This is a genomic window from Salinivibrio sp. IB868 (assembly GCF_001995655.1).
Taxonomy (GTDB): Bacteria; Pseudomonadota; Gammaproteobacteria; order Enterobacterales; family Vibrionaceae; genus Salinivibrio; species Salinivibrio siamensis.
In genome coordinates this window covers 115,127-345,812 of record NZ_MUEW01000003.1, presented here as the reverse complement: position 1 = coordinate 345,812, position 230,686 = coordinate 115,127, and the positions used below count along the sequence as shown (strand labels likewise).

At 50.4% G+C, this 230,686-nt stretch carries 225 protein-coding genes, 2 tRNA genes, 3 rRNA genes and 5 pseudogenes (2 of these 235 cut by a window edge); 92 read left to right on the top strand and 143 right to left on the bottom strand.

Annotated features, from left to right (window positions below):
* From carB to murJ, 9 genes are all read right to left on the bottom strand, one after another.
* On the bottom strand, nucleotides 1-159 hold the start of the coding sequence (gene carB / locus BZG20_RS05240) for a carbamoyl-phosphate synthase large subunit (protein ID WP_077578309.1). It extends 3,069 nt beyond the left edge of the window; the window shows 159 of its 3,228 coding nt (coding positions 1-159); it begins with the start codon at nucleotides 157-159; the stop codon falls past the left edge of the window.
* A gap of 15 nt (nucleotides 160-174) precedes the next feature.
* Nucleotides 175-1,314: a glutamine-hydrolyzing carbamoyl-phosphate synthase small subunit gene (carA, locus tag BZG20_RS05235; RefSeq protein WP_046075108.1), complete on the bottom strand. Its 1,140-nt coding sequence runs from the start codon at nucleotides 1,312-1,314 to the stop codon at nucleotides 175-177.
* Nucleotides 1,315-1,781: 467 nt separating this feature from the next.
* Nucleotides 1,782-2,585 carry a 4-hydroxy-tetrahydrodipicolinate reductase gene (gene dapB / locus BZG20_RS05230; protein ID WP_077578308.1) on the bottom strand — a complete coding sequence of 268 codons (804 nt, stop codon included), beginning with the start codon at nucleotides 2,583-2,585 and terminating at the stop codon, nucleotides 1,782-1,784.
* A gap of 134 nt (nucleotides 2,586-2,719) precedes the next feature.
* Nucleotides 2,720-3,664, bottom strand: coding sequence for a 4-hydroxy-3-methylbut-2-enyl diphosphate reductase (ispH, locus tag BZG20_RS05225; RefSeq protein ID WP_046075106.1), 945 nt, complete (start codon nucleotides 3,662-3,664; stop codon nucleotides 2,720-2,722).
* Between the two features lie 10 nt (nucleotides 3,665-3,674).
* The gene (fkpB, locus tag BZG20_RS05220) at nucleotides 3,675-4,106 is read right to left on the bottom strand and encodes an FKBP-type peptidyl-prolyl cis-trans isomerase (protein ID WP_077578307.1); all 432 of its coding nucleotides are present in this window, start codon (nucleotides 4,104-4,106) and stop codon (nucleotides 3,675-3,677) included.
* A gap of 44 nt (nucleotides 4,107-4,150) precedes the next feature.
* Complete coding sequence (gene lspA / locus BZG20_RS05215; protein ID WP_046075104.1) at nucleotides 4,151-4,660, bottom strand: signal peptidase II; 510 nt, start codon at nucleotides 4,658-4,660, stop codon at nucleotides 4,151-4,153.
* Complete coding sequence (gene ileS, locus BZG20_RS05210) at nucleotides 4,660-7,485, bottom strand: isoleucine--tRNA ligase (RefSeq protein WP_077578306.1); 2,826 nt, start codon at nucleotides 7,483-7,485, stop codon at nucleotides 4,660-4,662. Before ileS ends, lspA begins: the two co-directional genes overlap by 1 nt.
* A gap of 30 nt (nucleotides 7,486-7,515) precedes the next feature.
* Nucleotides 7,516-8,451, bottom strand: a complete 936-nt coding sequence (gene ribF / locus BZG20_RS05205; protein WP_077578305.1) for a bifunctional riboflavin kinase/FAD synthetase — start codon at nucleotides 8,449-8,451, stop codon at nucleotides 7,516-7,518.
* Nucleotides 8,452-8,542: 91 nt separating this feature from the next.
* A complete protein-coding gene (murJ, locus tag BZG20_RS05200; protein ID WP_077578304.1) occupies nucleotides 8,543-10,114 on the bottom strand; it encodes a murein biosynthesis integral membrane protein MurJ in 1,572 nt (523 codons plus the stop codon).
* Between the two features lie 286 nt (nucleotides 10,115-10,400).
* On the opposite strand from murJ, the gene rpsT reads away from it, so the two are divergent.
* The gene (gene rpsT, locus BZG20_RS05195; RefSeq protein WP_046075100.1) at nucleotides 10,401-10,661 is read left to right on the top strand and encodes a 30S ribosomal protein S20; all 261 of its coding nucleotides are present in this window, start codon (nucleotides 10,401-10,403) and stop codon (nucleotides 10,659-10,661) included.
* A 55-nt stretch (nucleotides 10,662-10,716) separates the two neighbouring features.
* On the opposite strand, the gene BZG20_RS05190 is transcribed toward rpsT, so the two are convergent.
* From BZG20_RS05190 to nhaA, 4 genes are all read right to left on the bottom strand, one after another.
* The gene (locus BZG20_RS05190; protein ID WP_046075099.1) at nucleotides 10,717-11,034 is read right to left on the bottom strand and encodes a metalloregulator ArsR/SmtB family transcription factor; all 318 of its coding nucleotides are present in this window, start codon (nucleotides 11,032-11,034) and stop codon (nucleotides 10,717-10,719) included.
* A 66-nt stretch (nucleotides 11,035-11,100) separates the two neighbouring features.
* Nucleotides 11,101-11,994 (bottom strand): transcriptional activator NhaR, encoded by an 894-nt coding sequence (nhaR, locus tag BZG20_RS05185; RefSeq protein WP_046075098.1) that lies wholly within the window; start codon nucleotides 11,992-11,994, stop codon nucleotides 11,101-11,103.
* A 72-nt stretch (nucleotides 11,995-12,066) separates the two neighbouring features.
* A complete protein-coding gene (locus BZG20_RS05180; RefSeq protein ID WP_077578303.1) occupies nucleotides 12,067-12,342 on the bottom strand; it encodes a hypothetical protein in 276 nt (91 codons plus the stop codon).
* Nucleotides 12,311-13,516, bottom strand: a complete 1,206-nt coding sequence (nhaA, locus tag BZG20_RS05175) for a Na+/H+ antiporter NhaA (RefSeq protein ID WP_077578302.1) — start codon at nucleotides 13,514-13,516, stop codon at nucleotides 12,311-12,313. Before nhaA ends, BZG20_RS05180 begins: the two co-directional genes overlap by 32 nt.
* A gap of 419 nt (nucleotides 13,517-13,935) precedes the next feature.
* Between nhaA and BZG20_RS05170 the strand changes: the two genes are divergently transcribed.
* Nucleotides 13,936-15,084, top strand: coding sequence for a Na/Pi symporter (locus tag BZG20_RS05170; RefSeq protein WP_046075095.1), 1,149 nt, complete (start codon nucleotides 13,936-13,938; stop codon nucleotides 15,082-15,084).
* A 109-nt stretch (nucleotides 15,085-15,193) separates the two neighbouring features.
* Here the strand turns inward: BZG20_RS05170 and BZG20_RS05165 are convergent, their stop codons facing one another.
* The 5 genes from BZG20_RS05165 to rppH all read right to left on the bottom strand — a co-directional run bounded on the left by BZG20_RS05165 (nucleotide 15,194) and on the right by rppH (nucleotide 20,526).
* Nucleotides 15,194-16,033, bottom strand: a complete 840-nt coding sequence (locus tag BZG20_RS05165; protein ID WP_046075094.1) for a thymidylate synthase — start codon at nucleotides 16,031-16,033, stop codon at nucleotides 15,194-15,196.
* A gap of 88 nt (nucleotides 16,034-16,121) precedes the next feature.
* A complete protein-coding gene (gene lgt, locus BZG20_RS05160; protein ID WP_077578301.1) occupies nucleotides 16,122-16,919 on the bottom strand; it encodes a prolipoprotein diacylglyceryl transferase in 798 nt (265 codons plus the stop codon).
* A 12-nt stretch (nucleotides 16,920-16,931) separates the two neighbouring features.
* A complete protein-coding gene (locus tag BZG20_RS05155; protein WP_046075092.1) occupies nucleotides 16,932-17,741 on the bottom strand; it encodes a sulfite exporter TauE/SafE family protein in 810 nt (269 codons plus the stop codon).
* Nucleotides 17,738-19,996 carry a phosphoenolpyruvate--protein phosphotransferase gene (gene ptsP / locus BZG20_RS05150; RefSeq protein ID WP_077578300.1) on the bottom strand — a complete coding sequence of 753 codons (2,259 nt, stop codon included), beginning with the start codon at nucleotides 19,994-19,996 and terminating at the stop codon, nucleotides 17,738-17,740. The genes BZG20_RS05155 and ptsP overlap by 4 nt, the downstream gene beginning before the upstream one ends.
* 17 nt (nucleotides 19,997-20,013) lie before the next feature.
* Nucleotides 20,014-20,526 (bottom strand): RNA pyrophosphohydrolase, encoded by a 513-nt coding sequence (gene rppH, locus BZG20_RS05145; RefSeq protein WP_046075090.1) that lies wholly within the window; start codon nucleotides 20,524-20,526, stop codon nucleotides 20,014-20,016.
* A 623-nt stretch (nucleotides 20,527-21,149) separates the two neighbouring features.
* On the opposite strand from rppH, the gene mutH reads away from it, so the two are divergent.
* A complete protein-coding gene (gene mutH, locus BZG20_RS05140; RefSeq protein ID WP_198531454.1) occupies nucleotides 21,150-21,821 on the top strand; it encodes a DNA mismatch repair endonuclease MutH in 672 nt (223 codons plus the stop codon).
* 44 nt (nucleotides 21,822-21,865) lie between these two features.
* Here mutH and BZG20_RS05135 read toward each other — a convergent pair whose 3' ends face one another.
* Nucleotides 21,866-22,168, bottom strand: a complete 303-nt coding sequence (locus tag BZG20_RS05135; protein ID WP_046075088.1) for a DUF6482 family protein — start codon at nucleotides 22,166-22,168, stop codon at nucleotides 21,866-21,868.
* A 199-nt stretch (nucleotides 22,169-22,367) separates the two neighbouring features.
* Between BZG20_RS05135 and BZG20_RS05130 the strand changes: the two genes are divergently transcribed.
* A complete protein-coding gene (locus tag BZG20_RS05130; protein ID WP_077578298.1) occupies nucleotides 22,368-23,402 on the top strand; it encodes an NADP(H)-dependent aldo-keto reductase in 1,035 nt (344 codons plus the stop codon).
* A 90-nt stretch (nucleotides 23,403-23,492) separates the two neighbouring features.
* On the opposite strand, the gene BZG20_RS05125 is transcribed toward BZG20_RS05130, so the two are convergent.
* From BZG20_RS05125 to BZG20_RS05115, 3 genes are all read right to left on the bottom strand, one after another.
* The gene (locus BZG20_RS05125) at nucleotides 23,493-23,723 is read right to left on the bottom strand and encodes a hypothetical protein (protein ID WP_077578297.1); all 231 of its coding nucleotides are present in this window, start codon (nucleotides 23,721-23,723) and stop codon (nucleotides 23,493-23,495) included.
* Between the two features lie 578 nt (nucleotides 23,724-24,301).
* Nucleotides 24,302-25,858: an alpha-glucoside-specific PTS transporter subunit IIBC gene (locus BZG20_RS05120; RefSeq protein ID WP_046075085.1), complete on the bottom strand. Its 1,557-nt coding sequence runs from the start codon at nucleotides 25,856-25,858 to the stop codon at nucleotides 24,302-24,304.
* A 48-nt stretch (nucleotides 25,859-25,906) separates the two neighbouring features.
* The gene (locus BZG20_RS05115; protein WP_241829518.1) at nucleotides 25,907-27,238 is read right to left on the bottom strand and encodes a 6-phospho-alpha-glucosidase; all 1,332 of its coding nucleotides are present in this window, start codon (nucleotides 27,236-27,238) and stop codon (nucleotides 25,907-25,909) included.
* Nucleotides 27,239-27,406: 168 nt separating this feature from the next.
* Here BZG20_RS05115 and BZG20_RS05110 point away from each other — a divergent pair, with 168 nt between their 5' ends.
* Together BZG20_RS05110 and BZG20_RS05105 are read left to right on the top strand one after the other, a co-directional pair.
* Nucleotides 27,407-28,126, top strand: a complete 720-nt coding sequence (locus BZG20_RS05110; RefSeq protein WP_077578296.1) for a GntR family transcriptional regulator — start codon at nucleotides 27,407-27,409, stop codon at nucleotides 28,124-28,126.
* Between the two features lie 83 nt (nucleotides 28,127-28,209).
* Complete coding sequence (locus tag BZG20_RS05105) at nucleotides 28,210-28,641, top strand: PACE efflux transporter (RefSeq protein ID WP_077578295.1); 432 nt, start codon at nucleotides 28,210-28,212, stop codon at nucleotides 28,639-28,641.
* A 34-nt stretch (nucleotides 28,642-28,675) separates the two neighbouring features.
* On the opposite strand, the gene BZG20_RS05100 is transcribed toward BZG20_RS05105, so the two are convergent.
* The 5 genes from BZG20_RS05100 to xerD form a co-directional block, all read right to left on the bottom strand.
* Nucleotides 28,676-30,013 carry a sigma-54 dependent transcriptional regulator gene (locus BZG20_RS05100; protein ID WP_046075082.1) on the bottom strand — a complete coding sequence of 446 codons (1,338 nt, stop codon included), beginning with the start codon at nucleotides 30,011-30,013 and terminating at the stop codon, nucleotides 28,676-28,678.
* A gap of 235 nt (nucleotides 30,014-30,248) precedes the next feature.
* Entirely contained in the window at nucleotides 30,249-31,757 is a 1,509-nt protein-coding gene (gene lysS, locus BZG20_RS05095; RefSeq protein WP_046075081.1) for a lysine--tRNA ligase, read from the bottom strand.
* A gap of 26 nt (nucleotides 31,758-31,783) precedes the next feature.
* Nucleotides 31,784-32,882 (bottom strand): peptide chain release factor 2 gene (prfB, locus tag BZG20_RS05090; RefSeq protein ID WP_108743078.1). Its coding sequence is split into 2 segments (ribosomal slippage): nucleotides 31,784-32,806 and nucleotides 32,808-32,882, totalling 1,098 coding nucleotides; the frame shifts between segments, so codons are not numbered across the junction.
* A 94-nt stretch (nucleotides 32,883-32,976) separates the two neighbouring features.
* The gene (gene recJ / locus BZG20_RS05085; RefSeq protein ID WP_046075080.1) at nucleotides 32,977-34,707 is read right to left on the bottom strand and encodes a single-stranded-DNA-specific exonuclease RecJ; all 1,731 of its coding nucleotides are present in this window, start codon (nucleotides 34,705-34,707) and stop codon (nucleotides 32,977-32,979) included.
* A gap of 21 nt (nucleotides 34,708-34,728) precedes the next feature.
* Nucleotides 34,729-35,625, bottom strand: coding sequence for a site-specific tyrosine recombinase XerD (gene xerD / locus BZG20_RS05080; RefSeq protein WP_106406691.1), 897 nt, complete (start codon nucleotides 35,623-35,625; stop codon nucleotides 34,729-34,731).
* A gap of 143 nt (nucleotides 35,626-35,768) precedes the next feature.
* Here xerD and fldB point away from each other — a divergent pair, with 143 nt between their 5' ends.
* Entirely contained in the window at nucleotides 35,769-36,287 is a 519-nt protein-coding gene (gene fldB, locus BZG20_RS05075) for a flavodoxin FldB (protein WP_046075079.1), read from the top strand.
* Between the two features lie 90 nt (nucleotides 36,288-36,377).
* On the opposite strand, the gene brnQ is transcribed toward fldB, so the two are convergent.
* On the bottom strand, nucleotides 36,378-37,685 hold the full coding sequence (gene brnQ / locus BZG20_RS05070) for a branched-chain amino acid transport system II carrier protein (RefSeq protein WP_077578294.1): 1,308 nt from the start codon (nucleotides 37,683-37,685) through the stop codon (nucleotides 36,378-36,380).
* A 307-nt stretch (nucleotides 37,686-37,992) separates the two neighbouring features.
* Here brnQ and BZG20_RS05065 point away from each other — a divergent pair, with 307 nt between their 5' ends.
* From BZG20_RS05065 to BZG20_RS05055, 3 genes are all read left to right on the top strand, one after another.
* Nucleotides 37,993-38,697 carry a methyltransferase gene (locus BZG20_RS05065; RefSeq protein ID WP_158010018.1) on the top strand — a complete coding sequence of 235 codons (705 nt, stop codon included), beginning with the start codon at nucleotides 37,993-37,995 and terminating at the stop codon, nucleotides 38,695-38,697.
* Nucleotides 38,698-38,800: 103 nt separating this feature from the next.
* On the top strand, nucleotides 38,801-40,024 hold the full coding sequence (gene srmB, locus BZG20_RS05060; RefSeq protein WP_046075077.1) for an ATP-dependent RNA helicase SrmB: 1,224 nt from the start codon (nucleotides 38,801-38,803) through the stop codon (nucleotides 40,022-40,024).
* Nucleotides 40,025-40,261: 237 nt separating this feature from the next.
* The gene (locus BZG20_RS05055) at nucleotides 40,262-41,809 is read left to right on the top strand and encodes an alanine/glycine:cation symporter family protein (RefSeq protein WP_077459005.1); all 1,548 of its coding nucleotides are present in this window, start codon (nucleotides 40,262-40,264) and stop codon (nucleotides 41,807-41,809) included.
* A gap of 74 nt (nucleotides 41,810-41,883) precedes the next feature.
* On the opposite strand, the pseudogene BZG20_RS05050 reads toward BZG20_RS05055, so the two are convergent.
* Together BZG20_RS05050 and BZG20_RS05045 are read right to left on the bottom strand one after the other, a co-directional pair.
* Nucleotides 41,884-42,522, bottom strand: a pseudogene (locus BZG20_RS05050) (oxidative stress defense protein).
* A gap of 156 nt (nucleotides 42,523-42,678) precedes the next feature.
* A complete protein-coding gene (locus BZG20_RS05045; RefSeq protein WP_077459003.1) occupies nucleotides 42,679-43,569 on the bottom strand; it encodes a LysR family transcriptional regulator ArgP in 891 nt (296 codons plus the stop codon).
* A 157-nt stretch (nucleotides 43,570-43,726) separates the two neighbouring features.
* Between BZG20_RS05045 and BZG20_RS05040 the strand changes: the two genes are divergently transcribed.
* Nucleotides 43,727-44,317, top strand: a complete 591-nt coding sequence (locus BZG20_RS05040; RefSeq protein WP_077578347.1) for a LysE/ArgO family amino acid transporter — start codon at nucleotides 43,727-43,729, stop codon at nucleotides 44,315-44,317.
* A 56-nt stretch (nucleotides 44,318-44,373) separates the two neighbouring features.
* Here BZG20_RS05040 and mscS read toward each other — a convergent pair whose 3' ends face one another.
* The 5 genes from mscS to BZG20_RS05015 form a co-directional block, all read right to left on the bottom strand.
* Nucleotides 44,374-45,231 (bottom strand): small-conductance mechanosensitive channel MscS, encoded by an 858-nt coding sequence (gene mscS / locus BZG20_RS05035; protein ID WP_077578292.1) that lies wholly within the window; start codon nucleotides 45,229-45,231, stop codon nucleotides 44,374-44,376.
* 171 nt (nucleotides 45,232-45,402) lie between these two features.
* On the bottom strand, nucleotides 45,403-46,479 hold the full coding sequence (fbaA, locus tag BZG20_RS05030; RefSeq protein ID WP_077578291.1) for a class II fructose-bisphosphate aldolase: 1,077 nt from the start codon (nucleotides 46,477-46,479) through the stop codon (nucleotides 45,403-45,405).
* 153 nt (nucleotides 46,480-46,632) lie between these two features.
* On the bottom strand, nucleotides 46,633-47,799 hold the full coding sequence (locus BZG20_RS05025) for a phosphoglycerate kinase (protein ID WP_046075071.1): 1,167 nt from the start codon (nucleotides 47,797-47,799) through the stop codon (nucleotides 46,633-46,635).
* Nucleotides 47,800-47,871: 72 nt separating this feature from the next.
* The gene (gene epd / locus BZG20_RS05020; protein ID WP_077578346.1) at nucleotides 47,872-48,876 is read right to left on the bottom strand and encodes an erythrose-4-phosphate dehydrogenase; all 1,005 of its coding nucleotides are present in this window, start codon (nucleotides 48,874-48,876) and stop codon (nucleotides 47,872-47,874) included.
* 196 nt (nucleotides 48,877-49,072) lie between these two features.
* On the bottom strand, nucleotides 49,073-50,989 hold the full coding sequence (locus tag BZG20_RS05015; protein WP_235606073.1) for a ligand-gated channel protein: 1,917 nt from the start codon (nucleotides 50,987-50,989) through the stop codon (nucleotides 49,073-49,075).
* A gap of 220 nt (nucleotides 50,990-51,209) precedes the next feature.
* Here BZG20_RS05015 and BZG20_RS05010 point away from each other — a divergent pair, with 220 nt between their 5' ends.
* The 7 genes from BZG20_RS05010 (at nucleotide 51,210) to ruvX (ending at nucleotide 56,951) form a co-directional block, all read left to right on the top strand.
* A complete protein-coding gene (locus BZG20_RS05010) occupies nucleotides 51,210-52,136 on the top strand; it encodes a LysR family transcriptional regulator (RefSeq protein WP_077578290.1) in 927 nt (308 codons plus the stop codon).
* A 174-nt stretch (nucleotides 52,137-52,310) separates the two neighbouring features.
* Nucleotides 52,311-53,465: a methionine adenosyltransferase gene (metK, locus tag BZG20_RS05005; RefSeq protein ID WP_046075069.1), complete on the top strand. Its 1,155-nt coding sequence runs from the start codon at nucleotides 52,311-52,313 to the stop codon at nucleotides 53,463-53,465.
* Nucleotides 53,466-53,536: 71 nt separating this feature from the next.
* A complete protein-coding gene (locus BZG20_RS05000) occupies nucleotides 53,537-54,079 on the top strand; it encodes a SprT family zinc-dependent metalloprotease (RefSeq protein ID WP_077578289.1) in 543 nt (180 codons plus the stop codon).
* A 98-nt stretch (nucleotides 54,080-54,177) separates the two neighbouring features.
* Complete coding sequence (gene rsmE / locus BZG20_RS16060; RefSeq protein ID WP_046075067.1) at nucleotides 54,178-54,909, top strand: 16S rRNA (uracil(1498)-N(3))-methyltransferase; 732 nt, start codon at nucleotides 54,178-54,180, stop codon at nucleotides 54,907-54,909.
* Between the two features lie 18 nt (nucleotides 54,910-54,927).
* Nucleotides 54,928-55,872 carry a glutathione synthase gene (gshB, locus tag BZG20_RS16055; RefSeq protein ID WP_046075066.1) on the top strand — a complete coding sequence of 315 codons (945 nt, stop codon included), beginning with the start codon at nucleotides 54,928-54,930 and terminating at the stop codon, nucleotides 55,870-55,872.
* Nucleotides 55,873-55,959: 87 nt separating this feature from the next.
* Nucleotides 55,960-56,526: a YqgE/AlgH family protein gene (locus tag BZG20_RS04985; protein WP_046075065.1), complete on the top strand. Its 567-nt coding sequence runs from the start codon at nucleotides 55,960-55,962 to the stop codon at nucleotides 56,524-56,526.
* Nucleotides 56,523-56,951, top strand: a complete 429-nt coding sequence (ruvX, locus tag BZG20_RS04980) for a Holliday junction resolvase RuvX (protein ID WP_046075064.1) — start codon at nucleotides 56,523-56,525, stop codon at nucleotides 56,949-56,951. The genes BZG20_RS04985 and ruvX overlap by 4 nt, the downstream gene beginning before the upstream one ends.
* On the opposite strand, the gene BZG20_RS04975 is transcribed toward ruvX, so the two are convergent.
* A complete protein-coding gene (locus tag BZG20_RS04975) occupies nucleotides 56,936-57,964 on the bottom strand; it encodes a type IV pilus twitching motility protein PilT (protein WP_077578288.1) in 1,029 nt (342 codons plus the stop codon). The two genes, ruvX and BZG20_RS04975, sit on opposite strands and share 16 nt — an antisense overlap.
* Before the next feature lie 23 nt (nucleotides 57,965-57,987).
* Between BZG20_RS04975 and BZG20_RS04970 the strand changes: the two genes are divergently transcribed.
* From BZG20_RS04970 to BZG20_RS04925, 10 genes are all read left to right on the top strand, one after another.
* Nucleotides 57,988-58,689, top strand: a complete 702-nt coding sequence (locus BZG20_RS04970) for a YggS family pyridoxal phosphate-dependent enzyme (protein WP_077578287.1) — start codon at nucleotides 57,988-57,990, stop codon at nucleotides 58,687-58,689.
* A 53-nt stretch (nucleotides 58,690-58,742) separates the two neighbouring features.
* A complete protein-coding gene (gene proC / locus BZG20_RS04965; RefSeq protein ID WP_077578286.1) occupies nucleotides 58,743-59,561 on the top strand; it encodes a pyrroline-5-carboxylate reductase in 819 nt (272 codons plus the stop codon).
* A gap of 16 nt (nucleotides 59,562-59,577) precedes the next feature.
* Nucleotides 59,578-60,132 (top strand): YggT family protein, encoded by a 555-nt coding sequence (locus BZG20_RS04960; protein ID WP_046075060.1) that lies wholly within the window; start codon nucleotides 59,578-59,580, stop codon nucleotides 60,130-60,132.
* A 154-nt stretch (nucleotides 60,133-60,286) separates the two neighbouring features.
* Nucleotides 60,287-60,727 (top strand): DUF4426 domain-containing protein, encoded by a 441-nt coding sequence (locus BZG20_RS04955; RefSeq protein WP_077578285.1) that lies wholly within the window; start codon nucleotides 60,287-60,289, stop codon nucleotides 60,725-60,727.
* A 28-nt stretch (nucleotides 60,728-60,755) separates the two neighbouring features.
* Nucleotides 60,756-61,352 carry an XTP/dITP diphosphatase gene (locus BZG20_RS04950; protein WP_077578284.1) on the top strand — a complete coding sequence of 199 codons (597 nt, stop codon included), beginning with the start codon at nucleotides 60,756-60,758 and terminating at the stop codon, nucleotides 61,350-61,352.
* Between the two features lie 3 nt (nucleotides 61,353-61,355).
* Nucleotides 61,356-62,507 carry a radical SAM family heme chaperone HemW gene (hemW, locus tag BZG20_RS04945; protein WP_077578283.1) on the top strand — a complete coding sequence of 384 codons (1,152 nt, stop codon included), beginning with the start codon at nucleotides 61,356-61,358 and terminating at the stop codon, nucleotides 62,505-62,507.
* A gap of 124 nt (nucleotides 62,508-62,631) precedes the next feature.
* On the top strand, nucleotides 62,632-63,717 hold the full coding sequence (locus tag BZG20_RS04940; RefSeq protein WP_046075056.1) for an AI-2E family transporter: 1,086 nt from the start codon (nucleotides 62,632-62,634) through the stop codon (nucleotides 63,715-63,717).
* A 110-nt stretch (nucleotides 63,718-63,827) separates the two neighbouring features.
* A complete protein-coding gene (rsmC, locus tag BZG20_RS04935) occupies nucleotides 63,828-64,850 on the top strand; it encodes a 16S rRNA (guanine(1207)-N(2))-methyltransferase RsmC (RefSeq protein ID WP_077578282.1) in 1,023 nt (340 codons plus the stop codon).
* A gap of 214 nt (nucleotides 64,851-65,064) precedes the next feature.
* Nucleotides 65,065-66,609 carry a HAMP domain-containing protein gene (locus BZG20_RS04930; RefSeq protein WP_158010017.1) on the top strand — a complete coding sequence of 515 codons (1,545 nt, stop codon included), beginning with the start codon at nucleotides 65,065-65,067 and terminating at the stop codon, nucleotides 66,607-66,609.
* A 59-nt stretch (nucleotides 66,610-66,668) separates the two neighbouring features.
* Nucleotides 66,669-67,571 carry a LysR substrate-binding domain-containing protein gene (locus tag BZG20_RS04925; protein ID WP_077578280.1) on the top strand — a complete coding sequence of 301 codons (903 nt, stop codon included), beginning with the start codon at nucleotides 66,669-66,671 and terminating at the stop codon, nucleotides 67,569-67,571.
* A 163-nt stretch (nucleotides 67,572-67,734) separates the two neighbouring features.
* Here the strand turns inward: BZG20_RS04925 and rrf are convergent.
* From rrf to fkpA, 44 genes are all read right to left on the bottom strand, one after another.
* Nucleotides 67,735-67,829 (bottom strand): 5S ribosomal RNA (rrf, locus tag BZG20_RS04920).
* A 73-nt stretch (nucleotides 67,830-67,902) separates the two neighbouring features.
* Nucleotides 67,903-70,988, bottom strand: a 23S ribosomal RNA gene (locus tag BZG20_RS04915).
* A 317-nt stretch (nucleotides 70,989-71,305) separates the two neighbouring features.
* A tRNA-Ala gene (locus tag BZG20_RS04910) sits at nucleotides 71,306-71,381 on the bottom strand.
* 107 nt (nucleotides 71,382-71,488) lie between these two features.
* A tRNA-Ile gene (locus tag BZG20_RS04905) sits at nucleotides 71,489-71,565 on the bottom strand.
* Nucleotides 71,566-71,821: 256 nt separating this feature from the next.
* Nucleotides 71,822-73,773: ribosomal RNA gene (locus BZG20_RS04900) — 16S ribosomal RNA — on the bottom strand.
* Together the 16S, 23S and 5S rRNA genes with 2 tRNA genes alongside form the textbook arrangement of a ribosomal RNA operon.
* 652 nt (nucleotides 73,774-74,425) lie before the next feature.
* The gene (gene rplQ / locus BZG20_RS04895; protein WP_046074810.1) at nucleotides 74,426-74,812 is read right to left on the bottom strand and encodes a 50S ribosomal protein L17; all 387 of its coding nucleotides are present in this window, start codon (nucleotides 74,810-74,812) and stop codon (nucleotides 74,426-74,428) included.
* 35 nt (nucleotides 74,813-74,847) lie between these two features.
* Nucleotides 74,848-75,837, bottom strand: coding sequence for a DNA-directed RNA polymerase subunit alpha (gene rpoA / locus BZG20_RS04890; protein WP_077578279.1), 990 nt, complete (start codon nucleotides 75,835-75,837; stop codon nucleotides 74,848-74,850).
* 23 nt (nucleotides 75,838-75,860) lie between these two features.
* Complete coding sequence (gene rpsD, locus BZG20_RS04885) at nucleotides 75,861-76,481, bottom strand: 30S ribosomal protein S4 (protein WP_046074808.1); 621 nt, start codon at nucleotides 76,479-76,481, stop codon at nucleotides 75,861-75,863.
* Nucleotides 76,482-76,521: 40 nt separating this feature from the next.
* Nucleotides 76,522-76,911, bottom strand: coding sequence for a 30S ribosomal protein S11 (rpsK, locus tag BZG20_RS04880; RefSeq protein WP_021024486.1), 390 nt, complete (start codon nucleotides 76,909-76,911; stop codon nucleotides 76,522-76,524).
* Between the two features lie 18 nt (nucleotides 76,912-76,929).
* Nucleotides 76,930-77,286, bottom strand: a complete 357-nt coding sequence (gene rpsM / locus BZG20_RS04875; protein WP_046074807.1) for a 30S ribosomal protein S13 — start codon at nucleotides 77,284-77,286, stop codon at nucleotides 76,930-76,932.
* A gap of 146 nt (nucleotides 77,287-77,432) precedes the next feature.
* On the bottom strand, nucleotides 77,433-77,546 hold the full coding sequence (gene rpmJ / locus BZG20_RS04870; RefSeq protein WP_021024484.1) for a 50S ribosomal protein L36: 114 nt from the start codon (nucleotides 77,544-77,546) through the stop codon (nucleotides 77,433-77,435).
* A 27-nt stretch (nucleotides 77,547-77,573) separates the two neighbouring features.
* Nucleotides 77,574-78,899, bottom strand: coding sequence for a preprotein translocase subunit SecY (gene secY, locus BZG20_RS04865; protein WP_046074806.1), 1,326 nt, complete (start codon nucleotides 78,897-78,899; stop codon nucleotides 77,574-77,576).
* Nucleotides 78,900-78,922: 23 nt separating this feature from the next.
* The gene (rplO, locus tag BZG20_RS04860) at nucleotides 78,923-79,357 is read right to left on the bottom strand and encodes a 50S ribosomal protein L15 (RefSeq protein ID WP_077578278.1); all 435 of its coding nucleotides are present in this window, start codon (nucleotides 79,355-79,357) and stop codon (nucleotides 78,923-78,925) included.
* Nucleotides 79,358-79,361: 4 nt separating this feature from the next.
* Nucleotides 79,362-79,541 (bottom strand): 50S ribosomal protein L30, encoded by a 180-nt coding sequence (gene rpmD / locus BZG20_RS04855; RefSeq protein WP_046074804.1) that lies wholly within the window; start codon nucleotides 79,539-79,541, stop codon nucleotides 79,362-79,364.
* 6 nt (nucleotides 79,542-79,547) lie between these two features.
* Complete coding sequence (gene rpsE, locus BZG20_RS04850) at nucleotides 79,548-80,045, bottom strand: 30S ribosomal protein S5 (RefSeq protein WP_077578277.1); 498 nt, start codon at nucleotides 80,043-80,045, stop codon at nucleotides 79,548-79,550.
* 12 nt (nucleotides 80,046-80,057) lie between these two features.
* Entirely contained in the window at nucleotides 80,058-80,411 is a 354-nt protein-coding gene (gene rplR / locus BZG20_RS04845) for a 50S ribosomal protein L18 (protein ID WP_021024479.1), read from the bottom strand.
* Between the two features lie 9 nt (nucleotides 80,412-80,420).
* Nucleotides 80,421-80,954, bottom strand: a complete 534-nt coding sequence (gene rplF, locus BZG20_RS04840) for a 50S ribosomal protein L6 (protein WP_069362267.1) — start codon at nucleotides 80,952-80,954, stop codon at nucleotides 80,421-80,423.
* Nucleotides 80,955-80,967: 13 nt separating this feature from the next.
* Nucleotides 80,968-81,360, bottom strand: coding sequence for a 30S ribosomal protein S8 (rpsH, locus tag BZG20_RS04835; RefSeq protein WP_046074800.1), 393 nt, complete (start codon nucleotides 81,358-81,360; stop codon nucleotides 80,968-80,970).
* A gap of 23 nt (nucleotides 81,361-81,383) precedes the next feature.
* Nucleotides 81,384-81,689 carry a 30S ribosomal protein S14 gene (gene rpsN / locus BZG20_RS04830; RefSeq protein WP_046074799.1) on the bottom strand — a complete coding sequence of 102 codons (306 nt, stop codon included), beginning with the start codon at nucleotides 81,687-81,689 and terminating at the stop codon, nucleotides 81,384-81,386.
* 17 nt (nucleotides 81,690-81,706) lie between these two features.
* Nucleotides 81,707-82,246 (bottom strand): 50S ribosomal protein L5, encoded by a 540-nt coding sequence (rplE, locus tag BZG20_RS04825; protein ID WP_021024475.1) that lies wholly within the window; start codon nucleotides 82,244-82,246, stop codon nucleotides 81,707-81,709.
* Nucleotides 82,247-82,261: 15 nt separating this feature from the next.
* On the bottom strand, nucleotides 82,262-82,576 hold the full coding sequence (gene rplX / locus BZG20_RS04820) for a 50S ribosomal protein L24 (protein ID WP_021024474.1): 315 nt from the start codon (nucleotides 82,574-82,576) through the stop codon (nucleotides 82,262-82,264).
* A gap of 11 nt (nucleotides 82,577-82,587) precedes the next feature.
* Nucleotides 82,588-82,959 carry a 50S ribosomal protein L14 gene (gene rplN, locus BZG20_RS04815; RefSeq protein WP_046074798.1) on the bottom strand — a complete coding sequence of 124 codons (372 nt, stop codon included), beginning with the start codon at nucleotides 82,957-82,959 and terminating at the stop codon, nucleotides 82,588-82,590.
* Nucleotides 82,960-83,119: 160 nt separating this feature from the next.
* Nucleotides 83,120-83,374: a 30S ribosomal protein S17 gene (gene rpsQ, locus BZG20_RS04810; protein WP_077578276.1), complete on the bottom strand. Its 255-nt coding sequence runs from the start codon at nucleotides 83,372-83,374 to the stop codon at nucleotides 83,120-83,122.
* On the bottom strand, nucleotides 83,374-83,565 hold the full coding sequence (gene rpmC / locus BZG20_RS04805) for a 50S ribosomal protein L29 (protein ID WP_046074796.1): 192 nt from the start codon (nucleotides 83,563-83,565) through the stop codon (nucleotides 83,374-83,376). Before rpmC ends, rpsQ begins: the two co-directional genes overlap by 1 nt.
* Nucleotides 83,565-83,975, bottom strand: coding sequence for a 50S ribosomal protein L16 (rplP, locus tag BZG20_RS04800; RefSeq protein ID WP_021024470.1), 411 nt, complete (start codon nucleotides 83,973-83,975; stop codon nucleotides 83,565-83,567). Before rplP ends, rpmC begins: the two co-directional genes overlap by 1 nt.
* 11 nt (nucleotides 83,976-83,986) lie before the next feature.
* Nucleotides 83,987-84,676, bottom strand: a complete 690-nt coding sequence (gene rpsC / locus BZG20_RS04795; RefSeq protein WP_046074795.1) for a 30S ribosomal protein S3 — start codon at nucleotides 84,674-84,676, stop codon at nucleotides 83,987-83,989.
* Nucleotides 84,677-84,695: 19 nt separating this feature from the next.
* Complete coding sequence (rplV, locus tag BZG20_RS04790) at nucleotides 84,696-85,028, bottom strand: 50S ribosomal protein L22 (protein ID WP_046074794.1); 333 nt, start codon at nucleotides 85,026-85,028, stop codon at nucleotides 84,696-84,698.
* Between the two features lie 10 nt (nucleotides 85,029-85,038).
* Nucleotides 85,039-85,317: a 30S ribosomal protein S19 gene (gene rpsS, locus BZG20_RS04785; RefSeq protein ID WP_021024467.1), complete on the bottom strand. Its 279-nt coding sequence runs from the start codon at nucleotides 85,315-85,317 to the stop codon at nucleotides 85,039-85,041.
* Nucleotides 85,318-85,337: 20 nt separating this feature from the next.
* On the bottom strand, nucleotides 85,338-86,162 hold the full coding sequence (gene rplB, locus BZG20_RS04780; protein ID WP_077578275.1) for a 50S ribosomal protein L2: 825 nt from the start codon (nucleotides 86,160-86,162) through the stop codon (nucleotides 85,338-85,340).
* Between the two features lie 19 nt (nucleotides 86,163-86,181).
* A complete protein-coding gene (gene rplW, locus BZG20_RS04775) occupies nucleotides 86,182-86,484 on the bottom strand; it encodes a 50S ribosomal protein L23 (RefSeq protein WP_021024465.1) in 303 nt (100 codons plus the stop codon).
* Entirely contained in the window at nucleotides 86,481-87,083 is a 603-nt protein-coding gene (gene rplD, locus BZG20_RS04770) for a 50S ribosomal protein L4 (protein ID WP_046074792.1), read from the bottom strand. The genes rplW and rplD overlap by 4 nt, the downstream gene beginning before the upstream one ends.
* A gap of 16 nt (nucleotides 87,084-87,099) precedes the next feature.
* Entirely contained in the window at nucleotides 87,100-87,729 is a 630-nt protein-coding gene (gene rplC, locus BZG20_RS04765) for a 50S ribosomal protein L3 (protein ID WP_077578274.1), read from the bottom strand.
* A 13-nt stretch (nucleotides 87,730-87,742) separates the two neighbouring features.
* Complete coding sequence (gene rpsJ / locus BZG20_RS04760) at nucleotides 87,743-88,054, bottom strand: 30S ribosomal protein S10 (RefSeq protein ID WP_002541412.1); 312 nt, start codon at nucleotides 88,052-88,054, stop codon at nucleotides 87,743-87,745.
* A gap of 354 nt (nucleotides 88,055-88,408) precedes the next feature.
* A complete protein-coding gene (gene bfr, locus BZG20_RS04755; RefSeq protein WP_046074790.1) occupies nucleotides 88,409-88,897 on the bottom strand; it encodes a bacterioferritin in 489 nt (162 codons plus the stop codon).
* Between the two features lie 74 nt (nucleotides 88,898-88,971).
* Complete coding sequence (bfd, locus tag BZG20_RS04750) at nucleotides 88,972-89,163, bottom strand: bacterioferritin-associated ferredoxin (RefSeq protein ID WP_077578273.1); 192 nt, start codon at nucleotides 89,161-89,163, stop codon at nucleotides 88,972-88,974.
* Nucleotides 89,164-89,349: 186 nt separating this feature from the next.
* A complete protein-coding gene (gene tuf / locus BZG20_RS04745; RefSeq protein WP_077578272.1) occupies nucleotides 89,350-90,534 on the bottom strand; it encodes an elongation factor Tu in 1,185 nt (394 codons plus the stop codon).
* Nucleotides 90,535-90,634: 100 nt separating this feature from the next.
* On the bottom strand, nucleotides 90,635-92,731 hold the full coding sequence (gene fusA, locus BZG20_RS04740; protein WP_046074788.1) for an elongation factor G: 2,097 nt from the start codon (nucleotides 92,729-92,731) through the stop codon (nucleotides 90,635-90,637).
* A gap of 75 nt (nucleotides 92,732-92,806) precedes the next feature.
* Nucleotides 92,807-93,277, bottom strand: a complete 471-nt coding sequence (gene rpsG / locus BZG20_RS04735; protein ID WP_025673237.1) for a 30S ribosomal protein S7 — start codon at nucleotides 93,275-93,277, stop codon at nucleotides 92,807-92,809.
* A gap of 97 nt (nucleotides 93,278-93,374) precedes the next feature.
* Nucleotides 93,375-93,749 carry a 30S ribosomal protein S12 gene (rpsL, locus tag BZG20_RS04730; RefSeq protein ID WP_025673238.1) on the bottom strand — a complete coding sequence of 125 codons (375 nt, stop codon included), beginning with the start codon at nucleotides 93,747-93,749 and terminating at the stop codon, nucleotides 93,375-93,377.
* 177 nt (nucleotides 93,750-93,926) lie between these two features.
* Nucleotides 93,927-94,217, bottom strand: a complete 291-nt coding sequence (tusB, locus tag BZG20_RS04725) for a sulfurtransferase complex subunit TusB (protein WP_158010016.1) — start codon at nucleotides 94,215-94,217, stop codon at nucleotides 93,927-93,929.
* Between the two features lie 10 nt (nucleotides 94,218-94,227).
* On the bottom strand, nucleotides 94,228-94,584 hold the full coding sequence (gene tusC, locus BZG20_RS04720) for a sulfurtransferase complex subunit TusC (RefSeq protein ID WP_077578270.1): 357 nt from the start codon (nucleotides 94,582-94,584) through the stop codon (nucleotides 94,228-94,230).
* 7 nt (nucleotides 94,585-94,591) lie between these two features.
* Nucleotides 94,592-94,984, bottom strand: coding sequence for a sulfurtransferase complex subunit TusD (gene tusD / locus BZG20_RS04715; protein WP_046074785.1), 393 nt, complete (start codon nucleotides 94,982-94,984; stop codon nucleotides 94,592-94,594).
* Nucleotides 94,981-95,703, bottom strand: coding sequence for a transcriptional regulator (locus tag BZG20_RS04710; protein ID WP_046074784.1), 723 nt, complete (start codon nucleotides 95,701-95,703; stop codon nucleotides 94,981-94,983). The genes tusD and BZG20_RS04710 overlap by 4 nt, the downstream gene beginning before the upstream one ends.
* A 126-nt stretch (nucleotides 95,704-95,829) precedes the next feature.
* Nucleotides 95,830-96,612 (bottom strand): FKBP-type peptidyl-prolyl cis-trans isomerase, encoded by a 783-nt coding sequence (gene fkpA / locus BZG20_RS04705; protein WP_046074783.1) that lies wholly within the window; start codon nucleotides 96,610-96,612, stop codon nucleotides 95,830-95,832.
* A gap of 123 nt (nucleotides 96,613-96,735) precedes the next feature.
* Here fkpA and BZG20_RS04700 point away from each other — a divergent pair, with 123 nt between their 5' ends.
* Nucleotides 96,736-97,722 (top strand): hypothetical protein, encoded by a 987-nt coding sequence (locus tag BZG20_RS04700; protein WP_172970010.1) that lies wholly within the window; start codon nucleotides 96,736-96,738, stop codon nucleotides 97,720-97,722.
* Between the two features lie 12 nt (nucleotides 97,723-97,734).
* Nucleotides 97,735-97,956, top strand: coding sequence for a SlyX family protein (locus BZG20_RS04695; RefSeq protein ID WP_046074782.1), 222 nt, complete (start codon nucleotides 97,735-97,737; stop codon nucleotides 97,954-97,956).
* A gap of 55 nt (nucleotides 97,957-98,011) precedes the next feature.
* On the opposite strand, the pseudogene slyD reads toward BZG20_RS04695, so the two are convergent.
* From slyD to kefG, 4 genes and pseudogenes are all read right to left on the bottom strand, one after another.
* Nucleotides 98,012-98,500: pseudogene (slyD, locus tag BZG20_RS04690) on the bottom strand (peptidylprolyl isomerase); the annotation flags it as partial.
* Nucleotides 98,501-98,550: 50 nt separating this feature from the next.
* Nucleotides 98,551-98,754, bottom strand: a complete 204-nt coding sequence (locus tag BZG20_RS04685; RefSeq protein WP_046074780.1) for a YheV family putative zinc ribbon protein — start codon at nucleotides 98,752-98,754, stop codon at nucleotides 98,551-98,553.
* 9 nt (nucleotides 98,755-98,763) lie between these two features.
* The gene (gene kefB, locus BZG20_RS04680) at nucleotides 98,764-100,563 is read right to left on the bottom strand and encodes a glutathione-regulated potassium-efflux system protein KefB (protein WP_077578269.1); all 1,800 of its coding nucleotides are present in this window, start codon (nucleotides 100,561-100,563) and stop codon (nucleotides 98,764-98,766) included.
* Nucleotides 100,556-101,137, bottom strand: a complete 582-nt coding sequence (gene kefG, locus BZG20_RS04675; protein ID WP_077578268.1) for a glutathione-regulated potassium-efflux system ancillary protein KefG — start codon at nucleotides 101,135-101,137, stop codon at nucleotides 100,556-100,558. The genes kefB and kefG overlap by 8 nt, the downstream gene beginning before the upstream one ends.
* 197 nt (nucleotides 101,138-101,334) lie before the next feature.
* Here kefG and BZG20_RS04670 point away from each other — a divergent pair, with 197 nt between their 5' ends.
* The 7 genes from BZG20_RS04670 to BZG20_RS04640 all read left to right on the top strand — a co-directional run bounded on the left by BZG20_RS04670 (nucleotide 101,335) and on the right by BZG20_RS04640 (nucleotide 107,880).
* Nucleotides 101,335-103,263 (top strand): ABC transporter ATP-binding protein, encoded by a 1,929-nt coding sequence (locus BZG20_RS04670; RefSeq protein WP_077578267.1) that lies wholly within the window; start codon nucleotides 101,335-101,337, stop codon nucleotides 103,261-103,263.
* 8 nt (nucleotides 103,264-103,271) lie between these two features.
* Complete coding sequence (locus BZG20_RS04665; protein ID WP_108743415.1) at nucleotides 103,272-103,748, top strand: TIGR02444 family protein; 477 nt, start codon at nucleotides 103,272-103,274, stop codon at nucleotides 103,746-103,748.
* The gene (locus BZG20_RS04660; RefSeq protein WP_077578265.1) at nucleotides 103,732-104,748 is read left to right on the top strand and encodes a hydrolase; all 1,017 of its coding nucleotides are present in this window, start codon (nucleotides 103,732-103,734) and stop codon (nucleotides 104,746-104,748) included. Before BZG20_RS04665 ends, BZG20_RS04660 begins: the two co-directional genes overlap by 17 nt.
* Before the next feature lie 108 nt (nucleotides 104,749-104,856).
* Nucleotides 104,857-105,075 carry a YheU family protein gene (locus BZG20_RS04655; protein WP_077578264.1) on the top strand — a complete coding sequence of 73 codons (219 nt, stop codon included), beginning with the start codon at nucleotides 104,857-104,859 and terminating at the stop codon, nucleotides 105,073-105,075.
* Nucleotides 105,076-105,131: 56 nt separating this feature from the next.
* Complete coding sequence (locus BZG20_RS04650) at nucleotides 105,132-106,001, top strand: phosphoribulokinase (RefSeq protein ID WP_046074773.1); 870 nt, start codon at nucleotides 105,132-105,134, stop codon at nucleotides 105,999-106,001.
* Between the two features lie 249 nt (nucleotides 106,002-106,250).
* Nucleotides 106,251-106,883: a cAMP-activated global transcriptional regulator CRP gene (gene crp, locus BZG20_RS04645; RefSeq protein WP_002535199.1), complete on the top strand. Its 633-nt coding sequence runs from the start codon at nucleotides 106,251-106,253 to the stop codon at nucleotides 106,881-106,883.
* A 130-nt stretch (nucleotides 106,884-107,013) separates the two neighbouring features.
* Nucleotides 107,014-107,880 carry an ABC transporter substrate-binding protein gene (locus tag BZG20_RS04640; protein ID WP_077578263.1) on the top strand — a complete coding sequence of 289 codons (867 nt, stop codon included), beginning with the start codon at nucleotides 107,014-107,016 and terminating at the stop codon, nucleotides 107,878-107,880.
* A gap of 67 nt (nucleotides 107,881-107,947) precedes the next feature.
* On the opposite strand, the gene BZG20_RS04635 is transcribed toward BZG20_RS04640, so the two are convergent.
* From BZG20_RS04635 to rpe, 9 genes are all read right to left on the bottom strand, one after another.
* Nucleotides 107,948-108,739 (bottom strand): DUF1338 domain-containing protein, encoded by a 792-nt coding sequence (locus BZG20_RS04635; protein ID WP_077578262.1) that lies wholly within the window; start codon nucleotides 108,737-108,739, stop codon nucleotides 107,948-107,950.
* Nucleotides 108,740-108,749: 10 nt separating this feature from the next.
* Nucleotides 108,750-110,231 (bottom strand): succinylglutamate-semialdehyde dehydrogenase, encoded by a 1,482-nt coding sequence (gene astD / locus BZG20_RS04630; protein ID WP_046074771.1) that lies wholly within the window; start codon nucleotides 110,229-110,231, stop codon nucleotides 108,750-108,752.
* 1 nt (nucleotide 110,232) lies between these two features.
* Nucleotides 110,233-111,255 (bottom strand): arginine N-succinyltransferase, encoded by a 1,023-nt coding sequence (astA, locus tag BZG20_RS04625; protein WP_046074770.1) that lies wholly within the window; start codon nucleotides 111,253-111,255, stop codon nucleotides 110,233-110,235.
* A 29-nt stretch (nucleotides 111,256-111,284) separates the two neighbouring features.
* Nucleotides 111,285-112,502 (bottom strand): aspartate aminotransferase family protein, encoded by a 1,218-nt coding sequence (locus tag BZG20_RS04620; protein ID WP_077578261.1) that lies wholly within the window; start codon nucleotides 112,500-112,502, stop codon nucleotides 111,285-111,287.
* Between the two features lie 369 nt (nucleotides 112,503-112,871).
* Nucleotides 112,872-113,447, bottom strand: a complete 576-nt coding sequence (locus BZG20_RS04615) for an aminodeoxychorismate/anthranilate synthase component II (protein WP_077578260.1) — start codon at nucleotides 113,445-113,447, stop codon at nucleotides 112,872-112,874.
* 92 nt (nucleotides 113,448-113,539) lie between these two features.
* Nucleotides 113,540-115,882 carry an ExeM/NucH family extracellular endonuclease gene (locus BZG20_RS04610; protein WP_077578259.1) on the bottom strand — a complete coding sequence of 781 codons (2,343 nt, stop codon included), beginning with the start codon at nucleotides 115,880-115,882 and terminating at the stop codon, nucleotides 113,540-113,542.
* A gap of 199 nt (nucleotides 115,883-116,081) precedes the next feature.
* Nucleotides 116,082-117,095 (bottom strand): tryptophan--tRNA ligase, encoded by a 1,014-nt coding sequence (gene trpS / locus BZG20_RS04605; RefSeq protein ID WP_077578258.1) that lies wholly within the window; start codon nucleotides 117,093-117,095, stop codon nucleotides 116,082-116,084.
* 60 nt (nucleotides 117,096-117,155) lie between these two features.
* Nucleotides 117,156-117,836 (bottom strand): phosphoglycolate phosphatase, encoded by a 681-nt coding sequence (locus tag BZG20_RS04600; RefSeq protein WP_077578257.1) that lies wholly within the window; start codon nucleotides 117,834-117,836, stop codon nucleotides 117,156-117,158.
* 10 nt (nucleotides 117,837-117,846) lie between these two features.
* Nucleotides 117,847-118,521, bottom strand: a complete 675-nt coding sequence (rpe, locus tag BZG20_RS04595; protein ID WP_046074764.1) for a ribulose-phosphate 3-epimerase — start codon at nucleotides 118,519-118,521, stop codon at nucleotides 117,847-117,849.
* A gap of 150 nt (nucleotides 118,522-118,671) precedes the next feature.
* On the opposite strand from rpe, the gene BZG20_RS04590 reads away from it, so the two are divergent.
* Nucleotides 118,672-118,860, top strand: a complete 189-nt coding sequence (locus BZG20_RS04590; RefSeq protein WP_046074763.1) for a DUF2970 domain-containing protein — start codon at nucleotides 118,672-118,674, stop codon at nucleotides 118,858-118,860.
* A gap of 23 nt (nucleotides 118,861-118,883) precedes the next feature.
* Here the strand turns inward: BZG20_RS04590 and dam are convergent, their stop codons facing one another.
* From dam to pilM, 9 genes are all read right to left on the bottom strand, one after another.
* Nucleotides 118,884-119,714, bottom strand: a complete 831-nt coding sequence (gene dam / locus BZG20_RS04585; RefSeq protein WP_046074762.1) for an adenine-specific DNA-methyltransferase — start codon at nucleotides 119,712-119,714, stop codon at nucleotides 118,884-118,886.
* A 72-nt stretch (nucleotides 119,715-119,786) separates the two neighbouring features.
* Nucleotides 119,787-121,421, bottom strand: a complete 1,635-nt coding sequence (locus BZG20_RS04580) for an AAA family ATPase (protein WP_077578256.1) — start codon at nucleotides 121,419-121,421, stop codon at nucleotides 119,787-119,789.
* An 11-nt stretch (nucleotides 121,422-121,432) separates the two neighbouring features.
* On the bottom strand, nucleotides 121,433-122,512 hold the full coding sequence (gene aroB / locus BZG20_RS04575) for a 3-dehydroquinate synthase (RefSeq protein WP_077578255.1): 1,080 nt from the start codon (nucleotides 122,510-122,512) through the stop codon (nucleotides 121,433-121,435).
* A 19-nt stretch (nucleotides 122,513-122,531) separates the two neighbouring features.
* A complete protein-coding gene (gene aroK / locus BZG20_RS04570; protein WP_025739049.1) occupies nucleotides 122,532-123,050 on the bottom strand; it encodes a shikimate kinase AroK in 519 nt (172 codons plus the stop codon).
* Nucleotides 123,051-123,194: 144 nt separating this feature from the next.
* On the bottom strand, nucleotides 123,195-124,943 hold the full coding sequence (gene pilQ / locus BZG20_RS04565) for a type IV pilus secretin PilQ (protein WP_077578254.1): 1,749 nt from the start codon (nucleotides 124,941-124,943) through the stop codon (nucleotides 123,195-123,197).
* A 13-nt stretch (nucleotides 124,944-124,956) separates the two neighbouring features.
* Nucleotides 124,957-125,469 carry a pilus assembly protein PilP gene (locus BZG20_RS04560; protein WP_046074758.1) on the bottom strand — a complete coding sequence of 171 codons (513 nt, stop codon included), beginning with the start codon at nucleotides 125,467-125,469 and terminating at the stop codon, nucleotides 124,957-124,959.
* Nucleotides 125,466-126,077, bottom strand: coding sequence for a type 4a pilus biogenesis protein PilO (gene pilO / locus BZG20_RS04555; protein ID WP_046074757.1), 612 nt, complete (start codon nucleotides 126,075-126,077; stop codon nucleotides 125,466-125,468). The genes BZG20_RS04560 and pilO overlap by 4 nt, the downstream gene beginning before the upstream one ends.
* Nucleotides 126,074-126,652, bottom strand: a complete 579-nt coding sequence (locus BZG20_RS04550; RefSeq protein ID WP_052708058.1) for a PilN domain-containing protein — start codon at nucleotides 126,650-126,652, stop codon at nucleotides 126,074-126,076. The genes pilO and BZG20_RS04550 overlap by 4 nt, the downstream gene beginning before the upstream one ends.
* Entirely contained in the window at nucleotides 126,643-127,557 is a 915-nt protein-coding gene (gene pilM, locus BZG20_RS04545) for a pilus assembly protein PilM (protein WP_046074755.1), read from the bottom strand. Before pilM ends, BZG20_RS04550 begins: the two co-directional genes overlap by 10 nt.
* Before the next feature lie 142 nt (nucleotides 127,558-127,699).
* Here pilM and BZG20_RS04540 point away from each other — a divergent pair, with 142 nt between their 5' ends.
* Nucleotides 127,700-130,192, top strand: a complete 2,493-nt coding sequence (locus BZG20_RS04540) for a PBP1A family penicillin-binding protein (protein ID WP_046074754.1) — start codon at nucleotides 127,700-127,702, stop codon at nucleotides 130,190-130,192.
* A gap of 87 nt (nucleotides 130,193-130,279) precedes the next feature.
* On the opposite strand, the gene oxyR is transcribed toward BZG20_RS04540, so the two are convergent.
* A complete protein-coding gene (oxyR, locus tag BZG20_RS04535) occupies nucleotides 130,280-131,188 on the bottom strand; it encodes a DNA-binding transcriptional regulator OxyR (RefSeq protein ID WP_046074753.1) in 909 nt (302 codons plus the stop codon).
* Nucleotides 131,189-131,338: 150 nt separating this feature from the next.
* On the opposite strand from oxyR, the gene BZG20_RS04530 reads away from it, so the two are divergent.
* The 3 genes from BZG20_RS04530 (at nucleotide 131,339) to BZG20_RS04520 (ending at nucleotide 134,008) form a co-directional block, all read left to right on the top strand.
* Entirely contained in the window at nucleotides 131,339-132,070 is a 732-nt protein-coding gene (locus tag BZG20_RS04530; RefSeq protein ID WP_046074752.1) for a glutathione peroxidase, read from the top strand.
* Nucleotides 132,071-132,122: 52 nt separating this feature from the next.
* A complete protein-coding gene (locus tag BZG20_RS04525; RefSeq protein WP_046074751.1) occupies nucleotides 132,123-133,574 on the top strand; it encodes a dihydrolipoyl dehydrogenase in 1,452 nt (483 codons plus the stop codon).
* Nucleotides 133,575-133,735: 161 nt separating this feature from the next.
* The gene (locus BZG20_RS04520) at nucleotides 133,736-134,008 is read left to right on the top strand and encodes a DUF3624 domain-containing protein (RefSeq protein ID WP_046074750.1); all 273 of its coding nucleotides are present in this window, start codon (nucleotides 133,736-133,738) and stop codon (nucleotides 134,006-134,008) included.
* Here BZG20_RS04520 and BZG20_RS04515 read toward each other — a convergent pair.
* From BZG20_RS04515 to argC, 5 genes are all read right to left on the bottom strand, one after another.
* The gene (locus BZG20_RS04515) at nucleotides 134,005-135,471 is read right to left on the bottom strand and encodes an alkaline phosphatase (protein WP_108743417.1); all 1,467 of its coding nucleotides are present in this window, start codon (nucleotides 135,469-135,471) and stop codon (nucleotides 134,005-134,007) included. The two genes, BZG20_RS04520 and BZG20_RS04515, sit on opposite strands and share 4 nt — an antisense overlap.
* A gap of 215 nt (nucleotides 135,472-135,686) precedes the next feature.
* Nucleotides 135,687-137,567 (bottom strand): argininosuccinate lyase, encoded by a 1,881-nt coding sequence (argH, locus tag BZG20_RS04510; protein WP_046074748.1) that lies wholly within the window; start codon nucleotides 137,565-137,567, stop codon nucleotides 135,687-135,689.
* 35 nt (nucleotides 137,568-137,602) lie between these two features.
* A complete protein-coding gene (locus BZG20_RS04505) occupies nucleotides 137,603-138,814 on the bottom strand; it encodes an argininosuccinate synthase (protein ID WP_046074747.1) in 1,212 nt (403 codons plus the stop codon).
* 54 nt (nucleotides 138,815-138,868) lie between these two features.
* Entirely contained in the window at nucleotides 138,869-139,648 is a 780-nt protein-coding gene (gene argB / locus BZG20_RS04500; RefSeq protein ID WP_077578253.1) for an acetylglutamate kinase, read from the bottom strand.
* 9 nt (nucleotides 139,649-139,657) lie between these two features.
* On the bottom strand, nucleotides 139,658-140,668 hold the full coding sequence (gene argC / locus BZG20_RS04495) for an N-acetyl-gamma-glutamyl-phosphate reductase (RefSeq protein WP_077578252.1): 1,011 nt from the start codon (nucleotides 140,666-140,668) through the stop codon (nucleotides 139,658-139,660).
* Between the two features lie 529 nt (nucleotides 140,669-141,197).
* Here argC and ppc point away from each other — a divergent pair.
* The 3 genes from ppc to BZG20_RS04480 all read left to right on the top strand — a co-directional run bounded on the left by ppc (nucleotide 141,198) and on the right by BZG20_RS04480 (nucleotide 145,906).
* The gene (gene ppc / locus BZG20_RS04490) at nucleotides 141,198-143,831 is read left to right on the top strand and encodes a phosphoenolpyruvate carboxylase (RefSeq protein ID WP_077578251.1); all 2,634 of its coding nucleotides are present in this window, start codon (nucleotides 141,198-141,200) and stop codon (nucleotides 143,829-143,831) included.
* Between the two features lie 184 nt (nucleotides 143,832-144,015).
* Nucleotides 144,016-145,293, top strand: a complete 1,278-nt coding sequence (locus tag BZG20_RS04485; protein ID WP_077578250.1) for an O-acetylhomoserine aminocarboxypropyltransferase/cysteine synthase — start codon at nucleotides 144,016-144,018, stop codon at nucleotides 145,291-145,293.
* A 64-nt stretch (nucleotides 145,294-145,357) separates the two neighbouring features.
* Nucleotides 145,358-145,906 (top strand): PadR family transcriptional regulator, encoded by a 549-nt coding sequence (locus BZG20_RS04480; RefSeq protein WP_046074742.1) that lies wholly within the window; start codon nucleotides 145,358-145,360, stop codon nucleotides 145,904-145,906.
* 61 nt (nucleotides 145,907-145,967) lie between these two features.
* Here the strand turns inward: BZG20_RS04480 and metF are convergent, their stop codons facing one another.
* The 3 genes from metF to metB form a co-directional block, all read right to left on the bottom strand.
* Nucleotides 145,968-146,867, bottom strand: a complete 900-nt coding sequence (gene metF, locus BZG20_RS04475; RefSeq protein WP_046074741.1) for a methylenetetrahydrofolate reductase — start codon at nucleotides 146,865-146,867, stop codon at nucleotides 145,968-145,970.
* Nucleotides 146,868-147,128: 261 nt separating this feature from the next.
* Nucleotides 147,129-149,570, bottom strand: a complete 2,442-nt coding sequence (locus BZG20_RS04470; RefSeq protein WP_077578249.1) for a bifunctional aspartate kinase/homoserine dehydrogenase II — start codon at nucleotides 149,568-149,570, stop codon at nucleotides 147,129-147,131.
* A 61-nt stretch (nucleotides 149,571-149,631) separates the two neighbouring features.
* Nucleotides 149,632-150,798, bottom strand: a complete 1,167-nt coding sequence (metB, locus tag BZG20_RS04465; RefSeq protein ID WP_077578248.1) for a cystathionine gamma-synthase — start codon at nucleotides 150,796-150,798, stop codon at nucleotides 149,632-149,634.
* Nucleotides 150,799-150,984: 186 nt separating this feature from the next.
* On the opposite strand from metB, the gene metJ reads away from it, so the two are divergent.
* Entirely contained in the window at nucleotides 150,985-151,302 is a 318-nt protein-coding gene (gene metJ, locus BZG20_RS04460; protein ID WP_046074738.1) for a met regulon transcriptional regulator MetJ, read from the top strand.
* A gap of 94 nt (nucleotides 151,303-151,396) precedes the next feature.
* Here metJ and BZG20_RS04455 read toward each other — a convergent pair whose 3' ends face one another.
* Nucleotides 151,397-152,650 (bottom strand): malic enzyme-like NAD(P)-binding protein, encoded by a 1,254-nt coding sequence (locus BZG20_RS04455; protein WP_046074737.1) that lies wholly within the window; start codon nucleotides 152,648-152,650, stop codon nucleotides 151,397-151,399.
* A 254-nt stretch (nucleotides 152,651-152,904) separates the two neighbouring features.
* A complete protein-coding gene (gene rpmE / locus BZG20_RS04450) occupies nucleotides 152,905-153,120 on the bottom strand; it encodes a 50S ribosomal protein L31 (RefSeq protein WP_046074736.1) in 216 nt (71 codons plus the stop codon).
* 216 nt (nucleotides 153,121-153,336) lie between these two features.
* Here rpmE and priA point away from each other — a divergent pair, with 216 nt between their 5' ends.
* The 7 genes and pseudogenes from priA to rraA all read left to right on the top strand — a co-directional run bounded on the left by priA (nucleotide 153,337) and on the right by rraA (nucleotide 161,073).
* Entirely contained in the window at nucleotides 153,337-155,538 is a 2,202-nt protein-coding gene (gene priA / locus BZG20_RS04445) for a primosomal protein N' (RefSeq protein WP_077578247.1), read from the top strand.
* A gap of 169 nt (nucleotides 155,539-155,707) precedes the next feature.
* A pseudogene (gene cytR, locus BZG20_RS04440) lies at nucleotides 155,708-156,718 on the top strand (DNA-binding transcriptional regulator CytR); the annotation flags it as partial.
* Between the two features lie 72 nt (nucleotides 156,719-156,790).
* Nucleotides 156,791-157,348: an SPOR domain-containing protein gene (locus BZG20_RS04435; protein WP_077578246.1), complete on the top strand. Its 558-nt coding sequence runs from the start codon at nucleotides 156,791-156,793 to the stop codon at nucleotides 157,346-157,348.
* Nucleotides 157,349-157,498: 150 nt separating this feature from the next.
* Nucleotides 157,499-158,035 (top strand): ATP-dependent protease subunit HslV, encoded by a 537-nt coding sequence (hslV, locus tag BZG20_RS04430; RefSeq protein WP_069361883.1) that lies wholly within the window; start codon nucleotides 157,499-157,501, stop codon nucleotides 158,033-158,035.
* 2 nt (nucleotides 158,036-158,037) lie between these two features.
* Entirely contained in the window at nucleotides 158,038-159,369 is a 1,332-nt protein-coding gene (gene hslU / locus BZG20_RS04425; RefSeq protein ID WP_077578245.1) for an HslU--HslV peptidase ATPase subunit, read from the top strand.
* 160 nt (nucleotides 159,370-159,529) lie between these two features.
* Nucleotides 159,530-160,435, top strand: coding sequence for a 1,4-dihydroxy-2-naphthoate polyprenyltransferase (locus BZG20_RS04420; RefSeq protein ID WP_077578244.1), 906 nt, complete (start codon nucleotides 159,530-159,532; stop codon nucleotides 160,433-160,435).
* 119 nt (nucleotides 160,436-160,554) lie between these two features.
* Nucleotides 160,555-161,073: a ribonuclease E activity regulator RraA gene (gene rraA / locus BZG20_RS04415; RefSeq protein WP_046074729.1), complete on the top strand. Its 519-nt coding sequence runs from the start codon at nucleotides 160,555-160,557 to the stop codon at nucleotides 161,071-161,073.
* Nucleotides 161,074-161,125: 52 nt separating this feature from the next.
* On the opposite strand, the gene zapB is transcribed toward rraA, so the two are convergent.
* Nucleotides 161,126-161,368 (bottom strand): cell division protein ZapB, encoded by a 243-nt coding sequence (gene zapB, locus BZG20_RS04410; protein WP_046074728.1) that lies wholly within the window; start codon nucleotides 161,366-161,368, stop codon nucleotides 161,126-161,128.
* Nucleotides 161,369-161,659: 291 nt separating this feature from the next.
* On the opposite strand from zapB, the gene glpX reads away from it, so the two are divergent.
* From glpX to BZG20_RS04390, 4 genes are all read left to right on the top strand, one after another.
* Nucleotides 161,660-162,667, top strand: coding sequence for a class II fructose-bisphosphatase (gene glpX, locus BZG20_RS04405; RefSeq protein WP_077578345.1), 1,008 nt, complete (start codon nucleotides 161,660-161,662; stop codon nucleotides 162,665-162,667).
* Between the two features lie 119 nt (nucleotides 162,668-162,786).
* Entirely contained in the window at nucleotides 162,787-163,407 is a 621-nt protein-coding gene (locus tag BZG20_RS04400) for a metalloregulator ArsR/SmtB family transcription factor (protein WP_046074727.1), read from the top strand.
* A gap of 9 nt (nucleotides 163,408-163,416) precedes the next feature.
* Nucleotides 163,417-164,160: a ferredoxin--NADP reductase gene (locus BZG20_RS04395; protein ID WP_046074726.1), complete on the top strand. Its 744-nt coding sequence runs from the start codon at nucleotides 163,417-163,419 to the stop codon at nucleotides 164,158-164,160.
* A 237-nt stretch (nucleotides 164,161-164,397) separates the two neighbouring features.
* Entirely contained in the window at nucleotides 164,398-164,751 is a 354-nt protein-coding gene (locus BZG20_RS04390) for a DUF3135 domain-containing protein (protein ID WP_077578243.1), read from the top strand.
* 2 nt (nucleotides 164,752-164,753) lie between these two features.
* Here the strand turns inward: BZG20_RS04390 and BZG20_RS04385 are convergent, their stop codons facing one another.
* Nucleotides 164,754-165,116 carry a 5-carboxymethyl-2-hydroxymuconate Delta-isomerase gene (locus BZG20_RS04385; RefSeq protein WP_077578242.1) on the bottom strand — a complete coding sequence of 121 codons (363 nt, stop codon included), beginning with the start codon at nucleotides 165,114-165,116 and terminating at the stop codon, nucleotides 164,754-164,756.
* Nucleotides 165,117-165,380: 264 nt separating this feature from the next.
* Between BZG20_RS04385 and tpiA the strand changes: the two genes are divergently transcribed.
* A complete protein-coding gene (tpiA, locus tag BZG20_RS04380; RefSeq protein WP_046074723.1) occupies nucleotides 165,381-166,148 on the top strand; it encodes a triose-phosphate isomerase in 768 nt (255 codons plus the stop codon).
* Between the two features lie 56 nt (nucleotides 166,149-166,204).
* Here tpiA and BZG20_RS04375 read toward each other — a convergent pair whose 3' ends face one another.
* From BZG20_RS04375 to BZG20_RS04365, 3 genes are all read right to left on the bottom strand, one after another.
* The gene (locus BZG20_RS04375; RefSeq protein ID WP_046074722.1) at nucleotides 166,205-166,669 is read right to left on the bottom strand and encodes a tRNA (cytidine(34)-2'-O)-methyltransferase; all 465 of its coding nucleotides are present in this window, start codon (nucleotides 166,667-166,669) and stop codon (nucleotides 166,205-166,207) included.
* A 63-nt stretch (nucleotides 166,670-166,732) separates the two neighbouring features.
* Nucleotides 166,733-168,133: an envelope stress sensor histidine kinase CpxA gene (gene cpxA / locus BZG20_RS04370; RefSeq protein WP_077578241.1), complete on the bottom strand. Its 1,401-nt coding sequence runs from the start codon at nucleotides 168,131-168,133 to the stop codon at nucleotides 166,733-166,735.
* Nucleotides 168,121-168,816 carry a response regulator gene (locus tag BZG20_RS04365; RefSeq protein WP_046074720.1) on the bottom strand — a complete coding sequence of 232 codons (696 nt, stop codon included), beginning with the start codon at nucleotides 168,814-168,816 and terminating at the stop codon, nucleotides 168,121-168,123. Before BZG20_RS04365 ends, cpxA begins: the two co-directional genes overlap by 13 nt.
* A 167-nt stretch (nucleotides 168,817-168,983) precedes the next feature.
* Here BZG20_RS04365 and BZG20_RS04360 point away from each other — a divergent pair, with 167 nt between their 5' ends.
* The 3 genes from BZG20_RS04360 to pfkA all read left to right on the top strand — a co-directional run bounded on the left by BZG20_RS04360 (nucleotide 168,984) and on the right by pfkA (nucleotide 171,556).
* Nucleotides 168,984-169,439, top strand: coding sequence for a Spy/CpxP family protein refolding chaperone (locus BZG20_RS04360; protein WP_077578240.1), 456 nt, complete (start codon nucleotides 168,984-168,986; stop codon nucleotides 169,437-169,439).
* A 77-nt stretch (nucleotides 169,440-169,516) separates the two neighbouring features.
* Nucleotides 169,517-170,407 carry a CDF family cation-efflux transporter FieF gene (gene fieF, locus BZG20_RS04355; protein ID WP_046074719.1) on the top strand — a complete coding sequence of 297 codons (891 nt, stop codon included), beginning with the start codon at nucleotides 169,517-169,519 and terminating at the stop codon, nucleotides 170,405-170,407.
* A gap of 186 nt (nucleotides 170,408-170,593) precedes the next feature.
* On the top strand, nucleotides 170,594-171,556 hold the full coding sequence (gene pfkA / locus BZG20_RS04350; protein WP_046074718.1) for a 6-phosphofructokinase: 963 nt from the start codon (nucleotides 170,594-170,596) through the stop codon (nucleotides 171,554-171,556).
* 129 nt (nucleotides 171,557-171,685) lie between these two features.
* Here the strand turns inward: pfkA and cysE are convergent, their stop codons facing one another.
* The 4 genes from cysE to BZG20_RS04330 all read right to left on the bottom strand — a co-directional run bounded on the left by cysE (nucleotide 171,686) and on the right by BZG20_RS04330 (nucleotide 174,702).
* Nucleotides 171,686-172,519 carry a serine O-acetyltransferase gene (cysE, locus tag BZG20_RS04345; RefSeq protein ID WP_231637427.1) on the bottom strand — a complete coding sequence of 278 codons (834 nt, stop codon included), beginning with the start codon at nucleotides 172,517-172,519 and terminating at the stop codon, nucleotides 171,686-171,688.
* A gap of 115 nt (nucleotides 172,520-172,634) precedes the next feature.
* Entirely contained in the window at nucleotides 172,635-173,654 is a 1,020-nt protein-coding gene (gene gpsA / locus BZG20_RS04340; protein WP_077578239.1) for an NAD(P)H-dependent glycerol-3-phosphate dehydrogenase, read from the bottom strand.
* Between the two features lie 9 nt (nucleotides 173,655-173,663).
* On the bottom strand, nucleotides 173,664-174,143 hold the full coding sequence (gene secB, locus BZG20_RS04335) for a protein-export chaperone SecB (protein WP_046074715.1): 480 nt from the start codon (nucleotides 174,141-174,143) through the stop codon (nucleotides 173,664-173,666).
* A 97-nt stretch (nucleotides 174,144-174,240) separates the two neighbouring features.
* Entirely contained in the window at nucleotides 174,241-174,702 is a 462-nt protein-coding gene (locus BZG20_RS04330) for a rhodanese-like domain-containing protein (protein WP_046074714.1), read from the bottom strand.
* A 478-nt stretch (nucleotides 174,703-175,180) separates the two neighbouring features.
* Between BZG20_RS04330 and gpmM the strand changes: the two genes are divergently transcribed.
* Both gpmM and BZG20_RS04315 read left to right on the top strand, forming a co-directional pair.
* Entirely contained in the window at nucleotides 175,181-176,719 is a 1,539-nt protein-coding gene (gpmM, locus tag BZG20_RS04320) for a 2,3-bisphosphoglycerate-independent phosphoglycerate mutase (protein WP_046074712.1), read from the top strand.
* Nucleotides 176,720-176,726: 7 nt separating this feature from the next.
* On the top strand, nucleotides 176,727-177,860 hold the full coding sequence (locus tag BZG20_RS04315; RefSeq protein ID WP_046074711.1) for a peptidoglycan DD-metalloendopeptidase family protein: 1,134 nt from the start codon (nucleotides 176,727-176,729) through the stop codon (nucleotides 177,858-177,860).
* 84 nt (nucleotides 177,861-177,944) lie between these two features.
* Here BZG20_RS04315 and tdh read toward each other — a convergent pair whose 3' ends face one another.
* From tdh to BZG20_RS04300, 3 genes are all read right to left on the bottom strand, one after another.
* On the bottom strand, nucleotides 177,945-178,973 hold the full coding sequence (gene tdh, locus BZG20_RS04310) for an L-threonine 3-dehydrogenase (protein WP_100297960.1): 1,029 nt from the start codon (nucleotides 178,971-178,973) through the stop codon (nucleotides 177,945-177,947).
* Nucleotides 178,974-178,992: 19 nt separating this feature from the next.
* The gene (locus BZG20_RS04305) at nucleotides 178,993-180,189 is read right to left on the bottom strand and encodes a glycine C-acetyltransferase (RefSeq protein WP_046074709.1); all 1,197 of its coding nucleotides are present in this window, start codon (nucleotides 180,187-180,189) and stop codon (nucleotides 178,993-178,995) included.
* A gap of 193 nt (nucleotides 180,190-180,382) precedes the next feature.
* Nucleotides 180,383-181,051 carry a TetR/AcrR family transcriptional regulator gene (locus tag BZG20_RS04300; RefSeq protein WP_046074708.1) on the bottom strand — a complete coding sequence of 223 codons (669 nt, stop codon included), beginning with the start codon at nucleotides 181,049-181,051 and terminating at the stop codon, nucleotides 180,383-180,385.
* A 103-nt stretch (nucleotides 181,052-181,154) separates the two neighbouring features.
* Between BZG20_RS04300 and rfaD the strand changes: the two genes are divergently transcribed.
* Genes rfaD through BZG20_RS04260 form a run of 8 tightly spaced genes read left to right on the top strand, consistent with a single transcriptional unit; the run spans nucleotide 181,155 to nucleotide 189,357 of the window.
* Nucleotides 181,155-182,099: an ADP-glyceromanno-heptose 6-epimerase gene (gene rfaD / locus BZG20_RS04295; protein ID WP_077578237.1), complete on the top strand. Its 945-nt coding sequence runs from the start codon at nucleotides 181,155-181,157 to the stop codon at nucleotides 182,097-182,099.
* Nucleotides 182,100-182,144: 45 nt separating this feature from the next.
* Nucleotides 182,145-183,125, top strand: coding sequence for a lauroyl-Kdo(2)-lipid IV(A) myristoyltransferase (gene lpxM / locus BZG20_RS04290; protein ID WP_046074706.1), 981 nt, complete (start codon nucleotides 182,145-182,147; stop codon nucleotides 183,123-183,125).
* Complete coding sequence (waaF, locus tag BZG20_RS04285; RefSeq protein ID WP_077578236.1) at nucleotides 183,122-184,147, top strand: lipopolysaccharide heptosyltransferase II; 1,026 nt, start codon at nucleotides 183,122-183,124, stop codon at nucleotides 184,145-184,147. Before lpxM ends, waaF begins: the two co-directional genes overlap by 4 nt.
* Nucleotides 184,144-185,454 carry an O-antigen ligase family protein gene (locus BZG20_RS04280; RefSeq protein WP_158010015.1) on the top strand — a complete coding sequence of 437 codons (1,311 nt, stop codon included), beginning with the start codon at nucleotides 184,144-184,146 and terminating at the stop codon, nucleotides 185,452-185,454. Before waaF ends, BZG20_RS04280 begins: the two co-directional genes overlap by 4 nt.
* Nucleotide 185,455: 1 nt before the next feature.
* Nucleotides 185,456-186,622 (top strand): glycosyltransferase, encoded by a 1,167-nt coding sequence (locus BZG20_RS04275; protein ID WP_077578234.1) that lies wholly within the window; start codon nucleotides 185,456-185,458, stop codon nucleotides 186,620-186,622.
* Nucleotides 186,615-187,517: a glycosyltransferase gene (locus BZG20_RS04270; RefSeq protein WP_158010014.1), complete on the top strand. Its 903-nt coding sequence runs from the start codon at nucleotides 186,615-186,617 to the stop codon at nucleotides 187,515-187,517. Before BZG20_RS04275 ends, BZG20_RS04270 begins: the two co-directional genes overlap by 8 nt.
* A 15-nt stretch (nucleotides 187,518-187,532) precedes the next feature.
* Nucleotides 187,533-188,315, top strand: coding sequence for a glycosyltransferase family 2 protein (locus BZG20_RS04265; RefSeq protein ID WP_077578232.1), 783 nt, complete (start codon nucleotides 187,533-187,535; stop codon nucleotides 188,313-188,315).
* Between the two features lie 4 nt (nucleotides 188,316-188,319).
* The gene (locus BZG20_RS04260; RefSeq protein WP_077578231.1) at nucleotides 188,320-189,357 is read left to right on the top strand and encodes a glycosyltransferase family 4 protein; all 1,038 of its coding nucleotides are present in this window, start codon (nucleotides 188,320-188,322) and stop codon (nucleotides 189,355-189,357) included.
* On the opposite strand, the gene BZG20_RS04255 is transcribed toward BZG20_RS04260, so the two are convergent.
* A complete protein-coding gene (locus BZG20_RS04255; RefSeq protein ID WP_077578230.1) occupies nucleotides 189,347-190,261 on the bottom strand; it encodes a hypothetical protein in 915 nt (304 codons plus the stop codon). The genes BZG20_RS04260 and BZG20_RS04255 overlap by 11 nt on opposite strands.
* Before the next feature lie 169 nt (nucleotides 190,262-190,430).
* Between BZG20_RS04255 and waaA the strand changes: the two genes are divergently transcribed.
* Nucleotides 190,431-191,690 carry a lipid IV(A) 3-deoxy-D-manno-octulosonic acid transferase gene (waaA, locus tag BZG20_RS04250; RefSeq protein ID WP_077578229.1) on the top strand — a complete coding sequence of 420 codons (1,260 nt, stop codon included), beginning with the start codon at nucleotides 190,431-190,433 and terminating at the stop codon, nucleotides 191,688-191,690.
* Nucleotides 191,691-191,692: 2 nt separating this feature from the next.
* Here the strand turns inward: waaA and BZG20_RS04245 are convergent, their stop codons facing one another.
* Entirely contained in the window at nucleotides 191,693-192,403 is a 711-nt protein-coding gene (locus BZG20_RS04245; protein ID WP_241828666.1) for a 3-deoxy-D-manno-octulosonic acid kinase, read from the bottom strand.
* Between the two features lie 161 nt (nucleotides 192,404-192,564).
* Between BZG20_RS04245 and coaD the strand changes: the two genes are divergently transcribed.
* Nucleotides 192,565-193,071 carry a pantetheine-phosphate adenylyltransferase gene (gene coaD / locus BZG20_RS04240; RefSeq protein ID WP_241828659.1) on the top strand — a complete coding sequence of 169 codons (507 nt, stop codon included), beginning with the start codon at nucleotides 192,565-192,567 and terminating at the stop codon, nucleotides 193,069-193,071.
* On the opposite strand, the gene mutM is transcribed toward coaD, so the two are convergent.
* The 5 genes from mutM to radC form a co-directional block, all read right to left on the bottom strand.
* Nucleotides 193,066-193,878, bottom strand: coding sequence for a bifunctional DNA-formamidopyrimidine glycosylase/DNA-(apurinic or apyrimidinic site) lyase (gene mutM / locus BZG20_RS04235; protein WP_046074698.1), 813 nt, complete (start codon nucleotides 193,876-193,878; stop codon nucleotides 193,066-193,068). The genes coaD and mutM overlap by 6 nt on opposite strands.
* Nucleotides 193,879-193,895: 17 nt before the next feature.
* Nucleotides 193,896-194,375 carry a hypothetical protein gene (locus BZG20_RS04230; protein ID WP_046074697.1) on the bottom strand — a complete coding sequence of 160 codons (480 nt, stop codon included), beginning with the start codon at nucleotides 194,373-194,375 and terminating at the stop codon, nucleotides 193,896-193,898.
* 116 nt (nucleotides 194,376-194,491) lie between these two features.
* The gene (gene rpmG / locus BZG20_RS04225; RefSeq protein ID WP_046074696.1) at nucleotides 194,492-194,662 is read right to left on the bottom strand and encodes a 50S ribosomal protein L33; all 171 of its coding nucleotides are present in this window, start codon (nucleotides 194,660-194,662) and stop codon (nucleotides 194,492-194,494) included.
* A gap of 13 nt (nucleotides 194,663-194,675) precedes the next feature.
* Nucleotides 194,676-194,912: a 50S ribosomal protein L28 gene (gene rpmB, locus BZG20_RS04220; protein WP_046074695.1), complete on the bottom strand. Its 237-nt coding sequence runs from the start codon at nucleotides 194,910-194,912 to the stop codon at nucleotides 194,676-194,678.
* Nucleotides 194,913-195,097: 185 nt separating this feature from the next.
* The gene (gene radC / locus BZG20_RS04215) at nucleotides 195,098-195,781 is read right to left on the bottom strand and encodes a DNA repair protein RadC (RefSeq protein ID WP_046074694.1); all 684 of its coding nucleotides are present in this window, start codon (nucleotides 195,779-195,781) and stop codon (nucleotides 195,098-195,100) included.
* 245 nt (nucleotides 195,782-196,026) lie between these two features.
* On the opposite strand from radC, the gene coaBC reads away from it, so the two are divergent.
* Nucleotides 196,027-197,277 carry a bifunctional phosphopantothenoylcysteine decarboxylase/phosphopantothenate--cysteine ligase CoaBC gene (gene coaBC, locus BZG20_RS04210; RefSeq protein WP_077578226.1) on the top strand — a complete coding sequence of 417 codons (1,251 nt, stop codon included), beginning with the start codon at nucleotides 196,027-196,029 and terminating at the stop codon, nucleotides 197,275-197,277.
* 196 nt (nucleotides 197,278-197,473) lie between these two features.
* The gene (gene slmA, locus BZG20_RS04205; RefSeq protein ID WP_077578225.1) at nucleotides 197,474-198,064 is read left to right on the top strand and encodes a nucleoid occlusion factor SlmA; all 591 of its coding nucleotides are present in this window, start codon (nucleotides 197,474-197,476) and stop codon (nucleotides 198,062-198,064) included.
* A 63-nt stretch (nucleotides 198,065-198,127) separates the two neighbouring features.
* On the opposite strand, the gene pyrE is transcribed toward slmA, so the two are convergent.
* Both pyrE and rph read right to left on the bottom strand, forming a co-directional pair.
* Nucleotides 198,128-198,769, bottom strand: a complete 642-nt coding sequence (gene pyrE, locus BZG20_RS04200) for an orotate phosphoribosyltransferase (protein WP_046074691.1) — start codon at nucleotides 198,767-198,769, stop codon at nucleotides 198,128-198,130.
* 95 nt (nucleotides 198,770-198,864) lie between these two features.
* A complete protein-coding gene (rph, locus tag BZG20_RS04195; RefSeq protein ID WP_046074690.1) occupies nucleotides 198,865-199,584 on the bottom strand; it encodes a ribonuclease PH in 720 nt (239 codons plus the stop codon).
* Nucleotides 199,585-199,744: 160 nt separating this feature from the next.
* Between rph and BZG20_RS04190 the strand changes: the two genes are divergently transcribed.
* The 12 genes from BZG20_RS04190 (at nucleotide 199,745) to BZG20_RS04125 (ending at nucleotide 213,592) form a co-directional block, all read left to right on the top strand.
* A complete protein-coding gene (locus BZG20_RS04190; protein WP_077578224.1) occupies nucleotides 199,745-200,608 on the top strand; it encodes a YicC/YloC family endoribonuclease in 864 nt (287 codons plus the stop codon).
* A 362-nt stretch (nucleotides 200,609-200,970) separates the two neighbouring features.
* Nucleotides 200,971-202,227, top strand: a complete 1,257-nt coding sequence (locus BZG20_RS04180) for a site-specific integrase (protein WP_077578222.1) — start codon at nucleotides 200,971-200,973, stop codon at nucleotides 202,225-202,227.
* A gap of 1 nt (nucleotide 202,228) precedes the next feature.
* Nucleotides 202,229-202,567 carry a hypothetical protein gene (locus BZG20_RS04175; RefSeq protein ID WP_077578221.1) on the top strand — a complete coding sequence of 113 codons (339 nt, stop codon included), beginning with the start codon at nucleotides 202,229-202,231 and terminating at the stop codon, nucleotides 202,565-202,567.
* Between the two features lie 826 nt (nucleotides 202,568-203,393).
* Entirely contained in the window at nucleotides 203,394-204,080 is a 687-nt protein-coding gene (locus BZG20_RS04170) for a hypothetical protein (RefSeq protein ID WP_077578220.1), read from the top strand.
* 467 nt (nucleotides 204,081-204,547) lie between these two features.
* Nucleotides 204,548-205,126, top strand: coding sequence for a restriction endonuclease subunit S (locus tag BZG20_RS04160; protein ID WP_077578218.1), 579 nt, complete (start codon nucleotides 204,548-204,550; stop codon nucleotides 205,124-205,126).
* Nucleotides 205,127-205,220: 94 nt separating this feature from the next.
* Nucleotides 205,221-205,466 (top strand): DUF2188 domain-containing protein, encoded by a 246-nt coding sequence (locus BZG20_RS04155; RefSeq protein ID WP_077578217.1) that lies wholly within the window; start codon nucleotides 205,221-205,223, stop codon nucleotides 205,464-205,466.
* Nucleotides 205,467-205,474: 8 nt separating this feature from the next.
* Nucleotides 205,475-205,705: a hypothetical protein gene (locus tag BZG20_RS04150; protein ID WP_077578216.1), complete on the top strand. Its 231-nt coding sequence runs from the start codon at nucleotides 205,475-205,477 to the stop codon at nucleotides 205,703-205,705.
* An 80-nt stretch (nucleotides 205,706-205,785) separates the two neighbouring features.
* The gene (locus BZG20_RS04145) at nucleotides 205,786-207,420 is read left to right on the top strand and encodes a type I restriction-modification system subunit M (protein WP_241829517.1); all 1,635 of its coding nucleotides are present in this window, start codon (nucleotides 205,786-205,788) and stop codon (nucleotides 207,418-207,420) included.
* A gap of 55 nt (nucleotides 207,421-207,475) precedes the next feature.
* Nucleotides 207,476-208,318 carry a DNA damage-inducible protein D gene (dinD, locus tag BZG20_RS04140; protein WP_077578215.1) on the top strand — a complete coding sequence of 281 codons (843 nt, stop codon included), beginning with the start codon at nucleotides 207,476-207,478 and terminating at the stop codon, nucleotides 208,316-208,318.
* Nucleotides 208,315-209,586, top strand: a complete 1,272-nt coding sequence (locus BZG20_RS04135) for a restriction endonuclease subunit S (protein WP_077578214.1) — start codon at nucleotides 208,315-208,317, stop codon at nucleotides 209,584-209,586. Before dinD ends, BZG20_RS04135 begins: the two co-directional genes overlap by 4 nt.
* Entirely contained in the window at nucleotides 209,583-212,846 is a 3,264-nt protein-coding gene (locus BZG20_RS04130) for an HsdR family type I site-specific deoxyribonuclease (RefSeq protein ID WP_077578213.1), read from the top strand. The genes BZG20_RS04135 and BZG20_RS04130 overlap by 4 nt, the downstream gene beginning before the upstream one ends.
* Nucleotides 212,846-213,592 (top strand): SprT family zinc-dependent metalloprotease, encoded by a 747-nt coding sequence (locus BZG20_RS04125; protein ID WP_077578212.1) that lies wholly within the window; start codon nucleotides 212,846-212,848, stop codon nucleotides 213,590-213,592. The genes BZG20_RS04130 and BZG20_RS04125 overlap by 1 nt, the downstream gene beginning before the upstream one ends.
* Nucleotides 213,593-213,734: 142 nt before the next feature.
* Here the strand turns inward: BZG20_RS04125 and BZG20_RS04120 are convergent, their stop codons facing one another.
* Both BZG20_RS04120 and BZG20_RS04115 read right to left on the bottom strand, forming a co-directional pair.
* Nucleotides 213,735-215,477 carry a DUF927 domain-containing protein gene (locus tag BZG20_RS04120; RefSeq protein WP_077578211.1) on the bottom strand — a complete coding sequence of 581 codons (1,743 nt, stop codon included), beginning with the start codon at nucleotides 215,475-215,477 and terminating at the stop codon, nucleotides 213,735-213,737.
* A complete protein-coding gene (locus BZG20_RS04115; protein WP_077578210.1) occupies nucleotides 215,464-215,706 on the bottom strand; it encodes an AlpA family transcriptional regulator in 243 nt (80 codons plus the stop codon). The genes BZG20_RS04120 and BZG20_RS04115 overlap by 14 nt, the downstream gene beginning before the upstream one ends.
* Before the next feature lie 509 nt (nucleotides 215,707-216,215).
* On the opposite strand from BZG20_RS04115, the gene BZG20_RS04110 reads away from it, so the two are divergent.
* Both BZG20_RS04110 and BZG20_RS04105 read left to right on the top strand, forming a co-directional pair.
* Nucleotides 216,216-216,530 (top strand): helix-turn-helix transcriptional regulator, encoded by a 315-nt coding sequence (locus BZG20_RS04110; protein ID WP_012518681.1) that lies wholly within the window; start codon nucleotides 216,216-216,218, stop codon nucleotides 216,528-216,530.
* A gap of 443 nt (nucleotides 216,531-216,973) precedes the next feature.
* Nucleotides 216,974-218,146, top strand: a complete 1,173-nt coding sequence (locus tag BZG20_RS04105; protein WP_077578209.1) for a MerR family transcriptional regulator — start codon at nucleotides 216,974-216,976, stop codon at nucleotides 218,144-218,146.
* A gap of 58 nt (nucleotides 218,147-218,204) precedes the next feature.
* Here BZG20_RS04105 and BZG20_RS04100 read toward each other — a convergent pair whose 3' ends face one another.
* Complete coding sequence (locus tag BZG20_RS04100) at nucleotides 218,205-219,557, bottom strand: type II toxin-antitoxin system HipA family toxin (RefSeq protein WP_077578208.1); 1,353 nt, start codon at nucleotides 219,555-219,557, stop codon at nucleotides 218,205-218,207.
* Nucleotides 219,547-219,837 (bottom strand): helix-turn-helix transcriptional regulator, encoded by a 291-nt coding sequence (locus BZG20_RS04095; RefSeq protein WP_077578207.1) that lies wholly within the window; start codon nucleotides 219,835-219,837, stop codon nucleotides 219,547-219,549. The genes BZG20_RS04100 and BZG20_RS04095 overlap by 11 nt, the downstream gene beginning before the upstream one ends.
* 553 nt (nucleotides 219,838-220,390) lie before the next feature.
* Here BZG20_RS04095 and BZG20_RS16050 point away from each other — a divergent pair.
* The 3 genes and pseudogenes from BZG20_RS16050 to BZG20_RS04080 all read left to right on the top strand — a co-directional run.
* Nucleotides 220,391-220,628: pseudogene (locus BZG20_RS16050) on the top strand (IS256 family transposase); the annotation flags it as partial.
* 79 nt (nucleotides 220,629-220,707) lie between these two features.
* Nucleotides 220,708-221,625, top strand: coding sequence for an IS5 family transposase (locus BZG20_RS04085; protein WP_077578206.1), 918 nt, complete (start codon nucleotides 220,708-220,710; stop codon nucleotides 221,623-221,625).
* A gap of 57 nt (nucleotides 221,626-221,682) precedes the next feature.
* Nucleotides 221,683-222,564, top strand: a pseudogene (locus BZG20_RS04080) (site-specific integrase); the annotation flags it as partial.
* Between the two features lie 13 nt (nucleotides 222,565-222,577).
* Here BZG20_RS04080 and BZG20_RS04075 read toward each other — a convergent pair.
* The 5 genes in view from BZG20_RS04075 to BZG20_RS04055 are tightly spaced (at most 16 nt apart) and all read right to left on the bottom strand, a layout consistent with a single transcriptional unit that may run on beyond the window.
* Nucleotides 222,578-223,693 (bottom strand): hypothetical protein, encoded by a 1,116-nt coding sequence (locus tag BZG20_RS04075; protein ID WP_077578205.1) that lies wholly within the window; start codon nucleotides 223,691-223,693, stop codon nucleotides 222,578-222,580.
* A gap of 5 nt (nucleotides 223,694-223,698) precedes the next feature.
* Nucleotides 223,699-225,468, bottom strand: a complete 1,770-nt coding sequence (locus BZG20_RS04070) for a restriction system-associated AAA family ATPase (RefSeq protein WP_077578204.1) — start codon at nucleotides 225,466-225,468, stop codon at nucleotides 223,699-223,701.
* A complete protein-coding gene (locus BZG20_RS04065; protein ID WP_077578203.1) occupies nucleotides 225,465-227,204 on the bottom strand; it encodes a restriction endonuclease subunit S in 1,740 nt (579 codons plus the stop codon). Before BZG20_RS04065 ends, BZG20_RS04070 begins: the two co-directional genes overlap by 4 nt.
* Complete coding sequence (locus BZG20_RS04060; RefSeq protein WP_077578202.1) at nucleotides 227,197-228,924, bottom strand: type I restriction-modification system subunit M; 1,728 nt, start codon at nucleotides 228,922-228,924, stop codon at nucleotides 227,197-227,199. Before BZG20_RS04060 ends, BZG20_RS04065 begins: the two co-directional genes overlap by 8 nt.
* Before the next feature lie 16 nt (nucleotides 228,925-228,940).
* Nucleotides 228,941-230,686: the 3' portion of a DEAD/DEAH box helicase family protein gene (locus tag BZG20_RS04055; RefSeq protein ID WP_077578201.1), read on the bottom strand. 1,056 nt of this gene lie beyond the right edge of the window; the window shows 1,746 of its 2,802 coding nt (coding positions 1,057-2,802); its start codon lies beyond the right edge, outside the window; it ends in the stop codon at nucleotides 228,941-228,943.

Sequence of the window (230,686 nt, the reverse complement as noted above, 5' to 3'; positions counted from 1 at the left end):
GGTGGCAGGGTTGGAATTGACCAAGATGACACGATAACCCTCTTCGCGCAGGGCTTTACACGCTTGTGCCCCTGAGTAGTCAAATTCGCAGGCTTGGCCAATGATAATCGGGCCTGCGCCCAAGATAAGGATGCTTTTTATGTCTGTGCGTTTTGGCATGCTCAACGACTCCAATTAGGCGCGATGTTGTTTGATGAGGTCGATAAAATGATCAAAAAGTGGCGCGGCATCATGCGGCCCTGGGCTTGCCTCTGGGTGCCCTTGGAAACTAAATGCGGGTTTATCCGTGCGATGAATACCTTGTAAGCTACCATCAAACAAAGACACATGGGTCGCGCGCAGCGTCTCTGGCAGGCTGTCTTTATCGGCCGCAAAGCCATGGTTTTGGCTGGTGATCATCACCACACCACGCTCCAAATCTTTGACCGGATGGTTAGCCCCGTGATGACCAAACTTCATCTTAATTGTGTTCGCCCCACTGGCGAGGGCTAAGATTTGATGGCCAAGACAAATGCCAAACAAAGGCAAGCCTTCTGACAAAAACGTGCGCGTCGCTTCAATCGCGTAATCACACGGCGCCGGATCGCCAGGGCCATTGGATAAGAAAACCCCATCCGGGCTCATCGCTAACACCTCTTCCGCTGGCGTGGTCGCGGGCACGACCGTCAAGCGACAGCCACGGTCAACTAACATGCGCAAAATATTGCGTTTAGCACCAAAGTCATAGGCCACCACGTGATACGGCAACTCACCTTCTACGGCAGCCTCGGGCAAGCCTTGATGAAGCTGCCAAGAGCCTTGTGTCCAGCGGTAGCTTTCTTTGGTGGTCACTTCTTTGGCGAGATCCATTCCCTTCAAGCCAGGAAAGTCCTGCGCTTTCGCGAGCGCCAAGGCCTCATCCACACTGTCACCGGCCACAATACAGCCGTTCTGCGCGCCCTTCTCTCGCAACAAGCGCGTGAGTTTCCGCGTATCGATATCGGCAATACCGAGAATGTTGTGCTGTTTGAGGTAGTCAGAAAGGGATTGTTGATTGCGGAAGTTGCTGGCTAACAGGGGAAGATCACGAATAACGAGGCCTTGGGCATGAACTTGGCTAGATTCTTCGTCTTCGGAGTTGGTGCCGGTGTTGCCAATATGAGGATAGGTGAGTGTCACAATCTGACGGGAATAAGAGGGGTCGGTTAATATTTCTTGGTACCCCGTCATCGAGGTATTGAAAACCACTTCTCCCACCGCGGTGCCATCAGCGCCGATTGGGGTACCGTGGAACACTGTCCCATCTTCTAGGACTAAGAGCGCAGACTTGCTCAAGACAACCTCCAGTTATATAGAAATGCACTTTTTACGACTAACGTTGCATTCACGTATTCCATCTAAGATCAAAACTCACGTCAAGCTGAATTTTGACAAATTGCGCGCATTCTAGGGATGCACAGGGGGAGTGTCAATCAAAGCGTGTTATTTTTCTTTATTTTATTCGTCACTCATAAAGAAACGACCGCCAAAGCGCTATAACAACAAGCCTCACCCATGAATTACGGATAAAAAACGTGCAAAAGGCGCACTTAATGTGTTTTTCATCAACACCTTTTTACCCTTATCAGAAAAGGTAAATTAGCAAACGTTTACTCATGCAACAAAAGCATGCATAAGGGCTATCTGTCACCATAATGACAACAAACACAAGATTAGTGGTAATAATGTCTGAACCAGGAAGGCAACCGACAGAGGAAGAGGGAAAAGCAGAAAAAAACATCGCGCCGAGGCGCGATGAATAATTATTTAAGATTGAGGACGTCTTGCATCGTGTATAAACCGCATTGATGCTGATTGAGCCAAACCGCAGCTCGTACGGCGCCTTTGGCAAAGGTGTTTCGATTAGACGCCTTGTGAGTAATTTCTACACGCTCGCCAATATCGGCAAACATCGCCGTATGCTCGCCAACAATGTCACCTGCTCGAAGCGTGGCAAAGCCAATTTCATCTTTGCTTCGCTCTCCGGTGATCCCTTCACGCGCATAAACCGCCACATCGCTAAGTTTATTTCCCATTGCGCCGGCAATGGCTTCACCCATACCGAGTGCGGTACCAGATGGTGCATCGACTTTATGACGGTGGTGCGCTTCAACAATTTCAATGTCGCACTCCTCTCCCATCACTTGGGCTGCCTGCTCTAACAACTTGAAGACAAGATTGACACCAACACTGTAATTCGGGGCCATCACCATGGCTGTCGAAGCCGCCGCTTCTTCAATGGTTTGCTTTTGCGAGTCATCAAACCCTGTTGTACCTATGACCAACTGCTTGCCTTGTGCTTGGCATAACGTCAGGTTAGCCAGGGTCGCAGCAGGGGCGGTGAAATCAATGACCACATCGAAGTCGTCACTCACTTTCGCCAAATCGTCCACCACATTAACGCCTAACCGGCCAATACCCGCGAGCTCTCCCGCATCGGTACCGACTAAGCTGGATTCCGGTCTTTCGCTCGCGGCCCCTAAAGTAGCACCTGGATACTGTGAAACCGCTTGGATAAGGTTGCGACCCATGCGCCCAGCCGCGCCTGCTATGGCAATACGTACCATGATTTTCCCCTTTGTCACTATGCCAGTTCACTGGCTCCTTCTTGGTAGTCAATCACTCTAGCGCGTTCCTTGGCACTTGTATATTGGCGAAAAAAAGGGAAGCCCGTGCTCCCCTCGCCGTATTGAACATCACCCTAGGTGACTTCTCGAATTTGCAACTCTTTAGGCACTTCAAAAAACATGTTTTCTTCACGCCCAGCGAGATTATCAACATGGGTGGCACCCAGCTGCTTGATTCGCTCGATAATTTGATCCACTAACTCTTCTGGTGCCGACGCACCGGCCGTGATCCCGACCGTCTGCTTGCCTTCAAACCAGGCCGGATCGATATCTTCCGCCGTATCGGTTAAATAACCTGGCGTACCGAGTTTTTCGGATAACTCGCGCAGACGGTTTGAGTTGGAGCTGTTTTTTGACCCAACCACCACCATCACATCACAGCTTTGCGCTAAATCGCGCACTGCGTCTTGGCGGTTCTGGGTGGCATAACAAATGTCGTCTTTACGTGGTCCTTGGATGTTAGGAAACACCTTACGCAAGGTATCAATCACATCCGCGGTTTCATCGACCGACAGGGTGGTTTGGCTCACATAGTGCAAGTTATCAGGATCGCTCACCTTCAAGGTATACACATCCTCTGGGGTTTCGACCAAATACATGCCGCCGGTTTCACTGGCGTATTGCCCCATGGTGCCTTCCACTTCAGGGTGGCCGGCATGGCCGATCAGTACCACTTCCATATTCTTACGACTGGCACGCGCAACCTCCATATGCACTTTCGTCACCAGCGGGCACGTGGCATCAAATACGGTTAACTGACGCGACTTGGCCTCATTACGCACCGCTTGCGACACGCCGTGGGCGGAGAAAATCACAATATTGTCGTCGGGCACTTCGCTGATCTGCTCAACAAAAATCGCCCCACGCTGCTTTAAGCCTTCCACCACAAAGCGGTTATGCACCACTTCATGACGGACATAAATGGGGGGTTGATAGATTTCTAGCGCGCGCTCAACAATACTGATGGCACGGTCAACCCCTGCGCAAAAGCCACGGGGATTGGCAAGTAAGATCTTCATGTGTCCGCCTTTATTGCACACTTATAATTTCAACATCAAAAATGACGGTCTTCCCAGCCAGCGGGTGGTTAAAATCAACCGTGACGGAATCCCCAGTCACTGCCGTCACAATGCCCGGGATCTCCTGCCCTTGCGGCCCACTAAAGGCAATGATCGCCCCTTCTTCTGCGGGCGTTTCTCCACCAAAGTGACGGCGATCCATGTGATGGATATTATCCGGATTAGGCTGGCCGAATGCATCCTCTGGTGCCAAGGTGAAGCTGCTCGACTCCCCTTCTTTTAAACCAAGAAGGCAAGTTTCAAAGTTTTCCGTCAAGCTACCGTCGCCCATCACCAGCTTCGCCGGTTTACCCGCATTATGGGTGGTATCGGCAACCGAACCATCTTCCAGTTTGATGGTAAAGTGCATAATGACTTCGCTAGACGCTGTGATTGATTTCATGATTCATCCTTTTAGACAGTCGCGGTTTTGCTGATAGATACGCATCATCCTTGTTTGGTCGATGACTGGCCTTGACGAAAACTATCTAGGATTATCAATGCAGCGCCCAAACATATCGCCGAATCGGCGAGATTAAACGCTGGCCAGTGCGAACTTCCGAGATAAAAATCAAGGAAGTCAATCACGTAGCCATGCACAAGACGATCAAACAAATTACCCAGTGCGCCACCAATGATCATCGCATAGGCAATATTGATCATGCGTTTGCTGGCCGGTGTTCCCCGCATCCAATACGCCAATAATCCGCTCACCCCCAGTGCAATCGCACTGAACAGCCAACGCTGCCAACCGCCGGCATCACTTAAAAAACTAAACGCCGCGCCGTGGTTGTGCACGTATGTAAGATTGAAAAAAGGCAGCACTTCAATCCGATTCGCAAACCCGTATTCCATGGTTTGCATCACCAGCCACTTGCTGCCGATATCGAGAGCAAAGACCAGCGGCGCTAGCCAAAGCCAGCGCCATCCTGATTGTGAGAGGGAAAGAGTCTGCATCACGCAAATTGGCGAGTTTCGCCTTCTCCTGCAATATTGGTCACGCAACGGCCACAGATCTCTTCATGACCCGCAATGGTGCCAACATCAGCGACATGGTGCCAACAGCGCTCACACTTAGCCGCGCTTGATGCCGCCACGTCCACAGCCAACCCGTCGAGTTCAGTCTGTGTTGCGGAATCAGGGGCATCTCCCGCGATCACGGTCGCTTTCGAGGTCAACAGCACAAAGCGAAGTTCGTCGCCCATCAAGCGCAGCTTCTCGGCAAAGTCTGTCGGTGCATAAAGCGTGACTTCCGCTTCTAATGAACCGCCGATGACTTTTTCATTCCGGGCTTGCTCTAGGGTTTTGTTCACTGCACCGCGAACATCGAGCAATTTCGCCCAGAACGCCTGATTCAGCACAGCCTGCTGTTCTAAGTCAAACAAGCCGTCATACCAGACTTCGGTGAAGACAAACTTGGTTCGCTCGCCGGGCATTTCATTCCAGATCTCATCCGCGGTAAATGACATAATCGGTGCCATCCAGCGTACCAGTGCTTCCACGATGTGGAACAGCGCCGTTTGACAGCTGCGGTGCGCATGGCTGCCTGCTTTGGCTGTGTACTGACGATCCTTGATGATATCGAGGTAGAACGAGCCCATTTCAATCGAGCAGAACTGCATCAAACGCTGAGTCACTTGGTGGAAGTTACAGGCATCATACGCGGCAGTGATCTCTTGCTGCGCTTCGAGGGCGCGGCTGACGGCCCAGCGATCAACCGCCACCAAATCGTCTGGAGCAACCAAGTCAGTTTTAGGGTCAAAACCGTGTAGGTTAGCCAGCAAGAAGCGCGAGGTATTACGGATACGACGATAGGCATCGGCACTGCGTTTTAGAATTTCATCCGACACACTGATCTCACCCGTATAATCGGTTGATGCCACCCACAAACGGAGAATATCGGCACCCAGCTTGTTCATCACATCTTGCGGCATGATGGTATTTCCCAGCGACTTCGACATCTTGCGGCCATTACCGTCGACGGTGAAGCCATGGGTGAGTACACGGCGGTATGGGGCTTTGTCTTTAATTGCCACCGACGTCATCAGTGATGACTGGAACCAGCCACGGTGTTGATCCGAGCCTTCCAAATACATATCGGCTTCTTGACCGTTAAACTCGTCACGCTGATTAACCACAGCAAAGTGCGTCGCGCCAGAGTCAAACCACACATCCAGGGTATCCAAGACTTTCTCGTACTGATCAGCGTCATCGCCCAACAGTTCGTTCAGATCTAAGTCCCACCACGCTTGAATACCGGCTTTCTCTACGCGCTGAGCCACCTGCTCAATCAGGTTGAGCGTATCCGGGTGTAGCTCTGAGGTTTCTTTATGAACGAACAGGGCAATAGGCACGCCCCAAGTGCGCTGGCGCGAAATACACCAGTCTGGACGCCCTTCCACCATTGACTCAATGCGGCTTTGTCCCCAGTCAGGGATCCATTCAACGTTCTTGATCTCTTGCAGCGCTTTGTCTCGCAGCCCCGCTTTGTCCATGGCAATGAACCATTGCGGCGTGGCACGGAAGATAATCGGTGTTTTGTGGCGCCAGCAATGCGGGTAGCTGTGCTCATACGCGTGATGATGCAATAAGGCACCGTGCGTTTTCAGCGCTTCAATCACGCTGTCGTTGGCTTTAAACACGTGTTGACCGGCAAACAGCGGCGTGTCGGGCAGATACACACCATTGCTGCCAACCGGATTAGCCACTTCAAGATCGTATTTTTGACCGACCACAAAGTCTTCTTGACCATGCCCTGGCGCCGTGTGAACCACACCGGTACCCGATTCAGTGGTAACGTGATCGCCTAGGATAACCGGCACATCAAAGTCATAAAAAGGGTGTTGAACACGTTGAAGCTCCAACGCTTCACCTTTACAGAAACCAAGGTTGTGATAGTGCTCAATGCCCGCGCGATCCATCACATCTTTTGCCAGCTCAGCGGCAAGGATCAAGCGCTGTGGCTGGTCACCTTCCACTTGCACCAAGACGTATTCCAAGTCCGCCGCAACGGCGACCGCACGGTTCGCTGGCAAAGTCCAAGGCGTCGTGGTCCAGATCACCGCGGATACTGGGCCTTCGCCTTGGTGATCGCCCGCTAGGGTAAATACGTTCAATAACGCCTGCTCATCAACCGCGCGGAAAGTGACGTCAATCGACGGTGATGTTTTATCTTGGTACTCAACTTCGGCTTCCGCGAGCGCCGAACCACAGTCTGTACACCAATGCACGGGCTTGAAGCCTTTGTGCAAATGACCATTGCCCGCAATTTTACCCAGCGCTCGGATAATATTGGCTTCGGTATTAAAGTCCATGGTCAGGTAAGGCTTATCCCACTCACCTAACACGCCAAGCCGTTTGAAGTCGGCTTTTTGACCTTCTACTTGCTTGGCCGCGTATTCACGACATTTTTCCCGGAACTCGGCGGTGGAGATTTTCTGACCTGGCTTGCCAACTTTTTTCTCTACCATCAATTCGATAGGTAGACCATGGCAGTCCCAGCCAGGGACGTACGGTGCGTCATAGTCCGCCAGCGTTTTCGATTTAATAATAATGTCTTTGAGAATTTTATTAACAGAGTGACCAATGTGAATATTGCCGTTCGCGTACGGAGGACCGTCATGCAAAATAAATGTTTTTTTGCCTTTCTTCGCTTGACGGATTGCACCGTAAAGATCTTCATCGTACCAACGCTTGAGCATATCAGGCTCACGCTTAGCAAGATTACCTCGCATCGGAAACGCGGTTTCCGGCAGGTTTAAGGTATCTTTGTAGTCACTCATTGATTATTGATTCCGTATGGAGGTTACACTCTAGACATTATTGGCATCAGCCAGCCACGCACGCGCGGCTGATGCATCTCGTTGAATTTGCATTTTTAACGCGTCTACTGACGCAAATTTGGTCTCGTCACGCAACTTATGTAACAAGCTCACTTCAAGCTGTTTGCCGTATAAGTCGAGCGTGTGATCAAAAAGGTGTACTTCGAGTTGCTGGTGCGTGCCGTTTACCGTAGGACGGTGCCCTACATTCGCCACCCCAGGCAATGATTGCCCATCGATGGCCACCGTTACCGCATAGACACCAGACACAGGTGAAACGCGACGTTTAAGCAGCACATTTGCAGTAGGAAAACCAATCGTCCGCCCTAGCTTGCGACCGTGGGCAACCCGGCCACAAATACTGTAAGGACGCCCTAGCATATCGGCCGCCACTTGCATCTTTCCGGCGGAAAGTGCATCACGAATCGCCGTGCTACTCACACGCCGGTCGCTCACACAAAAGCTCTCGGTACTGACAACCGCAAAGTCATGCTCTTGTCCGGCTTGTTTTAAGCGCGAAAAGTCGCCAGTTCGCTTAAGGCCAAAGCGAAAGTCGTCACCCACAACCAGAAACTTAACACCCAATTGATTGACCAACAAGCGGTCCACAAAGGCATCAGGGCTCATGGCGGCGAATGCCGGGGTAAAACTCACGCACAACAGCCTGTCGACGCCCAGTTTGGCAAGCTGGGTGTATTTGTCCCGCAATCGCGATAAACGGGCAGGCGCTTGCTCTCCGAGAAATAACTCGAGCGGTTGCGGCTCGAACAGCATGACGGTCGCAGGCAAGTCAAGGACTCTGGCCTTCTCAACGACTTGACGCAAAACAGCCTGGTGGCCGAGGTGGACACCATCGAAATTCCCGATGGTCAGTACACAGCCTCGGTGTTGCGCCCGGATGTTGTGGATGCCTCGAATTAATTCCATCGCCTGCTGACTATTTGAACTATTAAAACTGGCGGATTATATACTAGTCAGCGCTGGCAATCAGCCCTGGATTGATAATCCGCGCGCTCTATCATCCACGATGACGAATATCACTCACCCGTACACCGAGCAACAGGGCGGTGACAAGATAAAGCGCGCCGCCTCCCACAATAAGGCTGGCTAACGTTAAGCTTCGAGATAACAAGGACATCGACACCCACTGAGACAACGCAGGCATCACCAGGTACAAACCGGCAATCATCACCCCCACAGCCAACACGAGTTTGCTAATAAATCCGACGGTTGCCCGCGATAATTGATAAATGCCTTGGCGGTGTAATCCTTGATAGAGCAGGCCGGCGTTAATCAACGCAGACAGCGCGGTGGCTATGGCCAGCCCGACATAACTAAACAAGTAAGCAAAAATGGCGTTGAAAACCATGTTACTCGCCATCGCTATCACACCATACTTTACGGGCGTTTTGGTGTCTTGGCGGGCGTAGTAACCAGGCGCAAGGACCTTGATCACCATAAAATTGACCAAGCCACAGGCATAAGCCATCAACGATAAACTCGCCGCTTCTACGTCAGGGACGCCAAATTCACCACGCATAAAGAGCACCATCAACATCGGTTGGGCAAGCACGATCAAACCCGCCATCGCTGGGATCCCAAGGAGCAACACCATACGCACGCCCCAATCCATGGTGGCAGAAAATTGCTGAGGCGATTGGTCAACATGCTTTTTCGATAGCGCCGGCAAGATCACGGTGGCAATGGCAATACCAAACAGACCGAGCGGAAATTCAAGCAAGCGATCAGAGTAATACAGCCAACTGATCGACCCTGTCATCAAGAAACTGGCAATAAAGGTGTCGAATAATAGGTTAATTTGGCTCACCGAGACCCCGAAAAGCGCGGGAATCATCAGCTGGCGTATTTTCACTACTCCAGGATGCTGCCAGCCCCACTTAGGTTTTACCAGCATGCCTTCTTGAGAGAGGAAAGGCAGTTGAAATAAAAGCTGAACCGCGCCCCCAATAAAGACACCAATCGCCAAACCTATTTCAGGTTGGGCAAGATGCGGGGAGATACCTATCGCCGCTGCGATAATGGCGATATTCAAAAAAACAGGGGTAAAGCTCGACACCGCAAATTTATTGAGGGTGTTAAGTATCGCCCCAGATAAAGCCACAAAGGTAATAAACCATAAGTAAGGGAAGGTGATTTTGAGCATCAAGCTCGCCAACTCAAACTTGGCACCGTCAGGCCGGCCCTCGAGCCAATCAACGAACCAACCTGTACCAAACAGCGCCGCTAGGACGGGCGAACCGACCACCCCGAGCAAGGTGACAAGAGTGACCAAGCCACCTAAGGTGCCCACCACATTGGCGACCAGCTCACGCGAGTGCGCGCGTGTGTCATCATCTTTATCTCGCGCTTGATATTCAGTTAATACGGGCACAAACGCTTGCGAGAAGGCGCCTTCTGCGAACAAACGACGCAAAAAGTTCGGAATTTTGTTGGCGAAAAAGAACACATCGGCGGCGGCGCCTGCCCCCATCAAGTTCGCGATCACCACATCACGGACCAGCCCTAAAACACGGGACACCAAAGTCATGGTGCTCACGATGAGCCCAGAGCGTAAAAGTCGCTTACTCACGGTTACCTCTTGAAAACACGTGCCCAATGCGCGTCACTGTCGCACCTTCATTGTTTCTTTCCGCTGTCACGTTATCGCTGACATCGATAAGAAATGGAAATATAGGTGACGTCGGGGCTGAAATGCTGATAGAATCAGCCGCCATATTAACTGTGATAACCCCGCAGCGCCAACACATCGTTGGAGCGGCGGATCTTTGCACAAATGAATTGACAATAGAGGTAAAAAGAGGCATAGTCCTCCGCCTTGAAATGTCACCGAACAAAAAGATTTGGGAGTTAGACCCTTGGCGAATATCAAATCTGCTAAGAAGCGTGCGATCCAGTCTGAGAAGCGTCGCCAGCACAACGCAAGCCGTCGCTCTATGATGCGCACTTATATGAAGAAAACTGCTTCAGCTATCGCTGCAGGCGACAAAGAAGCAGCAACTGCTGCTTTTGCACAAGTTCAGCCTATTCTTGATCGTTCAGCCACCAAAGGCCTGATCCACAAGAACAAAGCAGCTCGTTACAAAGCAGCATTCGCAGCACAAATTAAAGCGCTGTAATTTTGCTCTTTGCAAAGAGATAAAAAAAACCGGCTTCGGCCGGTTTTTTTATTGCTTAAGGGTTGGGTGAATCCACGGTTTCCTTACAATACAGATCATGTAATAACTGGATAACCGCCTCAACTTCATCACTTTTTAGCGAGTAATACACGGTTTGCGCTTCTTTACGCGTGGCCACTAGGCCATCTTTTCGAAGCCAAGCAAGGTGTTGAGACAGCGCCGACTGGCTTAAAGGCACTCGCTCCACCAGCTGCCCAACCGACAACTCTCCTTGCAATAGATAACACAGAATGAACAGGCGTTTCTCGTTGGCCATGGCCTTGAGCAGGTTTACCGCCTTCGGCCCATTCTGCTGCATGCGGGCTAAATCCATTCAACTTCCACCACTCATTAATACTCATTGCCACGAGTCTAGCACGATCTTTATGCCAATCTGTAACTAAACAAATAAGCGGCTGTAATCTGCCTCACAAATCCGCTTGACCGCCGGATGCTGGATCATTCGCTCGGCGAATATCACATAGTACTCTTCTTTGACCGCACTCAACTCGACAATTTGTACGGCTTGCCCGAGGCGCGTCACTTCCTCGGCATAGGTGGTGGGCGCAATGAATAACGCCTGATGACTAATGCCAAATGCTTTCATCAGTGCAGAGTCATCAAACTCACCCAGTATGTTGGGCACGATGCCTTGTTGATCAAACCACTGTGTGAGTTTTCGTCCCATAGCGGTCGCTTTGCTCGGCATCAATATTTTTTGCGTGGCAAGACGGATAGGTAGCGGCACATCGGGGGGCTCTGCGGGATTAGAGGAATACAAACTCATGCTACTCTCACCAAGCTTGACGCTAAATAACCCCGCCTGTTGCGTGGAATCGACTGGGCAGTCGGACAAGATCATATCCAATTTATGCTGAGAGAGCTGTTCGAGTAGCATCTCGTGCGTCGATTCAAAGCAACGTAGGTGGATGGCATTATCGTTCGGGATAGCATGAAGCAAGATTTGACTGATCAAACGCTTAGATAAGGCATCAGCCACCCCTACATCAAATAAGATGTTTTCTTGTTGGCTATAGTTAACAATATCCAGCATCTCATAACTCAAGCCAAACATACGGTCCGCATATTGAAAAACGAGCTGACCCAGTTCGGTGGGCTCAACATAACGGCCATTGCGTTTAGTAAGCTTGCCATTTAAGCGCTGTTCCAGCGCTCGGATTTGCCCTGTCACTGTTTGTGGTGTTAAACAAAGTTTGTCCGCCCCTTGGGTGATTGAACCTTGCTTGCAGACCATCCAGAAATAATAGAGGTGGTTGTAGTTTAGGTGAGCCATGCTGATTGATAAAAAAACGCCAGACGAGCAGCTTACGCTGCCCCTCTGGCGCCTTCAAGTTTCATGCTCGTTTTAGTCTTTCACATCATCTTTATCGAGCGGCTTTCTCACCCGCTCTCCAGCACGATGCTCTAACGCACGCTCTGAAAAGCTCGACCCATTTTCGGCTTTATCTTTGTCGTTTAATGAGGCCGTCATCGCTTTTCCATCTGCCACGCCCGCTAAGTAGGCTTGGCACACGTCGCTGTTATCCTTTTCTCCGTGGCAGTACATCTTCTGGTTCGCCGCCATGGCAGAGCCAGAGACGGCAACCAGGCTAGTAATCAATGCTAGTGTCGCCTTCTTCATACTCGTCTCCTCGTTCATCAGCAAGCGCGCTGGCTGGGGGCAATGCAAAGTGCAAGACCGCATAACCAATCACCGCGGCCAAGGTTGATCCTATCAAGATCCCCAGACGAGAGAGTGTGACGAACTCGCCATTCACACCGACAAAGGCCAGTGACGAGATAAAAATAGACATGGTAAAACCAATACCACAAAGCACTGACACCGCGAAGATGTGGGTGAAATTCACACGTGCTGGTAATTTGGCAATGCCGAGTTTCACCGCTGCCCAGCTAAAGCTAAAGATACCCAAAGGCTTACCAATCAGCAGACCCAATGCAATACCTAACGGCAACATTTCGGTTAAGTTTGCCAAAGAGACGCCATCCAAAGACACCCCGGCATTCGCAAAGGCGAAGATAGGCAGGATCAAATAAGACACATAAGGATGGAGGGCGTGCTCCATTTTTTTCAACGGTGATGGGTCATCATCCGTTTTACCTTTCAGTGGGATGGCAAAGCCAAGCACGACACCGGCGAGGGTCGCGTGAACACCTGACTGTAAAACACTGAACCACAGCACCAAACCGACCACCACATACGCGGTGATACTGGTGACCTTGCGCATGTTCATCGCCACCAAGACTAAGGTAGCAGCAAACGCACTGGCTAACGCAACCACTGACAGATCACTGCTGTAAAACAGCGCGATGATCACTATTACCCCAAGATCGTCAATAATCGCCAGTGCGAGCAAGAAGACCTTTAGCGCCAACGGTACACGATTACCCAGCAATGCCAAGACACCGAGGGCAAAGGCAATATCGGTCGCGGCCGGGATCGCCCACCCCGATACCGCGAGAGGATCACCCCAGTTAAAGGCTAAATAGACCAATGCGGGGGCGAGCATCCCACCAATGGCGGCGACCGCCGGGAAGGTCGCTTTGTCTTTCGAGTTTAAGGCACCTTGCACCAACTCACGCTTCACTTCCAAACCAATCAGCAGGAAAAAAATCACCATCAAGCCATCGTTGATCCAATGACCAACCGATAAACCGGCTATATAGGTATGAAGGGTGCTGTCATATAAAGGCTGTAGATCCGAGTTCGCTACGAACATCGCCAATACCGCCGCAATAATCAGCACAATACCTCCTGCGGATTCCATTTTCAGAAACTGACGAATGACATCAGTCATTTAAGCACTCCATACAAAAAAAGTGGATTTCCGTAGTCTAGTCAGCCAGACCACTTTTAGAAAAATCGTTTGTTCTGATAGTAAACATCGGAAAAACCGATATCAAAACTAACTTACCATTGATTTATTCGCAGTCTAATCTTTTTTATCCTTGCTAACCGCCCAGTGTCTAGCATAGTGTCAACGCGCGCCTCCCTGTTACATTTTTTCCACGGATTTTTTTACGGCACCGAACGGGCACAAATAATACTTAAAATCAGCAAGCTAACTGGCGCGAATTCCACTGATAACCTCGTCCAGATCGGATTTTCAAACCACTGCAGTATTTGTGTCATATTTCTGAAATATTACCTTCTTACTATCGCCGCAGATTTTTGCTTTGACACTAAACTGACATCGAACTGTCACGGAGATATCTTATGACTCCCCATGCTACAGCGGTAGAGGCAACCCAGAGCTCCTCAAATTGGTTCCGTTGGACCAAGCTTGCCGTCATGCTTTACCTCCTACTGGTGGCCGTTGCCATGGTAGGAAGCGGCTTTAAATGGGCCGTCGGCGACGAAGCAAAGACGCTCTTCGCGTTCGCTTCTCATCCCGTAGCTGGCTTAATGATTGGTATTGTTGCTACCGCATTGATCCAATCGTCAAGCACAGTCACCTCTATTATAGTTGGCTTAGTCGCAGGTGGCCTCCCCGTTGAAGCCGCGATTCCAATGGTCATGGGGGCAAACGTAGGCACCTCGGTCACTAACACGATCGTGAGCCTTGGGCATGCCCGCTGTAAAGTGGAGTTTAGTCGCGCATTTAGTTGCGCCACCGTCCATGATTTCTTCAACCTTTTTGCCGTTGCTATCTTCCTGCCATTAGAGATGGCGTTCGGTTTGCTGAACAAGATTTCCGAGTGGTTGGTTTCACCGCTGACGCAAGCCAGTGACATGAGCATTAAAGGTTTGAACTTTGTTAAACCGCTGACAAAACCCGTGGTTAACGCGGTGCAATCACCGCTTGAAGCCGCCCTGCCTGGTAACATTGGTGGCGCTATCATGATTGTCATGGGGATTGCTGCCATCGTGATTGCGATTACCATCATGGGCAAAGTGATGAAAAAGCTGATGGTCGGTCGTGCCAAAGACATGCTGAAGAACGCGATTGGTCGTGGTCCACTGCACGGTATTTTCTCAGGCTCTGTGGTCACTGTTTTGGTGCAGTCTTCATCGACAACCACCAGCTTAATGGTGCCGCTAGTCGGCTCAGGGGTGCTAAAAGTCCGTGACATCTACCCCTTCACCTTAGGCGCCAACATTGGGACTTGTATTACCGCCCTACTCGCCGCCACGGCGGTTACCGGTGAATTCGCGGTCTTTGCCCTACAAATCGCGTTGGTGCACTTAAGCTTCAACATCTTGGCGACGACGCTGATTTTCGGTATTCCGTTCTTGCGTGAATTGCCGCTCAAAGGGGCCGACTGGTTAGGCCAATTGGCAGCCAAATCAAAAGCGGCGGTACTGGCTTACATCGGCCTCGTCTTTGTGATTGTTCCAGGAAGCATTGTGCTGTTGTCACAGTGATGGGTTGACCTCCCGCCCAAGCGCAAAAAACCACCGCCCGTGCGGTGGTTTTTTATTGGAGACACCAAAGTAAGTCAGATAAAGATGTCGCGATATCGATGAGACGTCACTAAATGGCTATCGGTGCTTTAATCGTTGGGTGCGGCTCGTACCCTTCAATCTCAAAGTCATCAATTTGATAATCAAAAATAGACGCCGGTTTACGTTTGATCACCAAGCGAGGTAGTGCACGCGGTTCACGTTTTAGTTGCTCGTAAACAATCTCGTCGGTTAAATGATTATGATAAAGGTGCACGTCTCCAAAGGTATGGACAAAATCGCCCACCGCTAAATCGCATTGTTGCGCAATCATATGAGTGAAAAGCGCATAGCTGGCAATGTTAAACGGCACACCCAAGAAGTAATCGGCGCTGCGCTGATAAAGCTGGCATGAAAGCTTGCCATCAGCCACGTAGAACTGGAACAAGCAATGGCAAGGCGCCAAGGCCATCTTGCCTTGTTCGGCGTTCTCGGTTGGGCTTATCGACTCATCAGGCAAATCAGCAGGGTTCCAAGCGGTAATGATATGACGACGTGAATTAGGTTTCGTTTTAATTTGCGCGATCAGTTGTTCGATTTGATCCACGGTCGAGCCATCAGGACACGCCCAAGAGCGCCACTGCGCGCCATAAACGGGGCCAAGGTCACCGCTTTCAGTCGCCCACTCATCCCAGATACGCACCTTATTTTCTTGTAAATAGTGAACGTTCGTATCGCCGTTAAGGAACCACAAAAGCTCATGGATAATGGCACGCGTGTAGAGTTTTTTGGTGGTGAGTAGCGGAAAGCCAGCGGCAAGGTCAAACCGCAGTTGCCGACCAAACACTGACCGTGTTCCCACGCCCGTGCGATCGCCTCTATCCGTCCCATTATCGAGAATATCCTGCATCAAAGCCTGATACTGCTTCATAGTGTTTCCTATCATTGGCCAAACGAACAAAAGGCACCGCTGAGGTGCCTTGATGGTTTACTTACTATAACCGATTAGCGCTATTCGGTCACTTGGCGGATTGACGCTGGTACGCCCATCCGATCATCACTGCCCCCGCAATAATCATGGGTAATGACAACAGTTGTCCCATACTGAAAATGCCGGCAAACAAGCCTAGGTGCGCATCTGGCTCACGGAAATATTCCACAATAAAGCGGAATGTCCCGTAGCCAGCCAAGAAAAGCCCTGATACTGCGCCCATCGGGCGTGGCTTTTTGATGTAGAGGTTGAGGATCACAAACAGGGCGACACCTTCTAGCGCAAACTCATAGAGCTGTGAGGGGTGCCGCGGCCAAGGGCCACCACTTGGGAATACCATCGCCCACGGGACATCAGTCACCCGTCCCCAAAGTTCACCATTGATAAAATTCCCTAGACGACCTGCGCCCAATCCAAACGGTACCAGCGGCGCGATAAAGTCAGCAACGGTAAAAAAGTGACGCTGAGTTTTACGCGCGTACCACGCCATGGCGGTGATCACACCCAGCAAGCCCCCGTGGAAGGACATGCCACCTGTCCACACTTTGAATAAAAACAGCGGATCGGCAATAAAGGCATCAAATTGATAAAATAGGACATAGCCAATACGTCCCCCGAGCACGACGCCCAAAAAGCCAGCAAAAAGGAGATCGCTGACTTCTTCTTTGCTCCAACCGCTATTCGGTTTGGCCGCACGATGATTCGCAAGCCACAAGGCGAACACAAAGCCAAGTAAATACATTAAACCGTACCAACGCACGGCTACCGGACCAAGTTCAAATAAGATGGGGTCGATTGACGGAAAGGTAATGTAGCCTTCGGCCATGAATGGGATCCTTTATTTCAACAACATGCTGGCGCCGACAATAACAAGAAAGACGGCAAAAATACGTTTTATTTGCGCAGTGGGTAGTCTCACCGCCAGTTGAGCACCGACCCGTGTCATCAATACCGACGTTGACACGACGCCGAGCAACGCAGGCAAATACAAATATCCGACACTGAGCGCGGGCAAGGGTTCCGTTTGACGCCAGCCCAACCACATAAAACTCATCATGCCACCCAGCGCCAACACCGCGCCCCCCGCCGAGGCACTGCCAATGGCTTGGTGCATACTCACTCCGCGCCAATGCAGGTATGGGACGGTAAACGAGCCGCCCCCGATCCCCGCTAAGCTAGAAAGTGTTCCGATCAGCGTGCCCGCAAAGGACAGTCGCAGCCAATGCGGTAAAGGACGCGCGCGATAGGGACGCCGATTGAGCAACATTTGTAGCGCCATGGCGAGTACTATCACGCCAAACAGGCGGGGCAACCAATCGTGTGGCAGCCGATCCGCAAGCCCTGCCCCCAAGACGCCGCCCAGCATCATGCCAGGGACGAGCGCTTTAACCGCCTCAAGATGAACATTCCCCAGACGAAAATGGCGCCAAGCAGAGGCACTCGACGTCAGTACAATGGTCGCGAGCGAGGTAGCGAGCGCAATAGGCATCACCACAGTGGGCGCAATACCGAACACGGGGAGGAGAAAGGTCAGAGCAGGCACGACGACCAACCCACCACCAATTCCCAGAAGGCCAGACAACGTCCCCACGCAGGCCCCCAGCAGCATACACACTACAAAAAGTAGGGCCGTTAAGCTGGTTATCATCGCAGCTGTCCGACTTTAACCAACGCCTCTAACCCATGCGCAGCCAGAAAGGCTTCAGTGGCAGCGCGGATCTCGTCTGGATGATCCAGGGTTAGCATCTGCTTGGCCTGCGTGACTAAATGCGCGTGCGGTAAACGGCTTAGCAAATACTTAATCTTGGCCACGTTGCGGGTATTCATACTGAGCTGGTGATACCCCAACCCCACCAGCAAAGACGCCCCCACCGGATCACCGGCTAGCTCTCCACACACACTAACCGGAAGCTGATGACGGCTCCCCACAGCGGCAATCGACGCTAATGCGTGTAATACCGAGGGGTGCAGCGCATCAAAAATATCAGCCACGCGCGCATTGTTGCGATCGACCGCTAATAGATATTGAGTGAGATCATTGGTGCCGACTGAAAGAAAATCGACATCGCGCGCAATGTTATCGAGCTGATAAAGAATAGAGGGAACTTCAACCATGATCCCCAATAAAGGGATATTGATACTTTGCCCAGCTTGGTGTGCCTCCTGGCTGACCTCTTGATAAGCACGGCTAATCAACGCCTTGGCTTCCAATAACTCGTTACGCCCGGAGATCATCGGCAGCAACAGCTTAAGATTGTTAAAACCAATACTGGCACGCAACATGGCGCGAACTTGAATCAAGAAGATATCCGGGTGGTCGAGGGTAAAACGGATCCCGCGCCAGCCTAAAAACGGGTTGTCCTCTTCAACACTTAAATACGGTAATGGTTTATCGCCGCCAATATCTAAGGTGCGCATCACCACAGGTTTATCAGGGTAACTGGCAAGAATCGCACGGTATTGTTTGACCTGCTCGTCTTCAGACGGAAAACGGCGCTGCATCAGAAACGGCACTTCCGTACGAAAGAGCCCAACACCGTCAACGCCCTGATTGATTGCAATCTGGCTATCGGCGCTCAAGCCGGCGTTTAAGTGAACTTCAATACGCGTGCCATCCTGAGTATGTCCTGGTGCCGCGAGTGCCGTCTCAAACGTAGACTGTAGGCTCGCTTCCTCTTGCACGAGGTGCTGGTATTCATTGATCAATGCCTCAGCGGGCTCGATCATCAACACCCCTTTGTGGCCATCGAGGATCACGGTTTTTTGATGAAGCTTAGCGGGCGAAAAGCTGACGCCCATCACCGCCGGGATCCCCAACGCACGCGCCAAGATCGCCGCGTGTGAGTTCGCCGCCCCTTCTTCCGCCACCACACCAGTGAGCAACGCGCGAGGAATGGACGCTAACATGCCCGCCGTTAGCTCTCGCGCCAACAACACAATGGGCGTCGAAACCGGTGGTGGACTCCCCGCAGGCGCGATTAAAAAGTAAAGCAGCCGCTGTCCTAACTCTTTCACATCGCCCGCTCGGGCTTTTAGGTAAGGATCATCCATCGCGGCAAAACGGGCAGAAAAGGCTTCAACCGTTTGTCTCACCGCCCAAGTGGCGGCATCCCCTTGTTGGACCCGTACTGTCATGTCTTCACGCAGCATAGGATCGTTAAGCAGATGAACAAACAAATCAAAAATCGCCAGCGCGTCTTTTTGCAGCTCTTTATCAAAGCGTTTACGCAAACGGCGAAACTCGGTACTGGCATCGTCAATCGCCGCGTCCAGTCTGTCGAGTTCACCCTGTGTATCTAGGTGGCAAGCAGGCGCCACCTCTTCAAGCCGCGGTTGAGAGTCATCACACCATGCTTGTGCGATCCCAATGCCCGGCGACGCAGGCATTCCCTCTAGCAACACGGGAGACGGCGCTCCCTGCCAGCCACCTTGGGCATCGGCATGCGCAAACACCACGGCCAACTGCGCGGCTAAGGTCACGAGAAAGGACTCTTCGCTCTCATCAAACTGGCGGGGTTGATGTTGTTGCACCACCAGCACACCCAACACCTTTTTGCGATAAATGATAGGCGTGCCAAGAAAGGATTGAAAGGCATCTTCGCCGGTGGAGGGGAAGGGTTTGAACGCGGGGTGCTTACGCGCGTGCGCCAAATTTAAAGGCTCAGCACGCTGACCCACCACACCGACCAAACCCTCGCCAAATGCCATCGACACTTGTGCACAAGGGTCGAGGCCTTGTGTTGCCATAAGCTCAAACTGTTGGTCTTCAGCATTGGCAAGATAAACGGAGCAGCACTCGGTACGCATCGCCACGCAAGTTTGTTGCACCAAGGTGTGTAACGCCTGCTCAAGATCTGAAGACGCCGCCACACTTTGCACAATATTCCTTAACTGCGTGAGCACCCAATCTCTCCTTACATTTATCCTCGCTTGTGTCGACGCCGAGGTTTGCGTTCTTTAAACGGCATCGCAAGTGGCGCGAATTCTTTCATCGCACGCCGATACACTTCACGCTTAAATGCCACTACTTGCCGCACTGGATACCAATAGCTCACCCAGCGCCAGCCATCAAACTCTGGTGTCCCCCCGCGCGAGACATTAACGCGTGACTCGTCACATTCAAGTTTGAGCAAAAACCACTTTTGCTTTTGCCCGATACACACGGGCTTGGAATCCCAGCGCACAAGGCGTTTGGGTAACTTGTAGCGTAGCCAATGTCGACTAGTCCCCAAGATGCGTACATCTTTTTTAGTCAGCCCCACTTCTTCATACAATTCCCGGTACATCGCTTGTTCAGGGCTTTCCCCCTCATCGATGCCACCTTGTGGAAACTGCCATGAATGCTGACCATATCGACGAGCCCAGAGAACTTGACCGTGGCCGTTACAAATTACTATCCCCACGTTGGGACGATAGCCATCGCCATCAATCACTGGACGACCTCAATGATAAATCTCTACTGAACCTGATTTTTTCACAAAAAGCGGTGAAGGGTAAACAAACATTGTGGATTGAGCGTTGTTTTTGCGCACTCGTCGTCATCTGAGGATAACTTAGCCCCTAACAGGAAGTTATAAACATAGCAATGAGAGTTTGCGCACATTTATTCACGCTTTCTGTGGATAGATTTGTGAAGAAGCCTAGAAAAAGTTCACTTCTCGAACGATTAAGGATCGCGTCATAGAATTAAAAGCGAACCAAAAAACAATAAATTCATTAATAATCAGTTAATTAAAACCAACTCACAACAAAAGGATCTTTTTTAAGATCGAGCGATCGTCAAATACACACAGATCGCTTAAAGATCCACCAATCAGAAAATTATCCACACCAATAGCGCAAAAAAACGGCAAGTTAGCGATTTTTCACATTTTAACCCTCCTTTACGTACTGTATATTTGATCATGATAGTCAGGAATCCTATCAATCATCCTTCATCTGTGGATAACTACAAGCGTACGGATAGGATCATCAAGGGTAGGATCGACTTGCAGCCAATACAGCAGTTCTTGATAATGCACGCTCTCAACGTAACGAGCAGGATCCCAGCACAGTGATACAGCCCCCCGCATCCGAGCAGGTATTGATGGAGCGTGCGCTCGCCCTCGCCGGTCTGACCCTTGGCGAAGTCAGCGAGACACTGTCGATCCCTTGTCCAGCGTCACTCACGCGAGAGAAAGGTTGGATTGGCATGTTACTCGAGGCCTGTTTGGGCGCCAACGCCGGCAGCAAACCCGAACAAGACTTTGCGCATTTAGGCATTGAGCTAAAAACAATTCCGGTCAACGGCGATGGTAAGCCGCTGGAAACCACCTTTGTGTGCGTTGCGCCGCTCACTGGGATCGCGGGGGTGCGCTGGGAAAATAGCCATGTGCGGCAAAAACTGTCACGCGTCTTGTGGATCCCCGTTGAAGGCGAACGCGATATACCGGTATCACAGCGCCGCATTGGCACGCCATTATTATGGTCCCCTAGCCAAGAGGAGGAAGCGCGACTGCGCGCCGATTGGGAGGAGTTAATGGATTGGGTAGCGCTAGGTCGCGTGACGGAAATCACAGCCCGCCAAGGTGAGTCTCTCCAACTACGACCCAAAGCAGCCAACGGCAAGGCCTTGACCGACGCTTTCGGCCCCGATGGTGAGCCGATCCGTACCTTGCCACGCGGCTTTTATTTACGCACGCAATTCACCCACCAAATCTTGCGTCGTTACTTTGTGGATCCGAAGTAAGTGTCAATCCGCACGCATGACATCCCGCGCGTTTAGGTAAAACATCAAAAACGAATTGGCATATCTTCTCGACAGCTTGGCTCGCCCCCGGTGGCAAACTCATCGTAAGGGTCCATCAAGCGTAATACGCCCTCTTCAATTCCCAGGGCTTTAAGTTTCTCCCCGACTTGCCCGACATGATCAAACTGCATCACTTCACCGGTTTGGTCTGAGCGTAAAGGCTCTAATTCATGCTTCACTTCTACTTCGACCGAGTATTTTGCGCCGCCTGCGTGTGCCATCACATAACATTGTGGACATGAGCGAGGATCCGCGCGCATCCAGGCTTTAAGCTGTGAATAGTTCATCTGACTTTCCTCTAGATTACACTTTTTCGTGTCCATCATGCCTAGCAATAACACCGCGCTCAGACCGATACCATCGGACAGTCCATTTAGTAATGGTCAATATTTAACCAGCTGTCAAGCCGCAGCTAAACCGCTTTCGATCATTTTTAAAATTCTCTACTATGGACTGCCATAGGTCGATTGCAGACAAGGAGAAAGGATGCAATACCACCGTTTGCCCCATTCCTCGCTAGAGGTGAGTAAAGTGTGCTTAGGCACCATGACATTTGGTGAGCAAAATAGTGAAGCTGACGCCCATGCGCAGCTCGATCTTGCCTTTGAGCGGGGCGTGAATTTCATTGATACCGCTGAAATGTATCCCGTTCCCCCCAGCCAATCCACACAAGGTTTAACCGAACAGTACATCGGCAGCTGGTTAGAAAAGTCCGGGAAGCGCGATCGTGTTATCCTCGCCACCAAGGTAGCCGGACCACGCAATGTCCCCTATATCCGTGACAATATGTCGCTTAACCGACGCCATATTCATCAAGCCGTTGAGGATAGCCTGACACGACTAAAAACCGACTATATCGATTTGTATCAAGTGCACTGGCCACAGCGGCACAATAATTGTTTTGGTAAGCTCAATTATCCGTATCAAGATGAACACTCTGGGGTCACCATCCTCGACACGCTGGATGCGCTGCATGAGCTTGTCCAAGCAGGAAAAATTCGTTATATCGGTGTCTCAAACGAAACGCCTTGGGGCGTGATGCGCTATTTGCATCTGGCAGAGAAGCACGGCCTCACGCGTATCGTCTCTATTCAGAACCCTTATAATTTGCTTAACCGCACCTTTGAAGTCGGCCTGTCGGAAATCAGTCATCATGAAGGGGTCGAGTTGCTTGCGTACTCGCCGCTCGCGTTTGGCGCGTTGAGCGGAAAATATTTGCAAGGCGCACGCCCGAAAGGGGCCCGTTGTACACTGCACCAACGCTTCGCGCGCTACTTTACCGAGTCAGGGCAAAAGGCCACGCAAGAGTACGTCGATCTTGCCCAACGCCATGGCCTCGATCCTGCACAAATGGCACTCGCGTTTGTGAATAGTCGTCCTTTTGTCGCGTCTAACATCATCGGTGCCACGACGCTAAAACAGCTCGAGAGTAATCTCGATAGCTTGGATCTGACGCTGAGTGACGATGTGCTTGCCGGTATTGATGAGATTGCTAACTGCTATCCCAACCCCTGCCCTTAGATCGCAAACGGCAGCCAAGTTGGCTGCCGCGCAGTGTTTTATTCGAGGATGGTGCGGCGTATCAACCGATACGCCGCTTCCTGGGGCCCATTATAACCACCGCCATCGTCGTCGCCATGTCACAAGATAACGTTTGGCCGCAAATTGTGTGCTAACGGGCAAAGCATCTTGTTTGTCAGGCGCAATACCAATATCACGTTGTAGGTGACGATTTAACGCCACATCTGTGTAGCGGTAACGGTGTGTGCTCGCGCGACGCTGACGAATCATATCCAAACGCACCAGCGCTTGGGCTAAGGGTAATAAAGATAGTTGAGTCATGATGGCTCTCCTTTTCGGTTACAGGAGGCCACAGGCATAAAGCGAAGTGGGACTGCAAACTGGCCGCGTTATACCTGCGACCAGTTACAGTTGGACGCAGAGTCAGATGCGTGAGCGGGTATCCTGAGCCAAGTGGTTGGCACAGTAACGCGCAGAGGCAACGATGACATCGAGTTTTTTCATCGGAAAATAAGTCATGGCATTAACCTCCTTGAGCATGTGAATCTGCGTGAATGGAGCTAATAGTATTCAATAACTTATAATTAATATCAATAAGTTATATAAATATTGTTCAAATAAAGCGCAACACTCTGTCTAGCAATAAAGACATGGGGGATTGTGCTAACCAGTCCGCTAATCATCGATAAAACTCAATCAGTTGTGCTATCGACGTGATATTAGATGCCTTTATGACCGGTACTGATGCGCTATTATCGAGGCGTCACAAGAGGAAGGGGAATGGCGCGAGCGACCCTACGTTTAGCCGCCCGCTAATCATGCTATGTGTCTAATAATGCTATGTGTGTTGATGATTGCTTATCAATGACGCCTCGAGTGCTGAACAATCAGCAAAGTCTTTAAGCCCGTGTCAGTTGCGTCATTTCTTCGCGGACTTGTGGTACGGTTAAGCCGACAATAATTTGGAAGCTATCACCATTACGTACCACGTTTACTGCACCATGTTCTTGAAAATATTGCGTTTCCGCTACTTTTTCAGGCTCATGTACCTTGATACGTAACCGCGTGGCACAATTGGTGAGCAGGGCTATGTTGTCTTTACCACCTAACCCTTCAATAAACGCGCTCGCTTGTCCGCCGTCAATCACACCGCTCGATGAATCACTCTGTTGCGCGCCCTTATAGTCGGCTTTGGTATAAAGCTTCGCCTCTGCGCTGCCTCGACCAGGGGTGGGAATATCAAACTTCAAAATCAACGCGCGGAATACCACAAAGTAGATGGCGGTAAAACTCAGACCGATAAGCACTTGTGCAATATATGTGGTGCCATGCAAGCTGCCTAGTGGTAGCCAATTTTGAAAAATAAAGTCGATAAGTCCGGTTTGAAAGTTGCCTGAGACACCAAACCAATAGGCAATGGTTGCCATGGTAGCCGCCAGTACCGCGTGGAGTGCAAACAATGCCGGCGCGATGAACAGGAAGGTAAACTCAATCGGCTCAGTGATCCCCGTAAGAATGGCCGTCAATGCCGCACCGAGTACTAAACCGAGCACCATCTTCTTGTTTTCTGGTTTCGCGGTTGCGTAAAGGGCCATGGCAATCCCCGTACAGCCAAAGACTTTACCCATCCCAGTCAACATCAAGCCACCTTGTGGGAACTGCTCGGTTAAAGGCGCAGGGTTGCTGGCAAAGTTTTGGATATTTTGAATCCAATGCGCCACCGTGCCGCCATCCACCGCGACGGGTCCATAGAATACGGGACCGTAGACAAAGTGATGCAGACCCGTTGGGATCATAATTCGCTCAAGGAAAGTGAACATCCATACCCCGAACGATCCCGCACCGACTAAAAAGGTTTGTAGATTATTAATGCCGTGCTGAATACTTGGCCAAGTAAAACAGGTGATAATCGCCATGAGTACCATGATGGGGAAACTCACAATAACCACCAAAGGTGTGCCACCAAATACCGCCGCCCAGTTTGGCAGTTTTTTGTCGAAGAAACGGTTGTGAACCCAAACGGAGAGGCTAGCAATTACGATGGCGCCCAATAGGTTAGTATCCAAAGTAAGTATACCGCCCACATCAGTAAGCCCACGCTCACCCTCCACATAGTTCACCCCAAGCTCAGGTCCCCAAAACTGTAAAATGCCACCAATCACATAATTAAAGGTGATGTATGACACCAGTGTGGCAAGCACTGCGCGCCCGGATGCAGATTTTGCTAGTGCTATCGGTAACCCGACCGCAAACACTAACGCCATATTTTTAAACACCGCCAACGAGGCTTGGAGTAGGATCGTTGACACTTTTACCCATGCACTGCCTTCCACTGCCCAAGGAAAGAGATCTTGGTTAAGCAGCATCACCGATAAGCCTAATAACATACCGGCCGCAGGAAAGAGGAGCACAGGGACAAACATTGCTGCGCCAAAGCGCTGGATCATATCTTTCATGATGATCGCTCCCAGATGTTGGCCCCAGATAGTGTCTGGGGCATAGTATTATTGTTGAAATTGAGGTAGATAGTCCGCATTAACGCGTAAAAGCTCATCGACGATTTGTTGCGCTTTTGGCACATCCACGACGGTGCGATTAAGCGTGAGCGCGTTGACCAGTGTTTGTCGATCCCCGCTAAACCACGCATCCACGACCAGCTTTTCGTAGCCGAGTTGGCCTTCTATCAGTGCTTTTTGGAACGTAGGGATGGTGCCAACGGCAAAACGTTTCGGGCCGTCATTGGTTAACGCTGCCGGAATTTCAACCATGGCATCATTCTGAATATTTGGAATCGCGCCATCGTTTGGCACGATAACCAGATACGTCTCGCCACGGTTATATGCCAAAGAGGCCGCCACACGAACCATATAGCGCCCATGAATGTCTGCGTGTAGGTGCTCATTAGCGGTAGTGCCCGCGGCAATGATGCGCTCATTCAGGCTAAACACCCGCTTTTCTCGCCCATTGATCACTTGGCGCGCACGCGTATTAGCAATATCTTCTTTTTCCACCATTTTTTCTGGATATAAGTAGTATTGCAGGTAAGTATTGGGTAAATACTGCGGATTGTCTTTTAGCATGGTTTGCATGTTCTTGAACGTTGCTTGCCATGAAGGGTCATCAGCAATTTCTGGATCAACGGCACTGATCCCCTCTTCCAAAATGATGCGTTTAATCTCATCGGTCAGGTCGACACCTTCTCGGTTTCGTACCTTGGTAAACCATCCAAAGTGATTCAGCCCAAAGTATTCCGGCACCAAGTCCCAGATTTCGCAGCCGAGTAATTGCGCATAACTCACCATAATGGCAGCGGGCATGTCGCAGATGTTTAGAATGCGGTTGTCATGAGGAAACTCTCGCTGTAAGGCTTCAGCGACAATGGCTGCGGGATTGGTATAGTTTAAAATCCAAGCATCCGGAGCAAAGTGACGGATGTCATTCACGAGAGTGATCATGTCTCCTATCGAGCGTAGTCCATACGCCATGCCCCCCGCGCCACAGGTTTCTTGACCGACACAGCCATAAGAGAGTGGAATCTGCTCATCACGCTCACGCATCGGTAACCCACCCGTGCGGATCTGAATAAAGAAGAAATCGGCATCTGAAAATGCGGTTTCTTTATCCGTGGTATAAACGAACTCCTCGACCTCGGGATAGGCCTCGCGCAGCAAAATCTCCGTCGCTTTGGCATTTGAGGCTTGTCTTTGTTCATCAATGTCATAGAAGGTGATTTTGCTTAGCGGAAATGCTTCTTTTTCAGCAATCAAGCTATTGATCATCCCCAATGTATAGGTGCTTCCACCCCCGACGATAGTGAGCTTTTGTGGTTTCATCATCGTGTCTCCTCTTAATATGTATCTTTAATGTATTACATAAATAACACATTAAGAATACACAAAAGGGCGTTTATTGATCGAAGGCACAATGAAAATCTATTTATGTACTTCAAATGTATTGTCGATCACAGTTTGTTATGATGGGGAATGCAGCCAAAAGGAGCCGACATGTTGAAACCTCGCTACATGCAAATAGCCGATTTACTCACTGAGCAGATTAAAGATGGCACCCTGACACCAGGCGCGATGATGCCGACTGAGGCCACGCTACAGGCTACCTATGACGTCAGCCGCGTCACGATACGTAAGGCGATGAAGGTGTTGGTTGATAATGATCTCCTCTACCGTGTCCGAGGTAGCGGCAGTTATGTAAAAGCACCTAAAGCACAGCACAACGCCTTTCAACTGATGGGCTTTATCGAAGAAGTCTCAGCGCAAGGCAAAACACCCAGCTCAAAAGTGATCGCATTTGAAACGTCACCTTGCAGCCATACAATTGCCAGCAAGTTAAACGTGGAGGAAGGGACGTTGATTTATGAAATACAACGTCTTCGTTTGATTGATGGCGAGCCAGAAATCCTTGAGTGCACGTACCTGCCAGTGGCCATGTTTACCGATCTCAGTATCGAAGTGATGCAAACATCAAAGTACGACTATATCGAGCGACATAAGGGGATGCAGATCGCGAAAAGTCGCCAATGTGTCTGGCCAGATAGCACGTCAACCTCACTCGCCGCCCTCCTCAACACCCGTGAAAATTCGCCCATATTACGGGTCGAATCAGTCAGCGAGCTTGTCGACGGGACACCGTTTGAATATACAGTGAACTACTTTCGCTTATACCAGTACAGCTTTGAATTCATCGCTCACCGCCAAACACCACAATGATCCATTTCCTCGAGACGTCTCGGTTGCGTTGTTGAGTATGAGGTGTAGTCTGACCGGGTTACCTTACTTCGACGGAATATCTGATGAGAACAAAAGCAGATAGATGGCGCCATGCTATCGGTTTTGAATTAACGGGCTTGATCTTAGTGGTGTTAGGGCTCAATTGGATCCTTGGCGCAGGCATCGGTCATCTTGGGATCATGGGGGCGATTTTTTCTGTGCTTGCCACCCTTTGGAATTATGTCTACAACATTGGCTTTGATAAAGCGATGCTGGCTTGGCGGGGCTCAGTGCTCAAAACCTTACCGCTGCGTCTGCTGCATGCGGTGATCTTTGAAGCCGGTCTGCTGGTCGTAACCATCCCCTTTATCATGTGGTGGCTGTCGATGAGCTTTTGGCAAGCACTCAGTATGGATATTGGGCTCGTGGTATTTTATCTGGTATATGCGTTTGTTTATAACTGGCTGTACGACTATCTGTTTCCGATCCCAAATACGCAATCCCAGCAGGGCTGAGTCTGCCAGCCCTAAGCGTCACTCGTACAAAGATTTACTGACGGAAGGTACGCGGCGAGGGGATCAAGTTGTGTTTGTTCAATAGCCGATACATGGTCGCACGTGACACACCGAGCTCTTTGGCCGCGGCCGATACTTGTCCCTTATTTTCTTCAAGGACGGCGATCAGCGCGTCTCGTTCAGACTCTTCACGGATTTTACGTAAGCTTTGTTTATAATCCCCCTGACGGGGCAGATCTAAGTGCTCCGCTTCAATCACCAGATGATCGGCCAACAATACTGCCCGTTTCACCTGATTAATGAGCTCGCGCACATTACCTGGCCACGAGTAACTGCTTAACACACGCTTGGCCTCATCGGAAAAGGTCCTCGCCTGTGTGTTGTATTGACGTGCAAACTTAAGCAAAAAATATTCTGCCAAATCAGGCACATCTGGCTGACGGTCTTTTAATGAAGGCATATTAATGCGCAGTACGTTTAACCGGTAATACAGATCCTCACGAAAAAGCCCCTCAGCCACGCGTTTTTCCAAATCCATGTGGGTCGAGGCAATCACACGCACATCCAGGTCATGCTCATATTTATCATGACTGATATCCAAGGTGCCCTCTTGCAATAAGTGCAATAAGTGCCCTTGTAGATGCAGCGGCAGATCACCAATCTCATCAAAAAAGAGAGTACCTTTATGGCATTGACGAATTTTGCCATGCGAGTGCTCGTCTCCCAATAACGCCTGCTGCATTTGTTCATCCGCAAGCGCTGAGCATTTAATCGACTCAAATCGCGCCTTCGCACGGGTTGATGCATGATGAACCGCTTGCGCCACCAACTCCTTACCTGTGCCGCTCTCACCGGCTATCAATACAGACACGTCGGTTGGCGCAACACGCCTGACCTGATCACGCAACTTTTTCATCGCGGGGCTGGCGCCTTCCAAACCCATATCGCTATGATCGCCAAGTTGCGGCCATACTTGTCGCTCAAGGCGCAACATGCCCAATTGGTGACCAATGGTACTCATCAATTGCGAGTTAGGGACAGGCGAGGTGAAGTAATCAATACAAAAGCTGACAATAAACTGGCAGATCGCTTCGTTATTAAGTTGGTTTTCTCTTACTAAGGCTAACCAGCGCACCTGTTTGTTGCGATTAACCAGTGACGCCACCCCATTGAGGCTGAAGTCATCATGACTTAAATCGACAATACCTATACAGGGGCCGATATCTTGTAGCAATGACTGTGCAGCTCGCAAATCATAACAGCGATGACAATGCCAACCGGCTTGCTCAAGGGTCGCTAACCAAGGCTCATATGTCCCGCCAACAACGACGAGTGAGCTCAAGGTTTTGTCATTCCCCGAATCGAATCCCATAACACCTGCCTTACATCCAGTCTGTCTTTTTTGCCAGCGAATCAAGCCCCTATTATAAAGAAGGGCAAGTTCTAATCTGTCTCAATAAAGAGACATACGATGGGTTGTAATACGGATAATTGTAGCCAAATATCTGAAAAAGCCAGATAAAATATCGCAGGTTTATGAAAAGACAATGACGCAAGGCGCAAAAAAAGCGGCTCAATGAGCCGCTTGTTCTGTGGTCTGTCCAGTGTTAACTGCCTTGCTGTGGGCGCATGGCTGGGAACAAAATCACATCGCGAATCGTATGCGTGTTGGTGAATAACATCACCAATCGGTCAATACCAATTCCTTGTCCCGCCGTCGGTGGCAAACCATGCTCGAGTGCGTTGATATAATCCGCATCGTAGTACATAGCCTCATCATCACCGGCATCTTTAGCATCGACCTGAGCTTTGAAACGTTCATCTTGGTCTTCTGCGTCGTTAAGCTCCGAGAAGCCATTTGCCACTTCACGCCCACCGACGAAGAATTCAAAACGGTCGGTCACAAACGGGTTATCATCATTGCGACGCGCCAGCGGTGAAATATCGGCCGGATATTCGGTGATAAAGGTTGGCTGAATCAACTGTGGTTCAGCCGTCTCACCAAAGATCTCTTCCAGCAACTGCCCAGTCGTCCAGAATGACTCAACACTGATCTTGAGTGATTTCGCTATCGAGGCAAGGTGGTCACGATCTTGTACCGTCTCATACGTCAGCGCCTGAATATCAGCATGATCAGGGTTATATTGCTTGATAGCATCGAGCATGGTCATTCGCGGATAAGGCCCCGCGAAATTAATTTCATGCTCACCATAAGGCAACACAGACTGCCCCATCACGTCCAGCGCGACGCGAGAGAGCATGTCTTCCGTAAGATCCATCAGATCATTATAATCGGCATACGCCATATAGAATTCCATCATCGTGAATTCTGGATTATGACGCGGTGAGAGCCCTTCATTACGGAAGTTACGGTTCACTTCAAACACACGCTCAAAGCCGCCGACAACCAAACGCTTTAAGTAAAGCTCTGGCGCCACACGTAAGTACATGTCGATATCAAGCGCATTATGGTGGGTGGTAAACGGACGCGCGGTCGCACCGCCTGGGATGACGTGCATCATCGGCGTTTCCACTTCCATAAAGTGTTTTTCCACCATGTAATTACGGATGGCGGTGACCACATTAGAGCGTACCTGGAAGGCGTGACGCGACTCTTCGTTGACAATCAGATCGACATAACGCTGACGATAGCGCAGCTCTTGGTCGGCCAGCCCATGAAATTTTTCCGGTAGCGGACGTAGGGCTTTCGTCAGCAGCTGGTAGCGCTCCATGTTGACATACAGATCGCCTTTTCCAGATTTATGTAGCGCACCGTGCACACCAATGATGTCACCGATATCTAAACCTTGGTACTCGGCTTTCAACGCCTTTTGCACGTCTTTTGACGCATAGGCTTGAATACGGCCCGAAACATCTTGCACCACCATAAATGGGCCACGTTTAGCCATGATGCGGCCCGCGATGGTCACTTTATGGTCCAGTGTTTCAAGTTCCGCTTTTTCTTTCTCGCCAAATTCAGCTTGCAAGTCAGCCGCTAGATGCTCACGACGGAAATCATTAGGATGGCCGTTTGCCTTGCAGTTTTCACGAATGTGAGTGAGCTTGGCGCGACGCTCGGCAATCAGCTTATTTTCATCTGGTAACTGGTCAGTCATAGAAAACCCTTTACATTAATTCGTCATTACAGGCCAGATTTGAGGCTGGCTTCAATAAATTTGTCCAAGTCGCCGTCGAGAACGGCCTGCGTGTTGCGGTTTTCAATACCGGTACGCAAGTCTTTGATGCGCGAATCATCTAATACGTAGGAGCGGATCTGACTGCCCCAACCGATATCTGATTTGGCGTCTTCGTTGGCTTGTTTTTCCGCGTTTTGCTTTTGTAGCTCAAGCTCAAACAACTTCGCACGCAGCTGTTTCATCGCTTGATCTTTGTTTTTATGCTGTGAACGATCGTTTTGGCACTGCACCACAGTGTTGGTCGGCACGTGGGTGATCCGAACCGCTGACTCGGTGGTGTTAACGTGCTGCCCACCCGCGCCAGAGGCACGGTACACATCAATCCGCAAATCTGATGGATTAATATCGATCTCAATGTTGTCATCGATTTCCGGATACACAAACGCCGAGGCAAACGAGGTATGGCGACGGCCCCCCGAGTCGAAAGGCGATTTACGCACAAGACGATGAACGCCCGTTTCAGTACGTAACCAGCCGTAGGCGTATTCACCGGTGATGCGTACTGTGGCAGACTTTAATCCAGCCACATCCCCTTCAGAGACTTCAATCACATCGGCTTTAAAACCTTTCGCATCCGCCCAGCGCAAGTACATGCGGAGCATCATGTTGGTCCAATCTTGCGCTTCGGTACCGCCTGACCCAGCTTGCAGGTCAATATAGCAATCAGACGCATCGTGCTCACCAGAAAACATGCGGCGGAATTCTAGCTTGGTTAGCTTGGCTTCAAGCTCCACCAGCTCCGGTTCCACTTCGTCGAAGGTTTCTTGATCGTCTTCTTCGACCGCAAGCATCAACAGTTCGTTGACGTCTTCGCCGCCTTGAGTCAGTTGATCAATGGTTTCCACCACCGCTTCTAGTGAGGCGCGCTCTTTCCCTAGCGCTTGCGCACGTTGTGGCTCATTCCACACGTCCGGTTGTTCTAACTCGGCATTAACTTCTTCTAGACGCTCTTTCTTGGCATCATAGTCAAAGATACCCCCGAAGGACATCGGTACGTTCGGCGATATCGGCGAGGCGATTTTTGATTGGATTAATCTCAAACATGGTCAAGCATCTTCATTGTTAGCGGAAATTTAACCGCCGAATTTTAGCGAATTGTCGCGCCAATAAACAGGGCGTGATGGAAAAAGCCGCACATTTAAGCGGCTTCAAGGTGAGAGATGATCAACTGAGCGCTACGGTTTCCGCGAAACTCATTGATATCGAGGCGGTAAACGAGCCGTAGCGTCTTGGTGCTGGGATCCGGCCAGCGACGCAAATCAACATTAAAGGCAATGGCGTCAATCATGGTGCCACCGCCCTCGGGCTCGACCATCAATTTTAAGTGTTTTCCGCCCACCAGTTTTTGCTGCAGCACCTTAAAAATGCCATCGAACTGCGGCTCTGGGAAGCCTTGCCCCCAAGGGCCGCCTGCTTGAATGATTTCTGCTGTCTCTAACCCCAGTTCGTGACTTTGTAAGGGACCATCACTTAACAAGACACCTTTTAAGTCGTCCTCACTGATCTGCTCACGTACTTGGCTATCAAACTGCTTGGCGAACGTATCAAACTGTGCTTCGTCGATGGTCAATCCGGCCGCCATGGCATGGCCGCCAAACTTTTTAATTAATCCAGGGTTTAAGGTATCAATCCGATCCAATGTATCGCGCATATGCAAACCAGGAATCGAACGCGCTGAGCCTTTTATCAGTCCATCACCACCATCGGCAAACGCAATCACAGGGCGGTGAAATTGATCTTTTAAGCGCGAGGCAAGGATCCCTATCACTCCCTGGTGCCAATCTCGCTGAAAAAGTGCCAGCCCCACCGGCAACTCACGCTCAGACTGCTCGGCAATCAAGCGCTCACACCAAGCCACGGCTTCTTGCTTCATTCCTTGCTCAATGTCTTTGCGGGTTTGATTGAGCGCATCCAACTCAGACGCCATACGTCTGGCAGCATGAATGTTGTCGCATAGCAACAACTCAACCCCAAATGCCATGTCATCCAAACGCCCCGCGGCATTGATCCTCGGCCCCAATGCAAACCCGAAATCACTAGCGACAAGCGTGGCCATGTTGCGATTGGCAACCTCGATCAACGCTTGGATCCCTGGACGGCAACGCCCGGCGCGGATCCGCTGTAAGCCCTGATGAACCAGGATACGGTTGTTACTGTCCAAGGCCACCACATCGGCGACCGTGCCCAGCGCCACCAAATCCAGCAAGTCGGCTAAGTTAGGGACGGTCAGTCCCTGCTGCTCAAACCACCCTTGGTCACGTAAATGCGCGCGCAGCGCCAGCATCAAATAAAAAGCAACCCCGACACCGGCAAGTGCCTTCGACGGAAAACCACAGTCATCAAGGTTAGGATTCACCATGGCATCGGCATTGGGCAATGTTTCTCCTGGGAGGTGGTGGTCAGTCACCACCACTTGCATGCCTAACGCTTTGGCGCGCGCCACACCCGTCAGCGATGACACCCCGTTGTCCACGGTCATGATAAGCTCTGCTCCCCGCTCAGCGGCTTGATCGACCACCTCTGGGCTTAAGCCGTACCCATCGTCAAAGCGGTTTGGCACCAAGTAATCGACGCGGGTGGCGCCCATCATGCGTAAGGCTTTGACGGAGAGTGCTGACGATGTCGCGCCATCGGCGTCGAAGTCACCCACAATCAAGATGGATTGATGAGCCTTTAGCGCCTCAGCCAGCAAGCTCACCGCGGTGTCGATCCCCGTTAACGCTTGATATTGATGCAATCCAGCCACACTTCGATTGAGCTCGCTGTCTGCTTGTAAGCCGCGGTTGGCGTATAAACGCTGCAGTAACGGCGGAATCGCATCGCTGAATGCCGGCGTAACCGACGGCGTACGTCTTTTTATTTCTATCATGAAGTTGTCACCAGTTCTCGATTAGCCGCGTGGGTGATGAGTTTGATGCAGCTGTTTTAAACGTTCAGTCGCCACATGGGTATAGATTTGGGTCGTCGATAGGTCACTGTGTCCGAGTAACATCTGCACCACGCGTAAATCGGCCCCATGATTGAGCAAGTGGGTCGCAAACGCATGACGTAAAACATGGGGCGAGAGATCCTCTGTCTCAATCCCCGCCAGTTGCGCATAGTACTTGATGCGATGCCAAAAGGTTTGCCGTGTCATTTGACGGGCGCGTTTGCTTGGGAAAAACACATCGGTACTGGTTTCACCCAGCAATACCGGGCGACTATACGCCAAATAGTGCTCCAGCCAATCCACGGCCGACTCTCCCATCGGGACCAAACGTTCTTTGTCACCTTTACCGGACACCCGCACCACACCTTGACGCAAGCTCACATTCTCCATCGTCAGCCCGATAAGCTCTGTCACACGCAAACCCGTCGCATATAACAGCTCCAACATGGCTTTATCTCTAAGCTCAAGGGGGTCGTCGGTATTCGGTGCCATTAATAGTGCATCGATTTGCTCTTCCGTCAGATCTTTCGGCAGCCGCTTGGGCTGCTTCGGACTGATTAGGGTGGCACTGGGATCGTCGGGACGCAACTTCTGTCGATACAAGTATTGGAATAGGCGACGTAACGCCGACACCATACGGCTGCGAGTGCTAGACTGGTAGCCCTGCTCATGTAGCCAGTATTGGTAATCTTGTAAGTCTTGCTTGCTCACCGCCACCAACGCGCGGGTGTCGAGCCAATGGCACAGCTTCAATAAATCTGTGCGATACGAATTCAACGTGTTTTCGGAAAGCCCACGCTCCATCCACATTGCATCCAAAAACTGCTCGATGCGTTCAATGTTATTCGTCACCTTCAACCCACTTGGTTATTAATCGAAAAAAACCGCTCATCATCTGGGTAACGGTCAGCGGCTATTATACAAAATGTCACCGTCAGTTGCTGGATCATATTGCCGGTGAGCAGGTAAACTGCGCCCATTACACACAAACGAGTCGCGCTATGAAAATCGGTCTTTTTTATGGTTCTACCACCTGCTATACCGAAATGGCCGCGGAGAAAATCCGTGACTTTATCGGTGATGATTTGGTCGAGCTACATAATGTCAAAGAAACACCGCTAGCCAAAATGGCAGATTACGACTTGCTACTACTTGGGATCTCAACGTGGGATTTTGGTGAGCTACAAGAAGATTGGGAAGCGGTTTGGCAAGACATTGATAGTCTTCAACTAAACGGCAAAGTCATAGCCCTGTTTGGCTTGGGCGACCAAGAAGGATACGCCGAATGGTATTTGGATGCCATGGGCATGCTCCACCAGCAACTACAAGGCTGTGGCGCACAGTTTATTGGTTACTGGTCCACCGAAGGTTATCGTTTTGATGCCTCAAAAGCGGTGACCGAGGATGGCAAGCAATTTGTCGGTCTCGCCCTTGATGAAGACTCCGAGTACGAACTCAGTGACGAGCGGATTCAAAACTGGTGCGAGCAAGTGCTACTCGAGTATCAAGCCTTACTTTGAGCCTATCCCGGCTCGCGCTGGCCAATTAATGAGACAAAAAAACCGCGCCTCTCAGCGCGGTTTTTGTTCGCTATCATGCAGCGGTCGATATCACGATGCGTCTGCTAACGCATTCGCCCGTGATCCAACAAACTTTGCCACGCCCATAGCCACCAATGTAGGTAGCAGCCAGGCCATACCGACATCGAATAGCGGTAGGAAGCTAAAGCCGCTCATGTCAGCGCCCATGACTTTTGCCGCATCGAGCAAGCTAAAGAGCAATGCCACGCCCAACACAAGGCGATAACCCACAGCCGGATTTGGCAACCAGCGACGAATAAACGTCAAACCAATCAGCGCAATCGCGACAGGATAAAGGGCAAACAGCACAGGGACAGAAATCGCAATCAGCTGCTTGAGACCCACATTGGCCACCACCGCACAGACAGTAGCCACGACGACCACCCAACGACGGTACGTCCATGATGTGAGCGAACTAAAGTAATCAGCACACGCACTCACCAACCCAATCACGGTCGTCAAACACGCTAAACCGATAATCGCCGCCAGGATCATTTGCCCAACCGGGCCAAACAGTGCATCCACGTAGGCAGCCATGATTTCGCCACCATTTTGCGTTCCCTGCGCCACCGCGCTAGCGGTTGAGCCCAAGTAGAACAGCGACACGTACACAAACGCCAGTCCAGCGGCGGCAATAATACCAGCATAAATCAGGTACATGCAGGTCGCTTTGTTGTCTTCGATACCTTTTTTACGGATCACATCGACAATCAACATGCCGAACATTAACGCCGCAAAGGTATCCATGGTGTTGTAACCTTCCAAAAAGCCAGTCGTCAGTGCGTTTTCAACATAGTTACCTTGCGCGGCCACCACTTCGCCTTGTGGGTTAACAATCACCGCGATAGCCAAAATCGCGAGCGCCGCGAAAAGCAAAGGTGTCAAGAATTTACCGATGGTATCAATCAGCTTGCCTTGAGAAAGAGAGAAAAACATCGCGACGGCAAAAAAGACCACAGAGAAAGCGCCCAGTTCTAGCTGCCCAGGAGCTGATAAAAAGGGTTTAAAACCAATCTCATAGGCGACAAGTCCGGCACGAGGCGCAGCAAAGGCGGGGCCAATAATGATAAAAATCAGCACGGCCATTAGTGTGGCAACACCTGTGGGTAAGTCACGCGTCAGGCCCTTCCAGCCTCCGCCTGCCACCGCAACCGCAATGATACCGATTAAAGGAAGACCGACGGCAGTGATCAAAAATCCGATCATTGCAGCCGTAAAGTGATCACCGGCCAACATGCCAGCTTGTGGGGGAAAGATTATATTTCCTGCGCCTAAGAAAAAGGCAAAGGTCATAAAACCTAACGCTAAAATATCTACTAATTTTAAACGCTTAGTCACGATGTATACCTACAGCTTAAGAGGGTGTTTGCAATCAATAATGTTTCACCCATCTGAAACGCTCAATTATAATATTTTGTTTCAGACGATGGGCAGAACGCAGAATAATGAAGAAGTTCATAGCCACAGTAAAGGCATTGACAAAAAACCTTGTGATCTTCTGCGTTAGCAATAACAATCAGCTCAATACACTAGCTATTATGTTATCTGTGGTATTTTTTAACAAACAAACTCGATAACATCATGGTTACACAAAAGCAAAAAATGCTACCCCTTGATGCCGCTAAGTTGCCAGAGTGCAGGACAAATGAGCCAGTTTCGCTTTAAACAATTTGTTATCGACCACGGTGACTGTGGCATGAAAGTCAGTACGGATGGTGTACTACTGGGCGCGTGGTCTCAGCCTGGGGCGGCGAGTAATAGCTTGGATATCGGAACGGGGACCGGTTTATTGGCATTGATGTTGGCACAACGTTTTCCATCCTTGTCGCTGACCGCGGTTGAGTATGATACGGCCGCGTTTCGCTGCGCCGAGCTAAATGTGAAACACTCATGCTTTGCTCGGCAAATCCAAGTACACCACGCTGATATCAACGCTTTTGAGCGCACGGAACAATGGCAACACATTGTTTGTAATCCGCCATACTTTACCAGTGGCGCCCCGTCCAGCAATCAACAGCGCGCGGTCGCTAGGCATGCAAATACCCTGAGCCATCCCGCACTTATCGCGTGCTTGCAAGGATTACTCACCCCGGCGGGCTGTGCCGATCTTATCTTGCCCAGTAAAGAGGCAGACGCGTTTATTCATTCTGCTCAGGGACAAGGCCTGTTCTTACGCCGGCAGCTATCCGTGCGCCCGACGCCGGATAAATCGCCTTCGCGCTTATTATTCACACTCTCGCCAACGACGGGCGCAGTCAGATCTGATACGATCGTGGTGCGCGAGAGAGATGGCGCTTATACGCAGGCATTCGCGGATCTGACACGCGCGTTTTACCTCAAACTCTCGTAATCCAAACCGAGCAGCGTCTCGCTATCATTGGCCTTGGGCGCGCTGCCCATTTACACTATTTGCGTCTATAATACCGCGCTTAACTATCCTTGGAGAATTACCTGTGCGAAGCTTTGCCGAACTCGAGCTGGATCCAGAACTGCTCAGTGCACTTGACGATATGGGCTATCAGCGCCCTACGCTGATCCAATCTGAGGTTATCCCCCACGGTATGGATGGACGTGACATCCTTGCCTCCGCCCCAACGGGAACCGGCAAAACGGCGGCTTTTTTGCTGCCCATGTTGCAGCACTTACTCGACTTCCCGCGGCAAAAACCCGGGCCAGGACGCGTACTGGTTCTCACCCCCACGCGTGAATTAGCCATTCAGGTGGCTGATGAAGCGCGCGCATTAGCGAAAAATACCAGTCTTAAGATCTTCACCATCACCGGGGGCATTTCATACCAAGAGCACGCCGAGCAGTTGGGTAAAACACAGGATATTGTGGTGGCAACGCCTGGCCGTTTGATGGAGTACATTGAAGCCGAACGGTTCGATTGTCGCGCCGTTGAATGCCTGATCTTAGATGAGGCAGACCGGATGCTGGATATGGGGTTTGCGAATGCCGTCAATCGACTCTCTGATGAGTGCCAGCGCCGCCGTCAGACCATGCTCTTCTCCGCCACATTAGAAGGCCGCGGGGTAGCAGGCTTTACCGATAATTTGTTGGACAACCCTGAGTTGGTTGATGTCACACCACCACGCCGCGAGCGTAAAAAAATCACCCAGTGGTACCATCGCTGCGATGATCTTGACCATAAACGCGCCTTATTAAAGGCGATTGTTAGCGAACAGGCTGAACGAGCGATTGTGTTTATTAAAACACGTGAGCGCTTGGCGGAGCTTCGTGATTATATGCAGTCACAACAACTGGATTGCGCCTGGATCCAAGGTGAAATGCAACAAGCGAAGCGTAACAATGCGATCAACCGGTTTAGTGAAGGAAAAGTCAGTGTACTGCTGGCCACTGATGTTGCGGCACGCGGCATTGATGTCCCAGATATCACCCATGTGATCAACTATGATCTCCCACGCACGGCTGACGTCTATTTACACCGTATTGGTCGCACGGCTCGTGCGGGCAAAAAAGGCTCTGCCATTTCACTGGTCGAAGCCCATGATCAACCAATGATGGATAGGATCATGCGCTATATGGATGAAGAGATTAAAGAGCGAACCATTGCTAGCTTGAAGCCAAAACATAAAAAAGCAGAGCATAAGAAGAAAAAAAAGAAGCAAAGCGTTAAAAACTCGAGCAAAGTCAAAAAGCCCAAAAAACGCAAATAGAACTAGACATCTATCAGCCTCACTGACTGGCTGATATATAAGGAATTACTCAAGGAGGCCCGAAAAGGCCTCCTTTTTTTCGCTATCGACGTCCATTTTGTTGAGCACAAAACGATCAGATTCACACATCGCGCAATGCAATGACACAAAATATTAACAATTGCGCTGCAAATCAGTTTAAGATGCTAATCGCGATAACAACAAAACATGATGCAAACACAGTAGAAGGAACTCACTATGCAATCGTTTGTCGATTTCTTAAATAGCATCATATGGAGCCCGGTTCTGATTTACACCTGTTTGGGTGCGGGACTGTTCTATTCCATACTGACGCGCTTTGTTCAAATCCGTCACTTCACCGAAATGTGGCGACTCCTCTTTTCAGGGAAAAGCTCAACCAAAGGGATTTCTTCTTTCCAAGCCTTAGCAGTCTCACTCTCCGGCCGTGTCGGTACGGGTAATATTGCCGGCGTCGCCGCCGCTATCGGGTTTGGTGGCCCAGGCGCGGTCTTCTGGATGTGGGTCGTTGCTTTTCTCGGGGCGGCAACCGCCTATACCGAGTCAACATTGGCACAGATTTATAAAGAAGAAGACAATGGTGAGTTCCGTGGTGGCCCAGCTTACTACATCGAAAAAGCGATGGGACAAAAATGGTATGCCATCCTCTTCGCTCTCGCGACCTTACTCGCCTGTGGTGTCATGCTACCTGGCGTGCAATCTAACGCCATCGGTAATGCCGTTGAAACCGCATTTGGCTCTGGCGCCATGGTTGATACCGCCATGTTTGGTGCGCTTGAAGTCTCGAAAGTGATTACCGGTGCCTTTATCTCTATCGTGCTCGGATTCATCATTTTCGGTGGTGTTAAACGTATTGCCCACTTTACGCAGATCGTCGTGCCTTTCATGGCGCTGGCGTACATCATTATTGCGTTTGTCATCATCCTATTGAACATCAGTGAAATTCCCGCCGTGGTTTCTATGATCATCGGCGATGCCTTCACACCGATGGCAGGTGCGGGTGCAGCCATTGGTTGGGGGGTAAAACGTGGTGTTTACTCCAACGAAGCGGGTCAAGGTACAGGTCCACACGCGGCGGCGGCTGCCAACGTGGATCACCCGGCTCAGCAAGGCCTGGTTCAATCCTTCTCGGTTTACATCGATACCTTGCTAGTTTGCTCGGCAACCGCGTTTATGATCATCATCACCGGTGCTTACAACGTCCATGGTCCAGGTGAAGCCTATATCGTGCAAAACTTGGCCTCTTCTGTCGCGGCAAACAGCCCTGAGTTTACTCAGCTGGCGATTGAAGCGGCGATGCCTGGCTTAGGTAAACCCTTTATCGCCTTTGCACTCTTCTTCTTCGCCTTTACCACCATTTTGGCCTACTACTACATTGCCGAAACCAACATTGCTTACCTGCGTCGCACTATCAAGGTGCCAGGTATGATGTTTGCGCTGAAAGTGGTGCTGATGTCCGCCGTGTTCTACGGCTGTGTGCGGAGTGCGAACTTGGCATGGGCGTTTGGTGATGCCGGTGTGGGTTTGATGGCATGGTTAAACATTGTTGGCATCATCATCATCTTCTTTATGTCTAAGCCAGCCCTTAAGGCGCTGAAAGATTATGAAGAGCAACAGGCCAGAGGGGTAGAAACCTACACCTTTGATCCGGTTAAGCTTGGCATCAAAAATGCCGATTACTGGGAACAACGTCTGGCGCGCCGTAATGGCAAGCAAGAAAGTGAAACCACCGATGCCGATGGCAAACCTATCAATCCAACGGCATAAGATTCAAACAGCGAATCAATGGTAAAAAAGGGCGCATCAGCGCCCTTTTTTGATCGTGTTGGCCAACGACGCTACTAGTCATCAAGGCGGAAAATAATATCGACTTGATCACGCACCTGCATGGTTGCATCTTGGTAGCTCGCCGCGACATCCGCGCTGCCGCTGCGCAGTTCGGCATTCATCATCACAGGACGTGGGTTGCTGGATCGATAGCGAATTTGCCAGACGCCATCGACACGCATATCCAGGCTTTTCGCGAGCTCCTCGGCTTTCTCTTTGGCGTCTTGTACCGCTGCCTCACGGGCCTTGTCTTTCAAGGTGGCCTGCTCACTGCTGGTGAGCTGTACATGGCGAATACGGTTGATCCCCTCGCCTAAGGCACCATCTAGCACCGCATTCAATTTATCGAGCTGATTGAGTGTCACAGTAACGTGGCGTTCCGCACGGTAGCCAATCAGCTCAGGCGCTTTGTCTTTGGCGTGTTGATAACGCGGTGACAGCTGAATATGCGCACTCTCGATTTATTCGCGCTTTACCCCTTGTGCCGACAGCCGATTGATAAACGCCGTGACCGCTTTGTCGGATGCGGCTTTCGCAGCTTTCGCCGTTTTACGCTCAGTGACCACGCCCACTTCAATGCTCGCCATGTCTGGCGCAGCGGTCACTTCCCCGACACCGGTAATGTCCAAGTGAGGAAAATCAATATTGGCCATCGCGGCGGGTGCCATCACTAAGGCCCCCGTCAGCCATACCATTGCTTTCAATTTTTGCATAATCTCTCCTTTGAGAAGGCAAGCGATAGATAGTAAGTAACGCTAGGTCAGACGCGAAAAAACACCAAAAGCTCCCCTATCAACGTCAATTTTGTGTCAATATTGAACCAGTGCTTGTTTCGCCGCTTGCTGACAAGCATGGGTAATCGCCGCTAACACACCACTTTCCATCGCCCAAAAATGCCAGTACAAATGCCGTGACTCCACTTTCCCCGGCATCACATCCACCAAGCGCCCGTCCGCTAACTGCGCTGACACCATAATCCGTGGGATCAAACAATACGCCATACTTTGCGATGCCATGGCCACAAATGCCTCCGAAGAGCGGACAATATGTCGGCGCCACCCCGCTGCGGGCATGGCATAATGAGCCGCTAGAAAATCCGCATGCATATCGTCATGTGCATCAAAAATCACTGCCGGCGCGGCCATTAACGCCTCTCTATCAATCCCATCAGAAAAGTATCGCTGAGCAAACGCTGGGGTAGCCACACAACTGTAGTCCATGGTACCCAAGTAACGACAATCACAGCCATGCATCGGCGTGGAGTCAGTGCTGATCGCCGCAATCGCTTCACCGCTGCGCATTTTATTGAGCGTACGGCTTTCATCTTCAACCAATAAATTAAAGTCAATCGCTTGATGGGCGGTCAGTGGCGCGAGGGCCGAAAGTAGCCAAGTCGCTAAACTATCCGCGTTGGTGGCAATGGAGACCGACAAGACTGACCCATCAATACCTGGTGCCAGCTCAGGCAAGGTTTCTTGCTCCAACAGTTGCACGCGTCGATAAAGACCCAGTAGACGCTGACCGATCGGCGTTGGCCGCGGAGGTTGCTCACGCACCATTACAGGCTGGGCGATTTGCCGCTCTAACTGCTTTATACGTTGAGAGACCGCAGATTGAGTAATGAACAGGGCCGCCGCCGCGCGTTCAAAGCTTCCCCAAGAGATCACCGCATCTAACGCTTCTACTCCTCGATAATCCATCCTTGCGCCTCATTAGTTAAATTAATTAACCATAAATATAATTAAGTTCCTTTAATAGGCAATCCTGCTTAAAGTGAGGGTTATACCAGTAAAAAGAAGGAAGAACAGGGTGAGCAGCTTTCTCGTCGCACTTCAGGGCTTAGGATTAAGCCTAACCATGATTATTCCCATTGGTGCTCAGAATGCCTATGTGATTAACCAAGGTATCAGCCGTGAACACCATATGACCACAGCATCGATCTGCTTTATTTGCGATATTATTTTGATTTCAAGTGGTATTTTTGGCGGAGGGGCATTGTTAGCAAGCTATCCACTTCTGCTCAACACCATTACGCTCGCGGGGATCGCTTTTTTGAGTGTGTATGCGTGGCAGTTTATCCAAAGCGCACGTCAGCACAACCAAGACGTGTCAATGGCGACACCCACCATGAGTCGAGGCCGCCGCGCGGTGATCATTGGTGCCTTGGCGGTGACCTTACTCAATCCGCATGTGTATCTCGATACCGTGGTAGTGTTAGGGGCAATTGGTGGCCAATTTGCGTTCGATGAACGCGTTGCCTTTACTGTCGGCGCCCTAATGGGATCGTGCCTTTGGTTTTACGGTTTATCAGCAGGGGCCGCGCACTTGTCGCCGTGGCTCTCCACGCCCTCTATCCGGCGACTGCTCGACCTACTCATGGCGAGTATGATGTTATTCGTGGCCGGTAAGCTCGCACTTGGCCTGTACGCACGTTTACTGGCGGGTTAAAAAACAGGGATGCGGCCACGCTGCCGCATCCATAATGACGGTCGCCCGCCGTGAGGTTACGCTTGGCTCTCGCCGCGCTCGAAGTGAACACTCATTTGCGGGAACGGAATTTCAATACCATTTTCGTCTAGTGCTTCTTTGATGGTTGGCAACAGCTCAAAGTAAACACTCCAGTAGTCTTCTGTTTTCACCCAAGGGCGCACCACAAAATTGACCGATGAGTCGGCTAACGTCATCACCGCCACATTGGGCTCAGGGTCTTTCAGAATCAAGGGGTGTTGAGTGACGATATTGGTTAGCACCGATTTGGTTTTCTTCAAATCCGCGCTGTACGCTACGCCAATCGTCAAGTCAATGCGGCGTGTCGCGTGCTTGGAATAGTTAGTGATTGGACTACTGATCACGGACCCATTAGGAACCACCACCATTTTGTTGTCAGGGGTCGTGAGCACCGTAGAGAACACTTGAATGGACTCAACAGAGCCAGCGACTCCGGCCAATTCGACGTAATCGCCCGATTTGAACGGACGGAACATCACAATCAACACCCCGGCAGCAAAGTTGGCCAACGAGCCTTGTAAGGCAAGACCCACGGCTAAACCTGCGGCACCTAAGATGGCAATCACAGACGCCGTTTGCACACCCACGCGGCTTAATGCTGCAATTAAAACAATGACAAACAGTAAGTAACGCACCAAACCATGGATAAACTCCACCACCGCGTTATCCATGTTGCGCTTGCGCATGACACCCGCCATGGAGTTAGCTAAACCTTTAACCACAAGGTTACCAATCACCAAGATCAGTAGCGCGGAAATAATGTTCACCCCGTACTGCGTCAACAGATCTTGGTTATCCATCAGCCAAGTCTGGGCCCATTTAGCGCCCTCTACCACTGTGTTTTCCTCACTCATTCACTTTCCCTCTTCAAGTTGGGATAAACGGTAACCCTATGTTAACAGCCTTTTACTGGTCGCTGTCTATCTCAATTACGCAAAATGTCTACCCAATGAGACGTGTCGCTATCACGCAGATATAAAAAAACCCGCCAAGCGGCGGGCTTTAATTCAACACTGTTGTGACGTTTACAGTACGTCAATCGCGTTGAGGTCTTTGAAAGCTTGCTCCAAGCGCGCAACCATCGACTCTTGACCTTTACGTAGCCAAACGCGTGGGTCATAGAATTTTTTGTTAGGCTGATCATCACCTTTCGGGTTACCGATTTGGCTTTGCAGGTAGCCTTCGTTGTCTTGGTAATACTGACGAATACCATCCCATGTAGCCCATTGGGTATCGGTATCGATGTTCATTTTGATCACACCGTAACCAATGGATTCTTGAATTTGCTCTTCTGAAGAACCCGAACCACCATGGAACACGAAGTTCAGACCATTGGTCGGCAGACCAAATTTCTCTGAACAGTAAGCCTGTGATTCACGAAGAATTTCTGGCTTAAGTACCACGTTACCTGGCTTATAAACACCGTGAACGTTACCGAATGAAGCGGCAATGGTAAAACGAGGGCTTACAGCAGACAGTTTTTCGTACGCGTAAGCCACTTCTTCTGGTTTGGTGTAAAGGTCAGCCGTATCAACATCGCTGTTGTCCACGCCGTCTTCTTCACCACCAGTGATACCCAGTTCGATTTCTAGCGTCATGCCCATTTTGTCCATGCGCGCTAGGTATTCGGCACAGATTTCCATGTTCTCTTCTAGAGACTCTTCAGACAGGTCAATCATGTGAGAAGAGAAAAGCGGTTTACCGTGCTCTTTGAAGAAGGCTTCGCCAGCGTCAAGTAGACCATCAATCCAAGGCAGTAGTTTTTTCGCAGCGTGGTCAGTGTGCATGATCACCGGCACACCGTAGACTTCAGCCATGGCGTGAACGTACTTCGCACCGGCAACAGCGCCTTTAATTTGCGCTTCTTGGCCTTCTAGTTTCAGACCTTTGCCCGGGAAGAAACCCGCACCACCGTTAGAGAACTGAATAACCACTGGCGCTCTTACTTTCGCCGCGGCTTCCATCACTGCGTTGATTGAGTCAGTGTTAACCACGTTGACTGCAGGCAATGCAAACTTGTTCTCTTTGGCAACTTCAAATACTTTCTGAACGTCATCGCCAAAGATAACGCCAGGTTTTACAAAATCAAAAACTTTAGACATGGCTCTTGTCCTATTAACTCGGGTTGTCTTTGCTGAACTGAGTAAAGATGCCTGAAGCACCCTTATCAATCTGGTGCAATCGTTTACGACTCGGCCTATTGTAGTCAAACGAAAGCAAAAACGGGAGATGTCCCTCCCGTTTTATTATCTGGTTTATGCGTCTTTGGCGCGTGCTTCCAGCATTTCTACCGCTGGAAGAGGCTTGCCTTCAACAAACTCTAGGAACGCGCCGCCACCGGTTGAGATGTAAGACACGTCAGCTTGGATGCCAAACTTGTCAATCGCCGCGAGGGTATCGCCGCCACCTGCAACAGAGAAGCCTTCAGACTCCGCGATCGCTTTTGAAATGCCTGCTGTGCCCGCTTCAAAGTTCTTAAACTCAAAGACGCCAACAGGGCCATTCCACAGAATGGTTTTGGCATTTTTCAAAATGTCTGCCAATGCCTGGGTTGATTCAGGACCAAGGTCGAAAATCATGTCGTCGTCTTGCACATCTTCAACGCGCTTGATCTCTGCTTCCGCGTTTTCATCAAACGCTTTCGCACACGCAACGTCGGTCGCGACAGGAATATGGCACTCTTCCATTAAAGATTTCGCCGTATCTACTAAGTCCGCCTCATACAGCGACTTACCGACATTGTGGCCGTCAGCTGCGATAAAGGTGTTTGCAATACCACCGCCCACAACCAGCTGGTCAGCAACGGTTGACAGTGACTTCAGCACCGTCAGTTTGGTAGACACTTTTGACCCACCCACAATGGCAACCATTGGGCGAGCAGGGTTGTCCATCGCTTTGCCTAACGCATCCAGCTCATTGGCCAGCAGTGGACCGGCGCAAGCTACAGGCGCATGCGTGCCCACACCATGGGTTGACGCTTGCGCACGGTGCGCGGTGCCGAATGCATCCATCACGAAGATATCACACAGCGCTGCATACTTTTTAGAGAGCGCTTCGTCGTTCTTCTTTTCGCCTTTATTAAAGCGCACGTTCTCAAGCACCACCAGCTCACCGGCATTAAGCTCAAGACCGTCTAGATAGTCTTTAGCGAGGCTGACCTTACAATCCAGCGCATCATCAAGGTAGTTCACTACCGGTTGCAGTGAATACTGATCTTCAGGCTGACCTTCTTCAGGACGACCTAGGTGAGAGGTCACCATGACTTTTGCACCGGCTTCTAAGCAGTGCTTAATCGTAGGCAGTGATGCCAAAATACGTGCGTCAGAGGTCACTTTACCGTCTTTTACAGGCACGTTCAGATCAGCACGGATAAACACACGCTTTCCGGCAAGATCTAAGTCGGTCATCTTAATTACAGACATATGGTCCTCGCTATAAGGTTGCAAATTGAAACTGATTTAATCAGGGCAACACCCCACCCACGCTTGCGTCTATTACGCCATGGCAAGTGTGGTATCTAACATTCGGTTGGCAAAACCCCACTCGTTATCGCACCAAACCAGCGTTTTAATCAGCTGGTGATCACTGACTCGTGTTTGCGATCCATCAACAATGGCGCTGTGTGAGTCGTGGTTAAAGTCGATCGATACCAAGGGCGCTTCGGTATAATCCAGTATACCGTCTAATGTACATCGAGATGCCGTCTGCAGAGCTTGATTTACGTCATTAACTTTCACTTTAGTACGTACAGTGACACTTAAATCCATCGCTGTCACGTTTATCGTCGGTACTCGCACCGAGATCGCTTCAAATTTGTCAGAAAATTTCGGAAAAATCCTACCAATTCCAACATGGAGTTTGGTATCCACCGGGATGATCGATTGGCTTGCGGTGCGCGTTCGGCGCAGATCTGAGTGATACGCATCAATCACCTGCTGGTCATTCATTGAAGAGTGAATGGTAGTGATAGTGCCGGACTCAATTCCAAAGTGTTCGTCCAAGGCTTTGATCACTGGGACGATACAATTGGTGGTGCATGAGCCATTAGAGACAATACGATCATCCGCGGTTAACGCATCATGGTTGACCCCGTAAATAACGGTACGGTCAACATCTTGGCTGGCGGGATGTGAAAACAAGACTTTTTTAGCACCTGCAGCAATATGAGCCTCACCGTCTTCTCGTGTGCCAAACTTGCCCGTGCAGTCCAAGACAATATCAACATCAAGGTCACGCCAAGGTAAAAGCTGCAGTTCCGGTAAGTGAAGCAGGCGAATGCTGTCGGTGGCGACAAACAAATGTTCTTGGTTATAGGAAACCGGCCAGCCGAACCGACCATGGCTTGAGTCATATTGCAGCAGATGCGCCATCGCCTCGGGCTCTGCGAGCTCATTAATCGCGACCACTTGAATGCGATCGTGCTTGCCACTTTCATACAGGGCCCGCAATACACTGCGCCCTATACGACCAAATCCATTAATTGCGACTCTTAATGCCATGTCCATCGGTGCTCGTTTAACGATGCCCCATAGTGTATCTCAAGCACGTAAAAGACGCACGTGTTGTGTGACTCTTCTCACGATACCTGGGAGTAAAATGCGGAAAAAAACGCCCGCCTGGTGATAGTCCGAGACGGGCGTGGCAGTGTTAGGAGTGTGGCAGTCTATGAAGTAACAACACGCCTTTTATCAATGACTAGAAGCTAACATTTAGTCCTAACCAATATCGACGTTCATCACTGATATAACCGTAGTCTTCATACTCCCGGGTTTTATCCAATAAGTTATAAACCGCGCCTTGCAGTTCAATGGCATCGCTGAGCTGATAGTTCATCCCAGCATCCACCAAGGTGTAACTTGGCTCTATATTGCTGCGAGAAGATGGACCTGTCACAGGATCCATTTCTTCGCCACGATAGGTCACACTCACCCAAGGATTCAGCCTTTCCGTGGCTTGCCAATTGACTTCACCATACGCGAGCTGCTGGGGAATTTGCGTTAAAGGCTGCCCCTTATAATCACCGGTTTTTTGCTCTGAATCGGTATAGGTATAGCTGGCACTCACATCGAGCGTCTCCGTGACTGGCACGAATAGGCTCGCTTCAACCCCTTGAGTGACCGCTTCGTCAACATTAATCCGATAGGTTGGATCTGAGCCAAATTGATTAGGGCCATCCGTACACACCGAGGTTGGGCAAGTCACTCGGGTGATCTTATCTTCAAAGTCATTATGGAATGCGGTTAACGAGCCACTGATCCCCGAATCGCCTTGGTAGTTGATACTGACTTCTGAGTTAACAGAGGTTTCGGGCTCCAGGTCGGGGTTGCCATAGATATTTCCCCCTCGACTCACTTGCGCCCAATTCGGGGCAATTTCGCGCAGTTGCGGTGAACGGAACCCGGTTGCCACGCCTCCTTTCACCACCCAGTCGCTGTTGAGTTGATACACGCCGTACACACGTGGGCTGGCGTGGTAGTCGTAGTTTTCATCATGATCGACACGTAACCCGAGGGTCAGACTAAATGGCTCAATCACACGCCACTCATCTTCGACAAATAAAGCCGCTTGTGTATTGTCAATCTCAGTTTGGCTGGACGCTTTATTAGAGGTAAAGTCCTCCAACTTCGCTTTGTTCACTGAGCCACCGACCGTCAAAGTGTGTGTTTCAAAATCACGAATGAGACGGGTTTTAAACTCGGTGTTCTTAATCGTCATTTCACGACTTTTATTGCGGCTTTGCTCGTACTGTAAGTGTGAATCTGACCAGCCCCACGTCCAATGCCCTTCATGCCCAAGGGCGATTGATTGCCGTCGATATTCATTGTTGCTGTTTTCACATTGGTTGCGTCGACACTGGCTATCATCCGTGGGAACGGTTTTGCCTATGTGGCCATTTCGCTCTTGCGAACTCGCGCCCAAGTCCAAGGTCCACTGTTGAAAATCGCTGGCATCATAAGTCAACGAGGTAGAAAGACTGCGTAAAGATTTGTCCTCGTAACCAGAGAGAATATCGTCTTCTTGGCGTTGAACGTTTTGACCCGATACCGTCATCCCTAGCTTATCGCTTAAGGCGCCAGAAAGGTAAAAATTGGCGCTTTGTTCATCGCCTGATGCGCGTTTTTCTTGAAGTAAGGTGCTTAATTGCACGTTGCCATGCCATTCATGTTGTTCACGACGAGTAATAATATTAATCACCCCACCGATGGCATCTGAGCCATACAAGGTCGACATCGGCCCCCGAATCACCTCGATACGCTCAATCGCTTGAAGGGGGGGCAACCAGCCTTGTTCAATACCCGGGCCATCGCTATTCGGACGTGTTTCTCGGCTCGTCATACGCTTTCCGTCCACCAGCATCAAGGTATACTTGGAGCCCATTCCACGAATGCTGATATCCTTGGTGTCACCGCCCCCTGTAACCACGACACCAGGAATACGCTTTAATGCGTCCGTGACATCACGATAATAACGATCTTCAAGTTGGTCACGGCTAATCACACTGATACTCGCTGGCGCCTTTGCCGTGGCTTGTTCAAACCCTGAGGCAGTGATCACCATGGTTTCCGTGTTTTGATCGCCTGCTTCTGCCGCATGAATGGCACTCACAGGCATACCGGCTAATACCATCCCGAGCACAACGGGACGAAGACAACTGGACATAATCAACTCCATTTTGTGATAATAATTATCATTTGTTCATTGAGAATTATTCACATAGATGCACAGACGCCTAGCCCCATAAAGGGAACATCTCGTTCCATTTATAGAACGAGATGATTTCTCTCCTTCTGGACAGCCGACGTGACGTCTTACTGGCGTTAAAAGGACAGTTATGCAGGATTTTTCTTCGATCCGTTCGTTTGCGGCTTTGTGTCATCATCAAAGCCTTACCGCTGCCGCCAAGGCATTGGGCCAACCCAAGTCAACGGTGAGTCGTCGCTTGGCTCAACTGGAAGCCGACCTAGGCCAGCCTTTAACGCAAAGACAAGGCAATAGACTGGTCTTAACAAAAGCGGGGGCGATATTTGCGCGATACTGCCATCAAATTCTTGAGTTAGTAGAAAAAAGCGAAGAGGCAATACAAGATTTAAATAATCATCTTCAAGGGGCGATAGAAGTGATTTGCCACCCCGGAATGATGCGCGGCTGGGCGGGTCCATTGATCAGTACTTTTCTCGCTGAGCACCCTCGAGTATCCATCACATTGACGAGTGAAGTCAGCGCACAACGTATTCAGTCGGCCGATCTTATCATCTGGGCAGGAGACATCATGCTGCCGGTCAATTGTCGCTCATATCAGCTCGGCCATTGGCAATATGGTATTTACGCTGCGCCAGACTATGTCAGCCAATATGGCCCGTTTACGCACCCTAGCATGCTCGATGAACACCCTTGGCTCGATGTATTTGCCCTTCGCCGGCAAGGATTGACGCTCTATGACCAAGACAACACCTATCACTTAAGCGCCATGCCTAGCCGCTTTAATTGCGACATGATAGCGATTCAGTTAGATGCCATCGCAGATGGGCAGGGCGTTGGATTGCTGCCGATTTGGAGCGCCACTGGCTATCAACACCATCATCCTGATAGAATCACGCGGTGTTTGCCCCAATGGGCCTCAGCGCCGGTTCCGTTGCGTCTTTACTGCAGCGCTGGCCGTCTTCCTCTGCGTGTCGAATCACTGGTGCACTGGCTGCAAGAAGCGGTTCCCTCACCTTGGTGTTCACTGAATCCGCAGCAAGCATGCCATGAGGTGTAAGCGTGCCTCAGCCAATTTTGCTATACCTTAAAGACACACCCATATGCATCAACTGACTTGCGTTTATCACAATTACGAATAAAATAGACGTCTAGAAGTTAAAACATCTGAGATGATCGGCGATGCCCTTTGTTACGTATCGCCAATCTCCTTGATAACCAATGAGAGTGTCACATGGCGAAGCACCTGTTTACCTCAGAGTCCGTCTCTGAAGGCCATCCTGATAAAATCGCAGATCAGATTTCTGATGCTGTTTTGGATGCCATCCTTGAGCAAGACCCCAAAGCACGCGTTGCCTGCGAAACCTATGTTAAAACTGGCATGGTAATGGTAGGCGGGGAAGTGACGACCTCGGCATGGGTCGATATCGAAGAGCTCACCCGTCAAACCGTTCAAGATATTGGTTATGTCCACTCTGATATGGGCTTTGATGCCAACTCTTGTGCAGTATTGAACACCATTGGTAAACAGTCGCCCGACATTAATCAAGGGGTTGACCGCGCCGATCCGAAAGATCAAGGGGCCGGGGACCAAGGGATCATGTTTGGCTTTGCCACCAACGAAACCAATGTGCTGATGCCTGCCCCCATCACCTATTCACACCGTTTGGTCGAGCGTCAGGCGCAAGTACGTAAAAACGGCACGTTAGACTGGTTACGCCCAGATGCGAAAAGCCAGGTCACCTTTGCGTATGACAACGGTAAAATTGCGGGTATTGATGCCGTCGTGCTCTCAACACAGCATTGCGACAGTATTTCAACCGACGATCTGCGCGAAGCGGTGATGGAAGAAATCATCAAGCCAGTATTGCCGGCCCAATGGCTGACCAAAGACACCAAGTATTTCATTAACCCAACGGGCCGTTTTGTGATTGGCGGACCGATGGGCGATTGTGGTTTAACAGGCCGTAAAATCATTGTCGACACCTATGGCGGTGCAGCCCGTCACGGTGGCGGAGCTTTCTCGGGTAAAGATCCCTCAAAAGTGGATCGCTCTGCCGCGTATGCCGCGCGTTACGTGGCCAAAAACATTGTCGCCGCAGGTCTTGCTGACCGTTGTGAAATCCAGTTGTCTTACGCGATTGGCGTTGCGGAACCCACTTCTATCATGGTGGAGACCTTCGGTACCGAAAAAGTGGCCCCAGAAGTGATCACTAAAGCGGTTCGTGAACACTTCGACTTACGCCCGTATGGTTTGCAGGAAATGCTGGATTTATTACAACCCATCTATAAGCAAACGGCTGCATATGGCCACTTTGGTCGCGACATCTTCCCCTGGGAGAAAACCGACAAAGCAGCGCTATTGCGCGACTTTGCCAAGCTCGGGTAATCTCCACGTACTCATTGCTTGTAAGGGAAGCTTCGGCTTCCCTTTTTGATCGCCACTAGGATCGCCACACTATGTCTTCTGCTTCTGACGCATTCGCCTTTGACAAGACCGCTTGGTCACCTGATGCATTACAGCAAGCGGCTAACACGCGTGTTTACCAGTGTATTGATGCGGCTAATCGTCAATTAGGCACCCAGCTACACTATCCTGCGATTGGCTTCACACTACGGGGTCAATCCGCTGGCACCGCGCACCCCACGCAATGGCGTGTTAGGTTTAACCCGATCCTTTTACAGCAAGCACCAGAGACCTTTTTCGACGAAGTGATCCCTCATGAGGTCTGTCATTTGGTTACCTTTGCGCTATACGGTCGGGTAAAACCACATGGTCCTGAGTGGCGTTCGCTAATGAACCAGGTATTTAATGCCCCTGCCAATACCACCCACCAGCTTGATATCAGTGCCGTGCAAGGCAAAACCTTCGCGTACCAGTGTGAGTGTGGCCCTGTTGCCTTATCCATTCGCCGCCACAATAAAATACAGCGCGGACAAGCCACCTATCGCTGCAACCGCTGTCAACAGCCACTAGTGAGAAACCTTGACGCCTTAGAATAATTTGTTTTTTCACCACTCGACCCCATATTAGTGACAAAGCCTATCGCCCCCGTAGCCATGTTACACTGAGGGCGAGATGACCATGGAAAACGAGCACAATGCGAATTCCTCGAATTTATCACCCAACGCCCTTGCCATCGCAAGGCGATGTGACACTGAGTGGCGAAGCTGCCAACCATCTCGGTCGCGTCCTACGTATGCAACCTGAACAACCGATTTTGCTCTTTGATGGCAGTGGTGCGCAGTTTCCCGCTATGCTGACGGAAGTCAGTAAAAAGCAGGTTGTCGCGACCATTACCGCTTGCGAATCACACAGTGTCGAGTCACCGCTTGACTTTGAACTCGGCCAAGTGATTTCACGTGGTGAGAAAATGGAGTTTACCATTCAAAAATCGGTCGAATTAGGCGTGAATACCATCACTCCCCTTTTATCGGCTCGATGCGGAGTGAAACTCAATGCTGAGCGACTCGAGAAAAAACGCCAACAATGGCAAAAAATCGCGATTGGCGCCTGTGAGCAAAGCGGCCGTAATGTGGTGCCCACCATTAACCCGGTGATCAATCTAGACACATGGTGCCAGCAGGCGTTTGATGGCTTAAAACTGAACCTTCATCCGCGTGCCCCCTACTCTATCAATACGCTACCCGACGCCCCCGACAAGCTACGCTTGCTCATTGGCCCAGAGGGCGGATTGTCTGATGACGAGATTGCAATGACACGCGAACACGGCTTTGAAGAGATCCTACTCGGCCCACGCGTGTTGCGAACAGAAACCGCGGCGCTCACCGCCATCACGGCCCTTCAAGTCCGTTTTGGCGATTTGGGTTAACCGGCAAACAGGAGAAACATGATGAAAATAGGTGTTGTGATGGACCCCATCGAGGCCATCAGTGTGAAAAAAGACTCCACGTTTGCCATGATGCTGGCAGCACAAAAACGCGGCTGGGAAGTGCATTATATCTTGATGGAAGATATGTCAATGCAGCAGGGTGAACCATACGCTCGCACCCACAGTGTGACTGTGATGGATAACCCTGACCATTGGTACCAAATCGACCAAACCCAAACCCTCGCATTGCGAGAATTTGATGCCATATTGATGCGCAAAGATCCGCCGTTTGATACGGAATACATCTACGCAACCTACATGTTAGAGCGGGCTGAGGAAGCGGGTGTATTGATTGTTAACAAGCCGCAAAGTTTGCGTGACTGCAATGAAAAGCTTTATACCGCGTGGTTCCCAGAGCATACGCCGACCACTTTGGTGACCCGTCGTGCCGACGAAATTAAAGCATTCCAAGCCGAACACGGCGATGTGATTTTAAAACCACTCGATGGCATGGGCGGCGCGTCTATCTTTCGAGTCAAACAAGGCGATCCGAACCTGTCGGTGATAATTGAAACCCTGACCGAGCATGGCCAACGTTTTTGCATGGCACAAACTTTCGTCCCTGACATCAGCAACGGTGACAAGCGCATCTTAATTGTTGATGGCGAACCGGTTCCCTACTGTTTAGCCCGTATCCCGGCCGACGGTGAAACGCGCGGTAACTTGGCTGCTGGCGGCCGTGGCGAAGCGCGTCCTTTATCAGAGACTGATTGGACAATCGCACGCGCGATCGCTCCGACATTGAAAGAGAAAGGGCTGATATTCGTAGGGCTCGACGTGATTGGCGACAAGCTAACAGAAATCAACGTCACCAGTCCGACCTGTATTCGCGAGATTGACGCCGCGTATGACATTTCAATTGGTGACATCTTGATGGAGGCAATCGCCAGACGCTGCGCCTAATTTGAGGAGGCGCAGCGCCTCCTTCATTATCTAAAACATCAATCTTCGCGCATACTCAAGGTACGCGCACCAACAGGAGACGGCGATATGGATCTGAAAAATCATTTTTTAATCGCGATGCCCAGTATGGCTGATAGCCGTTTTCAGCATGGTGTCATTTATGTCTGTGAGCATAGCCATGATGGGGCAATGGGACTGATGATTAACCACCCCATTAATTTGTCTGTCGGCAAAATGCTGGATCAAATTGACGTCGAGCGCCAGCTCCCCCTTTCAAGCACCACAGAGAGCTTGTCTCAACCTGTGTTGTTTGGTGGTCCTGTCTCCGAAGACAGAGGCTTTGTGCTGCATCCTGCAACCTGTGAGTATGGCACCAGTATTCCCCTGTCTGATCAGCTATCGGTCACGACCTCAAAAGATATTCTCTCGATTCTCGGCACCGAGCAACAGCCAGAGCAATTTCTGGTCGCGCTGGGCTATGCAGGCTGGGAGCCGGGACAGCTCGAGCAGGAACTGGCCGACAATAGCTGGCTAACACTGGAAGCCGATCCCAAGGTCATTTTTGATACCCCCGTTCACCAACGTTGGCAAAAAGCGCTCGATCAGCTCGGCATTGACGCCGCAAACCTCTCTTCACAAGTAGGACATGCATGAACGCACAAACCATTATTGGATTTGATTACGGCGTCAAAAGCATTGGCGTTGCCATCGGCCAGTCGCTAACTGGCACCGCTCGCCCTTTGTGTGCCTTAAAAGCCCGAGACGGGATCCCAAATTGGGATGACATTGAAGCCATACTCAAAGACTGGCAACCCGATTATCTGGTGGTAGGCTTACCGCTTGATTTACACGGTCAACCTTTAGAGACCATCACGCCAAGGGCAAAGAAGTTTGCCAACCGCCTGCATGGACGTTTCGGCTACCCGGTTGAGCTGCACGATGAACGCCTATCTACCCGTGAAGCGCGTGCGGATCTGTTTTCCCGCGGCGGGTATAAGGCGCTGGGAAAAGGCGCCGTCGACGCCCAATCTGCGGTGGTGATTATCGAAAGCTGGTTTGAGCGTCAATACACAGATTGAGTGGACGTTATCGCCTCCTGCGGCGCAATTACGCCTTGGTTCTCTAGCTGTGCCATCGCTTGCGCCATGGTCTGCATGCCATGCGCGGTGCCGGTTTGCATCATGGAGGTGATTTGCGCCACTCTATCCTCTCGGATCAAGTTACAAATCGCTGACGTCACCGTCATGATTTCATAAGCGGCAACACGCTGACCTTGGACACTTTTGACAAGCTGCTGAGAGATCACCGCCCGCAGTGAAGCAGACAGCATTGAACGTACCAAGGGTTTATCACTGCCCGGAAAAACGTCAATGATACGATCAACACTTTTAGCAGCGCTGACGGTATGCAAGGTCGCAAACACCAAATGCCCGGTTTCTGCCGCGGTTAATGCCAAGCTGATGGTTTCTAAATCACGTAGCTCACCCACCAATATCACATCTGGGTCTTCACGCAGCGCGGATCGCAATGCCTGCTGAAAAGACTGCGTATCACGCTTGACCTCTCGCTGGTTCACCAAGCTTTGCTCGGACGGGTGGATAAACTCAATCGGATCTTCGATTGTCAGAATATGCTTTTGCTGGTGGTGATTTATCTGCGCGATCATGGCCGCCAATGTGGTCGATTTCCCCGAGCCTGTCGGCCCAGTCACCAACACCAATCCTTGGTGTAACAAAGCCAGCTCACTGAAAAGTGGCGGCGCGGATAAATCCTCTAACCTTGGGACAGCCGTTGGCACCACACGAAAAACCGCCGCACAGCCATGTTGCTGATGGAACGCATTAACACGAAAACGCGCCACCGAGGCCAGCTCAAAGGAAAAGTCGATTTCCCATGCATTGTCAAAACTATGCTGCTGCTCAGGACTCATCACCGCCAGTACCAATTGCCGTACAGCTTGGTGGCTAAGCGGTGGCAGACTAAGCTTGCGCATATCGCCATCTACCCGCACCATAGGCGACACCCCCGCAGAAAGATGTAGATCTGACGCGCGATGCTTTACACTAAACGCAAGTAGCTCATTAATATCCATTCATTTTCCTTGCAGAATCAGGTATGTGTCATATTAAGAACAATATTCAACAGGTCAGGGAACAGATAGACCACGCAAGCCAAAAATGCGGTCGACTCGCGGACTCAGTGCAATTAATTGCAGTCAGCAAAACCAAGCCTATCGAGGCGATCGCAGATGCCATCGCCGCGGGACAACAGGCGTTTGGGGAAAACTACGTGCAAGAAGGGGTAGAAAAAATTGACTACTTTGCCCAGCATCATCCCGAAGCACGCATTGAATGGCACTTTATTGGCCCCATTCAGTCCAACAAAACACGGTTGATTGCAGAGCACTTTGACTGGGTGCATTCTGTCGATCGGTTGAAGATTGCTAAACGCCTGAGCGAGCAACGTCCGGCACATTTACCGCCGCTCAATGTCTTGGTACAAGTAAACACCAGTGGCGAGGCATCAAAGTCGGGGTTAACCGTGGATAACGCCATCGCCCTCATTGAAGATATCCGAGCCCTACCCGGCCTGAATATCAGAGGATTAATGTCTATTCCACAGCCTGAGACGGACTATCAGCGACAATGCGCCGCATTTGAACCTTTATCAAATGCGTTTCATGCCCTCCGTGAGCAGACAGAGAGTATCGATACCTTGTCGATGGGCATGAGTGGTGACATGGAAGCGGCGATTGCGTGTGGTAGCACCATGGTACGTGTCGGCACCGCGATTTTTGGCGCGCGAGACAGCCGCTAACGAAGCGGTCGTAATAAACCAATACAATGACGAGAACAACAGGAACGCTTTTCATGGAACATCGCTCCCTTACCTTTATTGGCGCCGGTAATATGGCGCGATCCATCATTGCTGGCCTTGTGAGTGCAGGCTACCCCACCTCTGCGATAACGGCCTCATCACCCAGCGCCCACCCTGGCGATGTGCTGAGTACGGATTATGGCATCCAAACCACCCGTGATAACTTGCATGCCTGCCAAGCGGCAGACGTCATTGTCTTGGCGGTCAAGCCACAATTAATGGCGCAGGTTTTAAGCGATTTATCGGCTGTCGATTGGTCTTCGAAACTGGTGATCTCGATAGCAGCCGGCATCAGTACTCATCGTCTGTGTGAGATGGCAGGTACCACACTCAACCTGATCCGTGTCATGCCGAATACACCGTCTCTTGTCGGCCAAGGAATGAGCGGACTCTATGCGTCTAGCCAGGTAACGGAGGCGGATAAACACTACGCCACCGCATTGATGAAAGCCGTCGGCGAGGTCTGCTGTGTCGATGAGGAAGCAAAAATTAATGGTGTGATTGCGGCTGCAGGCAGCGCACCGGCATACTTCTTTCGCTTTATGGAAGCGATGCATCAAGAAGCTATCCGCCAAGGCTTTAGCGACGAGCAAGCCAGGCAGCTGGTTCAGCAAACCGCAAAAGGGGCGGCAGAAATGGTGGTAAGTAATACGGACACAACCATTGGCCAATTGCGTGAGCAGGTAACCTCGAAAGGCGGCACAACCGCTGAAGCGTTACGTGTTTTCGACCAGCACCACATTGGCGATATAGTGGCACAGGCCATGCAGGCGGCAGTCAGCCGCGCCAAACAAATGGAACAAGAATTTTAATCACTAAGGCAACGATATGAATGCAATGACCTTTCTGATCAACACCGCGTTTGATCTTTACATCATGGTGGTGCTGCTACGCGTTTGGCTACAATGGGCGCGCGCAGACTTTTACAACCCCTTCTCTCAATTTATCGTCAAAGCGACCCAGCCTGTGGTGGGCCCGTTGCGTCGTATGATCCCGGCACTCGGTGGTTTGGATCTGGCAACGGTACTGTTTGCTTACCTGCTCATGGTGGCGAAATTTGTGGTACTGGATCTAGTCGCCGGCAACCCCTTTGCAATGAGTTCAGGCATGTTCCTCTTCTCTGCCATTGCCTTACTGAAAGCCGCGGGTAAGTTGCTGTTCTGGGTGCTGATCCTGCGTGCCATTTTGAGTTGGGTCAGCCAAGGCAACAATCCAGTAGAGTATGTTTTTCATCAACTTACTGAGCCGGTATGTGCGCCAGTACGCCGTATTATTCCACCCATCGGTGGGCTCGATCTCAGTATTCTGGTGATCTTTATCGCGCTCCAATTTATCAATATGCTTATCGGCGATTTTATCGGCCCGATTTGGTATGCACTGTAAGCGAATCGCCACGCGCTAAGTCACCCTCGACTTATCGCCACGGGGTGCACCGCTTACGGAATCTCACGGGTGCCAACGATGTACGGTGGATCGTACTTAGGCACCCGTACGTATTGATAGCGAACCTCACTTCGCTTTATCACAAGGAATGATTATGCGTCAGATCATAGCAGCGCTCAGCATGGTATTGAGTTTGCTTATCACACCGGCTTGGGCGGGGCAGTTTAAAGAAGTCGGTGAGTTGGAAGTGCATTACAACACGCTCTCAACCACTTTCTTGACACCCGAAATCGCCCAGCAGTACGACATTACCCGTAGTGGCTATCGAGGCTTGGTCAACATTGCCGTTCTCGATACCATGCAACTGGGAAAACCGGCGGTAGCCGCCGAGATCACCGGGCAAGTAAAAAACTTGGTCGGAAACAGTCGTGAACTGGACTTTACCGAGGTAAGAGAAGGGGACGCGATCTACTACATCGCCACCTTCGCAGCCGATGATGAAGAGACGTATCGCTTCCATATCGACCTTAACGCCGAAGGAAACCGCAATGCGTCTTTTGACTATAATTATACGTTTTACGTCGATGCCCCATAGTCGGGCCATAACCCAATAGGTAACTGTGATGAATAAAGTTGTGTTGGCAACGGGGAACGCAGGCAAAGTAAAAGAAATGGCGGGACTACTCGGCGAATTTGGTTTCGACGTCCTGCCGCAAAGTGACTTTGCCGTTGAAGAAGTTGATGAAACAGGCACCACCTTTATCGAAAATGCCATCATTAAGGCACGTCATGCGGCGAAAGTGACCGGCCTCCCCGCCATCGCCGACGACTCAGGCCTTGAAGTCGATGCCTTAAACGGCGCACCAGGCGTCTACTCTGCGCGCTATGCGGGGGAAACGGCCAGTGATACGGATAATGTCGCTAAACTGTTAGAAGCATTGCATGATACAGGCAATGATGGACGCCAGGCTCGCTTCCATTGCGTATTGGTTTATATGCGTCATGCTAATGACCCAACACCGCTAGTCTGCCACGGGGTGTGGGAAGGGCAAATCGCTCACGCACCGCAAGGGGAAAACGGCTTTGGTTACGATCCGGTCTTTTTACCTGCCGATCAGCAGTGTACCGCAGCAGAAATGCCCGCTTCCGAGAAAAAACAACGCTCTCACCGCGGACAAGCACTCAACGCCCTGTTCCAAGCCCTAAAAGCGTCGCAATAAGCCATGATCCCATTGAGTTTATATGTGCACATCCCTTGGTGTGTACAAAAATGCCCCTATTGCGATTTTAATTCGCATACCCAAAAGGGCGCGATCCCAGAAGAGGATTATATCGATGCGCTGCTTGACGATCTTGATGCCGATCTTACCGCCTACCCTTCAGTCATCACGCGCACACTGCACTCGATCTTTATTGGAGGCGGTACACCAAGCTTGATGTCGCCTTCACAGATAGCTCGCCTATTGGATGGCATCAAAGCACGCCTTCCCGTCAGTAAGAGCATGGAAGTGACCATGGAAGCCAACCCTGGCACCGTGGAAGCCGATAAATTTATCGGTTATCGACAAGCAGGCGTTAACCGGATTTCTATCGGGGTGCAGAGCTTTTCTGCTGATAAGCTCGAACGCTTAGGGCGTATTCATGGCCCTGGCGAGGCAGAGCGTGCGGCCCACCTTGCTCATCAAGCTGGATTAAACAGTTTTAACCTCGATTTAATGCATGGTTTACCTGAGCAATCAGAGCAAGAAGCACTGGGTGACTTGGAAAAAGCCATCGCACTTAAGCCGCCACATCTGTCTTGGTATCAGTTGACCATCGAGCCCAACACCCAGTTTTACTCCAAACCACCGACCCTGCCAGAAGAAGATACCTTGTGGGACATTTTTGATCGCGGCCATCAGCTGCTTACCGACGCTGGCTACGTGCAATACGAGACATCTGCATACAGCTTACCCGATCATCAATGCGCTCATAACCTCAACTACTGGCGCTTTGGCGACTACTTGGGGATTGGTTGCGGCGCCCATGGCAAACTCACCTTACCGAATGGCGATCAGCCTCGCCTGCTTCGGACTGTTAAAGTGAAGCATCCACGCGGCTATCTTGATCCACAAAAGGCCTATCTCACAGATAGCCAGTGGGTGAAACAGACTGATCTCGCGTTTGAGTTCTTCATGAATCGGTTTCGCCTACTCGAGCCTTGTCCGAAAGCCGAGTTTGTTGCCCGCACGGGGTTGCCTCTCGACCACCTTAACCAGCCATTAGCTCAAGCGTATGACCAAGGTCTGCTCGTTGAGTCCGAGACACATTGGCAAGTGACCGCCAAAGGTAAACTCTTCCTCAACGATCTTTTGGCCATTTTTTTAGCTGACTAGTGCAACAAACTGTATGTTAAGGTGCCTATTGTTTAGGCGCCTTTACCTGCCCAGCGGCGGATTGGTCTTTTGACGGCAAGTAAAGCAAGCGCGATTCATTCAACCAGCCTAAGAGGGATACCCTGTGACTTCGTCATTTCGTGTCGAGCCGAAACATTGGACTTTAATCGCCGCGCTGATCATCGCAGCCTATGCGTGCTATTTACTTATTGAGCCCTATATTGGTGCAATTGTACTCGCGTTTATTGTCTCTTTGCTCTTTTTCCCTGTTCATAAACGTATTGAAGATCGCATTGGACAACGCCCAAACACGGCGTCGGTCATATCCTGTGTCTTAATCACCTTTATCATCATCATTCCGCTCACCGTGGTAGCAGGGGCCATTATCGAGCAAGGCGTGAGCTTTTTTACACGCAGTTACGAATGGCTCAACAACGGCGGCGCAAAACAGTTACTCAACAACCCGCAAATACAATCGTCGCTGCATTTTCTCAACCAGTGGCTGCCATTTGATTTAATTGACCCACAAGAAACCGTGAAAAAGCTGGCGGCTTGGATGTCTTCATTCAGTGGCCAAATGCTCGAATTTAGCTCCAAGGTATTAGGTGATGTGACCGACTTTTTTATCACCTTCATGCTGATGTTGTTTGTCCTGTTTTTCTTGCTCCGTGATCACGACAGCATTATCCATACGCTCCGCCACGTGATCCCCTTATCACGAAGCCAAGAAGATCAGTTACTGGATGAAGTAGAGAAGGTCGCCAAGTCTGCCGTGCTTGGGTCCTTTCTTACCGCCTTGGCGCAAGGGGCCGCCGGCGGGCTAGCGATGTGGGCCGTCGGGCTGCCAGCGCTATTTTGGGGGACCATGATGGCGTTCGCTTCCTTTATCCCTGTGGTAGGCACTGCGCTTATCTGGCTGCCAACCGTGCTGTATTTGGTGGCCACGGGCGATTGGCAATGGGCTATTGCCTTACTGATATGGAGTGTTGTGGTGGTCGGCTCCATCGATAATCTACTCCGCCCCTTCCTCATGCAGGGTAACTCGGGGATGAATACCTTGCTTATCTTCTTCTCACTATTAGGTGGGCTTCATCTGTTCGGCTTGATGGGGCTTATCTATGGTCCGATTATCTTTTCGATTACCTTGGTACTCTTTCGGATGTACGAGATCGAATTTGAACGCTTTCTTGACCGACAAGATAACGCGTAGGGGGTTTGATATTGGCCTAGTGCGCGCTTTGTGGGAAAATCCTCGTCTTGGCGCGCCACCCTACCTTCAAACGCGGCCGATAAGTACTTATAACCGGAAAGAGAACCCTCATGACCCTCACGGCACCTAGCGAGATTGCTCAGCGTCACCTCACCTTGTTCGCCAATAAACATGTTCTATTGGCCGGGGAGCTCGAAGATGACTTTGCCCAGCAGCTACTGCCTCATGCCGCACGCGTGTCGGTATTTACGACCCATCATGGCTATGCCACACGAATGGCAAATACTGACATCCATGTACACGCAGGCGCAGAATATACGGATGATAGCGCCGTCGACGTGGTACTTTTCTACTGGCCTAAGTCAAAAGCGGAAGCCGATTTTCTTCTCGCGATGCTCACGCATCGTCTCGGCGCGAATGTCGATTGGATCGTAGTGGGTGAAAACCGCAGTGGCGTCAAAAGCATCGAAAAACGTTTTGCACCGTATGGCCAAGTCATTAAACAAGATTCAGCTCGCCGATGCAGCCTATACCATGGCCAGTGCACATCACCGGCGGCGTCATTTAGCCTGGCAGATTGGTTTCACGACTACCCTCTCCAAGTAGGCAGCCTATCACTCACTGTTCGTGCTTTACCCGGTGTGTTTAGTCACAAAAGCCTTGATGATGGCACGGCCTTATTACTCCAGCACCTGCCCGACATACAAGGCGATGTGATTGATGTCGGCTGTGGCGCGGGCGTTATCGGCACGGTACTGGCTACCCACCCAAGCTGTACGGTCACCTGTGTTGATGTGAGTCATTTAGCGGTCGCATCAACCCAAGCGACGCTCGCGGCCAATGGGCTCAGCGGCTCTGTTTTTGTCTCTGACATGTTAGGGGCCGTCAGTGGACAGCAGTTTGATGCCATTATAAGCAACCCACCTTTCCATGAAGGATTGGAGACATTTTACCATGCCACCGAATCCTTGCTGGAAAACGCACCTCGCTACCTGCGCCGTCACGGCCAATTAGCGATCGTCGCCAACAGCTTCTTACGTTATCCGCCGATTATTGAAAAAGGATTCGGTCAGTGCGATACCCTTGCGAAAACCCGCCGATTTGCCGTTTATCATGCGCGAAAAGCACGCTAGTTGCTGACAACACCATCAATCAATCGAATAACACACTTGTAAGGTTTGATACCTGACAGCAGGTCACAGTTTTGACTGATCGGACGTGTTAGCGTCTACTCTTTCGCGGCTGCCTTTGGGCAGCCGTTTGCGATTCAAGCCCGCGTGATCAGGGAGAGGTATTCACAGCGTGCAAATGGATATAGGTTGCTCTACACGTCTTCAACGCCGCTTTATGTGGTGGTTTTTTAGTCTTAGTATTATCCCTGTGGTGATTTTGACGGGATACTTTACTTGGAGTCAGTCGCAACTGCTGATCGATCAAGCCCATCAACAGCTCGAGAGCGAGCGCGATCGTTACTATGTCACCATCACATCATATTTTAATGACCAAGTGCGCGCGGTAACCAATCTTGCAGCCTCTGATCTAGCAACCAGCAGCGGTGGACGCTTTTATGGCTTTCCTCATGCATTCCAACAACTCGGTGATGATACGCGCCAATCGCAGCGTCGACTCATACCGATCCTTCAACAGTCTCCGAACCAATATGCTGGCGTAACAGCCCAAAAGTATCACCGCTTATATCGTCGCTTTCATCACCAATTTCAATCTTGGTTAGCAAGATACGCGTTCAACAATCTCGCGATGTTTGATTTAAACCAAAACCTCGTATACACCGTCAAAGCCCACCCCATGACACAGGACAACCCATCACTGAAAAATGCGATCAAGCAATTGATGAATATGCCTGCCCAGCAGCGCCCTAAATGGATGCGCACTGCCTTTGAGCCACATGGCTCACGCACCATGCAAGCTTGGTATCTGGTCCCCATACTTAAAAGCGGCCATATGCAAAGCGTCCTTGCTATTAGCACCACAACCGATAACTTGTCTGCGACACTTCGCCAACGGCAGCAACCAGAGTCGGGGCTGTGGCTGATTAATCAAAATCATCAATCGTTACTCAACAGTTGGGTGCCTCACACTGATCAAGCTAGGCCCTCGATCTTGCCATCAAAGCACGCCATCGATGCCGCTTTCCATGGCCAACAAGGGGTCATGTCTCCAAGCCAATATACACTCATGCCTCAACTCACGGCGTATCGACCCGTCAATGTGGCGGGGGCGTCTTGGGCGTTGATCACTTGTACACCTCAAAAACGTGCCTATCAGCCTCTGCGCCACTTGTATGCGATCAGTGCGACACTCGTGATCGTCGTTATTGTTTTATTAGTCTGTGTTGGGCATTGGCTATCTCACCGCCTGACACTGCCTATCTTACAACTGACTTGGTGCGCCGAGCAGTTTGCCGCAGGTGAACTGGACTATCCGGTCACCCATCGCCAGCGAAAAGATGAAATTGGTCGCCTTGCAAGCGCACTCTCCCACTTGAAACACAGCTTGAGAGCGACGTATTTTTCTCCATCAAGCACAATTAACGATAAAGAGACACAAGCGCATCAGCCGGAGAGTATTCATCGTCGCTTAGTGGATGCGATGAACTTGGCTCTGGCCGCTTGGGGTGGGGATAAAATCGGGCTAGCAGAAAAAAGTGGCTTATGGCGTGTTTACCAGGATAAAGGTAGCTTTCAAACAAGAACCTTGGATAAGTACCTGCACGTAGAAACCGTCCCAAAAACACCACGTTGGCGAAATGTAGTGCGCACGCTCGACTTTGTTCTCAAGCATACGAGTGAGCAATCACCACACTATCAGACATTAAAACAGGCACAATTAGATATCCAGCACTGGGTCAGCCAAGACAAAGGCCAGCGTTAAGATTGTCATCGCACAGGCACCGCCTTATAGTGTTTGAAACTCTTTATCATTAGGTTTCGATGACGCTTTCTCTTCCTCAACTGCGGGTGTTTTTAACCATCGTGCAAGAGGGCACCATCACCGCCGCCGCCAAGAAACTGTTTCTCAGTAAACCGGCAGTCAGTATGGCACTCGCCGAGTTAGAAAGTCAGCTCGGTTACCCCTTGTTTGATCGACGCGGCAATCGGCTTCACCTCAATGACCAAGGGATAGCGCTTATCCCTAAAGCAGATGAACTACTCACCCGCAGCGACGAAATCAGTGCCACACTAAAAGACGATAGCCAACTGATTGGTTGGTTGCGACTAGGTGGAAGCGATACGGTGGGTAACCAGCTTTTACCTACACTGATTAGTGATTTTCGGCATGCGACGTGTCATCAACAACAAACATTGGTGATTGCCAACAGCCAAGAAATCATCGCTCGCCTTCAACACTTCGAGCTGGATATTGGGTTGATAGAGGGTGAAATACTGCATCCCGATTTACTGCAAACGCCATGGTTAAGCGATCAGATGGCGGTGGTTTGTCACCCTAATCACCCACTTGTGAGTCACGCACCGTTAAGTGTGGGCGATCTCGACAATCAAACTTGGCTGATCCGCGAATCTGGCTCGGGCACCCGTGAGCACTTTCTCTCACGCCTTGCTCCTCGCTTCGAGCGCTGGCACCTTTCTTTCGAGCTCAATACCACAGAAGCGATTTTAAATGCTGCAAGTGCCGGGTTAGGCTTGGCGTACCTGTCTAAGCTCTCCGCTCAACACGCCATTGCCGATGGTCGAGTGGTTGCCCTCGAACTCCCTTTGCTATTATCCCGGCGCTATTGGCTTGTGCGCCACAAAGATAAATACCAGTCAGGCCTACTCACCCGCTTCTGGGATTTCTGCTTACACTGGCAACCTCAACCCCATTCTTCTACTTAACCAGCAATCACCACGCGACAGATACAAAAAAGCCCCGACCGTGAGGTCAGGGCTTGCTGTTTTTTCATCAAAGTCTTACGTCAATCTGCTTTGATTGMTTAAATCYGTTTTTGCCTTCAGATTTTTCCAAAAATCTGAAAACAAGAAAGCAAGCCTGGCGATGTCCTACTCTCACATGGGGAGACCCCACACTACCATCGGCGCTGCTTCGTTTCACTACTGAGWTCGGCATGGAGTCAGGTGGGTCCAAAGCGCAATCTAGAAAGCTGTTCGTTCTCGCCACAATCAACTGGCTTTATTCGAGTCCAACCCAAAACCTCTTGGGTGTTGTATGGTTAAGCCTCACGGGCAATTAGTACAGGTTAGCTCAACGCCTCACAGCGCTTACACACCCTGCCTATCAACGTTCTAGTCTAGAACAACCCTTTAGAGAGCTCGAAGCTCTAGGGATGACTCATCTCGGGGCCAGCTTCGCGCTTAGATGCTTTCAGCGCTTATCTGTGCCGAACTTAGCTACCGGGCAATGCGTCTGGCGACACAACCCGAACACCAGCGGTTCGTCCACTCCGGTCCTCTCGTACTAGGAGCAGCTCCCCTCAATCATCCAACGCCCACGGCAGATAGGGACCGAACTGTCTCACGACGTTCTAAACCCAGCTCGCGTACCACTTTAAATGGCGAACAGCCATACCCTTGGGACCGACTTCAGCCCCAGGATGTGATGAGCCGACATCGAGGTGCCAAACACCGCCGTCGATATGAACTCTTGGGCGGTATCAGCCTGTTATCCCCGGAGTACCTTTTATCCGTTGAGCGATGGCCCTTCCATTCAGAACCACCGGATCACTATGACCTACTTTCGTACCTGCTCGAGCCGTCACTCTCGCAGTTAAGCGGGCTTATGCCATTGCACTAACCTCACGATGTCCGACCGTGATTAGCCCACCTTCGTGCTCCTCCGTTACGCTTTGGGAGGAGACCGCCCCAGTCAAACTACCCACCAGGCACTGTCCTCACCCCGGATAACGGGGCTAAGTTAGAACATCAAACATACAAGGGTGGTATTTCAAGGATGGCTCCACAGCAACTGGCGTCGCCGCTTCAAAGCCTCCCACCTATCCTACACATGTAGGCTCAATGTTCAGTGCCAAGCTGTAGTAAAGGTTCACGGGGTCTTTCCGTCTAGCCGCGGGTACACAGCATCTTCACTGCGATTTCAATTTCACTGAGTCTCGGGTGGAGACAGCGTGGCCATCATTACGCCATTCGTGCAGGTCGGAACTTACCCGACAAGGAATTTCGCTACCTTAGGACCGTTATAGTTACGGCCGCCGTTTACCGGGGCTTCAATCAATGGCTTCTCTTGCGATAACCACATCAATTAACCTTCCGGCACCGGGCAGGCGTCACACCGTATACGTCATCTTTCGATTTTGCACAGTGCTGTGTTTTTAATAAACAGTTGCAGCCACCTGGTATCTGCGACTGCCCATAGCTCCATCCGCAAGGGACTTCACCGCGGGCAGCGTACCTTCTCCCGAAGTTACGGTACCATTTTGCCTAGTTCCTTCACCCGAGTTCTCTCAAGCGCCTTGGTATTCTCTACCCGACCACCTGTGTCGGTTTGGAGTACGGTTGCTACTTACCTGAAGCTTAGAGGCTTTTCCCGGAAGCATGGCATCAATGACTTCACCACCTTGGTGGCTCGACATCGTGTCTCGGCCTTGATTTCCCGGATTTGCCTAAKAAATCAGCCTACGCACTTGAACCTGGACAACCATCGCCAGGCCCACCTAGCCTTCTCCGTCCCCCCATCGCAGTAAGCAGCAGTACGGGAATATTAACCCGTTTCCCATCGACTACGCCTTTCGGCCTCGCCTTAGGGGCCGACTTACCCTGCCCCGATTAACGTTGGACAGGAACCCTTGGTCTTCCGGCGAGGAGGTTTTTCACCCCCTTTATCGTTACTCATGTCAGCATTCGCACTTGTGATACCTCCAGCATGCCTCTCAGCACACCTTCAACAGCTTACACAACGCTCCCCTACCCAATATCCATAAGGACATTGCCGCAGCTTCGGTGTATCGCTTAGCCCCGTTACATCTTCCGCGCAGGYCGACTCGACCAGTGAGCTATTACGCTTTCTTTAAATGATGGCTGCTTCTAAGCCAACATCCTGGCTGTCTGAGCCTTCCCACATCGTTTCCCACTTAGCGATAACTTGGGGACCTTAGCTGGCGGTCTGGGTTGTTTCCCTCTCCACGACGGACGTTAGCACCCGCCGTGTGTCTCCCGGATAGTACTTACTGGTATTCGGAGTTTGCAAAGGGTTGGTAAGTCGGGATGACCCCCTAGCCTTAACAGTGCTCTACCCCCAGTAGTATTCGTCCGAGGCGCTACCTAAATAGCTTTCGGGGAGAACCAGCTATCTCCGAGTTTGATTGGCCTTTCACCCCTAGCCACAGGTCATCTCCTAACTTTTCAACGTTAGTGAGTTCGGTCCTCCAGTTGATGTTACTCAACCTTCAACCTGCCCATGGCTAGATCACTCGGTTTCGGGTCTAATGCTAGCAACTACTCGCCCAGTTAAGACTCGGTTTCCCTACGGCTCCCCTATGCGGTTAACCTTGCTACTAACATTAAGTCGCTGACCCATTATACAAAAGGTACGCGGTCACCCCACGAAGAGGCTCCCACTGCTTGTACGTAGACGGTTTCAGGTTCTATTTCACTCCCCTCACAGGGGTTCTTTTCGCCTTTCCCTCACGGTACTGGTTCACTATCGGTCAGTCAGGAGTATTTAGCCTTGGAGGATGGTCCCCCCATGTTCAGACAAGATATCACGTGTCCCGTCCTACTCGWTTTCACGYCTAAGGCGCCGTCGGTTACGGGGCTATCACCCTTTATTGCCAGGTTTTCCAACCTGTTCACCTAACGCCTAAGCCGCTTAAGGGCTGCTCCGGGTTCGCTCGCCGCTACTGCCGGAATCTCAATTGATTTCTTTTCCTTCGGGTANTCCCCCCATGTTCAGACAAGATATCACGTGTCCCGTCCTACTCGWTTTCACGYCTAAGGCGCCGTCGGTTACGGGGCTATCACCCTTTATTGCCAGGTTTTCCAACCTGTTCACCTAACGCCTAAGCCGCTTAAGGGCTGCTCCGGGTTCGCTCGCCGCTACTGCCGGAATCTCAATTGATTTCTTTTCCTTCGGGTASTTAGATGTTTCAGTTCCCCGAGTTCGCCTCTTAGCGCTATGTATTCACRCTAAGATACCTGCTTATGCAGGTGGGTTTCCCCATTCGGACATCGATGGCTCAAATGCTTCTTACCAGCTCACCATCGCTTTTCGCAGGTTAGYACGTCCTTCATCGCCTCTGACTGCCAAGGCATCCACCGTCTACGCTTARTCACTTAACCATACAACCCCAAGAGGTTTTATTTACGGCGAGATTGTCTAAAAAAGAAATCTGCGTCGCAAAACCACTCAGTGTTGAATCATCAACCAATTAAGGTTTTGTTTTTGCCGGACTCAAAATAGAGACTTTGCTTATCACTAAGACAAAGCCCAAGCACACTTGATTGTGTGAGTGACATTTCTGTCACTGATTGAGAACTTTACTGTCATTCTTTAAGAATGACTTGTCAGCTTTCCAGATTGTTAAAGAGCATGTGTGTTTATCAATACGATAAACCACTTTTTAAAGACACTTATCAYCATAAATGCGCTTAAAAAGTGGTGGAGCTAAGCAGGATCGAACTGCTGACCTCCTGCGTGCAAGGCAGGCGCTCTCCCAGCTGAGCTATAGCCCCATCATAATTCCTTAGATGCTGGTGCCAATTTCTTTTGAGGCAAGGCAGTGTATTTCGACGTTTAGTTCGCTAAACGAGGAATGCACTAACGYAGYATCAGRAGAAATTGGTGGGTCTGAGTGGACTTGAACCACCGACCTCACCCTTATCAGGGGTGCGCTCTAACCACCTGAGCTACAGACCCATCTAAGGTACGAGCCTTTCACTAAGGCATTCGTATCTCTTTGACTTTCAACCTATACAATCTGTGTGAACACTCGCAAAAATAGCGTCAGTAAGGAGGTGATCCAGCCCCAGGTTCCCCTAGGGCTACCTTGTTACGACTTCACCCCAGTCATGAACCACACCGTGGTAAACGCCCTCCCGAAGGTTAAGCTATCTACTTCTGGTGCAGCCCACTCCCATGGTGTGACGGGCGGTGTGTACAAGAATAGCGTCAGTAAGGAGGTGATCCAGCCCCAGGTTCCCCTAGGGCTACCTTGTTACGACTTCACCCCAGTCATGAACCACACCGTGGTAAACGCCCTCCCGAAGGTTAAGCTATCTACTTCTGGTGCAGCCCACTCCCATGGTGTGACGGGCGGTGTGTACAAGGCCCGGGAACGTATTCACCGTGGCATTCTGATCCACGATTACTAGCGATTCCGACTTCATGGAGTCGAGTTGCAGACTCCAATCCGGACTACGACAAACTTTAAGGGATTCGCTCCACTTCGCAGCTTCGCTGCCCTCTGTATCTGCCATTGTAGCACGTGTGTAGCCCTACTCGTAAGGGCCATGATGACTTGACGTCGTCCCCACCTTCCTCCGGTTTATCACCGGCAGTCTCCCTGGAGTTCCCACCNGACTTCATGGAGTCGAGTTGCAGACTCCAATCCGGACTACGACAAACTTTAAGGGATTCGCTCCACTTCGCAGCTTCGCTGCCCTCTGTATCTGCCATTGTAGCACGTGTGTAGCCCTACTCGTAAGGGCCATGATGACTTGACGTCGTCCCCACCTTCCTCCGGTTTATCACCGGCAGTCTCCCTGGAGTTCCCACCWTTACGTGCTGGCAAACAAGGATAAGGGTTGCGCTCGTTGCGGGACTTAACCCAACATTTCACAACACGAGCTGACGACAGCCATGCAGCACCTGTCTCAGMGCTCCCGAAGGCACCAATCCATCTCTGGAAAGTTCTCTGGATGTCAAGAGTAGGTAAGGTTCTTCGCGTTGCATCGAATTAAACCACATGCTCCACCGCTTGTGCGGGCCCCCGTCAATTCATTTGAGTTTTAACCTTGCGGCCGTACTCCCCAGGCGGTCTACTTAATGCGTTAGCGCCGAAAGCCAAAGTCTAAACCTCAACCTCCAAGTAGACAGCGTTTACGGCGTGGACTACCAGGGTATCTAATCCTGTTTGCTACCCACGCTTTCGCATCTGAGCGTCAGTCTTTGTCCAGGGGGCCGCCTTCGCCACTGGTATTCCTTCAGATCTCTACGCATTTCACCGCTACACCTGAAATTCTACCCCCCTCTACAAGACTCTAGCCTGCCAGTTTCAAATGCGGTTCCGAGGTTGAGCCCCGGGCTTTCACATCTGACTTAACAAACCGCCTGCATGCGCTTTACGCCCAGTAATTCCGATTAACGCTCGCACCCTCCGTATTACCGCGGCTGCTGGCACGGAGTTAGCCGGTGCTTCTTCTGCAGCTAACGTCAAGCMRTGCACKTATTAAGTACACCACCTTCCTCACTGCTGAAAGTGCTTTACAACCCGAAGGCCTTCTTCACACACGCGGCATGGCTGCATCAGGGTCTCCCCCATTGTGCAATATTCCCCACTGCTGCCTCCCGTAGGAGTCTGGGCCGTGTCTCAGTCCCAGTGTGGCTGATCATCCTCTCAAACCAGCTAAGGATCGTCGCCTTGGTAAGCCATTACCTTACCAACTAGCTAATCCTAACTGGGCCCATCCCAACGCGATAGCTTACATGTAGAGGCCACCTTTGGTCCGTAGACATTATGCGGTATTAGCCGTCGTTTCCAACGGTTATCCCCCTCGTCAGGGCAGGTTCCCAGCCGTTACTCACCCGTCCGCCGCTCGACGTCCAGNAGGATCGTCGCCTTGGTAAGCCATTACCTTACCAACTAGCTAATCCTAACTGGGCCCATCCCAACGCGATAGCTTACATGTAGAGGCCACCTTTGGTCCGTAGACATTATGCGGTATTAGCCGTCGTTTCCAACGGTTATCCCCCTCGTCAGGGCAGGTTCCCAGCCGTTACTCACCCGTCCGCCGCTCGACGTCCAGYAAATCCACCGAAGCTTCAATRCTGCCGTTTCCGCTCGACTTGCATGTGTTAGGCCTGCCGCCAGCGTTCAATCTGAGCCATGATCAAACTCTTCAATTTAAGTTTGGTGTTTCCGTAGAAACTGCTCAATGAATACTGATTACTGTTTATCTCCGAAGAGACAAACGAATTGACTGTGCCGAACAACTATAAAAGTTGTCGTTTGGTCACTCAGTTCATCGAATAAATCTTTTTGTCTATTCTCAACGAGTGCCCACACAGATTGCATAGGTCAAATTGTTAAAGAGCGTTGACTGTGCGAAGCTGCGCTTCACTCGGTCAGGGCTGCGTATCTTACGCGCCTTGCCGTTAAAGTCAAGAAGAAATTTTATCTTTTATTTTCAACCCAACCGGGTGAAACAAAATCTCTTTTTGACTCACCTAACGCGCTGTCTGCGTTAAGTAGGGCGGCATTCTAAAGCGTTTGTGACAAGCGTCAATCATTAATTTTATCTTTTCTTCTAAACGCTCCATTTTTAGACGATCTGCTCTTTTTTAGCCAATAATGCCTGTTTCTACTCTCTAAGCACCAAAAGTTACTATTTCGCGACTCGCTTTTATCCGCAGCACCTCTCCACCTTAGTTAAACGGAGAGTGAGGCTATACGCGACAAGCATGGGCCGTTTTTACAACGCAATGGTGAAGGGCCGGATAAAGAAAAAGCCAGGCAAATTGCCTGGCTTTTCTGGGTGCTGCTTATAAGTGAAAAAACTTACTCTGCAGCTTGCTCAGCGTCTTGCTCTGGGCGATCAACGAGCTCGATGTAAGCCATTGGGGCTTTATCACCTGAGCGAACACCGCACTTAAGAATGCGAGTGTAACCGCCTGCACGTGAAGCAAAACGTGGGCCAAGTTCATTAAACAGTTTCGCTACGACTTCGTCGTTACGAGTACGAGCGAATGCTACACGACGGTTAGCAACACTGTCGTTTTTAGCTAAGGTAATCAACGGTTCAATGACGCGACGCAGCTCTTTTGCCTTCGGCAAAGTTGTTTTGATAACTTCGTGAGTTACCAGCGAGCTAGCCATGTTGCTGAACATCGCTTTACGATGGCTGCTGTTGCGATTGAGTTGACGACCACTCTTACGATGGCGCATGACCTAATCCTTCTAACTAAATAATCAGTCTCTGATTAATCTTCAGCAATTGATGCTGGCGGCCAGTTTTCTAGGCGCATACCCAGAGACAGACCACGTGATGCCAGCACGTCTTTAATTTCAGTCAAAGACTTCTTACCAAGGTTTGGCGTTTTTAGAAGCTCAACCTCGGTACGCTGTACCAGATCACCGATATAGTGAATCGCTTCTGCTTTCAGACAGTTAGCAGAGCGAACAGTTAGTTCAAGATCGTCTACAGGACGCAGTAGGATCGGATCGAACTCTGGCTTCTCTTCTTTTTCCTCAGGGACACGTACATCGCGCAGGTCAACAAACGCATCTAGCTGTTCTGCTAGGATGGTTGCAGCTCGGCGAATCGCTTCCTCAGGATCCAGTGTACCGTTAGTTTCCATATCGATGACCAGCTTGTCGAGGTCAGTACGCTGTTCGACACGCGCTGCTTCCACTTTGTAAGCAATACGGTCTACTGGGCTGAACGTTGCGTCAACAAGTAGGCGACCGATTGGACGCTCATCGTCTTCGCTGTCGATACGCGCAGACGCTGGTACATAGCCACGACCACGCTCTACCTTGATACGCATGCTAATTTCAGCGTTTGCATCAGTCAGGTGGCAGATAACGTGTTCTGGGTTCGCAATCTCAACACCACCATCATGGGTGATGTCGCCTGCAACAACAGGGCCTGCACCAGACTTGGTCAGAGTAAGGATAACTTCATCTTTACCCTCAACCTTAACGGCTAGGCCTTTAAGGTTAAGTAGGATTTCCAGGATGTCTTCCTGAACCCCTTCTTTGGTGCTGTACTCGTGCAATACGCCGTCAATTTCAACTTCCGTCACCGCACAGCCTGGCATAGATGAAAGTAGGATACGACGTAGCGCATTCCCCAGAGTATGGCCAAAGCCACGCTCTAGAGGTTCAAGAGTTACTTTTGCGTGCGTCGAGCTAACTTGTTCAATATCAACTAAACGCGGCTTAAGAAATTCTGTTACAGAACCCTGCATTATGTCCTCTCTTTAGTTCAGCTTTACTTAGAGTAAAGCTCGACGATCAGGTGTTCGTTGATGTCAGCAGACAAATCAGAACGCTCTGGTAGGCGCTTGAATGTGCCTTCCATCTTCTTGCTGTCTACTTCGATCCAAGTTGGCAGTTCGCGCTGAGCGGCAACTTCTAGAGCTGCTTTGATGCGCGCCTGGTTCTTAGCTTTCTCGCGAATGCTAATCACGTCGTTTGCCGAAACCTTGAAAGAAGGTACGTTAACTACTTTGCCGTTAACTAGGATCGCTTTGTGGCTTACCAGCTGACGTGATTCAGCGCGTGTTGCGCCAAAGCCCATGCGGTAAACTACGTTGTCTAGGCGACCTTCAAGAAGCTGAAGCAGGTTCTCACCTGTATTACCCTTGATGCGGGCAGCGTCTTTGTAGTAGTTACGGAACTGCTTTTCCATTACGCCGTACATACGACGTACTTTTTGCTTCTCACGAAGCTGAACGCCATAGTCAGACAGACGGCCGCGACGCTGACCGTGAACGCCTGGGACGTTATCGATTTTACACTTGGTATCAATCGCGCGTACGCCTGACTTAAGGAATAAGTCAGTGCCTTCGCGACGGCTAAGCTTCAGCTTAGGACCCAAATATCTTGCCATGATCTTTCTCCAATATTCTAAGAAACAGCGCTAGTGCGTATTAAACGCGGCGTTTCTTAGGTGGACGACAACCGTTATGCGGGATTGGCGTCGCATCAACAATGTTAGTGATGCGGAAGCCCGCTGCGTTCAAGGCACGAATAGTAGACTCGCGACCTGGACCTGGACCTTTAACCATCACTTCGAGGTTTTTCAGGCCGTACTCTTTCGCCATTTCACCACAACGCTCTGCAGCAACCTGCGCAGCGTATGGAGTTGACTTACGAGAGCCACGGAAACCTGAACCACCGGCGGTCGCCCATGCCAGAGCGTTGCCTTGACGGTCAGAAATCGTCACGATTGTGTTATTGAAAGACGCATGAATGTGCGCGACGCCATCAGCGACTTGCTTGCGTACGCGTTTGCGTGCACGAGTTGCTTGTTTAGCCATAGTACTTATCTACCCCGATTATTTCTTGATCGGCTTGCGCGGACCCTTACGGGTACGAGCATTGGTCTTCGTACGCTGACCACGTAGTGGCAAGCTGCGACGATGACGAATACCGCGGTTACAACCAAGGTCCATAAGACGCTTGATGTTCATGGAAATTTCACGACGTAGATCGCCTTCTACGGTGTACTTAGCGACACCGTCACGCAATTGGTCGATCTGTTCTTCTGATAGTTCACTGATCTTAGTGCTTTCAGCAATACCTGCATCAGCTAAAATAGCTTGAGAGGTGGTTTTGCCGACGCCGTAAATCGCAGTCAATGCGATAACAGCATGCTTTTGATCAGGAATGTTAATGCCTGCTATACGGGCCACTATTCACTCCTAGTACTTTTCAAGTAGAACCGCTGCAGAGCCCGTCGAGGATACGCAGCGGCATAACCACTTCTTTTGCACATACAAAAGGTGGGCTGGCTAATGTAGCCAGCCTGACCTCATTTTGCAAGAAAAATATTCTGCTATTAGCCTTGGCGTTGCTTGTGCTTTGGCTCACTGCAGATCACACGAACGGTACCGTTACGCTTGATCACTTTACAGTTACGGCAGATTTTCTTAACGGAAGCACGAACTTTCATTGCTAAACTCCGTAAATAGACAACCTATTAGCGGCCGTAGCCTTTTAGGTTGGCTTTTTTCAACACGGACTCATATTGTTGAGACATCAAATGAGTCTGAACTTGAGCCATAAAGTCCATGATTACGACTACTACGATAAGTAGTGATGTACCACCAAAGTAGAAGTGGACATCCCACGCAATCATCATGAACTCGGGGATCAGACAGATAAAGGTAATATACATGGCACCAGCAAGGGTTAACCGTGTCATTACTTTATCAATGTATTTAGCAGTCTGCTCACCCGGGCGAATACCAGGTACGAACGCTCCTGACTTCTTCAAATTATCTGCTGTTTCTCGCGGGTTGAAAACCAACGCCGTGTAGAAAAAGCAGAAGAAGATAATCGCTGCCGCATAAAGTATTACATACGCTGGTTGTCCCGGACTCAGTGCCAATGACACATCGGTTAACCAACTTGTCTGATCACCCTTACCAAACCAGTTAGCAAGCGTGCCAGGGAACAAAATAATACTTGATGCAAAAATCGCTGGAATAACGCCTGCCATGTTGATCTTAAGAGGCAGGTGCGTGCTTTGCGCTGCAAAAACACGACGACCTTGCTGCCGCTTGGCGTAGTTAACAACGATACGACGTTGACCACGCTCCATGAAGACCACAAAGTAGACGACCGCCAATACGATCACTGCGATACCTAGCAAGAGAAGCGGAGACATGTCGCCTTGACGCGCTTGCTCTATTGTCTGTCCAATTGCGGGTGGCAGACCCGCGACAATCCCGGTGAAGATAATCAACGAAATGCCGTTACCAATGCCGCGTTCAGTAATTTGCTCACCTAACCACATTAAGAACATGGTACCTGTGACCAAACTCACTACCGCAGTAAAGTAAAATGCAGGACCTGGATTAATCACCAGACCTGGCATCATACTCGGTAACCCGGTCGCGATTCCAATTGCTTGGAAGGTTGCCAACACCAGCGTGCCGTAGCGGGTATACTGACTTATCTTACGACGGCCAGATTCGCCCTCTTTTTTCAACTCCGCTAACGCGGGGTGAACCACTGACAATAGCTGAACAATAATCGATGCCGAGATATACGGCATAATGCCCAGTGCCAGTATCGAAGCACGCTCAAGGGCACCACCAGAGAACATGTTAACCAAGTCAATGATGGTCCCTTGTTGCTGTTCGAACAGATCGGCAAGTACAGCAGCGTCAATACCAGGAATTGGCACAAAAGAGCCGGCACGGAATACCAATAATGCCATAGCTACAAAAAGTAAACGGCTTTTCAGTTCCGCGACTCCGCCTTTTGCACTACTGAAGTTTTGTCCTGGTTGTTTTGCCATCTGTACCTCGTCCTCGAGCTAAATTATTCCTCGATTTTACCGCCTGCAGCTTCGATTGCCGCTTTAGCGCCTTTAGTGACACGAACACCTTTCACAGTCACAGCGCGAGCGATTTCACCAGACAGTACGATTTTCGCCGTACGAGTGTCTTGTGCAACAACATTCGCTGCTTTTAGTGTTTCAAGGCTTACGACGTCACCTTCAACTTTTGCCAGCTCGCCGAGACGAACTTCAGCAGAAGTTAGGCCTTTACGCGAAGTAAAACCGAATTTTGGCAGACGCTGTTTCAAAGGCATTTGACCGCCTTYGAAACCTGGGCGTACTGAACCACCTGAACGTGATTTCTGACCTTTGTGACCACGGCCACCGGTTTTACCCAGGCCTGAACCAATACCACGGCCTACACGCTTCGCAGAAGGCTTTGAGCCTGCAGCCGGAGATAGAGTATTCAAACGCATGTGATTACTCCTCCACTTTAACCATGTAGTTGACTTTGTTGATCATACCGCGCACGCACGGAGTATCTTCAAGTTCAACAGTGTGGTTGATGCGACGTAGGCCCAAGCCACGCAGGGTCGCTTTGTGCTTCGGCAAGCGGCCGATAGCGCTACGAGTCTGAGTTACTTTAATTGTCTTAGCCATGTCGTATTACCCCAGAATTTCGTTGACAGGCATGCCACGTTTCGCAGCAACCATCTCTGGAGACTTCGTACCACCCAGACCATCGATCGTTGCACGAACGATGTTGATTGGGTTGGTCGAACCGTATGCTTTCGCCAGAACGTCTTGAACGCCTGCTACTTCAAGCACGGCACGCATCGCACCACCGGCGATGATACCTGTACCTTCTGATGCTGGCTGCATATACACTTTTGAACCAGTGTGGCGGCCTTTAACAGCGTGGTGCAGTGTACCTTCGTTCAGCGCGATAGTAATCATGTTACGACGCGCCTTTTCCATTGATTTTTGGATCGCAGCCGGTACTTCACGGGCTTTACCGTAACCGAAACCTACGCGACCGTTACCGTCACCTACCACAGTCAGGGCAGTGAAGGTAAAGATGCGACCACCTTTAACCGTTTTAGATACACGGTTTACAGCGATCAGCTTCTCATGCAAATCACTTTGTTGTTTATCGTTAGCCATCTTCCACCTACCTTAGAATTTCAGACCAGCTTCACGGGCAGCATCTGCCAGTGCAGCCACACGGCCGTGGTATTGGAAACCGGAACGGTCAAAAGCAACGGCTTCGATGCCTTTTTCCTTCGCTCGCTCAGCAATGATCTTACCCACGGCTGCAGCGGCGTCTTTGTTACCGGTGCTCTTCACTTGCTCACGGATCGCTTTTTCTACGGTAGAAGCGGCTGCGATAACTTCCGCGCCGTTACCAGCGATAACCTGTGCGTACACATGACGTGGAGTACGGTGTACCACCAGGCGAGTCGCACCCATTTCCGCGATCTTGCGTCGTGCTTTGGTCGCACGACGGATACGAGATGCTTTCTTATCCATAGTGTTACCTTACTTCTTCTTAGCTTCTTTAGTACGCACAGCTTCGTCAGAGTAACGAACGCCTTTGCCTTTGTAAGGCTCTGGCTTGCGGTATGCGCGAATATCAGCAGCCACCTGGCCAACCGCTTGTTTATCAGCACCGCTGATAACAATTTCAGTTTGGCTTGGGCATTCTGCCTTAACACCTTCAGGTAGAGCGTGTTCTACCGGGTGAGAGAAACCAAGTGTCAGGTTAAGTTTGTTACCTGCAACGTTTGCACGGTAACCAACACCTTTCAGGATCAGTTTCTTGGTAAAGCCTTCTGTAACACCAACAACCATGCTGTTAACCAGTGCGCGCGCGGTGCCAGCATGAGCCCATGCTTTAGCGTGCTCCACACTTGGTGCGAAGGTAATGGTGTTCTCTTCTTGGTTTACTGACACCATATCGTGAAGCGTGCGGCTAAGTTCGCCTTTGCTTCCTTTTACAGTGATTTCCTGACCGTTAAGTTTCACCTCTACGCCGGCAGGAACTACGACAGGTGCTTTTGCAACACGAGACATTTCCTACTCCTTATTAAGCTACGTAGCAGATGATTTCACCGCCCAGACCCGCTTTGCGAGCTGCGCGATCGGTCATCAAACCTTTCGAAGTTGATACAACAGCAATACCAAGGCCACCCATCACTGAAGGCAACTCATCTTTCTTTTTGTAGATGCGCAGGCCTGGACGGCTAACACGTTGGATTTGCTCGATAACTGGTTTAGATTCGAAGTATTTCAACGTCACTTCCAGTTCAGGCTTTGCGTCGCTGTTTACTGCGACGTCAGCCACGTAACCTTCTGCTTTTAGTAGCTCAGCAATTGCCACTTTTAGCTTTGACGAAGGCATTTTAACAGCAACTTTCTTTGCTGCCTGACCGTTGCGTAGGCGGGTCAGCATATCCGAGATCGGATCTTGCATGCTCATAAGTCTTTACTCCCGTGATTCAATTACCAGCTTGCCTTACGCAGACCCGGAATCTCGCCTTTCATGCAAGCTTCACGAACCTTGATTCGGCTTAGACCGAATTTGCGTAGGTAGCCATGTGGACGACCAGTCTGGTTACAGCGGTTACGCTGACGAGACTTCGCAGAATCACGTGGTAGCGACTGAAGCTTCAGGACTGCGTCCCAACGCTCTTCGTCTGACGTGTTAACATTCTTAATGGTCGCACGCAGGTTGTCACGCTTTTCAGCATAACGGGCTGCGAGCTTCGCACGTTTTACATCACGTGCTTTCATCGATTTTTTAGCCATAACAGTAACCCTTCACCTTACTTACGGAATGGGAAGTTAAAGGCAGCCAGCAGAGCTCGACCTTCCTCATCTGTACCTGCGGTGGTAGTGATAGTAATATCAAGACCACGGATACGATCGACTTTGTCGTAGTCAATCTCAGGGAAGATGATTTGCTCGCGAACGCCCATGCTGTAGTTACCGCGACCGTCGAACGCTTTCGGGTTCAGACCACGGAAGTCACGGATACGAGGAACTGCGATAGCGATCAAACGCTCAAAGAAGTCCCACATACGCTCGCCACGTAGGGTTACTTTACAACCAATTGGGTAGCCCTCACGGATCTTGAAGCCTGCGACTGATTTACGTGCTTTAGTGATCAGCGGCTTTTGACCAGAAATTGCGGTCATATCAGCTGCTGCGTTTTCAAGCAGTTTTTTGTCGTTCAGAGCTTCGCCCACACCCATGTTAAGGGTGATCTTTTCGATCCCTGGGACTTGCATGATGCTTTTGTAACCAAATTGCTTAGATAGCTCAGCTACAACTGTCTCTTTGTAGTAATCATGCAGTTTCGCCATTGTACTACTCCAGAATTACTTAATAGTTTCGCCATTCGACTTGAAGAAACGCACTTTTTTGCCGTCTTCAAATCGGAAGCCTACACGGTCACCTTTACCAGCAGCTGCGTTAAAGATAGCCACGTTTGAAACGTCAATAGCGGCTTCTTGTTCAACGATGCCACCTTGAGTGCCCAGAGCCGGAACCGGCTTCTGGTGTTTCTTCACGAGGTTAATACCTTCAACGATAACTTTACCGGTCGGTAGAACCTTAGATACTTTACCTTTCTTGCCTTTGTCTTTACCGGCAAGAACGATAACTTCGTCGTTACGACGGATTTTAGCTGCCATGAGATCGCTCCTTACAGAACTTCAGGCGCCAGAGACACAATTTTCATGAACTTCTCAGTACGAAGTTCGCGTGTCACAGGGCCAAAGATACGTGTGCCGACTAGTTGCTCGTTCGTGTTGTTCAACAACACGCAAGCATTGCGGTCGAAGCGAATGACAGAGCCGTCTGGACGACGTACGCCTTTACGGGTGCGAACTACCACCGCCTTAAGCACATCACCTTTTTTCACTTTACCGCGTGGGATTGAATCCTTAACGGTAACTTTGATGATGTCGCCAACGTGGGCGTAACGACGGTGAGAGCCACCCAGAACCTTAATACACATTACACTGCGAGCGCCGGAGTTGTCGGCTGCGTCCAGCATACTTTGCATTTGGATCATTGTTAGTGCTCCGCTGTTATTACATCTAGACCCATCTCGGGTCGGGCTGCCTTTTTACAAGGGCGGCGAATAATAACACTATTTTGACCAGATGGGTAGATAAAAAATAAACGGCCCCCCAAATGAGAGCCGTTTGACTTATTATTGTATGAAAAATCGCTTAGATGCGTGATTTTTCAACAACGCGAACCAATGTCCAAGACTTTTGCTTAGAGATTGGACGACACTCACGAACCTCGACAATGTCACCTTGGTTACACTGGTTTGATTCATCGTGTACATGTAGCTTACTCGTGCGCTTAATGTACTTACCGTAGATTGGGTGTTTCACAAAACGCTCGATAGCAACGACGATAGTTTTATCGCCTTTGTCGCTGATAACGCGACCTTGCTGAGTGCGGATGTTCTCGCTCATTATGCGTTAGCCTTCTCAGTCAGTACGGTTTTTACACGTGCGATATCGCGACGAACAGCTTTAAGAGTGTGAGTTTGCTGAAGTTGGCCAGTAGCCGCTTGCATGCGCAGGTTAAACTGCTCACGTAGCAGACCCATTAGCTCTTCGTTCAGCTGCTCAGCAGTCTTTTCACGTAGTTCTTGTGCTTTCATCACATCACCGCCTTAGTTACGAAAGTGGTTTTGATCGGTAGCTTACGTGAAGCTAATTCAAACGCTTCGCGAGCCAGTGATTCAGGAACACCATCCATTTCGTACAGGACCTTGCCTGGTTGGATTTGGGCAACCCAGTAATCTACTGAACCTTTACCCTTACCCATACGAACTTCCAACGGCTTACCAGTAATTGGTTTGTCAGGGAAGACACGAATCCAGATTTGGCCTTGACGTTTAATGTGACGAGTCATCGCACGACGAGCCGCCTCAATTTGACGCGCAGTGATACGACCGCGACCAACAGCTTTCAGGCCATAGGTACCGAAGCTTACGTCAGTACCGTGCGCCAGACCGCGGTTACGACCTTTAAAAGTCTTGCGGAACTTAGTACGTTTTGGTTGAAGCATCGATAGACTCCTTACTTACGGCCTTTACGCTGCTTCTTCGGCTTGTCAGCCTTTTGCTCAACTTCAGCCATTCCACCTAGGATCTCACCTTTGAAGATCCAGGTTTTAATGCCGATTACACCGTACTGGGTGTGAGCAGAAGAAGTTGCGTAATCAATGTCAGCACGAAGGGTGTGCAGTGGCACACGGCCTTCACGGTACCACTCGGTACGAGCGATTTCAGCGCCGCCAAGACGGCCGCTTACTTCTACTTTGATACCTTTGGCACCTAGGCGCATAGCGTTTTGTACCGCGCGCTTCATCGCACGACGGAACATAACACGGCGCTCTAGCTGTGATGCGATGCTGTCGCCAACAAGTTGCGCATCTAGCTCAGGCTTACGTACTTCAGCGATGTTGATTTGCGCTGGTACACCGGCTAGTTTTGCAACGTGAGCGCGCAGCTTCTCAACATCTTCACCTTTCTTACCGATAACCACACCAGGACGTGCAGTGTGAATAGTCACACGAACACTCTTAGCAGGACGCTCGATAACGATGCGAGAGACTGACGCTTTTTTCAGTTCATTGTTCAAGAACTGACGTACCTTAAAGTCGCCGTCTAGGTTGTCAGCGAAATCTTGGTTATTAGCAAACCAAGTGGAATTCCAAGGCTTAACAATGCCAAGACGAATACCATTAGGATGTACTTTTTGACCCATTGCTTTATCTCCTCGTCTCTTAGCGGTCTGCTACAACAACAGTGATGTGGCTAGAACGCTTCAAGATGCGATCGGCACGGCCTTTTGCACGAGGCATAATACGCTTCATGATTGGGCCTTCATCAACGAAGACTTTGGCGACGCTTAGATCGTCGATATCCGCACCTTCGTTATGCTCGGCGTTTGCAATAGCAGATTCCAACACTTTCTTAACCAGGTCAGCAGCTTTTTTGTTGCTGAAAGTCAGTAGTTCCAGTGCTTGTGCTACGTCTTTACCGCGCACTTGATCCGCAACCAAACGTGCTTTTTGAGGCGAGATACGAGCAAAGCGATGTTTAGCAATAGCTTCCATTTCTTACCCCTTAACGCTTCTTAGCTTTCTTATCAGCAGCATGGCCGCGATAAGTACGTGTTGGTGCAAACTCGCCCAGCTTGTGACCGATCATTTCTTCAGAAACGAAAACGGGTACGTGCTGACGACCATTATGGACAGCGATGGTCAATCCGATCATCTGTGGGATGATCATTGAACGACGGGACCAAGTCTTTAAAGGCTTCTTGTCACCGCTTTCCACCGCTTTCTCTACCTTCTTCAGCAAGTGCAGGTCAATAAAAGGACCTTTCTTGAGAGAACGTGGCATGGCTTATCCTCTGATAATAATTACTTGTTACGACGACGTACGATGTACTTGTCGGTACGTTTGTTCTTACGGGTCTTGAAGCCTTTAGTTGGCATACCCCAAGGTGATACTGGATGACGACCACCTGAGGTACGGCCTTCACCACCACCGTGTGGGTGGTCAATCGGGTTCATTGCAACACCACGTACGCTTGGACGTGCGCCTTTCCAGCGCGCGGCACCGGCTTTACCCAGTTCGCGTAGCATGTGCTCAGAGTTACCCACTTCACCAAGAGTCGCACGACCTTCAGCAAGAACCTTACGCATTTCACCGCTGCGCAGGCGGAGTGTGACGTACGCGCCGTCACGAGCTACGATTTGCGCATATGCACCCGCAGAACGAGCTAACTGACCACCTTTACCAGGCTTAAGCTCGATATTGTGGATAGTAGAACCCACTGGGATGTTACGCATTGGCAGGGTGTTACCTACCTTGATAGCTGAATCTGCACCAGATTGGATCTGATCACCGGCTTTTAGGCCTTTTGGTGCGATGATGTAACGACGTTCACCGTCCGCATACAGTACAAGCGCGATGTTTGCACTACGGTTCGGATCGTACTCGAGACGCTCAACTTTCGCTGGGATGCCGTCTTTAGTACGTTTGAAGTCAATTACACGGTAATGATGCTTGTGACCACCACCGATGTGACGCACTGTGATTCGACCGTTGTTATTGCGACCACCAGACTTAGAGTTTTTCTCTAGCAGTGGTGCATATGGTTTACCTTTGTACAGATCATGGTTAACCACTTTAACAAGGTGACGACGACCCGGTGAAGTCGGCTTACATTTGATAATAGCCATTTGCTTTTACTCCTCCGTCTTACTCAGCGCCGCCAACGAAGTCGATGTCCTGACCTTCTTTCAAGGCAACATACGCTTTTTTCCAGTCGCTACGACGGCCTTCACGCATACCTTGACGTTTGGTCTTACCCTTAACGAGAAGAGTACGAACAGACTTCACTTCAACTTCGAACAGTTTTTCAACTGCCGCTTTGATCTCTTTTTTAGTTGCTTCTTTGGCTACTTTGAATACAACAGTGTTGTTGTTTTCAGCGGCCATCGTCGCTTTTTCAGAGATGTGCGGAGCACGCAGAACTTTTAGGATACGCTCTTCAGTGATCATGCCAGCATCTCCTCAACTTGTTTAACTGCATCAGCAGTCATCACGACTTTGTCGAAAGCGATCAAGCTAACTGGGTCGATGGTATCTGTATCGCGTACGTCAACCTTGTACAGGTTACGTGCGGCAAGGAACAGGTTCTCATCAACTTCGGCAGTGACGATCAGAGCATCGTTCAGCTCAAGCTCTTTCAGCTTAGCGACAAGCTCTTTAGTTTTTGGTGCTTCAACAGAGAAGTTATCAACAACGATCAAACGCTCTTGACGAACCAGCTCTGACAGGATGCTCTTCAGAGCACCACGGTACATCTTTTTGTTTACTTTCTGAGCATGGTCCTGAGGACGTGCTGCGAAAGTGACACCACCGCTGCGCCAGATTGGGCTGCGGATTGTACCTGCACGGGCGCGACCAGTACCCTTCTGACGCCATGGCTTAGCACCGCCACCAGACACGTCTGAACGAGTTTTCTGAGCGCGAGTACCTTGACGGGCACCAGCTGCGTATGCAACGACTACCTGGTGAACCAGGGACTCGTTGAATTCACGCCCGAAGGTAGTTTCGGAAACAGTTAGCGCGTCGGCGCCTTTGACTACCAATTCCATTACTATCTCCTCGACGTTACGCTTTAACGGCTGGTTTAACGATCACGTTGCCACCTGTCGCACCTGGGACTGCACCTTTAATAAGAAGCAGATTGCGCTCAGCGTCAACACGTACGATCTCTAGGTTTTGAGTCGTTACACGCTCAGCACCCATGTGACCTGCCATTTTTTTGCCTTTGAATACGCGACCTGGGCTCTGACATTGACCGATAGAACCAGGCGCACGGTGAGACAAAGAGTTACCGTGGCTCATGTCTTGAGTACGGAAGTTCCAACGCTTAACGCCGCCTTGGAAGCCCTTACCTTTTGACGTGCCAGTAACGTCTACTTTTTTGATTTCAGAGAAAAGATCGACGTTTAGCTCAGCGCCAACTTCGAACTCTTCGCCATTTTCCAGACGGAATTCCCACAAACCGCGACCTGCTTCAACACCTGCTTTCGCAAAGTGACCAGCTTGTGCCTTATTAACACGGCTTGCTTTCTTCTCGCCTGTAGTGATTTGAATTGCGGCATAACCGTCAACTTCAGGCTTACGCACCTGAGCAACACGGTTAGCTTCAACTTCAACTACGGTTACCGGGATAGAAACGCCATCTTCGTTGAAGATACGAGTCATACCGACTTTACGACCGACTAGACCAATCATTATCTACTCCCCCTTAACCCAGGCTGATTTGAACATCAACGCCCGCAGCAAGGTCAAGACGCATCAGAGCGTCAACAGTTTTATCTGTTGGCTCAACGATGTCGATCAGACGTTTGTGAGTACGAATTTCGTACTGGTCACGTGCGTCTTTGTTTACGTGCGGAGAAATAAGAACGGTGAAGCGCTCTTTACGAGTAGGTAGAGGGATTGGTCCCTTAACCTGTGCGCCAGTGCGCTTAGCGGTTTCAACGATTTCCGCTGTAGACTGATCGATCAAACGATGATCGAACGCCTTAAGGCGGATACGGATACGTTGGTTCTGCATGAGACAGAGCTCCAAATTCTAAAATATTTACACAAACAATATCGCCATTCCACCTCATCAAGACGAGGGAATGCCGATTAATTTATGTGAAACCGTAGTGCCAAAATTAGGCACATTGTCAGCCATTATTCTATGACTGCGAACATAAGCGGAGTATACATTAAACGAACAGTTTACTGTTCCATTCCTCGATGCTCATTGGTTCACAACTGCGTCGGAAGTCGCAATGACTTAAGCAGTGCCGGGTATTATACCGATACGCGATAGCTTTGCAAGCCTTGGTTAAAAAATAAGCCCAAACAAAAACGCACCCGATTGGGTGCGTTTTTCTATCTTACTACGTTGAGCGCCGCCTTAGGCTTTGTCGCTGGCGTCTTCGATTATCTGTGCTTGGTTGTAGTTGGCGATACCCACTTTATCAATCAGACCCAACTGGGTTTCGAGCCAATCAATGTGCTCTTCCTCATCATCGAGAATATATTGGAACAAGTCTCGTGACACGAAATCGCGGATGCTTTCGGTGTAAGCAATGGCTTCTTTCAAATCTTCGTGCGCTTGCATCTCTAGCGCCAAATCACACTCGAAGATTTCTTGTGTATCTTCACCAATGCGTAACTTGCCTAAATCTTGCAAATTGGGCGTCCCTTCTAAAAATAAAATACGCTCAATAAGCTTGTCCGCATGTTTCATCTCATCAATGGACTCTTCATATTCTTTATCCGCGATGACTTTTAAGCCCCAGTCTTTGAGCATGCGCGCATGCAGAAAGTACTGATTAATCGCAATCAGTTCGTTGCCGAGTACCGTGTTGAGAAACGCTATCGATTTTGGATCGCCTTTCATGGCAAAAGCCTCCTTGTGGGTTCTACCTAACAAATGTAGAACCCATAAGGAGGCTGTCAAATATTGACGGCAGGTTAACTGGCTTTTTGTAGCGTGATCAGTTGGCTCTCGTCGTATATCATCTCTTTGGCTTGACGTACACATTTACCACATTGCGACCCCAGAGGCGTCAGCTGGCGTAACTCACGGATGCTAGTGACACCTTGTTGGCGCACCCAATGCTTAATGGTCTTATCCGACACGCTGTGGCAAATACAAACTAACATCTTAGCGATCTCATAACCTGAACTATAACGAGAATAGTTTGCATTGCCTTTGAGGTAAAGTTTTTTTATATAACGCTTGGTTATTGATGACTAACTCATTTGAATCAAGGGATGGCGAAAGATAGGGCAAACAAAAAGGGAGCGCAGTGCGCTCCCTTTGATTGATAAGACAAGACGTCTATCAAATTAAGCGATGATGTTAGCAACAACACCCGCGCCTACAGTACGGCCACCTTCACGGATAGCGAAACGTAGGCCTTCGTCCATCGCGATAGGTGCGATCAGCTCAACAACCATCTTGATGTTGTCACCAGGCATTACCATCTCAACGCCTTCTGGCAGCTCGATAGTACCGGTTACGTCAGTTGTACGGAAGTAGAACTGTGGACGATAGCCTTTGAAGAACGGAGTATGACGGCCGCCTTCGTCTTTGCCCAGTACGTATACTTCTGACTCGAACTTGGTGTGCGGAGTGATTGAACCAGGCTTAGCCAGTACTTGGCCACGCTCAACTTCGTCACGCTTAGTACCACGCAGAAGAACACCAACGTTCTCACCCGCACGGCCTTCGTCTAGAAGCTTACGGAACATCTCAACACCGGTACACGTTGTTTTCGCAGTCTCTTTCATACCTACGATTTCAACGTCGTCACCAACAGTGATGATGCCTTGCTCAACACGGCCAGTTACTACGGTACCACGGCCTTGGATTGAGAATACGTCTTCGATTGGCAGGATGAACGGCTTGTCGATCGCACGCTCTGGCTCTGGGATGTAAGAATCCAGCGCTTCAGATAGCTCAACGATCTTCTGCTCCCACTGCTCTTCACCGTTCAGGGCACCTAGCGCTGAGCCTTGGATTACTGGGCAGTCGTCACCTGGGAAGTCGTACTCTGAAAGTAGTTCACGTACTTCCATTTCAACCAGCTCAAGCAGCTCTTCGTCATCAACCATGTCACATTTGTTCATGAACACGATGATGTTTGGAATACCAACCTGACGGCCTAGTAGGATGTGCTCACGCGTCTGTGGCATTGGGCCATCAGTTGCAGCAACAACCAGGATACCACCGTCCATTTGCGCAGCACCGGTGATCATGTTTTTCACATAGTCAGCGTGTCCTGGGCAGTCAACGTGTGCGTAGTGACGGTTTGGCGTATCGTACTCAACGTGAGAAGTTGCGATGGTGATACCACGATCACGCTCTTCTGGTGCGTTATCGATTGACGCGAAGTCACGAGCAGCACCGCCGTGTACTTTTGCAAGTACAGTACAGATAGCTGCGGTCAGCGTAGTTTTACCATGGTCAACGTGGCCGATAGTACCAACGTTAACGTGCGTTTTCGTACGTTCAAATTTTTCTTTAGACACGATCGTCTTCCTTCCTAGTTGTGAGTTAAAGGGCTTGGCCTAGTAACTCAGAAGTCAGTGTTTGATGCCGACCATGATGTCGGCATCTGGACCAAAATAATTAGCTACGCTCTGCGATCAGGGCGTCAGCGATGTTCTTAGGCACTTCACCATACTCGCTGAATTCCATCGAGTAAGATGCACGGCCTTGTGTTGCACTACGTAGGTCAGTAGCGTAACCGAACATTTCAGACAGTGGAACCTGGGCACGTACGATCTTCAGACCCGCTGGGCCTTCATCCATACCACCAATCAGGCCACGACGACGGTTCAAATCACCGACAACGTCACCCATCCACTCTTCTGGCGTGGTTACTTCAACCTTCATCATTGGCTCAAGCATAACAGGCTGCGCGTCGTGTGCACCTTTCTTGAATGCCATTGATGCGGCGATCTTAAACGCCATTTCGTTAGAGTCAACATCGTGGTAAGAACCATCGAACAAGGTTGCCTTAACGTCAAGTACCGGATAGCCAGCGAGTACACCGTTGGCCATCTGCTCTTCGATACCTTTAGCAACAGAGCTGATGTATTCACGTGGAACCACACCACCAACGATTTCGTCAACGAAGACAAAACCTTCGTTTGGCTCTGATGGTTCGATTTTCAGCCATACGTGACCGTACTGACCACGACCACCAGACTGCTTAACGAACTTACCTTCAACTTTGGTGCTACCACGGATGGTTTCGCGATAAGCTACCTGAGGCTTACCAACGTTACACTCAACGTTAAATTCGCGACGCATACGGTCAACGATGATGTCTAGGTGAAGCTCACCCATACCAGAAATCAGGGTCTGGCCAGACTCTTCGTCAGACTCAACACGGAAAGATGGATCTTCTGCCGCCAGTTTACCTAGCGCGATACCCATTTTCTCTTGGTCAGCTTTAGACTTAGGCTCAACCGCGATTTGGATAACTGGATCTGGGAACTCCATGCGCTCTAGGATTACTTTTGAATCCATTGCACATAGGGTGTCACCCGTGGTCACGTCTTTCAGACCAACCGCAGCAGCGATGTCACCGGCACGGATTTCTTTGATCTCTTCACGCTTGTTCGAGTGCATCTGTACGATACGGCCCAAACGCTCACGCTTTTGCTTCACTGAGTTATAGACAGTGTCGCCAGAGTTAACCACGCCTGAGTAAACACGCATAAAGGTCAACGTGCCCACGAATGGGTCGGTTGCAATCTTAAATGCCAGTGATGCAAACGGTTCTTTATCGTCTGCATGACGCTCGATTGGGTTACCGTCTTCGTCTTCACCTTTGATTGACTTAACGTCAATCGGTGAAGGCAAGTATTCGATAACCGCATCCAGTACGGCCTGAACGCCTTTGTTCTTAAACGCAGAACCACAGGTTGCCAGTACGATTTCGTTGTCAAGCGTACGCTGACGCAGCGCTGTCTTGATTTCTTCTTCAGACAACTCACCTTCTTCAAGGTACTTGTCCATCAGCTCTTCAGAGGCTTCCGCAGCAGACTCAACCAGGTAGTTGTGCCATTCTTCTGCTTGCTCTTTCAGATCGTCTGGAATTTCTTCATAGGTATAAGTCATACCCATGTCTTCTTCGTTCCAGTTGATCGCTTTCATTTTGATCAGGTCAATGACGCCCTTGAACTGGTCTTCTGCACCAATGTTCAAGTGAATTGGCACAGGATGTGCGCCAAGACGGTTTTTGATTTGATCAACCACGCGCAGGTAATCGGCACCCGCACGGTCCATCTTGTTCACGAATACCATACGCGGTACTTCGTATTTGTCAGCCTGACGCCATACGGTCTCAGACTGAGGCTCAACACCTGATGAACCACAGAATACAACTACCGCACCATCAAGCACACGCAAAGAACGCTCAACTTCGATAGTGAAGTCAACGTGTCCAGGGGTGTCGATGATGTTTACGCGGTGTTGTTTGAACTGCTGATCAGAACCGGCCCAGAAAGTCGTGGTCGCGGCTGAGGTGATGGTGATACCACGCTCCTGCTCTTGCGACATCCAGTCCATGGTAGCGGCGCCGTCGTGTACCTCACCGATTTTGTGTGACAGACCTGTGTAGAACAGGATCCGCTCGGTAGTCGTGGTTTTACCGGCGTCTACGTGAGCACAAATACCGATGTTACGGTAGCGCTCGATAGGGGTTTTACGAGCCACAATAGTATCCTCTTGCTAAGGTTAACCTTAGAAAATGGGTTTGGCGTGCCCCGAATGGGACACGCCATGAAGGCATTACCAGCGGTAATGTGCGAACGCTTTGTTCGCGTCTGCCATACGGTGAACGTCTTCACGTTTCTTAACAGCAGTACCTTTGTTTTCTGACGCGTCTAGCATCTCGCTTGCTAGGCGCTGAGCCATAGATTTTTCACCACGCTTACGAGCGGCTTCAACCAACCAACGCATAGCCAGTGCGTTACGACGTACAGGACGTACTTCTACTGGCACTTGGTAAGTTGAACCACCTACACGGCGAGATTTAACCTCGACCGCTGGGCGTACGTTTTCAAGAGCTTGTTCGAATACAGCCAAGTGCTCTTTACCAGAACGCTCAGCCATGATGTCTAGTGCACCATAAACGATTTTTTCAGCAGTTGACTTCTTACCGTCAACCATCAGGATGTTTACAAATTTTGCCAGCAATTCTGATCCGAACTTAGGATCTGGAAGAATTTTACGCTGACCAATTACGCGACGACGTGGCATGGATTATCTCCGTTGTCTTCTTCAGGTTTTATCCAAAACTTTTCAGTTTTTTCAAAATTCAATTGTTTGAGTGTTTGGCCTTACTTAACGGAATCCATTAAGACTTAGGACGCTTCACACCGTACTTAGAACGACCTTGTTTACGGCCGTTAACGCCTGCACAGTCTAGTGCGCCACGAACAGTGTGGTAACGCACACCCGGCAAGTCTTTAACACGACCGCCGCGGATAAGCACAACACTGTGCTCTTGCAGGTTGTGGCCTTCACCACCAATGTAAGAGGTGACTTCAAAGCCATTGGTCAAACGTACACGGCATACTTTACGCAGTGCAGAGTTTGGTTTCTTTGGAGTAGTGGTGTAAACACGAGTACATACACCACGTTTTTGTGGACACGCTTCCAACGCAGGCACGTTGCTTTTCGCAACTTGCTTCAAGCGTGGCTTGCGGACCAGCTGGTTAATAGTTGCCATTAAATAGCTCCTGATATTACTTAACGTATAAGTGTGAAAAATCTAGCCCCAATACAACAGGGACGCGAAATTTTAGGCGTCGGGGTATGGGGTGTCAAGATTTATACAGAGATCTTTGCATTGTTTGTTTTTCGAACAACACGCGGGGGATTTTCACACACGACAAAGACTAGCCGATTACCATGTCATTTGCGTGACATGTTCAGCACTCAAATCGACCAATTGATGCATATCAATCAGCTCAGCACGAGGGTGTAATGTATCGCCTAGCCCTCGTGCGTCCACATCATCTTTGAGCAAATAAACAGCATGAGTCTCGGTAAACAATCGGGTTGCCCACTCGCTCCCCGCCATCCCGGCGACGACGGCATCGCTGATCAAGACAATCGCACTGTTTGACGGCGCGTAGTCTAAGCACTGTGCCAAGGCTTGACGGCTGTATGGTGAGTGTTTGACCAGGTGCAGCACGGCCTTCTCCTTAAAAATGCAAAATGCGATCGCAGCCTGACAGCTGCGTTTTGATTTGCTCGACGGATAACGCTTGAGTTGGCAGCACAGTCGAGGCTTGCTCAAGTCCTCGTGCGGTCAACGAGGCCTGACAGACATAAATCGCTTCGACATCACACAAAGGGAGCATTTTAAAACTGGCAATATAGTCGCGGCTCAAAATGTGGCTCGGTTGCTGCCCTTCAAGTAATTGAAAGACACCGTCGCCGATAAAAAACACCGCAAGGTTGTCACAAAAGGCGGACGCGGCAAGCAGCGCATCAAGCCCTTCTCGACCACTCGCGCGACCGTGAGGCGCCGAGGAAAAAACAAACCCTATTTGCATCACATCCCCCTTAAAACTGCATCACGCGGTCTGCGGTCAATAAAGCTTCCGCTAGCGCTCCGAGCCCCGCTTGTGAAAACCCCGCGGCCAAGGTGCTTTGCGCTAACTCATGTTGTGTCGCTTCCTGATCACTGATCACACCACGGCGCAGCGCCGCCGCCACGCACGTTTCCAGTTGCACCTGATGATCTCGCGCGAGGGTTTGCCATGCTGTCACCATATCAAACTCATCGTTGGCAGGCACCGTGGTCGCCATGCCGTTTAACACGCCGTCTTGATAAAAGAACACCTTACTGACCTGATGTCCTGCTTCAATCGCCGCACAGGCAAACTGATACGCGGTACGTGCCATCTGTGACCCATAAGCCGGCTCAGTCACCACTAACACATACTGCAAACTCATGACTCAGCCTCTTCGGTTTTACGTTGTCTGACGTAAAGGTACACCGTATGTTTAGAGATATTCAGCCGAGCCGCGACCCGATTAATGGCATCCTTGATATCAAAAATGCCTTTATCATAGAGCGCCATCACTATCTGGCGGTTTTTGGTATTGTTAGACACGCTTTTATCGGCGTTCACTTCTTCAACGGTACGCTCGACCGTTTGATCCACCAGCTCGTCAACATCACTGGCAAAGTTAACCGATGAGGCCGCTTGTTTAGCTTGGTCGTCGGGGATGAAGGCTTGCAGTACCTGAGAAAAAGGGGCATCTAAATTGATATTGATACATAACAGCCCAATGATGCGATTGTCTCCATTGCGAATGGCCACCGTGATTGATTTCATCAAGGTGCCACTTTTCGCACGCGTAAAGTAAGCGCGAGAAAAGTTGCGCTCGGACCCTTCGATATCACGTAGCATACGCAACGCTAAATCAGTGATGGGCGAGCCTACCTGGCGCCCGGTGTTCTCGCCATTGGCAATTTTTATTGCAGACTTATTTAAATCGTCTAATGCATGCAGCACGATTTCACAGTGCTCACCAATCAAGGCTGCTAGCCCATCAACCACAGCCGAATATGACTGCAATATAATGCTGTCTTGTTGGTTGAGTGGATTGGGCTCAATGAGCTCACTTTCCGTCATAATGTTCGCGCCAAAACCCTCTGTCGGTACCACGTACGCCTATCCTTATTCGACCATGTCTCTTTTTTGTTCTGCGCTCAGTTTAACAGAATTCACGCTGAAAAATGTAAAAAGCCCCGGCTAGGCCGGGGCGAATGCTATACGACAAGACGGGGTGATTTAGCCTTCGCTGGCCGCTTCTTTGTTGCTATCGTCTTTAATTTCAAGTAACTCAACATCAAACACCAAGGTTGAATTAGCCGGGATCGATGCGGTGTCTTGGTCGCCATAAGCCAACTCTGGCGGCACAACAAAGGTGAACTTAGAGCCTACAGGCATCAGCTGCACCCCTTCAGTCCAACCTGGGATCACACGATTAAGCGGGAACGTCGCAGGTTCACCACGCTCGTACGAGCTATCAAATTGCGTACCGTCAGTCAGAGTACCTTTATAATGCACCACGACGGTGTCTTCAGCTGATGGCTTCTCGCCATCACCCATGCTATCGACTTTGTACAACAGCCCAGAGTCAGTTTCCTTTACGCCTTCTTTCTGCGCGAACTCAGTGCGGTATTTTTCACCGTCAGCGATGGCGGCTTCTGCCTTTTCTTTCGCTTGTTGCTGCGCAAGCTTGGTCACACGCTGATCAAGCGATTGCAGTGCCGCTTGTGCTTGCTCATCAGTTAACTTTGACTCACCTTGAAAGACGTCTTGCACCCCTTGCAATACCACCTCTTTATCCAGCTCGAGACCAATCTCGGCCTGCTGCTCCAAATTGGCGTTGAGGTATTGTGCCAAAGAAGCGCCAATCGCGTAGGCTGCTTTGTCGTCTTCGTTCGCAAACGCTGCTTCGGCTTTTTCAGCCGCTTGGTTAGTTTGCTCTACTTTTGCGTCTTCTTGCTGACAGCCGACGGCAAAGGCAACGGTTGCCGCGAGTAGCGACATCTTCATTACTGATTTCATTGGGTACTCCGTTGATGGTAAGGATTAATCCTCGTATTGTATTTACTGACGCATCAACCATGCGAAAGCCTGTTTCTATCCATATACTCGTGGTTATATGGCTGCACACACTGGAACTCAAGTATGATGCCCAAAATCCGCCACATTGTTGGCATTTTTATTGTTTTAAGCACCCTGTTCGGCTGTTGGCAGTCTGGCAAAGAAGCCCAGCGCTGGTCAATCCACCCTGAGGGCGCCACCAGCTTTAGCCTGAGTCGAGACGGGCGATTTGCCCTACTCGCCTCGGACGAGACCGATATTGTGCTGTGGGACCTTGTCACCAATCAGCAGTTGGCGGAGCTGGGGCCGCAAGACCCCAATGCGAACCCCGTCGTGGTCAGCCATATTTCCGATAATAAACGCTACGCTATCACCGCAACGGCACAAAACTTTGCCGTTTGGGACCTGGCTTGGAGCCAGTCTCAGGGACTTTGGTCCATTTCTGACGGCATCATTCGCGATGCTGCGATCAGCAACAATGGTGAAAAGCTGGTGCTTGCCATGTCTAACGGCAAAGCATTATTCATCGACTTAGGCACGGGGAGGCGCCTAGAGTTCCTAGCGCATCGCGATAAAGTCAATGCGGTCGCGATTTCCCCCAATGGTGCTTACGTCCTGTCAGGCGGTAATGACCATCATGCCTACTTTTGGGATACCGAGTCGGGACAAATTATCAACGACTTCGCCTATGATCAACGGGTTAAGCAAGTGGCCCTGCATCGTGACGGGCAATACGCGTTCGTCTCTGATGGCGGCAACCGCGCCGTGATTTGGGCTTTACCCAGTGGCGAGAAGGTGAGTGAGTTAGATATTTTCGCTCGCCAAGCCATTTACGCCAGTGCCCGTTTTTCCGATGATGGCCGTCAGTTGGCGACGGGCACGCCTTCACAGCGGGTCGAGTTATGGGACGTACAAAGCGGTGAAAACATCGGCCGCTGGCAAGCCTTGGCACAACCAGACACTCGCCCGCCGAGCGCAGTCGTGTATGATGTGGCTATCGACCCCACCGGGCGAGTGATTTCCGGAACATCCGCCGGTATCGCCCAAGCTTGGTTAACCGACGCGCAATAGCGAGAGAGCAGTATGAGCGAGATTGATAAGTTACAGCAGCAAATCGACGATCTGGAATATAAGGTCGCTTTTCAAGAAGACACCATCGAGCAGCTCAACAGCGCGTTAACCCAGCAGCAGGGGGATATTGAGCGTATGACAGTGCAAATTCAATACTTAGTCAGTAAGTTAAAAAACATAGAGCCGGAAAACATTGCCAGCCAAGCAGAAGAAACCCCGCCACCACACTACTGATACGAAAAAGGCGCCATTCGGCGCCTTTCATTCACCACAGACGGATACCGTCTTAGTGGTCGTGACCACAGCTTTCACCGTCTTGGTGAATATGACCGTGAGACACTTCCTCTTCTGTCGCTTCGCGAACGTCAACCACTTCCACAGAGAAAGACAGGGTTTGACCGGCTAGCATGTGGTTAGCGTCAACCACCACTTCTTCACCATCAACTTCAGTCACTTCAACTGGGATTTGGCCTTGGTCCGTTTCTGCCATAAAGCGCATGCCCACTTCTACTTGGTCTACGCCTTGGAATACGTTAGCAGGTACGCGTTGTACCATGGCTTCTTGGTAGTCACCATAAGCTTCGTCTGGGCCTACAGTCACGTCAAAGCTCTCACCTTTTTCGCGGCCTTCCAGCGCGTTCTCAAGACCTACAATCAGGTTACGATGACCGTGCAGGTATTGGAGAGGCTCTTGTGCTGTTGATTCGTCAACAAGTGCACCATCTTCATTTTTTACTTGGTAAGCCAGGCTGACTACCACATCTTTTGCAATTTTCATGCTCGCTCCGAGACCGGAAGGTAAATGGATTGCCGATGATAACGGATCCCCTACTCCGGTTTAAAGATCCCAATGACATTCTCTGCTGACTCGGCACCAGAGTGTGACTGTTGTGCCGAATCAGGCAACCGACTATCATGATAATCGCAGCTGACACATTCTACTTTGTCAATATTATTTTCGCGCCATACTCGTAACGTATCGAGCTGTTGGCACGCTGGGCAAGCAGCCCCAGCAATGAAACGTTTTTTCACTTCAACACCTTACTCATCTCGGTTCCAACTTTGGTGCCGCTCACTATCACCGCGCATTTCTCGGTCAAAAATTTCTTCTAATTCTTTGCGCGCTTCTTTCACTCGAGAAGCCGTGGCCAAGTCTTCGCTGTGTTGCGGCAATAGATCTTGCAATACCCGCATATCCAACTTACGAAATAGAATTTCGGCTCGCTTGGCTTTGTACGGATGCATACCCAGTGACTCTAGCGTCTGTCTCCCGAGCTCAAGCGCCCCCAAAAAGGTTTCACGCGAGAATTGATCCACGCCCTGCGCCATCAATTGATAAGCCTCTACACGGCTCCTTGCCCGCGCCATTACTTTAAGGTTAGGGAAATGGCGCGCACAAAGATCAACAATTTCCATCACCTCATCAGGCGAATCAGTACAAATCACAATCGCTTCAGCGGTATGCGCCCCTGCCGCCCGTAATAAATCGAGCTGAGTTGCATCGCCATAATACACTTCATAGCCAAAGCGACGTAGCAGCTTAATTTGCGTCGGATCACGTTCTAATATGGTCACCCCAATTTTATTGGCGAACATCAACCGGCCCACCACCTGACCAAAGCGACCAAAACCGGCAATGATCACGCGCGCATCAGCTTGCTCAAACTGTCCTTGGGGCGGCGCCTCCTCTGGCTCGTTGAACGTGCGGGCAAACCAGCGTTGTTGAAGCGTCAGCATTAAAGGCGTGGTCATCATCGACAAGCTGACCACCACCAACAAAAACGCGTTTAACTCTTGGTCAAGCAAACCCTGGTTACGCGCCGCATTGAAAATGACAAACGCAAATTCTCCCCCTTGGCTGAGTAATACCGCCATTTGACTACGCGCTTTCGGTACGACCCCGAAGGCACGCGCTAAGCCATAAAGCAGCAAGGTCTTCACCAAAATTAACGCCGCAACCGCTCCCAGAATGGCCAGTGGATAGTCGAGCAATAAACCAAGGTCAACGGTCATTCCCACCGCAATAAAGAACAGCCCGAGCAACAAACCTTTAAAAGGCTCAATCGCGGTTTCTAATTCATGCCGGTATTCACTTTCAGCCAGCAGTACCCCAGCAAGAAAAGCACCTAGCGCCATTGATAACCCTAACGCTTGCATGGAGAGGGCAATCCCTATCACCAAGGCCAACGAGGTCACTGTAAATAGCTCGGTAACACCGCTCATAGCCACTAGACGAAACAGTGGGCGCAGCAAGAAATGACCGCCCACCAGCAAGATACCGATGCCAACAAACATCCATAATACGTCGAGCCAACTGCCAGCGCTGCCACCGGCAAGCGCAGGGATCATCGCGAGCATCGGGATCACCGCAATGTCTTGGAAGAGTAAGACCGCAAACCCCGCTTGCCCGGTTTCGCTGCGCATCAGGCGTTGATCTTCAATAATCTTCATCGCAATCGCGGTTGAAGAAAGCGCCAAGCCGACCCCAATCACCAACGCTTGCGAGAGTGTCAAGCCTGCCAATGCGCAAATCACACCGATAAACAACGCTGTGACCACGACCTGACTGCCCCCAAGCCCGATAATCGGCCGTCGCATCTGGAGCAACTTTTTCGGGTTCAACTCCAAGCCAATCAGGAAAAGCAGCAGCACCACGCCGAACTCCGCAAAATGGAGAATCGCATCCACATCACGGACTAGGCCCAGCCCCCAGGGCCCGATCACTATGCCTGCCAGCAAATAGCCAAGGACAGAGCCCATGCCCAAGCGCTGCGCCAACGGAACCGCAATCACCGCCGCCAATAAAAAGACAAAAGCCACCGATAAGAGGTTGTTATCCATCCTCTCCTCCTTGTTGCACCAGCGGATCGGCGAGCCAATCGGCATAAATCTCGGCAAAAGCCTCGCGATCGGCATCGCCAACGCGACGCGCCCAGTGCAAGACCAACGGTGGGATCCAATACATCCGACATAATGAGGCGGTCAATTCAAAGGGTTGCAAGAGTTCGGCCATCGAATATTTATTGTAACCTTGTTGGCTAAACGCTTCGGCCGCCCCCCCGGTGGTCACTACAAAGCGACAGGTTTTACCTGCCAACGCATCCCCACCTTGACCATGTGCAAACCCTTTCCCTAGCACCACATCTATCCACTCTTTTAACAGCGCCGGACAGGAATACATTTGCAGTGGATGCTGAAAGACCAACACATCGGCGTCAGTGACCAACGCGCGCTCATGATGGACGTCCACCACAAAATCAGGGTATGCAGCGTAAATATCGTGCACGGTGACATGGGTCAGCGGGGTAATGGCCTCAATTAAACGACGATTAGCAACGGATTCATCGGGGTCGGGGTGAGCAAAAATCACCAGTACCTTGGGAAGAGAGGGGCTTTCAGCCTTATCTCGGGGCATAGGCTTCCTTGTCTTATGATTATGGTCAGAACGCAATCTGTTCATTTATTCCGTGTTTTTAACTTTAACACACAAATATGCCCCGTCTGTGTCTGACCAGTAGGATGACGCGGTAGAATTTGGCAATCCCTGTATCAAGCTGGTATAACGACCGCGCAACAATGCGCATCCATCAACCCGAGACAGACTGAGTAATCATGATTCGCTTCTCCGACATTCAACTGCTTCGTGGTGGTAAGCCCCTGCTTGACCACACTTCAGCCACTATCTCACCAGGCGATAAAGTCGGCTTGGTGGGCAAAAATGGCTGTGGCAAATCTAGCCTGTTTGCCTTGCTCCGCCACCAATTATCCCTGGATGCCGGCCGTTGTGATTACCCAAGCCAATGGCAAGTGGCTTGGGTAGCGCAAGAGACCCCCGCACTTGATAAAAGCGCCCTTGAATATGTCATTGATGGCGACAGCGAATACCGCGAGCTCCAACAAGCCCTACGCGACGCCGAAGCCCGTGATGATGGTAACGCGGTGGCGATGTTACACGACAAATTGGATGCCATTGGTGGCTACACCATTGAAGCTCGCGCCGCGAGTCTGCTTGATGGTTTGGGCTTTAGCCAACCCCAAGTCCACTGGTCGCTCACCCAATTCTCAGGGGGCTGGCGAATGCGACTGAACTTAGCACAAGCGCTATTATGCCGCTCTGATCTATTGTTGCTGGATGAGCCTACCAACCACTTGGATCTCAATGCGGTGATGTGGCTGGAAAAATGGTTACAACAATACCCAGGCACCTTGGTGTTGATCTCCCACGACCGGGACTTTTTGGATCCTGTCGTCAACCGGATTATTCATATTGAGCATCAACAACTTAATGAATACACCGGTAATTATTCTGACTTTGAGCAGATGCGCGCGCAAAAATTGGCCCAACAACAGGCGCAGTACGAAAAGCAACAAAAGCAAATTGCCCACATGCAATCGTACATTGACCGCTTTCGCTACAAAGCGACCAAAGCCCGCCAAGCGCAAAGCCGGATTAAAGCGCTCGAGCGCATGGAGAAAGTATTGCCCGCGCAATACGATAATCCGTTTAGTTTTACCTTCTTCACACCGGATGCCTTACCCACTCCCATTTTAATGATGGACAAGGTGGCGGCCGGTTATGATAAGACGCCCATTATTGAAAACATTCGCCTTAACCTGGTGCCGGGGGCGCGCATTGGCTTACTGGGGCGCAATGGTGCGGGTAAGTCGACCCTGATAAAACTCCTCGCGGGCAGCTTACCCGCCATGGCGGGCGAATTAACCTATTCACAAGGGGTGAAAATTGGCTATTTTGCCCAACACCAACTCGATACGTTACGCATCGACGATACACCACTTCAGCACTTAAACCGGTTGGCTCCCACCACCGCTGAGCAAACCTTGCGTGATTTTCTCGGCCGGTTTGGCTTTCAAGGCGACAAGGCGCTCGAGCCTATCGGCCCCTTCTCTGGCGGAGAAAAAGCCCGCCTTGTGCTCGCCTTACTGGTCTGGCAAAAGCCGAACTTATTGTTACTTGATGAGCCAACCAACCATCTGGACTTGGATATGCGCCAAGCGCTGACACTCGCTTTACAGTCCTACGAGGGCGCGATGGTGATTGTCAGTCACGATCGCTTTTTGCTGCGCGCCACCACCGATGATTTGTACTTGGTCGACAATGGCGCAGTGCTACCCTTTGATGGAGACTTGAACGATTATCATCGCTGGCTGACCGATCAACAGCGCGCCGATCGCGCCGAGACCAAAAAACAAGCGGCCGCGGAGAAAACAGCGCCGCAACAAACACAGATGGATCGCAAAGCGCAAAAACGCCGCGATGCCGAGTTACGCAAGCAAACCGCGCCTTTGCGGAAAAAAATTGACAATCTCGACACACAGATAGAGCAACTCTCTGCCATTATCACTGACGCAGAAAATCAGTTGGCGGACCCTGACATTTATCACACTGATAATAAGGCGCAACTCACGGCGCAATTGCAACGTCAAGCGGATGCCAAATCGACGCTCGAAGAGGTGGAACAAGAATGGATGGAGCGACAAGAAGAGCTGGAAGCCCTGGAGGCGACATTCAATCAAAACTAACCCCTGGGATGGCGAACCCCGCCGACCTATGGCAGTTTTGTTTACATCATTATGGCAAGCCAGAGGTGAAGCAAGCTTGCCTCAGGCTCCAAGACGAGCATCAAGGCAACGTCAACCTTGCCTTATTACTCGCCTGGATTGAACAGCACGGCTATGGTCTTGCGCCCGAGAGCCTCACACAACTGAAGTACGCATTGAGCCGCTCTGAGCACTTACTGATTGCTTACCGTCATTTACGGCGTGACATCAAGCCGCGTGTCGGGAGTGGGCAATATAAAAAAATGCTTAACTTCGAGCTCAGCTTAGAAAAATTCCAACAGCAAGATTTAGTCGATGCCCTGAATCGTCAAACCTGGCTCACGGACAGCGCCTCTCCTCTCGCCTACTATTGCCGTCAGTTGTCACCATCAGCACGCAACCTATACACATCACTGAAGGTGACACCCGCCGAGGAACAGGGAAGCAACCATGATGACACCGTTTAAACCCATTCCCAGCGCGCGGAATGCGCACCTGCAAACCTTGTTGCCTCGCTTTCTGCGTCGTGCCCCGCTTTTCACCCCTCGCTGGCAGCAATTTGACCTGCCCGATGGCGATTTTGTTGATCTGGCGTGGACGCATCAGCCGCAACCTGGACAGCCGATTGTTGTTTTATTCCATGGCTTAGCAGGCAGTTTTGACAGCCCGTATGCCAACGGCTTGCTCGCGGCCTTCCAACGCCAAGGTTGGTGCGGCGTGGTGATGCACTTTCGCAGCTGCAGTGGCCGCCTCAATCGTGCCGCGCGGACCTATCACTCGGGAGAAACCCAGGACGCACGCGCCTTCTTAACCCATTTGCGTCAAACCTATCCAGAGAGTCAAATTGGCGCAGTCGGGGTCTCTTTGGGGGGAAATATGCTGGTGCGCTACCTGGCGGACTATCACGATGATCCCATCGTGGCCTGTGGCTGCGCCGTGTCGCCGCCACTTGACCTTGCCGCCTGCTCGATGCGTATCCAGCAAGGCTTTTCCCGTATTTATCAAGCCTATTTATTGCGCTCGATGCGACAAATCCTAGCGGAAAAGCTCACACGGCATCAGCAAGTAGGCCGATGGCACGCGGGGGAGCGCCCGGCGATAAACACTCTGTTCGAGTTCGACCAAACCGTCACCGCTCCGCTTCATGGCTTTGACGATGCCCTCCACTATTATCGCGCCTGCAGTGGTTTATCGGTGCTCGACACCATCAAGGCCCCACTGGCGATTATTCATGCCAAAGACGATCCTTTTATGACCGACGCGGTGATCCCTACGTCCCCGTTACCCGCAAACATTGATTACCAACTCACTGAACATGGCGGCCATGTTGGCTTTGTCGCCGGTAGTTGGCGACAGCCACAGTTTTGGCTTGAGCACGCCGTCCCCCACTGGCTTGCCACTTATCTACCCGTACCATCACCTCATTCGGATCGTGTGAGTGACACGCGCACGATCAAGAAAGCGTAGAGAACCACTGCATTACGCGGAATGATCGGGTAAAATGCGAGCCAATTCACAACATTCACATCAGGCACCCTAGCATGCCATCCTGAGATCGATAAAAGGTGATGTAGTATGATGGTTCCATGGCAATCGATTCCCGACGAGACACTCACAGGTTTAATTGAGCATTTTGTGTTACGGGAAGGAACCGATTATGGTGAGCAAGAAGTCAGCTTTGCACAAAAAGTGGAGGACGTTCGCCAACAACTGCAATCCGGAGAAGCCGTGATTGTGTATTCTGAGTTGCACGAGACAGTGGATATTCGTCGTAAAGCAGCACTCAGATCCTAGCATCGCAGTACTCGCCGTATCGCGATACAAATTCAGACTGAATGACAGGGCGCGTCATGTCGGCTAAACATCCAATTATTGCGGTCACCGGCTCGTCAGGGGCCGGCACCACCACCACCTCGGAAGCCTTCCGAAAGATGTTCCAAATGATGAACATCAAAGCGGCCTGGCTAGAAGGGGACAGCTTTCATCGCTTTACCCGTCCCGAAATGGACGTCGAGATCCGTAAAGCGCGTGAGCAAGGTAAACATATCAGCTATTTTGGCCCCACCGCCAACGACTTCCCTCGGCTGGAACAGTTTTTTCGTGAGTATGGTGACCAAGGCACCGGGAAGTACCGCCGCTACTTACATACCTTTGATGAAGCGGTGCCCTATAACCAAATGCCTGGTACCTTCACGCCATGGCAAGACTTGGCCGACAATACCAATGTATTGTTTTACGAAGGGTTGCACGGCGGCGTGGTCGACGGTGACGTCAACGTTGCGCAGCACGTCGATCTCTTGATTGGTATGGTCCCCATCGTCAACTTAGAGTGGATTCAAAAATTTGTCCGTGATACGCGCGATAGAGGCCATTCTCGTGAAGCGGTGACCGACTCGATTGTGCGCTCAATGGATGATTATCTGCACTATATCACCCCGCAGTTTTCTCGTACCCATATCAACTTTCAGCGCGTTCCCACGGTAGATACCTCAAACCCATTAAATGCCAAAGGGATTCCGTCTTTGGATGAAAGCTTTGTGGTGATCCGCTTTCGTGGCATGAAAAACGTCGACTTCCCTTATCTGTTGCAAATGATCACCGGGTCGTTTATGTCGCGCCATAACACCTTAGTGGTGCCGGGAGGAAAAATGGGCTTTGCAATGGAATTGATCATACGTCCATTGATCCAGCAATTGATAGAAAAAGGCAAGATTGGCTGAGGCGTAGCGCATTCATGATGTATTACTTCTCAAGCCGTGATCTTAGCCACGTTTTTGCCAGTTTTTTAGGCGGTTGGCCTAGATCAAAATCAAGAAATCACCAACAAAAAAAGATACACTCTTGTTAACATACAGTGAGCTTGTAGCCCGCGTTCAGACTTCGTATTCTGTGCAATGATCTGATGGGTTACCCCTCAGACAAAGATAGGACGTTGTTGCCGGGCAACACATGCAGAGGAAATAAGTTATATGGTTCCAGGAAAACCTCAAACAGACCCTACACTCGAGTGGTTCCTTTCACATTGTCATATTCATAAGTATCCGTCGAAAAGCACGCTTATCCATGCTGGTGAAAAGGCGGAGACCTTGTATTACATCGTGAAAGGGTCTGTGGCCGTACTGATCAAAGATGAAGAAGGCAAGGAAATGATCCTGTCTTACCTTAACCAAGGTGACTTCATCGGTGAGCTCGGGCTTTTCGAAGAAGACCAAGAGCGCACTGCTTGGGTACGCGCCAAATCACCGTGTGAAGTGGCAGAAATTTCATTCAAAAAGTTCCGCCAGCTTATCCAAGTGAATCCTGATATCTTGATGCGCTTGTCCTCACAAATGGCGCGCCGCTTGCAGGTAACGAGCCAAAAGGTGGGGGATCTTGCCTTCCTGGACGTCACAGGGCGCATTGCGCAAACCCTATTGAACTTGGCGAAGCAGCCTGATGCCATGACGCATCCTGATGGTATGCAGATTAAGATCACCCGTCAGGAAATTGGCCAAATCGTTGGCTGCTCACGCGAAACAGTGGGACGTATCCTTAAAATGCTGGAAGAGCAAAACCTCATTTCCGCACACGGTAAAACCATCGTGGTATACGGCACACGCTAATCGCGCCGCTCTCTGTATCACCAACCGACGCCCTGGCGTCGGTTTTTTTATCTCCATTATCTGGCAAGCACGCGGATTGCTTCTACACTCAAAACGACATGGTTAACATAAAATTAACAAGGTGTCGTTTATGAAAAAACTCATGATTACCCTCACCGCCTTCGCGCTCTCTGTGTTTTCAGTCCATGCTGCGTCCAATACGACGATTGTCCACCCCGAGCCACGCGCCGGCTCGGCGCTTGATCTCTATGCCATTGAGCTCATCGAGTTTCTTGCCGAAAAGTCGGGAGAATCTGTTACCTTACAAGCCTTTGACGGCCAAATTGGCTCTCAATCTCGTAAGGTGGAAATGCTCAAGCAAGGCAAGCTCACCGTCGACTGGCTTGGTGCCGACCGTACACTGGAAGCTGAATTGATCCCCGTTCGCTATCCCGTGTTTCGTGGCTTACTCGGCCACCGCCTGTTTATTACCAACCAAGCCACCGAGCCCCAACTTGCTCAGATAAGTAGCGCGAGTGACTTGCAGTCTCTTACTATGATTCAGGGACAAGGTTGGGCCGACGTCAAGGTGCTTAACTCAGCGGGATTTCGCGTACGTGAAATATCGAGCTTTGAAAACATTTTCAAAGTGGTTGATACGGGCCGGGCCGATCTCTTCCCTCGTGCCTTGATTGAGCCTTTTAGTGAATTAGCCGAGCGGCCGCAATACGGTAACCTGTTAGTTGACCCACACCTGATGCTGATCTATCGCTTCCCAATGTTCCTGTTTGTGTCTCCGCAACATGCTGACGTCGCCGAGATGTTAAATGGCGCTTTTGAAGCGGCGTATCAAGACGGATCATTTATCGAGTTTTTCAATAATGCGCCTTTAGTTAAGGAAACCTTTGAAAAGGCGAACATTGGTGAGCGTACTGTCATCCGAGTCGACAACCCGCATTTAAGCAACGAAACACAAGCGATTCCAGACACGTTTTGGCTCGACATCGAGGCTCAATAGACGATAAAAAAGGGAGCGTATCACACGCTCCCTTTTCCCATGATGTCGATAAGCAATGTGTGACGCACTAATGGGTGCTTTCAAAGATTTTGTCTGCCGAAGCAGCCACAAAACCTTGGTAGAGTTCACCATTGGGCAACACATACCGCTTAGCAAACTCGTAAAAGCCACCCGGGATGGTTTGCGTGCAATCGGAGAAAGTAACGGGCACGCGGTCAGCCATGGTGGAGGATTGCTCCAGATACACAGATGCATCCCCTTTGACTTCCCCACCTGACTCGTTAATCGCAAAGCCATTATCACGCAATCGGTTGTTCACCGAGAGGCAATCATCATGCGCATTCAGCTGATTCACACTCACGGTAAAATGGTTCGCACCATAACCGTGTGCCGCCACCCAAGACGCATATTCACTCTCTTCGGCAAGCGTTTGATAGGTTGCCCAATCAATATCCCATAGGCGGCCCTGATGGAGAAAATCGCTGCCTGTAAGTGACGACGCATCAACTTGTGCCACCAGCTTCTCAACAATCGCCTGAAGCGCGGGCGAGCATTGCTCGACCATCAACTCACTGATAAAGACTTTCGGCATCAAGGGATCGGGGTGCTCAAAATGGCAAGCCTTGAGCTTTTTCGCTTCAAAGGTATAGTCACCTTTTTGCTGATACCCCAAGGCGAGAAATGGACGCGCGAGTACCTTTAGTCCAACCTTAGGCAAACCAAATGTCCGTAAGGCAATATGGTCATTGATCAAAGGTTGCCCTTCCTCTAATAAGGCATGCACCTTATGTGCCGAAGGGCACAGGCGGTTGATGTAGTCCTGCCACAGTTTGTCGAATAACGCTTGGCCACTGTCCATGTTGCTCTCCTTAGTCCTGTTGAGTCGGTATACCGGGGGCGAACGTCTCGGGAAGCATCACCTGCTCGCCCTCCATGGATGCCATGGGATAAGCACAATAATCTGCCGCGTAATACGCGCTAGGGCGTAAGTTCCCCGAAGCACCTGGCCCACCAAATGGCGCATCGCCACTGGCTCCGGTCAGTTGACGATTGCGGTTAACAATCCCTGCACGAATATGGTCAAGGAAATACTGCCATTCACCATCGTCTTCACTGATAAGCCCGGCAGACAATCCATAACGGGTGTCATTGGCTTTGGTGACCGCATCGGCCATATCCTGGTAACGCTGCACTTGCAACAACGGGCCAAAATACTCTTCATCCGGTAAGTCTTGGATACCACTGACATCCAAGATCCCTGGCGAGATCACCGCATCATGCTGATGTTCACACTCAATCACTGGCTTCGCGCCCAGATCAACAAGCTTTTGTTGTGTCGCCAGGATGCCTTCCGCTGCCGCCACTGAGATCTGTGCGCCCATAAACGGAGCCGGATCATCAAACTGACCGCCTACACGCACGGTTTTTGTCCATTGAGCTAGGCGAGTCAAGATCTTGTCACCCACTTCCCCCTCAGGCAACAGCAAGCGGCGCGCACAGGTACAGCGTTGGCCGGCGCTAAGATACGCTGACTGAATGATGGTATACACGGTGGCCTCTAAATCACCAAACTGATCACTGACCACCAAGGGGTTATTTCCCCCCATTTCAAGTGCGAGCATCTTATCAGGCTGACCGGCAAACTGGCGGTGGAGAATATGGCCAGTATTGGCGCTACCGGTAAATAGCAGTCCGTCGATGCCGCGCGCTTGCGCGAGTGCCTCACCGGTATTACGGCCACCTTGCACCAAATTGATAAGGCCATGTGGCAGCCCCGCCTCTAGCCAATACGCCAGTGTTTTCTCCGCCACTTTCGGCGTCAACTCTGACGGCTTGAATACCACACTGTTACCGGCCAGTAACGCGGGAACAATGTGACCATTGGGCAGATGACCCGGGAAGTTGTAAGGACCAAAGACCGCCATCACACCTAACGGGCGGTGGCGCAACACCGCTTGCGTGCCATTGACGTCCTTCTCGCGTGAGCCCGTTCTCTCGTGGTAAGCGCGTAATGAGATCGCCACTTTTCCGACCATGGCACCGACTTCGGTTTTGGTTTCCCAGAATGGTTTGCCCGTCTCTTCCGCAATGGTGCGCGCTAAATCATCCGTATTCGCTTTCACTATCTCGGCAAAGCGCTCAACCAGCGCTTGGCGCTCGGCAAATTCAGTATTACGCCAACGAAGAAAGGCTTCACGTGCGGCGCTAACCGCTTGTTCAACCTGGGGGCGCGTCGCTTCTTCACCTTGCCAAATACACTGACTATCAAAGGGATTTTGCGAGGTCATCACCTCGCCCTCGCCTTTCACCCATTCACCGTTAATCAGATGGCCTGCTGATTGCTTTGTCATCTTATCCCTCCATGGCAATCAAACGCAGCTGATCGCCTTCTTTTACATTCAATGCATCTGCTACCGCGGGGCTGATCACCACCTGATTGGTTTCATGATCCACCGCCGCTTTCGCCGCCGTGGCGCGGAAACCGGCAAAGTCCGTGTTCGATATCAAATAGTCCTGCGCGCTGCTGTGCTCTCTTACGCTTGCCGAGGCGTTAAAAGAATGACGCACGGATTCGATATTGTGACGTAAGCATTCCACCGTGGGGCCGGCATCAAAGATGTCGACATAACCACGGCACGAAAAGCCTTCTTTTTCCAACAAGCGCAACGCTGGGCGGGTATTTGGGTGCACTTGCCCGATCACCGCTCGCGCCTCCTCACTAAGCAGGCTCACGTAAATCGGCAGTTTTGGCATCAGGTCAGCAATGAAGCCTTTCGCCCCAATCCCGGTGAGGTAGTCAGCCAACGTGAAGTCAATGTTAAAGAAGTTATCCTTCAACCATTGCCAAAACGGCGAGTTCCCCTCGTCGTCAGACACACCACGCATCTCAGCAAAGACCACGTCTGCGAAACGCTCTGGAAATTGTGCCAACATCAAAAACCGACACTTGGACAAGAGCTTGCCGTTTAGGCCGCCACGAAACTCAGGGCGCATAAACAAGGTGCAGATCTCTGTCGTGCCGGTGTAGTTGTTGCCAAACGTCAGCACTTCCACGATGTTATGCACATTCAGTTTGCGCGACGAGTGCACCACCTTCGTCAGATGGTAACTGTAAAATGGGTTGTCGAGGCCAATCGCGGCCTCGATGCCTGTTGTCCCAGCAATCTCACCCGTTTCTACATCTTCAGCGACCATCAAGTACCCTTCCGGGCCAGGCTCTGTTACCTTTTTGGCAAAACTTTCTAGCGAATTATCAATTCGCCCTTGTAGCAAATCGGCATCCACCGGCAACGAGGTAAACCCATGGCCGGACGCTTCCGCACACAACATCAGTGCATCAAAATCTGATGCACGGATAGGCCGAATAACTAACATCTCAAATCCCTCCGAGTGTATGAGGTCGCTTATCCTGCAACGACCTTCGCAATCGCGCGCTCTAGGCGTGCCATCCCTTCTTCAATATCAGCTTTGGTAATCACCAATGAGGGGGTAAAACGCACCACATTTGGGCCGGCGACTAATACCAACAGGCCTTCTTCACCCGCGGCAACCAAAATATCGCGGGCACGGCCTTCCCAGTCTTGGTTCAGTGCCGCACCGAGTAGCAGGCCTTTGCCACGGACTTCACTGAAGATACCGTACTTATCGTTAATCGCTTCTAAACCGTCACGTAACCATTGCTCTCGCTCAATCACACCGTCTAAGACTTCAGGTTTGGTCACTTCATTGACCACCGCTTCTGCCACGGCACATGCCAGTGGGTTGCCGCCATAGGTAGAGCCGTGAACGCCAGGTTTCATATGTGCCGCGAGACGTTCGGTGGTAAGCATGGCACCAATGGGGATCCCGCCACCTAATGATTTGGCGGTCGCCAGAATGTCCGGCTCGACCCCTGATTCTTGATAGGCATAGAAGGTGCCAGTACGGCCATTGCCGGTTTGGACTTCGTCGAAAATCAACAACGCATTGTGCTTATCACACAGCTCGCGCACGGCCTGCAAAAAGCCTGCCTCCGGTGGCACGATGCCGCCCTCACCTTGCAATGGCTCCATCATCACCGCACAGGTGCGATCGGAGATATGGTCAGCCAATGCGGCGATGTCGTTGTAGGGAAGGTGGGTCACATCGCCAGGCTTGGGGCCAAAGCCATCGGAATAAGCGGGCTGTCCCCCTACCGTGACGGTAAAGAAGGTACGACCGTGGAAACCTTTGGTGAACGCGATGATTTCACTTTTGTGCTCGCCGTGCTCTTCTTTTGCCCAGCGACGCGCCAGTTTCAGTGCGGCTTCGTTCGCCTCGGCGCCTGAGTTCGCGTAAAACACGCGGTCGGCAAAGGAAAGCTCGGTGAGGCGTTTAGCAAGGCGCAACGCAGGGGCATTGGTCATCACATTACTCAGGTGCCACAGCTTCTGTGCTTGTTCGGTCAGTGCATCCACCATTACCGGATGACAATGGCCTAAACAGCTCACCGCGATACCACCGGCAAAATCGATATACTCTCGACCTTCCTGATCCCAGATGCGCGACCCTTTACCATGATCTGGGATCATCGGCATTGGGTTGTAACATGGCACCATGACTTCATCGAAGAGTTTACGTTCTACTTTGTGCTCCATTGTCATCACTCAATCCTTCTGTGTTTTATCTATGACGCATAGTATTTACATTATTTTAACCGCGGCAATAGCAGATTATGTTTTGTTTTCAGCAGGGTAACCGATCTCATGCAGTTTACAGAGATAGTTATGCATAAACTGTGAGCAGAGAGAAGCGCAGAGCGAGCAAGGCTATGATGCCAAATAGGCAAGACTGAAGGGAGACAACACCCAGGTTGCATAAGGTTGCAGCCATTGATAAGGCAGTCAAAAATCGCGAAATGTAAAATTAGTGATAAAGATCGCCATTTTGTGCAAGAGTGTGTAATAGCGGGCGCGACTGGGATGCCCCGAGGTAATGGCGCTTAAAACTGTCGCGCCTTTATCCTGTCGGCTTTATTGCTGGAGAAAGTTAGCCAGTAACGCATGTCCCTCTTGGGTGAGGATGCTTTCTGGATGAAATTGGACCCCTTCCACCGCGAGCTCTCGGTGTTTTAACCCCATGATGATCTCACGTCCATCCGCCTCCGTGGTGGTCGCTGTTACCATCAAACAAGCAGGTAAGCTGTGTGGATCCACCACTAAGGAGTGATATCGCGTGACGGTAAGCGGGCTTGGCAAATGCGCAAAGACACCTTGTCCTTCGTGATCAACGGGCGAGGTTTTACCATGCATCACTGCCCTCGCGCGTATCACCTTAGCACCAAATACTTGCGCTAGGGCTTGGTAGCCCAGACAGACACCTAACAAGGGGATCTTTCCCGCAAAGTGCTCAATCACCGCCAGCGAGATCCCAGCCTCATCTGGGGTACACGGGCCTGGCGAGACCACGATATGTGTGGGTGCCATCGCCTCTATCTCCGCCAAGCTAATCGCATCATTGCGTTTGACGCAAACAGATACGCCCAATTCACAAAAGTATTGATACAGGTTGTAGGTAAACGAGTCGTAGTTATCGATGATAAGAAGCACTGTGCGCGGCCATGCGATTGAAAACCGGCATGATGCTAACACAGTGCTTATAGGGCGTCATCCTAGCGTGAGCTAGGGACGACGCTTATTGGTTAACGATTTAACTGACAGCGAAAGCCAGTGTATGTCACTGTCATCGGTGTATCAGCGGGGGCACTGCCACAGTATACAGGGAACAACCCCAAGGCTTTCACCGCAACCGCAATACGATCATCTGCGCTTAACGCCAAGGATTGCACCAAAGGGCTGGCTTGGTTGAACGTGCGCGTCGCGCGCCATTTCATCCACGCATGAACCGGGCTTTTCTGTCCGTTAAGCAGCGGCACAATCGGTAAAATGCTGCGATTGTTCACGGTCACAGAAACCGGCACCACAGGCTCTGGGTAGTCAAGCGAGATCAAGACAGGGTCGTGGTCGGAGGATGAGAACGCATTGTTCGATTTCACCAAATCACCCGTATACTGGCGGCTATATTCAAACAGCGTACTTTCTACCGAGTTAATGTGCCACTCTTCTACGCCAACCACTTTGCTTGCCAAGCTGGCATTGGCCAAAGCATGATCTAACGCACCCAGCTCTCCAGAGAACGAATACGAATAGGCTTTGTCCCCTAACCAGTCGGTGGCCAAATTGGTATACCCCAATCCTTCTTCCACGGGTTGGCCGGTCGCATGCATAGGCACACCACGAATTTCCGTGCCCGCAGCGGTGAGAATATCACGCTGACCCTCGCGACGCTGATAGTCCGTCAGCACACGAACAGGATCTTCTTGCGCGTACGCATTCAAGTCACCTAAGATCAGGACATCACCCTCTACGGTGTTTAATCGGTCACGTAATGCCACCGCCGCCGAGACGCGGAACTCATTACAACGGCCCTGCAGGTCAGCCGTTTCACTATCAAACTCGCCGGCAACCCAATCTTCATAACAGCCCGAGCCTTTTGATTTGAAGTGATTCACCACCACACTAAGAGGCTGATCATTAATCATAAAGCGTTGGATCAAGCTATCACGCTGGTATTTGTCGAGTGCCTTGGTTTCTCCGTCTGGGCTTTCGCCACTGATATGCTGCTCGGGCATTGGGATAGCCTGGGCATTGCCTGCTAATGCCACTGTCGCAGGACGATAAATCATGCCTACCATGATGGCATCAGAGCCAAAGTAAGCGCCTTGATTTTTCTCCGCCTCACTCGGTTCAACAAATTGGTAGTGATCACGGGGGTCAGCAAACTGGGCGTTGAGTTGAGTCACTAGATCATCAATGGCACTACCCGCTGCAAAGCCGTTGTTTTCAATCTCCATCAACCCAACGATATCAGCATCCATTGCCGTCAATGCGTTAACGATTTTCGAGCGTTGCAGTTCAAACTCAGCCGCGGTTTTTGCGCCACGGTTACAGCCACGGCTCGCATCCGCGTCGGCTTGATCTTCACAGGTCACATTGAGTGGGCCACCGACCGCACTGGCGCTAGTAAAGTAGTTAAGCACATTAAAGCTCGCGACCTTAATATCTGTGCCTGGTACCGTCTTAGGCGCCGGTTGACGGTCATTGCGATGCACAATATCCCCAGCGGTGATCGTGTTAGTCGCCACCAGACGATACTGGCTGTAGCTATAGCCCAGCACACCACTCAACCGTTCGATGCGATCGCCAATCCGCAAATAGCCTTGCTCAGCATCAAGGCCAGGGAAGTACGGGATCTCGCCATCTTTCGCTTTCTGGTCGGTTTCAATATAAAGCTGGTTTTGGGCATTTTTCTCTGCCAACGCCTCAGCGCCTGGTGTTAATGCTGGATACAATTGTGTCGGTTTATACAAAGGTGCCTGATGTGATAACACCATGTTGTTACGGAACGCATCGTAGTCAAAACCAAAGTTACGGGTGATCACTAATTCACTGTCAGCGTCCATGGTCACCTTCATGCCTTCATAGCGCTCCAGTGCCTGATCAAGGGTTTCCTCTGCCCCCACACGGATGGCAGTGGGTAGCACATCACCTTGGTAAGGCCCTTTTGCCACCTGTCCATCCGTGACGCCTAACTGGGTATGCCCGTAGTACTCTTTAATTTTACCGCTGGCACAAAGGGTATCGCCGGGCGCCAACGCTAAGTGTTGCGCGTCACGCAAATAGACAAACAACCCGTCAGACGTGGCAGGGTTGCCATCACCTTGCGGATCTTGAATCCAGACCCCTTTATACAATCCCTGAGTGACCGCCGTCACCACCCCTTGCACGGCATAAGTTTTGTCTGAGCTATATTTGCCATCCGGGACAAGCGGGCTCCGCGCCCCATCGCCTTGAATGGCATAAATGGGGGTCGGGGTGGTCACCCCACATTGGTAGCTCTCGGTAAGTGGCGCTTTTGCCGCCGCGGGCAGTGCAATCCCCGCCATTACCAGCGCAAGCGGTGACCACATCATTGGCTTTTTCATACCTGTTCCTTCACGTAATTGAGTGTTTACTCGAAAATCGAGTGTATTATTCATGATAGATACAGGATATGACGTGATATGAATCGCACCGGAATCAGCGATTATTGATGAAGTAATTAGAAGTGAGAAGCTGGTTCAGTTATGTTAAAAAAAAGCAGCGAGCTTTCACCCGCTGCTTTTATCATCTTTTAGTGACCCGCTACACGCGTGGAACAAAGCCAACCGCGTCATAGACTTTGCGCAGTGTCTCTTGCGCGCGCGCCGAGGCATGGGCTGCCCCTTTTTGCATCACGCTATCAAGCAATGCGCGATCGGCACGATACTCGTGATAACGCGCTTGCAACGGCTCAAGCATAGCGACCACCGCATCGGCCGTATCCTTTTTCAAATGCCCGTACATCTTGCCCTCGTAGGCTTGCTCGAGCGCGTCAATCGACTCACCCGTGGCGCCCGACAATAGTCCAAGCAGATTAGACACCCCTGGCTTTTGCGCAATATCGAAACGCACCCGTGGTGGCTCTTCGGAGTCAGTCACCGCACGTTTAATCTTTTTCGCGATCACTTTAGGGTCTTCCAGCAAACCAATCACATTGTTGCGATTATCGTCCGATTTAGACATTTTTTTGGTCGGATCTTGTAGGCTCATGACCCGCGCATTGACATCAGGCGTGTAGGGCTCTGGGAGCACAAATACATCGCCATAACGGTTGTTAAAGCGGGTCGCCACATCGCGCGCCAACTCCAGGTGTTGCTTTTGGTCATGACCAACGGGCACCTGGTTAGTTTGATACAACAAGATATCTGCCGCCATTAACACCGGATAGCCAAACAGCCCCGCATTAATGTTCTCAGCATGACGCTGCGACTTGTCTTTGAACTGGGTCATCCGGTTTAACTCACCCATTTGGGTGTAACAGTTAAGTACCCAACTCAGTTGCGCGTGTTCAGGCACGTGTGACTGCACAAATAGGTTACTTTTTTCTGGGCTCACCCCCACCGCCAAGCAAAGCGCTAAGGCATCAAGCGTGGCTTCGCGTAACGCGTCAGCATCCTGGTGGACGGTGATCGCATGTAAATCCACCACACAATATTGGCAGTCATAATCATCTTGCATCTGTTCCCACTGACGCAACGCGCCCAGATAGTTACCAATACTCAGCTCGCCAGAGGGTTGCACACCACTCAATACAATGGGTTTTGAAGGTTGACTCATGATGATTTGATTCCTTTACATATTGCCCGTGGGGGCGGTCTTATTGACTTATTAAACGCGTTATACGGGGTGGTTGGCAACCACAGAAACTAACTCACTAAAGTTGTCCAAGATATAGGTAGGTCGGCTATCACTGATGGGCTCACCATAGTTGTAGCCATAGGTCAGGCCGACGGAGGCGAATCCGGCATTCTGGGCCGCCAAAATATCATTTTTTGAATCACCGACCATCAACATCTGGGCATTGGTTAATCCGTGCTTGTCGCGCAGCAGGTGTAGGCCTTCAGGATCGGGCTTGCTGGTCGACAAACTATCGCCACCGATCACATCGGTAAATAATTCGGCCAGGCCTAAATCAGCTAAAATGGCCGGCACAAAGGCGTAGGGCTTATTGGTGACGACCCCCAGTTGATAGCCTTGCTGGTGTAAGTGATTCAAGGTGTCTTTCACCCCAGGGTACAGCACCGTCTTTTCATGCCCATTGTTTTCATAATGGAAATTGAAGCGCTCTCTGGCTTGCGCCACCAAGGCTGGGTCTAAATCGGGATCGTGATTATGCGCACGCGATAATGCACGACGAATCATGATATCGGCACCATTACCAATCCAGCCGGTGACCTCCGCAACGCTCACTGTGGGTCTGTCCAAATCAGCTAACATCATCTGCAGCGCTTGGGTCAAATCTGGCACGCTATCGACTAAGGTGCCGTCTAAATCAAATGCAATATAACGCAGGCTCATACTACTTCAACTACCTTTCTACTTTTGCCAGTTCGGCACGCATTTCATCAATGGCGGCCTTGTAATCTGGCTGACCAAAAATGGCGGAGCCCGCCACAAACATATCTGCGCCTGCCTCAGCAACCTCAGCAATGTTGTTCGCTTTTACGCCACCATCGATTTCGAGACGGATGTCTCGACCGCTGGCATCAATACGCTGTCGAACGGCTCGGAGTTTATCAAGCGTGGTGGGAATGAACGACTGCCCCCCAAAGCCTGGGTTGACCGACATCAGCAAGATCATATCCAGCTTATCCATCACGTAATCGAGATAATGCAACGGCGTGCCCGGGTTAAAGACTAAGCCCGCTTGCATGTCATGCTCTTTAATCAACTGCAAGGTACGATCGATGTGCTCACTGGCTTCTGCATGAAAGGTGACCATGCTGGCGCCCGCTTTGGCAAAATCAGGAATAATCCTGTCGACGGGTTTAACCATCAAGTGGACATCAATGGGGGCGGTAATGCCATAGTCACGTAACGCCTGACAAACCGGGGCACCAAAGGTGAGATTGGGGACATAATGATTATCCATCACATCAAAATGGACCACGTCCGCCCCCGCGGCGAGCACCTTGTCCACTTCTTCACCCAGTCGCGCAAAATCAGCAGATAAAATCGATGGCGCGATCAAAAAATCCTTCATAGCACGGTCGCCTCAGTTACCAAAAAGTTGCCGCAATTCTACCCGATTTTGGCCACGAAGTCTTACCCGTTCACGGTTTTCTCCTCGCTAACACTGACAAGTTATCGTGGCTTGACTAGAGTAAACAGAGGCGCCAAAAAAGGAGGCATCATGGACAGCAAACCTAGACTCACTGACGTTATGAAGAGCGTCATCGCGGCATTGTTTGGCGTCCAATCGCAACAAAATCGCGAACGAGATTTTGGCCATGATTCGCCGGCGGCGTATATCATCACCGGTGTGGTGATGATTGGGATCTTTGTCGCTGCCTTGCTGGCGTTAGTCAGTGTGTTGACCTAATGGCCCAAGACGGATGAGAAGCATCACAGAGTAGGCGATGGCGGGTCGAACAGTGCCAGTAGCTCGTCCACTTTATTCCGGCCTTGTCCATTACGGCTAATGGTACGCTTGACTTTCACCACGTTAAACGACGCGCCACGGTATAGCCGACGCGTGTAAGGCGTATCATGGTTGGAGATAAGAACCGGGATCCCTTGGCTGACAGAGGCCTGTTCAGCGTGTTCGGCCAGTAAGGCTTGATCGTCCAGCGTAAAGCCATTGGTAGCATAGGTGGTAAAGTTCGCCGTGGCGGTAAGCGGCGCATAGGGCGGATCACAGTAAATCACGTCGCCTAACTTGGCGCGGGCAAAGCTTTCCGCATACCCTTCACAAACAAACTCTGCCCGTTGCGCTTTTTCGGCAAAAACCGCGAGCTCTTTTTCCGGAAAGTAAGGTTTTTTGTAGGAGCCAAAGGGCACATTAAAGCCACCCTTTTTATTGTAACGACACAAGCCATTGAAGCCGTGACGATTCATATAGAGGAAAAACAACGAGCGTAAGTAGGGATCCGTGGTGAGATTAAACTCACGACGCACATCCAAATAACGCTCTTTTTGGTTGTACTCTTGGCAAAAAAACGCGCGCGCATCAGCCACAAACCGCATCGGGGTTTGCTTGATAATGTTGTATAAGTTGATCAGATCGGGATTGATGTCCGCCAAGATATAGTGGTCATAATCGGTATTGAGAAACACCGATCCGGCGCCAACAAAGGGCTCTATCAGCGTGTTCCCCTCAGGAAGATGACGACGAATGTCATCGACCAGTGAGTACTTACCTCCCGCCCACTTTAGAAACGCGCGATGCTTTCTCATTGCCCCTAGTCTATCTCTGCGGTCTGAAAAGGGGCGGATTGTACCCTATTTTGCTTCATCAATCAGCGGATTTTACTGGCCATTTGCTCGGTTAATTTCGCGATGGATCTGACTGAATGATTTCACAAAAGGCTGCAGTGCACGGACATTATCCGCCAAGTTTAGTTCAGCACGACGAGCCTCAGTTACACTGGCATAGTCACCCAATAGCACCATATACCAAGTCGCATTATTGCGCTGCGTTTGGTACACCTGCACGCGATCAGCTAATTGATAATCCTCAATCAAGGCAACCGCATCTTGCCGAGATTGCAGGGCGGCCAATTGCAGGGCATAACGCTGGGCAGGGATATTGAGCAAAGCTTGTGGCGCTAAAGGCAACCCATTTCGCCCACTCTCATTTTGGCTAAGAGTGTCTTGGCTGCGATTGCCTGAATCGGCATTTGTAGCCGATGCCGTTGCGCCCTCATCGGTTGTTTGACCCGCGTTCGCGACGTCATCCGCAGCGGTTTGTGGTGCCGCAGGCGCAGGCACCGCCTCACTGATTTCGCTGGCTAATGGCTCATCAACGGCGTCAGTGCCGTCTCCTCCAGCATCTTGTTCGTCAATAATCGCATCGACCACATCATCGGGCACCACAACACGCTGCCCTTCATCACTGCGCCCAACAGTCAGCCCTTCACCATTAATATCCTCTGGTAGGGTCGCCTGATCTTCCGTTACCGCACCATTATCGGCTGATGGCGACGTCATCGTCTCGCTCCCCGCATCCGCGTTAGACGCACTAGGTTGTGTGCCAGTTTGGGTCGCGGTTTGCGGATCAGTGATCGCTTGCTCCTCTTGTTCACTGAGCAAATCATCTAAATTCTTGAGCCCTTCAGGAAGCACCGCTTCTGACGCAGCGTCACCTTGCTGGCTTGGAAATACCCACCAAATCACCCCCGCGCCGACGATCATCAATACCACCGCAAGGAGCAGCATTAAGAAGGGTTTGTTGTTTTTAGCGGGCTTTTTCTTATCTTTACTCACAGCGCCTGTCTCCTGATTGTCCTTTCCCATAATGGTGCCGGGGTAAACGGTTTGATTGGCAAGTTTGGCTAACCACTGTTTCTTTTTCTCGCCACCGATGCGCTGGGTGACCGCCAGCACATCAATAAACATCTCAGCTTCTCCCTCGTTGAGGGGAGAGATTTCGAGCTCCAGGGGTTTTTGCTCGTGCCCGTAAGACACCTGGCCTAGCCACTTGTTCAACTTTCCAGGTAGCGAGAAAAGCACCACGTTGATACGCCAATTGGCTTGGTGCTGGGCGTGCTGTACCAAGGCCCACAACTCTGACAACAAACCGGGGGTCAAACGATGCGCATCATCAATCACCAATAAGGCATCGCACCCACCACCATCGAGCATCATGGTGAGACTATCAATGAGCGGGTCGGCTTCGTTAAACACCCCATCTTTAACAATTTGCCGCAGCAAGATAGCGCGGCGCTGTGCATCGCTCTGAGCGGTGTGGCACGCCAATAATGCATGAACATGGGCATCTGCCCACTGCTCCATATAGCGCTCACTGAGCCAGGTTTTACCCGCCCCCTCAGGCCCAGTCACTTGGATCAAGTTGGCACTAAAGCGGGTAATAAATTGCAGTCGAGAAAGGAGCTGGGTTTGGCTTTCCAGATCCAAGGTTAAGGTATCAAAAGTGTCTGTCATGCATTCAATGGTTAACCGGCATCAATCACATCAGCAATACACTGATGGGGCACATCTGCAACCACTTGAGCCTGGCCTATCGCTGTCGGCAAAACCAGGCGCAACTGTCCTGAAAGCACTTTTTTATCACGCATCATGTGCTTAATAAAAGCATCGTAGTTCATCTCACTGGGTGCCTGTATGGGAAGATCAGCACTTTCCAGCAAGGCAGTGATGCGTGACACAGTTTTTGGCTCAATCAGACCGTGTTGCTGTGCCGTTTTAGCCGCCAACACCGTCCCTGCTGAGACCGCTTCACCGTGCAGCCAGTTGCCGTATCCCATTTCTGCCTCAATGGCATGGCCAAACGTATGACCCAAGTTTAAGAGTGCACGGACACCCGCCTCGGTTTCATCTTGTGCGACCACATCGGCTTTTATCTGGCAACAGCGGCGAATCGCATAACGTAGCGCATCCGGCGAGAGCGCTGTCAGTGCAGCCATTTCGCTATCGAGCCAATCAAAGAAAGGCGCGTCGGCAATAATGCCATACTTAATCACTTCGGCCATGCCCGCGGCAAATTCACGACGCGGTAAAGAGCTAAGCACCTGCGTATCAATCACGACCGCTTGAGGCTGATAGAAAGCCCCAATCATGTTTTTACCCAGTGGATGATTAATGGCGGTTTTGCCACCAACCGACGAGTCCACCTGCGCCAGTAATGTGGTGGGCACTTGGATAAAGTCTACCCCGCGCTGATAACAGGCGCTGGCAAAGCCAACGATGTCACCAATCACACCGCCACCCAGTGCAACGAGTACCACATCACGGTTGTAATTGTTTTCTAATAGGAAGGTGTTAATGGTGTTAAATGTCTCTAAAGACTTGTAAGCCTCACCATCGGGTAGGCTCAAGCGAGCGACATCCGCCGCGCCTGCCTGTTTTAAGGTTGAGACCAGTGCGTCACCGTATAACGGCATCACTGTCTCGTTGCTGATGACAGCAACCCGACGCGAATGGACGCTCCCAAATAGGCTAGCATCAGCTAACAGCCCTTCACCGATCGAGATAGGGTAGCTACGTGCCCCTAGGTTAACGTCTATCCGTTCCATGGTCGGGTCCTGTGTTTGGTTATTGCTGCTCTAACAGAGCCATGATTTGATTGGCCACCACTTTGGCACTTTGATCGTCAGTACGTACAACATAATCAGCAATTTCTTGATAAAGAGGATTACGCTCTTCCGCTAACGACTCAAGCACTTCACGTGGTTGGTCAGTTTGTAATAATGGTCGTTTCTTATCGCGTTGGGTGCGTGCCAGCTGCTTCTCGATGGTGGTTTCTAAATACACCACAACACCACGAGCAGAGAGACGGTTGCGGCTTTCTTTGCTCATGATCGAGCCACCGCCAGTCGCGAGAACGATACCTTGCTCTTCAGTGAGGTCGTTTATCACGTTTTCTTCGCGTTTACGGAAACCTTCTTCACCCTCAACGTCAAATACCCATGCAATGTCTGCTCCAGTACGATCTTCAATCACTGAATCAGAATCATAGAATTCCATATGAAGTTGCTGAGCGAGATGACGACCAATTGTGCTTTTACCAGCCCCCATAGGGCCTACCAAAAAGATGTTTCGTTTTTCAGCCATTTTAAGCAATTTTACGCGCGGTTAAATAAGACAACACCGCCCGCAGGCTTAATGAAAAAAGCCCGAGGCGCCAATTCCTCACAGATATTTCGTGATCAGATTAAAAATTATCTCAGGACAGTGACCCCTTTGGCAACACCTAACCTAGTCTGTGACGATTTTAGGGGTCACAAAGATCAGAAGTTCGCGTTTTGCATGGTCTTTCAATTGGTGCTTGAACAGGTTGCCAACCAACGGAATATCCCCCAGCAGCGGCACTTGGGTCTCTTTATTGATCATGGTTTGCTGAAAGATCCCCCCTAAGACCACGGTTTCACCATTTTCCGCCAGCACTTGGGTATTAATGCGCTTGGTACTGATCGACATCGCTTCGCCTTTCCCGGCCACCACGGCTTTTTCGGGCATGTCTTGGGTTAATTTTAAATCCAAAACCAGCGTATTGTTGGGCGTGATTTGTGGGGTCACCGATAAACTCAGCACTGCTTTTTTAAAAGACACCGCCACCGCACCACTTGAAGACGCCTCAAGGTAAGGTAGCTCAGTCCCTTGTTCAATATAGGCCGCTTTTTTATTGGTGGTGATAAGTCGGGGGCTCGATACCACTTCTGCTTTCCTTTCGCTTTCAAGCGCAGACAGCTCCAAGTCGAGCAGAAGATCATTGCCAAGCTTCGCCACTTGCAAGGCCATGCTTGAGGCCGAGGGGTTAGCAGCGGCCAGGTTCACGCTGAGGAAGTCGCCAATATTTGCGCCGTCTGTCGCCGCATCGTTTAAGCTTTCAGGTCCTTGCCCGGTGACATTGCTATCCCACATCAAATTACCTTCCACAGACGGGCCAACCGTGGTTGAGCCATTTCGATTCAACAGTCCCCAACGCACGCCTAATTCGTCCACTGAACCTTGCTCGACCGTCACAATACGTGCCTCAATTTCGACTTGCTTAACGGGCACATCCAAGTGACGAACCAAGGTGCGAATGCGGGCTAAATTCTTTTGATTATCTTTAATGATCAACGCATTGGTTCGCTCATCAAGCGATACCGCCCCTCTGGGCGACAGTAAACTGACCCCTTCGCCTTGTCCTTTAATCAGTGCGGCGATATCGCTCGCTTTGGCATAGTTCACCGTGAGCACTTCTGAGCTCAGTGGTAGTAAGGCGTCCGCTTGCTGACGCATTTCGAGCGCTTGCTTTTCTTGTGCCATGAGCTCTCGGCGAGGGGCAACGAGCATCACTTGCCCCCGTTGGCGTTTATCCAGCCCCTTTACGCGCAAAATCACATCCAATACATCTTGCCAAGGCACACCATCAATGCGCATGGTGATATTGCCTTGCACCGAGTCCGAGGTCACAAGGTTAAAATCATTCTGCTCAGCAATCAGCTGCAACACGGTACGGACCGGAATATCTTGGAAGTTAATCGAGATCGCCGCCCCTTTTTGCGCTAAGGCGGTCGCGGAAGGCGCTTTTCTGGCCGCAGACACGCGGATGGTCAATACTTTTCCTTGCTGCTGATAATCAAAATCCACAGCCTGCTCAGCACGCAGTACGATGCGGGCACGCTCAGGTGCCTGAAAGGTTTCAATCTCAGTCACGGGCGTCTGACGACGGCGAGTATCGAGGACCGCCAGCAGTGCCGGTTTAAGCTGCACGTTCGGTAGGCGTAACGTGACTTGCTGAGGCGTCGGTTGGCGAAAGTCAGCCGCTACCGCGGCGTCAGAAAACGTCAGCGAGACGCTAGCATCACCATTGTCGAGGCGCTTCACCGCGATATCGGTCAGCGTACTCTTTGCGGCAACCTGCGCCGAGCCAACGCTTAGTATCAGTGTCAGTAGTATGAGCCAGACTGAGCGAACGCTTGGCGTAAACGTGCGGGAAAGGTAAGGGCGTATTATCATATTGGTATCCTAACTACGGCAAAGTTGCTTCCATCGACAAGGTGACAGTGCGAAGCTGCCAACACCCCAACCCATCCGGCAGGGCTTCTTCAATCGCGATCTGATTTGCATTCACGGCCACTACACGGCCACGGTTTTCGCCTAAATGCGCACCTTCACTGACTTGAGTGATGGTGCCATCAGGACGGGCAATTAAGGCTTGTTGCTGTGCGCCTTTGGTTAAGCTGCCTTTCATGGCAAGGCTTGCCAGTGGAAATTGCTCAAGCGGCTCTAAAGGCCGTTGTAAATTGGGCTGCCAACAGTCGCCCGTTGAAGCCTGTCCACCAACATTGATTGCGGGTAGCACAAAGGGATCCCGCTGATCGGTGACAAAGGCTATCGATTGGTAATTCGGCGAAGGGGGGATGCGGGTCGCATTGACTTGCGCACTGGCTTGAGTTTGTTGCATAAACTGTTCGATATCACTGTGGTATCTATCACAGCCCACCAAGCTCAACCCAAATAACAACACCAAAAGACGCTTCACTGTACGAACTCCTTATCAGTGGCAATACCTTCACCGGTATAGCGATATGTGGTCGCCGACACCGACAGCTGCAGGGGCGCATGAATGTCATCGTCCTCAGTACGGGTTAAGACAAAATCTTGCAGCGACACCAAGCGAGTCATGGCGGCAATATCCGCGCTAAATGCACCAATAGAGGCATAATCCCCGGTCAAGACAACCGTCATCGGGATCGCATCGAGCCAACTACCATGCTTTCTTGGCTGCCACTTCAGTGTGTTGAAACCTAACTGATGACGGATCCCAACTTCATTAACCCCGGCGAGTAATCCCGAAAGCTCTTCTTCTTCCGGCAGTTGGGCAATCAAGGTGGCATATTGCTGATTTAACGCGCGCATTTGTGCCTCCACATCGGGCAGAGCGGCGACGCGATTGGCCAACAACCGATACTCGGCTTTAAGTTGTGCTTCGCGCTGAGTCGCTGCCTCCAGCGCCTCTTGGTTGGGCTGCAAAATCAGCAAAGCTGCGAGCATCGATAGCGCGATCGCGCCCACCGCCCAAACAATGGCGCGGGTGGCGAGTGGCGCACTGGGGAGTTTTTGCCAATCCCATGCAAAGGCGCTAATCATGACTGCACGCCTTTGGGCTTAGGGAGTTGCGGTGTGACGTAGTCGGTCAAGCGGAAGCTTAACGTGAAGCGTTTGTTGGCGCGTTGCGATCCTGATTCGGTGATCACAGTGTCAATATCAACGTCGGTGGCTAACGCACTTTGCTCTAACGCTGCCAATAGACTTGCCATCTCCGCATTGGATGTGACCCAGCCTTCGACCGTGACACGCCCCTTCTGCTGCGCCAAACGACTCAAATACGCCCCTTCAGGCATCACGGTTGGAATGAAATTCAGCAATGCAGTGACATTGTTGCGCTGTTGCTGTAACGCGTTGACCAGTTGTAAGCGCGATTGCAGCGCGGCACGCTTTTTATCTTCGCGCTTAAAAGCTTGTAAGGTGGCACGAAAATCGTTCACCCCTGCGGTTAAGCGTTGATTACGTGCCTGCTGCTCAGTCAGCCAGTGCTGCTGGACCGCGTTCACGGCACTGACCATTAACACCACACCCAGCAGTACCAAACCACTATGGACCATAAACGTTTGACGCTGCGCGCGGCGCGCTTTTTCTCGCCAAGGGAGTAGATTTATACGCATGAATATTCTCCCCGCAGCGCTAACCCCAAGGCAATAGACGCATCATCGCTGATGTTCGGCGCCGTTTGATCCAACATCGCCACTGGATTGAATCGCATGATGGTAAGGTGCTCAGACGCTAGCGTGGCCGGCCAAGCGCCGCTAATCCAAACCGTGCTCAGGGGCAAGAGTCGATTATGCTCACGCGCTCGATGACAAGCCTGATCAAAGTGCTGCTGCACCAAGGCGTTGGCCGCTGACTCGCGGTGTTCATAGCGCTCTCCCTCCCCCAAACGGCAGCGATGCTGATAAACTTGCCCATCAGGATAAAGACGAATCGCAGTCAGCAAGCCGCTGTGATAGTGCAGCCACAATGGCCAGTGGTTTGCCTGCGCAACAGGGCGGAGTGCTTGATAAACGCCGACTAACGCTTGGCTGTTGATGTCTGCCACCGTAGGCGATAACCCGACCCGCTTGAGCGCGTCTAGGGCCGGAGTGAGCGCATGACGCCGGCATGCCACCACTTGATAACAGACTTGTCCCGGCTGAACAGTCACGCCGCTCATAACCGCAAAGTCGTAATATAATGTATCCATGTCCATATTGAGGGCGGCACTCAGCTTTTGGCCGATCAAAGCTTCTTGCTCAATCTCGTCGTCAATCAGTGGCGCCGTCATTTGCTTGGTGATCACAGCCTCTTCATCGACCCCCACCACCACAGAGATGTGTAGACGCTGATACCAAGGTAAACACGCGAGTAATCGTTTTTTTATCTCGGTAAGCGGGACACAGAGATCGTCAGTCGCGCGATACGGTACCCGATGATGGCCTGCCACCTGAATACCTTGTCGATGTGCACGAACCACAATGGCGTGAATGATATCTCGGCCGATATCGATACCTAAAACTGCCGAACTTCGCATCATTTCGTGTTAGGCTCCCAACGTCAGCGTGAAGTCAGTATTTACAAAACTGGCCTCATCACGGGTTATTTTTAATGCTGGTGCCTTTATACTACTCACGTATGATTATTGAACGGCTCAACGGCAACAGAACGGGAAATCTCAGGTGAAGTTCATAAAGCGTTTGCTTATCTTTGCACTGGTTTGCACAGTGCTTGGAGTCACTACAATCTTTGGGTTTTACCTGTATGTAAAACCTGACCTCCCCGATGTAGCGACACTAAAAAGTGTCGAACTGCAGACTCCGATGCAGGTCTATAGCGCCGATGGTGAGTTGATCTCCCAGTTCGGTGAAAAGCGTCGCATCCCAGTCATGCTCGAGGACATCCCTCAGCCTATGATTGATGCATTGATTGCCACAGAAGACAGTCGCTTTTACCAACACCCAGGGATTGACCCTATCGGCATTGTCCGCGCCGCGGTGGTGGTGGCGATGTCAGGTACGGCCAAGCAAGGGGCCAGTACTATCACGCAGCAGCTGGCAAGGAACTTCTTCCTCTCTAACGAAAAACGCATTATGCGCAAGATAAAAGAAATTTTTATCGCCGTGCATATCGAACAGCTGTTGAACAAAGAAGAGATCCTTGAACTCTATTTCAACAAAGTATTCTTAGGCTATCGTGCTTACGGGGTTGGCGCTGCTGCCCAGGTGTACTTTGGCAAAACCCTCGATCAACTGACCTTGAGTGAGATGGCGGTGATTGTCGGATTACCCAAAGCGCCCTCCACCATGAACCCTTTGTATTCGCTGTCGCGCGCCACCGATCGCCGGAATGTGGTGCTGGGGCGCATGCTTAAAGAGGGATATATTTCCAACGCCGAGTACCAACAAGCGAAGAACGAGCCGATCGTAGCCCGCTATCATGGGGCTGAAATTGAACTGTCCGCACCCTATGTAGCAGAAATGGCACGCGCATGGGCCGTTGAGCAGTTTGGCGAAGACGCTTATACCTCGGGGGTGCGTATTTTCACCAGCGTCGATGCCGATATGCAACGCGCCGCAAATGAGGCGGCAGTAGAAAACGTTCTCGCCTACGACCGTCGCCATGGGTTCCGTGGGCCAGTTGCCACGCTATGGCAAGCCCCTAGCCAACGTTGGCAACACCAGCGCATCGTTGATCACTTGGCCAAGCAACCCAGCTACGGCCCGCTAGAGCCCGCCGTCGTGATTGATGTCCAAGCTAAATCGGCGCAGGTTGTCGGACCCAATGGCCGTGAAATCGAACTGCCTTGGGAGGGACTTGACTGGGCGCGCCCTTATATCACCGATAGCCGTCAAGGTCCGGCCCCTCAACGCGCTGATGAATTCCTTGCCAGTGGCCAACAAGTGTTTATTCGCCAAGTGGATAACAGCTGGCATTTAGCCCAAGTCCCGACGACCAATACCGCACTGGTTTCCATGTCCCCCTCAACCGGAGCAATCAAAGCACTGGTGGGCGGATTTAATTTTGTCCATAGCAAATTTAACCGTGCCACACAGTCAGTACGTCAGGTGGGCTCGAGCATCAAGCCGTTTATTTATTCCGCGGCAGTGAATGAGGGCATGACACTCGCCACCCTGATTAACGACGCCCCCATTAATCGCTGGGATCGCAGTCAAGGCGTGGCATGGCGGCCGAAAAACTCGCCACCACGTTATGAAGGGCCACTGCGGGCGAGACTTGGTCTGGCACAGTCGAAAAACGTCATGGCCGTACGTGTCCTGCGTCGGGTGGGATTGGATGACGCTCTCGATTACCTCACCCGCTTTGGCTTTAAACGAGATGATTTACCGCGTGCAGAAGCCATTGCGCTTGGTGCGGGAAGCTTGACGCCGGTTGAAATGGCACAGGGCTTTAGCGTGTTTGCCAATGGTGGCTATTTTATGGAGCCCTTTATCATTGATCGGGTCGAAACCCCCTTTGGCGAGGAAATATATCGCGCCAATCCACCCATCATTTGTGATAACTGCGAACAAAAAGCAGAACAGGCCGATCCGTTTAATGAGCAGAATTTGCTAGAGAACGACGACACCACCACACAGCGTCATGCTAAACAAGTCATTGATGAGCAAAATGCATTTTTGGTACGTGAAATGATGCAAAGCAACATCTGGGGTGGCGGTGATTGGCGCTACGGGACAGGCTGGAATGGCACGGGCTGGCGCGCACAAGCGCTCAAGCGACGCGATATCGGCGGAAAAACGGGGACCACCAATGACTCCAAAGATACCTGGTACACCGGCTATGGCCCAGGGATTGTGACCACTGTGTGGGTGGGCTTTGATGATCACTCCCGTAAACTGGGTCGCACGACCCGTAATGCAAACTTAGGCGACGAGCGTCAGCCTATCCGCGGCGCGGAGTCGGGGGCCAAAACGGCGGAGCCAGCATGGATTGATTTTATGCAGCATGCACTCGCGGACGTACCTGAGCAGAATAAAACCGTGCCACCGGGGATCGTCAAAGTGCGCATTGACCGCGAAACAGGGCTGTTAACCAGAAAAACCGATCATACATCGATGTTCGAGTACTTTATAAAAGGCACCGAGCCAACCGAGTATGTGTCATCGCAATCAGATGGCAACATTTATGAGTCAGGCACAGAGTCGCTGTTTTAACTCTGTTACATCGTCAATAGCCGCATAAAATCAAGACGCCCGCATTCACGATGCGGGCGTCTTTTTATCTACGCGTCACGCGCCGCTCTAGTGACGAGTTCGATCATTCATCACGGCCGTCATTTGTTCATGGATGGCGTCAGCCAACTGCTCATAACGGCCACGTAATGGCGAGCCAGGACGGTAGTCGAGGGTGATTTGTCGCGACGGCGTCGGCGAGGTCGTCGGAATATACACCACACCATCTCGCTTATCAGCAGGCACGGACAATTGAGGCAACAAGGTGATCCCACTCCCCGCCGCAACCATGTTGCGCAAGGTCTCTAAGCTAGTGGCACGAAAGCGCTGATCTTCGCGCGCGCCCACTTTAAAGCAAAAACCCATCGCTTGGTCACGTAAGCAATGGCCATCGCCGAGCATTAACAAGGTTTCGCCTTGCAATACATCTAACGCCACCTCGGCACAATCGGCGAGGCGATGCTTTTCATTGACCGCGAGCAACATCGGCTCACTGTAAAGTGGGAGCTCTTTTAAATGCTGGGTTTCTTCTACAGAGGCCAAAATGATGCAATCGAGTTTGCCCTCTTCCAGTTGCTGCACTAACTGCTGCGTCTGTCCTTCGTGAATAAACAGCTCCAGCTCAGGGAAACGATCACGCAGTAGCGGGATAATTTTAGGCAGCAGGTAAGGCCCGACCGTAGGGATCAGACCGATATGCAAAGGGCCGGTCATACTTTCCCCTTGCTCACTGGCCAATTCGGTCAAAATTGTGACTTCCCGCAAGACGTTACGTGCCTGTTGTACTAACCTCATACCGGCATCGGTGAACAACACACGACGGCTGGTTCGCTCTAACAAACTCACACCCAGCTCATCTTCCAACTTGCGAATTTGCCCGCTTAAGGTCGGCTGGCTAACAAAGCAGGCTTCGGCCGCTTTACGAAAATGTCGATGTTCGGCCAAGGCGACCAAGTACTCCAAGTCACGAATGTTCATCTTTGTCTCTTCTATAGAGGATAACTATCAAAACCATAGCATTAAGCGATTAGAGCTATCAATTGCAATCGGTAATACTGATCCCATCAAAACGCGGCGAAGCACTCGCCCATTCACTTGAATCAATACTTGAATAAAAAGGACATCACCATGACAGCAACAAAAGAAGGTCAGCCAGTACCACAAGTTACTTTCCGTACTCGCGAAGGCGATCAATGGAAAGACGTCACGACCGATGACATTTTTGCCAACAAAACCGTGATTGTATTCAGCTTGCCAGGTGCATTTACCCCAACCTGTTCATCCTCGCACCTGCCACGCTATAACGAGCTGTATCCGGTGTTCCAACAGTACGGCGTCGATGACATTGTCTGTGTATCCGTCAACGATACCTTTGTGATGAATGCATGGAAAGCCGACCAAGACGCTGACAACATTCATGTCCTGCCTGACGGCAACGGTGAGTTCACTGATGGCATGGGGATGCTGGTCGACAAAAACGATCTTGGCTTTGGCAAACGCTCATGGCGCTACAGCATGCTGGTGAAAAACGGCGTGGTCGAGAAAATGTTTATCGAACCCAACGAACCAGGCGACCCGTTCAAGGTCTCTGATGCCGACACCATGCTGGGCTACATCGCCCCTGAGCACAAACTGCAAGACTCGATCACCGTGTTTAGTAAGCCAGGCTGCCCATTCTGTGCCAAGGCCAAACAAGCCCTGATCGATGAAGGCCTTCAGTTTGAAGAAATCATCCTCGGTAAAGACGCCACCACGGTTTCTTTGCGTGCGGTGAGCGGTCGCGCCACCGTGCCACAAGTATTTATCGGTGGCCGTCATATCGGTGGCAGTGAAGAGCTCGACACCTATCTAAATCAGTAATCCGCTGTTTGGGCGGCCTCTTCGCCGCCCGTTATTTTCCCAGGAGAAAGCAATGAAAACATTAACGGTTGATGTGGCTGTGATTGGTGGCGGAACTGCCGGACTCGGTGCTTATCGCGCAGCCAAAGCACATACGGATAACGTGGTGATGATTGAAGGCGGTCCCTATGGCACCACGTGTGCGCGAGTTGGCTGCATGCCTTCCAAACTGTTAATTGCGGCGGCTGAAGCGGCGCATCATATCGACAAAGCGCCCGGCTTCGGTGTGTACCCCGGCGGCACCACGGAAATTAATGGCCGTGAGGTGATGGATCGGGTGAAACGCGAGCGTGACCGTTTTGTCGGCTTTGTACTGGAAAGTGTCGATGACATTCCCGCTCAAGACAAAATCGACGGCTATGCGCGTTTTGTGGATGATCACACCTTAATGGTCGACGATCACACCACCATCCATGCTGATCGCATCGTGATCGCGACAGGTTCGCGCCCAAGCTGGCCGTCTGCTTGGGATCACCTTGGCGATCGTTTAGTGGTCAATGATGATATTTTTGAATGGGACGATCTACCTGACTCAGTTGCGGTATTTGGCCCGGGTGTAATTGGCCTAGAGCTCGGACAAGCGCTGCATCGCCTCGGGGTCGAGATGACCATGTTTGGCGTCGGCGGCCAAGTGGGCCCGCTGACCGACCCAGAGATCATGGCATATGCGGATAAAACCTTTAGCGAGGAGTTTTATCTCGACGCCGATGCCAAGGTGGAAGAGATGGTGCGTGAAGGCGATAAGGTACAAATCCGTTATCGTGATAAAGAGGGCGAAAGCCAACTGCGCTGGGTCGACTATGTAGTTGCCGCCACCGGTCGTCGCCCCAATGTCGACAAGCTAAACCTCGATGCGACCAGCATCAAAGTGGATGCCCGCGGCGTGCCAGTTGCCGATAGTTACACCCTGCAAACCACGGCACCACACATTTTTATTGCCGGTGACGCCAGTAACCAAATTCCGTTGCTGCACGAAGCGGCTGACCAAGCGCGTATCGCCGGTGACAACGCCGGACGCGGCAAAGATATCCGTGCCGGATTGCGCCGTAGCAAGCTCTCTGCAGTTTTCTCCGACCCACAAATCGCAATGGTGGGCGAAAGCTACAAAGCGATTACCGACCGTCTCGGCCCCTGTGGCTGCTTCGAAACCGGCGTGGTGTCGTTTGAAAACCAAGGCCGCTCACGAGTAATGCTGCGTAACAAAGGCTTGTTACACGTTTATGCCGAACAAGGCACAGGCCGTTTCCTTGGCGCCGAAATGATAGGACCGAACGCCGAACACTTGGCCCACTTGTTGGCATGGGCACATCAAAACCAAATGACCATTTCGCAAATGCTAGATATGCCCTTCTATCACCCAGTGATTGAGGAGGGGGTACGTACCGCATTGCGGGATGTGAATGCCAAGCTCAAACTCGGTCCTGAAATGATCAAACACTGCATGGACTGCGGCCCAGGCTGCTAATCCACTGCCCTTTTCGCCGACACTCGGCGCTTTACAGGCGCTGCCTGTTGCTTCCCCAAGCACTTGCTTACCTTTTGCCCTCCTCGTTGGAGGGCTTTTTTGTATCCGGCGGCCCACTGCGCCACAATAAGCTATCGCCATTACCGACCAAGAGACACCGCATGGCTTGCAAATACTGTCAGTCCGCGATTTGGCAACAAAAACTGGGACGCTGTACCCGTTGTATGAAACAACTGGCCGCCATGTGCGCGCTACTTTGGCCACTCTGGTGGTGGGGCTATGCCGACACGCCACGGCAAGTGGAGTCAATTGCATTGTTATTCGCCGCCGGCAGTGCCAGTGTGCTACTCACCCTGCATGTGGTGATTTATCCGTTTCGGCGCAATAAAAAACCCGCGCCGGAGCGCGGGTCATCAGACACACCAGACGATTAATCAGCCAGATCCGTGGCTTCGTTAATCACGTGGAAAATGTAGTTTTGCTCCACGGCCCCTTGGAACAACCACGCCATTGGACCACGCGCCATGATGGCCACATCTTCACCGGAGTGGGTTTCCGAACCGAGCTTAATCAAGGATTGCTGTTTGTAATCCAGCTTACGCACCTGCCCTTCTTGCAAGTTTTCACGCTCACCTTTCACCGCACCCGGGCCGTTGCCATAAGTAATCGTGGTATAGGTTTTACCAAAATCATCCTGATTCAAGCGCCCTTTTTGACGTGACAAGCCGAGAATAGGATTGCCCCGCTCCGCATAACCGTTCATCACCATGGTGTGGGCATGATCGGCGGTGACAATAATCAGGGTGTCTTCTGAGTTGGTTTTCTCTAAGGCCACTTTGATGGCATCGTCGTAAGCCAGCGTATCTTCTAACGCTCGCGCAGCGTTACCCGCATGGTGAGCATGGTCGATACGTCCGGCTTCCACCATCATCACATAGCCGTCCTGGTTGCGGCTGAGCATATCAATCGCCTTGCTGGTCATTTCCGCCAATGACGGCTCATCTTGGCTTTCACGGCGATCCGCTTCATATTTCATGTGGCTACTTTCAAACAAACCAAACACGCGTGATGTGGTCGCCGGATCGATGGAATCAAAACCGGATTTATCGAAAATGTATTGACCATCAGGGTGACGGGTTTGCCATGCCTCAATCAGGTTGCGTCCATCTTTACGCTTGCCCTTTTTGCCCTCAGGATCGACGCTATCGGCAGGAATAAATTCACGCCGTCCACCGCCGAACGCCACCTGAAAACCCTCCCCAGCATCAAAGTCGACAAATTGGCTGGCGATATCGGTACAGCCTTGGTTTTTGGCAATGTTGGGTAACTTGCTATCGTTCTCCCAATTGCGATCCGCACTGTGCGCGTAGGTAGTGGCCGGGGTGGCGTGGGTTAAACGGGCGGTTGAGATTAACCCTAATGCTTTGCCCTTCTCGCCCGCCATTTCAAATAAGGTTTTCGCTTCGTTACCTTTGGCGGTGCTGCAAAAACCACGCTGAACGTTATCGTCAACACTGATGATCCCGGCTTTGGTTTTCACCCCAGTGACCATCGCCGTCGCGGTGCCGGCAGAGTCAGGGGTTTGCATGTCAGTGTTATAGGTTTTGGCTAGCGCAACATGCGGCAGGCTTTCCATGCCAAGGCGGTTTTCCTCACCGGTTTGTCCTTGCTGCTGCCCCTGATAAATCCGCGCCGCGGTGATTGTCCCCACGCTCATGCCGTCGCCGACAAAGAGGATCACATTTTTGGCTTTGCCCGTGATAGGTGGGTTAGCTTTAGCGGCCGCCAATGCCGCTTGCGCGTCTTGATACCAGACATCGTTTTGCTGAGGCACTGCCGCGTGTGCAGTTGCCGCTAATAAGGCTGAGGCCACCGCGGCCGTAAGGATTGTCTTCACCACAAAATCTCCATTATTAACGAGAAAACGCGGGCATGATGGTCATTGCGCGTGACGCTTCTGTGACAAACCGTACAATGTAACAATTTGTAAGCAGCTAATTTTGATGAATTTTTTATGACGAGGACACAAAAAAAGCTGCGACTTAGTCAGCACGCAGCCTTAAGAAGGGATAACGACGACGCTGATATCGTCAGGCAATAGACGATGTCACCCTACTCCAGCGTAGAGAAGGTCGAGATCGTGGCTGGCCCGGCAATGTTATAGGTCAGTGCCACTTCGTCACAGGCGTGGAAGCGCGGACAGATTTCACAATCTTTCATCACTTTCTCAGGCAGTTGCGATTTCGACACCGGGGTAAAACCCAATTGAGTGAAAAACTCGGGCACCCGGGTGAGGACAAAGACTTGCTCAATCGCCATTTGCTTGGCTTTTTTAATCAAGTGCATCATCAGCGCCGTACCGTGACCTTGGCGCTGCCAGCCTGCTTCAACCCCTAAGGAGCGAATTTCTGCCAGCCCTGAGTCGTAAATATAGAGCGAGCCGCAGCCGGTGAGATCCCCTTGGTGCTCGGATACTGCAAATAGGCCGATATTACGCACCAATTCATGGCGATCACGAGGTAAGTTCTCCCCCAATTTCGCCCAATACACCACCATGCCTTCGATGGTATCGAGGTCGGTGAGCCTTGCCGAGCGCACCGTGACTTTGGGGGTAAAGCGCTTATCTAAACGCTTTTGCGCCTCTTGAATGGCAAAGCTGACCTGTTCAGGCGCTACCCCACCCAGCGCCCGACGTTGGGCCAAGCAAGATTCGATCGTGAGCATGGCATACACATCGTCTTCAATCACCGGTGAGAATTGCTGCAAGGTGGCAAGCGGTAAATCTTCCAGTCCACAACCTTGCTCAATGGCAGACACCACCGCCACGCCCACTATGTGGTGCGCTTCACGGAACGGGATCCCTTTGCTCACCAAATAATCCGCGAGCTCGGTGGCGTTGGCATGACCTTGCTGCGCCGCCTGCAAGGTTTTGTCGTTGTGAATGGTGATACCTTCAAAACACAAGGCGGCCATATCCAAGCAATCATGCCAAGTGTCCATGGCATCGAAGAGCCCTTCCTTGTCTTCTTGCATATCCTTGTTATAGGCCAGTGGCAAGGCTTTCACCGTCATCATCATCGCCGACAAGGTGCCATAGACACGGCCGGTTTTGCCGCGGATAAGCTCTAACGCATCAGGGTTTTTCTTTTGTGGCATCAACGATGAGCCTGATGTCACCGTATCGGCCAGCTCGATAAACCCGGATTCGCCCGAGTTATAGAAGATCATATCTTCGGCCATCCGTGATAAATGCAGCATTGATATCGACGCCGCAGACAGCATTTCCATCACATGATCTCGATCCGAGACTGAGTCAAGGCTGTTACGGGTGGCCCGTTCAAAGCCCAGTTGTTGTGCCAAGGCATCGCGATCAATCGGATACGCCGTGCCTGCCAGCGCCCCAGATCCTAACGGACAGGTATCAAGACGATTAAGCGCATCTTGTAAGCGGGTGGTGTCGCGCTCAAACATCTCCAGATAGGCCAAACACCAATGGGCAAAGGTCACTGGCTGCGCACGCTGCAAGTGGGTGTAGCCGGGCAACACGGTATCATGGTGTTGGCTGGCCACATCCACCAGCTGCTGCTGAAGCTTGTCGAGAGACAGCAAGATTTGCTGGCCTTGTTGGCGACACCAGAGCTTGAGATCCGTAGCGACCTGATCGTTGCGCGAGCGCCCGGTGTGCAGCTTTTTGCCCAAATCCCCGACTTTGTCGATCAGTTGCTGCTCGACCCAGCTGTGAATGTCTTCGGCCTCTGAGCGTAAGATTTGCTTCGGGTTTTCCATCACCGACAGCTTGAGCTCATTGAGCGCGAGCTCCAATTGCTGTTGCTCGTCATCACTCAGCACGCCCACCGAACGCAAGGCTTTGGACCAAGCAATGGAGCCCACAATGTCTTGCTCTGCTAAGCGATAGTCAAAGCGCAGTGAATCGTTAAACGCTTGAAACCGTTTGTCTGCTGCCTGACTAAAGCGTCCGCCCCATAATGCCATGCTGTCTCTCCTTACTGCTCACGATGCTTTTTTAATTAGGATTGTTTTTGTTTGTTCAGCGTCCGAATCCGGCTCGACAGCGAATACAAACGGATAAAGCCTTCGGCATGGCTGTGATCGTAGACATCATCATCACCAAAGGTGGCAAAGTCTTCCGAGTACAGGCTATTGGTCGAGCGTTTTTGTACCACAGTCGCTTGCCCTTTATAGAGTTTGATCACCACCTCGCCCGTTACCGGTGCGGCAAGGGAATTAGCCGCGGCAACAATCGACTGGCAAAGCGGCGTAAACCAACGCCCATCATAAATCAGGTGAGACGCTTTTAAACCGAGCTCCTCACGGAACTGATAACTCTCTTTATCCAGCACCAGTTGTTCAACGCCACGCAGCGCTTCCATGATGATGGTGCCACCCGGGGTTTCATAGCAGCCGCGGGATTTCATCCCCACCAAACGGTTCTCAACAATATCAATCCGTCCCACGCCATGTTGGGCGCCTTTGTCGTTCAGCAGCGTCAGCACGTCATAAGGCGACATGGACTCACCATCGACCGAGACCACTTCCCCGCTTTGTACTCCCAAGGTGACAAACTCGGGCGTATTGGGCGCCTCTTCCGGTGCCACTGTCCATACCCAGCAATCTTGATTGGCCGCGGTCCAAGTATCTTCCAGTACACCGCCTTCGGTCGAAACGTGCCAAGCATTGGCATCACGTGAATAAATTTTCTCAAGGCTCGCCGTACAAGGAATATCACGGGCGGCCAAGTAATCGAGCAAGGCTTCACGACTGGTAAGATCCCACTCCCGCCAAGGCGCAATCACTTTCAGTTGCGGCGCCAACGCGGAGAAGGTGCTCTCAAAACGGACTTGATCGTTCCCCTTGCCGGTACAGCCGTGGCACAGTGCATCCGCCCCAACCTCAAGGGCGCACTCGACCTGCGCTTTGGCAATGATAGGACGTGCCATCGAGGTGCCCAGTAGATACTTGCCTTCATACACCGCCCCGGTTTTCAGGCTGGGGTAAATATAATCCGCCACCATTTCGTGTTTCAGATCGGCGATAAAACACTGTGATGCCCCCGAGGCAAGTGCTTTTTGCTCAATGCCTTCGAGCTCTTGTTCGCCTTGACCCACGTCAGCGACAAAGGCCACCACTTCACAGTCATAGTTTTCTTTTAGCCATGGAATGATGGCCGAAGTATCCAATCCACCCGAATAGGCCAGTACGACTTTATTTACCTTACTCATCTTGCTCTCCTTAAATCCTAAATCGACGGTTTCGTCGCGTCGTTATACGTCTAATTAACTGGCGCTAAACCGGGTGCCGATTTGCTGGCCATCGAATAATTGCGTGAGTTTTTCTGGGTAACGCCAGGTGGCAATCTCAACCGGTTTACCCAGTTCACGGGCAGCGGCAAACGCCGCGTTGACCTTGACCACCATGCCATCGGTGATCACCCCTTTTTCCATTAAGTGCTGCGCATCTAACTCGGTGAGGCAAGGCAGCAAGTGTCCTTTGCCGTCTAATACGCCGCTGACATCCGACAGCAATACCAGCTCCGCGCCAAGAGTGGTTGCCACCGCTACCGCCGCTTGGTCGGCATTGACGTTCATCAGCTCACCTTGGTCACTGATGCCAATCGAGCTAATAATAGGAACACAATCCGCGGCCAGTACCGCTTGCAGCAGACTCGGATCACCGGCGCTGGCTTCCCCCACTGCCCCCAGTTCAGGGTCCAGCTGGCTGACCTGACACAAGCCACCATCGGCCAAGCTCAAGCCGCAGCTTTTAATCTTCGCCTTACGCGCCTCAGCTAACAGCAGCTTATTGGCCGTGCCAGCTAAAGCGCCGGTGACATAATCAATCTGGTCGACTGGCGTGACCCGTAAGCCTTGTTTTTTTACACTGGTGAGACTGAGCTTTTTAAGTAGATCATCGACCAAATAGCCGCCACCGTGCACCAGCACTAGCGGGCGCTCAGCCTCACTGCGATAGGTGTTCATCGCGCCGAAAACCTTGGCGAGGGTCTCGCTGCAGCTCAGTGCTGCGCCGCCTAATTTAATCACTAATGGCGTTTTCATCCGTTTCTCCTAGACAATCGCTGTGGTTTCGGCAAAGCCAAACTTAAGGTTTAAACACTGCACGGCTTGGCTGGCCGCGCCTTTAAGTAAGTTATCGATCGCACTGGTAAGGATCAGATGCCCATGCGCGGCCTGATAGCCAATATCGCAAAAGCCGGTATGTTGCACCGCTTGCAGCTTGGCCACCTCACCGGCAGGAAGTACCCGTACCAGCGGCGCATCTTGATAAGCTTGGTTCAGTACCTGCCCCACCTCGGCCTCACTAGCACCTGGCGCTAATTTGGCGGTAATGGTGGCAAGAATGCCGCGTTTGTAACTGCCAAGGTGTGGGGTGAAAATCACCGGCGTATCTAGGTGTACGGCAATCTCTGGCTGATGACGATGAGAAAACACCCCGTAGGCATTCAGGCTCACTTCACAAAAACTATTGGTCAGGCTCGCTTTGCGCCCCGCGCCCGTTACGCCACTGGTGGCATTGATCACCGGCCACATTTGTTTGTCCAACAAGTCTGCATCCAGCACAGGTTTGAGCGCTAATTGGCTGGCGGTCGGGTAACATCCCGGCACGGCTACCAGCTGCGCTGCCGATAATGCTTCCTGTTGCCACTCCGCCAAGCCATACACGGCTTGCGCCAGCCATGCCGGTGACTGGTGCGAAAAGCCGTAATGGGTAGGATAAAAATCCGCTTGATTGACCCGATACGCCCCCGACAAATCAAACACCACGCAACCTTGAGCCAGAAAAATCGGCGCCAATTCATGACTAACCGCATGCGCAGTGGCTAAAAACACCACATCGGCTTGCTTGGCCACATCCTGTGGCGAGGTCAAAGGCATCAGTGGCATATCCACTACACCACGCAATTGGCCGTGCAACGCGCTCACGGGGCGGTTGGCGTCTTCACTGCCTGTCGAGACATATAAACCGGCCAAGTGCAGTTGCGGATGGCGATGGACAAGGGCGACAAGCTCGGCTCCTGTGTAGCCACTGGCACCGACAATAATGGTGTTAAGTGTCATGAGTGTCTCTCTTTATGGGTGTTTACGGTGTGCTGCGGGGCAGCAGAGTATCGAGGGCGTAGCCAATAGCCACGCAAGGCAGGCTAGCGTCGTCGAGCAGAAAGGGCGTTGTATTTGGTGGCGAGTGGCATCATGGGTCAACTCTCAAAAATATTTTTATTCATAAATAGTGAATGGTTATTTTTTATCGTATTCCCGTTTAGCCGTCAACCCCAAAAAGCGTAAAAAGTCACTTTTTATGTCTATTCATTCATAATGGAGCAATAATTCTATCTAATCATGCAAATCACCCTATCGCGATTCACGAGAAAGTCGCGATATAGCGGGCGCGGAGAAGCCCTCGGGAGGATGGCAAACCTGAAAGCTGAAACTTTTTTTCAGCTTTTGGGGTAGCTCTATGATAAGCATCAAATCCGGTGGCCAGTTTTCGCGCTAATTTGCGGTTAAGTTGACCCGATCGCGCAATATTCGCTAGATTGGTTCTTTACAGTCACAGTAGGATGTAACTTTGTTACAGAATGGATACGCTATGAACGAAAAGTACTCTGCCTTAAAAAGCAATGTCAGTATGCTTGGCCGTCTGCTGGGTAACACCATCCAAGATGCCCATGGTCCAGCACTCTTAGAAAAAGTTGAGGAAATTCGTCAGCTCTCAAAATCGGCTGCCGCTGGCAATCAGGACGATCATGCTAAGCTGAAAACCGTGCTGCAAAACTTGCCGGCTGACCAACTGCTTCCGGTCGCCCGCGCCTTTAGCCAATTTTTGAATCTGACTAATATCGCCGAGCAATATCACACCGTCTCGCGTCAATGCGACGCGTTGGAGTGCAGCCCGGACGCTATCGACGATTTACTCCGCCGTGTCAGCCAAGGTGAGATTGATGCCAATGACGCGCAACAAGCGATCGCCGATTTAAAAATTGAGTTAGTCCTGACCGCTCACCCGACCGAAATCGCACGCCGCACCACCATTCATAACTTGGTGCAAATAAATAAATGTTTATCGAAATTAGAGCTCAGTGAACATTTGGGGGCGGCAGAGCGTGCCAAAACTGAGAAACGTCTTGAGCAGTTGATTGCACAAGCGTGGCACACCGATGTCATTCGCCAAGAGCGCCCTACCCCGCTTGATGAAGCCAAATGGGGCTTCGCGGTAATTGAAAATTCATTGTGGCAAGCAGTACCGGCGTTTTTACGCCAATTTGATCAGCAGCTTGAAAGCCACCTCGACATCAACTTACCCATTGATGCCAAACCGGTACAAATTTCCTCTTGGATGGGCGGCGACCGTGACGGTAACCCCTATGTCACCAGCGAGGTTACCCGTGAAGTGATGCTGTTGTCACGCTGGAAAGCGGCGGATTTGTACTTGCGCGATGTGCAGGATTTGATCAGCGAACTGTCAATGACACAGTGTGATGACACAGTGCGTGAAATGGCCGGCGAGGCGCACGAACCGTATCGCGCCATCCTCAAAACCATGCGCAGTCAGCTGACCCACACCTTGAACTACTTGGATGCCAAACTGAAAGGCGAACGCGCCTCATCACAAGGGATCCTGACCGACACCCAGCAATTGTGGCAACCATTACTGGCGTGTTACCAGTCTCTCCATCAATGTGGCATGGGCATTATTGCCGACGGCAAGTTGCTTGACCTACTTCGCTGCGTGCAATGCTTTGGCGTGCACCTGATCAAGCTCGATATTCGCCAAGAAAGTACCCGCCATGCCGATGTGCTCTCAGAAGTAACCCGTTATTTGGGGATGGGCGATTACGCCCAATGGAGCGAGCAAGACAAGCAAGCCTTCCTGACTCGCGAGCTGGCGTCTAAGCGTCCGTTGTTGCCACGTGATTGGTCACCCTCGCCTGAGGTACAAGAAGTGATCGACACTTGCCGAGTGATCGCCGAACAGCCGCGTGAAGCCTTGGGCGCCTATGTCATTTCGATGGCTCGCACCGCTTCCGACGTACTGGCTGTGCATTTATTGCTAAAAGAAGCCGGCTGTCCATTCCGCATGGATGTGTGTCCATTATTCGAAACCCTGGACGATCTGAACAATGCCGAGGCGGTGATTGGTGAGCTGCTGGCCATTGATTGGTACCGTGGCTTCACCCAGAACGTTCAAATGGTGATGATCGGTTACTCGGACTCCGCCAAAGATGCTGGAGTCATGTCCGCGGGTTGGGCGCAATATCGCGCCATGGAAGCCTTGGTCAATTTGTGTGATGAACAAGGGGTTAATCTCACCCTTTTCCATGGCCGTGGCGGGACGGTTGGCCGGGGCGGTGCCCCTGCCCACGCCGCCTTGCTCTCACAGCCACCTCGCAGCTTAAAAGGCGGTTTGCGGGTGACCGAACAAGGCGAGATGATCCGCTTTAAATTGGGGCTTCCTGGTGTCGCCGTTAACAGCTTAAACCTGTATACCAGCGCGATTTTGGAAGCGAACTTGCTGCCACCGCCGGAGCCTAAGCAGGAATGGCGACAGCTGATGGACACCTTGAGTGACATCTCCTGCCAAGCCTACCGTGATGTAGTGCGGGGGCATGAGCAGTTTGTCCCTTACTTCCGCTCCACCACCCCTGAGCTTGAATTAGGCAAACTACCACTGGGGTCGCGCCCTTCTAAACGCAACCCCAACGGCGGTGTGGAAAGCTTGCGCGCGATTCCTTGGATTTTCGCCTGGAGTCAAAACCGTTTATTGCTACCGGCTTGGCTGGGGGCTGGACAAGCAATCGATCACGCCATTGCAAAGGGCCACAAAGCCCAGCTGGAAGAAATGTGCCGCGAATGGCCGTTTTTCTCCACCCGTCTCGGGATGCTGGAAATGGTGTTTACCAAAACCAACCTAGACATTGCCAAGTACTATGATCAGCGCTTGGTCGATGAAAGCCTCTGGCCGCTAGGTGAATCCTTGCGTGAGCAATTACGCCAAGATATCCAAGTGGTGCTGGCGGTGGAAAACAGCGATAACCTGATGGAGCAAAACCCGTGGGGGGCTGAAGCGATTCGCTTACGTAATATTTATGTCGAGCCGCTCAACATGCTACAAGCCGAACTGTTATACCGCACGCGTCAGCAAGAGGATCCGGACCAATCACTCGACGATGCCTTGATGATTTCCATCGCGGGGATTGCCGCCGGCCTACGTAATACCGGTTAAATCACCGAGCACCAAGCCGTACCTCAGGGTACGGCTTTTTTGTTTCCGTATCGATTTGTCGTGTCACGGCAACCGCTGCTCGTTTTTTTTAGCTAAAGCGTCAGCGAATGCTTGCTGTTGCATTGATAATATTATTACTATTGAAGGTCGCACTGACGCGACCCAACAACGCAAAGGAATTGCCATGAAAGACGAAACCCTCTCGATTCATCAAGGCTACCAGACCGACCCCACTACCAAATCGGTGGCGACACCTATCTATCAAACCGTCGCTTACGAGTTTGATAATGCCCAACACGGCGCTGATCTATTTAACCTCGATGTGCCAGGCAATATCTACTCACGGATCATGAACCCGACCAACGACGTGTTGGAACAACGGGTGGCGGCATTAGAGGGGGGGATCGCAGGGCTTTGCGTCAGTGCCGGTGCAGCCGCCATCACCTATGCGATTCAAACACTTGCCAAGGCCGGTGATAACATCGTCGCCACGCCACAGCTTTATGGTGGCACCTATACCTTGTTTGCCCACATGCTTCCCGAGCAAGGCATCGAGGTGCGTTTTGCCGCGAGTGACGACGCCAGTGCGATTGAGGCGCTGATCGATGACAACACCAAAGCGGTCTATTGCGAGTCGATTGGCAACCCTGCTGGCAATATCGCGGATATACCGGGTTTTGCCAAAATCGCACACGCGCATGGTGTCCCTTTGGTGGTCGACAATACCGTGGCTACGCCCGTTTTGTGTAAACCCATTGAGCATGGCGCCGATATCGTGGTGCACTCGCTGACTAAATACATTGGCGGCCATGGCACCACCCTTGGCGGCATGATTGTCGATGGCGGTACCTTTGACTGGGTGGCCCATCAAGCCCGCTTCCCGCAATTCTCACAACCGGAGCCGGCCTATCACGGCGTGGTTTACAGTGAGACCTTTGGCCCAGCCGCATTTATTGCCCGCGCACGTACGGTACCGCTGCGTAACAGTGGCGCAGCCCTCTCGCCGATGAATGCTTTTATGTTGATGCAAGGCTTAGAAACCTTAAGTCTGCGGATGGAGCGCCACTGCGAAAACGCCAAAGCCGTGGCCGATTACCTTGCCCAACACCCCGCCGTCGCGTGGGTGAACTATGCGGGTCAATCCGCTCACCCACATTATACCCGCGCCCAGTCACTGATACGCGGTGGGCTGCCCGCGTCATTGCTGTCATTCGGCTTAAAGGGTGGCTTTGATGAAGGGGTGAAATTTTATGATGCGCTTAATCTGTTCAAACGTTTAGTGAATATCGGTGATGCTAAATCGCTGGCTTGTCACCCCGCCTCGACGACCCACCGCCAACTGAATGAGCAAGAACAAGCCAAAGCCGGGGTAACGCCAGAGATGATCCGTCTTTGTGTCGGCATTGAGCATATCGATGACATCATTGCCGACTTGGAACAAGCCTTGGCGACGGTGAAATAGCCCAAAGAAGGCTAGCCGCCGCCAGGAAACAATCGTTGTACAAACAAAACTGTGGATATAAGAGATGTCACTCCCCCATGTAATACTGACAGTGCTAAGCAACTGCGAGGCCACGGGTTATGATATTACCAAGGCGTTTTCCACCACCATCAGCAATGTGTGGAAAGCCAGCCATCAACAGGTATATCGTGAACTCAATAAGCTCGCCGATCGAGGTGCTGTCACCTACCGCCTGGAGCCGCAAGTCGGTAAACCCGATAGGAAGGTCTACGCCATCACACCTGTCGGCACTGAGATGCTTGAGGCGTGGTTTATTCAAACACCCAAGTTAGCCCCACCACGTGACGAGTATGTCGCCAGACTACTCAGTTGTGATGTACTCGACCCAGCTCCCATGCTGGATCATGTGAATAACTTGATTGCCGAGTCTCAGCAGCTGCTTAATCACTATACGCTACTGGAACAGCGTGAATATGGCCAAGTCACTCTGCTCACGTCACAACAACGTTTAATGCGCCTCGCACTGCGACGCAGCATCCATCAACGTCGTGCATGGATGGCATGGGCGCAGGAAGTGCGCGACGAGCTCACTATGCTCGCCGCCAGTGCTTAATCACTACAACAAACACAACACGCAACCTAATACGCCCCGACATAACCGGGGCGTATCTTTTTTAAGGCGTGACCGCAAGCGGGCGAACCCCTAAGGTATGGCACAGGGCATACGTCAATTCCGCACGGTTGAGGGTATAAAAGTGAAAATCTTTCACGCCTTCACGGCTTAGCACTCGCACCATATCAAGCGCAATAGAGGCGCCCACCATCTGACGCGTGACAGGATCATCCTCCAGCCCTTGATACTGTTTGTGCATCCACTGCGGCACACGCACATTGGTCATCTTGGCAAAGCGCGACGCCTGCTTAAAGTTAGAGACGGGCAAAATCCCTGGGACAATTTCCACGTCAATCCCGGCGGCAACACAGCGATCACGAAAACGTAGATAACTTTCGACATCGAAGAAAAACTGCGTAATCGCCCGGCTAGCACCAGCATCCACTTTGCGCTTGAGGTTAATCAAATCCGCCTGCGCGCTTTTCGCTTCTGGATGCACCTCAGGGTAAGCGGCAACCGAGATATCAAAGTCATGCTCTTCTTTGAGCAAACGGACTAAATCGACCGCGTACATATCCGGCTTCTTCTCCGGCGATGGCAAGTCGCCACGCAACGCCACAATGTCACGGATGCCATTTTGCCAATAATCACGGGCAATATGACGGAGCTCATCTTCAGTGGCATCAATGCAGGTTAGATGGGGTGCTGCCGCGATACCAGTCTGGTCATGAATGCTTTTCACGATGTCATGGGTGCGATCACGCTCACCGGAGTTGGCGCCATAGGTTACCGACATAAACTTAGGTTTGAGTGCTTTTAAGCGATGTACTGAGTTCCAGAGGGTTTCTTCCATACTTGGGGTGCTGGGAGGAAAAAACTCAAATGAGACGTTAATATCGCCATCTAAGTCAGCAATGTTCTGATTGAGTGCATCAATGTGGCCTGCGTGTGTGTAGCTCATATCCTCTCCCTGACACCGAACGACGCTGTTCAGTCTGCCTGTTTCTGCTCTGCTTTTGATTTATACGTTTAGACGTCCATATGTCTAAAGATTGTCGTGATTCGGCTAAAATGTCAACGATGCAAGCCATGAAAAAAACTCATGGTGTTATGAAGATAGACGACACAGCCATCAATGCACACCTCACAACGCGGGTAACGGCACAAAAAAAGCTGCCTACGCAGCGCGCAGACAGCTTGATCACGGTTATCCATTAGCGGGTTAGTGAAGGCGACTTATCAAGCGATTTAGATCGGATTGAATGGCGCCTGCGGTGACATCACGTCCCGCCCCTGGCCCACGAATGACCAAAGGATTCTCGCGATACCATTGGCTTTCAATCGCAAACACATTGTCACACGGTAATAGATGCGCAAGTGGATGCTCGCTGGGTAAGGTTTCTAGGCTCACATGGGCGTGGCCGTTAACCTCCAAGCGCGCCACATAACGTAGCACTGACCGATTTTTATGCGCTTTGTCTAATCGCTCTTGTAGCGGTTCATCCATTTGGTGTGCATTATCAAGAAAGGCATCCAAAGACAGATCAGCCAGTGACTTAGGCACCAAAGACTCAACCTTTACCTGCTCAGGCTCGAGGGACATGCCCGCTTCACGTGCCAAAATCACCAATTTACGCACCACGTCAGCCCCAGAAAGATCATCCCGTGGGTCAGGCTCGGTTAGGCCTTGCTGCCAAGCCTGCTCAAGCAGGACGCTAAAGGGGACCTCACCACTGAATTGCAAAAACAGCCATGACAAGGTGCCAGAAAAGATCCCAGACAGTGCAACAATCGTGTCACCACTTTCACGCAGATCTTGCACCGCGTAGTTAATCGGTAACCCGGCGCCCACGGTCGCATTGTAGAGCCAATGGCGCCCGGTTTTGCTAAACGCCTGCTGAATCGCGTGGTACTGCTCGGCGGGTGCGGCGCCCGCCTCTTTGTTGGCGGAGATTAAGTGAAAGCCATGCTCGGCAAGTCGCGGATACAAGTACGCTAATGACTCACTGGCGGTGACATCCAACACAATCACATCGTCATACGGGTGATTCAGTAGACGGGTGAGCCACTCATCATCAAAATAAGGCTCGCAACGCTCGTCAAACCCATCCAACACATGCGTGGCGTCAATACCGGCAAAATCAAGCCATTGGTTGCGACTGTCCACCACTGAAATCAGTGAGACTTCCTTACCATGACGCTTTTCCAAGTGTGCTTTTTGCTCGGCAAAAAGGCTTAGCCAACGGGTACCAATATTGCCTTTGCCCACCAACACCAAGCCGATACGGCGCTGAGCTTGAAACAAGGCATCATGCAAACTGGCAACCAGTGCCTGAGTGTGGACGTGGCGTAGGATAGCAACCAGGCTCAGCCCAGAGGCCGACTCACTGATAAATTCCACCGGCTGTGATTTGAGTTGCTGATAGAAGCCATGGCAGTGTACAGGGTTGTTCACCACGCCCGCCCCTACCGCCGCCACCATGGTAAAGCCTTCACGCAGTTTGAGTTCAGCTGGGAGGCCGGCGTCTTGAATTTGCGCCATTACCAATGCCACGACTTCCGTGGTAAACGCTAACAAAATACGGTACTGGTCGTCTTGGTAATCCGTTGCTAATGGCTGTACTTTTAGCTGTGACAAAATCCGGCTGAGCTCTTGTTTTATCGCTTGAAAATCTTGTCCTCGCGCGACATCAAACTGGAGCAAGCTCACCTCATCCAACGCCGTAATGATTTTTGCCCCGCGCCCGGTGGCTAACACGCGTTCAATACGTGTTGATCCGCTATCCGGCGCTTGGGTGCAGCGCAACGTCAGGTCGGTCGCACTTTGCGCCACCGGCTGTAAGGTTCGGCTATGCAGCACGGGAGCCGCGAGTCGCGCCAGCTCAGCCGCCTCATCCAATCGAATCAAAGGCAGCAAACAGGCATTATCAACATGGCGTGGGTCCGCGCTATAGACCCCCGCGACATCACTCCAAATGGTCACACGGCTCACGCCTGCAAGCGCCCCCAAGACAGTGGCCGAGTAATCGGAGCCATTGCGCCCTAACAGCACTGTTTCTCCCGCTTGATTTTGTGCCATAAAGCCGGTGATCACCACATGCGTATCGCCATGCTGTGAAAGCTGATTTTGCAATAAAGGCCAAGACGCCCCGCGATCCACTTCCGGCTGAGCGGCGCGCTCGGCGCGCAAACATTGGCGTGAGTCTAACATCACCGCGGCACGTCGATGCTGTTTCAATAACTGGGCCAACAGACGCGCCGACCAGACCTCTCCAAAACCTTGCACGTACGCTTTGTCGCTCTCGTTCACGCCCTGATCGCCCAACGACGCAATGGTTGCGATATCGGCATAAAGCGCATCCACCAGCTGCTGCTTGGGTTCACCATCAATCAAGTTCTCAATCAAGTCTTGCTGAAAGGCGCGCACCGCTTGCAAGGTCTCATGCGCCACTCGCCCATCCTTGTCTAACTGTGCTAACCACATGATCAGCTGGTTAGTGGTTTTTCCTGCCGCGGACACCACGATTAAGTCTTGCTGGCTCGCATGCGCGGTCAATACATCGACCACGCGACGATAGCAATCAGGGCTCGCAAGGCTACTGCCACCAAACTTGTGCAATTGGCGTGGTGACTCGGGGGACGTTTCCGTCGGTTGCGCATGCATGGCAAGGTCTCTCTTAATGTCTATCAATCTCGGTAAAGCGGCGCGCACTGAAGCGCAGCCTCTATGGGGTGTCACCCTCTAAACGGGCAAAGGCGTTCGCCAAATCGGCAACCAAATCTTGCGCATCTTCTAATCCAATGGAAAAACGCAACAAGGTCGGTGCGATGCCCGCCTCCGCTTGCGCGGCGTCACTCATGGCTCTGTGTGTCATCGAACCAGGATGCGTCACCAAGCTTTCTACCCCCCCGAGAGACTCGGCGAGGGCAAATAACGTGAGGCCATCAATAAATCGCGCCACACCGGCTTGGTCTGTATCCAATTCTAAGCTCAGCATGCTACCAAACCCCGCTTGCTGGCGCGCAGCAATTTGGTGGCCAGGGTGAGAGGCCAACCCGGGGTAGTAGATTTTCCGCACTGCCGACACCGTTTGCAGGTAGCTGAGTACCGCTTCAGTGTTGTGTTGGTGTTGTTTAACGCGTGCACCCAATGTGCGCAACCCTCGCAGTGTCATATAACTGTCAAATGCATTGCCCGTCGCCCCTAAGCAATTTCCCCACCAAGCCAATGTCTCGGCAAGTTCACTGGTCGCGGCGATCACCGCGCCACCGACAATATCAGAGTGGCCATTAATAAATTTGGTGGTCGAATGCACCACCATATCCGCGCCCAGCGCAAAAGGCGTTTGCAAAGCTGGCGATAAAAACGTGTTGTCGACCACCACCCAAGCCCCCACTTGATGGGCTTTTTGGCATATTTCTGCGATATCGACCACGCGTAAGAGTGGATTGGATGGGGTTTCCACCAGCACGAGCTTGGGCTGTTTAGCCAATGCTTGGTCCAACGCATCATGGTCCGATTGATCGACAAAACTTACCTGCCAGATCCCTTGTTTGGCACGTGATTCGAGCAAGCGATAGGTGCCGCCATAACAATCATGTGGGGCGACAATATGCTCGCCAGCCTCCAACAGAGATAGCACCAAGTTTATCGCCGACATCCCGCAGTTGGTCACCACCGCACCTGCGCCCCCTTCTAAGTCAGTCAGCGCTTGTTCGAGCTGCGCACGCGTTGGGTTGCCGCCTCGCGCGTAGTCGTAAGTAGGCACATCACCCAGTGCCGGGAAACGGTAATTGGTCGATAAGTACAGGGGAGGCACCACCGCATGGTGCTGGGTGTCAGTCCCAATCCCGGTCCGAACGGCGATAGTGTCGGTTTTTTTCTCAGTCATGATCTATCCTTGCTAGTCTGGTTTGCGCATGGTGGGCGTGATCCAGGTTTCATACTGCCACCTTACCCTGCGCTTTTTGGGACGTCAACACTTCTAGACGTCTATACTCCTTTGCATGTGGCGGTTAATATAGCTAAAATCTCCGCAGCATCATTCTGGGTATTCCATAATCAAGATAGGTGAGACATGGCGCAGTGGAACGGCGACTACATTAATCCGTATGCCGAACATGGTAAAAAGAAAGAGCAGGTAAAGAAGATCACCGTCTCTATCCCATTAAAAGTACTAAAAATTCTTACCGACGAGCGTACTCGTCGTCAGGTGCAAAACCTCCGTCATGCGACCAACAGTGAGTTGTTGTGTGAGGCATTTCTTCATGCCTACACCGGCCAACCACTACCAACCGATGACGATATCCGTAAGGATAAACCCGACAGCATTCCCGCTGAAGCACGTCGGATCATGGAAGAGCTTGGTATCGAGTTCGACGATAGCGAATACTAAAAAAACCCGCCGATTGGCGGGTTTTCTGTAATGATAGGTGCTCAGCACAGCCTTTTCGGGCTCTATTCCACCGCGCTTTCCTCACGCTCAAGCATTACGCCTTATCGAGCATATAGTTTTCTGGCATCTCGATACGAGCCACGCCGGTTTCCACGGCGGCCAGCGCTACCGCGCGGGCGACCTTAGGTAATAAACGCGCGTCCATTGGCTTGGGAATAATGTAATCTGGGCCAAAGCTTAGCGAAGACAAACCGGCGGCGTCTAATACCGTTTGTGGGACAGGCTCTTTGGCTAGGCTGCGAATGGCTTCTACCGCTGCCAACTTCATCGCATCGTTAATTTCACTGGCACGTACATCCAATGCGCCACGGAAAATAAACGGGAAGCAGAGCACGTTATTGACCTGATTCGGGTAATCCGAACGCCCGGTTCCCATGATCAGATCATCGCGCACTTGATGCGCCACATCCGGATGAATTTCAGGATCTGGGTTCGAGCAGGCAAATACCACGGGTTTATCTGCCATCAGCTTCAAGGCGTCGGGTGAAAGCAAGTCTGGACCGGAGACGCCAACGAACATATCCGCGCCCTCAATCACATCTTCGAGGGTACGCTTATCCGTGTTATTGGCAAACAGCTGCTTGTATTTGTTGATGTCGTCACGACGCGTATGGATCACGCCTTTACGATCCAACATATAGATTTTTTCCCGCTGAGCGCCACATTTTATTAATAGCTCCATACAGGCAACAGCCGCCGCGCCTGCGCCCATGCACACCACCGTCGCCTCGCGGATATCTTTGCCTTGCAGCTCAAGCGCGTTAAGCATGCCGGCAGCGGTGACGATGGCAGTGCCGTGTTGATCATCATGAAATACAGGCACTTCGCAACGTGCAATCAATTGTTTTTCAATCTCAAAACAGTCTGGGGCTTTGATATCTTCGAGATTGATACCGCCAAAGGTATCCGCGATGTTCGCCACGGTATCCACGAATTCATCGATAGTACGGTGTTTGACTTCAATGTCGATCGAGTCCAAGCCAGCAAAACGCTTGAACAATAAAGCTTTACCTTCCATGACAGGCTTAGAAGCCATGGGGCCTAAATTTCCTAGCCCCAAAATCGCGGTGCCGTTTGAGACCACCGCCACCATGTTGCCTTTACCCGTATAGCGGTAAACCGCATCCGCATCTTGCGCTATCTCACGCACAGGCTCAGCAACGCCAGGACTATACGCCAACGCGAGATCCGCGGCCGAGTCAGCAGGTTTGCTCAATTCAACAGAAATTTTTCCGGGAGTAGGGTATGCATGATAATCCAGCGCTTGCTGGCGTTTATCGTCCGACATCTAGTGTTCCTAATTATTATCGTGAAGGGGAAACTAATATCGACAGGGAAGCGTCACCGATATTAGTCAGACACTCTACAAACCACACAGGGAAGGTTTGTATAATAAAAAAGATGGTAACGCAGGGAGCAAACGTCCACCAGTACTAACAGCGCATTCGCGATGATGCTCGGACCTGTTGTCCGATGACAGGGACGATACGATCAAAAAAGGGACGCTGATGCGTCCCTTCTCTGTATTCGGTCAATAGCGGCTTATTTTTTGCTGCTAAGGGCACCGAAACGCTTCTTAAAGCGGTCAACACGGCCACCGGTATCAAGGATACGCTGCTTACCAGTGTAGAATGGGTGACACTTGTCACACACGTCTAGGTAAATGTCTTTACCTAGGGTTGTGCTGAACGCGAATTCGTTACCGCAAGAGCATTTTGCTGTGACGGCTTTGTACTCTGGATGGATACCAGCTTTCATAGGGATAACCTCATCTTAAAGGCCGTGTCGCTCTCCCGATCCTAAGCCGGGCACCACACGTCGTTAACAAACATTTTCTAAGGCGCGCAATTCTAATCAAGCGCCCTCTTTTTCGCAACTTTTTTGTGCAATCCGCGTGTCTCTTACGGTGCAACAAGGCTTTGCCAACGTGTGGCTAACCGTTACACTGACATTCCTTCTGGCCAATAAGATGTTGTGATGGAACAGTTTGCTCAGGTGGCTTTGCCTGTCCCTTTGCCGAAAACCTTTGATTACCGTATTGCTGACGATCAGCATCCGATCATCGGAGGGCGCGTCAAGGTGCCGTTTGGACGCCAGCATAAAGTTGGCATCGTTACCGGCTTGTCGCCAACGGCCAGTGTGGAAGCCAGCCAACTCAAAGCGATTGATACCGTACTCGACACGCAGCCGGTTTGGACCCCCGCGGTATACAATCTCCTGCAATGGGCGAGTCGTTTTTACCATCATCCGCTAGGAGATGCGATGGGGGCGGTGATGCCAACCTCGCTGCGTAAAGGACGCCCTGCGACATTGCAGCAACAAAAATGGTGGCAAATCACCGAGTCAGGACAAAACCAACCTCTATCAGGTCTGAGCCGCGCCCCCAAACAAGCCCGAGTGTTGCAGCTTCTCACGCACGGTCCAACCACTCAAGCCGACTTAATCGAACAAGACATCGGCACGCCGGTGCTAAAAACGGTGGCAGAAAAAGGCTGGATCGCGCCCTACTCTCCCCCTTCTCAGGCCAATGCTTGGGTAAAAAACTTTGCGGTGACCGAAGAAAAACCGACGTTAAACCACGAGCAAGCGATGGCGGTTGCCACCCTCAATGCTGGCGATGGTTTTGCCTGCGCGCTATTAGAGGGGATCACTGGCTCAGGCAAAACCGAGGTGTATCTCAATGTGCTTGAGCCGGTGCTCGCACGTGGCCAGCAAGCGCTCATCTTGGTGCCAGAAATTGGCCTGACACCACAAACCATTCGCCGTTTTGAGCGCCGCTTTGCTGTTCCTGTGACCGTGATGCATTCAGGGCTCAGCGATACCGACCGTCTCAACGCCTGGCTGGCCGCACGGGAGAATCAAGCCGCGATAGTGATTGGCACACGCTCAGCGCTTTTTACCCCCATGGCAAAGCTTGGCATCATCATTATCGATGAGGAACACGACCCTTCCTATAAGCAGCAAGATAGCTTTCGCTATCACGCCCGCGATCTGGCTGTCATGCGGGGGCATGAAGAACAAGTGCCGGTGATCTTGGGCTCGGCAACGCCATCACTGGAGAGCTTACACAACGCAAAAACCGGCAAATACCAGTACCTTAAGCTCACGCAACGCCCTGGTAACGCGGTCACCGCCCGGCAAGGGATACTCGATATCAAAGGCCATCACCTCGAAGCTGGCTTGTCGGCGCCGCTGATTGCTGAAATGCGTCAGCACCTGCAACAAGGTAACCAGGTGATGCTGTTTTTAAATCGCCGCGGTTATGCGCCCGCGATGATGTGTCACGAATGCGGCTGGCTAGCGAACTGCCAACGCTGTGATGCCTACTATACCCTTCATCAACAACACCAAGAGTTGCGTTGTCATCACTGTGGCCACCAAAAACGTGTGCCTCCCCAGTGTGGCGACTGTGGTTCTACCCAGCTTATTAGCGTCGGTGTCGGTACCGAGCAACTCGAATCCCAGCTTGGCACCTTGTTTCCCGAATACAATACCGTTCGCATTGATCGCGATAATACCCGGCGAAAAGGGAGCCTTGAAGGTTACTTGGCCGACATTGAAAAGGGTGAGTATCAAATTCTATTGGGCACACAAATGCTCGCCAAAGGCCATCACTTTCCTAACGTCACCCTGGTCGCCTTAGTCGATGTTGACGGGGCTCTATTCAGTAATGACTTTCGTGCCCCTGAGCGTTTGGCCCAATTGATGGTACAAGTCGCCGGGCGAGCGGGCCGCGCCAGTAAGCCGGGTACCGTGTTATTACAAACCCACCATCCGGAGCACACCCTGATCCAATCTTTAGTGCATAAAGGTTATCAAGCCTTTGCCGAGTCTGCGTTAAATGAACGGCGTCAGGCGTGGCTGCCGCCTTACACGTTTCTTAGTCTCTTTCGCGCCGACGGGCATGAAGAAAACAGTGTCCAGCAGTTTTTACAACAGGTGCGTCAAACTCTGGCTACCTCACCGATTCAACAGGATGAATGCCATATTATGGGGCCTATGCCCGCCGCCATGGCGAAACGCGCGGGTCGCTATCGGTGGCAACTCCTCATTCAAGCGCCCAGCCGAAAAATCATGCAGCAATGGCTCCAAGTGGCGCTCCCGGCCATCCAACAGCTCCCTCTGTCGCGTAAAGTGAGGTGGTCATTAGATGTCGAGCCGCAAGACCTTTCTTAACATTCCCTTGCAGTAAAGCGACAGCAATCACACTTTCATTGCAATAAGTGTTAGCTTGTCCGTGTTTAAATCGGACAAGGCTAGGTAGAATAAGGCCGCAATTGGCTAAGAGAACAGGTCAGACGAGCTAATAACTGTCTGATCTCACAATACAGATAACAAGAGGACTGTCATTATGGCGACAATGAAGGACGTTGCCCACATTGCCGGTGTATCCACAGCAACCGTCTCTCGCGCGCTGATGAACCCTGAAAAGGTCTCGGCCACAACCCGTAAAAAGGTTGAGCAAGCGGTCGTAGAAGCTGGCTATTCCCCTAACTCACTTGCACGTAACCTACGCCGCAACGAGTCCAAAACCATCGTCGCGATTGTCCCAGACATCTGCGATCCTTACTTTAGTGAGATCATCCGCGGGATCGAAGAAGCGGCGATGGAGCACGGTTACCTGGTTTTGCTCGGAGATAGTGCCCAACAACACCACCGCGAAAACTCATTCGTCAACTTGGTTTTTACCAAACAGGCAGATGGCATGCTCCTACTGGGCTCCGATGTCCCCTTTGATGTCAGTAAGCCCGAGCAGAAAAACCTCCCTCCACTTGTGATGGCGTGTGAGTATGCCCCGGATCTTGAATTGCCGACGGTACATATCGACAACCTGACTGCCGCTTTTGAGGCGGTCAATTACCTCACCCAAGTCGGCCACACCCGTATTGCCAATATTACTGGGGTGCCGGAAACCGCACTGACGCAATTCCGCTCACAAGGCTATCAGCAGGCCCTGCAACGCGCGGGGATTACAGTCAACCCAGCCTACAGCGTGGTGGGAGATTTCAGTTTTGCCTCTGGGGCGCGGGCCATGACCAATCTATTGTCCCTCCCTGAGCCTCCCACCGCGGTATTCTGTCATTGTGATGTGATGGCCGTCGGTGCCATGCAACAAGCAAAGCGCCTAGGCATGCGCGTGCCGCAAGATATTTCGATTGTAGGGTTTGATGACATCCAATTCGCCGAATATTGCGATCCTCCCCTGACCACTGTCTCCCAACCTCGCTACGACATTGGTCGTCAGGCGATGTTAATGCTGCTCAACACCTTGCAAGGGCGTGAAGTGAATGCAGGATCACGACTTTTAGATGCCAAATTAGTGATCCGTGAGAGCGTTGCCCCACCGTCTCGGTAGTAAGACTGGTCAGCACGAGTCGAAGCCAGTAACATGAGCGCTTTACTGGCTTTTTGAAATTGAATATTTGCTGTGGCAACTCGTGACTACGTAAAACGTGGTAAAGCACCACGTAAAAAAAATACCCGCCGCCAACCACCCAAAGCGCGTGCTCGTTTCCCATTAAAATGGGCGTTGCTTGCCGTCTGCTTGGTTGGCGCGTTTGGTTATGGCCTGTACCTATTAAGTAATACCGACGCGCCCGCGCCTAAACCGGCAACAGACACACAGCCTCAGCCTTCCACGCAGAGCAAGAAGGCACATCTGCCTAAAAAGCCTGAAGAAAAATGGAGTTACATCGAAGAGCTGGAGAGTAAAGAGGTGGAAGTGAAGGCCAAAGCATTGCCGCAATCCACGCGTCCTTACCTGATGCAATGCGGTGCGTACCGCAGTCAAGAGCAGGCAAATGAACGTAAAGCGATCATCGCTTTTCAAGGGCTAGAAAGCCAAATCAAGATAAGCCAAGGAGARAAAGGCACCTGGTACCGGGTGGTATTGGGTCCTTACCCACGCAAGCGTCAAGCAGAGCGTGACCGTAATATGCTCCGCCGCGCCGGGGTTGAGCCTTGTGCTATTTGGTACTGGGAATAACAGCGCCGCATTTTATCGGCTGGGTCAAGTCTATTCCTTGCCCAGCCTTGATTGAAATCCTTCCTTCTCCCCTTGAAAAGTGAGCGGCAAAGCCCAACCTCTTACATTAATCACCCACCTGGTGTACCAGACACAAAGAAAGAGGTTCCCGTGACTACAATCGTTTCCGTTCGTCGCGAAGGTAAAGTGGTTATTGCTGGCGATGGCCAAGTGTCACTCGGCAATACCGTGATGAAAGGCAATGCCCGAAAAGTCCGTCGTTTGTATAACGGCCAAGTTCTCGCCGGATTTGCTGGCGGCACTGCTGATGCCTTCACCTTATTTGAGCGCTTCGAGCGCAAGCTTGAATTACACCAAGGGCACCTAACCAAAGCGGCCGTTGAACTGGCTAAAGAATGGCGTACTGATCGCGCGCTACGTCGATTAGAGGCCCTACTGGCGGTCGCTGATGAAACCGCCTCATTGATCATTACCGGTAACGGCGATGTGGTTGAACCAGAGCGCGACTTGATCGCCATTGGCTCTGGCGGCAACTATGCCCAAGCCGCCGCCGTTGCTATGCTTGAAAACACGGCGTTAGATGCCCGCGAGATCGCAGAGAAAGCGCTAACCATCGCCGGTGATATATGTGTGTTTACTAACCAGCAGCACACCGTTGAAGAACTCGAGAGTAAGAAACAGGATTAGTGATGTCTGAAATGACTCCACGCGAAATCGTGCATGAGCTTGACCGTCACATTATCGGTCAAGACAATGCCAAACGTGCGGTGGCGATCGCACTGCGAAACCGCTGGCGCCGAATGCAGCTTGCCGAAGAGCTGCGTGCGGAAGTCACCCCGAAAAACATCTTGATGATTGGTCCAACCGGTGTGGGTAAAACGGAGATCGCTCGCCGGTTAGCACGCCTTGCCAACGCGCCTTTTATCAAGGTGGAAGCTACCAAGTTCACCGAAGTGGGTTATGTCGGGAAAGAGGTGGAAACCATTATTCGCGATCTGGCGGATGTGGCGATGAATATGACCCAGCAGCAAGCGATGGAAAAGGTAAAATTCCGCGCTGAAGAACAAGCTGAAGATCGTATCCTCGATATCTTGCTGCCACCCGCACGCGACGCATGGGGCCAAAATGAGGCCAGCCAAGAGGATTCTTCAACACGGCAAAGCTTCCGTAAAAAATTACGCGAAGGCCAGCTTGATGATAAAGAAGTGGAAGTCGATGTCGCCGCCCCACAAATGGGGGTGGAAATCATGTCGCCGCCAGGCATGGAAGAGATGACCAACCAGCTTCAAAGCATGTTCCAAAACCTCGGTGGCAACAGCACCAAAAAGCGTAAGATGAAAATCAAAGACGCCATGAAAGCGCTGACCGAGGAAGAAGCCGCCAAGCTGGTTAACCAAGAAGAAATTAAAGAGCAAGCCATCCACATGGTGGAGAACAACGGCATCGTGTTTGTGGATGAAATCGATAAGATCTGTAAGTCAGGCAACACCAGTGGTGGCGAGGTGTCTCGCGAAGGGGTGCAACGCGATCTCTTGCCATTGGTCGAAGGCAGCACAGTGTCTACCAAACACGGTATGATCAAAACCGATCATATTCTGTTTATCGCCTCAGGCGCTTTCCAAGTATCACGTCCGTCTGATCTGATCCCGGAATTGCAAGGGCGCTTGCCCATCCGTGTTGAGCTTGAAGCGCTATCCACCGATGACTTTAAGCGGATCCTCACCGAGCCAAATGCGTCGCTCACTCAGCAATATACCGCACTGCTAAAAACCGAAGAGATTGATCTGGCGTTTGAGGAAAGTGGTATTGATGAGCTGGCCTCTGCCGCGTGGCGGGTGAACGAGAAAACCGAAAACATCGGCGCCCGTCGCCTGCATACCTTGATGGAACGCTTGATTGAAGAGGTCTCATACGACGCCAGCGAACGCGCCGGTCAAAGTGTCACCGTTGATGCGGATTATGTCCGCCGCCACCTCGAAGAGTTGGTTGATGACGAAGACTTGAGTCGCTTCATCCTCTAAACGAGCTCGAGACCGCAATACTAGGGCAGCAAACGCTGCCCTTTTTTGCATCAAAATTTGAGCTAGCGCAACAGCAAGTCGGATTTCAGCCGACAATGGGTTACTCCTCCCCTGGCTTGCGCAATAATGGTGACATCGTTTTTTCGTCTTGAGGATCGCTATGCGGCCTTCTACTCTCGCGATATGGCTGGATGCGGCGCGACCTAAAACGCTACCGCTGGCCGTTACCTCGATTTTGTCCGGCAGTGCGGTCGCTGCCTCGCAAGGGAGCCTGTCATGGTCAATCAGCTTGATGGCGCTAGTCACTGCCTTATTGCTGCAGATCCTGTCTAACCTCGCGAACGACTATGGTGATGCGATAAAAGGCACGGATAACGCGACGCGTATCGGTCCCATGCGCGCGATCCAATCCGGCCACGTCAGCCTGACCACCATGCGCCGCGCGCTCATACTTAATATTGGTTTAACCCTACTCAGTGGTGGGTCACTGATTGCGATTGCCTGCCAACAGCCGACTGACATTATTAGTTTCTTGCTGCTCGGTGTGATGGCGATTGTCGCGGCCATTACCTACACCGTGGGCAACAAGCCGTATGGCTATCGCGGTTTAGGAGATGTGTCGGTGCTGATCTTCTTTGGTTGGCTCGGGGTGGCAGGCACTTATTATTTGCAGGTCGGCCACATTGATTCCTTGGTCATTTTACCCGCGACGGCTTGTGGCTTATTAGCGGTCGGCGTTCTCAATATCAATAACTTACGAGATATTGATAACGATCGCGCGTGTGGTAAGCATACCTTAGTGGTGCGTTTAGGCCCGGAGCGCGGACGTCAGTATCATGTGATTTTACTGGCCGGGGCGGTTGCGTGTTATTCCTTATTTGCCGCCCTCACCTTGCAAGCCTGGTTGGGTTGGTTGTTCCTTGCCAGTGTGCCCTTACTGGTGCGCCATGGGCGTGACGTTTACCAAGCCACCAATGCCAACGCCCTGCGTCCCATGATGGGAACCATGGTGCGTTGTGCACTGATCACCAATGGCCTGTTTATGACCGGTATGCTGTTAGTCTAATCAGGCCACAGATTGTCCGCTTTAACATTGCAAACCCTTATGGGCTCGTTATACTTGGACTTGCCATGTTGGCAACACTAGCTTGCCAGCCTTTTTCTGCCTCAACAAGAAGTTAGACTATGGAATATAATACCTCGGAACTATGCGACATGTACCCCGAACACGTGGATGTCGTGGAGCCAATGTTTAGCTCTTATGGGGGCCGCAGCTCGTTTGGTGGCCAAATTACCACAGTAAAATGCTTTGAGGACAATGGGTTAATTCGTGAAATGGCCGAACAAGACGGCGAGCAGCGAATTATGCTGATTGATGGCGGCGGTTCGTTACGTCGCGCCCTTATTGACGGCGAGATTGCGCAGCTTGCCGCTGACAACGACTGGGCTGGCATGATTGTTTATGGGTGTGTCCGTGATGTCGATACCATTGATGAAATCGATATCGGCATTCAAGCACTGGCTTCAATTCCAGTGGGGGCTGACGAGCAAGGTGTCGGTGAAACGGACGTGCCAGTGAACTTTGGCGGCGTTACCTTCTTGCCTGATGATCATGTTTATGCCGACACCACCGGCGTGATCCTTTCACCTGATGCGCTGACCATGGCAGACGCGGACATCGATGAGGCGGAAGACGACGACTGACTCGTCGCCTGACACCGAATAGCAAAACAGAGCCAATTGGCTCTGTTTTTGTTTATTCGACGTTCTCAATCTTACCTAACAAGCTCCGGATGCGATCTTGCCATGCTTGCTGCTCGTCGCGCAGTTTGGCGTTTTCCTGCTCAAGCTGCTCACGGCGCTCTTTTTCCGCGACGGCATCTTGCTCGAGTGACCCGTTCTTTTCTTTGAGTTCTTCGATTTCCATTTGTAGCAGCGAAATGGTATCCACCGCCATTTGTACTTTAGCTTCGAGTTGTTCTAATACTTCCAATGACATCAAGGCCACCTTATTTCTGACGATTGATCCCGTTACTGCCTAATGTGCAGCAACCCGTGCAACTGAACGTGCACCCCGGCTTTATTGTACTCAGGTGATACCAGACTGCCACTGTTCTCGCTACCTGCCCGCGTACAAGTGCGCAAAAATGCAGCGCCTTTTGTCATCACCGTTTCAGATTCGGCAAAAACACCCGACCTGACCCAACGCAAACGTTTTCTCTTTCTGGTAGACTTGCGCGCAAATTGGGCTAAGGCCTGTCTTAATGTGGCTGACATTTCCGGAGTACTGATGAAACGTGATCTCGCATTGGCTTTCTCGCGTGTGACCGAAGGCGCAGCATTGGCTGGGTACAAATGGCTGGGACGAGGAGACAAGAACGCGGCCGATGGCGCGGCTGTTGAAGTAATGCGCACCTTACTTAACCTCACCGATATCGACGGTGAAATCGTGATAGGGGAAGGTGAAATCGATGATGCCCCGATGCTCTACATTGGCGAACACGTCGGGCTGGGTGGCGATGCGGTCGATATTGCCGTTGACCCGATAGAAGGCACACGAATGACGGCTATGGGGCAAGCCAACGCGCTCGCGGTGCTCGCCGCCGGCGAGAAAGGCAGCTTTTTGAAAGCCCCTGATATGTACATGGAAAAACTGGTCGTCGGCCCCGGCGCCAAAGGCGCGATTGACCTCAGTAAACCTTTAATCGATAACCTTGAGCGCATTGCGGTGGCGCTGGATAAAACACTCGATACCTTGGTGGTGGCCACCTTGGCCAAGCCACGCCATGATGAGATCATTGCCACCATGCAGGCGAAAGGGATCCGCGTCTTTGCGTTTCCCGATGGGGATGTGGCGGCCTCCATTCTGACCTGTATGCCTGAAAGTGAAGTGGATGTGATGGTTGGCATTGGCGGTGCACCAGAAGGCGTGGTGTCCGCAGCCGTGATCCGGGCGCTGGGCGGCGATATGCAAGGGCGATTGCTACCACGCCACGACGTGAAAGGGGATACCCCAGACAACCGCTTGCTCGGTGAACAAGAAATGACACGATGCACGCAAATGGGGATTGCCGCTCATCAGGTGTTAACGCTATCAGACATGGCCAGCAGTGATAATGTGGTATTTGCGGCGACCGGGATCACTAAAGGCGATCTGCTCGATGGCATTACCCGACACGGGGATTTAGCCACCACTGAAACCTTGGTGGTACGCGGACAGTGCCGCACCATTCGTCGGATCCGCTCGACCCATTATTTAAGCCGCAAAGATGCGGCGATCAAACCGCACATCCTGTAACCTCAGTGGCCGTGAATACGGCCCTTGACTGGTCAAGCCCGTCGATTTCGATTACCCTTTTATAAATAGTTTACTTTATTTATTTGCGACGACACGATTGGGGTAATCGAAATCGAATCATGAAGTCCACTGACCGCATTCTACACACCATCAAACGCGAAGGCAGCGTAAGTGCGAAAGCCTTGGCTGATGAGCTTGGCATGACCACCATGGGCGTACGTCAACATTTGCAAAGCTTAGAGCGCGATGGCTTGGTCGACTTTGAGGATATCCGCGCCAAAGTGGGCAGACCTTCTCGTCATTGGTCCCTAACCGCCCATGGTCACCGCCGCTTTGCCGACAGCCACCATGATTTATCGATTACCCTTATCGATTCCGTGCAAGACGTGTTTGGCGAGCAAGGTGTTGCAAAAGTCATTGCTCAACGTGAAGCCGCCACCTTTGCCCAATATCAAGACGCGCTCAAAGATTGCGATAATTTAGAGGCTAAATTGCGAACCTTGGCGTATCTTAGAGAGAGCGAGGGATATATGGCCGAGCTTCATCAAGACGGCACCGACTATATACTGATTGAACATCACTGCCCTATCTGTCATGCAGCGAAGTCCTGTCCGGCATTATGCCGCTCAGAAATCCAGTTATTCCGCCACCTACTCGGTGAGGCCTACCGGGTCGAACGCGAAGAGCATATCGTCTCTGGACAGCGCCGCTGCACATATCGTATTGGAGAGAAGACGTGAGGAGGTAATATGGCCACTTGGATCAAGGCTGAGGTAGTGGAGAACCAACATTGGACAAAGGATCTCTTCAGCCTGGTGTTATCCGCCCCTGTCGAGCCGTTTAAGGCAGGCCAATTCACAAAACTCGGCATGGAGATCGATGGTAAGTTGATCCAGCGTGCCTACTCGTTCGTGAATCCTCCACAAAGTAAATACTTAGAAGTCTATGCCACGCGTGTCGCCGACGGGATAATGTCACCCCGCCTCCATGCACTCGAGCCAGGCGACAGCGTGATGATCACGCAAGATCCGGCCGGCTACTTTACCCTCGATGAAGTGCCACAAGGCCAACACCTTTGGATGTTTGCCACTGGGACGGCAATCGGCCCTTACATCTCACTGATGGAACAAGGCGATCTGTGGTCACGTTTTCGTAAAGTGATACTGGTGCATGCGGTACGCTTCGCGGCCGATTTAACCTACCAAGCACGCATTAACGCGCTGCAAGAGCAATACCCTGACCAACTAGTGGTGCAGCCATTTGTCAGTCGTGAGCCGACCGCGGGTGCGCTCTCTGGGCGTGTGACCCACGCACTTGAGGATGGACTACTCGAACGGGTGGTTGGTCTGCCCCTCACGCCTGAACACAGCCAAGTGATGCTGTGTGGCAACCCCGCCATGGTCAAAGAAGTGAAAACACTCTTGGAAGGCAAAGGACTCAGCAAAAACCTGCGCCGTAAGCCAGGCAACGTCACCACCGAGCACTACTGGTAAGCCGCTCCCCTGCTTTGCTGACACGCATACGGTAAAGCAGGGCATTTTTATCGACGAGAATTAACCACAAAAACCAATTCGGATTCAGTCGATTGCCCCCGCCTCCGTCTGCATCTCCATTCAGGCCGTCAATATAGCCAGACACCGCTTATTTGATCCCCTCCAGCCCCCGGCTCATAGTTAGATTAACGCTTTGGTAACACGATCAGATGATCGGCGGCGTGTAAGGAGTAAGCGATGAAGACCCTACCCTCTTTCGACGAATTGGCGGCACTGGCTGAGTCAGACCCGCATGCATTAGAAGCGCTGAGACTGACAATGAGTGAAGATGTTATCGCTAATGCCTCATATGCCACCCAGCCTCAACTCCACGCGATGTTAAGCCACATCAATCGAATGATTGACCATGGTAAAAACCCGCTTCACGTTAACATGATGTTGTTCCAGGCACTCACGCGCCAGTACTCACGCTTTGCCACCGCCTTTACGGCCCCGGAAGAGTTGCGCAGTCATCAAGCAGACATTATGGACTTTCGCGTCGGCCAAGCCGCCAGAAAAGCGACAGCCGATGCGCCCGAGCGTCCAAGCTAGGTTTACATCGCTTGCTTGTCGCCCACCCACTTACGGTAGCTGCTGGTGTCCATATCACGGACTTCTACCGTAAGACTGCTGACATGGCCGGCGTGCTCACGCAAAGGGGCTGTTAGGGCGTCACTGATTGCTTCTTTTTGCTGGGCACTGCGTCCCGCGAGTAACCGAAATTCAACATGAACAAACTCGCTACGATCTGCCTGCGCCCCGACACGCCACACACCGCAAGGCACCGCGCGTGATTTTAAGGCCTCGGGATCGAAGCTTCCCGTCGCAATCGCGGCACGATGAAGATCATCCACCAGTTGATCAATATTGACACGCTCTGCCAGTGCGTCTGTGTATTCCATCACCAGATGGGGCATAAAACCTCCCTCCATTATCATCGTCAGCCTGCATAGTGCCGAAACGTTGCGTATTGCACGAGCGCATGGCTCACACTTTCGTCCGTCTCTCACCGCCATTGTGATGAAAATTTACTACCTTAAGGTTCCCTTTTACGCCTAAAACGGGTAAAAACGAAAGCATTCTCGCCATTCTATGATTTTAAACAGAGAAGGCCGCGCTACAATAGACTACCTTCTTTACATCTTTTGACTTCAAATCAACTAAACCGCGGAGGAATTCCTATGCGCCGTCCATTGGTAATGGGTAACTGGAAACTCAATGGCAGCAAAGCCATGGTCACTGAACTGCTTAACGGCCTGAACGCCGAACTACAAAATGTTGAAGGCGTCGACGTTGCCGTTGCACCACCGGTGATGTATTTGGCACAAGCCGAGCAACTGCTGGCTGACAGCGCCATTAAACTCGGTGCGCAAAACGTAGACATCAATAACAGCGGCGCATTCACCGGTGATATCTCTGCAGACATGCTGAAAGACTTTGGTGCCACGCACATCATTATCGGCCACTCAGAGCGTCGTGAATACCATCAAGAGTCTGACGAGTTTGTGGCAAAGAAATTTGCTTTCTTGAAAGAAAATGGCCTCACGCCTGTCTTATGCATTGGTGAGTCAGACGCACAGAATGAAGCGGGTGAAACGCTGGCCGTTTGTGCTCGCCAACTGGATGCAGTGATCCAATCACAAGGTGTTGAAGCCTTGAACGATGCCGTGATCGCTTACGAGCCTATCTGGGCTATCGGTACGGGTAAAGCGGCAACCGCGCAGCAAGCACAAGATATCCATGCTGCAATCCGCAAGCACATTGCATCTTACAGTGAAGATGTCGCAAGCAAAGTGGTGATTCAGTACGGCGGCTCTGTGAAAGCAGGCAACGCGGCTGAACTATTTGCAATGCCGGATATCGACGGCGCGCTAGTTGGCGGTGCCGCACTTGACGCCGCTGGCTTTGCAGCGATTGCCAAAGCCGCGGCTGAGGCGAAAAACGCGTAAATTACGCGCCGAAGACAAAAAAGATCCACGCCCTCAGCCATCGCTGGGGGCGTTTTTTATTGCGCGCCATTAAAACCAAACTGCCGCCACGCTTCATACCCAATAATCGCCACGGCGTTAGAAAGGTTAAGGCTGCGTGCCTCTGGCTGCATCGGAATGCGTAACCGCTGCGCGTCGGGTAACGCTTGGATCAGCGCATCGGGTAACCCTCGGGTTTCGGGGCCAAATAGCAACACATCACCCGCTTGGAATTGCGCCTGAGTATGAAATTGGGTTGCTTTGGTGGTACACGCAAAGATCCGTCGGCCAGCCATTGCTTTTGCAAACGCCGCATAGTCCTGATGACGCGTCACACGCGCCAGATCGTGATAATCCAACCCCGCGCGACGGACTTTCTTTTCGTCAAGATCAAAGCCTAAAGGCTCAATCAGATGTAAGTGCGCGCCGCAATTAGCACACAGACGAATAATATTGCCCGTATTCGGTGCAATTTCAGGCTCATAGAGCGCAATATCAAACATGGCAGTGACCTGCAAAATCCAGCAAAGGCGGTATTGTCGCAACCGCTTGTCGATTGCGCAATATTAACTACATGGCCAATATAAACACACCGCCAGTCCACCTTGTGGGCGATTGGCCGCGTTAACCTGCCCACCGTGCTGTTGAATGGCTTGTGCGGTAATCGCCAGCCCAAGTCCTGAGCCGCCACTTTGGCGATCACGCGCGGCCGATACCCGATAAAACGGGCGAAAAATGTCTTTTAACATGCAGTCTGGCACCCCAGGTCCATCATCGTCAATGGAGAGGCAGAGCTGTCCCTCGTCTCGTTCCATGGTGATGCGAATTTGTTGGTCGGCATAGTGAATGGCATTGCGTAATACGTTATCTAAAGCACTACGCGCCAGGCGCACATTAACGGTCAGCATGGCATCTGGGATCCCATTGCTGGTGACCTGCTTACCTTGTTGGCCTGCTTCAAATTGGGCATCCTCTATCACTGTTTGCCACAAGGCATCGGCACTGATTCTTTCTCGCTCGAGATGGCCTTGGGATTGTAAACGTGACAAGGTCAGTAACTCGCTGATCAACGCCTCTAGTTGGCTCGCCTCTTGCTCAATCCGCGCTAACGCCTCGCTGTCCCCCAGCTCACGTACCGCCAAGGCACGCGCCATCTGCAGACGGGTGAGTGGCGAACGTAACTCATGGGAAATATCTGAGACCAATTGCTGCTGTCCGGTCACCATCTGATTAAGCGCGGTGACCATTTGGTTAAACCCCCGCCCTGCGTCGCGAAACTCCCGCGGACCTCGCTCAAGATCAGGATCGGTCACCAATTCACCGTGCGCCACCCGTTGACTTGCCGCCTGAAAGCGCCGAGCAGGGCGCGTTAAAGTATACGCTAACCACAATAATAAAGGCGTGCTCACCAACATGGTCACACCCAATAGATGCTCCGGTTTTTCCAATATTTTGAGGACAAAGGGCAGCCTAGGCTGCCAGCGTCTGGCGTGGTAAAAACGGCCTGCTTCACGTGAAGTCACAATCGGAAATGGCCCTGCCAGCATGTGACGATGATAGAGGCGTTGCATGGGCTCGGCAGTGTCTGACGTCCGTGACATAAAGTGGCGCAACTCGCGAGGAAGCGAGTCGAGCGGTGCGCTGTCAGGCACCCAGTAGAGCTTGTAGGGAGTGCGACGGTGTCCATGATGTTGATTTTGCCGTGCAACCAACACGGAAAGCGGTATATCGCGACCTTGCGCGACGGCCATCAATTTCTCAATCTGAGCTTGTATGCGCGCCTTTTCTGGGGATGGGATCGCATGCAGGCTACGCGGATCACCACGCTGCGCCCACATCACCGCGGCTAATACCACCAGCAACGTAAGCCAGAAAATAATAAAAACCCGACCGTATAAGCTGCCGAGAAAAGGCACCTGCGCCCAACGTGCCCCAGCTCGTTGTCGCCACGTCGCTAATCGACCCATAAGTAACCCTTACCTCTCAAGGTCTTGATCCTTGGCTTGCCATCAAGGCGCTCAGGCAGTTTTTTGCGCAGATTGGAAATGTGTACATCGACTGCCCGATCAAACGGCATTAAGCGTTTACCGAGCACTTGTTCGCTAAGCAAGGCTTTGCTCACCACTTCGCCTGGGTGATGAAGTAAACAGGCGAGCATTTCGGTTTCCATCCCCGTTAGCTCCACGGGTCTGTCTTGACAGAGGGTTTCCAGCCGGCGTGGGTAGACCCGCACGTCATGATGGGCGAGGACAGGTTCCTCGTCCGATTGCGTCGGCTCGACACCCTCTCCCTGCGTCCGCCGTAAAATCGCTCGCATTCGGGCAAGCAGTTCACGATCACTAAAGGGTTTAGCCAAATAGTCGTCCGCGCCTAATTCTAGCCCCATCACACGATCCACTTCCTCACCTCGCGCAGTGAGCATCAAAATCGCCACGTTTGAGGTCGCGCGTAGCTGACGCAAGGTTTCCATCCCGTTGAGCACAGGCATCATCACATCCAGCAAAATGATATCGGGCGGTGACGCATTCGCCATCTCCAAACCCACTTGGCCGTTATCCGCGCAGCGCACCGAAAACCCCTCCAAGGACAGCAGCTCGCTGAGAAGGTCCGTTAACGCTGTGTCATCATCGATGATTAAAACCTGATACATGCTTTTACACTCACTTCCAAGGTGGCGTGTTTGTGACACCGAACAGGGTGTATTTTTATCATAGCGGCTCACACACATGCGTGACTTTACCCATCTTTACACCCAATAACGTCACTTTACATCCCAACACGTAGGCTAACAGGGTAAACATTCCATTCAGGAGAAAGATGATGAAACGTATCACGATAGGTTTAGCGCTCGCAGCCATTACCCTTCCGACTTTAGCGGCTCCACATGTCGGCGCTGGCATGGATCGCAGTCTGTGGCGCGACCTGGATTTAACTGATGAGCAAAAAGCGCAAATTCAAGCGCTTCGTGATGACTATCGTGCCCAGCGTCAACAGGCACGAGACGATTTCCATGCCAACATGCATGCTTTACTCACCCAACAGACGTTCGATGAAGCGGCAGTGCGCGATCTCTTGGCGTCTCAACCACAGCCAAATCTTGAGCGTCGCGTTAAGCACGCCCGCCATCAGCATGCGATGTTACAAGTGCTGACCGCTGAGCAACAAAGCGCCTTTTTTGATGCGATGATGGAAAGGCGGGCGCAACGCGGTCACGGTCACCGAGGTAAAGGGGAGCATCGCCAACCGGGTCAAAAAGGTGACTGTTGGCGCTAAACCTGCGCCGTGTCATACGTTTGCCGTCAATGGCATATATACTTGAGGGCAGTGTTGATTAACCGACTGCCCTCTGTATGACAAAAAAGTATGCCTTTTGGGTCGAAGCCGCGGCGTGGGCAGCCACCTGTGTGGCGACCCTCCTCCTATTAGCCAAACTCATCGCGTGGTGGCTCACCGGCTCGGTCAGTGTGCTGGCCTCGTTTGTTGACTCATTGCTCGATTTGCTCGCCTCGCTCACCAACTTACTCGTGGTGCGCTACGCGGTTCAGCCCGCGGACAGTGAACACAGCTTTGGTCATGGTAAAGCGGAATCATTGGCCGCCTTGGCGCAATCCACCTTCATTATTGGCTCCGCCTCCTTCTTGCTGCTCAGTGGACTCGAACGTTTGTTCAAGCCCGTACCGATTGCCGCCCCTGAACTTGGCATTATGGTCAGCGTCGGCGCTACCGTGATCACCTTCGGCTTGGTGCTGTTTCAAAAATGGGTGATCCGCAAAACCGCCAGTCCCGCCATCGCCGCCGATGCCCTTCACTATCAATCTGATTTGTTAATGAATGTCGCGATCATTATTGCCCTTGGACTGAGTTGGTACGGCTGGACACAGGCCGATGCCTGGTTTGCGATTGCCATCAGCCTGTTTATTTTATCGCAAGCACTTAAAATGGCTTACGAGGCCATCCAATCACTGCTCGATAGGCAGTTACCGCTTGAAGAGCAAGAAAAAATAGCGGTGCTCTCGAGCTCAGTGGTAGGGGTGCATGGCATTCATCAACTGCGCACTCGTCAGGCGGGCATGACAAAGTTTATCCAATTACACATAGAGCTTGATGACGAGCTACCCTTAGTGGATGCACATACTATTGCCGATGAAGTGGAAGATAGATTGCTCGTCGCCTTTCCCGGGGCAGATGTGATCATCCATCAAGACCCCAAATCCGTGGTGCCAAAGGAGGCAAAAGCGTGAAGGGCGGCATGAACAAAAGCTCATCGGGCTGACATGTATCAACTTTTTTTCTATAGCAATTGTAATACTATTACAGAAGTAGGAAAATTACAGTTTAAGCGATCGTCATTGCGGGTTCACTGGGGCAAGCAGGTTGCCATTACCGCAATCGGCACGAATTAAGTGACGAACAGTTAGAGGGTAACCATGGTTAGAAAAATTGGTGTTTTGACCAGTGGCGGTGATGCGCCAGGTATGAACGCAGCGATTCGCGGTGTGGTTCGCAGCGCGCTCAGCGAAGGCTTAGAAGTATATGGTATTTATGATGGTTTTCTCGGCCTGCATCAAAACCGCATTGAGCGCCTCAATCGCACAAGCGTTTCTGACGTGATTAACCGCGGCGGCACCTTCCTAGGTTCAGCGCGTTTTCCTGAATTTGCCGACGAGAAAGTGCGTGAGCAAGCGATTCAGAACCTGAAAATGCACGGCATCGACGCCTTGGTCGTCATTGGTGGTGACGGCTCATTCATGGGGGCAAAGAAACTGACCGAAATGGGTTACCCCTGTATTGGCCTGCCGGGCACCATTGATAATGATGTTGCGGGGACGGACTACACCATCGGCTATATGACGGCGATGAACACGGTGATTGACGCCATTGACCGCCTGCGCGACACCTCGTCTTCTCACCAGCGTATCTCTATTGTTGAAGTCATGGGCCGTCATTGCGGCGATCTGACCCTGATGGCGTCGATTGCTGGTGGCTGTGAATACATCATCACCCCAGAGATTGGGTTGGATAAAGACAAGCTTCTCGCCAAAGTGAAAGAAGGCATCTACAAAGGTAAGAAGCACGCGATCATCGCGATCACTGAGCTGATGACCGACGCCAATGAACTCGCGAAGTTCATCGAGAGCGAAACCGGCCGCGAAACACGCGCGACCATTCTTGGCCATATTCAACGTGGCGGCCAACCCGGTGCCTTTGACCGCATTCTTGCCTCGCGCATGGGCGCTTACGCCGTTGACCTTCTGCAACAAGGTGAAGGTGGCCGTTGTGTCGGTATTCAGAATGACAAAATGGTGCATCATGACATCGTTGACGCGATTGAAAACATGAAGCGCCCATTCCGCGACGACTTGTACGAAGTTGCCGAAAAGCTGTTCTAACTCGCGGCGAAGCTTTTATCTATTGCTAAAAACGGAGCCCACGGCTCCGTTTTTTATTCTGAGATAGCTTGGGTGCAAGCCGCACTTATGCAAGCCGCGCTTGTGCAAGCCGCGCTTGTGCAAGCCGCATTAGATCCCATCTCCCGAGATAAATGTCTTGTGCGAGCCATTAAATTCTTGATCCATATCCAGCGATGGCATGTGCGAGCTGGGTCGACCCACAATCTTGGCCGGCACGCCTGCCACCGTGGTGTGAGGTGGAACAGGGTTAAGCACCACAGAGCAGGAGCCAATTTTCGCGCCTTCACCGATATCAATATTACCCAGTATTTTTGCCCCTGCACCAATCATCACCCCAGTGCGGATCTTCGGATGGCGATCGCCGCCCTCTTTGCCTGTCCCGCCCAAGGTCACATCTTGCAGAATAGACACATTGTCCTCGATAACGGCCGTTTCACCGATCACGATACCCGTTGCATGATCAAACATAATGCCACGACCTATACAGGCAGCGGGATGAACATCCACTTGACTGGTCACCGAGATTTGGTTTTGCAGATAGGTCGCGAGTTCTTTTCGTCCTTGACGCCATAGCCAGTTCGCAACCCGAAAACCTTGTAATGCATGAAAGCCCTTTAGGTACAAAAGTGGCGTTGAATACAACTCAACGGCAGGATCACGTTCAACGGTGGCACAAATATCGCACGCAGCTGATTCCGCCACGCAAGCATCATTGGCATACACTTCTTCTATCACCTCTCGCACCGCCATTGAGGGCATCGAGGGCGTGGAAAGCTTATTGGCGAGAATATAGCTAAGCGCACTGGCTAAATTGTCGTGCTTAATAATGGTGGCATGGTAAAAACTCGCCAACATCGGCTCACGCTCTGAATGCTCACGCGCTTCTTTTTTCACTGCTTGCCAGACACGATCTTGTTGGCATTGTTTTTTTGCCTGATTCACTGCCTTCATCCTTATCCCAAATGATCTACCACTCAGGCGACAACACCGCCTCACGCCAGTGTATAAAAAAAACGCGCGGTTCTCACCCCGCGCGTTAATCTCTTCGATTTTGCTGTTATTCGGACTTCTTGTCTCGTGCCAGCAAATCGCGCGCGGCATGATGGGCCAATTTACCTTGATAGAGCACTTGATAAATCTGCTCCACAATAGGCATCTCGACGCCCGCGCGCTGGGCCAGTGCCCATACTTCTTTGGTGTTGCGATACCCCTCGACCACTTGGCCGATGTTGTCTTGGGCACCTTGCACATCCTCACCCTGGCCTAATGCCAGGCCAAAGCGACGGTTACGCGACTGGTTATCGGTGCACGTCAACACCAAATCTCCCAACCCCGCCATCCCCATAAAGGTATCACGGGACGCACCCAGCGCTTCACCTAGCCGGGTCATTTCCGCCAAGCCCCGCGTGATCAAGGCCGTCCGTGCGTTGGCGCCAAAGCCAATGCCATCGGAAATCCCTGCGCCAATGGCAATCACATTTTTCACCGCGCCGCCAAGTTGCATGCCGATAAAATCATGATTGCCGTACACACGGAAGCTATGTTGGCAATGAATGGTTTCTTGTAAATCACTCACGAACTCTGCGTCAGGCGAGGCCACCGAAATCGCGGTAGGCATGCCCGCGGCAAGTTCTTTAGCAAACGTAGGCCCCGATAACACCGCGAGCGGTATATCGTCGCTCAATTGTTCACGTGCCACGTCTTGCAATAAACGACCGGTTTCCGGCTCTAGGCCTTTAGTCGCCCAACACACACGAGAGTCGGCCCGTAAGTGAGGGCGCACTTGGCTCAGTACATCACCAAATACATGGCTGGGGACGACCACAAGCAAATCGCGACTGGCATTGACCGCAACAGATAGATCCGCACAGAGCACTAATGAGTCTGGAAACGCCACATCGGGAAGAAACGCTTGGTTAGCGCGATCAATTTCCAGCTGTGCGATATGACTCGGATCGTGCCCCCATAACACCACGTTGGCACCATTTCTGGCCAACGAGATTGCCAGCGCCGTCCCGTAAGAGCCGGCGCCCAGTACCGTAATGGCCGCATCTTGAGTGGGAGCAAGATCTGTCATCATCACACCTTACGCTTGCGCGTCTTCTTCGCTAGATGTTTCGCCCGCCTGCTGCTGCAGGTAGTTCATGAACAAGGCATCAAAGTTAACCGGTGCCAGGTTCAGTTGCGGGAAGGTCCCTTTAACGACCAAGCTCGAAATCGTTTCACGCGCATAAGGGAAGAGAATGTTAGGACAGAAAGCGCCCAGGCAATGTGCCAATTGAGGCGATTCCATGCCTGACACAGAGAAAATACCACCTTGCTGCACTTCACAAAGGAAGGCATTACTTTCTTGGTTTTTCACCGTCACGGTCAAACGCAAGATCACTTCATAGATGCCTTCACCCAACTCGCGGCTTTGCGTGTCCAAATCAAGGTTAACGTCTGGCGCCCAATCTTGTTGGAACACTTCTGGCGAGTTTGGCGCTTCAAAAGACACGTCCTTGAGAAAAACGCGTTGAATGGCAAAATTTTGCTCGGCTTGTTGGTTGTTTTCGGCTTCAGCCATGATGGTTCGTCCTTATTTAAAAAATTGCAAATGCGCCTGGCACATTAAAAAATGCGAGCCACCGCGTCATGCGGTCGCTCGAGAATTGAGTGAAGGATCACTTTTTCTTTTTGCTCTTGCCCTTACCGCTTTTGGCACGGACCAGCGGCATTTTGGCATCGTTCCAAGAGGTCAAACCGTCTTTAAGAATATAAACGGACTCGAAGCCTGCTTTTGCCAGTTGATTGGCACTGTCTGCCGCCGTTTGACCGGTTTTGCATACCACAATGATGGGGTCATTTTTGTGTTTTTCAAGCTCACCAAACGACTGTGATTTGATTTCACTCGGCAACACATTAATCGCCCCCGTGATGTGGCCGGCGCGAAAATCATCATGGCCACGAATGTCGACGAACACCCCATTTTCTCGGTTGTTAAGGATCGCCGCGTCATTAGGGCCTACCACTTTATAGGCAGCCGTTTTTTGTTTAATCAGCGACATCAGTAAAGCGGCCGCCAAGCCTACCCAGACAAGGGTGAGAATCATGTTATTGGAGACAAAATCAATATATTCCTGCATAACCTTTGCTCTATACTGCTTGCTTGTCTCGCCGAGGGCGAGAGTCCATCAAGGGGTGAAAATGGTGTCGAGTATAACCTGCTCGCCATGGTTTTACAGCCTGCCGAGACGAAATCGCGCGTTTGCTCACTCATACGCACGTCCCCGCGTTTTCACCTTCCGCTCAATAACTTGAAAAGAAAGAAGGTTTCATCAATCGCAGAAATCGAGCCAAGCCATTCGCGCACAGCGGCGATCTTCGCCATAATGAGGGGAGTCAAGGGTCGAAGGCAAGTGAACCAAGGCTTGCTGGTTAACTTGTCAGCTGGGATAATTGATCTTAGCCTACATATCAGCCCGTAAAATGTTGTAAAATTACGCACACACTGAGCCCTGAAGCTAGCCATGCATCTGGCTCCATGCCTCAGTGGTTGCTCCATGACATCCAATGTCATTGGCATCCAATGTCAGTCTTTTGCTTGAATTAAGAGGACGTAACATGTCTGCGAAAAAACCACTTGCACTGGTGATTCTCGATGGCTGGGGTTATCGCGACCCACAAAGCGATAACGCGATTACCAACGCCAACACCCCTGTGATCGACAGCCTCATGGCCGAGAACAGCACACTGATTTCAGCGTCCGGTTTCGATGTGGGTCTGCCTGATGGGCAAATGGGTAACTCAGAAGTTGGCCATGTCAACATCGGCGCAGGTCGCGTGGTTTACCAAGACTTGACCCGCATTGGCAAATCCATTGCGGACGGTGAGTTTAACCAAACCCCAGCACTGACGGCCGCCGTTGATAAAGCCGTTGATAAGGGCAAAGCCGTGCATATTATGGGTCTGATGTCGCCTGGCGGTGTACACAGCCATGAAGATCATATTGCCGCCATGGTTGAACTGGCCGCAGAGCGCGGTGCCGATCAGATTTATCTACACTGCTTCCTGGATGGCCGTGATACGCCGCCACGCAGTGCAAAAGCATCGCTAGAGCGCTTCGATGCCCTGTTTGAAAAGCTGGGTAAAGGCCGTACCGCATCACTGGTTGGTCGCTACTACGCCATGGACCGTGACAACAACTGGGACCGTGTCGAGCGCGCTTATGATTTGCTCACCCAAGCGCAAGGCGAATTCACTGCGACCAGCGCTGTAGAAGGCTTGGAAGCGGCTTACGCACGTGAAGAAAATGATGAATTTGTCGCCCCAACAGAAATTTACCGTGACGGTGACAACAAAGCGACCATTAACGATGGCGATGCGGTTGTTTTCATGAATTTCCGTGCCGACCGTGCTCGTCAAATGACGCGCGCCTTTATGCCGGATTTCGATGGCTTTGCGCGTAAAAAATACGCGGAACTGTCTGACTTTGTGATGCTGACAGAATATGCAGCCGACATCGATACCACGGTGGCCTTCCCACCTGAAAGCCTCTCCAACACGCTTGGCGAGTGGCTATCAAAAAATGGTAAAACTCAGCTGCGTATCTCTGAAACCGAGAAGTACGCACACGTGACTTTCTTCTTCAACGGCGGTATCGAGACCGTGTTTGAAGGCGAAGAGCGTGCCTTGGTCGCCTCACCGAAAGTAGCTACCTATGATCTGCAACCAGAAATGAGTTCAGAAGAGCTGACCGACAAGCTCGTTGATGCGATTAAGTCTGGTAAGTTCGATATGATCATCTGTAACTATCCAAACGGCGACATGGTTGGCCACACTGGGGTGTATGACGCTGCAGTACAGGCCTGCGAAGCCGTCGATCACTGCATCGGCCGTGTCTTGGAAGCCATCAAAGAAGTCGATGGTCAGATGCTGATCACGGCCGACCATGGTAACGCTGAGATGATGGTCAACGAAGAGACCGGCGGTGCGTATACGGCACACACCAACCTGCCTGTCCCGCTGATGTATGTGGGGAGTCAGCCGGTAAGCTTGAAAGAAGGCGGTAAGCTCTCTGACCTGGCACCGACTATGCTGGCATTAACCGGTATGGAGATTCCTGAAGAGATGACTGGCAAGCCACTGTTCGATCTGAAATAATCCCCCTATGCGGGAGAAACGAACACGCTTAAGCCAAACCCTCCGCGCCAGTGCATTATGCACTGGCGTTTTTCTCTGCCTGTTGATTGGCTCAGCCAATGCCAACTCTGAGCTAGAGGGAGTGAGCGATGAAATTGCCCGCCAGCAATCGCAATTGGCGGCGCACAATAAAAAGCTCAATGCGTTACAAAGCGATCTAAAAGCACAGTCGAAACGCATTGATACCCTGTCTAAGAAAACGCGCCAAGCCCAGCAAACGCTGCAGCAGACTGATGCTCAAATCACGCGCCTAAGCAAAAAGCAAGCGCGACTCAAACAAGAGATGATTGCCCAGCAGGCACAGTTAGCCGAATTGATCGACGCCCAATATCGCCAAGGCGAGCATGATCAGCTCAAACGTCTACTTAGCCAAGAGTCACCTACCAAGCTCGACCGACTCACGAAGTATGCTGAAGTGCTAGCAAGCACCATGCAGGAGGCGATCGAATCATTAGCTGCGACCCGCACCGATTATCAACTCACGGCCCACCAGCTCAAACAACAACGTGATAAGCAGGCTAGCTTGGTGGCAGAGTTAACCGAGAAAAAACAAGCACTGGAGCGGGAGCAAGCCTCGCAAAGCCAGACCGCGAAAAAAATCCGGGCCAAAATTGCCAGCGACAATGCTTATTTAGCTGAGCTCAAGACAAACAAGCAACGGCTGCAAGAGCAAATTGCCGCGGCCGCGCGCCGTGCACAAGTAAAAATGGCGGGCATTGGAAAAGCCAAAGGCAAACTTCACTGGCCCACCCAAGGGAAGCTGCTCCACCGTTTTGGTGAGCGTCAGTCAGGTGAAGTCTCGTGGAATGGTATCGTAATTGGGGCCAAACGCGGTACCGAGGTCAAAGCGGCGCATGCTGGTAAAGTCGTGCTTTCTAGCTGGCTACGCGGCTATGGGTTATTGATTGCCGTTGACCATGGCAAAGGGGACATGACCTTGTATGGCTACAACCAAGCTTTGCTAAAAGACGTAGGCGATACAGTCACTGCCGGGGAAGCTATCGCCTTGGTCGGCGACAGTGGTGGACAATCCACCCCTTCTCTGTATTTCGAAATTCGCCGTAAAGGCAACACCACCAACCCCGTGCCTTGGCTGGATTAAACACGCCCACCTCATCGGCGGGCGCGTTTGTCATCTAACAGAGCCCATCGCCATGGTTCAACATGGACGCGGCAATCGTGGCATTTAGTTCTGCCAATCGAGGATCACCTTGCCTGATTGGCCTGAGCACATCACATCAAAGCCTTGTTGAAAGTCATCCACGCTGTAGTGATGGGTGATGATCGGGGTTAAATCCAACCCTGATTGGATTAACGACGCCATCTTGTACCAGGTTTCGAACATCTCACGGCCATAGATACCTTTGATCACCAAGCCTTTAAAAATCACTTGGTTCCAATCAATCCCCATATCACTGGGTGGGATGCCAAGAAGTGCTATGTTGCCACCGTGATTCATGGCCGTCAGCATGCTATTAAACGCCGCCGGCACACCAGACATTTCGAGGCCAACATCAAAGCCTTCACTCATCCCCAGCTCTTCCATCACTGATTCCAGCGAGGTATTGGCGACATTGACCGCACGGGTCACCCCCATTTTGCGGGCAAGCTCGAGGCGATACTCGTTCACATCGGTGATCACCACATGACGCGCACCGACATGGCGCGCCACCGCAGCGGCCATGATCCCAATCGGACCTGCACCGGTGATCAGCACATCCTCGCCCACCAAATCAAACGAGAGCGCGGTGTGGACGGCGTTGCCAAACGGGTCAAAAATCGAGGCTAAGTCATCCGAAATCTCATCGGGGATTTTGAACGCATTATACGCAGGGATCACCAAATACTCGGCAAACGCCCCTTCGCGATTAACCCCCACCCCGACGGTATTACGACATAGGTGGGTACGACCGCCACGGCAGTTCCGGCAGTGCCCACAGGTGATATGGCCCTCACCAGAAACACGGTCGCCCAGTGAAAAGCCACGCACTTCTTGACCAATGCCGACGACTTCACCGACATATTCATGGCCGACCACCATAGGAACAGGGATGGTATTTTGTGACCACTCGTCCCACTTATAAATATGCACATCGGTGCCACAGATGGCCGTTTTACGAATTTTGATCAGCAGATCGTTATGCCCCAGCTCAGGAAGCTCGGCTTCCGTCATCCAAATGCCGGGCTCCGCCTTGAGTTTGGCCAAGGCTTTCATGGTTGTTTGTGTCATGACATTACCCAATCAATTTCATCTCTTTGCCCACTTTGATGAAGGCATCAATGGCACGGTCCAGTTGCTCACGCGTATGCGCGGCTGACATCTGGGTACGAATACGTGCTTGCCCTTTGGGCACCACTGGGTAGGAGAAGCCCACCACATAGACACCCTCTTCCATCATCCGCTCGGCAAACTCACTGGCCACTTTGGCATCACCGAGCATCACAGGAATAATGGCATGATCAGCGCCCGCTAAGGTAAAGCCAGCTTCCGTCATGCGTGCACGGAAGTGTTGGCTGTTGTCCCAAAGCTGCTCACGCAAGTGATCACTTTCGGCCAGCATATCCAGTACGCGAATAGAGGCAGATACAATCGCCGGTGCCAGCGAGTTGGAGAAAAGGTAAGGGCGCGAACGTTGACGCAACCAATCAATCACCTCTTTTTTCCCTGAGGTGTAGCCTCCTGACGCGCCGCCCATGGCTTTGCCCAAGGTACCAGTGATGATGTCGACACGATCCATCACTTGATGATATTCGTGGGTGCCTCGACCGTTCTGGCCCATAAAGCCGACCGCGTGAGAGTCATCCACCATCACCAACGCACCATATTGCTCCGCCAGATCGCACACAGCCGGCAAATTCGCGACCACGCCGTCCATCGAGAAGACACCATCAGTCACAATCAAGATATTCGCCACACCGGCCGCTTTCGCCGCTTTTAGCTGGGCTTCCAACTCGTCCATATCGTTATTGGCATAACGGAAACGCTTGGCTTTACATAAGCGCACGCCATCAATGATTGACGCATGGTTTAGCGCATCAGAAATAATGGCATCGTCTGGGCCGAGAATGGTTTCGAATAATCCCGCATTGGCGTCAAAGCATGAGGAATACAGGATGGTATCTTCCATCCCGAGAAAGTCAGATAACTTGGCTTCCAGAGTTTTGTGCGCATCTTGCGTCCCACAAATAAACCGTACCGACGCCATACCAAAGCCGTGCTCATCCATGCCTGCTTTGGCAGCGTCCACCAACTCAGGATGGTTAGCGAGCCCCAAATAGTTATTGGCGCAAAAGTTCAATACCTGCTGTTCATGATTGACGGCCACACTGGCCGCTTGTGGTGAGGTAATAAGGCGTTCACTTTTGTACAAGCCATCAGCTTTAACTTGCTCAAGCTGATGACGGATTTGCTGGTAGAAGGCAGCCGTCATCGCAATCTCCGTGCTGTGATGATTACTTTGGGAAGGCCGCCGCACACATTGTGTACGACGAATGAATGCTTGCTATCATGGCACGTTCGCGCGTTTTGTGCCAATAAGGGGCGCGAGACAGTGATTCATATCGTGTAATCACTGACAAGCTGGGCGAATATCGCGCAATGCCACCACCGCCTAGAGAGATAGCTCAGTTCAATGTGTCCAGCGAGCGTGAGTCTTGGCGAACTAACTGCTGCTCGTAGTGGTCTATCAACGCAGTGATAGCCATTTGTCCCTGTGCCGATGTCAGAGGATGTAACAATGCCAGCATCTGCAAAATACCTTTGTAGATCACCCCTGCATGAATTTGCGTTTGGGGAGCTTGTGCACTTTGATAAAAAATCCAGCTCGACGCCACTTGCTTAAGCGTTTCTCCGACCGCAGACAAAGCACTGTCATTGAGACTCAGCCAACCGGCTTGACGGTAATGATGCAAAATGGTCATCAAGTTGGTTTGTAGCTGTTGCTGCGCCCCAAGATATTTTTGTTGCAATGCTTCGTCACGACGCAAAATGTCCGGCAAATTGGCGTAAAAAAACCGATAACGCCACATCAAGCTAAAGGTCGCGTCCAAGTAATGCTGCAGCAAGGCTTGGGTATCATCACGAGGCTGACTAGGATCAAAGGCAAGGGCAAGATCTTGCGCGTATTGGTCGAATATACTGTGTATAATCGCTTCTTTATTACGGAAGTGATAGTAAAGGTTGCCCGGGCTAATCCCGAGTTCTGCTGCGATATGGTTGGTGGTGATATTCGGTTCACCATGTTGATTGAATAAAGCCAGTGCAGCATGGATAATTCGGTCTCGGGTTTTCATGTATGGTTCAGTCCTCTGCCCGGTTGATGCTTGACCATACTATCACAGTCAACAGTGATGGCGACGGGGTCTGTCGTCAGATAGAGATGAATTAGGTAACGATATGATTTTTGTGACTGGTGGTGCTGGCATGATTGGCAGCAACTTAGTAAAAGCACTGAACGAGCAAGGCTACCGTGACATCGTGGTGGTCGATAACCTCAAAGACGGCACCAAATTCGTTAACCTGGTTGACCTCGACATCGCGGACTATATGGATAAGGAAGATTTTCTTACCCAAATCATGGCCGGAGAGAACTTCGGCCCGATCGAAGCCATTTTCCACCAAGGCGCTTGCTCAGCGACCACAGAGTGGGACGGCAAATACATGATGCTCAACAACTACGAGTACTCGAAAGAACTGTTGCATTATTGTATTGACCGCGATATCCCCTTTCTCTACGCCTCGTCAGCAGCCACCTATGGCGGCCGCGACAGTAACTTCATTGAAGCGCCAGAGTATGAAGGCGCGCTGAATGTCTATGGGTATTCCAAGCAGCAGTTCGACAACTATGTCCGTCGTGTGCAAGAAGATGCCAAGGCCCATGGCGAGACTCTGCCACCGATTACTGGCTTCCGTTATTTTAATGTGTATGGTCCGCGCGAACAGCACAAAGGCAGCATGGCGTCAGTGGCTTATCACCTCAATCAACAAATTCTAAAAGGCGAGAACCCCAAACTTTTTGAGGGCAGTGATACCTTCAAGCGTGACTTTGTCTATGTCGGTGATGTCTGCGCAATGAATATTTGGTTCTGGCAGCAACAGATCAGCGGGATCTACAACTGTGGTACCGGCCGCGCCGAGCCTTTTAGTGCGGTTGCCAGTGCGGTGATTGATTTCCACGGTCAAGGAGAGATTGAAGAGATCCCCTTCCCCGACCACCTAAAAGGTCGCTACCAAGCGTACACACAAGCCGATCTGACCAAGGTACGTGAAGCGGGATACACCGCCTCCTTTAAGACCGTGGCTGAAGGTGTCGCCGCTTACCTAGCCGAAATCAACCGCTAATAAAAGCAATTCGTCCCCCTTGATAGTGGGACGCGAGAAAGAGCAATGACAAAACAGCGACACGACTACGACGCGCACGCGTATAACCCAGAGTTCTCGCGTGCTTACTTAGCGCCTAAATACTGGGGCACGTGGCTGATGCTACTCATCGCAATGCCTTTCAGCCTTCTGGTGCCGGCGCGCGGTAAGCATCGCTTCGCACAATGGGTGGCGCGCAAACTGGTTAAAAAGAAAAAAGGCACGATCCTTAACGCCTGGCTTAATTTGGAAGCCTGCTTTCCCGAGAAATCCGCGCAAGCACGCGAAGCCATATTAGTCGACACCTTGACCACCGCAGGGGCTTTTTTGCTGAGCTTTCCGCTGATCACCTTGCGCAGTCGCCAGTGGTTTCAACACCACTGTGATGTGACTGGCATGGAACATATCACTCGGCACACTGATAACGACGAAGCGGTGATCCTCTTTGTGCCCCATACTTGGGCCATCGATGCAGCCGCGATTTTATTTGCCTCGCAAGGGCTCCCCGTGGCGGCATTCTCAAAACGACAAAAAAACCCGCTACTAGACTGGCTGATGCATCGCCAACGCGTACAATATGGCGGTAACTGTTATGAGCGCGAAGCAGGGATTAAGCCCTTTATCCGTGCAGTTAAGCGCGGATTTTTGGGATATTACTTGCCCGACGAAGATATGCGAGATGAGAGCAGCGAGTTCGTGCCGTTTTTTGCCACCACCAAAGCGACCTTGCCGAGTCTAGGCAAATTAAGCAAAGTCACCCGCTCGCATATTGTCCCTGTGCTGTCAGGCTTTGATGCCCAGACGGGTCGGTTCGTCATCGAGGTTCACCCTGCGTTTAACGACTTCCCAACGGGAGACAGTCGCACCGACGCACGCATGATGAACCAACAAATAGAAACCATGCTCGACGGTCAGCTGGATCAATACATGTGGATCTTGCAGCTACTTCGTACCCGCGAGGACGGCCGTAATATCTACCAAGAAGCAAAGAGGAAACGGGCATCATGACCAGCGTATTAATCATTGGCCCATCATGGGTCGGCGATATGGTGATGTCGCAGTCTTTGTATAAAACCCTCAAGCAACAGCACCCGGATGCCAAGATTGATGTGATGGCGCCCGCTTGGTGCGCGCCGATTCTCGCGCGCATGCCTGAGGTTAATCGCAGCATTGAAATGCCACTCGGCCATGGCGAATTGGCACTTGGTAAGCGCTACCAACTGGGGAAACGCTTAGCAAAGTACGGTTATGATCGCGCCTACGTGTTGCCTAATTCTGCTAAATCCGCACTGATCCCGTGGTTTGCAGGGATCCCGACGCGTACGGGTTGGAAAGGTGAAATGCGTTATGGCTTGCTCAACGACCTGCGTCCCAACAAGAAAGCGTTTCAATACATGGTTGAGCGTTATGTTGCCCTCGCTCACCCGCGCACCGAGATGCAAAGCTCTGCCTCGCTGGGTGGGCTCGACAACCTCCCTAAGCCGGCGCTAGACATCGACCCAGACGCCCAAGCGGCCGTCATCGCCAAACTAGGATTAAACCAAGACAAACCTGTGATTGGTTTATGCCCGGGTGCCGAGTTCGGGCCTGCCAAAAAGTGGCCAGAACAGCACTATGCTGAGGTCGCACGCCAAGCGCATCAACAAGGCTACCAAATTTGGCTTTTTGGCTCGGCGAAAGATGTTGAAACCTGTGAAAAAATTGCCGCTCTCGCAGAGCATGCGCCTAATATTCATGTATTGGCAGGCAAAACCAACTTAATCGAAGCCGTCGACCTTTTAGGCGCGTGTCAAACCGTGGTCAGCAATGACTCGGGGTTGATGCACATCGCCGCGGCAGTCAACTGCCAAGTGATAGCCATCTACGGCTCAACATCCCCCGATTATACCCCGCCGCTGACCAGTAAGGTCGATATTGTGCACACGGATATCGAGTGCCGTCCTTGCTTCCAGCGCGAATGTCCCCTAGGGCACTTAAAATGTTTAAACGATCTCGCCCCGAGCCGAGTTGTAAAAAGGATTCTACCGTGAGCAGTATCAGCATGGCATCATCCAGTTCTCGTTACCTGAGTCATCAGTTGTATTACCAAATCACCCGCTTTTTCCTATTCGGTTATGCCTTGTGTGCGATCGCATTTCCTGACGTGGGTGAAGTCTTCCGTGCCGGCTTTTTGCTATTGAGTCTGCCTTTGCTTTATATCCACTGGCCCCAGCTTAAAAAAGATCCCATTGTCTGGGCGTTTTTTGGAGTAATTATCGTCCAGTGCCTGAGCTGGGCAAACAGCTTGATGCATATTCCTGACATTGCCAATGCCTACCCACATGTCGACCGGTTGGCAAAACTATTTTTGCTCGTCCCCATCGGCCTCGCGTTGCAAGGGCGAAAAGACACCGTGATCGGGCTCGCCGCCTGCTTTGTTCTGGGCGTGTTCATTGCTTGCTATACACAAAGCGACTTCTCAAACCAAATTCAGCAACTGCTCCACACGCACCGCGTCGACTTTGGTTTAAAGAATGCGCAGTACACCTCGATGCTGGGCGGTGTGATTGCGATTATTTCGGCGTTTAGCTTTTATCTCGTCGACAAAAGTCGCTGGACGCTTCGCGCGTTCTTTGCACTTTCAGCCATCCTAGGCCTCGTATTGACACTGGTCAGCCAGTCGCGACAAGTGTGGCTTGCCCTCGCGATCGTCATCGCATTAACGCCGATACTGCTGTTCTTTGTGGGCGTCATTGAGGGAAAGAAGAAGTTGCTCTTAGGCTACGCGTTTGTCGTCATCACCCTGTTTGCAGTCAGTCAATCTGACTATATTCAAAACCGAGCACTAAAAGAGAGTGCTGTCATCTCTAGTGTTATCCAGGGCAACCTAGACAATATTCCGATGACCAGTGTTGGCGTAAGACTGAATTCTTGGTTAGCGGCTTGGGATGTATTTCAAAATACCGCCTTTGTGGGTCTGGGTGAAAATGGAATTGGGTATGTTATCTCTTCTTCCGACAAGCTCTCAGAGCTAAAAAAAACAGTGCCTATGTATAGCAACCTATCGCATTTACATAGCAACCACGTAGAAACACTGGTCGCCTATGGATTGGCAGGTTTTGCACTGATTTTATTTACCTATTTCCAGCTTGCTACGCGTTGCTTTGTCGCTCGCGATACGTCGAAGAGCGGTAAGATAGTCGCATTCTTCTCTATCGCCTTTTTTATCTACTGGCTAACGGTCAATGCCTTTGAAACCTTTAACAGCCGAAGCCTTGGCGTATTTGCCTTTGTGATTGTGTCAGGCTGTTTTTACTCACTGGCAAACATAAAAAACAACACACAGGATGAGCGCTGATATGCGTGTCGCGATTGTCGTCAATTGTCTGAAACTCGGTGGTATGGAGAGAGTTGCGGTTAATTTATCCGATGCATTCGCCGCCAATGGTGACGATGCCACGTTAATCTATCTCAAAAATCGACCTCAAGATATAAAGCCAACGTCGGATGTTGACGTCCGCCTTTTTGATCTTAAACAATCAGTATTGAAAACGGGCATAGGTGCATTTTACTATCTGATTTGCAAACTATTTAATGCGTTCATCAGCAAGACCTTCCCGCTGCTATTTGCTTATCCCAGTGCTTTTTTCTTCAAGCGAAAACTCCGGCGGCTCGAAGCAGAAAAAGGACCGTTTGATTTGGTCATTTTTCGTGGCCAAGGCACCTTTGAACAGCTCTGGCCGTTGCATGATGACCGCTTTGTTTATGTCTGCGAAAACATTATCAAGCCACAGCAATATGGTATTTTCTCCGGCGTTATTTACCGAGCATTGTTCGATAAGAAACATATCGTCTGCGTCTCAGATGGTGCCTACAACACGTTCCAATCCCTGACTCAAACACATGCCATCACGCCGTCTCAAGCTAGAGTGATTAGCAACCCTAATAACGAGGTGTATATCCGTGAGCAGGCGGACAAGGTAGAGCCCGATATGCACCCTCGACCTTTTATTCTTGGCCTTGGGCGACTCACCCAAGTAAAGAACTTTACATTACTGGTCGAAGCATACGCGCACCTTGTTAAGACATATGATATCCATCACGATCTGGTTATCGTGGGTGAAGGTAAAGATAGAGACAATATCGAGGCGTCAGTAAAAGCACTCAATATTGAACATCGCGTGTTTTTCAAAGGTGCACGGAAAAACCCATTCCCATGGTTTCAACACGCCGATCTTTTTGTACTGAGCTCAAGATTTGAAGGGCTCGGCATGGTATTACTTGAAGCACTGGCCTGTGGCACGCGCATCGTCTGCACGGACTCCCCCGGCGGAGTGCACCAAATAATGGGTGGTGAACTCGAAAAGTACCTCAGCGCCCAAGAGCCTGAGCCGCTCGCCGATAAAATGCACAAGTCGCTCACTTCGTCATGGTCGGACGCAGAGCAAACCTACGTTAATGAAAAGTTGGCCCAGTTCAGCTGTGGAAAAATTGTGTCTGAGTATAAAAAGGCCTCTCATGCATAACCCAAAAGTGAGTATCATTATTCCTGTCTATAATGTTGAAGCTTTTATTGCTCAGTGTTTAGAGTCAGTGATTAACCAGACATATGACAACCTTGAGATTATTTGCATCAATGATGGCTCTACTGATAGTAGCCTTCATGTATGTAAATCCTTTGCGAAGAAAGATAGAAGGCTACATATTGTAGACAGAGAGAATCAAGGAGTCTCAGCGGCACGTAATACTGGGCTTGCTCTTGCAACTGGCGAATTCATCTTTTTCATCGATGCTGACGACTGGCTAGCTCAAGACGCAATATCCATTTTGGTCTCTAATTCAGCAAAGGCTGACGTTGTTGCTGGAAGTGCGACTGTCTATCACGAGAGCACCAATCACTACACGCCTTATAAGAAAAAAAGGCATAAAGAGGTAGATTTAAAGAGGAATTTTTTTCAACTCGAGCTTGTCGTCTGGAACAAACTCTATCGACATGATTTTATTAAAGGGCTCACCTTTAAAGAAGGTATCATCCACGAGGATGAAGAGTTCTACTGGCAAGTATTCTCTCTTGAACCTAGGATACAGATAGTAGATAACAGCATTATTTATTATCGAGTAAGAAGTCACTCTATTACCAATCAACTTTCGTATGACGCAGAGCATCAGCTTAACTATATAACAATTGTCGACTCTATATATAATATTTACTCTGGCAAGCGGTGCCTCTATTACCCGTTTCAAAAGTCTTGCTTTAAGTATATACAACACCTGAAAAGGAAAGGAGCGCCTTCAGACTTGTATAAAAGACATATTAAGGCCATGTATGGTGTAGAAGACTCTTATATGTTCAAACTCAAACTCAAAGTCCTAAAACTGTTGCATTGGTTCACGTCACGCGTGGCTCGTTCCCAGTATTAATTATTAGAGGTCATCATGATCACAGGCGTCGTCATTACGCTCAACGAAGAAAAAAACATCAAAGCTTGTATCGAGTCGCTCCAGCAGGTGTGTTCTGACATTGTGGTGGTTGACTCGCAAAGCTCAGATCGCACTATTGCCATTGCTGAGCAGCTTGATGCGACTGTTATCACGCAGCCTTACCTCGGTGATGGCCTGCAAAAAAACGTTGGCTTGGCGCACACTGACAATCAATGGATCCTCAGTATTGATGCTGACGAACGTCTTACCGAAGAGGCAGTGGAGCAAATCCAAGCGCTAGATTTGGCTAATACTGAGCATGACGCCTTTGCCTTTCGCCGTCGTAACCATATTGGTAGCCGCTGGGTGAAACAGTGCGGTTGGTATCCAGATTACTGCATTCGCTTGTATAACAAGTCAAAAACCCGTTTTGCCGAGGTTAAGCAACACGCGGCAGTACAGGCTAAAAATCCTAAACAGCTTGATTGCGATCTTATCCACTACTCCTTTGAGAACATCGGACAGCTCTTTGCCAAACCTGGGCGTAACTTTAGCGGCCGTGCCGCGAAAATAATGTATCAAAAGGGCAAGCGCGCCAACGCATTCTCACCGTTTATACACGGACTCAATGCCTTTATTCGCAAATATCTGTTTCAACGGGGCTTTTTAGGGGGTGTTGACGGTATGACAGTCGCACTGAGCTCAGCCGTTAATAGCTACCTTAAATATGCCAAGCTCTTGGAGTTTCAACGCGATCCGACAGTATTAGAAAACGAAGACTTCAATAAGGTGTGGTGACAATATGCACATTTGTCACGTCAATCTCGCATCAGGTTTTAGCGGTGGTGAACGTCAAACCCTCACCTTGATCCAGCAACAAGCCCAAATGGGCTATCAGCTCACCGCAGTGGTGAACCCCAAAAGCCCGCTGGTCAACGAACTCCGTGCGATACCTCAATGCCAGATCGTGCTTTGTCCGCACTATACTCGGCGACACGGGCGCTCAATCACCGCAACATGCGATCTGGTCCATGTCCACGAAGGCCGCGCCATTTATTGGGCGTTGCTTCAACACCTATTGCATCGTGTTCCCTACATAGTGACACGCCGTATTGATAACCCTTTAAAGAAAAAGTGGTTAAATCAATTTGCGTACCGCAAAGCCAGTGCGCTGGTCGGCTTGAGCTCGGAGATTCTCTGTCAGCTTGAAAAACATCATCCAGCCGCTCAACGGGTTAAGATCCCAAGCTCACCAGTTAGCTACCCGGTTTCACCCTCTCGGGTTGAGGAGATTAAATCACGATTCCCGGGGCAGTTTTTGGTGATTCATGCGGCGAACATGTATGCCCACAAAGGTTTTGACGTCACTATCGAATCGGCTCGCAAACTTGCGAAACAAGACACCAACATCCAGTTTTGTTTACTGGGTGATGGCAAAGAGCGCGCGTCACTCGAGGCGCAAGCTCAGGGGCTCACGAATGTGCATTTTATGGGTAAACAAACCAATATGGGAGATTGGTTCGCAGCGGCCGATTTGCTTGTCCATCCTTCCTACACAGAGGGCTTAGGCTCGGTTATTTTAGAAGCGATGGCAGCAGGGCTACCCGTGATAGGCGCTCGAGCCGGCGGGATACCTGATATCATTGAACATGGGGTCACCGGACATCTCATTGAGCCAGGCAACGCCAATCAGTTAGCACAACATATCGCGGACATTGCTCAACAAGACGCGCTGCGAGCTCACCTTATTAAAGGCAGCCACCAGCAAGCGGCTGCGTGTGATATCTCCCAAACCGCCATCACCTATCAAGATCTCTACCAACAAGTGATCACGCGCTAGCATCAGCCAATAATGCCTGTTTGACCTCAGGATAATGGTCAAGCAGCATGTTAAGTTGCTTATCATTGCCACCTTGGCGAATGTTCGCCTGCGCTAGACCAATCGCACGGTGCCGTTTTAAAGCAAGCGATGGATCGCTATATGGCACTTTCATGCACAGACTGCCTTGGCGGATTGCCATGATTTTTAGCCACAAGTCATCGGCGTTCGGCGCAAGCTGCATGAATAATGACTGATCGAGCACATCAGGATGAAGCGATTGCGGCGGATATAATATCCCCTCGCAGCCAGTGAGCATCAGATGATGACTGGGTGCAGAGAAGCTAGCGCAGTATTGCCAGCGTTTGTAGGGTCGCACTTCGCCACCACGGGTGGTGATTTTGTGTCCTCTATGCCCATAAATATGCCCCGGATGATAGCGGCAAGTGCGAATTAACCCTTCAATCATGCTGTGCGGATACATAACGTCGTCATCGACGGTTAAAATATAGGCCTCTGGTGCTAGTGTCAGTGTGGGAATGATCTTTTTATACGACTTGATATTGTCGCAATACCTCACCTCCAGCCCACGTTCACATTGTCTTTTTAGAGAATGAGGCAGGTTAACGTCACTGTATTCCTTCTCATCCAGCCAAAGAATGATGCGGTTTGGTGGGCACGTCTGCTGCGCCAAGGATTCGATAACCAAGTACACTTCGTGCACCTTCTCGGCGAACGAGGTTAAACTCACCACCAAGGGTGCATCAAAATAGGCTTTAGATGTCACCAGTGAGGCTGAATGAGAAAGCATCTGTTGGTGAAGTTGCTCTTGACGAAGACGCGTGGCAAAAATGCTTTCAATATCCCGTTGGTTCCGATGCCGCTGCTTCCGCTCTCTAATACTTTTCTTTATTTTTTTAAGCATTCCCATGTTATCGCTGTTGTTCTCCGCTAAATGGCGCCAACTTTAGCACAGTTTCATCATCGCTTAGCGCTCACAACATCCAAGGCGTGAGCTATTACCGACAATCAAACATCAACAAATACTCATCAAGACGCTATCATGGCGAGGAGCCATCAATAGGAGCTAACTTGTGCGCTGGATATATACACTCTTACTCACGCTTGCCGCCCCTTTTTTGCTTATTGGGCTGTACCGTAAACGGCCTGGTAAGCCTGCTGTTGGCGAGCGATGGCGTGAGCACTTTGGCGGTACGCCCAACGTAGACGGTCAGCCTATTTGGCTCCATGCGGTGTCGGTGGGGGAAGTTCTCGCGGCAAAGCCGGTGATCAGCGCGCTGCAACAAGCCTATCCAGACGTGCCGATCCTGGTCACCACCACCACCGCCACCGGCGCAGAGCAGGCCAGGCGTCTTAATGGGATCATACACCGCTATATGCCGGTTGATTTTCCTTTTTCGGTAAAACGTTTTCTCCGCGCGGTGTCACCACGGGTGTGCGTGATCATGGAAACTGAGCTTTGGCCAAATACCTTGCATCATGTGGGTCGAGCGGGCATTCCCATTACGGTTATCAACGCCCGGCTTTCTCAAAAAGCTTGCCAACGCTATCAGAAAATCGCACCGCTCTTTCAAGCCATGAGTAAACATATCGACTTAATCGTTTGTCAGCATCAAAACGACCAAGCGCGCTTTGCAAGCCTCGGTGTCGCTAACGACAAGCTTGCAGTGGCTGGCTCGGTGAAATTTGATATTAAAGCCGTGGATCCGGCGTTGGGTGCCACACTTCGCCAAGCGCGCGGTGATCGCCCTTGCTGGATAGGTGCCAGTACTCACGCGGGAGAAGACGCCACCTTGCTCGCCGCTCACAGTGTATTACTGCGCGATTACCCAGACGCGCTACTGATACTGGTCCCTCGCCACCCTGAACGTTTTGATGATGTTGCCCAGCTAGTGGCTAGCCAAGGCCTCAGTGTGCAACGACGCACCGAGGGTGAGCCGCTGGCACTCAGTACTCAAGTTTATCTTGGCGACACCATGGGAGAGATGATGACCTACCTTGCTGGCGCAGATGTGGTAGTGATGGCGGGCAGTTTTCTGGGTACCAAAGTGGGTGGGCATAACCTGCTTGAACCCGCGGCGTTAGGCAAGCCCCTTTTAACAGGCCCAAGCTATTATAATTTCCAAGTGATTGGTGATGCTCTGATTGACGCTGGCGCCCTACAGGTGTGTAACGACAGCCAAGATCTCGCTGCCAAAATCGGGGCTTTTTTCAGTGCACCCGCCCTTGCCGCACAAGCCGGCAACGCTGGGCTCTCTGTGGTAGAGCAAAATCGCGGCGCGGTCGAGCGCACTTTGCAGGCGATCGCGCCCTGGCTTAATCACCCACGCTAGTGCTACTTGCGGATATGGTTGTAGCCTTTTAATACGGCAGCCCAATCCTCGGGTTGCCAACGGATCTGACGCTTCTCTTTTTCTTTTTTAAACGAGCGATGAAGGCGGGCAAGGTTATCCTCTTTCCACTGTTCGCCATCGCGCTGTTGGCACTTATCGAAGTCAATCAGCCACAGCTTTCCTTTTCTATCACGCAAAATGTTGTGGATATTCAGATCGGTATGGCACACGCCAGCGTCATGTAGGCGGCGAACCAAACGACCAATGGCACGATAATCATGGGCAAGTAAGCTATTTTCACTCAAGATAGCGACCAGATCGCGTGCACCTGGAATTTTCTCCACCAAGATATCAGCACGATAGGTACGGCCGTTTTTTACCGCGCGTGCAGCGACAGGGCGAGGCACAGGCATTTTCTTCTCGCGAAGATAGGCCAGTAAGTTGAGCTCAGCGCCACAACGGGTCGCCTCCCACCCTTGAAACCAATACTGATCCTTCACGAATTTACCAAACAAACCACCGCGATAGTAATGACGTAACGCCATCTCCATTTTCGGCCCTCGGATAAAGAACGTGGTACCGCGCCCTTTGGCTGAACCGGTGACAGCGGCTTGCTGGTGCCAAAAATGAATATCAAAATACTGGCGAGGGTCGCCCTCCACTAAAGCCGGATCGTACCAAATACACTCGTTTTCGCGTTGCTCTACTTCTATACTCACGGTTTTTCCTGTTTGCGCACTCACGCTAGCGCACATTAGTGTACCTTGCTCGTCAATGGATTCACAGGCGATACCTCACGGGACCGTAAGAACAATGCGTGATGGACAAGGATTTGATAACCTCTTTCCAGATCAACGTTTTTAAGGAAAAGCTCGTGACACACAAACAGCATACACGCGTGATTTACCCAGGCACATTTGATCCCATCACGAATGGTCATTTGGACCTGATTGAGCGGGCAGCAAGGATGTTTGATGATGTGATTGTGGGGATTGCGGCTAGCCCAAGCAAAAAACCATTGTTCGATCTGGATGAGCGAGTGGCACTCACGCAAGCGGTCACCGCGCACCTTCCCAATGTCTCTGTGGTTGGGTTTTCAGGGTTGCTGGTCAATTTTGCCAAACAGTACCAAGCCAATATTCTGGTGCGCGGTTTGCGTGCGGTCTCCGACTTTGAGTATGAATTCCAACTCGCCAATATGAATCGTCGACTGATGCCCGCACTGGAAAGCGTCTTTCTGACTCCGTCAGAGGAGCATTCGTTTATTTCTTCTACCTTGGTCAAAGAGGTCGCGTTGCACGGCGGTGATACCAGTGAGTTTGTCGCGCCTAGCGTGCTAACGGCCTTACAAGAAAAGCTGCAAAGCAAGACGTCGTCATAAGGGCTGGCATTGTGGGCAAAAGACAGTTGCCCGCTGGCCGATGACTATGCGCTCAAGGGTCGTGTCACAGGCTGGACACGGCTCACCCGACTTTCCGTAAACGCGTAGCGCTTGAGCAAAGTAACCGGCCTTCCCGTCTACCTGCGTAAAGTCTTTTAGCGTCGTACCGCCTTGTGTGATCGCCGCGGCCAACACCGTTTTTATCTCATCCACCAGCGCCGTCGCTTCTGTTTGCGTCAGGCTACCGGCAGGACGTTTAGGGTGGATTCCAGCACAAAACAGCGATTCGTTGGCGTAAATATTCCCCACGCCCACCACGACTGCATTGTCCATAATAAAGCTTTTCATCGCCATTTTTTTGCCTGCCGCCTTGGCCAGCAAATAATCTGAATTGAACGCATCGGTGAGTGGTTCAGGGCCGAGCTTTCCCAACACGGGATGCGGCAAATCTCCCTCCTGCCACAACCAGGCGCCAAAACGCCTCGGATCGTGGTAACGAATTAAGCGACCATTGCTGAGTGTCACATCAACATGATCATGCTTTTCCGGTGCCAGTGACGTGGGCAGCACCCGCAAACTGCCTGACATCCCCAAATGCACAATCGCAGTACCGACATCCGTCTCCAATAAAAGATACTTGGCGCGACGCGTGACGCGACGTATCACCTGGCCTTTCAACTGTTGTAACGTTTCGGGAATGGGCCAGCGTAGCTTGGGCTGACGAATGGTAATCTCGGTGACCGTTTGCCCTTCGACATACGGCATGATACCTAAACGGCTTACTTCTACTTCAGGTAACTCGGGCATAACACAGCTCTTAATATTTACGACTTTGATAGCGGGAAAAGATACCGACTATCCACTGACACAGCTAACCATTGGCCGTGTTCGTTTTGCATCAACCAAAACTGGGGTTGTTGATAATAGGTAATGCGAATGGGCTCTTGGTCGGGGCTGCGAGTAAGCTCCAACGTACGGGGAGACGTTAATTGGGGTCGCAACGACTGCAAGGTGGTGTCATCGATTTGTGTCCCAGTCAGCCCCAACCAGCGCTGAGCGAGCTCTGTCGGACTAATTACCAGGGGTTTATCCGATTGCCACCCCTCTAACGTACGCGTCAGGGTTAAATGGGAGAACCGCAACGACAGCACTTCACTGCGCGATTCAACCAGCGCGATTACCCCCTCAGGCGTCGCCCGTGCTTGGCGTTGATGGCGCAAATAATCTGGCAGCAGCATTAAGCCAAAAAAAACCACCACTGAGAAAATCAGGATGTTATTCCATGTCTGCCGCTTTAGCTTCATGTCGGTTCACCTGAGGACGTTACGCGTGTCCTCCGCAGTATAACCGCAAATGCGGCCAGATTTTAGTTATAAAAAAACCCAGCCGAAGCTGGGTTTTTCTCAAAGCGTCGATCAATTTACTTGATTTTGGCTTCTTTATACATAACGTGCTTGCGAACTACAGGATCAAATTTTTTGATCTCGAATTTGCTAGGCATGTTACGTTTGTTCTTGTCTGTGGTGTAGAAGTGACCAGTACCTGCAGAGGATACTAGACGAATCTTCTCACGAACGCCGTTTTTAGCCATTCTCTAATTCCTCTTATACGTTCTCACCGCGGGCACGCATTTCTGTAAGTACAGAATCAATGCCTTTTTTGTCGATGATGCGCATACCTTTAGTAGATAGACGCAGTTTAACGAAGCGTTTTTCGCTTTCTACCCAGAAACGATGAGTTTGCAGGTTCGGCAGAAAACGACGCTTGGTGGCGTTATTAGCGTGAGAGCGGTTGTTACCAACTACAGGACGCTTGCCAGTTACTTGGCATACTCGTGACATGAAAGTCTCTCCAAAATCGTTTCGGCTCGATATCAACCTTGTCCGCCAGTCCTGCATCGTTAAGGTCAGGTCGAAGGTCAAGGCTATCAAAGGTGGCGCATTATACTAACTGAATTCACATTGCTCAAGTCCCGAGCAGATCCTTTTATGCGCTTTTTGATCGTTTTTTTCGCCAATGGCGATCCTTAAGGGGATAACAACCAACCTCGCTCGGCGAACGATACCACATCTCCGTCCCCAATCACTAGGTGATCAAGCACGCGAACATCCACTAATGACAAGGCATTGGCAATTCTATCGGTAATATGTCGGTCTGCCTGGCTCGGCTCTGCCACGCCCGATGGGTGGTTATGGGCCAAAATCAGTGCAGCGGCATGCAATTCGAGCGCGCGGCGAACAATTTCTCGTGGGTAAACACTCGCCGCATTGTGCGTGCCTTCAAAAAGTTGCTCATCGGCTATCACGCGATGCTGATTATCGAGAAATAAAACGTAAAACGCCTCGCGAGGCCGGTCGCGCAGTAACGTCGAGAGATAACGGCGAGTATGGTCCGGGCTGGTCAGTGCGTCAGTTTTGCTTAAGGTTTCTTTTAAATAGCGCCGGCTCAGCTCAAGCACAGCTTGAAGTTGGGCATATTTGGCGCTACCCAGTCCTTTTCGCTGACAAAACGCCCCTTGGTCGGCGCCCATCAGCGCCCGGAGCGAGCCAAAATCCTGCAACAGGTGGTCAGCCAGCGCTACCGCACTCATCCCTGTGACGCCGGTGCGTAGAAAAATCGCCAACAGCTCGGCGTCCGATAAGCTTTCCGCCCCTCGCGCTAATAAACGCTCTCTGGGGCGACAGTCTTGCGGCAAGGTTTTTAGGCTCATGGTGATCCCTCTTCAACGTTGCCGCCAGTTAAAGTAAGCCTCTTTCACGCCGCAATAGCTTTTCCATGTAACTGCGGCGCGCTCGTGGTTTTATCATGTGCCACCGTCAATGCTTTCAGCCACGCGCTAGCCATATCACATCCAACGCACGTCACACCCAATACGGATTCATGCGCTCAAACAAGCTTTTTGCGCTAAGGATTATGGTATGGTTTCGTCATTGTCGTTCAAACACACAGAGCATTATGGCCAATAGTTCACAGCAGCCAGCCCAGACGCTGGCCGGTAAACGTATTCTGCTTGGCATGGGTGGCGGGATTGCCGCATATAAGTGTGCCGATCTCACCCGCCGCCTCATCGAGCGTGGAGCCACCGTCAAGGTGGTGATGACCTATGCCGCAAAAGAGTTTATTACGCCATTGACCATGCAAGCCGTTTCTGGGCATCCCGTGTCTGATAGCTTGCTCGACCCGGCTGCCGAGGCCTCAATGGGACACATTGAACTGGCTAAATGGGCGGATCTCGTGCTGATTGCCCCGGCAACTGCCGATTTGATTGCCCGGATACACGCAGGCATGGGCAATGATTTGCTCACCACCTTGTGCTTGGCCACCGATGCGCCTCTGGCGATTGCGCCAGCAATGAACCAGCAAATGTACCGCGCCCAAGCCACTCAGGCGAACTTACGTGGACTGCGTGCACGCGGATGCTTGATATGGGGCCCCGACAGTGGCGCGCAAGCTTGCGGCGATGTGGGCCTTGGGCGCATGCTCGAGCCGCTGGCTTTAGTGGCTGAATGCGAACGCTGGGCCGGCCCCAAACCGCTTTCAGGCAAGCGCGTGATGATTACCGCCGGCCCTACCCGCGAAGCCTTGGACCCTGTTCGTTATCTCTCTAACCATAGTTCAGGGAAAATGGGCTATGCCCTCGCCGAGGCGGCAGCCAGTTTAGGGGCCGACGTCACCTTAGTTTCTGGCCCGGTTGCGCTGTCAGCGCCGGCAGGAATCACGCGTATTGATGTCACCAGCGCCCAGCAAATGCATGATGCGGTGCATGAGCGCATCACCGACCAAGATATTTTTATCGGCTGTGCCGCGGTCGCGGACTACCGTCCACAACACATCGCCGAACAGAAGATGAAAAAGCAAGTGGATAAAGACGCGATGACCGTCACCATGGTAAAAAATCCCGATATTATTGCTTCGGTAGCGGGCTTAACGTCACATCGTCCATTTACGGTCGGCTTTGCCGCCGAAACCCAAGATGTCGCGACCTACGCGCGTGACAAGCTGGCGCGCAAAAAGCTTGATATGATTTGTGCTAACGATGTGTCCCAATCCGATCAAGGCTTTAACAGCGATCGCAATGCCTTACATCTGTTCTGGCCCGGTGGCGATCAGGCGCTGCCCGTCGAGGAAAAACGCTTATTAGCGCGCAATGTCATGGCACACATTCACGCGTGCTATTTACAACAAACCTGTCAGAAGCAACCCTGAACCACACAACACAAACAGCTTATATTGAGCCAAAATACAAGTTCAAAAGCGTGCGCCATGGCCACGCTTTTTGCTTTTAATACAGAGACCTCGTCGCTAAGATAGGAGGAAAGACTCACACTGGGCGGCACCTCTCCATGATGCCTCCTTTACTGGTCGCCAGTGTGATAGATAAAAAGACAAAGGAATCGCACCCATGGCAGCCCCAAAAAAAAGTAATCGCCGCGAAGAGATCCTCCAAGCGCTCGCGCAGATGCTGGAGTCAACCCAAGGCAGCCAACGCATCACCACGGCCAAACTCGCCGAACAAGTCGGGGTGTCAGAGGCGGCACTCTATCGCCACTTCCCCAGTAAAGCGCGGATGTTTGAGGGATTAATCGAATTTATTGAAGATTCACTGTTATCCCGCATCAACCTGATCATTGAGGAAGAAAAGGATACCTTGGTGCGCCTCAAACTGATCTTGCAATTATTGCTGGCCTTTGGTGAGCGCAACCCGGGGCTCACGCGCATTATGACAGGTCATGCATTGATGTTTGAGCAAGATAGGTTGCAAGCGCGTATCAACCAGCTGTTTGAGCGCGTCGAGGCACAGCTTAAGCAAGTACTGCGCGAGCGTCGTTTACGTGAAGGGAAGGGGTTTCCATTGGATGAGGCGGTGCTTGCCAGCCAATTGATTAGCCAAGTAGAAGGCGGCTTTTGTCGCTACGTGCGCTCGTCATTTAAACAGCTGCCGACCGCCAATTTCGAGCAATACTGGCAACTGCTCACCAATCAACTGCAGTGAATAGCAGTGCAACGAGCGTAGTGCAGCTGGCGCACTCAAGTCAGCCAGCTGCACACCTGTAACTTAAATCCCGTAGCTCGCCTGGTACGCTTTCACCGCCGCTAGATGAGCCGGATCCGCTTGGCTTTGCTCCAAATAGGCGACCAAGTCCGACAAGCTAATGATAGAAACCACCTGGCAATCGAAGTCACGCTCCACTTCTTGAATCGCCGACAGCTCACCTTGACCACGCTCTTGGCGGTCAATCGCCACCAACACCCCAGCAAGCTGCGCCCCTTGCGCCTGAATCAGTGTCATTGACTCACGGATAGCGGTACCTGCAGTGATCACATCATCCACCAACATCACACGGCCACTCAGCGCGCTGCCGACCAAGTTGCCGCCCTCACCATGGTCTTTGGCTTCTTTACGGTTGAAGCAATAAGGCGTATCCACATTATGGTGCGCAGCAAGTGCTACCGCGGTGGTGGTCGCAATCGGGATCCCTTTGTACGCAGGACCAAACAAAACATCGTAATCAATCCCTGCATCCATCAACGCGGCCGCATAAAATTCACCCAGTTTTGCCAAGTCACGCCCGGTGTTAAACAAGCCGGCGTTAAAAAAGTACGGACTTTTCCGCCCTGATTTAAGCGTAAACTCGCCAAACTTTAATACCTCTCGCTCAAGGGCAAACTCAATAAACTGGCGCTGATAGGCTTTCATTCGTTCCTCTCTTGGTTGTCTTGGTGACACGCCACATGTCACCCGGGGTCGGATAGATAAAAAAATAGCCCCCGATGTGGGAGCTATTCAATCTGTTATGCGTCGGCGAGTGCCGATTTTTGCGCGACGACAATGTCATCAATGCCCTTACTGGCCAACGCGAGCATCGCGTTTAGCTCATCGGGGGTAAACGGCTCCGCTTCGGCGGTGCCCTGCACCTCAATCATGCGGCCATCTTCGAGCATCACCACATTCATGTCGGTATCGGCCGCCGAGTCCTCCACGTATTCAAGGTCACAAATCGGCGTTTGCTGATAAATACCCACTGATACAGCGGCCACATGCCCACGCATCGGGTTAGCCGCAAGCTTGCCATCACGCACCAGCGCGTTAAGCGCGTCTGCCAGGGCCACGCTCGCCCCCGAAATGGACGCCGTGCGCGTGCCGCCGTCGGCTTGAATCACGTCACAGTCAACGGTAATGGTGCGTTCACCCAGTGCTTTTAAATCGACCGCGGCGCGCAAACTGCGGCCAATCAAACGTTGAATTTCGACGGTACGGCCACCTTGTTTACCGCTGGACGCTTCACGACGGTTACGGGTGTGGGTTGCACGTGGCAACATGCCATACTCGGCAGTCACCCAACCTTGGCCCTTGCCTTTTAAAAAGCGCGGCACGCCCTCTTCAATCGTGGCGTTACAAATCACCTTGGTATCACCAAAGCACACCAACACAGAGCCTTCTGCGTGGGCCGTAAAACCGCGGGTAAAGCTAACGGGACGAATTTGGTCGAGTGCTCTTCCACTTGGGCGCATGCAAGTTACCTTATTGACTGACAGAATGTGGGCGCGATTATACGTGTTTCTCCGCCCGCTTGCGATCCCTGTCCGCCCGACAGACCAAGACAGCTGACGACAGGGGCGCGGATGCGTATAATCTTTGCCATTCACCTTCAGCACACAAGAGCAGGTACACATGATCCACAGTATGACCGCCTACGCCCGTCAAGAACTCAAGGGCGATTGGGGCAACGCGGTTTGGGAAATCCGCTCCGTTAACCAGCGCTATCTCGAAACCTACATTCGCATGCCTGAGCAGCTACGTAGCCTTGAGCCTGTGGTACGCGAGCGTTTTCGCAAGCGCCTAGCCCGCGGCAAAGTGGAATGCAACCTGCGCTTTGATACCTCACAAGCCAGCCAAGATAAGCTCACCATCAATGAAGCCTTGGCCAAGCAAGTGATTCACGCCGCCAAATGGGTGAAAGAGACCGCGGGTGAAGGCAACATCAATCCGTTTCAAGTCCTGAACTGGCCAGGGGTGATGGAAGCGCCGGAGCAAGACACCGACGAGCTACACCGCGCCTTATTAGCTGGTCTTGATGACGCACTCGATGCCTTTATCGCCGCACGTGCCAGCGAAGGCGAGAACATGAAAGTCCTGATTGAGCAACGACTTGATGCCATTAGCGCCGAAGTGATCAAAGTGCGTGAAAAGATGCCCACAGTGATTGAGTGGCAGCGTGAACGCTTAACCACGCGCTTAGAAGAAGCACAAGTGGAACTCGATCCAGCCCGCGTTGAGCAAGAAATGGTGATGCTGGCGCAAAAAGTGGATGTTGCGGAAGAGCTTGACCGCTTGGACTCACACGTTTCAGAAGCACATAAAATCCTCAAAAAAGGCGGCGCCTGCGGCCGACGCTTGGACTTTATGATGCAAGAGTTCAACCGCGAAGCCAACACCCTCGCCTCCAAATCAATCAGCACCGAAATCACCGCCTCCGGCGTCGAGCTCAAAGTGCTTATCGAGCAAATGCGCGAGCAGATCCAAAACATCGAATAGTTTTTCTACCCGTCCAAGAATGTCCTAAAAGCCCTGTATTACCTTGTGAAGAGCATTGAAAATACAGGGCTTTTTTATTTTTCCCGTCCAAATCGGTTTGCAGATGTCCGTTACCAGTTGCTGTTTAAGTGGTGGGCAAAATGGTGGGCAAGCCCTGTTTTTTTGACTCAATAAGCAAAAAGTCAAGGTATCTGGTGAGCAGATTTTTGCATCTATCTCACCACCGCCTTATGCCATCTCCACTTATCGTGCTGCTTGCAGGTTGTTCAATCACTCAACTATCGAACCAATCGATAAACAAACAGTGGTGGGCAATGGTGAGCAAATTTTAACGATTTCTTAGGAATATAGAGTAACAAACGATGGCAAAACTAACCGCAACTCAGGTGCAGTCTTATGCTCGCACCGCAGCAGCAAACAAAAAATACAGTGATGGTAATGGCCTATATTTTTGCGTAAGAAAATCTGGCATGCCGTATTGGATGCTAAGGTATACCAGCCTAAACGGACGACGAGAAGCCACGCTCGGTCAATATCCAAGCATGACCTTAGCAGAGGCTCGACTTGAATCGTCTAAAATGCAGCTACAACTTCAGCAAGGTGAAGATCCATTAGCAATTCGCGCTATTGAAACCATCCCAGAGATCCAAAATGTCAGCCAGCTGTTTCAAGACTGGTATTCCAAAGACTTAAGTCGCCGGTTAAAACACCCAAATATACCCAAACGTGTTTTTACCAAAGAGATTGCCCCCGTGATTGGTCAACTCCCTATCCAAGCAGTGCGGCCAACACATGTACGTGAAGTATTAGAACGCATTCGAGAAAGTAACCGCCCTACCATCGCCAACGATACCTTGATGTACATGAAGCAGCTGTTTCGACATGCGATAAAGCTCGACTTAACGCTGAATAACCCCGCCGCAGCATTTACCGTGGACGATGCCGGTGGCGTGGAGTCCAGTAAAGACAGGATGCTCAGCAAAGAGGAAATTCACTACGCCTTTAGCGTGTTTCATACCCATATCAATAGCTTTGGCCGCGACAACTACCTCGCTTGCTGCCTGTTTTTGGTGTTGGGTGTGCGCAAAAGCGAATTGTGCGAAGCCATGTGGCGTGAAATGGATTTAACCACGGGCGTATGGGACCTACCCAAGGAACGCAGTAAAACAGGCGTGCCAATCAGCATCCCCTTACCGCGCCAAGCCATTGCTTGGTTTAACGAGCTACAAATCCGCGCTTGTGGCTCGCCTTATGTTTTCCCGGCCAGACGAGCAAGCCACCGTCCACATATGGGGCCAGATACACTGAACCGCGCAATTTCTAAACTCTTTGGTCGCGAGCCTGGGCGCAAAAAGCAGCCACCCAATAAAATGGGCAAACTTGAACACTTCACCGTACACGATTTACGCCGCACCTTTCGCAGTCTTGCCGCCTCTTTAGGCATTGCAGGCAACGTGGCCGAACGCTGTCTTAACCATAAGCTAAAAGGCGTTGAGGGTATCTACGACCGCCACGATTACTTTGAAGAGCGCCGTATTGCCCATCAAACCGTGGCTGATGTGGTTGAACCACTGGTGAACTTTGAGCCCGCTTCACAACACCACACAGGAGGGCGCTAACATGCAGTTTATGATGCGACTTGCCCCCATTACCTTTCCAATCGCCATGCTGGCAGGCCTTGGTTGGTGTATTGGCATTGCCTTACTCGAACAACCTCATGGCATAGGCTACGCGCTTACTCGGTATTGCCTGATGGTATTCGTGGTACTCGCTCCTTGGCTGACGCTAAAACTCACGTTCTACGTGATGGTCAGCCTAGGACGCAAACTGGGGCTCATCCCGCCTGCACGCCCAACGTACAGCCTAGGTTATGAAGAATCACTCTATTGGTTCAGAGTATTGGCCTTTTTCGATGGCAAACGCAGCCGTATGCCGAAAAAGCCTATCAGGAGAAACTAACAAACCACCCATTTGCTCACTTAACGTGGGCAGTTGGGACAATGGGGCAACACTTGATATGCAGAGCTTTAGAAGGTGAATAAGAGGAAATTAAACTGCCCCAAGGAATGGGGCAATTGTGGGCTTTGATTGACAAAAATAGGTCACTAAACATAATCTTCAAGCCAATATGGCCGACGCCTCTGCATTTCTGTACGCGTCGGTTCTCATTTCGCCTTGTCACTATCCAGCCATTGCTTTTCCTATCGATAGCTCGCTTACAAAATACCACACCCAGCTTTAAGCTAAATCAACCAACCCAATTACTTACTTTGATCAGCTGATGCAATCCCCCTAGGCGTCATTTGCTAATCCATGAGTTTCAACAGCCGCCACACACTTCCCCATGCCTTTACCCCCATACGCCAAAACCACTATCCGTTTGGCTTTTGGATCGAAACGCCAAACAGGGAAATTAGCCCATTTACTGTTTGGCGTCTCGATTGAAATCCAACGCTGCTAGGCCTTGCCGGTACTGGCTTAAAGAAAGGTTTCGCACTTTTTGCACTCTAAACCAACCTCGACTCCAACGTACAAACCGTTTGATTTTTTAAACCCAGAATGCAAACGACCGTTTGGCGTCTCGATTTTTTTGCACTTGGCGAATGCCGCCAAACAGCGCCGTATTGGACCATGTATATCAAACAGTTAGCCGCACACAGGTCATCATAAAAAACTGATTTGACTGGTTAGTTTGATGGCCATTTCTTTCATCTAATTCACCACCGCGTCTGCACCCGACGACTGAAAATAGACGGCATGAAAAACCAACAAGGTGATAAGTGACGTGTTATGGGCAAGTGGTAACGATTGGGATAGAGAATGGATACAGCAGGTGGTCGCTTTACTGGTTGGGCAAGGAGCCTTTACCCTCTACCCAGCACTAAGCCAGTGCGAGAATGCCGCCGAACGTTTAACCCGCTGGCTTACCTTTCAGTTACCACGCATTAAACAAGCACACCCAGGCTGCCCGATTCACCAATGGCTAAATAGCATTGGCGCACAAATGATCGTAGAAAAATGGCAAAGCCCCGAACAATGGCCAAACCTGTATTGGCTACCTTTACCTGAGGTTGATGGGCACGCGCAAGGCGGGTTGGCTCTGTTACCAGCACATTTTTTATCGGTATATAGGGATGGCACGAATCAAACCAACACAGTGCAAGCAAGTACACCAGCCAACGCCTGTATCTTTTGGTGCATTACGCCTTTATCTAAAACAGGAAAGCGCGCTACCTTGCACCCCAAACAGCGAAACCGCGGCTTTTGCCTGCCCAGTTCGCCGGAGGAAATAGGAAAATCATGTACAGGGTTATTACTGAGAGGTTTGAAAAAAGAAAGCCAAAAACGAAACGGCAAAGTGATCAGCCACCAGATAAACCTAGCGCTGCTACACCATCTTTGTGGACCGGAGAATGATGTGTGGTTGAAAGCGAATTTTGGTGCCGTAACTCATTACGGTACCAAAAATTAGAAGCCTGAAAAAAGAGTAACCCCTCACAGGGCGCTGATCTAACGGGTAGCGGGAGAGGTGTTGTTGGTGCGATTTTAATATCAAAAGCACCAAATAGCTCGATGTTTTTGGCTAGAGCGTTCTCTGTTAGGTTTTTACTCAGGCTTCACTTTGAACTATTCGGAATTTCCAGATGGTTGCGTTTTGTACAGCTCTACCAGCTTGGTTATATGACTCTTAATAATTAACTCTTTTTTTATCAGAAAGATACCTGGTACCGACATAAATGTCGGTACCAGACAATAACCACTCTTCCCTCTCAATACAGCCAGGTATCCGGTCAATTCAAGCATTTCCAAACACCATTCAAAAAAAATAAATCCACAGTAACGGCGTTTTTGCAATTTAAATAGTTGACAACTTATGAATCTCAGCTTAAGCTTATTCACAAGCTGCAGAAACGCCATTACAACGCATTCGAGGTGACAATGAAAGTTAATTTGAAAAAAATTGCCTCTGTACAGATGGGACACTCTTTTAGGTCAAAGCTTGAGCCAGACGCTAATGGAAATATCTCTGTTATTCAGATGAAGGATCTTACTGAAGATAACCGAGTTAATGCCCAAGAGCTAGTGCAGATTGCTATGCAGGACTTAAAGAATCATCACAGAGTTAAACATAACGACTTAGCATTTCGCTCTAGAGGTCAAACCAATACGGCAGCATTGATTGACCAAGAGTTGGGTGATGCTGTTATCGCTGCGCCGCTGTTGCGAATTCGAGTTGAAAGTGATTCGGTTATGCCAGCGTATTTATGCTGGTTTATTAATCAACTGACTTCACAAGCAGCATTACAAAGTAAGGCAACAGGAACATCGGTAAGAATGATTGGCAAACCTGCACTTGAGGATCTGGAGATAGTAATCCCCAGTCTCGATGTGCAGAAAAAGATCATTGAGATCTACCAACTATCCATCAACGAGCAGAAGCTAATGAATGCATTAGCCAAGAAAAAGGAGGTGTTAACTGACGCAATATTAATGAATTTAGCAATGAATACCCAGTAATGACAGTTACTGGGTTTAGACGAGCCAAAAGTGTGACAGCACTTTTAGCAAAACTTTAATCCACGTTTAATTTGAAAAAACAGGAGCCGAAATTATGGCAAAGAATACATCATCAAGCAAGGGCAATACCCGACATGTCGTACCACATCCTGACGGATGGGCAAACAAAAAAGGCGGTGCAGAACGCGCTTCAAGCGTGCACAGCACCAAAAAAGAGGCCGAAGCTGCGGCGCGCGAACAAAGCAAGCGTGAAGGCACTGAGCTGTTTATTCATGGCAAAGACGGCCAGATACAACGCAAAGATAGCCACGGTAACGACCCAAAAGACATTAAAGGATAGGAGCCCTTATGAGTGATGAATACAAAAAGAAAATAGGTGTACCTGAATCGCATATCCTCAACATCGTAAGTAGTCAGTGGTCGCAACGAAAAGGCCAAGACACTGATACCTATGAATGTGAAGAGCTAAACGAGCAAGGTGAAGTCATTGCACGGTACACCATAAAGGACAGTACATCGATTTACCCTCCATTTGGGCGGTCGATTACCTGGACTCAATCAGCCGTACTCGATTCTTAACCTTTTAACTTACAGCTAGCGGGGCGCTACCGGTATAGCCTGCCCCGCTTTATGACACTGACCAGATTTGAGGAATTTATATGACTAAAGATATGAACGACAAGATTCAACAAAAAGACATCAACAATGCAGCATGGGCTGCATGCGATACTTTCCGAGGCGCGGTAGACCCTGCGCAATATAAAGACTACATCCTAGTAATGCTGTTCGTAAAATACATCTCCGATGTATGGAATGACCACTACGCCGAATACAAAAAACAGTACGGTGACGATGACGTCCGTATCAGACGTAAGCTTGAGCGCGAGCGTTTTGTGCTGCCAATGGTTGAACTCACAGAAGAAATTGAAGACCCAGCAACCAAAGAGAAGAAAACCGTTGTTACCGACACCTTCTTGGCCAACTACTATTCATTGTTAGAGCGTAAAAACGAACCCAACATTGGCGAGCTGATCAACATTGTTTTAGAGCATATTGAAACCGCGAACAAAGCCAAGTTAGAAGGCGTATTCCGTAACATCGATTTCAACAGCGAAGCCAATTTGGGTAAAACCAAAGATCGTAACCGTCGCCTAAAAACCTTGCTAGACGACTTCAACAAGCCCGCTCTCGACATGAGCCCGTCGCGCGTGTCTGAAGATGTGATTGGTAATACCTACATCTACCTTATTGAGCGCTTTGGCTCCGATGCAGGTAAAAAAGCCGGTGAATTCTACACCCCCCATAAAGTCTCTGAGCTGGTTGCGCGCCTGTCTGCACCAAAATCGGGGGCTCGTATTTGTGACCCTGCCTGTGGTTCAGCCGGTTTACTGATTGAAGCCGCACGCCAAGTGGGCGATCGCAATTACTCGCTCTACGGCATGGAAGTCAACGGCAGCACTTGGGCGCTTGCGCGTATGAATATGTTCTTGCACGGCTCAGACTCCGCCCGTATCGAATGGTGTAACACCCTTACCTCACCAGCGCTGGTCGAAAATGACAGACTGATGAAGTTTGATAACGTGGTCGCCAACCCACCGTTTTCACTCGACAAATGGGGTTCAGAAGACGTTGAATCCGACAGATACAACCGTTACTGGCGCGGGCTACCACCTAAATCAAAGGCCGACTTTGCCTTTATCAGCCATATGGTTGAAGCCGCCGTTGAAAAAGAAGGCCGCATTGCCGTAGTAGTCCCTCATGGTGTGCTGTTTAGAGGCGCAGCCGAAGGCCGTATTCGTCAACAACTGATTGAAGAAAACCTATTAGATGCCGTGATCGGCTTGCCCGGTAACTTGTTCCCAAGTACCGGCATTCCAGTGGCAATCCTGATATTTGATCGCTCGCGTGAGAAAGGCGGCGCCAATGAAAACCGCAAAGACGTGCTGTTTGTCGATGCCAGCGGCAAAGACCATTACCAAGCAGGGAAAAACCAAAACATCCTGCTAGATGAGCACCTAGACAAAATTGTTGCAGCGGTAACCGCCCGTGAAGAGGTAGAAAAATACGCCCATTTAGCCACCTTTGACGAGATCAAAGAGAACGACTTTAACCTGAACATCCCGCGCTACGTCGACACCTTTGAAGAAGAAGTTGAGGTCGATATTGTCGCAGTACAGGCTGAGATCACCAGCCTTGAAAGCGAACTTGCCGAGGTTCGCGGCAAAATGGCGGCACTGTTAAAGGATATCGTGCCTAACGAGGCGCAAAACAACACAACGGAGGTGGCTGAATGAGTATGACGAACAATAACCATTTTGTTGACGCCAACAAAATGGTGGGAGGTGCGCTATGAGTGATAAGCAGCTTACCCAACCAGAACACACTAGCTTTGAAAGCTTAAAGCATGAATCGGAAGGCGCCGAGTTTTGGTATGCCAGAGAGTTACAGACTGTTCTTGACTACAGTACTTGGGACAAGTTTGAGCGTGTTATCAAAAAAGCGATCACAGCTTGTGAGGGCTCCGGCCAGTCGAGTGAAGACCATTTTTCCCAGGTGGGAAAAATGGTCGATATTGGCTCGGGGGCTAAGCGAACTACCCGTGATTATCAGCTTTCCCGTTACGCCTGTTACCTCATTGTGCAAAACGGTGATGCCAGCAAGCCAGTGATCGCCAATGGCCAGACCTATTTTGCTATTCAAACCCGTCGTCAAGAACTACAGGATGACACTGGCTTTCAGCAGTTAAATGAAGACCAAAAACGCCTAATGCTGCGCAATGAATTGGCCGATCATAACAAGCAACTGGCTGCGGCGGCCCGTGATGCAGGAGTTGAGTCTGGTTTGGACTACGCCATTTTCCAAAACCATGGCTACAAAGGCTTGTATGGTGGGTTAGACAATAAAGCCATTCACCAGCACAAAGGCTTAAAAAAGAGCCAGAAAATACTCGACCATATGGGCAGTACCGAGCTTGCCGCTAACCTGTTCCGCGCCACGCAAACGGAAGAAAAACTAAAGCGTGATCAGGTTTCGAATAAAAAACAAGCCAACCAAACCCATTTTGAAGTGGGTGCCAAAGTGCGCGCCACTATTGAAGAACTGGGTGGCACCATGCCAGAGGATTTACCAACGCCGGAAAAAGGCATTCCCCAGTTGGCGCGTGCGCAGAAGAAGTTGGAGGGTGATAAATGAGTAAATTAAAAACGGCGCCCTACGGTTGGAAATTAACAACTCTTGGCACCTTTATGGAGTTTAAAAACGGTGTTAATGCAGATAAAAATGCCTACGGCTCTGGTACTGAGTTCGTAAACGTAATGGACATCTTCAAAAGAAATTTCATGAAAAAGAGCAATATTCTTGGAAAGGTGGAAATTACTGAAAAACAAAAAACAGAGTACTCAGTAGAATACGGCGACATTCTATTTAACCGTACATCAGAAGTACCAGATGAAATTGCATTTTCATCCGTTTATCTTGATGAAGCAAAAATAACATTTGGCGGTTTCGTTATTCGTGGTAGACAGAAAAAGGAGCTTCTAGATCCTTTATTTGCTGGTTACTGCTTCAACAATAGCAGTATTAGGAGAGAGATGATCCGGCGTTCACAAGGTGTGGTAAGGGCAAACATAGGCCAGAAGGACCTCAATAAGGTTCCAATCCTTATACCGCCTAAAGGTGAACAGAAGAAGATCGCTAGTGCGCTAGCTCTTTGGGACAACGCTATCGAAAAAACAGAGGCGTTAATTGCGGCTATGGAAAAGCAGTTTGAGTGGTTGTGTCAAACGTATTTCAAACCCGGAAATTCAACTAATTCAGGTTGGGAAAAGCATAAAATAGCGACTTTTGTCACTGTGCGTAATGAAAGAGAAGTTCCTTCAGAGGAAGCTCCTCTCTACTCATTGACCATAGAAAACGGAGTAACTGCCAAAACTGATCGTTATAACAGAGATTTTCTTGTTATCGACAAAGGTGGCAAAAAATACAAAGTCGTACATCCAAAAGATATTGTGTTTAATCCCGCAAATCTAAGATGGGGAGCGATTGCCAGGTCGGAAGTTGAGCATAAAGTGGTTCTATCACCAATTTATGAAGTACTTAAGGTTGATGAAAATAAAATTGACTCTGACTTTTTGACTTACGCGCTTACGTGTTCAAGGCAGATAGCTATTTTTGCAACTATGGTTGAAGGGACACTGGTTGAGCGAATGGCTGTCAAAATCGACACATTCCTCAGTTGTCACATTCACGTGCCAAGCTCCAAAGAAGAGCAAAAGAACATTGCCCATGTTCTAAATCTGAGTAAACAAGAAATCAGTTTACTCAAAAAGACCTTAGAACAATACCGCAGCCAAAAACGCGGTCTGATGCAAAAACTGCTTACAGGTGAGTGGCAAGTTGGTAGTTCTCAGCACCTCTCTGAGGAGACTTGTCAGGAGCTTTCTAGGGAGGGCGTCGCATGAGCACACCTCCAGTCAATTACGATACAAACTCGGAGCCTTCGGGCTTCGAGTTTAACGAAAAGTACTTGTCGCAAATTCCTGCCCTGCAACAGTTAATCAATTTGGGTTATCAGTACCTTACCCCTGAGCAGGCTTTGGCCGAACGGGGTGGGCGCAGTGCCAATGTGATTTTGGAAGGAGTGCTTCGCCAGCAGCTAAAAAAGATTAATCGCATTAACTATAAAGGTGGCGAGTATCTGTTTAGCGAGGAGAACATTCAAACTGCGATCCAAAAGCTCAAAAATATTAAGTTTGATGGCCTGCAAAAAACCAATGAGTCGATTTACGATTTAATCACCTTGGGCTCAGCCATGGAGCAAACCATTGAGGGGGACTCGAAAAGTTTCACTTTAAACTTTATCGACTGGAAAACGCCGTCGAACAACAACTTTCATGTAGTCGCTGAGTTCTCGGTTGAGCGCGCGCGCAGCACAGATACCGTGCGCCCCGATATCGTCCTGTTTGTCAATGGTATTCCCTTTAGCGTGATTGAATGTAAATCACCAAAAGTGGATGTTGAGCAAGCCGTATCACAAAACATTCGTAATCAGGGTGATGACTATATTCCACGCCTGTTTACTTATGTGCAGCAAGTGTTGGCGGTGAATAAAAACGCCGCCCAATACGCTACAGCAGGCACACCTAAGAAGTTTTGGGGCGTGTGGAAAGAGCAGGAAGATAAACCCGCTGATGTCGATAAAGGCATAAATACCACTTTAGACGAAGACACTAAAGCACAGCTATTCAGTGGCGAGTTTGCCGCCGCACGGCCATTTTTTGATGCGCTAGAGGCAGAAGGTAAACGCTTGGTGACGGAACAAGACAATGCCATTCACAGCCTGTGCCGCCCAGAGCGTTTATTAGATTTGGTGTATCGCTTTACCCTGTTTGATGGTGGCATTAAAAAAGTAGCCCGCTATCAGCAATATTTTGTGATTAAAGCGACTATCGCCCGAATTAAGCGTCTGACCAATAAAGGCAATGGTGCAAAAGAAAACCGCCAAGGGGGTGTTATTTGGCATACCCAAGGCTCGGGTAAGTCGCTCACCATGGTGATGCYCACCCGCGCTATGGCGCTTGAGCCGCAGCTTATCAACCCAAGAATCATTTTGGTTACCGATCGGGATGATCTTGATAAGCAACTGGGCAATACCTTTGCCGCCTGTGGTTTAAGCCGCGAGCGTGCCACGTCTGGCCGAAACTTAGTTAAGCACCTGAAAAACAAAGTGGGCCTGATCACCACACTTATTCATAAATTTGACAAAGGCTGGGTGGCCGAGAAGTTTGTGGATGAGTCGCACGATATTTTTGTATTGGTCGATGAAAGTCACCGCACTAACTTTGGCTCATTGGCCGCCCGAATGCGCCAAATGCTGCCTAATGCCTGTTTTCTTGGCTTTACCGGTACACCGCTACTGAAAAAAGAAAAGAATAACTTTGCCAAGTTTGGCGGCCTGATTGAGCCGCATTACACCATTAAACAAGCGGTCGCCGACGAAGCGGTATTGCCATTGCTGTACGAAGGCCGACATATTGAGATGGAGCAGAATCAGTCGGCTATCGATCTCTGGTTTGAACGCCACACCGCCGATTTAAGCAAAGAGCAAAAGGCCGACCTTAAAAAGAAATACGCCCGCGCTGAAATGCTAAACAAAGCTGATCAAGTGATATATATGCGCGCCTTTGATATCAGCGAGCATTTTCGTGCGAACTGGCAAGGCACTGGCTTTAAGGCTCAGTTGGTTGCCCCAGGCAAACCGGCGGCATTAAAGTACCAGCAGTTTTTGCAAGAGATTGGCACCGTCACCACAGAGGTAGTGATTTCTGGCCCTGATACCCGCGAAGGCCACGACGAAGTGGACGAAGGGCCAACCGATGAGGTGGGTAAGTTCTGGAATAAAATGATGAAGCGCTTTGGCTCTGAAGAAGAGTACACCAAGCAAATCATCAACCAGTTTAAACACGGCGATGACCCTGAAATATTGATTGTGGTGGATAAGCTATTAACCGGTTTTGATGCGCCGCGCAACACCGTACTGTATCTATGCCGAACCCTGCGAGAGCACACGCTATTACAGGCCATCGCTCGGGTTAACCGCCTTTACGAAGGCAAAGAGTTTGGCTATATCATCGACTATGCCAGCGTATTGGGCGAGCTGGATAAAGCCCTAACCATGTACGAAGCCTTTGAAGGGTTTGACGAAGATGACTTAGCAGGCACACTCACCTCCATCAACGAAGAAGTGTTTAAACTGCCACAACGTTACTCTGACTTATGGGATTTGTTTAAAGCCGTTAAAAACTCAAAAGACGAAGAAGCCTATGAGGTGTTGTTGGCCGATGACGAGTTGCGTGAAGAGTTTTACGAATGTTTATCGACATACAGTAAATCTTTAGCCATCGCTTTATCGTCTGAGCAGTTCATCATGAGCTCTGATGAGAAGAAGCTGCAAACCTATAAAAACGATTTAAAGCGTTTTCAGAACTTAAAGGCAGCGGTTAAGTTGCGTTACGCCGAGGCGATTGATTATCGCGACTACGAGCCGAAAATCAAAAAGCTGCTGGATACCCATATTCAGGCCAATGAAGTGACTCAGCTTAACGAGCCAGTGAATATTTTTGATGAAAAAATGTTTACCGCTGTGAAAGAAGAGCAAGGGGTTTATCAAACCAAAACTACGGCGTCGAAGGCAGACACCATCGCCCACGCCACGAAGCGCAGCATTTCGGAGAATATGGATGAAGACCCTGCGTTTTATGAGAAGTTTTCGAAGCTGATCCAAGCCGCTATTGATGACTTTAAGGCCAAGCGCATCTCAGACTTAGAATATCTCAACCGAGTGATTGATATTCGTAACAAAGTGGCCACGAAGCAGCATGATGATATGCCTGATTGCATTCGTGAAAACGACGAAGCGTGTGCCTACTTTGGCTTGATTAAGCCGCAGTTTCAGCAAGTGGCAACACTCAACGAGTTAGATGATGCTCAACTTGATGCCATTGCGGCACAAACATCGTTAGCGATACAAAAGATCATTGATGATCATTGGAAGGTCGATTTTTGGGACGATGCCGACGTTCAAAAAACGGCGATGAATGATATTGACGATTTTCTTTATGACGAAGTCAAAGAGCAGTACGGCGTGACGCTGAGCCTAGAGCAAATGGACGAAATCATTGAGAAAACCATGCAAGTTGCGAAGCACCGGAGGCATTCTTGATGTCGTCAACCATCAAGCAGGCCGAGGCACCAGCGGCAAGTGCTGAAAGGCTAGCGGTCGTATACGGAGGGGGAGAAATCCCCTTCCAGCTGGCTTTTTCTAAACGCAAGTCGCTGGAAATATCAGTTCACCCTGATAAATCAGTTTTTGTGAAAGCACCTGAAGGCACCGACCGTGAGGCCATTGAAGCTAAAGTTAAAAAGCGCGCTCGGTGGATCAAACGTCAAATTCGCTACTTTGACCAGTTTGCCCCAAGAACCCCTTCTCGCAAATACGTCAGTGGTGAAAGCCATTTGTATCTCGGTAAGAAGTATCGGCTAAAAATTGAAGTAGGTAGTGACAACGGTGTTGCGCTGAAAGCGGGCTTTTTTTGGGTAACGTCTGCCAATGGTAAACCAGACCATGTGGAGTCGCTACTTAATGATTGGTATCGAGAAAAAGCCGATTTTCATTTAAATAAGGTGTTTTCGGATTGTTGGGACAAGTTCAAACATTCAGATACAGACAAGCCAAAAATTAAAATCATGCAACTCAAAAAACGCTGGGGCAGTCTATCAAAAAGCGGAACGCTGACCTTAAACCGTGATCTGATTAAAGCACCGAAAGAATGTATTGAGTATGTGATCATTCATGAATTGTGTCACCTAGAGCACCACAACCACGGTCCAGAGTTTTATCGTTTGCTCGAACGCTCTCTACCAGATTGGGTGAAGCGCAAACATAAACTGGAAATGGCACTAATATAGTCAATACGATGTATCGAATAGCTAAGTACACAGCCAGTACACTAGCGATATTGTCCGCTTTAGACTTTGAACCTCGCCAAATACGTATGTTGACTGGCGGTACACTGCAAGGCGACAAGCCCACACAGGATTCATCGCCTTTTTAATCATCCAAAATACTGCCTTTAACACAATACATGCGTGGGCGGGTGTTGTCGGGCAGGCTGACTTTGCGCTGTGGTCGGTAGCCATCAGGGATTAGGTAGCCTGCGGCCATCAGCGCTTTGGCGGCGCGATCTGGGCTGAGACCTTCGGTGGCTTCACGCCAGCCGGTTGGGTAAAACAGATAGAGAGTATGTGGGCCAGTAGTATCAAGCCAACCCGCACGTTGGCGTACTTGGCTGCTGCAACCGGTTTGTTTGGGCGTAAAGCGGCTTTCGCCATGTTGCTCAATAAAGCTGCGTACTTGGCGAATGGCTTGCTGGTCTTCATTGGCAGCCACACCACCACGGGCGAGTATCCATTGGTTAAGCTGACTTAAACAGGCGGCTTCGACACTTTTAGCTGGCCAATCAAGTACTTTGGCTTGAATGGCTAACAGGCCTGCACTGGCCAGTAAGGCAAATTTTTCGGCAACTCGACACACTTGGCCGTCTGACTCGGGAGGTAAGCTGGCTAAAAAGCGTTGGCGTACATTTTGGAAAACGGGGCGCACCTGCGCGCTGTGCTGCGTTAAATACCGTAACCAGTCCAAGGCCAAGCAGCCGTAGTGTTGGCGACTTTGCTGTTTTAGATGATCGGCTAGATCGGCGGCGTTCATGCCATGGCTATGGTTAAACACGCCCATTTGCGCTCCAGCATCGGCACTGAGATCAATCACGCGCACTTGCTGGCCGGCTTTTACGCGCTTGCCAATACTGGCGAGGTGGCTTTCGAGCGTCACTTCGCCAGTGGATAAAAACACTAAGCGCCAACGGGCGGGTAAGCGCATTTCACCGTATTTCCCCGCTCGGGTTTTACCTTGGCCATTAGCAAGCATATAAGCGACATCACCCGCCTCTTTGGGATCAACTTCGCCCATTTCATCGAGCGCCAGCAAGGCATCGTTATGCGCTAACGCTGTGCCTTCTAAACCGTTGGCCGTGGCACGCCAACTATGGCGCAGCTGATTAGGCTCGCCCCACACCGATAACGCCGGATACAGCGCCGCGGTTTTACCAGTACTGCTGGCACCATAGAGGTGTAAACCAAAACCATCCACCCCACACAAGTGCAACAATGGCGCGGCCAGTGCAGCGCAGACACCAACAATCAATAGCGGGTTATCCAGACAATAACGGCCAACGTGCTGCCGCCAACTGTCGCTACTGCCTTGTTGAATAAAGCCTTCTATCGGGTGCATGGTTTGCAACACCATGCGCGGGTTGTTGCTGTGTTCGCTTGGGTAAAAGGTGAGGCGCGGATGCACATAAGCGTGGTGATGCCAGCCAATACAGTTCACGCTAATGGCCTTTTGCGTGGCCAGTTCACCCATTTGTTGAATAAAGAGCGAGAGCAACTGCCGCGCTTTGACACTGTTACTAAGCCGCATTCCTCGGTTGAGTAGGATTCGGCGGTACTCGCTGCCGTCTCCGGCCAATAGTTCTGCGGGCATGGCCCAGTAGCGATGGCGATTGTCATCGTCTAACCAGTGCAATAAATAGCCGTAGTTGTCCCCTTGCGGATCGCGGGTACGGGCGGCCACTTGCAGCCAAGAACAGATTTTAACCGGGCTATCTTGCCCTGCTGGTTGCATCACCAGCCAGTTTTGCGCGTTATAGGCAAAACCAGACGGTAATGTTTGCGCGTTGCTATTCATCTCACTGGCAGGTAACGGGGTTGGTACGGATGGTTTATCTACAGTCATAAGCAGCACCGATACGGCGGGATTCAATCCACTGGTCGATATCGCTTTCTAGCCAGCCCACGGCACGCGCACCAATACGAATGGATCGCGGAAATTCTCCGTTGGCCATCAAGGCATAAATGGTGCTGCGGCCAAAGCCGGTTTTGGCCTTGACCTCGGGCAAGCGCAAAATCCGCTGCTGACGCGCTGGGTGTGTTGATGTGGTGGATGATTGTGTCGTTGGGTTCATCGTTTGCTTCCTCACTGATCTGTTAAGTTCAGTTAGGAGTTTGACAGTACTAAACGGACGCAGTAGGTAGATAAATGCCCAGATCGTGCAGCTTTCTGAGGGTATAGTTAGCTAGCTGCCCCAGTTTGTAGATAGTGCCCCAAATAATAAATGCCATGTGGGCAGGGTTAGTGTGTGCCTAAGTGGCGTGAATTAAGGCGTTGCCCAGACTGCCCCTGATGCCCAAGGAACAGTGTGCTGCTTTGAAGTTCCCTACTCAAACCCCTGTATCGGTGAGTCGTTTGGATTAAGAGTTGATATGTCGAATGTATCGACACATAAAAAAGTTATGTCGAAATAACAGTAAAAAATCGACATATAAAATTGATATGTCGATCTAATCGACAGGACCTGTTCAGATCTTGGCTCACTTTACTTCGAGAGATTGGCAATTTATTGCTTTACAACTTGACGATAAAAGTGAAACTATAATTTCACTAAATTAAGATTTAAGAAATTATAGTTTCATTATGGATACTGTCGAGCCAAAATCAAAACGCACTGCGGTCATATTCCCTAGACAAAGGAAGATGTTAAACATCTTGGGAGAAAACTTAACATTGGCGATGAAGAGACGCGGCATTACTCAAGAAATGATGCATAGTAGGACAGGGATTTCTAAGCCAACACTGCGTAAAATATCAAAAGGTGATCCTTCCGTTTCACTTGGTCACTACGTTAAGGTTTTGGCAGTCCTCGGCTTGTTAGACGACCTAACCAAGGTCGCCCGTGATGACGAGCTGGGAAGAAAGCTGCAAGACATCCAATTGCTAAATAAAAAATAAGGGCGTCATATTCTTATAGCATTTGCTCATGTCCACATCGCTAAAACTTGGCAAACAATGCCAGCCAGCTTCAAAGAAGAAAGATAGCTATTAAGGGGCTGATTTATACTCAACCAGAACCCGTTTACACTTTTATGCGCATAAAAATGTAAAATTCCGCACTTTTCTGCGCGTAAAAGTGTGAAATGCAAGTGGAGTACTCTTCTATGCGTTTTACCGAACGGGGAAATTCAGCAGTTATAGGTCTACACAAAGTGACTTCATAGTTAACAATTTGTAGACCTGAATGCGGCATTTAAGCTTTTAACCAATCAAAACTGAACGATATTTTTTGCTAACAACATTTGACCTGTCTATAACTTCATAGTTTATCGTCATCCGTGTTCTGGTCTGTTTGAGCCAGCCGCGCCATAATTAAAAAGAACGGAAAGGACGTTTTATCTATGTATCGCATTTCTGAGTTAGCTGAAAAAGTCGGGCTGTCACGGTCAACCTTGCTCTACTACGAGAAGCTGGGGTTGTTACAGGGTGTTCGCCAAACCAACGGCTATCGGCTGTATTCAGATAAAGATATTCAGCAGTTGCACTTGTTGCAACAACTGCAAGCGGGCGGTTTAACACTTAAGGAATGTAAATCCTTTTTGGACAGCAAGGTGCAGCGCTCTGTACTCGAAAAGCGCTTGCAGCAGTTGGACGAAGACATCGCTAAAAAGCAACAAGCTCGCGCGTTACTTGCCGCCTTGCTGGGTGAAGGTTCGCTGCGTCTTTGGCACCAACAGACCGATAAATTAGCGCCAGACGCCCATCTGGATTGGTTAAAGCAGCAAGGCTTTAATGAACAGCAAGCCCTGCATTTGAAATGGTTATCAAAAGATATGAACGAACACGATCAATACATGGCCGACTTTATGACGGTATTCCAAGGCTTAGAACGCTGGGGGCCTGGTTCTGATGCCGATACACTAAAAGCCTTGTCCACACTGCCAACAATACCGACCAAGATCATTGATATTGGCTGCGGCAAAGGCGTTTCAACCCGTTTATTGGCAAAGCACACCCAAGCCGAGATTGTGGCAGTGGATAACGAGCAAAGTGCGCTGGATGAACTCGGAGAACGCCTCACAGAGCAGGGGTTAGATGCCCGCGTTACCTTAAGCTGTGCCAGCATGACGGATCTGCCTTTTACACCTGAAAGCTTTGATTGCATCTGGTCAGAAGCGGCGGCTTACATAATGGGCGTTGAGCAAGCGCTAACCCAATGGCGTAAATTGCTGACTGATAGCGGCTTCATGGTAATCAGTGACCTAATATGGTTAACCGATACCCCAAGCCAAGAGGCAGTCGCTTTCTGGAAAGGTGAATACCCAGATATGCAAACCGTCGAAAAACGCTTAGACCAAATGCGCCAAGTAGGCTTTGATGTGATAGATCATTTCACCTTAAGTGAACGAGCATGGCACGATTACTATCAACCACTCAAAGCGCGAGTAGCAGAAGTAAAAGCAAGCATGCCAAATTCAAACGCCATTGCAGATATCGAGCGAGAAATTGCGATTTATGAAGGCTACCTAGGCGAGTTTGGCTACCACATGTTTGTGCTGCGCAAAGGAGCTTAAAACAGGGGCGTAAAAGCGCCCCTGACACAACACGTTCAGCTGAGTTTAAGGATGAGACTTAGCGATAATAAAGCGCTGCATTTTCCTGTTTGCGCTGATCCAATGTCTTAGCAATCGCAGACACGGTTGTTTTACTGATCCCTTGTTGCGTCGCAAGATAAGCAAATTGACTGATGGCTTCTGCGACTTCTTTAATCACTTGCCTCGCATCACTCCAATTCGCAAAGCCAGCACTGGTTGCAAGTTTTTGCATTACCTTAAGCGGTGGCGCTTTGCCATAACCGCCGAACGCAGTGGCGTGTTCGTTAAATGGGTGTGGGCTGTAGGTAACATCGTAAAAAGGTGCAGGGTTCCATTGACCGTCATCCGCTTGCAAAAACGCCCAGTTTTTACTGTGGTCGTCTTGATTAGACGACAGCAGGTTAAAAACGGCACGGCGAAATTGCAGCTGCCCAGCGGCTGGCGATTTACAGAGCTGTCGGCTGGCTTTAATTAAGTCAATATAATCTAAACTTGGCGTTCGAAAGTCTGCATCCAGCAGCCCGCAAGCGCTGTGCATATGTAGGCGACCTGAACTGCGATTGCCGCTTAAATTGGTCTGCTCCGTGACATAATCAAAACGCTTAAGCGCTAACCAGGCAGATGCACCGCTTGAAGATGGTGCTTCAATGAGTTGCCAGACTGGTGGTTGGCACTTGGCAAGCTCGGCCATTTGCAAATAAACCGCCTCACACAAACCTTCTTCATGGCCGAGCGCTAGATTCTTCGAGGTAAATTTAATCAGCCAAGCCTCATCTCCAGGCTGAGCAAAGGTTCGACAATGCTGAGTTTCCCCAGCAGGCATATAAATCTGCGCCTTGGGCCTTGCTCCACCCGAACTACCACCGGCGACTAATGCAGCCAACACCTGTTGCGTATGCCCATCTAACTCATCGTGATTATCATCCATATAATCTGACATTGAAGCATCGAACAGCGTTTGCGCTTCTAAACCTAACGTAGCTAAATCAATATCCGCGTTCGTCGTGGCTGAAAACTCAGACACCGGAGAAAAAGACAATGCTCCCATGCCTTTATCACCGACAAAGGCCAGTCTATCCATCGCCGTTAATTGATTAGGCAGGATACCCTTTTGCCGGAAAATACGATCTTGCAACAGCATGCCCCAGCCATCGGGCAAACAATCTCCAAATACGCCATGTACTCCTTGGTGCGGCGCTTTAGGTGCGGCTTGAACTTGCGTATTCGCTTGCAAGGTAAACGGTGATAAATTGCCAAACTGCTGCAAATAGTCGTCAGCATACTGAAAAAAAACGCCTTGCCGATTCTGCGCCAAGACTCCAACAGATATCTGTTCACCTGAGCTTAGCGTACGAGTTACAGTGAGTTTTTGAATAGGTTTAAAACTCATCTTTTAGCACCTCATCAATACTCGTGGGTATAGCAGCACGTTCTTTGCTAGGTTGCGTGAGCTGATAAAGCCTATCTAGCGAATCAAGTGTCTGCCATAGCAACAACAATTGGCGAAATGAAATTTGCCCAGTCAGCTCAAATTTCTTAATAGTGGCCGCAGGTACGCAGCTTCGCTCAGCAAGCGCCGCTCGTGACAGCTTTGCCTGCTTGCGTAACTCACGTAAATAAGTCGCATAAGCTTGGCTTACATCGGTATCATCAAGTAAGGTAAAATTCATCCGCAAAGACCAAGTGGATACAGTTATGTCAATTATAGCGAATTAAATTATAAAATGGATATTATTGTATCTATTAGCAGATTGACCGTTGGAAAAATTACTCGATAAAACCCTTCAAAACTGCTATTTTTAGACCCTAACAGCAGCATAAAAACGGCACTGTTTTTCCATTGCTAACCACTAAGATTCAGTAAAAGCCATAGGCAAGTGGTGGGCAGTTTGGTGGGCAAACAGGCATTTTTGAACGGTTTCTTTTCGGTAACTTATTGAGTTTGTTAGGGTCTAGACCGCTACTCAATGAGCAGATTCAGAATATTGAGTGATCGTTATCTAGGCGTTTAAGTGTGATTCAGGCAGACAAAGGGGTTCGGCAATGACTGTTTGTGAACAGCCACGAGCCAAAAGGACAGAATTCTGGTATTGTTGTACTTCAGTCAACTGCTAGTAACTCATGGTAATCACGTTTTGATTTTTGGCGATGAGAAGCGTTCCACTATCAGCAGTGGTTGACTTCCTCTCGCCAGTTTAATCATGAGTGTTGCACTTATTATCTGAATTCAGGCGTACCGCCACTTATACGACGAACGCCGTTGAGATCGTGCACCGCCTGTTCCGCAAATGACTAAAAAAAAGGCGGTTTTGTGAACGAGAACAGCTTGCTCAAGCTATTCTCCACAAGTATGTTAAAGGCGTCTGAGCGTTGGTCGCACCCGGTGCAGAACTGGACTCTGACGCTATCGAAGCTGACCATTCACTTCGAAGGCCGACTGGATGATCATATAGACATTTGAAAGGCGTTGTTTCCTAAATCATTGAACTTATCATCCGAGCCGCGATCAGATCATCAACGCCTCAAACAGGTCACAGATGATGAGCAAAGCCAAGTACAAAATCAGCAATTGGAAGCAATACAATCAAGCACTGATTAATCGTGGTTCGATTACCTTTTGGGTTGATGACGCCGCTATCCAGACTTGGCACTGCAAAGAGCATCATGGAAAACGAGGCAGAGGCTTTACGTTTACCGATGGTGCCATTGAAACAGCACTGATGGTTAAAGGCATTTTCAAGCTCCCTCTTCGCGCCCTTCAAGGCTTTCTCGACTCGATATTTGGTTTGATGGACGTACCGCTAAAATCGCCGTCATACAGTTGTATCAGTAAACGGGCGAAGACGGTTGAAGTTAATTACCGATTACTCAGTCGTGGGCCCGTTGCTCACGTCGTCATTGATGCCACCGGTTTAAAAGTGTTTGGCGAGGGAGAATGGAAAATGCGCAAACATGGCAAGGAAAAACGCCGTGTTTGGCGCAAGCTGCATCTCGCGATTGACGACAGTACACATGAAGTGATTTCTGCCGTCGTTAGCTTAGCGTCTGTTGGTGACAATGAAGCCTTGCCGACGCTGCTCAACCCGTTACGCCGAAAAATTGCCCAAGTCAGTGCTGACGGCGCTTACGATACGAAAGACTGTCATCAGGTGCTCAGGAGAAAAGGTATCAAACCGACCATCCCACCGCGCAGCAATACGGGTTATTGGGAGAATGATCATCCTCGCAATGCAGCCGTCAGCGCCTTAAAGTCGGGTAACTTGGCAAACTGGAAACGAGAAGAAGGTTATCACCAACGCTCTCTGTCAGAAACAGGCATGTCTCGATACAAAACGTTAATCAGCCCTCAGCTGACACTACGTAACTACGATGCACAAGTTGGCGAAGCATTGGCCAACGTGAAAGCAATAAACAAAGTCATAAGGCTTGGTATGCCTGTTAGCTACCGAGTTGATTGATGGGAGAAATCCCATCAATATCAGTACGTTATGTGAATGATTTGATCAACAACGCCCCTTAAACACCCTAATATTCCCAAGCGCGTCTATACCAAAGACATCGCGCCCCACATCGGTGACATCCCACTTGATAAAATTACAGCCCGTGATATTCGCACCACAATCACTGCGATTAATGACTCTGGCCGCCCAACCATCGCCAATGACGTTCTAGGCCACTGTAAGCAGATTTTTAACCATGGGATTAAACTTGACCTTCTTCAGGGTAATCCAGCCTCTGCTTTCACTGTACGAGACGCTGGTGGCATAGAGCAAAGCAAAGACCGAGCATTAAGCGAAGAAGAACTAACAGCATTTTTCCGTATCGCGAGAGAAAACAGTACCAGCTTTAGCCGTGATAACTATTTAGCCTGTGCTCTATTAGTTTGTTTAGGAATACGTAAATCTGAATTGTGTGAAGCGAGATGGAACGAATTTGATCTAGAGAAAGGGTTGTGGCACCTACCGAAGGAACGTAGTAAAACCAATGTAGGCTTTACTATTCCATTAGCACCAGAAGTGTTGAAGTGGCTTGAGGAACTTAAGGTAAGCGGTTTTGGTTCTGAGTATGTGTTACCTAGCCGAAGAGCCAGTAAAAGCCCTCATATGGGGCCTGATACGCTCAATAGAGCTATTACTAAGCTATTTGGACATGAAGCAGGTAAAAAGAAACAGCCGTCGAATTTAATGGGTGGCATGCCACACTTTACCGTACATGACCTACGCCGCACTTGTCGTACGCTATTAGCAAAACAAGGCACTCCCGGCCATGTGGCCGAGAAGTGCTTGAATCACAAGTTAAAGGGTGTCGAAGGTATTTATGACCAGTATGATTATTTGGAAGAGAGAAGAGAAGCCTTCAAGGACTTAGCAATTAATCTGTCATCTATTATTAAATAGTAGAACTGTATCGCTAATCAAACAGCCCTGCATCACAACAGCCTGATATGAATGCCTTTTTAAGAAAGCGTTTATCTACAAAAGGATCGAGGTCCGTATCCAGTTCAATACTTTCTACATACTGTTTAGTCGGTACCTTAAGCTTATTAGAACGTTCAAATACTTCAGATAGCCATGCCTTGCCTGAGTTATTTGAGCAACACTCTGCTTTGTAACGTTCAGAAATTCCGTACAAATCATCCCATGTATCAAGCTCTTGTTGAATCGAGTCTGGGCCCATGCTTAAAGTTACATCAGTAGCTTCTAATTTTTTCCAATCTTGCGTTTGGATAGACAAAGATAAACTAATCAGATTCGTATGGTTTGCGTAGGGATAAAAAACCTTACGAGGTACTCGTAAAGGGTTTTTAGCTTTAGCCTTAGCGGTATCAGGTTTCTCTATATTGGGGTCTTTTGCTAATTTATAACTGCTGTTGCAATGCGGGCAAGCTGGTACCAAGTTAAGGAAATTAATAGTATTAAATGGATATTTTCCTTTAGGAAAGTAATGGTCATAAGCTTCCCGTGGTTTAGTAAACTGATTCAAAATGCCTGACAGCCCACAAAATGGGCATACATCTCGATCGTTCAACTGAGTGAATTTCAAATTATGATCCGAAATGAGTCCTATCCGACCTCTAACTGATGCTAGCTTGAGAAAGTCGCCTGAATACATATTTTTATAAAATTTCTCAAGCTCATTGACTAAACCTGGATACTGGGCATCTGGGTATTGAGCCTTAATTATTTCATAAGTAGCAGGGGTACACTGGTCCCCATATTCACAAAGCTTTCTAATATCATTATTAAGAGCAAACCAATCTTTAAACTGTTGCTTTTGGACTACACTCAACAGCTTAAACTTTTCAAAGAGTGAATGAAGAGGAGTGAGAAAATTATTAGCACCAGCTACTTCTTGTGTATCAAGCTCTTTTATCATATCCCTTAAATCAGGCTTAGCTGCAAATAAAGCATCGACATCATAGTCCATACCATCAACGGCAATACACCATACATCTTCCAAAATGAACTGAATATATTCTTGCATTTTGTTCATGTCATGGTCTAAAAATTGATACGGAAAAAGCATCAGTCCTAGTCCTTTAAACTGTCCATTATCGTTTTCATCAGAAGGAGTTTCTCAACAGAATCGCCGAGTCGATTATCGATACGCTTTAACAAGCTCTCAATATCTACGCCTTCTTTTTCGAACTCTTCTTTAAAATCATCTAAAAGCTTATGAGCATAGCCGCCAATAGTCTCGTGCTTTCCGAACGTTTCTATGGTTATTTTGTTTATCGATGCACCTAAGGTTTTATATTCTGGATACTCGATAGTGACCTGATTAATTCCAGGATCTTTCTTAAAAACCATGACTTTATGACGTTCGCTATCAGAAATTAAAAACGGTGTGTGCGTCGTGATTAACATCTCATGGCTCGCTTGCTCTATATCCTTTTCAGGAAAGCACGATCTTAGCCGGCTAATAAAGTTTGATCGCCATGCAGGATTGAAATGTGTCTCAGGTTCATCCAATAGAAATAAACTATTAGTGTCCTTGAATAGCAGACACAGCCCAAGGCTATGCAGTAGCTGATGTTCCCCATCAGACAAAGATTTAAGCAAAACTGGCTCTTGTATACCTTCTTTGTTAAACCAAAAGTTCTTAAAACGCATGATTCGTTGATCAGAAGCTAACGTGGGTACTGTTTCATTAACGTATAAACTATCTGATTTATATAAATCAGACTTAAGTTGATTGCTAACCGTATACAAGTTCAATGACAACAAGACCTGAAAAGCTTGAAACAATTCGATAGGTGATTTGTTAACTTCAAAACTGAAATTTTCAGCAAAAGCCTCCCTGGTCGCACTATTGACACAATAATCCAGATATAACGTATCTGTTTCCTGATCTACAAAGAAACAAGTCGCACATCGTTTTAATCTAGTGATCATAGGATCAAATCTATCTGAAGAGTCTTCATCTGCTTCTAACAAATCAACAAGGTTTAGTGTGTACCTATTGTTTTCCTCATTGACATCCAGAGCAGGATGTTTCAGTCCAAACAAGTTAGCTTGCTCCAAGCTAATATCAATACTGCGTTTGATGACAATACGAAACTCATGCAATGCACCTAGCCCCATATCAACCTCAAAAAGCTCTCTCACTCCAACTTCATCATATAACAAATTACAAAGCAGAATCGCTTGGCTATACGAATTGTCCATATAAGCCATGCGTGTTTCTGGACGGCCAGAATAAGGAAGCTGATCTCTTAATGCACCCCAATACTCATCAAATTGAATAAACCTCATTTTAAAAAAAGGCAAACTCAGTACTTCGTTTTCACCAGAGGAATAACCTAATACAAAGTCCGGAAGTAACCGCTTAATTTCATCTGGCGATAGTGGATTATGGTCTTTATACAGTTGTTCACGGTTTAACCATTGCACTTTTGGCGATTCACCTGATTTCTTCGTGATTAATACATGTGCATTTATTCGAACATCACTACTTCCAATCGGCATCAAGTACTCAATTTCAAAGCCATCGGGACTAGCAATATCACTCCTAAAACCAGTATCATTAGTCTCTTCATCATACCCAAATGTCGGCGGAAGGTTATCTAAATACATGCATTCCAAGTGATAGAATATTGCAGCTAAAGCTTCTAGAAGGTTAGACTTACCACTACCATTGGGTCCTGCACAAACAAAAGGTGCGAAGCCTTTTTCACTAAACTGAGGTAAGTCAGAGGATTCATCTTGAAGGGTCCATTCCGAACGAAAAACATGCTCAAACCCCGCTTGTAAACTGCGAAATCCTCTTGGGGCTGTTATCTTAAGGCGAATTAATTTCATTTCTTATTCACCTTGAATTTTATACTATTCGACACTTCTTCATATTCTTGGAGGAGCACTCCATTTCGAAGCTCACTAAAAATAAAATCTTTAGATAGTTCATAGTCTTCTATTGAAAAATAATAGTWTTCACCATCTTCTGATGTAAAGTTACTGATCCAGTTTTGTGCTGACTCCCAAAAATCTTGCAGAGACAAGGACGTTGTATCATGGTCTGTTAAAAAACCCTTTAAAAGTTTAATTAACCACTTTTGACGTATTTTATCCTTACTAAAATCCAACATCATTTTAGGTGGAGAAATATTTTCTAAACGTTTTGTAATTTGTTCGATCGGCCTTGTGAGGCTATCAACCAGTTCAAATGGCTTAGTAATATGGTTGATTTGCTCCAATTTCTTAGCGAAATGATCAAATTTTTCCAGTGGTTTCGCAGATAAATTCCCCAAACCCTGATCTATTTCACTTATAAATTGAGGTTTATCTTCAACAATCTCCACTAGTTCTTCTTTATCATCAAGCACTTCTGTTAAAGGTACATTTCTTAAATTCAGCTCCCCCTTAAATGCTTTATGACTTAATGACTTGCTTAACAGTTCGAGGTCCTTAAGGCTCACCTTATAAGAATTTATTATCTCTTCAATCTTATTAACAACTTCAGAAAATTTAAGTTGTAAATCTATATCAGGAACCGGAATCAAAGCCGAATTTAAATTGGCTTTAGAAATATTAGGCATAGAGCCAGCGGCCCCACCAGCCAAACTTTGTATTTTTTTACGCTGAGAAGGATATGACAGCAATTTCCATAAATAGATTGGATTAATTTCATTTTTATCTTCAATAACAAGACGAAAAATTAAGTCCGGTAAAAGAAGTTTAGAACGTGTTTCATGTRCAAAAGCGGTTGCAGCAACTAACTCATAAGTATTTTTTCGAGTGAAAAGTAAGTCACCAGCCTTTACTTCATGCTGAACCTTTGGTGCAACATCAGACAGCATTGCCTTATTTTCATCTTGCTTAAACACACCAGATGTAACTGCTCCAAGTTTCAAAACGCCCCATTGGTCGTTATTGGCTGGTACTGAATCACATTTAGGACTCCAACCACTATCGATTTGAGAAAGAAGCCTACCTAAAGCTTTTTTATTCCACTGCTTATTATTCTGAACTGGATCGCCAAACATCTCAAAAAACACACTTTGAAGCAGTTCATCTAATTCTTGCAACTGATTTTTTCGTTGAAGAATAAGGGACTCTACCTTACATAACAAATAAGCAATACGTCTTTGATTATTTACATTAGAAGGTACTGGTATTCTATGTTTTTTTATATCTTTTAGACTAATCGAAGGATAAGTAGGGTCCCTAATTAATTTAGATGGAGAAAAATACTTTAATGCTAATCTCAAGTATGATTGGTCAATATTATCTTTTGGCAGCAGAATCGCCAGGTGACTAACAACATAAGCTGGGTTTTTAAGTGAATAAATACGCCCTTTTGTTGCCGACATCCCGCTTTTTGCAAAAAGAATAGAGCCTTTCGGATATAATTTTAACTTTTTGATTTTTGCAGTTTCTTCGCTTATAAGCTCAAGTTCGCTCTCTGACTGACCTTCTATAAGTCCTTTAAGAGAGCCAGCTCGAATAAACGGAGTACCGCTTTCTGAAAATTCACCTTTTTTAGGAGCACTTTGACCCGCTGAGACTTCGGCCACAGAACCAAGTTCGATCTCAATCACTGATCATACCTCGTAATACCAACAGCTCTTTTACAATACCACTTTCTATATTAACTAAGTCGCTATCAGAAACATTACCAACTTCAGCCGACAGTAGTCGTTCTAGAATAACGTCTGGTGCTTCATGATGAACCTTATCAAGTTTCTCTTTTTTATAGTGATTGAAACTAAGGTTATAACCATTAATTTCAATTTCAGTTCGAGGGATCGCAAAAAGCCTTTGGTTTCTATCCCATTCAAGGGGTTCACCTTTTTCATCTAACCTTTTTTCATTGCGAGTATGGTACTGAGCAACAATATCTTGCAAGTCACCACAATCGTCTTTTTTATTACGTTTATCATCTAAACTGTAACCGTCATCCTCCATATCATAGAACCAAACATTCTCAGTAGCAGGCTTGCTCACTTTGTCCTTTGGTCCCCATACTTTGGTGAAAATCAATATTGCAGTACTGACACCAGCATAGGGTTTAAATACACCACTAGGCATAGTAATAACAGCTTTAAAATCACAACGTTCAAGCAACAATTTACGGACGAACTGGAAAGCTTTTCCAGTACTAAACAGTACCCCTTGGGGTATAATTACGCCAGCAGTGCCGCCAACTTTAAGCAAGTGGTAGATATTTTCTAAAAATAATAATTCAGACTTAGTGGTCCCAGATTGAAAGCGGTCATTGATATCCCCCTTATCAATACTACCTGTAAAAGGTGGGTTAGCCATGATGATGTCGTATTGGCCTTCTTCCTCGAAGCTTTTACTTAACGTATCTTTATAGTCAATTTGTGGTTCGCTAATTCCATGCATCATCAGGTTCATTAAACCTAAGCGTACCATAGTGCCATCGATGTCAAAGCCAAATAAACTGGTATCTAGTATCGCTTGAGCGTCAGGCGTTAGAGTAGAAGCAACTGATGTCCGAATAAAACCGTCTTCATCAGGGAGCAAATTCTTTATACCAGTTTTGAGAGCAAGTTGAGTAACAATGTATTGGTAACCGCCAAGCAAGAAGCCACCAGTGCCGCATGCTGGATCGCAAATCTTATCGCCAAGCTTTGGTTGAACTAACTCTGCCAAAAGTTTGATGATATGACGAGGAGTGCGAAATTGACCATTTTTACCCGCAGTAGCAATCTCAGATAGTAGAAACTCGTATACATCGCCTTGGATATCTTGAAAGTTTTGTCCTTGTTCAGCATCTTTCTCCATGATGGCAAATATTTCATCAATGATTTTTACCGCTTCGACTAATAGGGATGGCTTGGGAATGATAAACACAGCATTTTTCATGTGGTGAGTAAAATTCGACTCTGTCCCGTTCAAGTCTTTTAGAAATGGAAAAACCTTGGTTTGAACGTGCTGCAGCATTTGCTCGGCTGGCTTTTTATTAAATTGACTCCAGCGCAACTCTCTCCTATCTATGCCATACTTTTTCTCATCGTTAGCACGATACTCAATCTTTTCTAACTCAGAAGCACTGTCAGGAATAGTAGTGCGTAACTCTGGTGGCACCCACTTACCTTCAAATTTTGACACATAAGGTTCACCAGTCCATTCAGCATCCATCTGCTTCTTTAGATCTAACTCATCTAAACGCTTCATAAAAAGTAAGTAGGTAATCTGTTCGATAGCTGTCAGTGGGTTTGAGATACCACCGGACCAGAACTTGTCCCAGAGTTGATTGATTTTACTTTTGAGTTCTGCGTTATGCTGTAGCATGATTGTTCTCTATTAATTAGGCCGCTAACTGCTCTGTTAGCTGTAAGATGTCATTGATTTCATTAGGGCTAAAGACGCCACGAATCCCTTGAGGGTGTATCACTGTAAATGGTGTGCTAATGAGATCCTTTTTCTCGACTTTTTCTCGCTCTATTATCACACTTTTTAGCAGTGACAAAAACTCTAACTGTCGACTAGTCAACGTTGTATGCGTTTGAATAAACTGCTCAAACGCCCTACCAACCGTTTCTGGAAAACTGTCGAGAACCTCGACACCTAGAATGTGTCGTATGAACTGAATAAATTGGGCTTTCTTATTTTTATATACTTGTCGAAGAAGGTCTTCCGTAATGTGTGGATGTTCTGCATGAAGAATGTCAGCAAGTACAACGACTTCATCACCACCAACATTTCCACCAGCTTGAATTTTTTGTAAAATAGGGGTGTTTTTCGTAAGATCAAGAATCAGTTCTTCCACCATCTCTTTATAGCGTGAAATACTTACCGCTTCATGCTGAGGACCGAACTCAATCATCTCTTTTTTGTGCAAGCTATCTACAAAGTTGAGGTGGACTTGAGATTTACCATCACGTTCTTGTTCACGGAACTTCATCAATGGTCCTAACTTGCCACAAAGGTAGTCTAAATCATTATCACTAATATTGGTCCAATAGTGATTACTTTGAGCGTTACGCACCAATGTTTCCTCAAGTTTTACAAAAGGGACAGTAAGAGGGAGACCTCTTATTTGTTCTACAATTCCAGCTTTTAGTGCCAGTGCTCTTTCCTTCTCTTCACTTAAAGCGGCAAGAGAGTACTCTAAGAGGTCACGTTCAAATCGCATTTCTTTAAAATCTGTATTCGATACAGCTCTAAAAAGTGGCTTTATATCTGTTCGTAAAAATTCAAGTTTTGGATGATCTAATAACTCCCAAAAACCACGTTCAGTTAGTTTATCTAAAAGCGCAGAAGCCTCTTTTATGATAATTGAGCTACTCGGTAACTGTTCGATTTGTTGCTGTAATTTTTTTGTCTCTCGTAGAGCAACTTCTTGCTCTCCTATATCAATTGCTTTTTCAATTTTATCTATACGCAAACCAACTAACTTTACAGGTAAAGGAAGTTGAGACTTGAGCTCCCTACCTTTAGGTTGAAGCTTGAAGTATTCAAAGTTATCCCAGCAGTCAATTATTAAAAATGCGTCTTTCTCTGTACACCAAGGTTTGATTTTTTTTGGTTCAAGTAAGCGAGTTCCTCGTCCTATCATCTGCCAAAACTTGGTATAAGAATAAATTGGTTTCGCAAATACCAGATTCACCAACTCACGTACGTCAATACCTGTATCGAGCATATCAACACTAATAGCTAAACGAGGCATGTCGTTGTTAGTAAATTGGTCTAACAGCCCACCTTTACCGTACACTCTAGGATCATCAGAAACCAATACCTTAGCTAGTTCCCCACTGTATTGTGGGAAAAGCTTATCGAACGTACTTTCAATGCGGCGAGCATGAGCTTTCGAAGAACAAAAGAAAATTGTCTTCCCAGGTAAAACACCATCTGAGTCTTTAATGCACTCATCCATAAACTCTTTTACAATTAGAGTGTTAGTTCCTTGGTTGATTACCTGCTTTTCTAACTGAGTCCCTTCAAAATTAAGCTCTTCTATTTCTTTACCTTTAAGTATCAACTTTTTTTGATCTTCAAGTGAAATGGTACGCTTGCTTATTCCTTCCATCTGGAATTTTGTTTTTATTTTCAT

Excerpts from the sequence above, each read along its gene's own strand:
- dapB (WP_077578308.1), bottom strand. The coding sequence starts at position 2,585 with ATGGTACGTATTGCCATAGCAGGCGCGGCTGGGCGCATGGGTCGCAAC.
- ispH (WP_046075106.1), bottom strand. The coding sequence starts at position 3,664 with ATGAAGATCTTACTTGCCAATCCCCGTGGCTTTTGCGCAGGGGTTGAC.
- fkpB (WP_077578307.1), bottom strand. The coding sequence starts at position 4,106 with ATGAAATCAATCACAGCGTCTAGCGAAGTCATTATGCACTTTACCATC.
- lspA (WP_046075104.1), bottom strand. The coding sequence starts at position 4,660 with ATGCAGACTCTTTCCCTCTCACAATCAGGATGGCGCTGGCTTTGGCTA.
- ileS (WP_077578306.1), bottom strand. The coding sequence starts at position 7,485 with ATGAGTGACTACAAAGATACCTTAAACCTGCCGGAAACCGCGTTTCCG.
- ribF (WP_077578305.1), bottom strand. The coding sequence starts at position 8,451 with ATGGAATTAATTCGAGGCATCCACAACATCCGGGCGCAACACCGAGGC.
- BZG20_RS05190 (WP_046075099.1), bottom strand. The coding sequence starts at position 11,034 with ATGGATTTAGCCCGCATGCAGCAGAATGGGCCGAAGGCGGTAAACCTG.
- nhaR (WP_046075098.1), bottom strand. The coding sequence starts at position 11,994 with ATGGCTCACCTAAACTACAACCACCTCTATTATTTCTGGATGGTCTGC.
- BZG20_RS05180 (WP_077578303.1), bottom strand. The coding sequence starts at position 12,342 with ATGAAGAAGGCGACACTAGCATTGATTACTAGCCTGGTTGCCGTCTCT.
- nhaA (WP_077578302.1), bottom strand. The coding sequence starts at position 13,516 with ATGACTGATGTCATTCGTCAGTTTCTGAAAATGGAATCCGCAGGAGGT.
- BZG20_RS05170 (WP_046075095.1), top strand. The coding sequence starts at position 13,936 with ATGACTCCCCATGCTACAGCGGTAGAGGCAACCCAGAGCTCCTCAAAT.
- BZG20_RS05165 (WP_046075094.1), bottom strand. The coding sequence starts at position 16,033 with ATGAAGCAGTATCAGGCTTTGATGCAGGATATTCTCGATAATGGGACG.
- lgt (WP_077578301.1), bottom strand. The coding sequence starts at position 16,919 with ATGGCCGAAGGCTACATTACCTTTCCGTCAATCGACCCCATCTTATTT.
- BZG20_RS05155 (WP_046075092.1), bottom strand. The coding sequence starts at position 17,741 with ATGATAACCAGCTTAACGGCCCTACTTTTTGTAGTGTGTATGCTGCTG.
- BZG20_RS05135 (WP_046075088.1), bottom strand. The coding sequence starts at position 22,168 with ATGAACTATTCACAGCTTAAAGCCTGGATGCGCGCGGATCCTCGCTCA.
- BZG20_RS05130 (WP_077578298.1), top strand. The coding sequence starts at position 22,368 with ATGCAATACCACCGTTTGCCCCATTCCTCGCTAGAGGTGAGTAAAGTG.
- BZG20_RS05125 (WP_077578297.1), bottom strand. The coding sequence starts at position 23,723 with ATGACTCAACTATCTTTATTACCCTTAGCCCAAGCGCTGGTGCGTTTG.
- BZG20_RS05120 (WP_046075085.1), bottom strand. The coding sequence starts at position 25,858 with ATGAAAGATATGATCCAGCGCTTTGGCGCAGCAATGTTTGTCCCTGTG.
- BZG20_RS05115 (WP_241829518.1), bottom strand. The coding sequence starts at position 27,238 with ATGATGAAACCACAAAAGCTCACTATCGTCGGGGGTGGAAGCACCTAT.
- BZG20_RS05110 (WP_077578296.1), top strand. The coding sequence starts at position 27,407 with ATGTTGAAACCTCGCTACATGCAAATAGCCGATTTACTCACTGAGCAG.
- BZG20_RS05105 (WP_077578295.1), top strand. The coding sequence starts at position 28,210 with ATGAGAACAAAAGCAGATAGATGGCGCCATGCTATCGGTTTTGAATTA.
- BZG20_RS05100 (WP_046075082.1), bottom strand. The coding sequence starts at position 30,013 with ATGGGATTCGATTCGGGGAATGACAAAACCTTGAGCTCACTCGTCGTT.
- lysS (WP_046075081.1), bottom strand. The coding sequence starts at position 31,757 with ATGACTGACCAGTTACCAGATGAAAATAAGCTGATTGCCGAGCGTCGC.
- recJ (WP_046075080.1), bottom strand. The coding sequence starts at position 34,707 with ATGATAGAAATAAAAAGACGTACGCCGTCGGTTACGCCGGCATTCAGC.
- fldB (WP_046075079.1), top strand. The coding sequence starts at position 35,769 with ATGAAAATCGGTCTTTTTTATGGTTCTACCACCTGCTATACCGAAATG.
- BZG20_RS05065 (WP_158010018.1), top strand. The coding sequence starts at position 37,993 with ATGAGCCAGTTTCGCTTTAAACAATTTGTTATCGACCACGGTGACTGT.
- BZG20_RS05055 (WP_077459005.1), top strand. The coding sequence starts at position 40,262 with ATGCAATCGTTTGTCGATTTCTTAAATAGCATCATATGGAGCCCGGTT.
- BZG20_RS05045 (WP_077459003.1), bottom strand. The coding sequence starts at position 43,569 with ATGGATTATCGAGGAGTAGAAGCGTTAGATGCGGTGATCTCTTGGGGA.
- BZG20_RS05040 (WP_077578347.1), top strand. The coding sequence starts at position 43,727 with ATGATTATTCCCATTGGTGCTCAGAATGCCTATGTGATTAACCAAGGT.
- mscS (WP_077578292.1), bottom strand. The coding sequence starts at position 45,231 with ATGAGTGAGGAAAACACAGTGGTAGAGGGCGCTAAATGGGCCCAGACT.
- fbaA (WP_077578291.1), bottom strand. The coding sequence starts at position 46,479 with ATGTCTAAAGTTTTTGATTTTGTAAAACCTGGCGTTATCTTTGGCGAT.
- BZG20_RS05025 (WP_046075071.1), bottom strand. The coding sequence starts at position 47,799 with ATGTCTGTAATTAAGATGACCGACTTAGATCTTGCCGGAAAGCGTGTG.
- epd (WP_077578346.1), bottom strand. The coding sequence starts at position 48,876 with ATGGCATTAAGAGTCGCAATTAATGGATTTGGTCGTATAGGGCGCAGT.
- BZG20_RS05015 (WP_235606073.1), bottom strand. The coding sequence starts at position 50,989 with ATGCCTGTGAGTGCCATTCATGCGGCAGAAGCAGGCGATCAAAACACG.
- BZG20_RS05010 (WP_077578290.1), top strand. The coding sequence starts at position 51,210 with ATGCAGGATTTTTCTTCGATCCGTTCGTTTGCGGCTTTGTGTCATCAT.
- metK (WP_046075069.1), top strand. The coding sequence starts at position 52,311 with ATGGCGAAGCACCTGTTTACCTCAGAGTCCGTCTCTGAAGGCCATCCT.
- BZG20_RS05000 (WP_077578289.1), top strand. The coding sequence starts at position 53,537 with ATGTCTTCTGCTTCTGACGCATTCGCCTTTGACAAGACCGCTTGGTCA.
- rsmE (WP_046075067.1), top strand. The coding sequence starts at position 54,178 with ATGCGAATTCCTCGAATTTATCACCCAACGCCCTTGCCATCGCAAGGC.
- gshB (WP_046075066.1), top strand. The coding sequence starts at position 54,928 with ATGATGAAAATAGGTGTTGTGATGGACCCCATCGAGGCCATCAGTGTG.
- BZG20_RS04985 (WP_046075065.1), top strand. The coding sequence starts at position 55,960 with ATGGATCTGAAAAATCATTTTTTAATCGCGATGCCCAGTATGGCTGAT.
- ruvX (WP_046075064.1), top strand. The coding sequence starts at position 56,523 with ATGAACGCACAAACCATTATTGGATTTGATTACGGCGTCAAAAGCATT.
- BZG20_RS04975 (WP_077578288.1), bottom strand. The coding sequence starts at position 57,964 with ATGGATATTAATGAGCTACTTGCGTTTAGTGTAAAGCATCGCGCGTCA.
- BZG20_RS04970 (WP_077578287.1), top strand. The coding sequence starts at position 57,988 with ATGTGTCATATTAAGAACAATATTCAACAGGTCAGGGAACAGATAGAC.
- proC (WP_077578286.1), top strand. The coding sequence starts at position 58,743 with ATGGAACATCGCTCCCTTACCTTTATTGGCGCCGGTAATATGGCGCGA.
- BZG20_RS04960 (WP_046075060.1), top strand. The coding sequence starts at position 59,578 with ATGAATGCAATGACCTTTCTGATCAACACCGCGTTTGATCTTTACATC.
- BZG20_RS04955 (WP_077578285.1), top strand. The coding sequence starts at position 60,287 with ATGCGTCAGATCATAGCAGCGCTCAGCATGGTATTGAGTTTGCTTATC.
- BZG20_RS04950 (WP_077578284.1), top strand. The coding sequence starts at position 60,756 with ATGAATAAAGTTGTGTTGGCAACGGGGAACGCAGGCAAAGTAAAAGAA.
- hemW (WP_077578283.1), top strand. The coding sequence starts at position 61,356 with ATGATCCCATTGAGTTTATATGTGCACATCCCTTGGTGTGTACAAAAA.
- rsmC (WP_077578282.1), top strand. The coding sequence starts at position 63,828 with ATGACCCTCACGGCACCTAGCGAGATTGCTCAGCGTCACCTCACCTTG.
- BZG20_RS04930 (WP_158010017.1), top strand. The coding sequence starts at position 65,065 with ATGTGGTGGTTTTTTAGTCTTAGTATTATCCCTGTGGTGATTTTGACG.
- BZG20_RS04925 (WP_077578280.1), top strand. The coding sequence starts at position 66,669 with ATGACGCTTTCTCTTCCTCAACTGCGGGTGTTTTTAACCATCGTGCAA.
- rplQ (WP_046074810.1), bottom strand. The coding sequence starts at position 74,812 with ATGCGCCATCGTAAGAGTGGTCGTCAACTCAATCGCAACAGCAGCCAT.
- rpoA (WP_077578279.1), bottom strand. The coding sequence starts at position 75,837 with ATGCAGGGTTCTGTAACAGAATTTCTTAAGCCGCGTTTAGTTGATATT.
- rpsD (WP_046074808.1), bottom strand. The coding sequence starts at position 76,481 with ATGGCAAGATATTTGGGTCCTAAGCTGAAGCTTAGCCGTCGCGAAGGC.
- rpsK (WP_021024486.1), bottom strand. The coding sequence starts at position 76,911 with ATGGCTAAACAAGCAACTCGTGCACGCAAACGCGTACGCAAGCAAGTC.
- rpmJ (WP_021024484.1), bottom strand. The coding sequence starts at position 77,546 with ATGAAAGTTCGTGCTTCCGTTAAGAAAATCTGCCGTAACTGTAAAGTG.
- secY (WP_046074806.1), bottom strand. The coding sequence starts at position 78,899 with ATGGCAAAACAACCAGGACAAAACTTCAGTAGTGCAAAAGGCGGAGTC.
- rpmD (WP_046074804.1), bottom strand. The coding sequence starts at position 79,541 with ATGGCTAAGACAATTAAAGTAACTCAGACTCGTAGCGCTATCGGCCGC.
- rpsE (WP_077578277.1), bottom strand. The coding sequence starts at position 80,045 with ATGGCTAACGATAAACAACAAAGTGATTTGCATGAGAAGCTGATCGCT.
- rplR (WP_021024479.1), bottom strand. The coding sequence starts at position 80,411 with ATGGATAAGAAAGCATCTCGTATCCGTCGTGCGACCAAAGCACGACGC.
- rplF (WP_069362267.1), bottom strand. The coding sequence starts at position 80,954 with ATGTCTCGTGTTGCAAAAGCACCTGTCGTAGTTCCTGCCGGCGTAGAG.
- rpsH (WP_046074800.1), bottom strand. The coding sequence starts at position 81,360 with ATGAGCATGCAAGATCCGATCTCGGATATGCTGACCCGCCTACGCAAC.
- rpsN (WP_046074799.1), bottom strand. The coding sequence starts at position 81,689 with ATGGCTAAAAAATCGATGAAAGCACGTGATGTAAAACGTGCGAAGCTC.
- rplE (WP_021024475.1), bottom strand. The coding sequence starts at position 82,246 with ATGGCGAAACTGCATGATTACTACAAAGAGACAGTTGTAGCTGAGCTA.
- rplX (WP_021024474.1), bottom strand. The coding sequence starts at position 82,576 with ATGGCAGCTAAAATCCGTCGTAACGACGAAGTTATCGTTCTTGCCGGT.
- rplN (WP_046074798.1), bottom strand. The coding sequence starts at position 82,959 with ATGATCCAAATGCAAAGTATGCTGGACGCAGCCGACAACTCCGGCGCT.
- rpsQ (WP_077578276.1), bottom strand. The coding sequence starts at position 83,374 with ATGAGCGAGAACATCCGCACTCAGCAAGGTCGCGTTATCAGCGACAAA.
- rpmC (WP_046074796.1), bottom strand. The coding sequence starts at position 83,565 with ATGAAAGCACAAGAACTACGTGAAAAGACTGCTGAGCAGCTGAACGAA.
- rplP (WP_021024470.1), bottom strand. The coding sequence starts at position 83,975 with ATGCTTCAACCAAAACGTACTAAGTTCCGCAAGACTTTTAAAGGTCGT.
- rpsC (WP_046074795.1), bottom strand. The coding sequence starts at position 84,676 with ATGGGTCAAAAAGTACATCCTAATGGTATTCGTCTTGGCATTGTTAAG.
- rplV (WP_046074794.1), bottom strand. The coding sequence starts at position 85,028 with ATGGAAGCTATTGCTAAACATCGCTTTGCTCGTATCTCGCCTCAAAAA.
- rpsS (WP_021024467.1), bottom strand. The coding sequence starts at position 85,317 with ATGCCACGTTCTCTCAAGAAAGGTCCTTTTATTGACCTGCACTTGCTG.
- rplB (WP_077578275.1), bottom strand. The coding sequence starts at position 86,162 with ATGGCTATTATCAAATGTAAGCCGACTTCACCGGGTCGTCGTCACCTT.
- rplW (WP_021024465.1), bottom strand. The coding sequence starts at position 86,484 with ATGATCACTGAAGAGCGTATCCTAAAAGTTCTGCGTGCTCCGCACATC.
- rplD (WP_046074792.1), bottom strand. The coding sequence starts at position 87,083 with ATGGAATTGGTAGTCAAAGGCGCCGACGCGCTAACTGTTTCCGAAACT.
- rplC (WP_077578274.1), bottom strand. The coding sequence starts at position 87,729 with ATGATTGGTCTAGTCGGTCGTAAAGTCGGTATGACTCGTATCTTCAAC.
- rpsJ (WP_002541412.1), bottom strand. The coding sequence starts at position 88,054 with ATGCAGAACCAACGTATCCGTATCCGCCTTAAGGCGTTCGATCATCGT.
- bfr (WP_046074790.1), bottom strand. The coding sequence starts at position 88,897 with ATGAAAGGCGATCCAAAATCGATAGCGTTTCTCAACACGGTACTCGGC.
- bfd (WP_077578273.1), bottom strand. The coding sequence starts at position 89,163 with ATGTTAGTTTGTATTTGCCACAGCGTGTCGGATAAGACCATTAAGCAT.
- rpsG (WP_025673237.1), bottom strand. The coding sequence starts at position 93,277 with ATGCCACGTCGTCGCGTAATTGGTCAGCGTAAAATTCTTCCAGATCCT.
- rpsL (WP_025673238.1), bottom strand. The coding sequence starts at position 93,749 with ATGGCAACTATTAACCAGCTGGTCCGCAAGCCACGCTTGAAGCAAGTT.
- tusD (WP_046074785.1), bottom strand. The coding sequence starts at position 94,984 with ATGAGTTTGCAGTATGTGTTAGTGGTGACTGAGCCGGCTTATGGGTCA.
- fkpA (WP_046074783.1), bottom strand. The coding sequence starts at position 96,612 with ATGAAATCAGTAATGAAGATGTCGCTACTCGCGGCAACCGTTGCCTTT.
- BZG20_RS04700 (WP_172970010.1), top strand. The coding sequence starts at position 96,736 with ATGATGCCCAAAATCCGCCACATTGTTGGCATTTTTATTGTTTTAAGC.
- BZG20_RS04695 (WP_046074782.1), top strand. The coding sequence starts at position 97,735 with ATGAGCGAGATTGATAAGTTACAGCAGCAAATCGACGATCTGGAATAT.
- kefB (WP_077578269.1), bottom strand. The coding sequence starts at position 100,563 with ATGGATAACAACCTCTTATCGGTGGCTTTTGTCTTTTTATTGGCGGCG.
- kefG (WP_077578268.1), bottom strand. The coding sequence starts at position 101,137 with ATGCCCCGAGATAAGGCTGAAAGCCCCTCTCTTCCCAAGGTACTGGTG.
- BZG20_RS04670 (WP_077578267.1), top strand. The coding sequence starts at position 101,335 with ATGATTCGCTTCTCCGACATTCAACTGCTTCGTGGTGGTAAGCCCCTG.
- BZG20_RS04665 (WP_108743415.1), top strand. The coding sequence starts at position 103,272 with ATGGCGAACCCCGCCGACCTATGGCAGTTTTGTTTACATCATTATGGC.
- BZG20_RS04660 (WP_077578265.1), top strand. The coding sequence starts at position 103,732 with ATGATGACACCGTTTAAACCCATTCCCAGCGCGCGGAATGCGCACCTG.
- BZG20_RS04655 (WP_077578264.1), top strand. The coding sequence starts at position 104,857 with ATGATGGTTCCATGGCAATCGATTCCCGACGAGACACTCACAGGTTTA.
- BZG20_RS04650 (WP_046074773.1), top strand. The coding sequence starts at position 105,132 with ATGTCGGCTAAACATCCAATTATTGCGGTCACCGGCTCGTCAGGGGCC.
- crp (WP_002535199.1), top strand. The coding sequence starts at position 106,251 with ATGGTTCCAGGAAAACCTCAAACAGACCCTACACTCGAGTGGTTCCTT.
- BZG20_RS04640 (WP_077578263.1), top strand. The coding sequence starts at position 107,014 with ATGAAAAAACTCATGATTACCCTCACCGCCTTCGCGCTCTCTGTGTTT.
- BZG20_RS04635 (WP_077578262.1), bottom strand. The coding sequence starts at position 108,739 with ATGGACAGTGGCCAAGCGTTATTCGACAAACTGTGGCAGGACTACATC.
- astD (WP_046074771.1), bottom strand. The coding sequence starts at position 110,231 with ATGACAAAGCAATCAGCAGGCCATCTGATTAACGGTGAATGGGTGAAA.
- astA (WP_046074770.1), bottom strand. The coding sequence starts at position 111,255 with ATGTTAGTTATTCGGCCTATCCGTGCATCAGATTTTGATGCACTGATG.
- BZG20_RS04620 (WP_077578261.1), bottom strand. The coding sequence starts at position 112,502 with ATGACAATGGAGCACAAAGTAGAACGTAAACTCTTCGATGAAGTCATG.
- BZG20_RS04610 (WP_077578259.1), bottom strand. The coding sequence starts at position 115,882 with ATGAAAAAGCCAATGATGTGGTCACCGCTTGCGCTGGTAATGGCGGGG.
- trpS (WP_077578258.1), bottom strand. The coding sequence starts at position 117,095 with ATGAGTCAACCTTCAAAACCCATTGTATTGAGTGGTGTGCAACCCTCT.
- BZG20_RS04600 (WP_077578257.1), bottom strand. The coding sequence starts at position 117,836 with ATGAGCCTGCGTTATATTGCATTTGATTTAGACGGCACCTTAGTCGAT.
- rpe (WP_046074764.1), bottom strand. The coding sequence starts at position 118,521 with ATGAAGGATTTTTTGATCGCGCCATCGATTTTATCTGCTGATTTTGCG.
- BZG20_RS04590 (WP_046074763.1), top strand. The coding sequence starts at position 118,672 with ATGGACAGCAAACCTAGACTCACTGACGTTATGAAGAGCGTCATCGCG.
- dam (WP_046074762.1), bottom strand. The coding sequence starts at position 119,714 with ATGAGAAAGCATCGCGCGTTTCTAAAGTGGGCGGGAGGTAAGTACTCA.
- BZG20_RS04580 (WP_077578256.1), bottom strand. The coding sequence starts at position 121,421 with ATGACAGACACTTTTGATACCTTAACCTTGGATCTGGAAAGCCAAACC.
- aroB (WP_077578255.1), bottom strand. The coding sequence starts at position 122,512 with ATGGAACGGATAGACGTTAACCTAGGGGCACGTAGCTACCCTATCTCG.
- aroK (WP_025739049.1), bottom strand. The coding sequence starts at position 123,050 with ATGGCTGAAAAACGAAACATCTTTTTGGTAGGCCCTATGGGGGCTGGT.
- pilQ (WP_077578254.1), bottom strand. The coding sequence starts at position 124,943 with ATGATAATACGCCCTTACCTTTCCCGCACGTTTACGCCAAGCGTTCGC.
- pilO (WP_046074757.1), bottom strand. The coding sequence starts at position 126,077 with ATGATTAGCGCCTTTGCATGGGATTGGCAAAAACTCCCCAGTGCGCCA.
- BZG20_RS04550 (WP_052708058.1), bottom strand. The coding sequence starts at position 126,652 with ATGCGTATAAATCTACTCCCTTGGCGAGAAAAAGCGCGCCGCGCGCAG.
- pilM (WP_046074755.1), bottom strand. The coding sequence starts at position 127,557 with ATGATGCGAAGTTCGGCAGTTTTAGGTATCGATATCGGCCGAGATATC.
- oxyR (WP_046074753.1), bottom strand. The coding sequence starts at position 131,188 with ATGAACATTCGTGACTTGGAGTACTTGGTCGCCTTGGCCGAACATCGA.
- BZG20_RS04530 (WP_046074752.1), top strand. The coding sequence starts at position 131,339 with ATGACAGCAACAAAAGAAGGTCAGCCAGTACCACAAGTTACTTTCCGT.
- BZG20_RS04525 (WP_046074751.1), top strand. The coding sequence starts at position 132,123 with ATGAAAACATTAACGGTTGATGTGGCTGTGATTGGTGGCGGAACTGCC.
- BZG20_RS04520 (WP_046074750.1), top strand. The coding sequence starts at position 133,736 with ATGGCTTGCAAATACTGTCAGTCCGCGATTTGGCAACAAAAACTGGGA.
- argH (WP_046074748.1), bottom strand. The coding sequence starts at position 137,567 with ATGGCATTATGGGGCGGACGCTTTAGTCAGGCAGCAGACAAACGGTTT.
- BZG20_RS04505 (WP_046074747.1), bottom strand. The coding sequence starts at position 138,814 with ATGAGTAAGGTAAATAAAGTCGTACTGGCCTATTCGGGTGGATTGGAT.
- argB (WP_077578253.1), bottom strand. The coding sequence starts at position 139,648 with ATGAAAACGCCATTAGTGATTAAATTAGGCGGCGCAGCACTGAGCTGC.
- argC (WP_077578252.1), bottom strand. The coding sequence starts at position 140,668 with ATGACACTTAACACCATTATTGTCGGTGCCAGTGGCTACACAGGAGCC.
- ppc (WP_077578251.1), top strand. The coding sequence starts at position 141,198 with ATGAACGAAAAGTACTCTGCCTTAAAAAGCAATGTCAGTATGCTTGGC.
- BZG20_RS04485 (WP_077578250.1), top strand. The coding sequence starts at position 144,016 with ATGAAAGACGAAACCCTCTCGATTCATCAAGGCTACCAGACCGACCCC.
- BZG20_RS04480 (WP_046074742.1), top strand. The coding sequence starts at position 145,358 with ATGTCACTCCCCCATGTAATACTGACAGTGCTAAGCAACTGCGAGGCC.
- metF (WP_046074741.1), bottom strand. The coding sequence starts at position 146,867 with ATGAGCTACACACACGCAGGCCACATTGATGCACTCAATCAGAACATT.
- BZG20_RS04470 (WP_077578249.1), bottom strand. The coding sequence starts at position 149,570 with ATGCATGCGCAACCGACGGAAACGTCCCCCGAGTCACCACGCCAATTG.
- metB (WP_077578248.1), bottom strand. The coding sequence starts at position 150,798 with ATGACTGAGAAAAAAACCGACACTATCGCCGTTCGGACCGGGATTGGG.
- metJ (WP_046074738.1), top strand. The coding sequence starts at position 150,985 with ATGGCGCAGTGGAACGGCGACTACATTAATCCGTATGCCGAACATGGT.
- BZG20_RS04455 (WP_046074737.1), bottom strand. The coding sequence starts at position 152,650 with ATGTCGGACGATAAACGCCAGCAAGCGCTGGATTATCATGCATACCCT.
- rpmE (WP_046074736.1), bottom strand. The coding sequence starts at position 153,120 with ATGAAAGCTGGTATCCATCCAGAGTACAAAGCCGTCACAGCAAAATGC.
- hslU (WP_077578245.1), top strand. The coding sequence starts at position 158,038 with ATGTCTGAAATGACTCCACGCGAAATCGTGCATGAGCTTGACCGTCAC.
- BZG20_RS04420 (WP_077578244.1), top strand. The coding sequence starts at position 159,530 with ATGCGGCCTTCTACTCTCGCGATATGGCTGGATGCGGCGCGACCTAAA.
- rraA (WP_046074729.1), top strand. The coding sequence starts at position 160,555 with ATGGAATATAATACCTCGGAACTATGCGACATGTACCCCGAACACGTG.
- zapB (WP_046074728.1), bottom strand. The coding sequence starts at position 161,368 with ATGTCATTGGAAGTATTAGAACAACTCGAAGCTAAAGTACAAATGGCG.
- glpX (WP_077578345.1), top strand. The coding sequence starts at position 161,660 with ATGAAACGTGATCTCGCATTGGCTTTCTCGCGTGTGACCGAAGGCGCA.
- BZG20_RS04400 (WP_046074727.1), top strand. The coding sequence starts at position 162,787 with ATGAAGTCCACTGACCGCATTCTACACACCATCAAACGCGAAGGCAGC.
- BZG20_RS04395 (WP_046074726.1), top strand. The coding sequence starts at position 163,417 with ATGGCCACTTGGATCAAGGCTGAGGTAGTGGAGAACCAACATTGGACA.
- BZG20_RS04390 (WP_077578243.1), top strand. The coding sequence starts at position 164,398 with ATGAAGACCCTACCCTCTTTCGACGAATTGGCGGCACTGGCTGAGTCA.
- BZG20_RS04385 (WP_077578242.1), bottom strand. The coding sequence starts at position 165,116 with ATGCCCCATCTGGTGATGGAATACACAGACGCACTGGCAGAGCGTGTC.
- tpiA (WP_046074723.1), top strand. The coding sequence starts at position 165,381 with ATGCGCCGTCCATTGGTAATGGGTAACTGGAAACTCAATGGCAGCAAA.
- BZG20_RS04375 (WP_046074722.1), bottom strand. The coding sequence starts at position 166,669 with ATGTTTGATATTGCGCTCTATGAGCCTGAAATTGCACCGAATACGGGC.
- cpxA (WP_077578241.1), bottom strand. The coding sequence starts at position 168,133 with ATGGGTCGATTAGCGACGTGGCGACAACGAGCTGGGGCACGTTGGGCG.
- BZG20_RS04365 (WP_046074720.1), bottom strand. The coding sequence starts at position 168,816 with ATGTATCAGGTTTTAATCATCGATGATGACACAGCGTTAACGGACCTT.
- BZG20_RS04360 (WP_077578240.1), top strand. The coding sequence starts at position 168,984 with ATGATGAAACGTATCACGATAGGTTTAGCGCTCGCAGCCATTACCCTT.
- fieF (WP_046074719.1), top strand. The coding sequence starts at position 169,517 with ATGACAAAAAAGTATGCCTTTTGGGTCGAAGCCGCGGCGTGGGCAGCC.
- pfkA (WP_046074718.1), top strand. The coding sequence starts at position 170,594 with ATGGTTAGAAAAATTGGTGTTTTGACCAGTGGCGGTGATGCGCCAGGT.
- gpsA (WP_077578239.1), bottom strand. The coding sequence starts at position 173,654 with ATGACAGATCTTGCTCCCACTCAAGATGCGGCCATTACGGTACTGGGC.
- secB (WP_046074715.1), bottom strand. The coding sequence starts at position 174,143 with ATGGCTGAAGCCGAAAACAACCAACAAGCCGAGCAAAATTTTGCCATT.
- BZG20_RS04330 (WP_046074714.1), bottom strand. The coding sequence starts at position 174,702 with ATGCAGGAATATATTGATTTTGTCTCCAATAACATGATTCTCACCCTT.
- gpmM (WP_046074712.1), top strand. The coding sequence starts at position 175,181 with ATGTCTGCGAAAAAACCACTTGCACTGGTGATTCTCGATGGCTGGGGT.
- BZG20_RS04315 (WP_046074711.1), top strand. The coding sequence starts at position 176,727 with ATGCGGGAGAAACGAACACGCTTAAGCCAAACCCTCCGCGCCAGTGCA.
- tdh (WP_100297960.1), bottom strand. The coding sequence starts at position 178,973 with ATGAAAGCCTTGGCCAAACTCAAGGCGGAGCCCGGCATTTGGATGACG.
- BZG20_RS04305 (WP_046074709.1), bottom strand. The coding sequence starts at position 180,189 with ATGACGGCTGCCTTCTACCAGCAAATCCGTCATCAGCTTGAGCAAGTT.
- BZG20_RS04300 (WP_046074708.1), bottom strand. The coding sequence starts at position 181,051 with ATGAAAACCCGAGACCGAATTATCCATGCTGCACTGGCTTTATTCAAT.
- rfaD (WP_077578237.1), top strand. The coding sequence starts at position 181,155 with ATGATTTTTGTGACTGGTGGTGCTGGCATGATTGGCAGCAACTTAGTA.
- lpxM (WP_046074706.1), top strand. The coding sequence starts at position 182,145 with ATGACAAAACAGCGACACGACTACGACGCGCACGCGTATAACCCAGAG.
- waaF (WP_077578236.1), top strand. The coding sequence starts at position 183,122 with ATGACCAGCGTATTAATCATTGGCCCATCATGGGTCGGCGATATGGTG.
- BZG20_RS04275 (WP_077578234.1), top strand. The coding sequence starts at position 185,456 with ATGCGTGTCGCGATTGTCGTCAATTGTCTGAAACTCGGTGGTATGGAG.
- BZG20_RS04270 (WP_158010014.1), top strand. The coding sequence starts at position 186,615 with ATGCATAACCCAAAAGTGAGTATCATTATTCCTGTCTATAATGTTGAA.
- BZG20_RS04265 (WP_077578232.1), top strand. The coding sequence starts at position 187,533 with ATGATCACAGGCGTCGTCATTACGCTCAACGAAGAAAAAAACATCAAA.
- BZG20_RS04260 (WP_077578231.1), top strand. The coding sequence starts at position 188,320 with ATGCACATTTGTCACGTCAATCTCGCATCAGGTTTTAGCGGTGGTGAA.
- BZG20_RS04255 (WP_077578230.1), bottom strand. The coding sequence starts at position 190,261 with ATGCTTAAAAAAATAAAGAAAAGTATTAGAGAGCGGAAGCAGCGGCAT.
- mutM (WP_046074698.1), bottom strand. The coding sequence starts at position 193,878 with ATGCCCGAGTTACCTGAAGTAGAAGTAAGCCGTTTAGGTATCATGCCG.
- BZG20_RS04230 (WP_046074697.1), bottom strand. The coding sequence starts at position 194,375 with ATGAAGCTAAAGCGGCAGACATGGAATAACATCCTGATTTTCTCAGTG.
- rpmG (WP_046074696.1), bottom strand. The coding sequence starts at position 194,662 with ATGGCTAAAAACGGCGTTCGTGAGAAGATTCGTCTAGTATCCTCTGCA.
- rpmB (WP_046074695.1), bottom strand. The coding sequence starts at position 194,912 with ATGTCACGAGTATGCCAAGTAACTGGCAAGCGTCCTGTAGTTGGTAAC.
- radC (WP_046074694.1), bottom strand. The coding sequence starts at position 195,781 with ATGAGCCTAAAAACCTTGCCGCAAGACTGTCGCCCCAGAGAGCGTTTA.
- coaBC (WP_077578226.1), top strand. The coding sequence starts at position 196,027 with ATGGCCAATAGTTCACAGCAGCCAGCCCAGACGCTGGCCGGTAAACGT.
- slmA (WP_077578225.1), top strand. The coding sequence starts at position 197,474 with ATGGCAGCCCCAAAAAAAAGTAATCGCCGCGAAGAGATCCTCCAAGCG.
- pyrE (WP_046074691.1), bottom strand. The coding sequence starts at position 198,769 with ATGAAAGCCTATCAGCGCCAGTTTATTGAGTTTGCCCTTGAGCGAGAG.
- rph (WP_046074690.1), bottom strand. The coding sequence starts at position 199,584 with ATGCGCCCAAGTGGAAGAGCACTCGACCAAATTCGTCCCGTTAGCTTT.
- BZG20_RS04190 (WP_077578224.1), top strand. The coding sequence starts at position 199,745 with ATGATCCACAGTATGACCGCCTACGCCCGTCAAGAACTCAAGGGCGAT.
- BZG20_RS04180 (WP_077578222.1), top strand. The coding sequence starts at position 200,971 with ATGGCAAAACTAACCGCAACTCAGGTGCAGTCTTATGCTCGCACCGCA.
- BZG20_RS04175 (WP_077578221.1), top strand. The coding sequence starts at position 202,229 with ATGCAGTTTATGATGCGACTTGCCCCCATTACCTTTCCAATCGCCATG.
- BZG20_RS04160 (WP_077578218.1), top strand. The coding sequence starts at position 204,548 with ATGAAAGTTAATTTGAAAAAAATTGCCTCTGTACAGATGGGACACTCT.
- BZG20_RS04155 (WP_077578217.1), top strand. The coding sequence starts at position 205,221 with ATGGCAAAGAATACATCATCAAGCAAGGGCAATACCCGACATGTCGTA.
- BZG20_RS04150 (WP_077578216.1), top strand. The coding sequence starts at position 205,475 with ATGAGTGATGAATACAAAAAGAAAATAGGTGTACCTGAATCGCATATC.
- BZG20_RS04145 (WP_241829517.1), top strand. The coding sequence starts at position 205,786 with ATGACTAAAGATATGAACGACAAGATTCAACAAAAAGACATCAACAAT.
- dinD (WP_077578215.1), top strand. The coding sequence starts at position 207,476 with ATGAGTGATAAGCAGCTTACCCAACCAGAACACACTAGCTTTGAAAGC.
- BZG20_RS04135 (WP_077578214.1), top strand. The coding sequence starts at position 208,315 with ATGAGTAAATTAAAAACGGCGCCCTACGGTTGGAAATTAACAACTCTT.
- BZG20_RS04125 (WP_077578212.1), top strand. The coding sequence starts at position 212,846 with ATGTCGTCAACCATCAAGCAGGCCGAGGCACCAGCGGCAAGTGCTGAA.
- BZG20_RS04120 (WP_077578211.1), bottom strand. The coding sequence starts at position 215,477 with ATGACTGTAGATAAACCATCCGTACCAACCCCGTTACCTGCCAGTGAG.
- BZG20_RS04115 (WP_077578210.1), bottom strand. The coding sequence starts at position 215,706 with ATGAACCCAACGACACAATCATCCACCACATCAACACACCCAGCGCGT.
- BZG20_RS04110 (WP_012518681.1), top strand. The coding sequence starts at position 216,216 with ATGGATACTGTCGAGCCAAAATCAAAACGCACTGCGGTCATATTCCCT.
- BZG20_RS04105 (WP_077578209.1), top strand. The coding sequence starts at position 216,974 with ATGTATCGCATTTCTGAGTTAGCTGAAAAAGTCGGGCTGTCACGGTCA.
- BZG20_RS04100 (WP_077578208.1), bottom strand. The coding sequence starts at position 219,557 with ATGAGTTTTAAACCTATTCAAAAACTCACTGTAACTCGTACGCTAAGC.
- BZG20_RS04095 (WP_077578207.1), bottom strand. The coding sequence starts at position 219,837 with ATGAATTTTACCTTACTTGATGATACCGATGTAAGCCAAGCTTATGCG.
- BZG20_RS04085 (WP_077578206.1), top strand. The coding sequence starts at position 220,708 with ATGAGCAAAGCCAAGTACAAAATCAGCAATTGGAAGCAATACAATCAA.
- BZG20_RS04075 (WP_077578205.1), bottom strand. The coding sequence starts at position 223,693 with ATGCTTTTTCCGTATCAATTTTTAGACCATGACATGAACAAAATGCAA.
- BZG20_RS04070 (WP_077578204.1), bottom strand. The coding sequence starts at position 225,468 with ATGAAATTAATTCGCCTTAAGATAACAGCCCCAAGAGGATTTCGCAGT.
- BZG20_RS04060 (WP_077578202.1), bottom strand. The coding sequence starts at position 228,924 with ATGCTACAGCATAACGCAGAACTCAAAAGTAAAATCAATCAACTCTGG.